Here is a 188,580-nt window from a genome sequence, read left to right as displayed (position 1 = left end):
GGGTGCGGGCCGGCCGGTGGTGTCGGTGATCTGGTCGTGGGTCAGGTGGAGGATCCTTCCGAGGAGGAGCTCGTCGGCGAGTTCGCCCAGCGGCGGGTGGTTGCGGGTGATGCGGCGCTTGACCAGGGGCCAGGCGTAGGCGGTGACGCTGGGGCTGGCGAGGGCGTCGTGCCACTGGTCGGCGAGGTCGCCGAGCGCGTCGCGGACCGCGCCGTCGGCCTCGGCGTCGTCGCCCGTGGCCAGCAGCGCGACCAGGCGGTAGCGCTGCCATTGGAGTTCGCAGAAGGCGGTGAAGCCGACGGCGTCGGCGGTCGGCCGCCGTCCGGCGGCGTGCGCGGGGGCTGGCGCGGGCATGGTCTCTCCTTCCGGTGGCGGTGTTCGGGGCAGGGGCGGTGCGGGGTCAGCCGAGGGCGCCCAGCGGGATCCGGGTGGAGCTGGTCTTCGCGGCGTGGCTCCAGGTGGAGCGGGCGCGGGCCCAGAGCGCTTCGACCGCGGCCGGCTGGCCGCGCAGGACGATGACGACGTGGCGGACGGTGTGCCAGTCGGGGATGCGGCCGTCGTCGATCAGGCCGGCGACGTCGCGGGTGGCGATACGGCCGGTGGACATCTCGCAGATCGTCGAGGGGGCCGGACGGGCCGCCGGTGAGGGGGTGATGGAGGTCGTCAGGGCGGCGGGTGGGGGCAGGACCGTGGTTGGCGAGCGGACGGGGTGTCCCGGGTTACTGGGGAGTGTCCAGTTCGTGGTAGGCGAGGGCGGCGGGGACGGTGTCGGTGATGACGAACACCTGGTCGGTCTGGGTGACTTCGAGCAGCCGCCGGAACTGGGGGCCGGGGGCGGCCAGCACGAGGGGGACGCCGTGCCGGTTGCGCCGGGCCCGCAGGAGTTCGTTGAGGCCGCTGGAGTCGCAGAACAGCAGGTCGGACAGGTCCAGGACCAGCAGGGGCGGGCGGGCTGCGATCTCGTCGCTCAGCGCGCGGCGCAGGTGGGGGCTGGCGGCGTAGTCCAGTTCGCCGTGCAGGCGCAGGATGCGGGCGGGGGTGGGGGTGTGCAGGGAGGTGAGGTGGAACGTGGTGGTGGGGTCCTGCTCGGACACGCGGCCTCCTGGGTCAGGGGGAGGTCGCGGTCAGCCTGCCACAGGGCAGTGGGCGGAGATGATCACGGGTCAAGTATGGGGTGGGGGCCCTGCCATGACTGTTGCGCCGGGAATCGGGGCGAAGAGCGGTGACGGCTCCGGCCGGCAGTCGGGGCCGGTGACCGGGCGGGGCCCGAGTCGTTGGTCAGGCCGCGCAGGCTCTTCGCCGACCGCAGCTACGACTACGGCAAGTACCGCAGCATCCTCCAGCGCCGCGTCATCACCTCCAGGATCGCCCGGCGAGGTATCGCCCACGGCTCCGGGCTCGGCAAGACCCGTTGGGTCGTCGAACGAACCTTCGCCTGGCTGCACCAGTTCAAGCGCCTGCGAATCCGGTACGAGATACGCACTGACCTCCACCTGAGCCTGCTTCAACTCGTCTGCAGCATCTGCCTGAGAAAGCTCCGAATCTCATTCTGAAATGACCAGTAAAGCCACCCTGCGGTGCAGCACGACGTATCCGTCTCGGGCCGAGACCTCTTCATAGATGGACGCAAGACGACGAGTGAGCGCGGGTACCCATGACGGGTCTCCATATGTGGAGGTCTGTTCGTCGAGCACCACCCAGTCCGGTGTGAGGGGATGCCCGGTCGAGTCGGTGAATTCAGGGGTGAGCAGGTAGCCCGTGGTGTGGTCGACGAGGTGCGGGAGAAGGTAGGTGTCGGCGGCGACCGTCGCGCCGTCCGGGATCACGGCCAACGCCGTGTGCGCGGCGCGGCAGCGGGAACAGTCATCGTGTGAGGAGATGACGGTGGCGAGTGGCCCACAGGCAAGGGCAGCAGCCGTCATCCAGGCGATCAGTGCCCAGACTACGGGCTCGGCTCGGGAGCGGTGCCGTAGCGCATCTACGAGGGCGGCGAAGAGGGCCACCTCGATCAGCAGGTTGTAGTGGAAGCCCGGTCCCCAGTACGCGGGGTTGGTGTTCGCGGCTCGTGCGAGGAAGGGGATCAGGACGGCCCAAATCAGTGGGGAGCGTGCCCCGATAACTCCTGCGCCTGCCAGTAGAAGAACAAGAGTCCGTGACGCGGTGCCATCGGTAACCAGGCTGGTGCCGAGGCTGTGGGCGCCAGCCGTGAAGAACGTCCATGGGCCCTTGGCTTGCGGCGCGTAGGTGTAGCGATGCCAGTAGCTCAGGGACGGGATGACGATCGCAAGAACTATTGCGAGGCCGACTACTGCCCAGGCCGCCAGCCCGGCCGCCAGGGCGCGGCGTCCTCGTATGGCCAGGGCGATGGCGATGCCGAGCATGATGAAGGCGGAGTCCTCCTTGACCAGCAGGAGTCCGGCCGTGAGGGCGGCGCACTGGCGCCATCGGCCGAGTAGGTGGGCCCGAAGGGCGAGCGCCAGCAGGGGTGCCGCGAAGGCAATTTCGTGGAAGTCGAAGTCCACGGCGTTCTGGACGCCGACCGACGTTCCGAACGCCGCGGCGGCCGACAGTCCTCGCCACCGGCCGAGCGCGGTTGTCGCGATGTCGGCGATGATGACGACAGCCACCGCTACGAGCAGCGCCTGGATGCAGAGTAAGACCCGGGTGTCGGGCCAGATGCGGTAGAACGGGGCTGCGAGGGCGATGATGGGGTCGAAGTGATCACCGAATGCCAGGAAGCCGGGAGCTTTGAGATCCACTACCGGGGCCTGGCCTGCGGCGAGGTGTTTGACGGCCTGCCCGAAGATGGCGAGGTCCACGCCGGAGCCGAAGTGGTCGTAGCGGCGCAGTGACAGTGTCAGGTAGGCCAGCAGGAAGGCGCTGCCCAGGGCAGTTGCCGCACCTCGCCGGTTTCGGGGTGGGTGTGGGGGCCGGGCAGGGGCTGCGGCGGGGCGCGGGTGGGTGAGCGGTGTTCGCGTGGTCACCCAGGGCAGGCTGGTCGCGCGGCTTGTTCAGGTTGTCACCGCCGTGTGTGTGCGTGGTCGTGGTTGCGTATGCGGTTCCCGTGACGTGGACCGGTCCCGGAAACCGGCCTGTCATCGTTTCGGTACGGTCAGTGTGAACACGGCGCCCGGCTCGTTGGTGAGGGTCAGTGTGGCGTGGTGCAGCCGCGCGTTCTCCCGGGCGATCGCCAGTCCGAGCCCGTTGCTGGTGCTGCCCAGGCCGCCGTGGCCGGAAGCGCGTGCCGGATCGGCCCGTACGAAGCGATCGAAGACCCGTTCGTGCAGTTCCTCGGGTACGCCGGGCCCGGAGTCGGCGACACGGACGACAACGCTATCTTCCACCTCGTGGACCGTCACCTTGACCGGTGCGGCGCCGTGACATAGCGCGTTGGACACCAGGTTGGTGATGACGGTGTGCATCCGGCGCGGATCGACGTGGGCGCTGGTGTCGCCCGCGGTTCGGACGGTCACCGACTCCGGTGATTCACTGTGGGCGACGGCGTCGGCGACCAGGTCGGCGAGGTCGAGCGGCTGCAGGACCACGGTGGCCTCGCCCGCATCCATGTGCGAGATCTCCAGCAGATCCTCGGTCAGCGCGGCCAGCCGCCGCAGTTGGGGGGCGATCAGCGTCGCGGCGCTGTCTCTGGTGACGGGGTGCTCCAGCGCGGTCGCCGCTGCCAGGAGTGAGGCGGTGGGTGTGCGCAGCTCATGGCTCACGTCCGCGACGAACTGCCGCTGGCGTGCCTGGTGCCGGGTAAGTTGGTCGATCGTCTTGGCCAGGTGGTCGGCCATCTGGTTGAACGAGGAACTCAGATCGGAGAGTTCATCATGGCCGGACACTGGAAGGCGGGCTGTCAGGTCTCCAGCGCCGAGTGCGCGTGCGGCCGCGCTGGCGGCAGCGACGGGTCGTTGGACCCGGCCGGCGACGAGCCAGGCGAGCAGGGCGCCAGTCACCACCGTGGCCGCGGAGACCAGAAAGAGGCTGCGCAGATCGGCGCTCGCCTCATCGTCGACCGGTTGGAGCGAGTGGTACTCGACTGCTACGACGGGCGCGCCGGGGTACCGGTCGCTCGTTCCCTGACTGCCCACGACGGCACCGACGACCAGCCAGGGCTTGCCCGCGGGGTGTACGAGAACCAGGTCCCGCTCGTCCAACAGCAACGGGTGGTCGCCGGTCTTCAGGAACGCTCTGAGGGGGGTGGAGGAGATCTGCTCGACGCTCGCGTCGGACACGCTGGTGGCCTTGAGGCCGGGCCAGGTCTTCGGATCCTGGTCGGGGCCTGGCAGCTCGTTCGGGTCGGGGGCCGTGTACCCGGTGCCGCTCGGGTCCGGCTTCATGGCGTACACCACGTACGTGTTGAACTTTCGTACGGCAAGTGCTTCGTGGGCGCTGAGCAGGGCGTTCGGTTTGACCTGGGCCCGGATGGAGTTGGCCGCCGAGGTGAAGTCCGACAGCGCGCTGGACAGCACCCGAGCGCGGAAGTCCTGCTCGGCGCGCTCTCGCAGCGCGCGGTAGCTGAGCAGGGAAAGGAGCACCGAGGGCAGCAGCAGCGCGAGCAGCACTGTGACGGTGATACGGCCGCGCAGTCCGAGACGGCCGGTCACGGCAGGTCCAACCGGTAGCCGACCCCGCGCACGGTGGCGATCAACGAGGGCCGGGCCGGGTCGTCCTCGGTCTTCGCCCGCAGGCGCCAGACGCACGCATCAACGATGCGCGAGTCACCGAGATACCCGTAGTCCCAGACCCTGTCCAGAAGCACCTGCCGGGTCAGGACCTGCCCGGGGTGAAGGGCGAATTCCAGCAGCAGACGTAGCTCGGTCGGGGTCAGTTCCACGGGCGCACCGTACTTGGTGACGGTCATCGCGCGGGTGTCCACGCGTACCGACCCCAGGTCCACGACGCTCGCCTCGCCTTCCGGTTCGGCGGTCGGAGTCACTCGCCGGAGCACCGCTTTGATCCGGGCATCGAGGACCCGCGGCTCCACCGGTTTGGCGACGTAGTCGTCCGCCCCGCACTCCAGGCCGGCGACGATGTCGATCGGCTCCGAGCGGGCCGTGAGCATGATGACCGGGGTCTGGCCGAGCCTCCGGATCCCTCGACAGACCTCGAACCCGTCCATCTGCGGCATCATCACGTCCAGCACCACGCACTCGACGTCTCGGCCGGCCGCCAGCCTTTCCAGCGCTACAGGACCGTTCGGTGCGCCGAGGACCTCGTGTCCCAGGCTCGACAGCGCCAGACCCAGTGCCTCGCGGAGCCCGTCGTCATCCTCGACGAGCAGTACGCGCGCCATCCCCACCCCGCTTCACTCGGTAACCACCCGTGCAACGTGCCCGTGAAGTATGTGCGTCTCATATGGGCTCTGTCACCGCTGGGCAACGCCCGGGGACGCGGCTGTGATGCAGGTGCTGCAGACCCGGTGGCCTTGCGCTCGGCCAGGCTGGCAGGGCTGTTGCAAAGTCGGGTGATCTTGTAGGTCTGCTGCTCGGAAGCCTGGCCGTGAGCCGCGTGTCCAACGCAACGAAGCTCCGTTGGGGCAGGTGGCCTTCCCAAGTCGCTTACGGCTTCCGGAGTTTCGGTGCACCGCCAGCCTGCCGTGCCATGCCTCGTGAAGTCGCCCGCCCTGGAGGGATTGCCGGGGCTGTCGGTGGACGAACGGTTGATCAGGCTGCCGGACCCACGCCGCCGCGGACTGCACCGCCCGTTCGTGAGCATGCTGCTGACCGCCTCCTGCGCGGTGCCGGCCGGTATGCGCCCGTACACGACGATCGGCCAGTGGACCGCCGCCCCGCAGCGCACCCTGGCCAGACCCGGCACCCGATGCGTGGCTGCATAGGTGGATCGCGGTGCAGCGGGCTGGCTTCGGCGCCTGAACCGGGAGCAGCAGGCGCTGTCGGCCGGGATCGGGTCGGGGTTAGAAGTCATCTCATTTGGTGATTCTGCGGTGGCAGATGAGGGTGGCGGCGATGGTAGCGAAGGCTGCGAAGTGGGTGCCCTTGCGCTCGTAGCGGCGGTGGAGCCGGCGGAAGACGCCGAGCCAGGCGACGGTCCGCTCGATCACCCAGCGGTGCCGGCCGAGGCGGGTCGAGGACTCGATGCCACGGCGGGCGATGCGATGCGCGATCTGCCGGCGCCGCAGGTAGGAGCGGATGAAGCGGTGGTCGTAGGCTTTGTCGCCGTGCAGCTTGCCGGGCCGGCGCCGCCGGGGGCCGCGGCGGGAGCGGATCGGCGGGATCGCCTCGACGAGCGGGACCAGGGCCTGGCTGTCGTGCAGATCGGCCCCGGAGATCGCCAGGGAGATGGGCAGACCGGTACGTTCCGTGATCAAGTGGATCTTCGACCCGAACTTGCCCCGATCGACAGGATTCGGACCCGTCAGATCCCGTTACCTTCTTCGTGGCCCCGCAATGGGGTTCCCGGCCTCCCGGCCCGGCATGACTGAGATCCCTCGTCGAGCATGATCGAAAAGGTGGTGTCACCGGGCTCGGAGGCGTCGGCAGACCGCTGATGAGGGGCTTGAGCGCCGATCCCGCACCTGGGTGAGGCAGGCTCTCCGTAACGTGGATGCCGGCACGCCGATGCCGCAGGGCCGGGGAGAGCGAGACCTGGGGAGGGGCAGTTGACCAGCAGCGATGGCACAGACCTCTATCTCGGCCTGGACGTCGGCAAGGGCGAACATCATGCCACCGCGCTCACGCCGGCCGGCAAGAAGGTCTTCGACAAGGCACTGCCCAACAGCGAGCCCAGGCTGCGTGAGCTGTTCACGAAACTGCAGGCCAAGCACGGGACGATGCTGGTGGTGGTCGACCAGCCGGCCACCGTCGGAGCCCTTCCGCTGGCCGTCGCCCGCGACGCCGGCTGTCGCATCGCCTACCTGCCCGGCCTGACCATGCGCCGGATCGCCGACCTCTATCCGGGCGAGGCGAAGACCGACGCGCGCGACGCGCACGTCATCGCGGACGCCGCCCGCGCCATGCCGCACACCCTGCGCGACCTGGCGCCCAGCGACGAGACCGTTGCCGAATTGGAGATGATCGCCGGGTTCGACGACGACCTCGCCGGCGAGTCGACAAGGATCAAGAACCGGCTGCGCGGCCTGCTCACCCAGATCCACCCATCGCTCGAGCGCGTCCTGGGCCCACGACTCGACCACCCGGCCGTCCTCGCCCTGCTCGAACGCCACGGCTCCCCGGCCCAGTTGAGGAAGGCCGGGCGGCGGAGAGTGATCACGCTGCTGCGGCCCAAGGCCCCGCGGATGGCCGAGCGCCTGGTCGAAGACATCTTCACCGCCCTGGACGAGCAGAGTGTCGTCGTCCCCGGCACCGAGGCCGCCACCTTGATCGTCCCCAGCCTCGCCAGCTCACTCAGTTCCGTGCTCGAACAGCGCAAACTCCTCGCTGTGAGGATCGAGGAACTGCTGGAGGCCCACCCTCTTTCCCCGGTCCTGACCTCGATGCCCGGCATCGGGATCAGGACCGCCGCCCGAATCCTCGTCGACGTCGGCGACGCCCGCGCCTTCCCGACCTCCGGCCACCTGGCCGCCTACGCCGGCCTGGCACCCGTCACCCGAGCCTCCGGCTCCTCCATCCGCGGCGAGCACCCGTCCCGGCGCGGCAACAAGCAGCTCAAACGGGCCTTCTACCTGGCCGCGTTCGCGTCGCTGTCCCAGCCGGAGTCACGCACCTACTACGACCGGAAACGACGCGAAGGCAAGCACCACGTCGCCGCCCTCGTCGCACTCGCCCGACGCCGCATCGATGTGCTTTTCGCCATGCTCAGAGATGGCACCCTCTACCAACCCCCGGCCGCCACCGCCGCTTGACGAAAGCCATAGGGGCACCTTTTTCAGGGCCCGCATGTTCACCGAGTCGACCGCACACCGCGACCAGTCCGACTCGCCCCGCGCGCCGAGCTCGTCCAGGACCAGGCGGTAGAGCTTCGCCCAGACCCGAGCCGCGGCCCACTCGGCGAACCGGCGGTGCGCGGTCGGCCCGGACGGCCCGAAACATGGCGGGAGCTGAGCCCACGTGCACCCGGAGGTGGCCACGAACACGATCGCGGCCAGCACCTCCCGGTCCCCGTGCCGCCGACGGCCACCGCCCTGCGGCCGAGTCGGCGCCGCCGGCACCACCCGCTGGAACAACTCCCACAACTCGTCCGGCACCAAGCGCTCCACGATCGTCACGCGAGCAGCCTACAAGCCCAAATGAGATGACTTCTAATCGGACGATCTTGTGGTCGGGCGGGCTTCTCTGAACTTCACTGGTTCGGATTCGATGCGCCGACCGCCCTGCCTACACCCCCGATGGCCGTGAATCCCTTGGACTTTCCAGGCGAGGCTGTGATCCACTGCGCTCATGAGCCTGTCGGTAAATGTCTTTGTTGTTGGTGCAGATGGTGAAAGGCAGGTGCAGGAAGTCCCGGAGGGATCCTCGAACGCTGCGGGCTTCGAGAGCTGGCGCACTCGCGTTTGGGGCGCGGAGGTGGTGCGTGCACTCGGAGCGATCTTCTTTCCGGTCCTGGCCGATGCGGATCTGCAGGTCGAACCCGAGCAGGTCCCTGCGTTTCAGCGAGAGTGCCTCCTGCTCCGCGAGAACTTGGAGAGGATCGTTGCGAATACGGAACCAGTGCGAACGACCGACGAGCACAGGAGCGCGATCTCCGAACGATTGGCGATCATCGAGGATGCCGCCAGGCGAGCGAGCGCGATAGGAGGCGGAGTCCTCATCTGGTAACAGAGACGGGAGAAGAGAGCGGCCCCGCCCGAGGCGGGGCCGCTGGGTGCCGGTGGTGCACAGCCGTCAGTCCTGGCGTCCGGGCTCTCCCGTCTCCGGACGCGGTGATGGTGCGTCGTCGGTGAAGACGGGCATGCCGAGGTTGACCAGTTGCGGTCGTCCGTCGGTGGGGGTGTTCTTCAGGCTGTTGAGCTTGGCCATCGCGGCATCGAAGCTGACTTGGAGGCCTTCGACTTCGCCGAGCCAGCCATTGGCGCAGGCCTCGCGGATTCGTTCGTCGCAGAACAGCCCTGATGCAAGCCCTGAGCAGCCGCTTCGACGCCCCGCCGGCAGCACGACCGAGCCGACGCGGCATCATGTCACCGCAGCGACATCAGCCAGGGAGAACGAGAAGTACTCAACCGCCTACTGCTGAACATGCTCACCTGTCGGCTTCGGAAGGATCCCTCTCAGACCGCGTTTGAGATCTGCCGTGAGTCGGGCTTGAACGATGCCTGGCCTGTCGTGATCAGCACGTAAGGTACGGCCCGTGGCTGGGCATCGAGTTGATGCCGGGGGGTGTACAGCCTTTACGGCGGGGAGTGGCAGAGATGGGCGAGCCCACCTTCACGAATGAGATGGCGACAGGCGGGAGCGGCGGTGGCGATGCTGTCGTCGAGCTGTCACATCGCCTGTCATGCATCGGGCCGACGCGTGGGGATATCGTGGACTGGAAGGCTGTCGAGGCAGCGCATGGGAAACAACTCCCGTCGGACTATCGACAGTTCATCGACACCTTCGGGCGTGGCTCGATCGAGCAGCAGTGGGTGGATATCTGCGGTCCGGCCAGCGGCAGCGCCGAATGGGAGGGCATGCGGGTGGACACCCTTCATCCAGCGATGCTGCGGGGCACCGCGGATGACTGGAACCTGCCCGAGCAGAAGGGCCTCTACCGCGTGGAGGACATGCTCGTCTGGGGCATCACGGAAGCAGACGTCCTCACCTGGGTTGCCGTCGGCCCGGATCCGGACCGCTGGCCGGTTGCCGTCTGGGCCCGGCAGCACTCGGCTTGGACGGTGTACCCCGTTGGGATGGCGGAGTTCCTGGTTCGGCTCCTGCGCGACGAGTTCGAGGAGTGGCCACTGAGTGACGTCAGCTTCAGAGGGGCCGGCACTGCGCGGTTCCTGCACGAGGACGACGAGGACCCCGACGCGGACCTGGGAAGCAGCCCCTGCAACTGATCTGGGTCTATACCGGCGTTCGGGCAGAGTGCCAGTCGGCAGCCTGCGGCAGCGGGCGCAAACCCTGTCGCGCTGCCGGGCGGCCTCGGGTGAGTCGGCGGACCATGATGCCGATCATCGCCCAGCGGATCATCGTCTCGGAGCGGGCGGGGCTGGTCTCGTAGTCCCGGGCGAGGCACCGGTGGGCGGTGAGCCACGAGAAGGTCCGCTCTACCGCCCACCGCTTGGGCTGAACCTGGAAGCCGCGCTGGCCGGGGCTCTTGCGGACGATCTTCAGGTCGCGGCCGAGGATCGTGGCCGCCCAGTCGACCAAGCGGCCGGCGAAGCCCTGGTCGGCCCAGACTTTCTTGACGCTGGGGTGGTCGAGCCTGGTCCACAGCAAGGGCCGCTTCGCGCCGTCGCGGTCCTGGATGCTTGCCGCGACGACGTGGACGGCCAAGAGCAGGCCGAGGGTGTCGGTGACGATGAACCGCTTGCGGCCCTTGATTTTCTTGCCGGCGTCGAAGCCCCTGGTGGCCGCGGGGACGGTGTCAGCGGTGCGGACGGACTGCGAGTCGATCAGCCCGGCGCTCGGCTCCGCGTGTCCCGCGTCGCGGCCGTCGGCCTCACGGACCTTGCCGCGCAGGGCGTCGTGGATGCGCTCGACGGTGCCGTCGTCGTGCCACCAGGTGAAGTACCAGTACACCGTCGGCCACGGGGCGAAGTCCTTCGGGAGTTGCCGCCAGGCACACCCGGTGCGGACCACGTAGAAGATCGCGTCCACGATCCGCCGCCGCGGATGCTTCTCCCGCCGACCACCCTTCCACCCCACCCGCGCCGGCGGCAGCAATGGCTCCACGAACGCCCACTGCTCGTCCGTCAGGTCCGACGGATACCCACCCCCAACGCCGCTCACACAGAGCTCAACGATCCCTTCAGCAACGGGACACGGCAGATCTCAAACACGGTCTCAGAGCCTGTCAGGCGCGCGCCTCCCTGACCAGAACCACTGCCCGGAACGAGGGACCGGCCCGCACCCGACGGTGGCTCTTCCCGCCGGGGTGGCACACCCTCACCTGCGCGCGGCCCGATGCACCGGTCGCGAGGGCGAAGCTGTGGCTCGGCACCGGTGCCGGCGCCGAGTTCGGCCAAGGCGTCGGGGTGGAAGCTGCCCCGTGCCGCCAGAGATGCCGCACGCCGGGTGGGTTCCACTGTCTCATCTGACGCCGCGCGGCCCGCACCCACCCTGGTGCGGAGCCAGCGGCGTGCGGGGACCCGAGGGGTGGGTACCGGAGTGACGTCAGCCACCCGGGGAAACGGCCGTAGCGCAGGGCGCTCGGGACAGTCGACAATATGGTGGTCACTGCCAGGCGCGCGAAGGGACGGGGCACGGATGAGCGAGCGGGAGGGGGCAGCAGCGGAAGAGGAGAACAGGCACGATCCTGAAGCGGAGCGGCTCGGGCAGCGGCTCGAGTATCTGTTCGCGTACGTGCAGCCGTTCGGTCGACGCTACACCCTGAACGAGGTGGTGGACGGTATTCGAGCAGCGGCGAAGCCCGGGGACCCGACGCTCTCAACCGGGCGTCTGTGGGCACTTGTCAAGGGTCGGGCTGGCAATCCCACAATCGGCACACTACGGGCACTAGGCGACTTCTTCGGCGTCCCGCAGGCCTACTTCATCGATGACGAGGTGGCCGACCGGGTGGCGGCGCAGCTCGCGCTGATCGCCGCGATGCGGGCCAATGACGTCCGATCGGTGGCACTTCGCGCTGCGGCCGTGGCGACCATGTCGACGCACGGCGTGGACACCGTGCGGTTGTTGATCGAACGGAGCGGGCTGATCGGGAAAGAGTCCCCGGGGGCGCCTTCGCAGGCGGAAGCGCCGGGCTCCCCGTACGAACAGCCGTCCGTCTAGACTCCTCTGGGGCACGCGTGACCGACTGTTCACGCGGCGGGGGTCGAACACGGGGGCGGGTGTGGAGCAAAGGGAGTGGCGGCGGTTCAGTGCGCGCTGTCACGAGCTGATCGGGCAGCTGGATGCCCCGAGACCCTTCACGATCGAGAGCCTGGCCGAGGCAGTGGCCCGGCAACGCCGGCGGTGCCTGCGGCTGATACCGCTCTCCGGGCGGGACACTGGCCGTTCGGGGGTCTGCGGGGTGTGGATCGCCTTCGCCGATGTGGACCACGTCTACTACGCCAGCGGCACCAGCCCGGCCCACCAGACCCACATCATCCTCCACGAGCTCGCGCACATTCTGCTCGACCATCACCAGCACGGTGAGCCTGACGACGAATGGCTGCGGCGGCTCTTCCCGGACCTGGACCCGGCGATGGCCGCCCGGTTGCTGACGCGGGGACGCACTCGGGCGACGACCAGTCAGGAGCAGGAGACCGAACTGCTCGCCTCGTTGATGTGGCAATACTTCGCGACCACTCCGGCCGCGTCGCCACATGCGTCGCGCGAGAGCGCAGACACACTCAGCCTGGTGATGGCGACCTTCTCGGCCGCCTACGAGTGGGAGCACACGGATGCGACCGATTGATCTGGCGCTCTTGCCGGTGGTCTGGATACCCACGTTGTGGAGTCTGCGAAAGCTGCGGGACGCGCCGAGGCGTACCCGCGTGCTGTGGGGTGTGTGGGCCAGTTGGGCGGTGTCGATGACGGTCGGGGTCCCCTGGATCCGCCGGGCGATCGACGCTGCGACCGGGATCGCCAGCGGCACCAACCTGTTGGTCCAGCTATCCGGGCTGGCCGCCATCGCGCTCATGGTGGAATTCGTCAGGGCGATGACGGGACGTTCGCAAGACCGGACTTCGAGACTCAATCTGGCGGGGTTGGCGTTCGCCGCAGCCGCCCTCACCGCTGCCTTTTCCGTGATGCCGCGACCGGACGGAGATGTCGACCTTCTGACATATAGCGACCGATCATGGGCTGGCTATCTGTATTGGATGGTACTCACCGCTTACACCGCGGTTGGCTTGACCGCCTCGGCAGTCCTGTGCTGGGTCCACGGTCGACACGCAACGCCCGGACCAGTGCGCACCTCACTGTGGCTGATGCGGGCCTCATCCGTGACTGGCGTGGTGTACTTGGCCCATCGCGCTTACTACCTGACGGTGCGTCAGATGCGTTGGAGCATCGGCGAACCGGCGGCGGTGGCAGGTACGACGCAGGTTCTGTTGGCGTTCACCATGTTGCTGTTCGCCGTGGCGGTGATCTGGCCTTCCGCGGCGGAGCACAGGGAGAAGACCACGGCCGCGCGACACGTCCGGCGCCTCAAACCCCTCTGGCAGCTACTCCAGCAGGCAACACCCGAGGTGGCGTTGCCACTGCCCGAGGAAGTGCGGCGGCACAACCCCCGGTTGCGGCTCTACCGGCAGGTGATCGAGATCAGGGACAGCATGCTCGCCCTGGAGTGTCATCTCGGCCCGGCCCATGCAATGGCCGCTGAGGAGGAGCTGCGCGTGGTTGGCCTGTCCGGCGAGCGGCTGACCGTCGCTGTGGAGGCGGCGCTGCTGACGTATGCCGTCGCAGCCGAACTGTCGGGGAGCGAAATCCAGTCCAGCGAGCGGTGCCGGTTGAGGGCGGACGGCCTGGACTTGGATGCTGAGATCGCGTGGTTCGCGGAGGTCGCCGCAAAGGTCGGTGCACCGGAGGTGGATGCCGCAGCCGAGCGCCTGAGGAAGTCCTCGCCCGGCGCTCACGTGGGGGAGGTATCGGGCGAGGACCTCATCGGCTGACCGTACGGCCCGTTACCTTGGCTGGCCCCAGTCGAGGACGGTGAGGGAGCCGTCGTCGTTGCGGAGGTGGAACTGGCCGGTGGAGGGGCGCCAGATGCCGATGTTCCCGGCGGGGGTGCCGTTGCCGCCGTCGAAGTTGGCGGAGACGGGGAGATCTCCTGCCTGGCCCCAGTCGAGGATCTTGAGGCTGCCGTCGTCCATACGCAGATGGAACTGACCGGTCGAAGGACGGAAGACGCCGACGTTGTCGGGGCCCGCACCGTCCCAGTTGCCGGAGACGGGGATGTCGCCCGCCTGCCCCCAATCGAGGATCTTGAGGCTGCCGTCGTCCATACGCAGATGGAACTGACCGGTCGAAGGACGGAAAACGCCGACGTTCCCAGCCGGACTGCCATTGCCCGCGTCCCAGTTCCCGGCAACGGGGAGATCTCCCGCCTGGCCCCAGTCGAGGATCTTGAGGGAGCCGTCGTCCATACGCAGATGGAACTGACCGGTCGAAGGACGGAAGACGCCGACGTTGTCGGGGCCCGCACCGTCCCAGTTCGCGGAGACAGGGATGTCGCCCGCCTGCCCCCAATCGAGGATCTTGAGGGAGCCGTCGTCCATACGCAGATGGAACTGACCGGTCGAAGGACGGAAAACGCCGACGTTCCCAGCCGGACTGCCATTGCCCGCGTCCCAGTTCCCGGCCACCGGCTCGTCACCAGTCGTGGTGTCGGCAAGGACCGCGTTGACGATCTGTTCGGCGTCCTGAGCCTGTTCCTGGTACCGAGTAGGGTAGGCGGATATCTGGACGGCCTGGCAGACGTCGCCGACCGGCCTGGTCTGCCAGTTGCTCACCTTGAGCATCTGACTAAGGAAGGCGTTGGTCGACCAAGTCGGGTCCATCCGCTGGTCGAAGGACCCCCAGCTGTCGCGTTGCTGGAAGAGGCCGACACTGTCCAGGTCACCGCCGGGGATGTTTCGCAGGGTGGTCTCGACGATGGAGGTGGTGACGGCGATGACAGCGGCCCGATGGGACAAGCCACGGGCTTGTACGGCATTGATGATCGCACGGGCGCAGGACACCCGGTAAGCGGTCAGGTAATTGTTGAGCGAGCCGGTGAGCGCGGCACTGAGCCGCGTGGCGATGGCGTTGTCACTGCCGCTGACAGATCCGCAGGAGTAGTCGGCCAGGAGGGTCACCGCAGCCGGGTCGGAAAGATCGGTCCCCTCGGCATGGACAGCCGGTGCGGTGGCGAGGATAGCGGAGGCCAGCGCGGTGGCGACGGCTAGGGCTGTGAGGCGAGGTCGCGCGATGCGGTTCATGCTATGGATGTCCCTGATTCAGTTCGAAGATGGGCCGATGCTGGGTCGTCTGCCGCGAGTACCGGGGTGCGGCGGTCCACCGCACCCCGGAGAAGTCGTTACCTTGGCTGGCCCCAGTCGAGGACGGTGAGGGAGCCGTCGTCGTTGCGGAGGTGGAACTGGCCGGTGGAGGGGCGCCAGATGCCGATGTTCCCGGCGGGGGTGCCGTTGCCGCCGTCGAAGTTGGCGGAGACGGGGAGATCTCCTGCCTGGCCCCAGTCGAGGATCTTGAGGCTGCCGTCGTCCATACGCAGATGGAACTGACCGGTCGAAGGACGGAAGACGCCGACGTTGTCGGGGCCCGCACCGTCCCAGTTGCCGGAGACGGGGATGTCGCCCGCCTGCCCCCAATCGAGGATCTTGAGGGAGCCGTCGTCCATACGCAGATGGAACTGACCGGTCGAAGGACGGAAAACGCCGACGTTCCCAGCCGGACTGCCATTGCCCGCGTCCCAGTTCCCGGCAACGGGGAGATCTCCCGCCTGGCCCCAGTCGAGGATCTTGAGGGAGCCGTCGTCCATACGCAGATGGAACTGACCGGTCGAAGGACGGAAGACGCCGACGTTGTCGGGGCCCGCACCGTCCCAGTTCGCGGAGACAGGGATGTCGCCCGCCTGCCCCCAATCGAGGATCTTGAGGGAGCCGTCGTCCATACGCAGATGGAACTGACCGGTCGAAGGACGGAAAACGCCGACGTTCCCAGCCGGACTGCCATTGCCCGCGTCCCAGTTCCCGGCCACCGGCTCGTCACCAGTCGTGGTCACATCATCGACGATGCTGTTGTTGCGGACCGGCTTGAAGGTGCCGTGGCCCGAGAAGTACGGGTACGGGATGGCCCGGTGTTGCACGCCCGAGCCGGTGAACTCGTAGGCATCGTAGGAAGACTGCGAGGAGTCCGTCCAGCCAGCGAAGATGACGATGTGCCCCAAGGCCCCAGCCGCGTCGTTGAGCAGGGCGTCGCCGGGCTTCAGTTCCGCCTTGCTGATCCAGGACGCGACACCGCTCGGAACGAAGCTGGTGGTGTCAAGCCCGGGAGTGCCGAGGTGCCAGGCCATCGAGGCGTAGCCGGAGCAGTCCGTGCGGTATCCCTGGTAAGTGTTGTCCCAGCTGTACTCGAGGCCGAGACCGACCCACGATGCGGCGCGGTTGATCACTTCGTTCCGGCTGATCTGAGTGCCGGCGGCCAGCTGAGAGGGGGCGACGGACCGACCTTGGCCAGCTCCGCCCTTGTCCTCGGCGGCGATGGCGGCTGCGGACGGCGGTGCGGCCGAATCGGCGGCGAAGGCCGGCGCAGCAGCGAGTATGCCGGCGACGAGGCCGGCGGCGGCTGTGACGGCCAGGGCACGGGAGAAGACGTGCGTAGTCGACATGAGAGATCCAGCCCTTGGACGGTGGATGGGTGAAATGCGCAGGACCCGCCGTTCGGCGGGCTGTCCATAGCCCGGTCCGATGGTGCGCACAAGAAGTCGGCCGCCGGACCTGACGGTTGGTCACGCAGACCGATCATTCACTCGACACTCAAAGACAGTCAATCTTTAGTGAAAATGATCAACTGGCGGCGTGGCTTGTTTCAACGGCACCCCCCGGCTGATTTTGGCGATTTATCCTCACAAACCGACAGTAACCGCAGCTGTCCTGCGGGCCGGGTGCGGCTGTCTTATGGCTGAAACTTTTTCAGTTTGCAGATACTAGGGCTCGAGTGCGTCGGCGAAGGTATGCCAGCCGCAGCGGCCGAAGCGATACCAGACCGGGGCGTCGGCCCCGTGGCGGCGCAGCAGCGGCAGGGTGGTGGCCACGACGGGCAGGGCGCGGTGGTGGTCGCGGGCGTGGACGGCGTCGCCGCCGTACGCGGGCGCGTGCCAGATGTCCTCGGAGGCGGATTCAACCTCGGTCTGGGCTTGATCCGGTTTGACGGATACTCCTGATCAGGGGCTTCGGCCCCGAGAAGGATGTTGTCCACCATGGGGAGCATGGGGAAGAAGAAACCGCGTCCTCGCTGTTCGTTCACGCCGGAGTTCAAGGCCGGGATCGTCGAGCTGTGTCGGCGTGGGGACCGTTCGGTCGGTCAGGTCGCCAAGGACTTCGACGTGACCGAGACCGCGGTCCGGCTGTGGGTGAACCAGGCCGAGGTCGGCACCGGCGTACGCGCGGGCCTGGCCAGCGACGAGCGCGAGGAACTGGCCCGGCTGCGGCGGGAGAACCGCAGGCTGCGCGAGGACGTGGACATCCTCAAGCGGGCCACGGCTTTCTTCGCGGAGGAGACCGGTGACGGTGCACCCGTTCATCGAGGCGGAGAAGCGTGCGAGTCACAGCGTCAAGCAGGCGTGTGAACTGCTGAAGGTCTCCCGAGCCGCCTTCTACGCCCGCCGAACTGCCGCCCCCGGCCCGGGCCCCGGCCCCGGCACGGTCCGCGACGCCGAGCCGACCGAGAAGATCACCCAGGTCCATGCCGCCTCGCGCGGCAGCTACGGCTCTCCGCGCGTCCACGCCGCGCTCCGGCGTGACGGTGACCGGTGCGGCCGACACCGCATCGCCCGGCTGATGTGCCAGGCCGGGCTGGAGGGCCGTCACCGCCGGCGGCGTCACCGCACCACGGTCCCGGACCCGCGAGCTGCTGTTCGGCCGGACCTGGTGCTGCGGAACTTCCGACCCGATGCGGCCGCCCCCGATGCGCGCTGGTGCGGCGACATCACCTACGTTCCAGCTGGGGAGGGCCGGCTCTACCTGGCCACCGTCATCGACATCGCCTCCCGCCGCGTCGTCGGTTGGGCCACCGCCGACCACCTGCGGACCGAGCTGATCGCCGATGCGCTGCGGGCCGCTTGCCGATCCCGCCGCCCGACCGGCCCGGTGGTGTTCCACTCGGATCGCGGCTGTCAGTACACGAGTCGTGAATTCGCCGGTCTTGCAAGGGATTTCGGCATCCGGCTCCCGGCCGGTCGCACCGGCCGGTGTTGGGACAACGCGCTCGCGGAGTCGTTCTTCGCCACACTGAACGGGAGTTGATCGGCGACCGGCCGTGGCCGCGCCGCGCAGCGGCCAGAACGGCGATCTTCGAGTGGATCGAGGGCCGGTACAACATCCGCAGACTGCACAGCAGCCTCGGCCACCGCAGTCCCGCCGAGTACGAGACCGTCCTCGCAGCCTGACCACCACACCAATGGCGTCCGTCAAAGCGGAGCAAGCTCACCAGTCCCCAGGCTGATGCGGCGGTCCTCATGCCTCCAATACCCCCTGCCACGTCTTACTGGGCGTTTCATCCCAGCGCTCAGAGCTCATGTTCCGCGCCAGGTCGGGGTTGATTCGCCGGTGAGTCGGCGGGTCATGAGACTGATCATCGCGACGTGGACCATGGCTTCGGAGCGGGCCGGGAGGGCTTCGTAGTCGCGGGCGAGACGGCGGTGGTGCATGAGCCAGCCAAAGGTCCTTTCTACGACCCATCTGCGGGGCTGGACGACGAATCCCCTGGTGGCGGGGTCGCGGCGGACAATCTCGACGTCAATGCCGAGGGTGGCGCCGTGTTCGACGACGGCGTTCTTGTAGCCCATGTCGGTCCAGGCCTTGTGGACGGCGGGGTGCTCGGTGGCGACCGCGGTCAGCAACTGCTTGCCGGCGGCGCCGTCCTGCACACTCGCGGCGGTGACCAGGACCATCAGCAGCAGGCCGATCGTGTCGGTGACGATGTTGCGCTTCCTGCCGACGATCTTCTTGCCGACGTCGACGCCCTGCGAGGAGGCGGGGACGTTTGTGGAGGTCTTCACGCTCTGTGAGTCGATGATGCAGGCCGTCGGCTCAAGACCGCGGCCCTCGGCAGTGCGGACCAGACGCCTCAACAGCCCGTTGAGCTGCTCGAACACGCCTTCCTTCTGCCATCGGGCGAAGTAGGCGTAGACGGTCTCCCACGGCGGGTAGTCGTGCGGGAGGTAGCGCCAGGGGATGCCGGTGCGGTCGACGTAGAGGATCGCGTCCAGGAGGTCGCGCAGTTCGTGCTCGGGAGGCCGGCCGAACGCGAGGGCCCGCTCGGTGCGGGCCCGACGCCAGGCGGTGAGGGTGGGTTCGACCAAGGCCCAGCGGGCGTCGGACAGGTCACTCGGATACGGTCGACGATCCGTCATGACAACGGCATACTGCGGGATTGCCCCGCTGCCCAGGACTCGCGGTGCCCGGGGGACAGAAGCGGACGGGCTCGGCTTCCTGGAACGAGACAGGAGCAACCGCACAGTTCCGGCGGACATAGATGTAACAGCGACACTCCTGTCACCAGGACCCCGAGCGTCACCGAACGTCAGCAGCCCGGACTCCCTGGAAATCAAGATGAACCATCCCGACTACGGGTGAAACGCCCAGTTAGAAGTCATCTCATTTGGGCTTGTAGGCTGTTCGCGTGACGATCGTGGAGCGCTTGGTGCCGGATGAGTTGTGGGAGTTGTTCCAGCGGGTGGTGCCGCCGGTGCCGACTCGGCCGCAGGGCGGCGGCCGTCGGCGGCACGGGGACCGTGAGGTGCTGGCTGGATCGTGTTCGTGGCCACCTCCGGGTGCACCTGGGCCCAGCTCCCGCCGTGTTTCGGGCCATCCGGGCCGACTGCGCACCGCCGGTTCGCTGAGTGGACCGCGGCCCGGGTCTGGGCGAAGCTCTACCGCCTGGTCCTGGACGAGCTCGGAGCGCGGGGCGAGCTGGACTGGTCTCGGTGTGCGGTCGACTCGGTGAACATGCGGGCCCTGAAAAAGGGGACCTGACGGGTCCGAATCCTGTCGATCGGGGCAAGTTCGGGTCGAAGATCCACCTGCTCACCGAACGCACCGGTCTGCCCATCTCGCTCGCGATCTCCGGCGCGAACCTGCATGACAGCCAGGCCCTGATCCCGCTCGTCGAGGCGATCCCGCCGATCCGCTCCCGCCACGGCCCGAGGCGCCGCCGGCCCGGTAAGCTCCACGGTGACAAAGCCTACGACCACCGCTTCATCCGCTCCTACCTGCGACGACGGCAGATCACCCACCGCATCGCCCGCCGCGGCATCGAGCCCTCGACCCGCCTCGGCCGGCACCGCTGGGTCATCGAGCGCACCGTCGCCTGGCTCGGCGGTTTCCGCAGGCTCCACCGCCGCTATGAACGCAAGGGCACCCACTTCGCAGCCTTCGCCACCATCGCCGCAGCCCTCATCTGCCACCGCAGACTCACCAAATGAGATAACTTCTTATACGCGAGTGGTGAGAGCACCTGTCGCTGAGCGGCGAGAGCACACCGTGCCCGAGCCGAACAGCAGCAGGCGGTCGGCTGAGGACAGGCCGGCTGACGCTGCTACCGCGAGCGCCTACTCCGGATACCCGATCTGGGCAATGTCCTCGGCCAGGTCTTCGATCCGAACCTCCGGGTTCAGGGCTGCAACAATGTCTTGGGTCAGCGGTTTCAAGTCATACACGTGCTGAACTGCCGCCGGGTCAAGGGACAGTTCATAGACCTCGTCGGCGAACTCCAGAAACGCCTCAGCGGTGCCCTCCAGCAGGAGCCCGAACAGCCATTGAGCGCCATCGGCATCCTCCTCGTCCCCATCCGGGACATGGACATCACCGCACTTCCAGGCGGAGTCGGCATGTTCCCGCCACAGGCAGACGGTGGCTCGCGGGAGGCCGCTGCTGTCGGCGAAGGCGGGCTCCTGCACCAAGGCGCGAAAGACCTCCGGAACCAAGTCGAACAACCCGGGCCACAGCGCCGGGGGCGAGACGTGATATGCCGAGATCGGCGACTCGTGGTTGCACGCCTGGGCATAGACCCCGGCCGCGGAGAAAACGATGGCGTAGTCGTTCCCGCTGCCGTCCCGCATCGAGGCCATCTCCTCACCCGGAGCCCACCGGGCGTCATACGAGTAGTAACGCCACTGCCACTCCGGACTCAGGACAGCGTCCAGCATCGCCATCGCCTTCGAGCGGGCGCGCACCGTCTCGGGCTCGGGCAACTGCTTGATCACTTCGTAGACGCTCACGCGGCAATACAACCGGAGGCCACTGACACAGCCTCGACCGCCCCCGGTGCTCTCATCTCTTGGCAACATTCCTCGGCCGACCGACCAACAGCCGCTCTCTGAAGCCGCCGACAAGTGCTCTCGGTTCCGACCTACGCAGCCAGGACGTCGGTGCCGGGGTCGCGCAGCACCAGGTCGGTGAACAGGGAGCGGCGTCAGAAAACGGCGTGTTCGACCTCGGTGGTGAACGCCTCCAGGTGCCCGGTCCCGGCGCGGGCGAGGAGGCAGGCAGCGATGTCCAGGGCGCGCTGGCCGACGTCGGCATGGCGGCTGCGCTATGGCCAGGCACGGTCACGACGCGACGGACTCTGGGTGAATGGAGTTCGTAGGCCGGGCCGCAGGTGAGCGGCGGCGGGGGTTGCGGAGGGTGGTCCAGCTGCTGGCGAGTGCGGTGAGGAGGACGGTGGCGACGCCGGCGAGGGCGGCGAGGAGGTAGGGGAGGCTGGTGTCGAGGTGGTCGTCGTTGATGCGGAGGTAGGCGGCGCCGACCGTGGTGGAGGCGAGGGTGGCGAGGGTGACGGTGACTGTCGAGGTGAGGGCGGATTCGGCGAGTTGGACTGCGGTGAGTCGGGTGCGCGGGACGCCCAGGGCGCGCAGGCCGAACCATTCGCGGCGGCGTCCGCCGTCCTCGGCAATGGACAGGACGGCACCGAGCAGGGTGATCGCGGCTGCGGTGGTCAGTCCGAGCAGGACCCAGCTGCCGGTGCCGTCCACGACCTCCGAGAGCTGGTAGGAGTTGTCCAGGCGGTAGGCGGGCGAGGCGGACACCACCCAGGCCCGGGCGTCCTCCCAGGCGGCCGTGTCCACCGGGACCCGCAGGTAGGCGGTGTAGTGGAAGGGCTCGCCCAGTGCGGTGAGCGCGGGGTCGTCGGGCGGCAGCACCATGGTGGCCTCCACGGGGGCGTCCTGCCCGTCCGGGACGGTCAGTTCCGCGGCAGCGGGCAGGACGCTCTGCGCTCGGGTGAGGTCGGCGGAGCGCACCAGTAGCGGTTTCGCCGCCTGGCCGTTCGTGGTGGGCGGGGCGTCGGCGCGGTGCAGCGCCATGCGTCCGCCGGGGCAGTCGGGCAGAGGCCGGGTGAAGAGGGCTTCCAGTTGCGGGCAGGTGGCGACGAGCGCGGTGGCGGCGGGGCGGGTGGCGGCGTCCTGTTCCGGTTCCCACAGGGCGACGGCGGGGACGAAGGAGCGGACGGCGGCAGGGGGCTCCTCCAAGCGGAGGGGGACGGATTCGAGGGTCTCGGCGCGGGCGAGGAGGTCGGTGTGCCCGGCGGCACGGGCCTGAGCGGCCCAGGGCAGGTTCGGCTGGGCGAGGACCTGGGCGACGGGCTGGGCCGCACCGACGGCGAACACCGCGATCCCGACCATCCCCGCGACCCGGAACCTCGACTGCGCGTCGGCGGCGAGCCGACGGGTGGTCAGCAGCCAGACGGTGCCGGCCTCGATCCGCCCCAGCAACCGGGCCAGTCGCTGCCCGCTCCAGGCCGCGGCACTGGGCAGACCGGCGCCGAGGAGGACGATGGCCGTCCACAGCAGCGGATCGCGGGCCTTGTGCCGCCAGTACGCGACCGCGACGAGCAGCAGACCCGCCCCGAACAGCAGCGCCACCCACGGGCTGGTGAGGCGCACCGGCTTGAGAAAGCGCACCCCGCGCGCGGATCGGGCCGAACCGGCGGCGGTGGCCGCGCCCAGCACTCCGGCAAGGACGGCCAGGCCCAGCACGGTGCACGCCGACTGGGCGGTTGTCACCCGCAGGTCGGTGCCGAAGAGTTCACGTCCGGCCACCGGCAGGGCGAACGCGTCCGGCAGCAGCCACGGCCAGGCGAGCACGGCCAGCAGCGCCCCGGCCGCGACGGGCAGTGCCGTCTCCACCGCACCCCCTGTCCAAGCCTGGGATGCCGGCATGCCGAGCAGCCGCAGCGCCTGGTAGCGGACGGTGCGGACCTGGCGTCCGAATCGGCTCGCGGTCAGCACGAGGGCGAACCCGGGCAGCACCAGGAAGAGCATGCAGCCCAGCGCCGGGTACCAGCCGAACCCGGGGCCGCCCTCGCCGCCGAACCCGACCAGAGCTCCCTGGCCGGTCCGCAGTTCTTCGGGCGCAACCCCCACGTAGGCCAGCAGTTGACCCGCACTGCCGACGGCTGCGGGGGGTAGCACGGCGATGTCCTGGTCTGCGAACCAGCGCGCGATCTGCCCGTCGGAGTCGTGCAGCAGCCGCTCCAGTGCCGGGCTGAGCAGTACCTGCCCCGGGTGCGGCCAGGCGGCGACGCCGGGCGCGAGCGGGCCGTGCCCGGCCGGGTCGGCCACCCGCACGATCTTCACCGTACGGCCCCGGTAGTCCTGCTCCAGCTCGCTCCAACCGGTCTCCGCGACGCCCGGCCGACCGAACACCGGCGCGCCGCCCTGACCGGGCTGGGGCCCGAACACCGGCACCATCGCCGCCGCACGGGCGCCCTCGCGCCCCTGCATCACCGCGGTGCCGAAGGTGGCCAGCACACCCAACGCGGCCACCGCACCCACCAGGACCAGCAGAACGACGCGGCGCCGGCCCTGGCGTGAGACGACGGCCTGCCAGGCAACCGCGAGCGCGGTCCGCAACGACGCGCTCATCCGGCCTCGACCTCCGCCCCGGCCCCGACCACCCGTCCGTTGGCCAAGACCACGGTGCGGTCGGTGCGCGCGGCCAGGTGCCGGTCGTGGGTGACCAGGACCACCGCCGCACCGTTCGTGCGGGCCTGCTGCAACAGCAACTCGAACACCGCCTCGGAGTTGCGGTCGTCCAGCGCACCCGTCGGCTCGTCCGCGAACACCACGTCCGGGCGGTGCACCACCGCCCGTGCGATCGCCGCCCGCTGCAACTCCCCGCCGGACACCTCCCCGACCGTGCGCGGACCCAGGTGCCCGATGCCGAGCGCCTCCAACTGCTCGGCCGCGCGCTCCCGGGCCCGCGCCGCCCGCACGCCCTGCAGGCGCAACGGCAGCGAGACGTTCTCCACCAGCGTCAACTCCGGGACGAGGTCGCCGAACTGGAAGACGAAACCGAAGTGGGAGCGGCGCAGTTCGTCGCGCTGGCGCTCCGTCATGTCCTCGATCGGCCGGTCACGGAAGTGGACACTGCCGCTGTCGGCGGTCAGGAGCCCGGAGAGGCAGTGGAGGAGGGTGGTCTTGCCCGATCCGGACGCGCCCACCACCCCCACCACCTCCCCGGAGCCGATGCTCAGATCGACGCCCGCCACCGCGACAGCCGGGCCGTAGTTGACGCGCAGGGCCCTGGCCTGCAGAACGGGTGTCACGCATGAACTCCTTGCATCAGCTGACGAGCTGTCGGATCAGGTGGTGGCGGTCACCCAGCCAGAGCAGATATCCGGGTCGTCCTGACGCTCCTTGCACACGTGGAAGTAGATGTAGCTGGAGGTCACGGTGATGCCGTAGTAACTCCAGTTCATGTTGACGTCCTGCTGACGCGAGACCCGGCTGCGGTTCGAGTGGTCCGAGTTGAACGAGTAGTCGACGTAACAGTAGTCACTGTCACCGTTGTCGACGTCCCGGATGCCGAACCAGTCGTTCCCGGACAGCCACTGGGCCTCGCACTGGCCGTTCGAGGCGGAGATGACGCCGCTGTCAGCGGACGCCTGACCGGGGATCGCCCCGAGGGCGAGACCCAGGGCCGCGACACCCACGGCCCCCCGGCGTATCCAGCGGCTGCCACGCGTGTTCTTCATGAAGAGTTCCCCTCCGATGTCCGCCCATGTGGGTCATGAACGTGCATTGACACGTTATGGATCGTCAAATGTCAGTCGCAAAAGGCATCCAAGCCATCGCAAAGAGATATTTCAGCTACGGACGGACCAGACCATGCAGGCGTCCTTCGATGGCACACAAAATCGTCATTCAGCCTGCTTTTCCCTTTATACCCACGGCGTCGGCGAGGCCCCGCCACCCAACCCGGCAAGGACGTCAGAGTGCCGAGGCGGGCCCAACTGCCAGAACGCCATAGGCGACGCAGCTGCCCTCACTGGGCGTTTCGTCCCTGACTTCGGGGTTCAGGTTCCGCGCCAGCTTGGGGTGGTCTCGCCGGTGAGTCGGCGGGTCATGAGACTGATCATCGCGACGTGGACCATGGCTTCGGAGCGGGCCGGGAGGGCCTCGTAGTCACGGGCGGGGCGGCGGTGGTTCATGAGCCAGCCGAAGGTTCGCTCTACGACCCAACGGCGGGGCTGGACGACGAATCCCCTGGTGGCAGGGTCGCGCCGGATGATCTCGAGGTCGATGCCGAGGGTGGCGGCGTGTTCGACGACGGCGTTCTTGTAGCCCATGCCGGCCCAGGCCTTGCCGATGCTCGGATGCTCGGCGGCGACCGTGGTCAGCAGTTGTCGGCCGGCGGTGCCGTCTTGGACGCTTGTGGCGGTGACCAGGACCACCAGCAGCAGGCCGATCGTGTCGGTGACGATGCTCCGCTTTCTGCCCACGATCTTCCTCCCGGCATCGATGCCCTGGCTCGCGGCGGGGACGTTGGTTGAGGTCTTGATGCTCTGCGAGTCGATGATGCAGGCCGTCGGTTCCGGATCCCGGCCCTCGGCGGTGCGGACCAGGCGTCGGAGAAGGCCGTTGAGCTGCTCGAACACGCCTTCCTTCTGCCAGCGGGCGAAGTAGGCGTAGACGGTCTCCCACGGCGGGTGGTCGTGTGGGAGGTAGCGCCAAGGGATGCCGGTGCGGTCCACGTAGAGGATCGCGTCCAGGAGGTCGCGCAGTTCGTGCTCGGGAGGCCGGCCGAACGCGAGGGCCCGCTCGGTCCGTGCTCGGCGCCAGGCGGTGAGGGTGGGCTCGACCAGGGCCCAGCGGGCATCGGACAGGTCGCTTGGATACGGTCGACGAACCGTCATGATGGCGGCATACCGCGGGATCGCCGCTCTGCCCAGCGCGCGCGGATCTCGAGGGGCGAACAGGCCCAGGCCCGGCATCCGGCGATGAGACAGGAGGAAGCGCATATTTCCGGCGGACGTTCGCACAACAGCAGCACTCCTGCCACCAGGGCCTCAAGCGCCACCGAATGCCAGCAGCCCGGACGGCCCGAAAACCGGGATCAGCCCACCCAATCATGGATGAAACGCCCAGTCAGGCACTGACGGCCTCTCCGCTTTGCCTCAGCCCACGCCCCGCAGCCTGTGCCCAGGGCCCCCGGTTCCGGTGCTGTTCGTACCCACTGCACGCCGTGCTCGGCGAGGGCCGCGAGCTGATTCGACCCCAGCTTGGCCCGGCGGCTCTTCGCGCCGCTGGGGAAGGCGCTCAACGCCGACCACCACCGTGCGCAGCTCGTCCACGCCGCCGTCCCTGCCCACCACTTGTTCCAGCTCCTTCCGATGCGGGCGGGGCACGCGTACGTGCCCTTCCCGGGGCGGCGAACTGGGCCGGTGCCGCCACGCCCTGGGCGAACCGCTCGGCCTGCGACACCCGCGGCCCGCTCGGATTTCGCCGCCGGCACCGGATCCTGCTCGATCCCGAGCGCGGCCAACAGCCCCCGCTTCTCCTGGTCCGGGGCTCCGAAGCCGACCCGTTGCGCCACGATCCGCCGGCCCAGCTGCTCGCCCTCGAACACCGTCTGGCTGGAATGATCAGTAACCTGCGAGTCATGGAACGGCGTGACATCGAGATCTTCCTGGTCCTGGCTGAGGAACTGCACTTCGGACGCACGGCCGAGCGGCTGGGAGTGAGCGGGGCCCGGGTCAGCCAGACCATCAAGCAGTTGGAGCGTCGGTTCGGGGTGGCGCTGTTCCAGCGGAGCAGTCGGTACGTCGCGCTCACTTCTGTCGGCAGCACGCTCCGCGACGACGTCCAGGCGGGCTATCAGCGCATCCAGGAAGGCATCGCCAAGGCGGTCGCCGCCGGGCGGGGCTTCGCCGGCGTCCTGCGGGTGGGCTTCTCCAGCCCGCTGGTCGGCGAGGCCGTGATGGCCGCCGCAGCGGTGTTCCGCACCCACCACCCCGAGTGCGAGGTCCGCATCCGCGAAGTGCACCTGTCCGACGCCTTCGGCGCCCTGCGTGCCGGGGAACTCGACCTTCAGATCACCGAGTTCCCGGTGGACGAGCCAGACCTCGCCACCGGGCCTGAGCTCCTGCGTGACGAACGCATGCTGGCCGTGTCCGCCAGGCACCCGTTCGCGCGCAGGGCCCACGTGACCGTGGAGGACCTCGCCAGGGACACCGTCCTCGTGCCCGCGGACGCTCCCGCGTACCTGCTCGACGCCCTCGTGCCACCGCAGACCCCGACCGGACGACCCGTTCAGCGGACGCACGCGCTCACCTCACGCCAGGAACTGCTCACCCTGGTCAGCGCCGGCGCCGGCATGGCGATCGTGGGCAGCCAGGCCACCTGGCACCACAGCCGCCCCGACATCGCGTACATCCCGGTCGCTGACCTCCCCCCGCTCGCATACGGACCGGTCTGGCCCGTCGCCGGCCGGACGGCCCGCGTCCGCGAGTTCACAGACCTCCTCCGGGCGGCACCCGGCCGAGGACCGCAACGGAGGTCGCCGCGCTCGGCCGCCCCCGATCGCTAACTCCAGGGTTAACGCCCCTTTCGGATCCTGTCGTTGTTGCAGGTGGATTGGCCGCCGAGGATCGAGGCACAGCAACGGCGAGAGGAAATACCATGACGAACCCGGTGCCCGACGAGTACAAGGGCGGCGTCCCGTACCTCAACGTCCACGACGCCAGGGCGGCGATCGACTTCTACAGGAACGCGTTCGGCGCCGACGTCCTGATCGAGATCCCGCGCCAGGGCGACAAGATCGCCCATGCCGAACTGCGGATCGGCAGCGCCGTCTTCATGCTGCGTGACGAATACCCGGAGTACAACTTCCGCAGCCCGCGGACGCTCGGCGGAACCCCGGTCAACCTCATGATCTTCGTCCCAGACGTCGAAGTCCTCGCCGAGCAGGCCGCGGCCGCGGGCGCTCGCGTCGTCCGACCGGTCGAAATGCAGTTCCACGGAGACCTCCAGACCGAACTCGAAGATCCCTTCGGTCACTCCTGGTTCTTCGCCACCCGCATCGCCGAGATGAACGCACGGGAACTCCACGACACCGCAGCGACCGTCGACCTGTGATCCATACCGCGTACGGCGGGGCCGCATGCCCTGGGAGCGGCGGCCCCGCCGCGCCACTTCTCCCGTGGCCTGGGCCGCCTCAAAGCCGTTTCACTGCGCTGACCGTCGCCAACCTCTCGGGCGGGGCGCACCTGGATCAGACCTGGCATCGACGTCCGCGAGCCGGGCAGGGGCAGCGGCGGAACCATCCCTGCGCGCGGCAGTGGGCGGCCGAGCACCACGGGTCGCTGGCCGCTCCGGTGCGGGCTTCGATCGGCGGGTATCCGATCGGGACGTGGCTGTCGGCGCTGCGGGCGCAGGCGCAGGTGCCGGCCGGTGAGGCGGGGGCACTGGATCCGGACCGGCGGGCGGCGCTGGAGGCGATCGACCCGTGGTGGGCCCCGTCCTGGCCGGTGGAGTGGCAGCGCACGTACGCGGCGGCCCGGGCCTGGTGGCTGGCCTGCGAGGGCCGGGTGGAGTGGCCCGCGCTGCCGGCCGAGACCGAGTTCGAGGGCGAGGCGATCGGGCGGTGGGTAGCCGCGCAGCGCGGCGTCTGGACGCAGTTGGAGGAGGAGCAGCGGGAGTTACTGGCGGCGCTCGGCATCGTCGAGGACCAGGTGCTCGCCGAGAAGGCTGCGGCGAAGGCGCGGCCGGCGACGTCCCGGGCGGACCGGTTCGGCCAGCACCTGGCGGCGCTGGAGCGCTTCGCGGCGCGGGAGGGGCACGTGCGGGCGCCCCGGCAGCACAAGGAGCCGGCCGACAGCCCGGACGGGGCGGAGAGCGGCGAGCCGGTGCTGCTGGGCCTGGGGGCGTGGCTGAACAACACCAAGAGCCGGCGGGCGAAGCTCGCACCGGAGCAGCTCGCGGCCCTGGCAGAGGTCGGGGTGGAGTGGGCATGAGCGTTGGTTGGTTCGCGCAGTGGTACTGCGAGTGCGGCGCTGAGGGGCAGGCGCACTTCGAGGACGAGAGCGACGTGGAGGCCGACCACGACTGCGAGTACGACGAGGACAGCGGCGCCGGCGCGATCGGGTGGGAGGGTCGCGCGGAGTGCGGGCGGTGCGGCTGGGTGCTGGAGGTCGACTTCGACGACGGCTGCTGGGTCGATTCGGGGTACGTGTGCGGCGAGGACGTGCCGGTACCGGCCGGAGTGGAGCGGTAATGGACCGGGGGCGGGCCGCCCGCGGCCTCCTCGGACCGGCGCGGCGGCCCTGATCCCCGAAACCACGGCGGGGCGGTCACCGATCGGTGCCCGCCCCGCTGCCCGTCCGGGTGACGGCCCCGGCGCCGGCCCCGGGCCGGGGCCGGGGTGGTGGCCATGACCGACTCCGCTGCCGGGCTCGACCCGGCCTCCGCCGCGCTGATCCCGCCGATGCTGCGGGAGGAGATCACCACCGCGGTCCGTACCTCCCTGGCCGAGCAGAACCTGGACACCCCCACCGTGGGCGAGCCGCTCTAGGCAGCCGCCCGGGCCGCCGGGCACGTCAACGTGCCCGAGCTGCTCCACCTCCTGGGCGAAGTCGGCGCCGGCCTGGGCGCCGAGAACGGCCAGGGGCGGCCGGTGCGGCCCTGACGCCTGGACAGCAGTGGGGCAGCCACCGGCCGGTGGCCGCCCCGCTGTCTGCTGTGCTGAACGACACCGACGCGGCCACCCGCGCCGCCGCCCAGGGCGTCCGCGCCCGCCTGCCGGCCGCCGTCGAGACCTCCACCCCGGCGCAGTAGTGCGGCGCCCCGTCCTACGGGGTGTCGCCCCGCCCGGAGCGGCGCGCCGCCGCTCCGGACCGTCCGCCCGTCCGCCCCACCCGAAGGAGACCGCCGTGACCGACCCCGCCCCGCAGGACCCGCCGCCCGCCGAGGACGACGGGGTGCTCGACCCGGCGGACTCGCTGGAGACCGACGACCTCGACGACGACCCGCTGGAGACGGGCATCGTCACCGCCGACGGCTACCGCGGCGCCACCGGCTACGGCACCACGGCGACGGAGGCCGCGGCCGGGGAGTCCCTGGACCGGCTGCTCGCCGAGGAGGAGCCCGACACCCCCGGCCCCGACGTCGACGACCGTTGGTCGGACGGCCCCGGCCCCCGGGCCGGACGGCTGGTGGAGGACGGGACGGACCTGTCCGCCGAGGATGCCGGCCCGGACGGCGGCGCGGCCGGGGCGGAGGAGGCGGCCGTCCACCTGACCGACGCGGACGCCGACGGGGCCGCGGAGTTCGACGACGCGGACGACGACGAGTCGTTGACCGACGCCCTGCGGTTCACGGCGGCGGACAACCTGCGCGACGCGGACCCGGACGCCGGGGACGACTACCGCTGACCCCGCGCCCGGTGCCGACGTGCGGCACCGCGGCAACCGGCCTTTCACGGAAGGCACGGCGCCCCGCCCGCCCCACTCCGGGAGGACCCGCATGAGCCTGTCGCCCGGCTTCTCCGGCCGCCGCGGCTTCGACACGTCCCGCCTGCCGCCCGGCCAGTACCCCACCCACGACTTCCCCGTCCTGTCCGCCGGGCCCACGCCCGCCGTCGACCCCGACGACTGGGTGTTCACCGTCGCCAGCGAGACCGGGTGGCGCGCCGAGTGGACGTGGCAGCAGTTCCTGGCCCTGCCGCAGCAGGAGGTCACCACCAACGCGGGCGCCACCTACACCGGCGCGGCCGAGCGCGACGGGCGGACCCTGCTGGTGACGGTGATGCACCCGGCGAACGGCGCGAAGGTGTACGAAGAGGCGGCGGCGCTGCTGGACTGGGGCTTCGCCGCGGCCGGCAAGGTCACCCCGGTGGGGACGCTGGCCGAGGACGGCGCCCCGGAGCAGCAGGCCCCGGCGGCCGCCGCGCAGCCGGTGGCGGACGCCCCGGCGCCCTCGGGCACCCCGGCCGGGTCGGCCGCACCGGCCGCACCGGCGGGCGGGCTGGCGGCGCACGCCGCGGCGGGCGGCCCGGGGCCGGCCACCTGGTCGGCGGTGGGGCTGTGCGCGGCGGTCGCGGTGGCGGGGCTGCTGCGGCTGCGGGCGCTGCGCCGCCGGGCCGCCCGGTCGGAGGGCTGAGCAGGCCGAACCATGTGCCGCCGGAGCGACGGAAGGTCAGCCAGTAGTCGGCCAGGACCACTGGGCGGGTACGTGCGCGACGTGGTCGAGAAGGTGATGCCGAGCGTGCTGGCCGCCCGCGCCGCAGGGTGCACCGAGGACGCCGATCTCCATCGGGGCGAACGTCCGGCACACTGTCGACCTGCTGCTGGAGCGCTCCCGGGTCCTCGCCCGCGCGGTCGAGGCTGGCCGCACGGCCGTGGTGGGCCTGTCCTACGGCCTGGCCGACGGCACCGCGCACCTGATCACCGCCCGGGGCGTGGAGGTCCCGGCCGCCGCCGGGATCTGGGCGTTCAGCCCTCTCGCAGTTCGGGAGCGATCTCGCGCAGCCGCGCAGCACTGACCGCTCCGGCACGCACCAGGACGGGTGTCGCGCCGGTGACGTCCACGATCGAGGACGGCACCGCGGCCGGGGTCGGCCCGCCGTCGAGGTAGACGGCCACCGCATCGCCGAGCATGCCCTGGGCGGCGTCGCAGTCCTGCGGGGACGGTCGACCGGTCAGGTTGGCACTGGAGACGGCCAGCGGCCCGGTCGCCGTCAGCAGGTCGACGGCGACCGGGTGGTCGGGCATGCGTACGGCCACCGTCCCCCCGGTGTCACCCAAGTCCCAGGTGACCGAGGGCTTGTGGCGGGCGACCACGGTCAGCCCGCCCGGCCAGAGGGCGGCCACCAGCTCGCGCGCCCGCTCCGGCAGGTCGTCCACCAGACGGTCCAGGTCGTCCGGGGAGCCGACCAGCACCGGCGAGGGCATGTTCCGTCCGCGGCCCTTGGCCGCCAGCAGCCGGGCGACCGCCTGCGGCGCGAAGGCGTCGGCCCCCAGACCGTAGACGGTGTCGGTGGGCAGGACGACGAGCTCACCGCGCCGCACCGCCGCAGCGGCCTCCCGCAGCCCCTCGGCCCGCTGCACCGGATCCGAGCAGTCGAAACGAACGGACATCGTCCTCCCATCGGGCAGGGACCGGCCCTGCCGACCAACGTCGACGCGGACACCGGGCCCGTGCCGGCGACCCCGCCAGGCTATCGGCCGCGCCCCTCCGACCCGGCAGATGCCGCTCACCGCGCCCTGACAGCCCGTCACCCGGTCGTAGCACACCACCGTTCCGTCGGACGCGAGCAGGTTTCGCCACGACCCGGTCGAGTCACCTGACAACCTGGCCGCGCTCGCGGTGGTGACGCCGTCGGCCGTGAACTCCCAGGGCAGCAGACCTCGTACGCAGCCCCCACGGGTACCTGCCTGCGTCGGAGAACGGACGGGGCCCGCTTGGTTCGAGTGGATTCCGCGTCGGTGTCCGAGCCGGCTGATCCGCCGCCAGCGGCCCGGTGGAGAGAGAGGGCGCTGGGGAGAATCGGCGCTGCGGTGCGCGCCTCGGTGCCATGACCGCGGCACGCACCTCCCTTGTGCCACCCCGGGGCGGGCGGAAGCCGCTGCGCCCCGCGGGCCGATCGCCGAGGCTTCGGTCAGCTCTCCTCGGCATGAGAACGACCCGCCAGGTGTCCGTCCCGGCGAAGGGAACGTGAAACGGACGCCTGAACTCCACCATGGGACACAGCAGCGGTTCTCTGTTCGCAGCAGGTTCGCATCCTGCCCTCGCGGCGCCCTGCCCCAGACGGAGGGAGGCCCGGCGCGTGCGAGGCGACGGGCGCCGTCGACGAGATCGGCCCGGAGCAGCGCGTCCGAGCCTGCCCTTCGAGGCTCATGACGTCCCTCCCCGATCGGGTGATGTCCGCACGACACGCCCGCACGTCTCCTCACCCGGGGGATCACTGCCTGCCGGGCCCGGGACGGACCCGGGCCGGAGACGACCGACGAGAGGCTGGTGTGCGATGGGGCACGGCGGGAACGTGATCGAGGAACTGACGACCGACCACCGCGAGGTGGAGGAGATGTTCGGCCGGATCAAGGCGACGACCGGCGGCGGGCAGGAGCTGCGCGACCTGATCGACGAGGTCACCATCGAGCTGGTGCGGCACTCGGTGGCCGAGGAGCAGTACCTCTACCCGGCGGTGCGCGAGCACGTCCCCGGCGGCGGCCCGCTCGCGGACAAGGAGCTCCAGGACCACGAGCGGGTCGAGGAGATCCTCAAGGAACTGGAGGGCGCCGACCCCGACGACCCGCGCACCGGCCCGCTGCTGCAGCGGCTCATGGCCGAGGTCACCGAGCACGTCCGGGACGAGGAGGACCACCTCTTCCCGATGCTGCGCCAGTCCTGCTCCGCCGAGGCGCTCGACGACCTCGGCGACAAGATCCGCCGGGCCAAGTCCATGGCACCCACCCGGCCGCACCCCTCCACGCCGAGCACTCCGGCGGCCAGCAAACTGCTCGCCCCGGGCGCCGGCCTGGTCGACCGGGCCCGCGACTTCGTCACCGGTCGCGGCAAGTCCTGAACCACCCCGCTGCCGACCGCAGGACGGGCCCGGCGCCCGTCCTGCGGTCGGGCCGTGACGGAGGTCATGCCGCAGGACGGGAGCCGCGGCCTACACTGATCGGCCACGAACGGGGCAGCGCAGCCCCGGCGCCGACCGCTCGCCCACCGCCCGTCCGGGCGCCGGCGAGCGCCTTCCGCGAGGAACCCACGCCGTGCCCGCCGACCTCACCCCCGTCATCACCGCCAGCGCCCACTGGCTCCTGACTGCCTACCCGCCGCCGCGGGGCGCGCTCAGTCGCGCCCTGGCCGAGGCCCAGGCCCGGCAGGCGGCGGCCCTCGCCGCCGCCCTGCGCTACCCCACCGCGCTCGACGGGCACCTGCTGGACCTTCTCGGGCCGGGCGGGTCCGGCCGGCTGGACGAGCTCACCGGCAGTGCGCCGCACTCCGACGACGCCGCGTGGCGGACCTGGGTCGACGAGACCGTCGTCAGCTGGGCCGCCTGCCTCCTGGCCGACCCCGCTCTGGCCGAGGCCGCCCGGTCGGCCCTCGCCGCGTCCGGCCACCCCGCCGCCGACTCCCCCCTGCGCCTCACCGACCCCGGCCTCCGCGACACCGAAGCCACCCCCCTCCTGCGCCACCCCGACCTGACCGAGCCCGTCGCCGGCCTCCACCGGACCGCGCTCCTCGACACACTGCACGTTCGGAGCGCCGAACCGGCCTGACCCACCACCGGCGTCGAACAGGCCGCCCCCGGCCCGACCGGCCCGATCCGCTCCGCCCCGCTCACGGAGCGAGCCGGCTCCCTACGAGCCGATCCTCCGGTCGAAGGCCCCGGACGCACCGGGCGCACGAATCGGCCGGCTGGAGCCCCTGAGTGACGGACTCCCCCGCAGGGCCACGGCAACCGCCCGCTACCGGCCTGTCGCCGGAGCTCGCCGAGACACCCACGCCGCCGCGGCGCCCCTGCCCGTCAGCTGCTCAACGGCGTGAAGCCGAGGAGCCAGGCCAGGGCGCCCGCCGCACCGCGGGCGAAGTCCCGCTCGTCCGCCGCCCGGCCCGGTTCGTGCGCGGCTCGGAGCGCGGTGCGTTCCTCGACGGCCAACTCGAGGTCGTGGAGTTCCTCGTGCAGGGCTCCCGTGAACGGCGCGGGGCTGTCCCCGGCAAGGACCCACTCGTACACGGCAGCGGCTCCCCCGGCTCGGGGCGACTCGGTGGCGCAGGCGATCACCAGGGCTTCGGCGCATCGCACTTCCCTGCGGGTGCGTACACCGATGTAGTCCTGCAGGGTTCTCGCGGGCACGGGCTCACCTCCCGTTTCTGGTCGAAGAGGGGGCTCCGGCGGGTCACCGCCGCCGGCGGGACGTACGGGCCCATTGGACATGGAGCCTGGCCGATGCCCGTGCAGGTCCCAAGCGGCGTGGCGGCAGGATGTCCGGAAGGCCTACCGGTCGCGCTGGTCTGAGGCGCCGGGCACGAGGCGGCTCACCGGCTGTACGGAGCTGACCTGCCGTAGCGGGAAACCCTGAGCGGCCGGATGTGGTCCCCCGTCGGGGAGGGGCGGGGCTTCCCGCGGCGTCCTCCCCCCCCTGGCCCGGGCGCCGGGTGCCGTCACCTCCGCCGCCTGGCGACGGCCAGGCCGGCGGCCGCGCCGAGCAGCACGCCGGTCAGGGCGGTGAGGGGCCCGATCCGCTGCGAGGCCCAGAGTTGGGGGCTGCGGGAGTGCGCCCGGTCGTCGAAGACCCCGTGGGCCCCGTGGTCGGTTCCGTGCTCCCCGTCGACCGGCTGCCAGAGGTTGTTCGGCCGGTCGGGGTCCTGCTGTTCCCCGGTCTGCTGGGAGTCGTAACCGGTGCGGGCGAGGTAGCGGTCGAGCAGCGGCGCGGCCGCCTTCTGCCCGAGGATGGTGGCGACCGTGCTCGCGCCGACCCAGTACTGCTTGCGCCCGGGGTGGTCGGCGGCGTAGGCCACGGCGCGGGCGCAGACCTCGGGCTGGTAGATGGGCGGCACCGGCTGGGGGTGGCGCGGCAGGCGGGAGAGCACCCAGGAGAACTGCGGGGTGTTGACGGCGGGCATCTGGACGACGGTGACGCGCACGCCGCTGCGGTCGTGGAGGAGTTCGCACCGCAGGGACTCGGTGAAGCCGTTGACGGCGTGCTTGGCCCCGCAGTAGGCGGACTGCAGGGGGATGCCGCGCGCGCCCAGGGCGGAGCCGACCTGGACGATCGTCCCCCGGCCGCGGGGCTTCATCCGTTCCAGGGCCGCCATGGTGCCGTGCACGTAGCCCAGGTAGGTGACCTCGGTGACCCGTCGGAACTCCTCCGGGCTGATCCGGTCGAAGGGCGCGAAGACGGAGGTGAAGGCGACGTTGATCCACACGTCGATCGGGCCGAAGCGGTCCTCGGCGCGTTCGGCGGCGGCGGCGACCGCCTCGTGGTCGGCGACGTCGGTGGGGACGGCGAGGGCGGTGCCGCCGGCCTGCTCGACCTCCCGGGCCGCCGCTTCCAGTCCGGTGCTGCCGCGGGCGAGGAGGACGACGTTGGCGCCCCTGCGGCCGTAGAGCTGGGCGGTGGCCCGGCCGATGCCGGCGCTGGCTCCGGTGATCACCACGGTCTGGGTCATGTCACTCCGATCGGGTCGAACCGTCGAGGGGGAAGGAGCGTTCCGTGCCGCCGGGCGGCGGGCCCGGCAGGTCCGGCAGGTCCGCGGGCAGGAGTCCCGCGCATTCGAGGAGCAGGGCGTGGACGAACGCCTGCGGCAGGTTGCCGCGCAGTTGGCGCTGCCGGATGTCGTACTCCTCCGCGAGGAGGGCCGCGGGTCCGCACGCCGCCCGGTTGCGCTCGAAGTGCCGGACCGCGCGGTAGTCGTCGCCCTGGTGGTGCTCGGCGAGGGCCAGCGCGAAGCCGCACAGCAGGAAGGCGCCTTCGCTGTCCTCCAGCGGCCGCTGGTCGTGGCGGTAGCGGTAGACGTAGCCGTCGTCGCCGAGGTGTTCGCGGACCGCCCGGACGGTGGCCGAGGTGCGCGGGTCGGCGGCCGGCAGGGCGCCGCGCACCGGCGGGAGCAGGAGCGCGGCGTCGGTGCGCCGGTCCTGCGGGGCGCGCTGCCAGTACCCGTCGGGGTGCAGGCAGGTGCGCGAGGTCTCCGCGAGGATCGCGTCGGCCAGGGTCGAGCAGGTGGTGGACGCCCCACCGGTGACGGAGGTCGCGGCGACGCGCAGTCCGGCCACGCAGGCCAGGCGCGAGTGCGTCCAGTGCCGGTCCTCCAACTCCCAGATGCCGGCCTCGGGTTCGCCCCAGCGCTGCCCGATCGCCGCGACGGCACTCTGCAGGGCGCGCCGGCCGTCGGTGTCCAGGCGGTCCAAGGAGGCCGCCGCGGCGAGCAGTTGCAGCGCCTCGCCCAGCGCGTCGAGCTGGAACTGCTGGTTGACCCAGTTGCCGATCCGGTCCCCGCCGCCGGGGTACCCGGGGAGGTCGAGCGTGCGCTCGTCGGGCACCGCGCCCCCGCCGCAGGTGTACGCCGGTTTCAGCCGCGGCCCGTCCTCCAGGAGCCGGGCCGTCACGAAGCGCACCGCCGAGTCGAGCAGCACGGTGTCCTCGACCGAGGCCGCGGCGAGCCCGGCGTAGCACTGGTCGCGGATCCAGGCGTAGCGGTAGTCGTAGCTGCGCCCGGTGTCAGCCCGCTCGGGCAGGCACATGGTGGCGGCGGCCGCCATGCCGCCGCCACCGGTGGTCAGGCCGCGCAGGACGGCGTGGGAGTGCAGGGCGTCGCGGGGCGCGATCGTGTGCGCCAGGGCGGGGCGGTTGCGGGCCCAGGCGGTCTCGGTAGCGCGCCAGGCCGCGTCCGGTTCCACCGGCTCGCGGGGCAGGGCGGCCGCGGAGAGTTCCAGGACGAGGTCGTGGTGCCGGCCGGCGGGAACGGTCACCTCGCACCGCAGCGCCTCGCCGGGCCGTCCCGGGGCGCGTCCGGACGGCGTGGCCCCGGCGGCCCCGCTCCAGCGCCAGCGCAGTTCTCCGGTGCGCCCGCTCCACACCCCGTCGTTCAGTTTCAGGTGGTGACTGCCGTGGCGTCCGAAACCGGCCCGCGGGTCCAGGACGACGCGCACCCGCGCGTCCCCGTCGACGGCAGTGATCCGGCGCAGGAGGACGGCGCGGTCCGGGTCGCCGGGGAAGGCGAGCGCCTCGCGGCACTCGACGGCGCCGTCGGTCGTCATCCACCTGCTGTGCCAGATCAGGGTTCCGTGCTCGTAGGAGCCGCCCCACACGTGGCGCTCCTCGCACGGCGTGACCGTGTACGTCCCGCCGCCACCGATCAGGGACGAGAACACGGCGTCGGACTCCCACTTCGGGGCGCACATCCAGGCCAGGTCGCCGTGCGGGCCGACCAGCGCCCCTCGCTCGCCGTCGGCCAGCAGCGCGTACTCCCGCAGGACGTGCGGGCGCGGCACCAGGTCGGCGCCGCCGGGTTCCTCGGCCATGGTCCTCCTCCCGTGCCACCGAACGCCGGAGCCCACCCGTACCGTGTGACGGGCCGTCACGGTGACGTGTACCGGTTCGACGGTACGCGGACCGGGCCGCTCGCGCGGGCGCGGCACCGGCGAGTCGGCGTTCCCCGGTGACGGGTGCCGCCGCCGCCTCATGCCCGCCGCCGTCACCACCGTCCTCGGCGTCGGTCTGTTCCTGGCCGGCGGCCTCGGCCTTACCCCGCAGGGCGGCGACGGCCCCGCCGCCCAGGAGCGGCCCGCCGGGCAGGACAGCGCGGACACCGGCCCGGGCGCGGAGATCCGCGGCCTGCAGGACCACCCCTAAGGAGGCGCCCGGCGACGCACAGGCACTGGCCGCCCTCGGCCTGGCCTACGTCCAGCGGGCCAAGGCCACCGCCGACCCGTCCTACTACCCGAAGGCGGAAGCCGTCCTCGCCCGGTCGCTGAGCGCCGAACCCGCCGAGAACTTCACCGCCATGGCGGGCATGGCCAGCCTGGACTCCGCCCGGCACGACTTCGCCGCGGCCCTCGACTGGTCACGGAAGGCCATCGCGGTCAACCCCGACAACTCCACCCTCTACGGGACCCTCGCCGACGCCTGCACCCAACTCGGCCGCTACCCCGAGTCGTTCGACGCGGTGCAGCGCATGGTCGACCTCAAACCGGGCACCCCGTCCCCGGCCCGCGCCTCCTACGCCTGGGCCCTGCACGCCAACGGCCGTGACGCGGACGCCCTGCGGCAGTCCGACGAGGTGCTCGCGCTCGGCACCCGCAACGCCCTCTTCCGCTACCACCGCGCGGTGGTCCTGCGCGCGCTCGGCCGGGACGACGAGGCCCGCACCGAGTTCGGGACGGCACTGGGGATCAACCTGGCCTTCCACCCGCTGCACGCCCCCGCCGCCCGCGCGGCCCTGGCCGAGCTCGCACCGACGGGCTGAGCGGGCCGTCCTACCTCTTCGCGTCCTGCGGCGGCAGGCGGCTCGCGTCGCCGCCGAGCGTCGTGTACAGCTCCGTCCAGCGGCGGTCGGTGTCCGTGGGCGGCTCGCCGTCGCAGTACGCCTTGGTGCCGTTGGCGGTGTAGAACCGCATCATCTCCAGCACCGCCCGCGGATCGGACTGCTGCCCGCTGGTGTACTTGCCGCCCGGTTCCTGTTGCTGGTGCTGGAGGCAGGTCGGTGACGGCGTGCCGGGCTGGGCGTCGAAGCTCCCGTCAGGCTTTCCGCCGCCGCACCCCGTGAGCAGCGCGGCGGTGACGGCGAGGAGCAGGAACGGGCGGGTGCGGCGGATGTCCACGGCGGTCGTCCTCCGGTGGGTGTGGGCGTTCACAGGGTGGCGGGCAGGCTGCGGACGACCAGTCCCAGCCCGACGATCAGGATCAGCGATGCGGTGATCAGGGCGCTGTACGGGGCGATCCGGTGGAGCCGCCCGGCGATCGGCCCGGCCTGCACCGCGCCGAGCCGGTCGCCGACCCGGACCAGGAGCAGGCCGACGGCGGTGAGGGTGGCGGCCATGCCCACGCCGTAGGCGACCACCAGGGCCGCGCCGAACAGCGTCCGGCCCAGCGCGACCGCGCCCAGCAGCACCACCAGCGCGGACGGGCTGGGCACGAGGCCGCCGGCGATCCCGAGGCCGATCAGGTTGCGCCGGCTCGTCGGGGCGGGATCGTGCCGGTGGCCGCCGAACAGCCCGTGGCGGTGGCCGTGGTGACCGTGCGCCAGGTCGCCGGCGCGACCGTGGACGTGCGGATGGCCGTGGCCGTGGCCGTGGCCGTGATCGTGGTCGTGGCCGTGCGGGTGCTCGTGATCGTGGTGGTGCGGGTGCTCGTGGTCGGCGACGGCCGTGCGGGCGTGGACGTGGTGCGCATCGGGGCCGGCGCGGTGGCCGTCCGGTTCGGGGTGCGGGTCGTGGTCGTGCGGGGTGCCCGCGGCGTGGGCGGCCGCATGGGCGAGTTCCCTGGCCTCGGTGTCGTCGGGGATCGGCTGGGGGTGCGGGAGGTGGCTGTGCGCGCGGGCGTGGCGGGAGCGGCGGACGGCATCGCGCAGCAGCCCCGCGCCGACGACGGCAACCAGGGCGCCGCTGAGGACGCCCAGCCAGCCCAGCAGCACGTCGCCGGCCAGCGAGGAGAAGGTGGTCAGGCACAGGCCGATGACCATGACCCCGGCGGTGTGGGTCACCGTGACGGTCGCTCCGACGGTGACGGCGTCGCGGGTCCTGCCCCGTCGGCCGGCCAGGTAGGCCGCCATCACGGTCTTGCCGTGTCCGGGCAGCAGCGCGTGTCCGGCGCCGAGGACGATCGACAGCAGGACCGCGAGCAGGCCCAGGGGGAGGGTCAGCCGCTCGGCGGCGCCGATGCCGGTGAGTCGGGCGTCCAGGCCGGCCAGCCAGGCGGTCGGCCCGGAACCGTCCGCCCGGACGGCGGCCGCCCCCGCGGGCACGGCCGTGCCGCCCGGCCGGGCCAGGAACCGGGCGCGGGTGACGCCGCTCGGGCTGTCCAGCAAGTTCCTCGGGTAGTCCCGCAGTTGCTCGGACACCGACTCGGCGGGGACGTCGGAGTCCTCCAGCGTCACGCCGTCGCCGCGGGCGGTGATCTCGTTCCACCCCACCCGGCCCGGGTCGTTCCCGGCGTCCACCCGGATCGGGCTCCCGTCTGCGGGCAGGTGCAGGTCGGCCCGGAGCACGCACTCCAGGCGGCTGGTGCGCAGCCCGGCGGAGCCGTCCTCGTAGCGGAACTGCGCCGAGTCGGCCTGCCAGGTCAGCGGCGTCGCGTCCTGACTTGCCGTCACCTTGAGGTGTTGCGCCGTCAGGCCGCACTGTTCGGCGGCCCAGGCCGCGCGCTCGGCGTCGTCCGCGGTGCCGTTGCCGTCCCGGTCGACCTTCGGCTGTTCCTGGAGGGTGGGGATCTCGGCGGCGTCGGTGACGGCGAGGACCTCGACGGCGTCGGGCCGGACGGTGAGGCCCAGGTAGTGGTTGAGAGAGAAGTTTCCCAGCGGGTGGGCGGCGGCGACCGGCGCCGCAACACCGGTCAGCAGGAAGGCGATTGACGCGCCGACAGCTGTTCGGACGAGGAGTCGAGGGACCGCCACGCTGGGCCTCCGGATGCGGGGCCGGTCGCCGCGGCGGTGAGGCGCGGCCCGGCGGGGAGAGGAACGGGGCCATGACGGGCCCGGGGTCACCATCCCGGCTCCACGGCCCCGGGGAGGCCGCCGCCATGCGGCCTGCCGGAGAATTCACCCGCGCGGGGCAACGTCCGCACCTGCCGGGTGCGACGTCGGCGGGGCGCCCGCGCCGCACCTCCCCGCGCCCCCGGCGCGCCCAGTGACACGGCCGCTTGTTGCCCTGATAGGGCAACTACGAGTGGGACGCGCCCAGGCGACCGCTCGCCCCCCGTTGGAAGGACGCCCATGGCCTCCTCATCCGTCGTCCCCTGCCCTCCGCCGTCCGGGCCCGGCCGCGTCCGGCCGTCCGTCACCCGCCGGGAGTGGCGGCACCTGGGCGGGATGGCGGCGTTCATCGCCGCCCTGCACCTCGTCGGCTGGGGCGTCCTGGTGCTCGTCGTCGTCCCCGAGCACCACGCCGTCGGCACCGGGAGCTTCGGCCTCGGGATCGGCGTCACCGCCTACACGCTGGGCATGCGGCACGCCTTCGACACCGACCACATCGCCGCGATCGACAACACCACCCGCCGGCTGATGGAGCAGCGCCGCCGTCCGCTGTCCGTGGGCTTCTGGTTCTCCCTGGGGCACTCGTCCGTCGTCTTCGGCCTCGCCGTCCTGCTCTCCCTGGGCGTCAAGGCCCTGGCCGGGCCGCTCCAGGACGACGGGTCGCGCCTGCACCGGGTGACCGGGCTGATCGGCACCGCCGTCTCCGGCTCGTTCCTCTACCTGATCGCCATCGCCAACCTGGTCGTCCTGGTGGGCATCTGGAAGGTGTTCCGCCGGATGCGCTCGGGGCAGCTGGACGAGGCCGCGCTGGAGGGACAGCTCGACAAGCGCGGCTTGATGTCCCGGCTGCTGAACCGGGTGACGCGGTCGGAACCGTCGAACTCCTCGGCCTGCTCGGCCTGCTCGCCGACAAGCTCGCCCTGCACGGACCGTTCTGGGGCTGGGTCTCCGGGCTCGACCTCAACGCGGTCGGCTTCGCCATCGTCGGCCTGTTCCTCGCCACCTGGCTGGTCGCGCTCGCCGTGTGGAAATTCGCCCGGGTCGAGCAGCGCTGGGACGCCCCCGCCGTGGCCGACGCCCTGCTGCCGGCCACCACCGAGACCTGAGCACCGGGCGCACGGCCCCGGGACTCCCCCGGGCGGGACGGCGTCACGACGTGCCCGGTGGCAGGTCCGGCAGCGGCTCCCCCTCGAGGATCGCCGTGACCGAGCGGGCCGCGAGACGCTGCCAGGCCCCGGCGCCGCTGACCATGGCGTGCCCGCCCCGGGGCATCTCGACGAACCGCACCTCGGCGCCGGCCCGCCGGGCCCGGGCCGCGAAGGCGCGGGAGCCCTCCGCGCTGGTGACGCGGTCGGACGGGTCGTGCAGGATCACGAAGCGCCTGCCGCGCAACTGCCCCACCGGGTCACCGGGTTGGCACCACGGCGCCAGCAGGACCGCGCCGAGGACCTGCGGGTGGCCGGCGACGGCGAGCGCCGCCCGTCCGCCCATGGAGTGCCCGAGCAGCACGACCTTCACGTCGGGCGCCCGGAACGCGATCTCCCGCAGGACCAGGGCCGCGTCGGCGACGGGGTGCGCGTGTCCGCCGTTCCACCCCCGGTAGCGGTACCTCACCTCGACCTCCGCGAGCGAGGGGTCGGCGGCCAGGCGGCGGACCGCCGCGCCGAAGGCCCGCATGCGGAGCCTGGCCAGTCCCAAGCGGGGCTGGCGGGCGAGGCTCTCGGCCCGGCCGCCGTGCAGGACGAGCAGCACGGAGCGGGTACCGGCGGGGAGGTGAGCGGTGTGAGGGGGCATGGGGCTCTTCGTCGTGGCGGTCTGCGCACCGGTCCGCGTCCGGAGCGGTGCGGATGGTGGCGTCGGCGGTCCGGGCGTCGTCGCACGCGGCCTCCCGGGGGCGCCGTCCCGTTCCCGGGGGCTGCGGGTCCGGCGCAGGTGCCGGCGGATCAGTTCCCGTACCACTCGGCGGGCCTGACGGGTCGATCGGCGTCGCCGGGGCGGCGGGCGAGGAGTTGGTCGACGCCCATCCGTCCCTCGGCGAAGGCCAGCGAGCTCCCGGCCAGGTAGAGCTCCCACAGCCGTACCGCGGGCCGTCCGACCAGGGCGTCGAAGCGGTCCCGCTGCTGCGTGAGGGTGGCCCGCCAGGCGTCGATGGTGCGGGCGTAGTGCGGGCGCATCGCCTCGGTGTGCAGCACCTCCAGGCCCGCGTCCTCGATCAGGTCGACGGTCTGCCCGAGCGGGCGCATGTGCATGTCCGGGGCGATGTACGCCTCGATGAACGCGCCGCCGCCGGGCGCCGCGGCGCCGCGCGACATCTGCTGGACCAGGAGCCGGCCGCCGGGGCGCAGCAGGGCGTGCAGGCGGGCGGCGAAGTCGGGGTACTGGTCCTTGCCGACGTGTTCGCCCATCTCCACGCAGCTGACGGCGTCGTAGGCGTCCGCGGCGATCTCCCGGTAGTCGCACTGGCGGACGTCGACCAGGTCCGCGACGCCCGCCTCGGCCACCAGGGTGCGGGCGTGGGCGTGCTGGCGGGCGGAGAGTGTGACGGCGGTGACCCGGGCGCCGTGGTGGACGGCGGCGTGCCGGGCGAGCGCGCCCCAGCCGCAGCCGATGTCGAGCAGGCGCGCGCCGGGGCGCAGGTCGAGCTTGCGGCAGATCAGGTCGAACTTGGCTTCCTGGGCGGCCTGCAGGGGCTGGTCGTCCGAGGTGTAGTAGGCGCACGAGTAGGCCATGGCCGGTCCGAGCAGCAGGGCGTAGAACTCGTTCGACAGGTCGTAGTGGTGGCTGATCACCGCCCGGTCGCGGCCCCGGCTGTGCAGGGCCCCGCGGACCCGGGCCCGGCCGCCGGGCCGGGGCGGCGGCGGCCCGACCACGCCGAGCCTGGCGGCCGCGGCCGCCAGGGCGGGCCAGCTGCGCGGCGCCGGACGCCCGACCGGCCGTCCGGCGAGGCCCCGGTGGACGGCGGACAGCGCCTCGGCGAGGTCGCCCTCGACGTCGAGCTCCCCGCTGATCCAGGCGTCGGCCAGGCCGAGTTCGCCCGGCTGCCACAGCAGCCTGCGCAGCGCCCGGCGGTGGCGCACCAGCACCCGCGGCCCGTCCGCCGGGCCCGTCGTCGAGCCGTCCCACAGGCGCAGGGCGAAGGGCGGCGGCCCCGCGAACAGCTCGTGGAGAACGGGTTCGAACACATCGGCGGCGCTCGCCCGGGCGCCCCTGCGCTGTCCGGGTACCCGACTGTCCTGGGTCTTGGGTGCGGTCATCGTTTGCCCTCCGTCGGACGAGGCCGGGCGGCCCTCGGCTGTTGCCTTCTCCCTGTGTTCGGAGCGGCGCAGGGCGCGGATCGGTCGCTCTGCTCCGTCGGGGTGCGGACGGAGTCGCACGGCATCTCCGCCTTGGGCACCGGGGGCCGTGAAGGCCGAGCGGGCCGGCCCCTCAGCCGTCCGGCGGCCCTGCGGGAAGGCGCCGGCGCGCCGACCGTACGCTGTCGGGCATGACCGATGATCAGATGATGACCGCTGCTGACGCCTTCGCCGCCCTGCTCGCCGGCAACCGCCGCTTCACCGACGGCACGCCCCTGCACCCCAACCAGGACGCCGCCCGGCGGGCCGAGACCGCGCCCTCCCAGCGTCCGTTCGCGGTCCTGCTGGGCTGCTCGGACTCCCGGCTCGCCGCCGAGATCATCTTCGACCGCGGCCTGGGCGACCTGTTCGTGGTCCGCACCGCCGGGCACGTCCTGGGCGCCGAGGCGCTGGGCAGCATCGAGTACGGCGTCGCCCTGCTCGACTGCCCGCTGGTCGTCGTCCTCGGCCACGACTCCTGCGGGGCGGTCGCCGCGGCCCGGGGAGCGGTGGAGGAGGGCGCCGCCTACAACGGATACGTCCGCGACCTCGTCGAACGCGTCACCCCCAGCGTGCTGGCGGCGCGCGGCGCCGGGCGCACCGGCGACCACGACTTCATCGACGTCCACGTGGAACAGACCGTCGACGTGCTGCTGGAGCGCTCCCGGGTGCTGGCCGACGCCGTCGCAGCGGGGCGCACCGCCGTGGTGGGCCTGTCCTACCAGCTCTCCGACGGCGCCGCGCGCCTGGTCACCGCCCGTGGCCTGGAGGGCCTGCCGGCCTGATCCGCCGGGCCAGCCGCTGCCCAGCCTGCCGGGCACCGGGATGCCCGTCACCCGTCGGCGTCCGGAAGCCGCTGCGGGTGCCGGGCAATCCGGTGTCCGGCCTGCTCCGAACATGGTGGTGTCGGGATCGTTTGTCGTGCTGCGAGGTCGGGGCGGTGGTGGAGGGCTGATGGGCACGGTCAAGACCCGGATGCGCGACTGCCTGGGGGTAGGAACATGAGCACCGCCGACCTGCACACCCTGACCGGCGCGTACGCCGCCCACGCCCTGGAGGCCGACGAGTCGCGGCGCTTCGAGGAGCACCTGGCGGACTGCCCGTCCTGCGCCGCGGAGGTCGCCGAGTTCCGCGCGACCCTGGCCCGGCTGGGGTCCGCCGAGAGCACGGCGCCGCCCGCGTCCCTGAAGGCCGCGGTACTGGCCGCGCTGCCCACGGCCCGCCAGCAAGCACCGGCCCTCGCCCCGCGGGCGGCCGGGAAGCGGCCGGGAGAGCGGCGGTGGTGGAGGCTCGCCCTCGCCGCCTGCCTGGCCGCCGCCCTCACCACCGGGGCCGTCGCCGTCCAGCAGCACCGGGAGGCCGACCGGGCCCGCGCCCGGGCCACCGCCCTCCAGCAGCAGCAGGACCGGTTCGCGGACCTGCTGACCGCCCCCGACGCCCGCACCGCCACCGCCGCCGCCACCGGCGGGGCCGGCGCCGGGACGGTCGTGTGGTCCCACTCCCGCGCCCGGGCGGGGTTCCTCGCCACCGGACTGCCGGACCCGGCGAACGGCCGCACGTACGAGCTGTGGTTCGCCGACGGCGACGTGATGCGCCCGGCCGGGCTCATGCCCGGCGGCAACGGCGCCCTCCTGCTCACCGGCTCACCGAACGGGGCCGACGGCGTCGGCCTCACCCTCGAACCCGCCGGCGGCTCCGAACACCCCAGCGGAGCACCCATCATGCTGCTCCCCCTGTCCTGACCGGCCGCCAGCCCCCGTCAGCCCCCGTCAGGCCCCGGTCAGCCCCGGGCCACCCGGACCGCCCAGGCGACCAGCGGCGCCTGCAGCGGCAGCCGGGCGAGGGCGGCGGCCCGCTGCGGGGCCGGGCGGTGGCGCCAGTCGTAGGCCATCTTCACGTTCGCGGGGAAGAGCGCCGCGAACAGGCCCGCGGCCGCCAGCGCTCCCGCCCGGCGGCTGCGCGGCAGGAGCACGGCCGCACCGACGGCCAGCTCGGCGACACCGCTCACCCGGGTCCAGGTCCGGGGCGAGCCGGGCAGGCTCCGCGGGACGATCGCGTCGAAGGGCCGCGGAGCGGCGAAGTGCGCGACTCCGGCGGTCAGCAGCAGCCCTCCCAGCAGGCGGGCGGAACGGTCGGATGCCATCGGCGCTCCCGGTGCGTGTCGGCGAAAGATTTGCTACCGAAGAGTAGCTTCGGCCGCCCGGCAGCGGAACACCGCCGGCCAACCGGCACCACGGACGGAGATGCAGCTCGTTACCGGAGCTGATCCCGGAACAAGCGAACCCCGCCGCCGATTCCACCCGATCGGACGATCAGGCGACTTCGACCAATCCGGCCCCACCGGCGCCCCGAACCGCAGATGTGACAGATGAACCGACTCCCCCCGCCGCGGCGCCCGGCCGCCGCCACCGCGTCCTGCGTGCCGCCGGGGCGGCCGCGATCGGCCTCGCGTCCGCGGTGGCGGCGCTGGGCGCGGGCGAGTTGGTCGCGTACGCGACGGGGGCGCCGACCGCGCCGGTGATCGCGGTCGGCTCGGCGGCGATCGACCTGACGCCGACTCCGCTGAAGGAGTACGCAGTCCGCACCTTCGGGACCCACGACAAGCCGGTGCTGCTGGGCGGCATCTACCTGACGATGGCGCTGCTCGCCGCGCTGGCCGGCCTGCTGGCGGTGCGCCGTCCGGCCGCCGGGGCGGCGGTCTTCGGGGTCTTCGGCGCCCTCGGCGCCTGGGCGGCCCTGTCGCGTCCCGGCGCGGCCGCCGCCGACTGCGCCCCGTCGATCGTCGCGGGCCTGGTCGGTGCCACGGCCGTCCTGCTCCTGGCCCGGCTGTACCGCCGGGCACTGTCCACCGCCGCCGCGCCCCGTCCGGGGGCAGCGGAAGGTGAGGGGCCGGAGAAGGCGGCGGAAGGGCCGGAGGGCGCCGGACCCGAAGTTCCGCCGCAGCCGGTCGGGTTGACGGGCCGGCGGACGGTACTGGCCGCCACTGCGGGGACCTTTGCGGTGGGTGCGCTGGCCGGAGTCGGCGGACGCGTCCTGACCGACCGCCGCTTCGACGTCACCGCCGCCCGCGACGCCGTCCGGCTCCCGGCGCCCGCCGAGCCGCTGCCGCCGCTGCCGGCCGCCGTGCACCCGCGCGTCCCGGGCCTGTCGCCGTTCACCACCCCGAACGCCGACTTCTACCGGGTCGACACCGCACTCACCCTGCCCCGGATCGACCCGCGCGACTGGGCGCTGCGCATCCACGGCCTGGTGGACCGCCCACAGGTGATCACCTTCGACGAACTGCTGCGCGAGCCGCTCGAAGAGCTCGACTACACCCTCTCCTGCGTCTCCAACGAGGTCGGCGGCCCCTACGTCGGCACATCCCGCTGGCTGGGCGCCCCGCTGCCCGCGCTGCTGCGCCGCGCCGGGGTCCGGGCCGGGGCGGACCAGCTGGTGGGGCGCTCGAAGGACGGCATGACCATCGGCACCCCGCTGGAGTCCGTCCTGGACGGCCGCCGCGCGCTGCTCGCCCTCGCCATGAACGGCGAGGCGCTGCCGCTCGCGCACGGCTTCCCGTGCCGCAGCCTGGTGCCCGGCTTCTACGGCTACACCTCCGCGACGAAGTGGCTCATCGACCTGGAGGTCACCGCCTTCGCCGCCTTCGACCCCTACTGGGTGCGGCGCGGCTGGGACCGCACCGGCACCGTCCGCACCGCCTCCCGGATCGAGGTCCCCGCGCCGTTCGCCAAGGTCCCCGCCGGAGAGGTGGACGTCGCCGGGACGGCCTGGGCCACCCACCGCGGCGTCGCCGCCGTGGAGGTCCGCGTCGACGGCGGGCCCTGGCAGCCGGCCGAACTGGCCGCCGACGCCGGGCCCGACCTGTGGCGGCAGTGGTCCTACCGCTGGCCCGGCGCGGCCCCCGGCACCCACCGCATCGAGGTCCGCGCCACCGACGCCACCGGAGCGGTGCAGCCCGAACAGCGCGCCACGCCCTTCCCCGCCGGAGCGACGGGCTGGCACAGCACCGTCGTCACCGTCACCTGACCACCACCGAACCCCCTGACCAGCACTCAGCCATCCACCAGCACCACTTCACCCGTACCGAGGAGTACTCCACCATGTCCGTCACCACCCGCCGTTCCCTGTCCGCGCTGTTCGCTGCCGGCGCCCTGGCCCTCACCCTGGGCGCGTGCAGCAGCAGCGGCGGTTCCAGCTCCAGCTCGTCCTCCGCCTCGGCGGCGGCCTCCGGCTCCGCCGCGATGTCGAGTCCCACCGACTCGGCGGCGATGGCCGACCAGCCGTTCGGCGCGGCCTGCGCCGCCGTGCCGAAGGACGGCGCCGGATCGTTCACCGGCATGGCGAAGGACCCGGTCGCCACCGCCGCGTCCAACAACCCGCTGCTGTCCACCCTGGTGACCGCCGTCAAGCAGGCCGGCCTGGTCGACACCCTCAACTCGGCCCAGAACATCACCGTCTTCGCACCCACCAACGACGCCTTCGCCAAGATCCCCAAGGCCGACCTGGACGCGCTGCTCGCCGACAAGGCCAAGCTCACCAAGGTCCTCACCTACCACGTCACCCCCGAGCGCCTGGCCCCCACCGCCCTGGCCGGCACCCACAAGACCCTGGAGGGCGCCGACCTCACCGTCAACGGCACCCAGCCCGACTTCACCGTCAACAACAACTCCAAGGTCCTGTGCGGCAACGTCCAGACCGCCAACGCCACCGTCTACATCGTCGACACCGTCCTGATGCCCACCTCCTGACACCCGGCGGACACGTAGGCGGGCCCGGTGAGCTCCGGGCCCGCCTGTGGTGTGCCGGGTCAGCCCACGTTGGCGCAGGAGTTGCCGAACGCCGGGTTCAGCGCGCCGATGACGCTGACGGTGTTGCCGCACAGGTTGACCGGGACGTGCACCGGGACCTGGATCAGGTTGCCGGACAGGACGCCGGGCGAGCCGGCGGCGACGCCCTCGGCCCCGGCGGACGCGGACGCGACCCCGGCGGTGCCGAGCACGGCGGTCGCGGCCAGCACGGTCAGGGCGAAGTACTTGCGGGTGTCGGACATGTCGACTCCTCGGTATCGGAAGAGGGCGCCGCCCCGGGTGGGGCGGCACCGGTGATTCGGGGTTCTCGAGACGGTGGCGTGGTCGTGGGGCGGTCTTTCACCCCATCGGGTGTCCCGGGTGCGGGGTCAGGGGGTGAGCGCAGCCAGTGCGGAGCGGGCCTGCGGCGCCTGGAGCGGGTTGAACTGCGGGTCGGTGGCCAGGGCCTGCGACAGGTCGGTGCGGGCGTCGGCGGTGCGGCCGAGGGCTCGTTCGATCTCGCCGCGGTGGTAGTGGAACAGGGCGTCGCGCCAGCCGTGGGCGAGGGCGAGGTCGGTGTAGCCGAGGGCTTCGCGGTCGGCGCCGGTGCGGTGCAGGGCCCAGGCGAGGGCGTCGGCGACCAGGGGGTGGTGGCGGCGGGCCCATTCGGCCCGTAGCAGGCGGACGGCGGTGGCGGGGTCGTCGTGGTCGGCCTCGAACTGGCCGAGCGTCAGGTCGTCGACGACGCCGTTCGCGGCGGCCAGGTCGGCCTCGGCGCGCAGCAGCCGGTACTGCTCGGCGGCCTGTTCGCGGTGGCCGAGGGACTCGTGGAGTTCGCCGAGTTCGAGCAGGTACTGGGGCAGCGGCACCTTGGCGGCGGCCTGGGCGTAGTGGGCGAGGGCGTCGTCGGTGCGGCCGAGGGCGGCCTCGGCGCGGGCCTGTCCGGCCAGCGCCGGGGTGAAGGCGGGGTCGGCGGCCAGGGCGCGGCGGTATCCGTCGAGGGCGTCGGCGGTGCGGCCGGAGTTCCGGTCGAGTTCGGCGATCTGGTGGAGGCAGAACGCCTTGTCGGCGGGGTCGTAGGCGTCGGCGAGGGCCCGGTGCAGGGCGGCCGCGGCGTCCTCGGGGCGGCCGTGCTGTTCGAGGTCGTAGGCGGCGCGGGTGAAGGACGCGGCGCCGGGGTGCAGGTCGAGCAGGTGCTGGGCGGCGTCGGTGGCGCCCGCGTCGTCGCCGAGCTGGGTGCGGGCGTCGGTGAGGACGGCCCACGCCTGCCAGTGCAGCGGGGCGGTGTCCAGGGCCCGCCGGGCCTGGTCGGCGGCCTCGGCGAACAGGTGGCGGGCGTTGGCGAGGGCGCCGAGGCCGGTGAGCGCGTCGGTGTTGCCGGTGGGGGCGAGGGCGAGCGAGCGGTGCAGGGCCTCGTCGGCCTTCGGGTAGTACGAGGCGTCGGCGGTCAGTCGGGCCTGTTCGACGTACTCGCCGCCGAGCCGCGCCCAGGCGGCGGCGTCGTCGGGGCGGGCGCGCAGGTGCTGCTGGTCGGCGCCGATCGCGGCGGCGAGGGCGCCGCCCGGTGGCGGCGCGGCGGGGTGGGCCGGTGCGGTGGGGGCCTGGTGCGGCGGGCCGGTCAGACCGCCGGCCGCGGCGAGGCCGCCGCACAGCAGGACGGTGGCGAGGACAAGGGGGAGACGGCGCACGGGAGTCGGTTCCTCGGTCGGCGGCACGGCCGGCGGCGGCCCCGGCTGCCGGGGCCGCCGCGCGGGCGGTCACTTCTGGTTGACGGCCTTGTCGTAGGGCAGGGCCAGGTAGGGGAACGTCGCGCCGAACGGCCGGTCGGGGCCGTTGACCTTGTCGCCCGCGGCGAGGGCCTGGACGAACTTGCCGGGGGTGGCGCCCTCGACGACCTGCAGGGCGATGTCGACGACGTCGTCGCCGAGGCGGCGGCCGTTGGGGAAGCCCTGGAAGTCGCCGTCGAGGACGCCGAGGCGGTCCGGCTTCGGCGTCACCGGGGTGGACATGTTCAGCCGCAGCTCCTCGGCGGGCACGAACCGGTTCGGGTCGATGTCCCGGTTCATCAGCTGGGAGTTGAGGTCGACGGCGAGCGGGCCGTTGGCGGCCTTGGCGATGCCGGTGAGGAAGATCTCCTGCAGGTCGGTGCGCGGCGCGGCGGGCGCGGGCAGGCCGTAGACCGCCTGGACGAGCTTGGGCACCTCGGGGTCGAGGACCTTGGCGACCACCGCGGGCTGGTTGTGGTCCTCGGACGGGGGCAGCGCGTTGAACGCGTCCTTCAGCCCGGCCGGGACGACGACCTCGTTGACCAGCGGGTTGCCCAGCCGCGAGACCTGCACGTACGGCCCGACCGGGTCGGCCTTGCCCGGGCCGAGCTTCATGCTCTGCTTCTCGGTGCTCGACCAGACGCCGATGACGGGGTTGCGGGCCGGGTCGCCCTTGTACGCGAGGCGGCTCTTGGGGATCTGCAGGGCCACGGAGTTGACGTTGTACCCGGCCAGGGTGTTCTGGCCGACCTCGGAGAGGTTGCCGCCGTACAGCAGGTCGAAGACCCGCAGGTCGAGGAAGAACGGGTCGGCGGCCTGGGTGGCCACCGTCTGTCCGCCGCCCGGGAGTTGGACGGTGGCCTGCTGCCGCAGCCGCCCGTAGTCGGGCATCGAGGCCCGGCCGGTGTCGGACGGGGCGACCTGGCCGTGCTCGACCAGGGTCACCGGGTCGCAGCCCGGGTGGAGCTCCTGGAGCGTGTAGTACTGGCGGAAGCGCAGGGTGTCGTCGGTGAGGTTGTTCACCGGGCCCTTGTCGTAGAGGAAGGTGTCGGTGCCGCGCAGGTCCTCGGTGTGGAAGGTCCAGCGGTAGGTGACGTCGGGGTGCCCGGTGCCCTGCGAGTCGATGTTGACGTCGTAGTGCGCGCCGTCCGCCCACGGGTAGAAGTTCGGGCCGCCGTTGGGCTCCTGGAACGGCAGCCAGTTGGCGATCAGCGTGACCGTGTCGGGGTTGTCGGGGCTGGTGAAGGCGTACACGTCGGTGTTGTCGACCTGCGGGTCGGCGGCGATCAGCGGCGCCTCGCGGTGGCTGGACGCCGCCGATGTCCCGGCGCCGGTGCCGAGCAGGGCGGTGCCGGCCATGCCGAGGGCGAGGGCGGTGAGGACCGCGGCCCCGCGGGCCGCCGAGCTGCGACCCGGGGATCGACGAAGAAGGCTCATCAAGGAGTCTCCGATTTCCTTGTCAGGAACGGTCGTTCGCATCCGTGGCGAATGCGGAACGTACGGACGTCGTGCGGCGGGTCGGCCGACACGTACTGTCCTCCGCCCTCCGACCCGGTTCGCCGCGAACCGGCCTCCGGCGTGCCGCGATCACCCTCGCGGCCCAGCGGCGTCACTCGTCCGGCCGGACGGGGCGCCCGCGCCCACCCGTCCCCTTCTCGCCACCTGGTCCGCCCCCGGACCTGCGACCCCTCCGGCCACCAGCTCCGCGGGCGTCCCGGAACCGGCTCCGCCCACCTCGATCCGCGCCGCCCCGGGCCCCGTTGGGCCGATCGGGTGAATACCTCCGGTCGGCACCAAGCCGGCTGACGCCCCCCTGCGAACAACAGGTGTGCGCGAAGCCAGGGTCGGCCATCTCGCGCACAGCGGGGACGGGACTCTTCGGCTGGCACCACGGGTCCCGTCCCCGGCCTTTCAAGGCCGGGTCACGTCACAGGACGACCAGCCCGAGGCCCAGCAGACCGTGCCCGTAGCCGTAGTTCGACGGTTCCCAACTGGTCTCGCTGCAGTGGTAGTGCTCGCTGTCCGTGTACGAGACGTGCTCCGTGGAGGCGGACGTCTCGTGGCTGTAGGACTCCTCCACGTGGCTGCCCGCCGCGAACGCGAACCCGGCCGCGGGAACCGCCACCGCTCCGGCGGCCAGCAGGGAGACGGCGACGGTACGCGCGATGCGCTTGCTCGTCATCGACCTCTTCGGTCGGTCGGACGGCCGGTGCTGTCCGCTGCCCGCGACGCTACGGACCCTCCCGGAGGGGCGCTCGCCGGGTCGGGACCAGGTGGCCCACCGGCTGCACGGCACGGGTGCCCCGGCCCGAGCGGGTCTACCCGGCCTCGGTCGACAGGTCGGGGAGCCGGTGGTCGGCCGAGTCGCCCAGGGCGTTTCGGAGTTCGGGCATCCGCAGGGTCACGAGCCGGCGCCAGCGCCAGAGCGACTCGACGGCGTACGCGGCCCGGAGGCCGCCGAGCAGCAGGAGGCGCTCGGCCGGGTGCCATCCGGGCTGCGCGGCCACGGGTTCGAGCACACCGGCGCTGACGTCCCGGTAGATCCGGATCTCCGTGCGAGCGGCCCGGCGCAGGGCGGTGCGGATCAGCGGGCCGTGGCCCTCGCCGGTGAGGTCTTGCAGGTCAGGAGCACGAGCGATACCGGAAGCACCATGACCCGAACGACCTACGGATTCAGCCCGTCCCTCCTGCGCGACCTGTGCTCGGCAACCGACGCCACCGTTGCGGACCTCGCCGACGCCGCCCGGATCAGTACAGGTGAACTGCGCTGCCACCTGGCCGGGGAATGCGGGGAACCCGCACCCGAAGTGCTCCTGAGACTCGCATCTGCGCTGAGCGCCCTGCCCGGGCAACTGTGCAGCGTCACCGACGAACGTCTGGCCTCCGACACCGAGACGACCCGCTCGCACTGGCACACCGTCGGACACCACCGACCGACGCTCCCCTGGTGGTCCCCGCCCGACTGAAGAGCGTGCGGGAAGCGGACACCGCACCCAGCCCGGTGTCCCCCGAACCCGCATCGGCCCGGCAGCCGCGGGAGGCAGCAGCGCCGACGGCTCGGTCACCGCCGTGCGGTCAGGCCAGGGCGCTGACCACCACCTGCACCCGTGCGCCGTCCAGCCCGGGCCGGCCGGCCAGGACGGCGGTGACCCGCTCGCGGACGGTGCGGGCGGTGGTGGCGGCCCGGTGGCCGGGGCGGACCGCGATCCACACCTCCACCGTCGCCGGGGCGGTGGGGCGCAGGCGGACGCCGCCGCTGTGCCGGCCGCCGGCGGCCAGGCGGTGCACGAGGCGGGGGCTCAGGTAGGCGACGCCCGGGACGTCGGCGACCAGGGCGGCGATCTCCTCCTCCAGTCTGGTCCTCTCCTCGGACCGCATCAGGTTCCTCCGTTCCCCGGGAGCAGGTCCCGCACGGTCACGTCGACCTGGCGGAGCGTCAGGCCGACGCGGAGGGCCGCGGCCTCGGCGACGGCGGCCCGGACCAGGACGGCGGTCTGCGGGAGTGGGCGGCGCAGGTCGGCGAAGACCTCGATTTCCGCCCGCAGCGGGCCGCGCGGCAGGCGGCGGTCGGCTGCGGGCGGCCGGGGCGCGGGGCGGCGCTCGTCGAGCGGGGCGATGCGGCAGCGGCCCGCGCAGACGCCGGGCAGCGCGTCGATCGCGGCGCGCAGCGCGCCGGCGGCCGCGGCGGTGGTGATCCACTCCTCGTCGTCCGGTTCGCCGAGCGGGACGAGCGGGCCGGGGCGCAGTTCGGTGCGCACCGCCGCCATGACGCGGTCGAGGAAGGCCGGGTCGGGTGCGGGGGCGCTGTCCTCGTCGAGTGCGGTGCGGACGGTGTGTTCCAGTGCCTCGCGGGCGGTGAGGGCGGCGCGGCACTCGGGGCAGTCGTGGTGGCCCGGGGCGGGGCGGCCGGTGTCCCAGAGGTCGGCGAGGTCGGCGCCGCAGGGCAGGGTCTCGGTGTCGGGGCCGCCGTGGTCGTCGGGGTCGGTCAGCGCCATGGGGCCATCACCTCCGTCAGCTGTCGGCGGGCGCGGAAGATCCGGCCGCGCACCGCGGGTTCACCGGTGCCGGTCACTTCGGCGATCTCGTCGTAGGACAGGCCGTGCAGTTCGCGCAGCACCCAGCATGCCCGCTGCTCGGGGGTGAGGGTGGCCAGCGCCGCCCGCAGGTCGCGGGCCGAGGCCCGGGACTCGGCCGCTCGCTCCGGGGAGGCGGCCGGGTCGGGGCTGGCGGGCTCGCCGGTCGCCTCCAGCGGCAGCTCGGCGCGGCGGGCCCGCAGGGTGTTGAGGCAGCGGTTGGTGACGATCCGGTAGAGCCAGGTGCCGAAGGCCGCCTCGCCCCGGAAGTCCGGCAGGTGGCGCCAGGCGGTCAGGCACGCCTCCTGGACGTCGTCCTCGGCCGCGACGGGGTCGCCGAGCAGGCGGGTGGCCAGGGCCAGCATCCGCGGGGTGTGACGGCGCATCAGCTCGGCGTAGGACTGCTGGTCTCCGTCGGCCGCGCGCGCGACCAGCGCCAGGTCGGGCAGGTCGTCCGCGGGCGGGCGGGGAGCGGAGGGGTGGGGTGGGGGCATCGCGTGTCCGTCGGGCCGGGAGGGGGCGCCCGTTGCGGGCGGGCGGGGCGCGGTGCGCCCCGCCCGGGCCAACGCCGCAGGCCGCTAACGGACACGGGTGGCGTCGGGTTCGCCGGTGTCCTCGTCCTCGTCGGGGAGGTGGACGTCCACCACGTTGACGTTCACCTCGACCACCTGCAGGCCGGTCATCCGCTCCACCGCGCCGATCACCTCCTCCCGGACGTCGGCGGCGACCTCGGCGATCGAGACGCCGTACTCGACCACCAGGTCGAGGTCGACGGCGGCCTGCTTCTCGCCGACCTCGACCTTGACGCCGCGGGTGACGCTGCCGGCGGAGCGGCCGCCGGGGACCCGGTCCCGGACCGCGCCCAGGGCCCGGGTCAGGCCGGCGCCGAAGGAGTGCACGCCGTCGACCTCGCGCGCGGCCATCCCGGCGATCTTGCCGACCACCTGGTCCGCGATCGCGGTACGCCCCTGCCCGGTGGACGGCGGCGGGTCGGCGACGGCTGCGGGCGCGGTCTCCCGGGCGGCCGGGACCGTGGTGGCGGGCTCCGCCGCCGGGATGCGGGGGGCGGTTGCGGTCATGGGGTCCTCCTCGAAGGGGTTCTCGCGGTTCGCCTCCTTGGACACCGGGACCGGTCGCTTCCTCACGCGTCCGGCGCGGAATTCCCCCCGCAGCGGTGGCGGCCGACCGACCGGCGCACCTGATTCACCCTCAGGAGTGAGCGCCGGGGCGTGAGGAACGCCCGCCGTCCCGTGTCGAACGGGCAGGAGCGCACCGAATGCGGTGCCCGTCGGATCCCGCCAGATGAGGAGACCCCCCGCCATGACCGTCCTGCTGCCCGCCGTCCGGACCGACCGCTTCCACGGTGAAGGCGTTCCCTGCCTGCGGTTCCACTGTCCGGTGGAGCAGGTGGGGAACGGACTGGCCCTGGCGCCGTGCGGAGACCTCGACCGGACGGCGCTGCCCCTGCTGGCCGGGCCGCTCTACCGGATCGGGCCGGGCACCGCCTGGGTGCACCTGGACCTGAGCGCCGTGGGCTTCATGGACTCCAGCGGGCTCAGCTTCCTCACCCGCCTCCAGCGGCGCTGCCTCAGGGCCGGTGCCCGCCTGGAGGTGGCGGGCCTGCGCCCCCAGCACCTCCAGGTGCTCGACCTGGCCGGCTACGCACTGCTCGTCCCGGTCCAGGGCCGACCCGCCGCCGTCTGAGGAGGTCCCGCACATGTCCCGCACCCGCACCGGGCCGCTCGGCGGCCTCGCCCTCGGCTTCGCCGCCGCGTTCGGCGGATTCGCCGCCTTCCTGCTCGTCGGCGCGCTCGGCACGCTCGGCTGTCTGGTCGGCCGCCGGGCCGACGGCGCGCTCGATCCCGCGGACCTGCTGCGCCGCGGCGGGCGGCGGTGAGCGCCCCGCCGCCGCGGCAGCGCGGCCGACTGCGCGTCGCGGACCGCGTCCTGGCCGGGATCGCCGCCCGGGCCGCGCGCGACGGCTCGTGGGCGGTGCGCCGGGCTCGAGCGTCGGTCCGCCGCCACCGCGACGAGGTGGACACAACTCTCCGGCTGTCCGTGGACTACCCGTCCGCCGTGCCCGAGGCGGCCGCGGCCGCCGTCGGGGCCGCCTCGGCGGCGCTCGCGGCGCTGGCGGGCGTGCCCGCCGGGCGCGTGCGGGTGAAGGTGACAGCCCTGCTGACGGACGGCGCCCCGCCGCGTCGGGGGCCGGACGCTCCGCCCGCTCCCGGCCCGGGCCCGGCGGTGCGCGCGCCGCGCCGCCGGGGCGAACGCCGCCTGCCGGCCGCCCTGGTGGCCCTCGTCCTCGGCGCCGTCTGCGGCGGCTGGTTGCTGCTCCGGCACTGCCGGCCCGAACGGCTCTCGCAACTGGCCCGGACCGCCGCCCGCGGGAGAGCACCGTCAAGGCGCACGTCAGCCGCATCCTCACCGCCCTGGACGTCACCAACCGGGTCCAGGCCGCGCTGCTGGCCCGCGACGCCGGCCTGAACCGACCCTCAGGCGGAGGCGCTCGACGACCTCCGCGCGCAGCGGCACGACGGGTCGCCGCACCCGGTCGGATCACTACCCTCCCGCGCCGGCGGCGCTCACCATCCCGCGGTCCCGGCAGGCCCCTTGAACGGGCCGGTGATCTCCTCCGTGACCCACCCCCCGTAGAACCCGCCCTCCTGCGGCCGCACGACCTCGCCGGCCACCGTGCAACGCTCCACCCGGCCCGAGTAGAACGCCAGGTGGTCACGGAGCTCGCGGTACGCGGGCAGCGGCTCCGGGTAGCTCCACGCCGCCCGGACCGAGAACCGGCCGTCGGCCTCGACGTCCCAGTACTGTGCCCGTCCCTTCCACTCGCAGAGGGTCGAACCGTCGGCGGGCCGGAGCAGGTCGGCCGCCACGTCGGCCCGCGGGAGGTAGAACACCAGCGGGTGACTGGTCTCCAGCACGCGCAGGGCGCGTCGGCTGGAAGCGAGCTGCCGCCCGGCGAAGAACACCTCGACGAGCCGGTCGTCCGGAACGACGACGGGCGGCCTCGGGTAGTCCCAGACCGACTCGACGGTCCGCGCTTCTCTCTCCGTCACGTCTCCCTCACCTGCTTCCCGTGCAGTGCACCCTGAAGGCGCCCGTCCTCCGCGCCGACGCAGAAACATGCTCCGCCGCCGTACCGGTGCGATCCACTCGCACCGTTCGCGCACCGTCTGCGAGCCGATCAGCCTGAACCGCGTGATACGTATGTCGAAATAATTGAGTTTTCTGTATCTTCCGTTTCACTCCTGCAGAGTCCTTCAGGCATCCCCCACAGCTGGGTTGGAGGCCCCGGGCCCATCGGAACCACCGCCCGGCGTCGTGCCGGCCGCTCGGTGGTCGCCACCGCCCTGGCCGCCACCGCCACCGCCTCGTACTTCGTGACGAGGGACCGAACGGGGCGCACCATGGTGTCCGTCGCCCCGGCGGTCGAGGACGGCTTGACCTGCTCCGGCGAGGCGTGGGGCGTCGGGGTCGAGGAGGGCGGCTCGCTGTTCGTCGACCGGAACGGCCTCGCGACCCTGTCCGGTCAGGACACGTACGTCGTCCTCGGCGACCACCAGCCGGAGCAAGCCGTGCCGAGCAAGCCGCCGACCTTCTCCGACTTCAAGATCCGGCACCTGGGGCCGGGCGGCACCTACGACTTCGGCGACCGCCCGACCTGCGGCTACTGCACCCGCAGGGTGGTCAACGGGGCCCCGGCCCCGGCCTCTACTCGGGAACGCCCGTCTGCTGACGCCCCCGCCGGTCGCGGCCCGCCGGGGCTCCGGTCCCGGCGGACCGCCCGGGTGACGGGGCGTCGACCGTCCCGGCCGAAGGGCAGGGTGCCGGTGCGCGCCTCCGACCTCGTCCTCGTCGAAGAGGTGGACGTTCACCGCGTCGGCGTCCACCTCGACCACCTGCGGGCCGGTCGTCCGCTCGACCGCGCCGATCGCCTCCTCCCGGACGTCGGCGGCGACCCGGATCCCGGGGTCGACGACCCGGTCCGGGTCGACCCCGCCTGCCTCGACCTGCACGCCGCGGATGACGCTGCCGGAGGAGCGGCCGCCCGAGCACCTGCGGACCGATCCGACCGGCGGCCGGCTTCGAACACCAGGGAGGAGGCCGTCACGACGCGCCGCAGACCCCCGGCGGCCAGGAGGGAGCATCCCGTGGTCACGTTGGAAGGAAACCCCGGGGGCACCCGGCAGCGCTCCCTGACGATCCACCGCGACGTGCGCGACGGCCGTCTGATGATGCCCGTCCGGGAGGTGACCGCGCTGCTGCGCGACCTGGCTTCCGGTCCGGTCTGCGGACGCGGTGCGACGGCGTGGCCGACGGCCGCCGATCGGTGCGTGCTGGACGCCGTGCCGGAGCTCGACGGGGGCGAACGCGGGCCGATGCCGTTCGCACGGGACCTGGCGAGCGGTCGGCTGATGCTTCCCGCCACCGCGGTGACCGATCTGCTGCGCGCGCTCGCCGCCTCCACCACCTGCGGCTGCCGCGGCACCCGCTGCGAGGTCCGTGCCGCCGCCGCCCTGCTCGCCGGTGTCGCCGACCGGATCGACGTCGCCTGCATCGCCGTCGCCACCGGCTGATCCGCCGCTCCTCCGACCGGAGCCCGGGCCGCCGCGCGGGCGCCCTCGCGGCCCGGGCGACCAGGTCCTGTCTGGAGTTCAGATCATGAATGTGGCGCGGTGCTGCGGAGCCGGAGCATCGCGCCACACAGATGCGGGCCGGCGGCGTAGCTCTCGGGGGTCTTGTCGAAGCGGTCGCGATGCCGCGCCAGTTCCGCAGCCGGTTGATACACCGCTACACGGTGTTGCGGTCCCTGTACAGCGTCGTGTCGCGGTCGACCGGCCTACCGCCGGCGCTGCCGCGCTTCTTGCGGTTCGCCGCCTGGTCGACCTTCTCCGGGATCACCACCTTGATCCGCTCCAGGACCGGGACGAACTGCGGGCTGTCGCCGGCTTGTCCCGGCGTGAGCACGAACGCCGACGGGCGACAGCGCCGGTCGGCCGCGAAATGGATCTTGCAGGTCAGTCCGCCGCAGGAACGCCCCAGTTCGGCGGCCTTCAAACGGGCACGGTGTCGTCGGCGAACCCGGCGCCGCTCGACATGGGAGGCGTCCTCGACCTGTCCGTCCTACGGCTCTTGTCCCTCGACAGCGCCCCCTTTTCGGCCTCGAAAGCAGCTTTTGGGGCCGCGAGCTGTTCGGGCTCCAGGGCCGTCCCCGGCGGCATGGTGGTGGGCCCGCGAGGTCGCCGAGTCCACGCTGACCAGGCCCAGGTCGACCCCGCCACGGGCTGCCGACCCGGAAGCGCCACATCACCGCGTTGGAGTGTTTCCGCAGGTCGGGGACAGGCCCGACCGCAGCGACGGGAGATGCGGCTCGATCAGGGTCCACTGCTCGCCGGTGAGATCGCCTCGCGCCATGCTGACGGCTCACCAAAGCCGAACCGCCGCGCGCAGGCAACCCACCAAACGGGTCACCGACGAAAGTCCGCTGAACTGGGCCCTCTCGTCACGAGTCGGCGAGTCTCCCGGGCTGTTGTTGATCGTTTCCCAGCGGATCGGGCTCGATGTGCATTTTCGAGTGACGTCCGCACCCGCAGGATGCCGAGTTCGTAGCCGGCCCTACTCGGCGTCCTGTGCCTCGAGCAGATCGAGGTCGCGGCCGCAGAAGCCGTAGTGCTCGAAAGTCTCGTTGAGTACCGTGCCGAGGCACCGTCGCATCGAGCGACCCCGGGCGTACGGCGGCCAGGCATCGTCGTCGGGCACCGGCGCCGGCACTGCGAGCTGCGTGGCGGTGACCTTGTCGAGCCAGGTCTCGAGCTCGGCGGCCTGCGCGTCACGCACGCTCACGATCTCGTCGAGGGACGGATCGAGCGCGAGGTCAAGCCCGTGCGCCCCACAGTAGGGCTCGACGGTCGGCCCGATGCCCATCGACGTGAACAGCTCCGTCGAGCCCAGGCAGCAGCGGCGGAACCACGAGTCGTGGACGAAGACCAGGTGGCGCAGAGTCTCCACCGCCGACCACTCGTCGTTGACGCTGCGGCGCTCGATGCCGGGCGTACGGCGGATTCGCTCGATCGTGGCGGCCCAGTCGGCATGAAGCTGATGCGCTGCCTCGCGCAGATCGGCAGGGTCCTCGGAGCGGATCAGCACCCGTACCGGATGACGCCGGTCGAGCTCCGCCTCGACGTACTCGGTGACCTCGACACCGTTCACCACGAGGTTGGTGACGAGACCGTCGATCACGGCATCCTGCATGACGACGCCGATCATGCGCGCCCCGGTCAGGTCGCACTCGCGGAACTCCGCGCCCTTCAGATCCTCATCGACATATCGCGTCATGCTCCGCATGCTAAGTCCCGGCGCCGGACGAGCCGGCCCCCCGGCTTGATTCGTGGCATCGCCGCCACCTCGCTCCTCGTCACCTTCCAACTTGCCGGCGCCAACGCCAGAAAGACCCGGTCCCCCAGCGACTTCCGTCACTGCGAAGCGAGCCTTTTCGTCGGTCGACCCAAACTCGTGATGCGGATCCGGACAGGACCCAGAACCGACCTGCGGCCGGGCCGACGGCACGGGCGGACCGCGGAACCCGAACGGTTCCGGAGGAACCACGGGCGGGGCGGGAGCGGCGCTCTCTCGTTCCGGCTGCGCGGCGAAACGGTGCGGGGGGCGATGCGCGTGGGCCCTCGCGCCGACCGGCCGGAGCCGGAACGGCCGGGGATTCACCCGAGTCGTGGGAGCGGGCGGTGGGGATCGTCCGTCGTCCGCACGAAGCCGGCGTCAGCAGCGAGCACGCCTACGCGGCCGCGTTCGGCCCATCGGTGCGCCGGGCGAGGGCCGGGACGGCGACGTGGAGCGACCGGCCGGTGGGGGGTCTTCATCGGCGAGCGAGCCCCGAGGTCCTTCCGGTGGGGGTCTTCATCGGCGAGCGGGCCCCGACGTCCTTCGCGCCGGGGCCGGAGCCCGTCGGCTACGAGCGCGAGGCGTCGGCGGCACGGAGCCCGGTCCGCGGCGGCCAGGTGGCCGAGAGACGGCTACCGCCGCTCCGTCGGCCCGAACCGGACGGGGACCCCCGGTGAGAACAGCACGCTCGCCGGAGGGCCGAGGACCTCGATCCCGGCTGCCCGCAGCAGGGTCTCGTCGAGGTGCTCCACCTCCGCCTGGTGCAACGGCCACGGCGGGTGCTCGACCGGCAGGTAGAGCGTGCGGCCGGCGGCGCGGGTGTGCAGTCCCCAGCGGGCGGTGAGGAAGTCGGCGAGCGGACCGGGCCGCTCCAGGCGCGGGCCGATCCGGGCGCGCAGCACGCACCGGGCGGCGTTACTCCCGGCCCGGTGCACCCGGGTGGCGAGGTGCAGCGCGTCGCCGTCCGCCGTCCAACGGGTCCGCGACCAGCGGTAGGGGAGGCCGAGCGCCGCCCGTGCCGCCAGGACGGCGGACAACCGGGGGCAGTCGAGCGAGCGGAACACCACTCCGCGGCGGCCGTGCCCGTCGACGGAGTAGAGCCGGACGTTGACCTCGGGGAACGTCCCGAAGTACGGCAGGGCCGCCCGGCCCGGTCCCAGCCCCTCCATGGAGAACGCGACGAGTCCCGCCCAAGTGGTGCCGTTGCGGACGTCGGGGAACGCGCCGGGCGGCAGCAGGGGCGCGACCGCGGCGGGGTGGACGGGCCAGTGCAGGAAGAGCACGTCGCGCCAGTACTGGGACAGCAGCGTCGGCCGCACCGCCCGCGGGGCGAGGGCGGTCACCCGTTCGGGGAGCACGGGGCCCCCTTCCGTTCGGGCGGGTCGGCCGCGGACGGGGCCCGGGCCGCGACCGCCCGGTGGACCAGGTCGAGGGCGGCTTCGAGCGTGCGCGGACACGCGAGTCCGGTCAGGGGCTCGTGGCGGTTCCACCCCGGCCCGACGGTGGCGACCAGCGTGTCGAGGCGCGCTCCGGCGGCGCCCCACGAGGCGCTGCCCACCTCCCGTGCGAGGTGCGGGTCGGCGGTGGCTCGGCTCTGGGCCCACAGCAGCACCGCCGAGGGGCCGAGCCGGGTGACCGCGTCGAGGAGGGCCCGCGGGGGCACCGCGGCGCCGAGCATCCGGTAGGGCAGGCCGTGCACCGCCATCCCGGCCGCCACGGCCTCCAGCGGGAGCGTGTGCTGCTCGCCCGGCATGGCGGCGAGCAGCACCGGCGGCGCCTCCCGGTACCGCACCGGGGCGACGGCCGCGGTGCGCAGCGCGGCGGAGACGTGCCAGGAGAGCAGGTGCTCGACCTCGACGTACTGCTCGCCGTCGGCGGCCCACTTGCGGCCGGCCGCGCGCAGGGCGGGCATCATCACCTCGGTCCACGCCCGGACGGGGCCGAGCGCGTCCACGGCGCCGCGCAGGATCTCGGCCACCTCGGGCCCGTCGAGCCTGACGGCCGCTCGGGCCAGGCCCCGGCACTCGGGGCGGACGGTGCCGAGCGGCATCGCGCGGCTGCCGCCCGGGCGGGGGTGGTGGGCCGGTTCCGGGGCGGAGCGGGCCGCGGCGGGTTCGCCGGCGGTGGCGGGCCGCGCGGGGAGCGGGCCGTCGTCGGACGTCCGGTGCGCGCCCTGCGCGGCAGAGCGGGCCGCCTCCGCGGGCGGGATCCCGCGGGCGGTGAGCCGGCACATCTCGTCCAGGAGGGAGATGTCCTCGGGGGACCACCTGCGGTGCCGACCGGGGCCGCGGTGGGAGGGGCCGATGCCGTAGCGGCGCTCCCAGGAGCGGATCGTGGTGGGCGACACGCCGAGCCGGCGGGCGACCGTGCCGGTGGGCACGCCGACGCCGGGGTCGGTCGCGGGCGCTCCGGCGTGGAGCGCCTCCTCCCGGGCGGAGCGCACGGGCCCCTCCTCGTCGGTTGCGTTCCTCATGGCGGGCCGTCCTCCGGGCTGGGAGCGAATCGGGGTCATCCGTCGTGCAGGGCGCTGCGCAGGCGCAGCAGGCCGTCCCTCGTGCGGGACTTGACCGTGCCGAGCGGCAGTCCGAGGGCGGCGGCGATCTGGCTCTGCGAGTAACCGCCGTAGTAGGCCAGGACCAGTGCTTCGCGCTGGCCCGCGGTCAGGCCGGACAGGGCGCGCCGGACCCGGGCCGCCTCCATGGTCCGCTCGACCTCCTCGGCGACCTGCTCCGGCCTCGTCGGGTCCTCCCGCACGACGCGCTGCTCGCGTTCGCAGGACGCCCGGACCGACCGGACGCGGTCCACGGCGCGCCGGTGGGCGATCGTGCACGCCCAGGCGGCGACGGAGCCCCGCTCGGGCCGGTAGGTCGGCGCCGAGCGCCACATCTCCAGGAGGGCCTCCTGGGCGGTCTCCTCGGCCTGCGCGGGGTCCCTGAGCACGCGCAGCGCGATGCCGTAGACGGTCGGGGCGAGTTCCTCGTAGAGGCCGGTGTACGCCGCCCGGTCGCCCCGGGCCGTGCGGTCCAGCAGGCCGCGCAGCCGTTCGGCCCGCGGGGAACGGACGTCACCGGGGAGGGGCTGTGCGTCGGCGAGGAGGGGGGCGGATCTCATGCTCCGAACTTGCCGCCAACCGCTACGGGCTGCCACTTGCAGTGTTGCTGCATCGATTTCCGCACCGTTCGCGCCATTACACCCCTGGCCTGCGCCGGCGGTCCGTACTCAGGGCGCGGCGTTCCCCCGGGCGGCCTCGGCCGCCAGCACCTCGGGCAGGTCGTCGAGCCGGTCGGGTCCCCCGACTGCGCGGGCGGTGCGGTGGTTGGCGGCCAGCAGGGCGCGGTGGCGGTGGACGAAGGCCCAGTAGCCGGCGGTGAACGGGCACGCCCGCTCCCCGGTCCGGTCGCCGGGCCGGTAGGCGCAGGGGCGGCACAGGTCGCTCATCCCGTTCAGGTAAGCGCCGCTGATGAGGCTCCCTGGATTTCCCCACCCCACGCTCGGGTGTTCCTCAGAGCTGCTCGCACGATTCCCCGCCTTGCTGGCGGGGAGGGCCTTGAACCCCGCCCTCCCACCCGTGGGATCGGCGCTACACCTGTGGGACCCCAGCCTCGCTCCGCCGAACGCGGGCAACGGTGCGGTCGTACAGACGGGTGCCGAGCGTGCGCCACAGCACGCGGGCCGGAGCGGGCATCTGCGACAGGAACAGCCGGCGTTCCCGCGCGGTCGCGTCCTCCAGGATCGCGCCCAGGAAGATCAGCAGCTTGGCTTTGGGGACGCTGCGGCGTCCGCGTTCACCGACCTCGGTCCATTCACGGCGCGTGATGTGATCGGCCATCAGGGGCAGGAGGTGCTCCTCCTCGTCGTCCATGTGGTCGGCGGCGTGCCGGTCGAGCGTGCGCAGGGCTTCGGCGAGACGCGGGGCGGTGTCACCGTCGGCCCCGGTGCGCCAGCGGTGCGACAGTTCGGTGACGGTGGCGAGCGCACCGGCAATGGCCTCGTGCTGGTCGGTCATCCGCGCGACCACGTCGTCGCCGGGAGCGGCACGCTCGCGCAGCTTGGGCCACAGCAGGTCGTCCTCGCCTTCGTGGTGTTCACCCAGGGCGCCGAGGACCAGGTCGAGGTGGTCGGCAAGAACGGCCGTACGCCGCCGGTCGCCGGGGGCGGCGGCCTCGATCAGGTCGGCCAGGAGCGGTATCTCACGGCGGAAGACCCGGTGCAGGACGACCATCTCCTGCGGGTCCAGCCGCTCGTTTGCGACGGCCGGGGCTGCGGTGGCGGGCATAAGGGTCCTCTTCGGTGAGGGAACAGTGATCATTCCGGGAAGCCGCAGCATAGTGACGTCGGCCCCGCCGCCCGCAATCAGGTCAAGGCGGTCGCCCCGCCGTGATCCGAGCCCAACACCCGCACCCTCGCTCACTCAAGTCCTCATTTGCTTCAACAGGCGACTATCTGAGGAGCTGAGAGCGAGGCCGGGGAAATTCGAGGATTCTCATCACCGCCGCAGGTGTAGGGCTTGGTGGTCGTGGTGCCGCCGTCGGCGTACTGCGACATGCCGACCACGTTGGGGACCATCACCCAGTCGTAGCCGTCCACGAAGCAGCGGTGGAACCAGTCGGTGACCGCGGCCGGGTCGTGGCCGTGCTGCAGGGCCCAGTTCCCGAGCACCATCAGCCGCGGGACGTGGTGGACCCACCCGGTGTCCCGGACCCGGGCGAGCACGTGCGAGAGGCATCGGGCCCGCACCGCGTCCGCGTCCAGTTCGGCGAACCAGTCGGGCAGGGGCGCGTGGTGGCCGAGTGCGTTGCGGTGCCGGTGCTCCTCGCCGAGGTACCAGTACAGCTGCCAGACGTACTCGCGCCAGCCGGCCACCTGCCGGACGAACCCCTCGACGCTGTTGAGCGGCGCGCTCCCGGAGCGGTACGCGTCCTCGGCACGGCTCACGCACTCCCCCGGGTCGAGCAGGCCGAGGTTCAGCGGGACGGAGAGCAGGCTGTGCGCCATCCACGGGTCCGCCGCCAGGACGGCGTCCTCCCAGCGTCCGAAGTGGGGCAGGCGGGCGGTCGCGAAGTGCTCCAGCGCGCGCAGGGCCTCGGCGCGGGTGGCGGCGAAGCGGCGGGGGCCGTCCCGCCCGACGAAGCGCACCTCGCCCGACCGCTCCCACCGGTCGAGGTCGGCCCGTACCTGCTCGTCGATCTCGTCCTCCTCCGGCCACCGGGGCGGCGGCACGGGCAGGACGGGCTGCCCGCGCGGCGGCGGCTACCGGTTGTCCGCGTCGAGGTTCCACCGGCCGCCGACGGGCTCCCCGTCGGGCTCCAGGAGCAGGTGCTCGGCCCGGCGGACCCGCCGGTAGAAGTCCTCCATCAGCAGCCGCCGCTCCCCGAGGCCGTCCGCCCAGCGGCGGAAGTCCCCGAACGGGACCAGGAAGCCGCGCGGCGGCAGCACCTCCACCCGCGGCAGCGTCGTGACCAGGCCGAGCGCCGCCCTGGAGGTCGGATGGCGGACCGTGACGGCGCGCTCCCCCACCGCCTGCCGCAGCCCCTCCCGGTAGGTCTCCGCCCGCACGTAGCGGGCCCGGTCACCGAGTTCGGCGGCCCGGTGCCGCATCGCGGACAGGACCAGGTGGGCCTTCGCCCGGTGGAAGCGCCGGCGGCGGAACACCGAGCGCGCCTCGACGATCACCACGGGCGCGCCGGAATCCGGCCCGTCCTCCGACGGGGCGAGGAAGTGCGGCCCGAGCTGGTCCCCGAAGAGCCAGTGCGGCCGGGGCCCGCTCACCGGGCCGGGCCCGCGCTCGTGGCGCGGGCGGGGTGGCGGTCCGCGGGAAGCCCGTCACCGGAGTCCATGACGACCCCCTTCTGCGGCAGGGAGGCGGACGCCTCCGCCCCAGCGTCGGCTCCCCGCCCCCGTCCCGCGAAACCGCAGCGTCCGCGCAGCGTTGCGTCGTGCGCCCGGCGGGAACCTCAGGTGAGGCCCGCCCGGGTGGCGGTCTCCTCGTTGTGGCGCATGTGCTGGTGGGCGCGGTCGCCGAGTTCCGCTATCAGTCCGGCGACGAGGCTCTCGACGACGGCCAGCGTCGGCACCAGGCCGTCGTACGGCGAGGGGGCGCCGACCTGGCTGGAGAAGACGACCTCGGCGTGGGTGCTGACGGGCGAGAGCCAGGTGTCGGTGAACAGGACGACGCGTCCCCCGGCCTCGCGCTCCGCTGCCGCCATCGTGGTCCCGGGTCCACGGCGGCGGCCATGGCGGTTGATCACCGGAACATGGACGATCACGCCCTGGCGGCACCACCGCCCTCCCGCCCCGACCGGTCCCGCAGCAGACAACGTTCGCCCTGGTGAAAGCCGCTCAACGGTCTGCCGTCCATGGCGGAGCGCCGCAGGAGGAGGACCTCAGTGGGTCGTGCGGGCCGGAACAGGTGACGTGAAGACATGGCCGGGTCCGAGCGCTCCGATCTACGGTCGCGACGGCGTCGTCGCACGGTGACGCCGCCCCACGGCCGTTCACTCCCAGGCCGTGCCCCTCCCGACGGGCGAACGACTGGAGCCGACGTGACCCTGCACGACCCCGCACCCGACCGCCGCCTGCCGCAGACTCTGCGCGATCTCGCCGAGCAGGCCCGGAAGGCGCCGGTCGGCGCCGGTCCGCGCGCCGCCGCGTGCTTCGCGCGCTGCTTCGCCGACACCTGGCTGACGAGCATGCGTCCGACCGCGGACGGGGACGTCTTCGTGATCACCGGCGACATCCCCGCCATGTGGTTGCGCGACAGCGCCGCCCAGGTCCGCCCGTACCTGCCGACCGCCGCCGACCCCGAGGTCGGCGGGGTGCTGCGGGGCGTGCTGCGGCGGCAGGTCCGCAGCGTGCTGATCGACCCGTACGCGAACGCCTTCAACGCCGGTGCGGACGGGGCCGACGCCGGCTACCCCGACGAGCCACGACCCGGGCCGCACGTGTGGGAGCGCAAGTACGAACTGGACTCGCTGTGCGCGCCGTTGCAACCCGGGTACGCCCGGTGGCGCGCCACCGGCTCCCTGGAGCACGTGGACGAGGAGTTCGTCCGGGCCTGCCGGGCCGTTCTGGAGGTGGTGCGCGCCGAGCAGGACCACGAGGCGCGGTCGTCGTACACCTTCCGGCGGTTGGGCGACCCGGCCGCCGGGGACACCCTGCCCCGCGGCGGACGCGGCGCACCGGTGGCGGTCACCGGCATGTCCTGGTCGGGCTTCCGCCCCAGCGACGATCGGTGCACGTACGGCTACCCGGTGGCGTCCAACGCGCTGGCTGCGGTGTCCCTGCACGGTCTGGCGGAACTCGCCTCGGCGTCCGGCCGGGCAGCCCGGAAGCGGACGAGCGGCGGCGTGTTCGGTACAGGCGAAAGCTCCGGCTGAAGACGGCCCTGCTCGGACGCTCCAGGGGCGGGCAGACCAGCAAGGTCCCTGTCGCCGGTGACCGCAGGTGCCGTCCGCCGGCCTTCGTCCTGACCGAGGGGCAGGCCGCCGACAGCCCGCAGTTCATCCCCGTCATTCGGAAGGTCCGGGTCCGCAGGCCTGTGGGCCGTCCCCGCACCCGGCCCGACGCGGTCGCCGGGACGAGGCCGTCATCCCGGAGAAGGCCGACCAGGCCGCCAACCGGAAGAAGAAGGGCAGCGCGGGCGGTCGGCCCGTCGGACACGACGCCGGGTTCTACAAGGACCGCAACACCGGCGAGCGCCTGATCGACAAATTGAAGGCCTGGCGCGGCATCGCCACCCGCTACGACAAGAAGCCCGAGAGCTACCTCGCCGGCCTTCAGCTTCGCGGCGCGATGATCTGGATCAAGGACCTCACCAGAACCACCCCTTGATCACGACCGAATACGCTTCCTGGGCCTCGAGGCCGGGCGCGCCGGTGTGGGAGTCGGTGTCGGGGGTCAGGTCGCCCGGTGCTGTGGTGTGTGGTGGGACGGTACCGGTCCATGGGCGGTGGTTCCTGGGATGGTCTGCCGGGCGCCACGGGTGGCCACCGGGCAGCGACACGGCGGCGTGTCCCGACGAATGGCGCTGTCGGCTCCGGGCAGAGGTGCCAAGGTGGGGGCACCACGGGCCGGAGTTCGGGGAGGGTGGCGGGAAAACGTCCGGACGCCTGCGTCCCGTCAGGAGCCGGAAGGCGGAGTCGAGTTGAGAAGCGACAAGGAAGGCGAGCCGCTCGCGCTGGTGATCATCGGTGGGGGGGCCGCCGGGCTGAGCCTGGCCGACTGGCTGGTCCGGTACGACCGGGAGGAGCTCGGCCCCGGCTCCCGGTTCGACGTGACGGTCATCGAGGCCCCGGAGGGGCCGCTGCGCCCGGCCGCCCGGACCTGGTGCTTCTGGGACGACGGTCCCGGGGCGTACGAGGAGGCCGTCACCGCCCAGTGGTCCCGGTTGCGGATCACCGGCCCCGACGGCGAGCGTGTGGAAGCGGTACCCGGCCCGTCGCGCTACCGGATGGTGCGTTCCACCTCGTTCGAGGAACTGGTCCGGGCCCGCTTGGCGGCCCACCCCCGGGCCCGGGTGCTGCGCGCCACGGTGCGGCGCGTGCAGGCGCGGCCGGACGGACGCCCCGGTGTCCGGGTGCACGCCGATGATCCGGCGGGCCTGCCGTTCGTCCTCGACGCCCGGTACGCCTTCGACTCCAGGCCGCCCGCCGGGCTCCCGCCGGCCCGGACGGTCCTGCTGCAGCACTTCCGGGGCTGGTTCGTGCGCACCGACCGGCCGCGCTTCGATACCGGCTCGGCGGACCTCATGGACTTCCGCGTCCCGCAGCCCGCCCACGGCCTCGCCTTCGGGTACGTCCTGCCGCTGGCCCCCGACCGCGCCCTGGTGGAGTACACCGAGTTCTCCCGGCACCTGCTGACCGTCCCCGCGTACGAGCGTGCGCTGCGCGCCTACACCGGGGAGGTGCTGGGACTGGGCGGATTCGCGGTGGAGGACGTCGAACAGGGCGCCATCCCGATGACGGACGGCCGCTTCGCCCGCCGCACCTCCCCCGCGCACGTGCACATCGGCACGGCCGGCGGCGCCACCCGCCCCGCCACCGGCTACACCTTCGCCGCCGTCCAGCGGCAGGGTCGTGCCATCGCCGCGGCCCTCTCCCGGCCCGGGACACCGCACCGGCCCGCACCGGCGCCCGCGCCCCACCGCCGGCGGGCCCTGGCCATGGACGCCGTCCTGCTGCGCGCCCTGGACACCGGCCGCGTCGACGGGCCACGGTTCTTCACCGACCTGTTCCGTCGCACTCCGACCGAGCAGGTGCTGCGCTTCCTGGACGGCACGAGCACGCCCCTCGAGGAACTGCGGATCGGCCTGCGCTGTCCGGTCGGACCGATGCTCCGATCGGCCGCCGAACTCCCGTTCCTGCCCCGCCGGGCCGCGCCCGGCATCCGACCCGCACACCCTGCGAACAGCCGCGAGGACCACCGTTGACGACGATGACGCCCCACCGCAGCCACGCCGCGCCCCGTGCGGCCGCCCTCCCGGCGCTGCACGGATGAGCCGCCCGCCGACCGGTGCCCGGCACGGGCGGGACCGCCGCGCCGAAGTGGTGCCCGCCGCTCCGGGCCGTGCGCGCTTCTCGGGGGCCGAGCCGCCCCGGGTGGCCGTGGTGGGCGGGGGGATCGCCGGATTGGCCGCCGCGACGGCCCTGGCCGAACGCGGCATCGCCGTGGTCCTCCACGAACGGGAGCCGGTGCTGGGCGGGCGGGTCGCCGGTTGGAGCACCCGGCTCGCGGACGGCTCGACCGCGACCATGAGCCGCGGCTTCCACGCCTTCTTCCGTCAGTACTACAACCTGCGCGGCCTGCTGCGGCGCACCGACCCCGCCCTGACCCGGCTGGTCGGCCTGCCCGACTACCCGCTGCGCCACCGCTCCGGCACCACCGACAGCTTCGCCCGGGTGCCGCGCACCCCTCCGTTCAGCGCCGCCGGCTTCGTCGCCCTCAGCCCCACCTTCGGCCTGCGCGACGTCGCCGCCCTGGACGCCCGGGCCGCCCTGCCGCTGCTGGACGTCCGCCTGCCCGAGGTCTTCGAGCGCCACGACACCACCAGCGCGCACGACCTGCTGGAGCGGATCCGCTTCCCCCGGGCCGCCCGCCACCTGGCCTTCGAGGTGTTCTCCCGCAGCTTCTTCACCGATCCGCGCGACCTGTCGGCGGCCGAACTGCTGCTGATGTTCCACATCTACTTCCTGGGCTCCTCCGAGGGGTTGCTCTTCGACGTCCCCACCGAGCCCTACCCGCAGGCCCTGTGGGAGCCCCTGGCCGCCCACCTGACCGGCCTCGGGGCCGACCTGCGCACCGGCTCCGCCGTGGACGAGGTGCGGCCGCTGCCGGGCGGGGACCTCGAGGTCGCCTCTCGGGACCGGGGGCCGAACGCCACCAGGCCGTGGTCCTCGCCCTGGATCCGGCCGGCCTGCGCACCCTCGTCGCGCGCTCCCCCCACCTGGGCGGCCCGGGCTGGCGCGCGGACGTGGCTGCGCTGCGCACCGCACCGCCCTTCCTGGTCTCCCGACTCTGGTTGGACCGGCCCGTCGGCGCCGACCGTCCGGGTTTCCTGGGCACCAGCGGCTACGACGGACTGGACAACGTCAGCGTGCTGGAGCGCTGGGAGGGCGAGGCGGCCCGCTGGTCCGCCCGCACCGGCGGATCCGTGGTCGAACTGCACGCCTACGCGGTGGACGGGGACGCGGAGCCCAAGGAGGTCCAGGAGCGGATGCTGGCCCGCCTGCACGAGGTCTACCCGGAGACCCGCGACGCCCGGACGGTGGACGTGCGCCACGAGTGGCGCCGGGACTGCCCGGTGTTCCCGGTCGGCGGCTGGCCGCGCCGTCCCGGTGTCGCCACCCCCCACCCCTCCGTGGTCCTGGCGGGCGACCTGGTGCGCACCGACCTGCCCGTCGCCCTGATGGAGCGCGCCGCCACCACCGGCTTCCAGGCCGCCAACACGCTGCTCGCCCGCTGGGGAGTCGCCGGGCAGACCCTGTGGACGGTGCCCCGGGCGGGCCGCTCCCGCCTGCTGCGCGCCGTGGCCCGCCGGGCGGCCCGCTGATCGGCCGGCCCAGGTCAGCCGGGGAAGCGGCCGGTGCTGCGCAGGGCCCAGCGGCGTTCCGCGTAGGCGAGGTCGTCCCGCCACAGCCGGCCGGAGGTACGGCGCACCAGCGGCCGAAGGACCGGAGCGAGTGCCCGGGCCACGGCGAACCCGCGCCGTCCGGAGGAGGCGACCACCGCCTCCACCACCGCCGTGCGCGGGGCGGAGGACGAGCGGCCGGTCAGCGGGGTGACGTGGGTCTCGACCACCGAGCCCGCGCCCTCGCCCTCGACGATGCGCATGACGACGGTGCGCGGCCCGGGCGCGGTGAAGACCGCACGGACCGGCACCACCAGCCGCCCGGCCACCCGGAACGACACGTCCACCACGAACCGGTCCTCCCCGGTGCCGTCCGGCACCTCCCGCACCGTCAGGTCGACGAAAGAGTAGGGGTGGAGCCAGGAGCCGTGCCACGGATCCAGTCGGTTGGCCACCACGTCCTCGGGCTCGCAGCGCCCCGACCCCGTGTACACCGCCGTGACCGCCCCCGGCAGTTCGGGCCGCGTCGGCACCACCGGCCGTTCGCTGGGCTCCTCTCCACCGACCGCGTCCAACCGCACCCAGGCCAGTACCCCGTCCTCGTACACCGGGCGGGGCTCCCAGCCGGCGGTGGGGGTACCGTCCAGGGCCAGGCCGTGCCAGTGGCAGACCAGCGTGCCGCACACGACCCGGGAGTCCTTCAGGGGCGCTCCCAGGTGGGGGCACTCCCCCGGGCCGGCCCGCAGGACGCCCCCGGCGTCCCGCCACAGCACCACCTCCGTGCCGCCGACCAGCCGCCCGCGCGGCCCGCCGCGCAGCGCGAAGTCCCGGGACGCGCCGACGACGAACCAGTTCCCGGACGGACGTGCCGCCGCCCGTTCCAGGGCGCCGGCGATCAGCGCCGGCTTCGCCGCCCGCCACGCCGGTTCCTGCCGTGCCCAGGACGGGCCCCGGCGCAGCCGCAAGGGCGGCGTCCAGCGGCAGCGGGATCTCACCGTGCCGCTCCCCGGCCGGCCGGCGGACGGCGCGTCGCGCGGCGGGCCGCCTCCCCGGCCGGGGAGGCGGCCCGGTCCCGGCGCGGCACCCGGGCGGCCAGGATGCCTGCCAGCCCCGACACGGCGACGGCCGCCCGCCTGCGCAGCGGCACCGCCGCCCGCCGGTGCAGCACCGCGTAGCCGTCCTCGACGATCGCATCGAGGATGCCGCCGTAGAGCGTGGAAGCCGTCCGGATGCAGGGCCGGACCCGGGGCTCCAGCATGGCGATGCCCGGCTCGGCCTGCCGGTAGACGTCGCGGGTGAGCGCGGCGGCGGCCACCAGGGCTGCTCGGATGCGGACGTCGTCGCGGCCGGTGCGGCGGCTCCACTCCAGCAGCGGGCGGTCCACCCCGTGGGCCGCGAGCAGGTCGGCCGGCAGGTACACCCGGCCTCGGTCCAGGTCCTCGCCCACGTCGCGCAGGAAGTTGGTCAGCTGGAACGCCACTCCGAGGGCGGCCGCGTACGGCTCGGCCTCGGAGCGACGGGTGACGGTGCCCAGGACGGGGAGCATCTGCAGACCGATCACCGCCGCCGAGCCGTGCATGTAGCCGTACAGGTCCTGGTAGGTCGGGTAGTCGGTGACGGTGAGGTCGGCGCGCATCGAGGCCATGAAGTCGGTGAACAGCTCCGGGTCGATGCCGTACCGCTGCGCGGTGTCCGCGACCGCCCGCACCACCGGCTCGTCCGCGCGGCCGCGCCGCAGGCCTTCGGCCAGGTCGCGTTCCAGCAGTCCCAGCAGCCGGTCGCGTTCGGCGGGCGTCTCGCGGCCGTCCAGTGCGTCGACAATGTCGTCCGCCCAGCGGGCGAAGCCGTACAGGGCGTGGACCGCGCACCGGCGCTCGGGCGGCAGGAGCCGGGTGGCCAGGAAGTAGGTACGGCCGTGCCGGGCGTTGAGCTCGCGGCAGGCGGCGTAGGCCGCTCGCAGGGCGGGGGCGGTGATCCCTGCGGCGTCCAGTTCACGGGCCGTCATGCGACGCTCCGGTGGTCGAGGAAGAGCTGAGTGCCGTGACGGTGGAGCCGGGGTGCGGCGGGGCGGCTGCCGGCGGGTGTCGGCGCGTACGGGCCGGGTGCGCCGCGCCGGTGATCCGGGCGGCGGCGAGCTTCCCGCTGATCAGGACGGTCGGGACGCCGACCCCCGGGGTGGTGCCGCAGCCGGCCAGCACCGCGTTCTCCAGGCCGCGCACCAGGTTGCGCGGCCGGAAGGGTCCCGTCTGCGCGAGGGTGTGGGCGGCGGAGAACGGCGTGCCGGCCGCGTGGCCCTGGGCGGTCCAGTCGGCCGGGGTGACCAGGCACTCCTCCTCCACGGCGGCGCCGATGCCGGTCAATCCGCGCTGTTCGAGGACGCCGAGCAGATGGTCGCGGTAGCCGGGTGCCAGCCCGCTCCAGGCCGTGGCGCCGGGGCCGATGGCGGTGTTGGGCACCGGGGCCAGCACGTAGTGGGTGTGCCGCCCGGCCGGGGCCGCCGACGGGTCCGTGGCGGTCGGGTTGGTGATCAGCAGGGAAGGGTCCGTCATCAGGCGGCCGGCGCGGGTGAGCTCGTCGAACGTGCGCTCCCAGGCGTGGCCGAACGACAGTGTGTGGTGGGCCAGTTCGGGCCAGGTCCGGTCGGTGCCCAGGTGCAGGACCACGGCCGAGGGCGAGAACCGCAGCGGCACCGCGCGGCGGGGGGCCCGCCCCAGCAGCCGGTAGGTCGCCGGCAGGTCGGGCGTGAGGACGACCGCGTCGCAGGCGATCCGCCCGCGGTCCGTGAGGACGGCCGTGACCCTGCTGCCGCGCCGCTCCAGGCCTTCCACGGTGGTCCCGTAGCGGAACGCGGCGCCCGCGGCCTCGGCGGCGGCGGCCATCGCCCGGGGCAGGGCGTGCATGCCCCCGCGGGGGAACCACACCCCGGCCACCGTGTCCATGTAGGCGATGACCGCGTAGGCGGCCAGCGCCCGGGCCGGGGCCACTCCCGCGTACAGGGACTGGAACGAGAAGACCCGTTGCAGCCGCTCGTCGCGCAGGTGGCGCCCGATCCGCGGGGCGAGCCGGCCGAACCCGCCCAGGGCGGCCAGCCGCGCCAGGTCCGGGGTGAGCAGCTGCCACGGCGAGTCGAAGTTGGTGTCGATGAAGCGCCGCATCTGCGCCCGGTGGAGCCGTACCAGCCAGTGGCGCAGTTCCCGGTAGCCCGCGGCCTCCCGCGCGCCGGCGAAGCGCGCCACCTCGGCCTCCATCGCCTGCGCGTCGGTGTGCACGTCCAGCGTGCTGCCGTCGGCGAACCGGGCCCGGTAGGCGGGGTGCAGCGGCAGCAGGTCGACGTGCTCGCGCAGCGAGGTGCCGACGGCGGCGAACGCCTCGTCGGCGAGGTCGGGCATGGTCAGCACGGTCGGCCCGGTGTCGAAGAGGTAGCCGCCGCGCCGGATCCGCCCGGCCCGCCCGCCGGGCTCCTCATCCCGCTCGACGAGCGTCACCCGGCGCCCCGCGCCGAGCAGGTGGCAGGCGGCGGACAGTCCGGCCAGACCGGCCCCGATGACGACGACGTGGTCGGTCGGCGGCACGGCGCGCCTCATCGGGTCGCCCCCGTACGGTGCGCCCCACGGGGTGGCAGTCCGGCGGCTGCCCTGAGCAGGTCGGCCAGCCGGTCGGCGCCGGGGCCCGCCGGGCGGGCCCGCTCCAGGTGTTCCGCACTGCGCGCGGAGAGCCGCTCGATGCGGGACTGGACGGCGGCCCGCGCCCCCGTCCTCACCAGCGCTCGCCTGACCTCCTCCATCGCCCCGTCGTCCAGGTCCGCGTCACCCGGGCACCGCTCCAGTACGTCCGCCGAGACCAGGTCCTGACGGGCCACCGCCCGGGCGTGCGCCACGGCGAGCAGGTAGGTGGGTTTGCCGGACCGGATGTCGTCGCCGCAGGGCTTGCCGGTGCGGGCGGGGTCCCCGAAGACCCCGTCGAGGTCGTCCCTGAGCTGGAAGGCGATGCCCGCGCAGCGGCCGGCGCGGCGCAGCTCGCGCACCTGCTCGGGGTTGGCCCCGGCCAGGACGGCGCCCAGGTGGACGGGCCGCTCCACCGAGTACATGGCGCTCTTGAGCCGGGCGGTCCGCAGCGCCCGGCCCGGCGTGCGCGACCGGGTCACCTGGCCGTGCAGGTCCGCGTACTGGCCGGCGATCATCTCCGTCCGCAGGTCCGACCAGACCTGCCGCACCTGGTCCCGCAGGTGCGGCGGCAGGTCCTCCTGCGCGGCGGCGGCGAGGTCGTCCGCCCAGACCAGAGCCAGGTCCCCGGCGAGGACCCCCGCGGCCGAACCGAGTTCCGCGGCGCCCCTGCTTCCCGCGCCGGACGCGTACTGTGCGGCCACGTCCAGGTGCAGGGCCCGGCGACCGCGACGCGTCGCGGCCCGGTCCATCACGTCGTCCTGGACGAGCGCGCACGTCTGGAGCAGCTCCAGTGCCGCGGCCGCGGCCAGCGCGGTGCCGACCGGTCCGTCCTCCCGCCCGCACGCGCGCATCGTCCACCACAGGAGCTGCCCGCGCATCCGCCGACCTCCGCCCCGGGTGAAGTCCGCCACCCGGAGGGCGACGTCGGCGGCGAAGACCGCGTCGGCGGCGGTCGCCCGCGCCAGCCGCTGCTCCAGGTACCGGTCGAGCACCCGGCCGACCGTGCCCGGCACGTCGACGTCGACGTCCTCGCTCGGTGCCGGAGCGCCTCCGGTCCCGCGGGGTGAACTGTGTCCTGCGGCTGGGGCGCGGAGTGCGCTGGACGGACCGAACGGCCCGGGCGCGACGTCTCGGCCCGCCGCGGGTGCCGACAGTGGTACGGAGAACATCGGGCTCGCTTCCGTTGGATTCCGGTCCACATCACGTGCAGGCACCGGAGGGCGCGCCGGGCACCAGCGGCACAGGGTCTCTCTCCGTCTATCCCCGATCACGCGGGTCCAGTCGCCCACGGCCCGCAATTCACCCTGGAGGCAGCCCCACGGAAATCGTGTCCCTGCGGGGTGAGCTGCCTGGCAGCGGGCGCCAGTGCCGCACCGGGGCCCCTCTTCGTCGCAGCGGTGATCTCGTTCATCACGTCGCTGCCGAGGGGCTCTTGGTGGTCTCTGTCCTGCAACGCGCGACGTCCCGCTGCCGACACCCGCACGAGCCGGTAGGGCACGTCTTGTGGCTCATCCGTACCCGAAGGTGTCAACTGGGATGGCGTCGAAGGAAGTTGAGCCGCTTCAAAAGGTCCTGCTCAGCCCCCGAGCGATCGTCTGCCAGAACCGGGCCCTGTCCTCACGCCATGCGACACTCGGCCGACCCGGCGATGGCATCTGCCCGCGATACTCCCGTGCCGCCCGCTGTCGATTCCCCACGCCCATACGTAAACCTCCAGCTCACAGAGGTGTTGCGACGACCGATTGAATCCACTCTGGCAGCCGCGATCCATATGGGAGAGCACTGTTCCGGTCGGGCGGCGGGTTCGGCAGGCGGCCCGGGGAGCGTCGGTGACCAGTTCGGTCCGCAGGTGGTCGGCGGTGGCCCGGCCGACGACCCGGCGGGAGGCGATGTCGATGACGGTGGCCAGGTAGAGCCGGCCCTCCTCGGCCGGGATGTAGGTGATGTCGCCGCACCAGCGCGTGTCGAGGGCCACCGGGTCGGGCGTGAAGTCGCCCAGGACCAGGTCCGACCGGGTGGGCGGCCTGCGGGTCGGGGATCGTGGTGCGCTGGCGCCGCCTGCGGTGCCGGCCCTGAAGGTCGGGCCTGGCGCATCAAGCGGGCGACCCTTCGGCGGCCGCAGACGATGCCCTGGCGGTGCAGGGCTGCGTGCACGCGCGCAGCCCCGTGGGTGCCGCGGGACGTCGCACGGATCTCGGTCAGCTCGGCGTCGCGAGTCGCGCAAGGGCCGAGGGTCGCAGTGCAGCGGGCGTAGAAGGCGGCTCGGGAGACCTTGAGCAGTTCACGCGCCCGTTTGACGTTGCGGCCTGCCTGCTTCTCCGCCTCGATGAACGAGTGCACCGTCACCGGGCCTCCTTCGCGAAGAAAGCCGTGGTACGGCGGAGGATGTCCACGTCCTCGCGCAGCCGACGGTTCTCCCGCCGCAGCCGCGCCAGTCCCTCGCGCTCGTCGCTGGTCCGGCCGTCCCGCTCACCGGCGTCGATCTCGGCCTGCCTGACCCAGTCCCGCACCGTGGCCTCGGTCAGGTCGAAGTCCTTCGCGACTGACCGACCGAGCGGTCACCGCGACGGCACAGCTCGACGATCTCGGCCTTGAACTCCGGCGTGAACGCGCGACGAGGGCGCGGCTCCTCCTTCCGCATGCTCTCCATGATGGACATCATCCTTACCGGGGCCGAAGCCCCTGATCAGGGGTGTCCGTCACACCGAATCAAGCCCACTGACAAGTAGCACGTCCTCGAGGACTACCTGCTTACCGGTCGGCCTCACCCCCCACCCGGGGGTGAGGCCGACCGGTAAGCAGTGTTTGCCCAAGGGGGCCGGCGCTGGGACAGGAGCCGACCGTAGCGGGGTGGGTCAGCCGGGCCAGGTGCCTGTCAGGCGCCGGGTGGCGGTGGCGCCGGCCCGGTCGATGGCTGCCTTGACGAGGGCGAAGATGGCGCCCTGCATGGTGGCGGCGAGTAGCACCTCCCGCCAGGTGCGGTCCTCGTCGGTGGCATCCGGGGCGTCGTCGTCGTGGCCGATGATCTTCCATGCCTGTTTGAAGGCGATGCCCGCGAGCAGGCCGCCGGTGACGCCGAGCATCAGCCCGACCGGCTTGTAGAGGACCCTGACCGCGTTCACTTGTTCTTCCGGCCGCGCAGCAGGAACAGGGTGGCGACCAGGACCGCGGCGCCGGCCAGCAGCGGGGTCCGGTTGGCTCGGGCCATCGCCGCGGCGATGGCGACCTTCTCCCGGACCGGTTCCGGCGTCTTCTCGCGGGCCAGATGCCCGGCATGGAGCGCGGTGTCGCGCACCTGGGCGACGGCCCGGTCCGCCTTCTCCATCACCTGGTCCGGGGTCTTCTCCTTGGCCAGGTCGGCGGCCTGTCCGGCTTTCTCTCGGAGCTTGCCGGTCAGTTGCGCGGTCTTCTCAGCGGCCTGGTCCTTCAGTTCGGTCGCCTTCTCCGCGACCTGTTCTTTGACGTCGGCCTTGGCAGCCAACGCCTCTACCGTGCGGCCGAGTTCTGCTCGGGTGCGCTCGACCTGCTCGCGGAGCAGGTCGGTCTCGGCGGGTCCGTCGTCCTGGGGCTGGTGGCTCATCGGTGTGTCCTCTCCTTGATTTCGGCAATGTCCGCCCTGACGCTGTCGATGGTCTGCTCCGGTGCGGGGTTACCGGCGGCGGCCACCTGCTTGCGGCCGTTCAGGGCCAGCACCGCGGCGACCGCCACGAGCAAGGCCGCGACGACCAGCGCGGCCGCCCACACCGGCAGGACCAGGGCGAGGGCGGCGATCCCTGCGGCGATTGCGGCCTGGGACGCCAGGACGGCGACCAGACCGGCTCCGCCGACCAGGCCTCCACCGAGGCCGTAGCGTTTGCCCTTCTCGGTCAGCTCTGCCCGGGCCAACCGCATCTCTTCCCGCACCAGCTCCGAGAGTTGCTGCGACGCCCGCGTGACGAGCGTGCCCATCGAGTCCTCGCTGCCGTGGGGTGTGGTGCCTCCGACACTGCTGCTCATGCCTGCCTCCTCACTGCTGTCGTCGTTTGACCGGGTCTGTCCGGACCGCCGCCTACCCGTGAACTCGCGGGCTATCCGCCGACCTCGCCAGCGGATCCGGCGAGGAGATTTCCGGGATTTGCCGGGCGCCTCGGGGAGACGCCCGGCATGCGGTGTATGCATGGGCCCGGGTGGGACCGCAGATGGCCGAACTCAATGGCGGGTCAACGGCGTTCGGAGGTGCGGTCTCCCAGCGGGCAGGGGATGCGGCCGCCGGCTGGGAGACGGGCTGGGTGCTGCGCGGGGGACCACGTTGCTCGGCCGGGCAGTGCGGCGTACACGCGGTGTGGCAGTGGCTTCTGTGCAGCGGGATGCAGGGAGAGGCCCGGCAGTCCTCGCGCACGGCATGCACGGAAACCGGGTCGCAGATCGTCTGCTGGTAGTTCTGAGAGGGCGTTAGGTCCGTTCCTGGATGATCTGGTGTCGCCCGTTCGTGGGTACGGAGGCACTTCGAGCTGACTCGCATGTCGTGTGCATGGTGAGGTCGGGGCATGGAACGGGTGCCGTACTCAACGGACTTGTCCGACGGGCGGTGGGCCCTGATCGAGCCACTGGTCACCGCCTGGAAGCAGCAGCGGGTGTCGCGGTCGGCGACCGGGGACCCGGGCTCCTGCGACCTGCGCGAGGTCGTGAACGCGCTGCTGTACCAGAACCGGACGGGGTGTCAGTGGCGGCTCCTGCCGCATGACTTACCGACTTGGTCGGTGGTGTTCTACTACTTCACCCTGTGGCAACAGGACGGTCTCGACCAGCGGATCCAGGAAATCCTGCGTTGCCAGGTGACGAAGGTGTACGCGCTTCACCCCGATCCGAGCGGTGCGTACGTCGATGCCGTCCGGGCCGTGGAGGACGTCGCGAATCCCCTCTCCGCCAGCTCTCCGCGGGCGACTCTCGGTGAGGTCATCCGGGAGTTCGAGCACCGCGGGGGGAACTACTCGATGGTGATCCTGGACAACAGCGCGGCGCCCGCCACGATCGTCACCGTCCTCTCCCTCGTGAAGCTCCTGTGGCACGGGCACCGCGACCGCCACCCCGGAGGCCGGACCAGCGCGCCGATCGCCCAGGAAGCTGCCCAGGCCGCCGTTCACATCGCCGCGCTGCTCGTCCAGCTCCTCAGCACGTCCGCAGTGGTCAAGAACCCCTGGCCCCGAAGGCAAGCAACGCCCTCAACACCCTGGCCGGCCACCGCACAACAGGACCCTGCACGAACAGTTCCTCCGGAGGAGCCGGCGCTGCGATCCGGGATCGCCGCGCTCTGACCTGCGCCGGTGAGTTTCGTCGGCCGGAAACTCACCGGCTCTCGCAGCGAGCTCACCGGCCTGCGACTGCGAAACCCACCGGTTGGTCGCAGCCAGTTGGCTCCCAGGTCGCAGTCGCAGCCGGCTGCCCGGCGCAGGCCTGCGCCGCTGTCGCACCGCACCGGCTCTGAGCTGCGATGGAAAGGCTGCGGCAGGCGAAACCAACAGAGCCGATGCCGAACTCCCCGGCCCCGGGGGCGGCGACGGGGCGGTCGGCTTCGGTGGCGGCGGGCCGTAGGGTGGGCGCGCCAGGACGGCCGAGTGGCGAGGGAGAAGCGTGCGGTCCGAGGAACATGCGGGGTGGGAGCGGGACTTCCCGGTGCGGTATCTCCTGGTGTGGGAGGACGTCCACGGTGAGGAGGAGGACGTGCTGTGGGGGCGGTGCGCGGAGGCCGATGGCCTGTTCATGGACCCGCTGCCGCTGCCGCGGGAGGTCCTGACGCTGCGCGGCTGCCCGCGCGAGAGCCTGCTGGCCCGGGCTGTTGCGGACGGCGCGCGGCCGGTGCGGCTGCTGGGGAACGGGGAGATCGTGGTCGAACCCGTGGATCCCTCGAGCGACGGGCCGTACCGCTTCTGCGGCCTGGAGGACACGGTCGTCCTGGCCCACCGGCCCACCCCGGGCGATCTTGGGCGGGTGGACATCGTCGTGGGCGCCGGCGTCAGGGAGAACGACTACTGGGGGCCCGAGCGGTGGCCTTCCAGCCCGCGGTTCGACCTGTGGTTCCCCTCGCTGCGGGAGGACGACCCGTCGGGCGACTGCCTTTCCGTCGGCGGCCTGTTCACCCCGCGCCCGCAGCGGCCGAGCGAGCCCGTGCACCTGATCGGCTGCGAACCGGCCGAACCGCTCCTCGCCCTGTTGCGCCGCCCCCACCCCCAGGAGGGCGATCCGATCACGCTCCGGCGCCTGGACCGCAACGGCCGGACGATGGCCGGCTACCGCCTCGATTTGGACACCGTCGAAGCGCGCCCGTCCGTCCTCGGCGCGGCCCTGATCGACGTCACCGTCACCGACCCCGGCGACAACCGCCCCGCCCTGGCAGCCCGCGCAGTGTGGGAGACCTGGTCCGACGGCATCCCCGCACAGCTCAACCAGTGGGCGCACCTCGACACCGAGGGCCGCTCCGCATGGCTGGACCTCACCAGCGTCGGCCCGTACGGGCCGGGCGGCCGTTCGGGCGGGACGTACCACCTGGACGGAGAACACGCCACGAACCGGGCCGGCCTGCTCCTGGCGCTCGGCGAAGCCCTGCTCGGCCCCGGCGCCAACTACGGCAGAGGCCTGGAATCGGTGAAGGACTACCTGTTCGGCGGGCCCCGCGTCGTCCCCCCGTTCACCCTCGTGTGGCACCACTCCGACATCGCCCGCCGCGCCCTCGCCGGAGACGTCCTGCACCACCTCGGCGGCGTGTCCGACTTCGAGTGGACCGTGCGACTCCTGCGCAAGCGCGGCGTCACCGTCGTACTCCAGTGAGTACCCGACGCTGTCGGGGATCGTGTTCGGGAGGACGGGGTGGTCCTGGCACCGACGGCTCGCCGGCGGGGGGCTTGTGTCGTTCGGGCCACCGGCGGCCATATGGAGAGTCTCAGCTCGGTGGACGTGCCTCGTCTCGCAAGGACAGCATGTCGATCTTTTGGGAAAGCCCTGGCAGCACGGGTAGCCGGCGCGGTCCGGCAAGGGCAGTTCGCGAGAGGGAATCGTGGCAGGTGGCGAGAAGTCCCGGCGCACCACGATGGGATTCTCCACCTGCTGCGCACCCGCCCCGGCCCCACCGAACCCGAGGCCCTGCTCGACTGGCTCCAGCAGGACGCCCGCAGCTGCGCCGACGGCAGCACCCACGACGACGCGGCCCTGCTCGCCCTCACCTGGACCCGGCCCGTCGGCCCGGACTGAGCCCTCGGGCCGGACCCGACCGAACGACGCGCTCCCGCCCGCCGGGTCTCACCACGGCGGACGGGAGCGCGAGCCGACTTCCCCCGGGAGCTACTTCACCCGGCGGACGGGCGGCGGGGTCCACCGGCCGTCGAGGGCCTCCGGACGGGGCGCGTACAGGCGCAGCGTCAGGCCCAGCGGGCCGGTCGGCGCGGGCAGCCAGTTCGCCCGCCGCTCCGGGCCCGGGTCGCGGTGGGAGACCAGGATGTCGAGCGAGCCGTCCGCGTTGTACACCAGCGGGTCGCGGTCGCCGAGCGCGAAGCGGTCGATCTCGTTGGCGGTCTGGAAGCCCTGCGCGTCGTACATGGTCACCGACCAGAACGCGCCGACCGGCGGCAGGCCGTCCGCGTCGAAGTGCAGCAGGTAGTCGTGCTCGCCGGTGACGGGGGCGCCGTCCGCGTCGGCGGCCAGCACGGGATAGACGGCGTCCTCGGCCGGATTGGCGCCCAGCCCGATGGCGGTGACGGCGGCCCGCTTGAAGTAGGCGTTGCCGTACACGCCCATGGTCTCGGTGGTGACCCGCCAGCCGTTGACGGCCGTGCCGATGGTGGCCGGCGACGCCAGGATCGCCTCCCGGGCCGCCCGCGCGCCCGCCTCGACCGCCGCCAGGTCCGCCCCGGCGAACCGCGCCCCGTCGAACTCCCGGCCCGGCAGGATTCCCAGGTGCGCGATCCGCGCCAGGACCGCGAAGTCCGTGCTGTGCGGCGGATTGACGGCCAGTGCACGGGCCGCCGCGGCGAAGAACTCCACCGCGCCGAGGCCGTTCACCGTGGCGAGCGGATCGCTGTCGACGTCCGCCCCCGGATCGACCGGATGCTCGGTCGGGTGCAGCGCCGTCACGGTCAGCCCGTCCTGGATCCGGTGGACCTTGTCGTAGTCGGCCGGCCCGTTCGTCTGTACCCGCCCGATCACCCACACGTACGGCGTCGGCGCCCGCAGCACCGTCGCCCCCGCCGGCACCTCGCCCCGGAAGTCCGGGGCGACGACCAGGTAGTCCTGGTCACCGGAGCCGGTGGTGCGGGGGCCGAGGGTCGCGAACACGTCGGTCCACATGTCCAGCAGCGGAACCATGAAGTACCGGCCGGCGGTGTCCGACACGTGCAGCGCCACCGGACCCGCCGTCAGGTCCAGCCACGCGGACGAGTACAGGGTGTCGAAGTTCGGCCGCACCACCGACCGGAACTCCGCCGACGGGAACTCGCGCAGGTGGTGGAACTCGTTCGGCGGCCCGAAGGCCGGCTTCACCCCCGTGGGCACCGACACCGCCTGCCGGCGGGTGACATCCATGGTGACCAGCGGGTACAGGTACACGTACGCCTCGTGGGCCAGGGTCTGCAGATCGTCCGACATCATGCTCGCGTGCTCCCTCGCATCCGGAGAGGGGCGGCAAGCCCCAAAAGGACGCTTCCGGCCCCGGACTGCCGTCGCAACGCCGACCGGCCGAACGGGTGAACCTCGCCTCCGCAAGAACCATTTCCTCGGCCTCTACACCGGTCCCTGGGAAGAGAAGGTCCGCCGCACACGCCGCATCCGTCGCGCCCGGTTCATGCCCACCCGACCACCCGAGCAGCATCGACACGGACCCCACGATCAGCGGCAGGGCCCAGAAGTCGGACCAGAACCAGTTCTCACCTACGCAGCCGGCTGTCCAAGTCCATCAGTCCGGCCGCCACCGCGAACCGGCCGCCACCAACTCCACCCGTCCCGGGCACTCTCCACTACCCCGCCCCCGGTCGAAGGGCGCGGCCGCGCTCGGCCTGTTTCCCGGCCGATGGAGGCCTGCGGGTTCCGCGCCGAACGACCGGCGGCGTCGCTGCCTGCGGGAACAGCTGTCCTCCGGCGGGGCGTCCGGGCTGTCAGCGGCTGATCGAGATGGCGAAGGGGGTGAATCCGCTGGTTCGGATGACGTGGGGGACGAACAGGATTGCGGCCTCGGTGGCGCGGGCGGTCTCGATCCCGCCGAGGTCGGTGATCCAGTCCTGCTGCCAGCCGAGGTCGGTGAGCAGTTCGCGGACGGTCTGCTTGGCCTGGGGGTCGTTGCCGGAGAGGAAGACGGTCGGTGCCTGGGTGAGTGCGGCGGGTGCGGTCATCACGGGGAAGAGCATCGTGTTGAGCGTCTTGACGACGTGCGTTTCGGGGAGTGCTTCCTGGAGCTGCTCGGCCAGGCTGGAGCCGGGGTGGATCAGGTCGGCGGGCAGTCCGTCCGGTCCGTCGGTGGTGGCGTTGGAGACGTCGACGAGGATCTTGCCGCGCAATTCCTCGCGCAGCGCGGTGAGCCGCTCCAGCGAGCCGGCGCCGGGGGTGGCGTTGATGACGATCTGCGCCGCGGCGGAGGCGTCGGCGGCGGCGCCCGGTGCGCGGTCGACGGCGGTCACCCGGTGGCCGGCGCGGGTGAGGGCCTGGGCGAGGTTGCCGCCGACGCGGCCGTTTCCGAGGACTGCGATGGTGGTCACGGTGTGCTGTTCCTTCGGTGGGTACGGGAGAGGGTGGGGTCAGCGGGAGAGGGTGGTGACGGCCTGGGCGTGGACGCCGGGCGCGGCGGCCAGGAAGCTCTCGCTCTGCGGGGTCCAGGGGCGGCCCTGGGCGTCGGAGACCTGTCCGCCGGCCTCGGTGACGAGCAGCGCCCCGGGCAGCAGGTCCGCGCGGGCGCCGGCGAACTGCCAGAAGGCGTCGATCCGGCCGGCGGCCACGTTGAGCAGGTGCAGGGTCGCGGGGACGGCGACGCGGACGACGAGTGCGTCGAGGAGCATCGCGGTGATGGAGGAGCCGATGCGCCGCACGACGTCCTCGTCCTCGTCGGGCCGGGCCTGGCTGGTGGCGACCAGGCCCAGGCCGAGGTCCGCGGTCGGGGACACGTGCAGGGGCCGGCCGTCGAGGTGGGCGCCGGCGCCGGTGAGCGCGGTGTAGGTCTGGCCGGTCAGCGGCAGGTGGACCGCGGTGAGCACCGGCCGGTTGTCGCGCACCAGGGTGGCGGTCACCGCCCATTCGGGCAGGGCGTGCAGGTGGTTGACGTTGCCCTCGGCCGGGTCCACGACCCACCACTCGCCGGGCGGCAGCGCCCCGCCGTCCAGTTCGTCCTCCACCCAGCCGGCGTCCGGGCGCAGGCTCGTCAGGCGGGGGCGCAGGACGGCGAGGGCCGCGTCGTCGTTGGCGGCGAGCGCGTCCATCAGTTCTTCGCGGGTGCGGTAGGCGACCGCGTCTCCGAAGCGCTCCCGCAGCACGGAGCCCGCGGCGCGTACGGCGTCGGCGGTCTGCGCGAGCAGGTCGGTGTCGGACGCGGGGCCGGCGGGCGCAGCGGTTTCGGCGGTCTGGGTCGATGCGGACATGGTGGTGCTCCCGTCTGAGGAGGGGGTGGTCAAGCGGATCGGGCGGAACCGCGTTCCGTTCTCGCCTGCGTTTCGAAGGTAGAGGCGCCGATGATTAACCTCAAGTGCATGTCATTCACTGCTGGGATGACTCGCGCGCAATTGAGTCCGCCGCCCTCTCGCGATGCCCGGTGAGCCCCCGGCTCCACGCTGCCCGCGTCTCCCGAACCGGGCGGGTCGTCGGCGCCGTTCCCTCACCCGTCGGGCGAGCTGTCGAAGGCGTCGCGCGCGTGCTCGACGGTGGGCATGTTCTGCGAGGCCCAGGTCAGCAGTACGTCGATGGGGTGGCGAAGGGTTTTGCCGAGAGGGGTGATCCGGTAGCGGACCGCCACCGGCCGGGTGGAGACGGCCTCGCGCTCGATCACGCCGTTGCGTTCGAGCCGCCGGAGCGTCGCGGTCAGCGACTTCTGCGTGACCTGGAGGATGGCCCGGCGCAACTCGTTGAAGCGGCAAGGGCGTTCGCAGAGTTCGTTGAGGACGCTGAGCGGCTTTGTTCACGAGAACCGGCTCTGGCTCAACTTCCGCGGCGGCCCGGCGACCAAGCTGGCCGGCATCGACAACCAGCAGATCAGCGGCCTGCCCCCAGCTCGCCGTGGCCATGATCGGCGCCGTTTCGCGGAAGTCGAGCCAGAACCCGAGAACCGACAGCACTTGTTCATGGGATTGAGCAGCAGTCGATTGCGCGGGAGAGTCGAACACGCCGTTGGGGGGAGGCCCCATGGGGCAGGCGGGGTAGGCCCGGGTGCCCTGGTCGCTGTCGGCCGGGGCGGTGGCGGGTTCGTGCTCAGGTCGGACTCGGAAGGGCTGCGGCGAGCAGGCCGGTCAGCCAGTCCTCGTAGGTGTCGGTGTCCCAGCCGCGGCCGGTGGTGAGCTGGGTGTACAGGTGGGGGCCGGTCAGGGCCCACCAGGAATCCGCCAGGCGGGCCGTGTCGGCGTCCGGGGGCAGGACGCCGGTGTCGGCGAGGTGGGCGACGAAGGCGCTCACCCCGGTCATCCGCTCCTCCTCGCTGAGGGCGAGGACCTGGCCGACCTCGGGGCCGGCCTCGGCGAGGAGGGCGGACAGGGCGGCGAGGCGTTCGTGGACCCCGCGGACGAACGCGGCGTACAGGCGGAGCTTGGCGTGGGCGTCGCGGGTGGCCAGGACGGCCTGGAGCTGGGGCCGCTCGGCCATGGCCAGGGGCTGGTCGTCCCCGGCCAGGGTGACGTCCCACAGTGCCTTGACCAGACCCGGCTTGCCGCCGAACGCCTTGTAGAGGGTCTCGGGGGAAACGCCGGCGCGCTCGGCCACCGCGCGGACGGTGGTGGCCCGGTAGCCGTCGCGGAACAGCAGCTCCCGGCCGGCCGCCAGGATCGCGGCCCGGTTGCGGCGCGCGGCCTGCTGCCGGCGGGCCGAGTCGTACGGTCGGCGCGGAGTCCCGCTGGGCATCCCGTCTCCCCTCTCATCCGTTACAGTCAACTGTATCCGAATTCGGCCGTCCTGCCCCCGGAGGAACGCATGCCCCGCCCCATCCCCTCGGACCGGCGCGTCGCCCCCGGCGTGGACCGCCTCGGCGACGACGTCGTCAACTTCTACCTGGTGCAGGAGCCCGACGGCCTGGTCCTCGTCGACGCCGGACTGCCCGCCCACCTGAAGCAGCTACGCGAGCACTTGGCCGACTCCGGCCGCTCCCTGACCGACATCCGCGCCGTGCTCCTGACCCATGGACACCCCGACCACACCGGACTTGCCCACACCCTCCAACAGGCCGGCGCCGACATCTGGATCCACGGGAGCGACGCCGCGATCCTGCACGACGGCCCGCGCAGCGCCCTGCGCCACGCCAAGCCGGAACGCTCCGCACTGCCCTACCTCCTGCGCCGGCCCACTGCCCTCGCCACCCCGCTCCACCTCGCCCGCACCGGAGCCTTCACCGCACCCGCCACCCCCGGCGTGCGCGCCTTCGACACCGACCGGCAGCTCGACGAGGTGCCCGGAAAACCGCGGGCCGTCCCGCTGCCCGGCCACACCCCTGGCAGCACCGGCTACCTCTTCCCCCAGCGCGGACTGCTCTTCACCGGCGACGCCCTGGTCACCCACGACGGCCTGACCGGACACACCGGCCCCACCCTGGTCTGCCGCGGCTTCACCCACGACAGCCGCACCGCCCTGACCTCCCTCGACCGCATCGACGAACTCACCGAAACCACCCTGCTCCTGCCCGGCCACGGCCACCCCCTCACCGGCGACCCCCGCACCGCCACCCGCCAGGCCCGGCAGACCGGCCCCCGCTGAACAACGACACGGCCGACCCGAGCACCGCAGACCGACACCCGACCGATCCCCGGACGCCGGCGCCCGCGTCCGACAGCAGTGCCGCACGGCACCGAACCACCGAGCACCGAGCCCGGCAGATGCCTCCCGGCCTCGTGAACATCTGCTGCCGGTTCTCGGGTTCTGGCTCGACTTCCGCGAAACGGCGCCGATCATGGCCACGGCAAGCTGGGGGCAGGCCGCTGATCTGCTGGTTGTCGATGCTGGCGAGCTTGGTTGCCGGGCCACCACGGAAGTTGAGCCAGAGCCGGTTCTCGTGAACAAAGCCAAATCCGTCGCCGACGGGATCGGGCTCCGCCTGCCCATGGCGCCGGCCTCCCTGATCGGCGTCGACCACCTCTTCGAATCGGACGTCCTGGTCGAGGTCGAAGCGACCGCCCTGCTCGACTGACCGGCCGCGACGTCACGGGGCCGGCCCGCGTGCGCGGCGGCCGGCCCCGACGCCCGGCGGGGCGCTACCGGTCGGAAGCCTCCGAAGCGGCAAACAGGCCCTGGAGGGTCCGGGTCGCCAGGTCGAGCAGCCAGGTGTGGGCGGGGTCGTCGTCGTAGCGCTGGTGCCAGAGCAGATAGAGCGGCACGGGCGGCAGGTCGAACGGCAACGGCAGTGTGGTCAGGCCCAGTTGGTCGCGGGCGGAGCGGGTGACCGCGTCGGGGAGGGTCACCACGACGTCGGCGTCACGGGCGAGTTGCAGGGCGGTGTCCGTCGCGGGGGCGGAGACGATGACGCGGCGCTCGTGGCCGAGGGCGGCGACGACGTCGTCGACCCGGTCGCGCAGGCTTCCGCGCCGGGAGACGGTCACGTGATCGGCCGCCGCGTACCGCTCGACGGTCATCGGCCCTTCGGTGAGCGGATGGCCCGCTCGGACGGCGAGGATGATCCGGTCCCGGCCGATGAGGCGGTGCCGGATGTCGGGCTGGGGCGGGGGGTCGGCGCTGGAGGCCACATCGACCTCGCCGCGACGCAGCTCGGGGGTGTCGTGGCCGGGCTCGACCGTGAGGCGCATCCTCACCTTCGGGGCCTGGCGGTGCACCGCGGCGACCAGGGCGGTCCCGCAGGCGGTGGTGAGGGCGTCGTGCAGGCGAACGGTGAACACCCGTTCCAGGCCCGCCAGATCGAGGTCCGTACGAGCGGACAGCAGTTGGTGGGCCTGCTGCACCAGGACGTGGACCTCGGTGCGCATGGCCAGTGCACGAGGGGTGGGCGTCATGTGGCGTCCGGTCCGCACCAGGATCTGGTCGCCGGTGGCCTTGCGGATGCGGCCCAGCGAGCGGCTCATCGCCGGCGCGGTGACGTGCAGCCGGTCCGCGGCCCCGGCCACGCTGCCCTCTTCCAACAGCGCGTCCAGAGCGGTGAGCAGGTTCAGATCCAATTGCATGGCAGTCACTATACGAATAGAAGGAATGCACTTGCCGGTAGTGGTGAGGGCTTCCGGCGACCTCGTGCACGGTCGGCGACGGGTCGCGTTCGGCAGGGTGCCGGCCTTGTTGCTCAGGAGGACCGGCCCCGGGGAAGGGGGCAGTCAACTGGCTTGGCTGCGATGCCTGTTGGTCCGAAATGGGACTGGCGGCGGTTCGGACGGCGTCGGCTCGGGCGGCGAATGCCCGGGGCGCGGTACCCCGTGGCGGCGCGGGTGGCCGTGATGGCGGTCGGTGTTCCACCGGGGCCAGTCGAAGCGATCCAGGCCGTGGCCGGTACCGGAGCGGCGCTCAGGCAGTGGCTCAGCCGCCGCGGGACCGCGTCGGGATAGGCGCCGTGGCCGTACTTGGCGCAAGCCCAGCCGAGCGTTCCCAGGAGTGCTGCCACGGCGAGCCGTCGGCCTGCTCGCGCCCTGCTCGTCGTCATGTTCGTTGCTCTCAGTACCAGTTCGGTTCGACCGGACGTAGCGGATCTTCTGCCGGCCTTGGTCCGGGCAGCAGTCGGCGGTCTTGAGTGCTGCGGACGTCCGCCGGGAACGGCGTCACCCGACGGTGAACAGCGCGGTCCGCGCTTCGGCCGGTGATCGGGGCCGGTTGGTGATCCGTCCACCGAGCTGTTCGAGGAACTCCTGCGAGCTCGCTGCGGCCGTCACGACTCGTGCTCGAAGCCAGGTGGTCGTGGATCTGCGAGGAGGCCCGCCTTCCGGTGGAAGGCGGGCCTCCTCCTGTTGCCGATGCCGATGCCGATGCCGATGCCGTGGAGCGTGGTGCTCCCGTTGCCGCAGGGCCGTGTTGTTCAGGCGGATTCGAGGATCGGCCGGACCTCGACGGTCTCCGGGGTGGGCAGGCTCCTGGCCAGTTCGAGGGCTTCGGCGCGGTCGGCGACCTCGACGACGAACCAGCCGCCGAGGGTCTCCTCGCCGGTGTGCGCGGGCGCGTCGGTGACCGTCGTCGTCCCGTCGGCCGCGGTGCGCACCGTCGCGGGGGCGGTGTGCTCGGTCTCCAGGGCGTCGCCGCCGACCAGCTTCCCGGCTGCGGCGAGGTCGCCGATCCAGCCTTCGTACTCCTTGCGGTACGCGGCCCGGTCGGCCTGGATCCGGCGGCGGGACTCGTCGGTCTCGAAGATCACGAGTGCGAATTTCACGGGAGCTCCTCTCCGGTCGCCGTACGGGCGACCGCTGTTGACGGTGGGGAAGGGAGGGCGGGTTCAGGTGCTTTCGCCGGCCGGGGTGATGCGGGCGAGTGCGCCGATCTCGAGCGCGGTCCAGAGGGCGCCGTCGGGGCCGACGGTGATGCCGTGGGGCTCGGAGCCGGGGGTGGGCAGGTCGTAGGTCGTGATGGCGCCGTCGGGGGTGATGGCGCCGACGCGGTTGGCGCCCCATTCGGTGAACCACGCGGTGCCCTGTCCGTCGACGGTGACGGCGTGCGGGCGCGCGGTGCGGTCGGGCAGGGGGAATTCGGTGATCTTCCCCTCGGGGGTGATCCGGCCGATCTGGCCGGCGGCGATCTCGACGAACCACAGCGCGCCGTCGTGGCCTGCGGCGATGCCCACCGGTGCCGCCGCCTCGGTCGGCAGGGGGTGGAGGGTGACGGCGCCGCCCCTGTCGATCCGCCCGATGGCGTTGGCCTGGTTGAGGGTGAACCACATCCCGCCGTCGTCGCCGGCGGTGATCGCGGACGGGAACGCGCCGGTGACGGGGAGCGGGAACTCGGTGACGTCGCCGTCGACGGTGATCCGGCCGATCCGGTCGGCGGCGGTCTCGGTGAACCAGAGCGCGCCGTCGGGCCCGGCCGCGATGCCGAAGGGCCCGCAGCCCGGGGCGGGCAGGTCGAACTCGGTGACGTCGCCGTCGGTGGTGATCCGGCCGATCCGGTGCGCCCGGTACTCGGTGAACCACAGGGCGCCGTCCGGGCCGGGGGTGATGACGGTCGGTCCGCAGTCGGGGTCGAGCCGGTGGCTCGTCGGTTGCCTGCCGGGGACGATCTGGCCGATCCGGCCGCTGTGGACGAGGGTGAACCACAGGGCGTCGTCCGGCCCGGTGGTGAGGGCGTAGGGGCCGGCCGCGCGGTCGGCCACGGGGTGCTCTTCGACGGTCACACGGTTCACACGGGTCACAGGGGCTTCTCCAGGGCGTGCTCGGCGGCGATGCGGGCGATGTCGGCCGGGGTTCCGGCCATGATGGTGCGGGCGTGTTCGGTGACGAGGTCCGCCGGCCAGTCCCACCAGGCGGCGCGCTGCAGCCGTTCGACGTCGGCGTCGTCGAAGCGCCGGCGGATCGTCCTGGCCGGGTTGCCGCCGACGATCGTGTAGGGCGGGACGTCGGCGGTGACCACGGCTCCGGCCGCGATGATCGCGCCGTCCCCGATGCGCACGCCGGGCATGACGGTGGCCTGGTAGCCGAACCAGACGTCGTTGCCGACGACCGTGTCACCGCGGCTGGGCATGGCGGTGACGATGTCCAGGGTCTCTTCGGCCCACCGGCCGCCGAACATGGTGAACGGGTAGGTGGACACCCCCGTCGTCGGGTGCTCGGCGCCGGCCATGAGGAACCGGGTGCCGGAGGCGATCGCGCAGTACTTGCCGATGACCAGCTTCTCGGGGCCGTAGGCGTAGAGGACGTTGCGGTGCTCGAACTCCGTGGCGCCGTCCGGGTCGTCGTAGTACGTGTACGCGCCCACGTCGATGGTCGGCGAGGTGACGAGGGGTTCGAGGAACACCACGCGTTGGTGGGCGGGCAGCGGGTGGAGGGTGGTCGGGTCGGGCGACAAGGTGCTTCTCCTCGGGGAAGGGGGTGGCCGGGTGCGGCGGGGACGGGCGGGGAGGAGGCCGGTCTAGCTCGGGCTGCCGGCGGACGCCCTGCCCGAGGCGGTGACCGTGTCGGGGCCGGGGCCGGTGGAGCGCTGCGGGGTCGCGCGTCCTTCCGCGGGCTCCGGCTCCGCGGGCTTGGCCTTCGCCAGCCACAGGCCGGTGAGCACGGCGGTGGCGGAGGTGACGGCGCCGGCGACGAGGAAGGCGTCGTCGAGACCGGTCTCGAAGGGGGCGCCGCCGGCCTGCCTGGTGCGGACGACCGCTCCCAGCAGTGCCACGCCGAGCACCGCGCCGATCTGCCGGGTGGTGCTGCTGATGCCGGAGGCGAGGCCGCCCTCCTGCGGGCCGACCGATTGGACGGCGGCGCCGGTCAGCGGGGACAGGGCCAGGCCGAAGCCGGCGCCGACGACGGCCAGCCGCCACCACACGTTCCCGTAGCCGGTGTCGGCGTGCACCGTGCCGAGCGCCAGCAGTCCCGGGCCCGCCAGGGCCAGACCGGTGGTGACCACGGCGCGGAAGCCGTACCGGGCGGCGAGCCGGCCCGCGTACGGGCTGACGAGCACCATGGCGAGGGTGGCGGGGAGGGTCTGCAGGCCGGCGCGCAGGACCGAGCTGCCCTGGACGGACACGAAGAACTGGGAGAAGAAGAACGACGAGCCCATGAGCGCGAACCCCACCACGCCCATGGCGGTGTTGGAGACGGTGAACAGCCGCTGCCGGAACAGCCGCAGCGGGAGCATCGGGGCGCAGGCGCGCGCCTCCACGGCGACGAAGGCGGCGAGGAGGACCGCCGCGGCGGCGAAGCTCCCCAGGACCACCGGCGACAGCCAACCGCGGGCGCCGCCCTCGATCAGCCCGTAGGTCAGCGCTCCCACGCCCAGCACGGAGAGCACCGTCCCCGGGACGTCGACCGCGGGGGCGCCCGGATTGCGGGACTCGTCGAGGTGGCGCAGGCCGACCAGCAGCAGGACCGCGCCGACGGGCAGGTTGACCAGGAAGATCGCGGGCCAGCCGAAGGCGTCCGTCAGCACGCCGCCGACCACCGGGCCCGCGGCCAGGCCGATCCCGCTGAGTCCGGCCCACAGCCCGATCGCCCTGATCCGCTCCTGCGGCACGGGATGGGCGGCGACGAGCAGGGCCAGCGAGGCCGGGCTCAGCGCCGCCGCCCCGACGCCCTGCAGCACCCGGCCGACGACCAGCCAGCCGAGCGAGGGCGCGAGGCTGCACAGCACGGAGGCGGCGGTGAACACCGCCACGCCGGTCAGGTACACCCGCTTGCGGCCGAAGCGGTCGGCGAAGATCCCGCCGGACAGCAGCAGCATGGCGACCAGCAGGACGTACGCGTCGACGATCCACTGCAGGCCGGTCAACTGGGTGTGCAGCCGCTGCTGCATGTCGGGCAGTGCCGCTCCGACGACCGTGTTGTCGAGCAGGACCATGAACTGGCCCAGGCAGGTCACCGTGAGCAGGACGGCCCGGTTCGGTCGCCTGTCCGTGGCCACGTGCGCTTCCGTCAAAGGGTTCTCCTATCGGTCGTTGCCCGCATCCGACCGGATGCGGCGCGGGTGCCGGTACGCTCCAGCCGCCTAACGCAGTCTGCGACTGCGTTAACAGGACTGTAGGGGGTCCGCACCACAAAAGCAAGCAGCAACTGCGTTAAGGTGGTGGTGTGAACGAGCGACAGCAAGCCAGGCGCCCCGGCGGGCGCAGCGCCCGCGTCGGCGCCCAGGTGCACCAGGCCGTCACCGAGCTGATCGGCGAACGCGGCTACGGGAACTTCACCGTCGGCGAGGTCGCGGCCCGCGCGGGCGTGGCGGACAGCAGCATCTACCGACGGTGGGGCGGCCTGGAGAAGCTGCTCACCGACGTGGCGCTCACCCGCCTCGACGCGCGCTCGCCGATGCCCGACACCGGGAGCCTGGCCGGCGACCTGCGCACGTACGCGGCCCAGGTGGCCCGCGAGATCACCGGGCCCGACGGCCCGGCGGTGCTGCACCTGGCCGTCGCCCTGTCCGGCAGCGGCGAGCAGGGAGTGCGGGCGGGCCAGGAGCTCCGCGCCGAACGCACCCGGCAACTGCAGTCCGTGCTCGACCGCGCCCGCGAGCGCGGCGAGGACACCGCCGACGGGCTCGACGCGTTCGAGGTGCTCGACCACGTCCTGGCCCCGATGTATGTCCGTGTCCTGTTCGGCATGGTCCCGCTCGCCCCGGAGTATGTCGACGGACTGGTCGACCGGCTGCTGTTGACCCACGGAATGGATCAAGGCTAGGGTCCACGACAGCATCGCGTGTCGGTCACCGGCTGGGTGAGACATGGAGGTGTCGGGACATGCCTTCGGAGGCATTCCTTGTCAGTCGAGTTGAACCACACGATCGTCCACGCCCGGGACAACCGGGAGTCCGCTGAGTTCTTCGCGGACCTGCTGAACCTCGAGATCACCGCCGAGTGGGGCCCGTTCATCGCCGTCGCCCTGGGCAACGGCGTCACGCTGGACTTCGCCACCGTCCCCGCGGACAGCATCACCCCCCAGCACTACGCCTTCCTGGTCTCCGAGGAGGAGTTCGACGCGGCGTACGCCCGGATCGGACAGCGCGGCATCGAGCACTACGCCGATCCCCGGCGGCAGCAGCCCGGCACGGTCAACCACAACGACGGCGGCCGCGGCGTGTACTTCATGGACCCGGCGGGCCACGCCATGGAACTCATCACCGTGCCGTACGGCGGCTGGCCCTCGTAACCACGTGCACCAAGGGCCCCGCGTCCAGGAGCCGCAACCGACGTCACAACTCGTGCTCCGGCTCGGCGGTAACGCCCGGCCCCCGGCGGGTGCGGCGCCGGGCGTTGAGCCGCACCTGCGCTCCGATCGCGCCGGCGGGCGTGGCGCTCGTAGCAGCGGGTGCAGGACCCGCGGGCCCGGTGCGGGCGTCCGCAGCCGGGCACCGTGCACTGGGTCCGGCCGTAGTGCTGCTCCGGGCCGGCGGCGCGGCCGGTGCGGTACTGCTGGTAGTGGTGCCGCCCGCACGGGCCCGCCGACCGGAGGCTGCTCTCGGGGCACCGGGGCGCGGCGCAGAAGCGGCGCAGGGGTTTCAGCGGGAGGCCGGTGTGGCCCGCAGTCCCGCGTCTGCGGCCCAGATCCAGGCCTGGGCGGTGGCGAAGTCGAACGCGGGGTCGTCCTCACCCGGAGCCAGAACACCCGGCTTCGGGTGAGGCCGGCCCGGACTGCTGCGGAGTGCATCTGACAGCCCGGTACCGGGAGCACGGTGGTGGGACGAAGCTCGGGTTCACCCGGCCTCCCGGGAGCCGATGTGGGCGAGCACCGCGGCGGTACCGTTCTCTGCCGCGATGCGCAGGGAGAGTTCGGCCGCGCGGCGGCGGTGGGCGGGCTCGGACAGGCAGGTGGTGATCGCTTCGCCGAGGGCTCCGGCATTGAGGTCCTGGAATGGCAGAGGCCCGGGGGCGACCCCCAGGGCGTGCAGTCGAGACGCCCAGAACGGCTGGTCGGCCATGACGGGTACGGGTACCGCGGGTACTCCGGCCCGTAGTCCGGCTGCGGTGGTGCCGGCCCCGGCGTGGTGAACGACGGCGGCGCAGCCGTCCACAGCCAGCACCGGTCGGTCGGGGGTTCGGGGGCGGATAGGCGCCGGGCGCCCGTCGGGCATCAACTCCGGCCAGGGCTCCCTGCGCAGGCCGGTGCCGCCGATCACCTCCGTACCGGTGCCCCTCCCCCAACCCGGCCGTCCACTCCGATGCCCGGAGGTTTCCGAGGACGACAACATCACCGGGCAGGACACGACCCCGAAGAGGGCAAACAGGCAAACGAACTGACGACCGGTCATCAACCTGCAGGGCGGGGCCGGAGCATCCCCGTACCCGCTGCCGACGGCGGTCAGCTCCTGCCGGAACGGAGATCGGCCGTACCCCCGCGGGCCGTGGCGGCGGACGTGCTGGGCCACCAGCCCGGCGCGGCGCAGGAGATAACGCAGGAGCAGGTGGGCGAATGCGCCTACCGGGAAGGGGAGCTCTACGTCAGCGTTGCCCACGCCTCCTACGACCGGCAGTCCTTCCGCGACGTCGTCGACCACACCAAGGGCCAGCCTGTCACGGAACCCGGGCTCGGCGACGCGGCGTACAGCTTCCACGTCCAGGAAGACGCCCAGGACCACGTGCTGCTCGACGTCCTCAAGGGCAGCAGAGTGGTGCAGATCACGGCGCCCACAGCCGAGGAAGCCCGCAAGGCCGCCTCCTCGGTGCTACCTCAACTGCGCTGACCACACCCCGCCGAGACGAACGACGCGAACACCCGGGCCCGGCGCGCGAACAACTGCTCGTTACTCTCGTCCGCCAGGACAGCGTGGCGCACCCACCGGGCGGGTCAGGAGGTCGGGCGGGCGTGGCGGGGGCGGTGGGGGTGTTCGCTGCGCAGTGCGGCCGGGCCGGTGCGGCGGTGGCGGTGGGCCAGGGAGGGTGCGGTGAGGGTGAGGACCGCTGCGAGGACGAGGGGGGCCAACAGCAGCAGCGTGGTCGCGGACATGTGCACCTCCAGGTGGTGGAAGAGGGCTCGCTGCGGGCGTGTGCCCCGTTCTGCGGGGACCATGTCGGCCGTCGCCGGGGGGCGGCGCGATTGGCGGGCGGCGGCCGCGCCGGAGGGGCGGGCTGGTGTCCGCCCGGCCTCCGGCGAGCCGCTGGGAGCCCTGGTGCGAGCGCCGATCGGCGGCTGCCCGATCGGAACGCGGCTGTCGGCGCTGCGCACGCGGGCCCGGGTACCGAAGAAGGCGAGCGGCCTGGCCGCTGGGAGCTGATCGAACCGCTGGTCACCGCCCGTCTGGTGGCGCGGGGCATACCGGTGATGGTGGTCTACGACCACTAACCAGATCGCCGGGTCATCGGACCTCTGGGCCCCGGGCCGCTGGCCCGTCGGCCGGGTGTGTCGGCGACCGCCGCGCTGCCGTGGCTCGTAGCCTTGGCCCATGGCGAACGCCACCCCCGACCGAGAGCCGGACCGCAGCGAGCCGGACGGAGCCGGTGAACTCTCCACCGGGACAACAGTCCTGGGCTGGCTGGGTGTCGCCGGGCTGATCTACCTGCTGATCTGCGCCGTGAGCATCATCAGCCGCGGCTTTGCGGGGCTGGGCGGGGACGCCGCGCACACCATGTTCGCGTTCGCCGCGAATCCGTGGGTCGGGCTGAGCGTGGGCGTGCTCGGCACGGTGCTGATCCAGTCCTCGACCACCACCACGGCCATCGCCGTGACCGCCGTCGGCTCGGGCGCGCTGCCGATCGAGGGCGCCGTCCCGATCATCCTGGGCGCGAACGTCGGCACCACGGTGACGACCAGCCTGGTCGCGCTCACCTTCATCGGGAACCGCACCGAGTTCCGCCGGGCCCTGGGCGCCTCGACCGTCCACGACTTCTACAACTGGCTGGCGCTGCTGCTCTTCTTCCCGGTCGAGCTGATCTGGCACCCGCTGCAACGCATCAGCCGCGCGCTGACCGACGCCCTGTACGGGACCGACTGGCTGCCGAACCCCGCCCACTTCAACGTCGTCAGGTCAGTGACCCGGCCGGTGGAGCACGCGGTGGTGCACGGCACCGCGCAGGTCAGCGCCGCGCTCGGCCCGCTGTTCACCATCGTGATCGGCGCCGCGCTGATCCTGATCGCGGTCCGCTACCTGGGCACGCTGCTCAAGCTGCTGATGGTCGGCCGGGCCCGGGACGCCCTGCTCAAGGCCGTCGGCCGCAACGAGTACCTGGCCATGGCGACCGGCATGGGCGTCACCGTGGTCACCCAGTCCTCGACCATCACCACCTCGGTGCTGGTGCCGTTTGCCGGTACGGGCATCCTGACGCCCGCTCAGGTGTATCCCGTCGTCGTCGGCTCCAACCTCGGCACCACCTTCACGGTGGTCTTCGCCGCCTTCGCCGGCGTCGGGCCGGACGCGAAGATCGGGCTGCAGGCCGCATTCGTGCACCTGATCTACAACCTCTTCGCGATCGTAGCGATCTACGTGATCCCGTTGCTGCGTCCCCTGCCGCTGTACTGCGCCGAGCAACTCGCCCGCCTCGCCTCCGAACGGCGCTGGATCCTCGGCGTCTACCTCGGCACGGTCTTCGTCGCCCTGCCCGCTCTGGTCATCGTGCTGGTGGGCGTGCTCTGAGCAGCCGAGCGGCCGGGGCCCCCTGACCCCCGAGGACCTGGTACTGCCGGCCGCCAATGCCCAGGAGCACGGCCCGTACCGCCCTGACCCCCGGACAGCAGCGGGGCGGCCACCGGCCGATGGCCGACCCACCCGCCCCCCGCCCCGGCAGCACCGCGGCGCGCAGCCCCGAACCGGCCGCCAGCTGCGCCCGGTGACACCGGCGGGCAGCAGCGGGCGGTGGTCCGGCTCGGCGGCTGGGCGCAGGCCTGCGAGGTGGTGACGGCGTCGGCCAGGTGCTCGCCGAGGTCCAGGTAGAGGTGCCCGCCGGCCGGCTCTGCCGCCAACAGCGAGAGCACCTCCGAGTCGTCCTCGGCGTCCAGCTCGACCAGGACGACGGACTCGGCGAGCGACTGCGGCAGGCGGGCGGGCGGGCGGCGTAGACGAGGTGGCGGCGCCGGAACAGCCCGGCCGGGGCAGGTGGTGAGCTGGTGCTGCTCGAGCCGCAACACCAGATCGACGTCCTCGATGCCACGGCGCCGAACAGCTCGTCATCCGGCACGGACGCGAGTATCTGTTGGACGTCAGCCTCGATCTCACCCAGCGCCTCGAAGCCGGACAGCTGGTCACCATCCTGGCCGCAGTCGGACTGCGAGGCTCTCGTGGACTGTAAGGCTCTCGGCAGCCGCCGGACCAAGCTGACCGAGGAGCAGCTCGACCGGGCACCGCTGGTCGGCCTCGAATGACGCTGACCCGCCCGGCCCGCTGGCGCGTCACCGCCGCAGCAGCCAGTGCGGGCCCACCCTCCAACCGAGGAAACGCCGACCGTCGGCATCGTCCGGCTCGACCCCGCCGCCAGCGGTCGCGAGCTGCAGGCCGGCCACCGCCGGGGCGAGCCGCGGCGGATGGTCGCGCTCGATCTCGGCGAGGACGGCCACCTGCTCCTGCGGCGAGCAGAGCGACAGGTGGAAGACCAGCTGCCGCCAAGCGAACGCGGCATTCTTCACCGCTGGCAGCGGTCGCGGCAGCCGCTCGGCCAGCGCCACCAGCCGCCGCGCTGTGGTGAACGCGCCGAGTGCCGCCGTCGGCCAGCCGCCCGTCGGCACGACGCCGACCGGTCCGGCGAGGACGGCCAGGTTGTGCGTGGTGAGGATCTGCGCCTGTTCGATCACCGTCCCGTTGGCGGCCACCGATCCACGGAGTGCGGGGCTGCCGGCGCGACGGCGGCACAGCTCCGAGAATTCCCGGGCGACCACCGACCGCTCCCCGTCCTCCTCGGCGCGCTGGGCGAGGGCCCGCACCCCGGCGTAGTCGATGCCGAAGTACCGCTCGTACAGCGTCCCCTCGAGCAGGCCCGCGGCGATCCCGGCGGCCGCCGCGAACTTCGGGGTGAAGCCGCCCATGAAGATGTCCGCCGCCAGCTCCTCGGTGAACGGCAGCGCGGAATCAGGCCGCCGCGCCAGCCCGGCCAGCTCGCTGATCAGCGGGTTCGGCAGGATCGTCCCGGGGAAGGTGCCCACGGCCAGCTCGCCGAGCCGGCGCAGCGCGGCCAGCCCGCTCTGCTGGGCGGCCGGGTCGCCGCTCCGGTACGGGCGAACCGCCCGGACCCAGGGCAGCTCCTCCGCCCGGATCTGGTGCGCGTAGTCGAGCAGCAGCAGCGACCGCCGCCCGGCGAACGCGCGGTGACCGGCCGGCACCAGGCCGCGCAGCGCCGGATCGGCGTGCGCCTCGGCCTCCGCCGCTGCGGCCAGCTGCGGTGCCAGCTCCGCCAGCACCTCGGCGGACGGCACCAGCCCGCGCTCGACCAGCGTCTCGACGGGCGCGCTGGTTGCCGCCAGCACCGGCTTGAACAGCGCCGCCGGTACCGCGGAGGCGGCCGGGACACCGAACTCGGCCGCCTCGGCGGCGGTGACCGGTATCAGCACGGCGTCCGGCTCGGCCAGGCCGTCGTCTTGGCCGTGCACCGCGAGACGGCTCAGCAGCACCTGCGCGATCGCGTGGTGGGAGGGCAGCGCGGCCTGCTCGGCCTGGGCCGCCCGCAGCGCGGAGTGGGTCTCGGACCCGGGCAGTCCGCGCTTGCTCACCATGCCGTCCACCGCGGACCGCAGCAGTCCACGCAGCCGGGGGTCGAGCGGCTCGCCGGCGACCGCGGTCTCCAGCGCGGACCGCAGCACGGCGAGGTTGGTCCCGCGCCTGCGGTGCTTGCCGCACAGCGGGTGCGCGGCGGCCAGCGTCCGGTACCGCAGCAGCAGTTCGGCGCCGCGCCGCCGCCACTCGGGGCTCGGGTCCGCGTCGAGCGGCTGCCCGTCCTGCGTTGCCTCCAGCCAGTGCGCCAGCAGTTCGTCGGAGAACGGCAGCCACACTGTCAGCGCCTCGCGCTGGGTCTCCACCAACCGGTTCGGCCTCCGGGAGGCCAGCGCGGTGACGGCGTCGCCGACGGACCGCCGGTGGACCGCGTCGGGCGAAGCACCGGCGCTGTCACCCGGCGGGGGCGTGAAGCGCAGCCGCGCCGCGAAAGGCGCCAGCACCCCGACCAGTTCGAGAGCCGCCGACTGCTCGCCGGCCCGCACCAGCCACGCCACGGTCAGCAGCGCCGCTTCCTCGGGCACCGTCACCCGGTAGCGCTCGCTGTCCAGCAGCGCCCACAGCCCGGTCAGCCCGGCCTCGGTGAGCGAGTACGCGAACAGCGCGGCCCGGCCCTCCGGGATCCCCGCCGCCCGGCAGGCCGCCACCTCGTAGGGCTGCAACGGCCCCTCGGCGCAGGCCCGTCCGGTTGCGAACCCGCCGCGCTCCACCTCCGGCGTCACCCAGGCGGGCAGGCCTGCCACCGGCGTCCGGGAACCGATCCGCAGGCTGCCGTCCAGCATCCCTGCCAGCACCGCGCGCCAGCGGCCTGCCCGTGCGTCGGCGCGGGAACGGGTCGCCGGATCCGGGTGGGAAAGCGCCACGGCGAACGCCCGGGCCAGCTGCCCGTGCGCGTAGTCGGTGGAGGTGGTCGTCGTCGAGTGCTGCTGCTCAGCGTTGCTGTCCATGGCCGACACGGCGGGTCCTGCCCCCGCACCCCCCAGGCCCCGAGCCTGGTGCTCTCACTGATCGAGCTACGTGCCGCTGGCCCGAAAAGTACGCGGCGAAAGGGACGACGGGCAACCGGAATTCCGGCCGCTCACCGTGTCCGCCCGTCGGGATCGATGCTGGTCCGCTGCGGTTTGAACGTGGTCGCGGCGCGCGCCCGACCGGTCGGCTGAGGACCCGTCGGTCTACGCGGGCCTGCGGGCCTGCGGGTCGGCGATGCCGGTGCGCCGGGCGCGGGTGTGCCCGACGCCCGCACCCGAGGCGAGGGCTGCGGGCTGCGGGCTGCGGGCCGCTGGACCTCATCACCGCGCCCGAGCACCGCGCCAGCACCGGCGGGGCGCCAGCGCCGGCGGGCCGGTGTTCCGGCCCGCCGCCGAACTCGCCTACACCGCCGACCTCGACGACGCCCGGCTGTGGCTGGGCGCGTTCGTCGAACTCCACCGCCCCGACACCGGCACCGAGCCCATCGCCGGGCAGCTCGCGGCCAGCGCCCGCCTGTGGGACCAGGCGGGCCCGGACGGCGCCGGGCGAGCCTGGGAACGCCTCTGGAGGACCTTCCCGCAGCTGCTGGTCGTCCCGGTCGGCACCACCGCCGCCGAGGCCCGCACCGCGATGGCGGACCTGCGCCCGGCCGCCGAGGAACGGCCCGGCCTCGCCGAGATGCTCACCGCAGTCCCGGCCGGCGCCGCCCGCCTCGAAGACCTCCTCCAGCACGGCCCCGCCGCCCCCGTCCGGCATCCGCTCGCCGGGCAGGAACGGCGGCCGTACGGCTGGACGGAGCTGTAGCCGGAAAGGCGGTGCCGGGGGTGCTGCGAGTGCTGCGGTGCCGACCATCGGGCCCGGCCAGGTGGAACCGCCGACACCAAGGTTCAGAGAGGCAGGTGCTCAAGCCGGCTCCACCCGCACGGAGAAGTCCAACCCGCTGATTTCCAGCGCCAGCCCCGGAACGCCTGGGAGCGGGCGCAGCGGTGAGCGGGTGGTGGTTCAGCCGGCGGGTTGGGCATCGGGGTCGCGGGTGCACAGGTGGCCGCTCGGGCAGGCCGGGCAGCCCCGGACGTCGACCAGGTGCTCCACCGCGGCGAACAGCTCCCGGGCGCGCTCGACGGTGCCGACGCCGTCGAACGTCGCGTACTCCTCGGCGGTGCCGACTCCTCCCTCGGCGAGGTGGACGCGCAGGTAGGCGAGCGCGGCGAACTCCTCGACGCCCATGGACGCGGGATCGCCCGGGACGCACGTCTTCGGCACCAGCCCCGCAGCCATGTCGCCGCCGAACAGCCACGGATCCCCGGGCCGCTCCGGCTTGCCGACGACCGGGCGCAGCACGCAGCCGTCGCCCTCGTCGGGCTCCACCAGCACCGCCCCAGTGGCGTGGAGCTCGTGGACCGAGGCCCGCAGTTCCGCGGGACCAGCAGGTCCCGCCTCGGGGCCGGTGAGCATGCCGGCGAGGTCGGCAACGGGCAGTCGGCCGACGGTGCCGTCGGTGTGGCGCACCTGCAGGACGCCGCTGTCGACGGCCACATCGAGCCAGAGCGCCTGCACCGGCAGCTTCGGGCCGTAGAGAGGCAGGAGGCGTTCGATGCGGCGGGCTGTGTCCACGGCGCCGACGCTCATGCCCTCGACGGCGGTCCTCTTGGCCCGGTCCGGCGCGGGGACGATCCACTGGTCGTAGCCGGGCGGCTGGAGCTGCTGCAGCGTGTACGCGTCTGCGGCCCTCTCCCGGCGCGGCTTGCCCGGCTTCTTGCGGCCCATCCTGTGGCCCTCCCCTGCGTCGACGTCGAAGGTCGGACCATTGAACACCATCCGCACCCGGCTCGCTCCGCTGTGTGACCGCCTCCCTCGGTCCTGGTCCGTTCGCCCGACCGGGGCGGTGGCGAACCTGCACCTCGCCGGCCGTGGTAGGCGGCCCTGCCGGGTTCGCCGCCCTCCCCCGCCGGTGCCGCCCGTCTCGAAGGCCTCCCGCACCTCGGCCCGGCGCCTGCCCACCGATGCGGGCTGGCGGATGCGTCGCTGGGACGAGTTCTGAGCAGGCGAGCACCAAACGTCCATTAGAATTACCTTGCGTACTGACGCCACGTCAGTACCGCAGCCGGTCCAGCTGGTCGAGCGCCTCTCGCACCCGCGGGCCGAGGTCGACCTCGCCGGTCTCGTGGTGGGCGACCGGGAACGGGACGGCGGGCGGCTTCTCGTCCCAGCGCGTCAGGTGGCGGGCCGCCCGGCGGACGTACACCATCGCGCCGACCGGGTTGTTGACGAAGGTGACCTCCGAACTGGGGACGCCGGTGCCGTCCTCCAGGTGGAAGGTCTGGATCCAGGAGTGGCGCAGGTCGACCTCCGGGATGCCGCTGTCGAGCAGCTGCGCGTCCGCCACCCGGTGGCCCTCGACCCGGAGGGCGCTCAACACCGCCTCGTGCAGCGGCGGCGCGGCCACGTGCACGAGGTCGATGTCCCGCACGGACCGCTGCGGGCCGGACGACAGCGTGGTGGTCAGCGAGAGGTCGACGCCGACCGTCCGCCCGTCGACCTCGGTGATCGGACAGTCCCACGGCAGCCGGCCGTGGAAGCCGATCCGTTCCTCCGTCCCGGGCGCCACGTCGAGGTACGAGCGCGAGGGCGAGAGGTACGCCCACTCGCGGTCCTCGACGCTGCCGTTCCACCCCAGGACCTTGCCCACCACGTGCAGGTACAGGCCCTCGACCTTCAGACCCGCGCTGCCGCCGCGCAGCAGCACCTCGCCCTCGATCCGCTGCCCGGGCTGCGGGGCGAACGTGGCGATCCGGGTGTCGATCTCCGGCGGATCACCGCCGTCGCCGCCGAGTCCGAGCAGTCTCCGCAGGCCCATCCGCCCCGCCTCCCCCTTGGAAAATGACCCCGGCTCACCTTAGCGTTCCTCAAGATCGGCAGGTAGGAGCCGGGTGGGAGGGGACGGGCACGTGGGACTGCTGGCGAGGTTCGGGCTCGGACGCGCGGCGGAGGGCCCGGAGGTCGAGATCCGGACGGCTGACCTCGCCGTCCCCGGCGAGCGGATCGGCGGGCAGCTGGTGATCCGGGCCGGGACCCGCAGCGTCGAGGTCGACCGGATCGAGAACTACCTGGTTGCCGACGGGTTCGACGAGGACGGCGGGCCGACCGACCTGGTCCTGGGCTCGCTGAGAACCCCGGGCGGCTACGATCTCGAGATCGGCGGCGGGCAGGAGCGCACGCTGCCGTTCGGCGGCCGGCTGCCCTGGGAGTGCCCGTTCACCGAACTCGACGGGCAGCCCCTGGGGTTCGCGGTGGCGGTGCGGATCACCCTGCGGCCGCCCGGACGCTCCGACGGGACGGTGCACCACAACACCCTCCGGATCGCCCCGACACCAGCCGTCCGGGCCGCGGTCGCGGCCTTCGCGGAACTCGGCTACCGGCCGCAGGACTCGCGGGTCGTCTACGCGTACATCCCGGGGTCCGACCAGCACCACGCCAGCTACCAGTCACTGTTCCTCACCGACCCGGCCCGGGGCAGGCGAAAGCTCCCGCGGCTCGAACTCTCCTTCGTCACCAACCCGGTGGGCACCATGGTGTACCTGCGCCGGGCCTCGCCCGAGCTGTACGAGTGGGAGTCCAAGCCGCGGACGGTCACCTTCGCGGTCGCCCACCACGAAGCTGCCCGCCCCGACCTGGCGGAGCGGGCGACCCGCGCACTGGAGGAGCTGCGCACCCTCTACCGGAGCTGACGGCTGCTTCCCACCCAACGCCGACCACGCCGGGTCTAGGGCGAAAGACTTCAGCCGGTCGAGCGTCAACAGCGGAGCATGGAGCTCCGGCAGGGGCGAAGGCGACGTGAACCTGGTCAAAACACTCAAAAGTGCCATGTACGGCCGGGCCTCGTTCCGACTCCTACGGATCAGGATCCTCACCCGGCCTTGAGTCAACTCGCCTTTCCCTCAATGGTCAGAGCTGGCCGCCGATCTGCCGAGAGAGCCCCTCGAAGAACTCCCGGAGAGTGGCCGCAGCAAGGTCGAACTGGTCGAACCACGAGGCGGTGGTTGACCTCCAGATCCGTCCGGAGCCCGCGAGTGCGAACAGATGACCACCCCCGTCGCTGGCGAAGACCAGAGCAGGCTCTTCCCCCTCGATCCGGACGGTCCCGTACTCGCAGAAGTGGTCTGCGACCAGCGAGGCCGGGTGGATGAAGCAGCCGTTCTCCACGTCGGGCAAGGAAACCTCGTCGATCACCCAATACATCGTGGTCAGGTCTGACGGAATCGGCGTCAACTCCACGAGTGCGTCGGTGGCATGATGGCTCGCCTCCGCAGCGAGCACGACCACGTTGCTGCCCGGTTCGAAGCCGAACCGTGTCTGGAATGACTCCATCAGCTTCGCGAGCGCCGCATCCGTCTGTTCACACCAGTCGCGAAGCCACTCGGCATCAAGCCGTTCGTCAGCCACGGTCACTCCCTCTTGCCTTCGCCGGAATCCGCCCGCGCGAGCTCGGAAGAACCTACAGGAGCGTTCACGGAACTCCGGTCAGAGCCAATTTCGCGGATCCTCATCACCTCGACGAGCCCGATGCTGGAGGGCGGAGCCCGTCATGTCCGACCCTCCGCGTGCTCCCCGAGGCGGGTGGGTGGACTCCCGGTGCACGGGCTGCTGACGTCCCCGAAGCCCCGCAGAAGAACCCCACCTGGCGGACGGGGACCACGGACGGGTCTTCCTGGACCGCCCACGCACCACCGCCATCGCGGTGGTGGTCGGCGACGTCCCACTCGCCCGGGACTGTCCTTGCCGCTGCCGGGGCAGACGGGCTGATAGGAAGTCCGCACAGGAAATGGAGGCGAGCACATGGCACCGATCGGTGAACCGGAACAGCCGGAGGGTCTCCCCGAGGACCCCGACGAAATCACGGCGGAACTGGCCCGGATCGCCGCCGAGGTGGAGAAGCGGGACGACGGGTCACGGGGCGGGACGGCACGCCGGGTGCGCGCGCTGGCGCGGCGGCTGGGCAACGGCCTGGCCCACGGCGGCCACCGGCTGGGGACGGGTCCCCGCAACGGGCTGCGGATGCTGACGGAGCAGCTGCTGGACGCAGCCCCGCGGATCCCGGTGCGGAACCTGGCGACACTCCGAGCCCAGCACCCCGGGGCCCGGACGCCGGAAGAGCTGGTGGACCTGCTCGTCGCCGGGTCGGTGCGGGCCTCGACCGCGGTCGGCGCGAGCGCCGGGACGGTGGCGATGATGCCCGTACCGCTGATGATGCCGGTCGAGCTGGCGTCCGAGCTGCTCGCCTCCGCGGCAATCGAGTTGAAACTGATCGCCGAGCTGTACGCGGTCTACGGCCAGGTGCCGGAGGGCTCCGCACGGCAGCGCTCGTACGCGTACCTGGCGGTGTGGAGCGAAGGCCGCGGAATGGACCTGACCCGCCCGGGGGCGCTTCTGGCGCTGAACCGGAGCGCAGCGCTGCGCCGACAGGTGGGCAGGCGCCTGACGCGCTCGGGGCTGCGCAAGCTTCCGACCCTGGCGCCGCTGCTGGCCGGTGCGGTGATCGGGGCGCGGGTCAGCCGCAAGGACACCCTGCGGCTGGCCACCACCGTCCGGGAAGACCTGCACGGGCGCCGACCTGCCGACCCCGGCTACTGGGATGCCGCCGGGGCCTGAACGGAGGCCGGTCCGGTGGTCAGCCGCGCTCAGCGCCTGTCTCCGCCTCCGCCTCCGCCTCCGCCGGGTAGCGGGCCATCAGCCCGAACGGCAGCGGTCCGGTCGGCGCGTCCGCGTGCTCGGCCCGAGCGGGGCGCAGGGCCGCCGCTGCGGGTGCGGACGGGAGAACGCACTGCCTTTGCACCTTGGGGCCATCCCTGCGGACGCGGGAAGCAGACGGTGTCGGCGATGTACCAGGGGCGGGCCGAGGAGCCATCCCCGCAGGCGCGGAGAGCACCTGCCCCGGGCAGAGTGCGGGCAGCCATGTCCTACGTGCGCTCTTCCGCAGGGCGCGGGCCGCACCTAACGTGGTGTCATGTACCGAGTGCGGTTCAACCGCTCCCATCCCGAGTACGTCGAGGTGGTGCTGCGCGAGGGCGCCGGGCCGCTCGCCTTCGCGGCCAGGCGCTGGGTCGAGGAAAGCCTGGGCATGGTCGTGATCAGCGGCTTCTGCGGCATCCCGGTCTACGTCGCCGTGGGGTGGTACAGCAGCGACGCCCGCATGATCTGGGCCGCGATCGGGATCGTCGTCGCGCTCGGACTCCTCGCCAACTTCTTCGTCCTCCTGTACCGGGCCCACCAGGACGTGTACCGGCTGCGCTTCTCCCCGGCCACCGCCCCAGACACCCTGACCGTCGTCCGGGCCGTCCGGGCCGACCCGCCGAGACCGCTCACGGCCGTCTACCGGATCCGGATCGAGCACAAGGTCACGCTCTCGTACAAGGCCGACCGCAAACCCGTCGCCGAGGAGATCACCCTGCACGTGCCCGTGCGGAGCGGTCGGCGGATCCGGCCCGCGAAACTGCCGTCGGGGACGACCGACGTCGCGGCCCTGCAGCAGGAACTCCAGCAGGTCCTCGCCCCCGCTGCCCTAGAGGTCGACCTGGTCGTCGAACGCCGCGTGGAGGCGCAGAGCTTCGGCGGCCACGGCGGCTCGACCGGCGGCGGAGGCTCCTGAGCGTCGCACGGAGTCGGAGGACACGAGCCGGTGGCGCCCCACCGGCCTGCTTCGGTAGCCATGGTGAGCGGCGGCGTCCATGCCGACGTAAACCCAGGGCTCGAAGACCTCCGGCGCAGTTCCTCTTCGAATCACCCACGCCGGAGCTCTTCGAACCGACTGCACCTGAGTTCTGCAGTTCGGCGGCAGGTGTGACGCCCGGCGGTGGATTCGCCCGCCTTTTGGTGCGGGCTGGTCAAAAACTGTGATGCGCACCGGCGCTTGCGAGGGGGTCGGTGAGTGGTCACCATGGTCGCGAAAATGACGACGAACCGTACCGAATTCGGGTGAAACGTCCAGCAAGACCTGGCCCGCCCGCAATGCCTCGGCACCGCGGTGGGGAGGTCAGCCCCCGCCCGAGAAGCCGCCGGAGTTGGCGGAGGCCGAGCCGCCGCCGTTCCAACCGGTCCCGTGCCCCGGGCGGGTTCGGACGATGCGTTCGGTGATCAGCTCGACCCGCACCCCGGCGGGGCCGAGCAGCGCGGTGAGGGCCTTGTGCAGCTGCTGCGGCGAGGTGAGGGCGGGCGGGTTCCACTTCAGTTCGTCGCCGGCGAGGTCGAACCGGACGGTGAGCTGATCGGTCGCCGGCCGCTGGTCCCCCGGGTAGGGCTCGGTGAGCCGGTACTCCAGCCGGACTCCACACAGCTGGGTGATCGGCTGCCACGGGCCGGGACGGGCGGCGCGGACCGTCCGGAACCGGGTGGGGGCCTGGGCCGGGGCGAAGCGCAACCGGCGGACCGTGGTGAGTTCCATCCACACGAGCAGCGGTGCTGCCAGCGCGGCCTCGATGGCGGCGATCGCCAGGACGATCTGTGCGACGGTCACGGCGTCGGTGCCGATCACCAGCGCAACGATGGCGACCGCCGCGGTGATGGCGCCGAGCATCACCGGCACCATCAGCGACTGCGCGGCCCCGGCCAGGCTGAGCGGCACCACCCACGCGTAGGAGCCGCCGCCTTTGTGGAGGACGAGGTCGGTGGTGGAGTCCGGTCCGGGGCGCAGCAGCGCACGATCAGCCATACCAGCACGGTAGAGCCGGACGCGACTGACCGGAAGGTGGCGGGAGAGCGGTAATTCCGTTTCACGAAAACCAATGTGACGATGCATCAGTTCGCTGTCACTTCCCCGTTGGCACCGGCGCCGACAAAGACGTCAGCGGAGCGGGCCGACGCGGGACGAGCTTCCGAAGGCGGGAGCTTCGACGCCCCTCCCGGCGGGGGCGGGTTCTCCGATACTGCGGGAGCCGTCCGCTGTCCGGCCGCCCCATCGTTCCCCGTGCCGGCCGAGCCGATCGGGGCGCCGGGCCGCGGGGTACAGGTCAGGGGCGTCAGGGGACGGCTTGCCTACCGTTCAGGCGGCAAGCCGTCCAGGAGTCTCAGCTACTGCGGCGGGTTGTCGTGCGTTCCCTCGTTGCCCAGCTGTTCCTTGAGCTTGTCCTGAGCCGTGTCCACCTGGCCGCTGTACTTGCTCTGGGTCTTCTCGTCAGCGAAGTCCCCCGCCTTGTCGATTCCCCGCGAGGCCTGGTCCTCATGGCCCTTGAGCATTTGCTTCAGCTTGTCCATGACCGACATGTCAACACTCCTCAAAGCCGGTTCGTCAGCAGTGGGTTTCAGGATCACTCCCCGCGGCCGCAACCGCATCCGAGGAATCCTGCCCTGCCGCATCCGCCGCCGGTTCACACCCGCACGGGTTGGAACCGTCGGGCTGCGGTGCGGGTGGCGAGGCTCTGCTCGAGTGCCGAGCGCAGCAGGGTGAGGGCGCCGGTTCCTGGTGGGCGGGGTCAGGGGGCCAGGAGGCGGATGTGTTCGTGGGAGCAGCTCAGCACCGCGGCGATGCGGCGCAGGGTCCAGCCCTCGGAGCGGGCGGCGGCGACGGCTTCGCGCTGCGCGCAGTGGTGGAGGTCGGCGAAGGCGGCGTTGAGGGTGGCCAGCGAGTGCAGACGGTCGTGGACGGGGGCGTCCTTGAGCTGGTCGCACAGGTCGGTGAGGTGTTGGGCGGTGCGGTCGACGGCCGCGCTCCAGGGGGTCGGGTCGGACACGGGCGGCCTTCCGTTGTGCCAGGGGCGAAGGGGGGCCGCGCCCGCGCAGGCCCGTCTACCCTACGCCTTGGTCCGTGACGCGCAGGGCGAGCAGGACGACGTCGTCACCGTGGTCGGGGCCGGCCAGGGTGTCGGCCAGCAGGTCGAGGGCCTGCGGCAGCGGGGTGTGGTCGGCGACGGCCCGGGCCAGGAGATCGGCGGCGCGGTCGATGCCCTGTTCCAGGTCGCGGCCGCGGTGTTCGACCAGGCCGTCGGTGTAGAGGAGCAGGACGGAGCCCGGCTCCAGCAGGCGTTCGTGGACGGGACGGCCTTCGGGCAGGGCCAGGCCGGGGTGGAGCAGCAGGCCGTGCTCGGTGAGGCGTTCGGTGTCGCGGTTCGGGTGGGCGAGCAGCGGGGAGGGGTGGCCGGCGTTGGTCCAGCGCAGCAGCCACGCACCGTGGGGGCGGGGGTGCAGGTGGGCGTGGACGAGGGTGCCGCTGATGCGGGTGTGCAGCTGGTCGTTGGCACGTTCGAAGGAGGCGAGGGCGTCCGCGGGGCTTCCCCCGCGGTCCACGTCGGCCTGCCGCAGCATGCTGCGGGCCTGGCCCATCAGGGTGGTGGCGTGCGTGTCGTGTCCGGTGATGTCGCCCACGGTGACGGCCAGCGGCCTGCGCCCGTCGGCCGCGATCCGGTGCGGAAGGACGGGGTAGGCGTCGTACCAGTCCCCGCCGACCATGTCGTGGTGGGCGGCGGACCGGTAGAGGGCGGCGAGTTCGAGTCCCGGCGTGTGGGGGAAGTCGGTGAGCATGGCCCGCTGGAGTTGGCGTGCGACGCTGGTGCGCTCGTCCAGGTGCAGGGCCCGTTCGACCGCCAGGGCGGTGTATCCGGCGATCACCGTCAGGACGGCGCGTTCGTGGATGTCGGTCTCGTGCGGTTCGTCCCAGGCGGCGACCAGCGCGCCCAGGGTGGGGCGGCGGGTGCCGGGCAGGGGCACGCACACGGCCGAGTGCAGGCCCATCTGGTCGAAGACGACCACGGTGTGCGGGTCGTAGTGGTCGACGAGTGTCTGGCGGTCGGGGACGCTGACCACGCGGTTCTCCTGCGCGGCCTGTGCGGTGGGCCACCCGTCGGTCAGGGCGTACAGCGGGACCTGTTCCTCCAGGGGCACCGGTCCGCTGGCGGTGTCGACGGCGCGCCGCAGCTTGTCGTCGTCCCCGCGCAGGACCAGCCCCACGTAGGCCGGTTTCAGGTCCCCGCTGACCAGGTCGCTCACCGTGGTGCGCACCTGGTCCAGGCCCAAGGTGTTGCCGAGCAGTTCGGCCGCCCGCAGCAGCAGTTCGGAGCGCTCCAGTTGGACCCGCAGCCTCCGCTCGCTCGCCCTGGCCGCTCCGGTGAGCGCCTGCGCCTCTTCGCGGGCCTCCTGCGCGCCGTGGTGCGCCTCGTTGGCGCGCCGCGTGCTCACCCGAAGCCGCAGCTCAGCCGCGCACACGCCGGCCAGGTCCTCCAGGTCCTGGCGGTTGTGCCCGCTCCAGGCCCGCGGGCGGGGGTCGTGGACGGCCATGACTCCCAGGCACTCGCCCCGCGCGCCGTACAGGGGGGCGGCGGCGAAGGCCCCTTCGGCGCCGTCCAGCGCGGCCTCGTGGCCGTCGGCCGCCCATCGGGTGAGGTCGTCCACCGTCAACAGCTCACCGGTGCGTGCCACGTGCCGACGCAGCACCGCGTGCCAGGGCCCTGCCGGTGAACGCTCCGGCGGCCAGCACTCGAGCACCTCGGTGTCCGCCGGGCCGACCAGCACCGCGACGACCGCCTCGGGTGCGGCCAGCACGCTGGCGGCCAAACGGGCGAAGCGGTCCACGAGTCCTCGCACCAATCTCACAGCGGGCGCACCGCCGGGTCACGACGATGTCAACACAGTTGACAGACTCTACCCCGACCGCCCGGATCCACGGGCCGATCACCAACCCGTCGGCCCGACCCGCCGCTCGTCGGTGGACTTCGCGGCGCAGCGGGTACAGGCGGGTGCAGGCGGGGCGGCGGGCTCCGTCGGCGGCGGCCCGCCGGACGGTGGGGAACTGGCCGCCGTCGGGAACGAACGAGGCTCCCGGGCGGTTGAGCGAGATGTCCGAAGTCTCAAGCAACCGGTCAGGAAGCCTCGTTGGTCACCTTCCTGCCTGCCGCACTGGACCTTCCTCACCCGCCCGTCGAGTGGGTCACCGTGCTCATCGGCACCCACGAGGGTGACCGCCGCTGCAAACTCAAGCCCTCCCGACGGGCCCTGGTCGCGCTGGTCTGCCTGCGCAAGCACGACACCCTCGCCCGGGCCGACGTGGCGTACACCGGCGCGGCCGGAACGTTCGCCGTCCCCACGAGGCGCCCGCCCCGCGGAGAACTCACGGCGGGACAGCGGTCGCTGAACCGAGCCCGCGCCCGGCTCCGCTGCCCCCTCGAACGCGGCGTGGCCACCGTGAAGCGCTGGCGGATCTTCCGGCACGCACGCTGCAGCCCGAACTGGCTGACGTCAGGAGCCAAAGCCGTCCTGCCCCTTGAGCTACACCGCTCAAAAGGCTCCCGGTCCGACGGCAGGGATGCCGGGCAGGCACTCGCAGTTGCGTGCGGCCAGCCAGTCACGCCCACCGCTGACAGGCATCGGGTACGGCAGCCGCACTGCGTCGGCCTGGACCACCAGGACGTCGTCGGGGGCCTGCCCCGGATGCTCCCGCAAGACATGGCCCCGCCCGGCAGCGAGCAGCTCCTGGACCGGATCCCCGGCCAAGGCGCACACGGTGCCGTCCCCGCACAGACCGCACCGGACCCGCTCCACCCTCATCAGCGTATTCATGCGATGAGCAACGAGGCCAGACGCCTGCGGAAACGACTCTGAGCAGCAAAATAATGTCCAAGAAAATACGGAAGCCAGAGCAGATTTCCGCGCGGAGATCCAAGAGATAAATGCACACGGGACCCGTGAGCAATGCACTGCGTCTGCGCGCCGGGACAGTTCTGGGAGAGGGCGGCCACAGGCTGAGACCGAGCGCGGCGGGCGGGTGCAGGGGCCTGGTTCGGGGCGGCCTGGGTGGCGCGTCGGTGACGGCCTCTTCGACGTCGGCAACGATCGGGTCGAAGACGCCGCCGCGGTGGCTGTGGGCGCGGCGCTCGTCCACCGGCTACGCCCGCCTCGGGCTCCTGGATGGCGATCAGCGCGCTGGTGGAGGGAGATCTCGGATCCGAACCCGGCGGGGGCGGCCCCGGGTGAGCAGCCGAGGCCGAAGCGATGGGCCATGACCGAGGAGAGGAGCCCGCCATGGGGCCCGCCGGGGTGGCGGGTCAGGAGTGGGGGGCGTCGATCTCGGCCCAGACGGTCTTACCGAAGGGGTGGGGTGTGGTGCCCCACCGGTCGGAGACGGTACGCACGATGTGGAGGCCGTGGCCGCCGGGTGTGCTGGGCTGGTGCGGTTCGCGCGGTGCGGGTGCGGTCCGGGAGGCGTCGGCGACCTCGACGCGCAGGCGGGTGTCGGTGGCGTGGAGGGTGAGGTCCTGGGGACCGCCGGCGTGCAGTACGGCGTTGGCGACGAGTTCGGCGACCAGCAGGACGATGTCGTCGGCGCCGGGCCACGACCAGTCGGCCAGGGCGCCGCGCGTGAACTCCCGCGCGCGGGCGACCGGCTTGCGCTGCTTGTCCATGACCAGGCGCCGCCGCTGGCCGCCGGGCGGCAGCGTCAGCACGGTGACAAGCGGGCTGTCGTCGAGGGCCTGCCAGACAGTGCTCATTCGGTCGGCCCTTCGAGTCGGCGGTCCTTGCTGCTTCGCCTGCCCGCTGCAGTGCGGTTGATTCGCCTGGGCCGTGCGCTGCGCACGGGCGCGGTGGGACACAGGAGTCACGGTCATGTCAGCTCGGCAATCGCGGCTTGGACGGTGGGGCGGACGTCGAAAGCGGCTGCGGCTCCGGTGATCTCCAGCAGCCGTTCCACGGGTGGCGAGATTGCCGCCAGCCGCAGCACGGCGCCGGTGGCGAGGGCGTCCGCGCGGGCCGTGAGCAGCATGTTCAGGCCCGAGGAGTCGCAGAACGCCACCTGGGCCAGGTCGACGATGACGAGCCGGTTGCCGCGGAGCACCTCGGTGAGGGCCTTCTTGACGGGTGCCAGCGATTCGATGTCCAGGTCTCCGGTGATCCGGCAGACGACGACGCCGTCACCGCCGGACCGCGTGTCGATGCCGGCGCTGTCCTCGAGCACGAAGGCGCCCACCTGGGCGGACGTGGCGTGGTCGTGCGACTGCATTCTCGTACCCTCTCGCCGCGCGGGCGGCGTCCGGCGGGCGGGCGTCGGTTGCTGATCGTCCTTCTTCATGGGCCGGCCTGCCTCACGCCGCCTCGAGGCCCTGGCGCAGCTTCGCGAGGGCGCGGGAGAGGAGGCGGGAGACGTGCATCTGGGACAGGCCCAGGCGTTCGCCGATCTGGGACTGCGTCAGGTCCTCGGTGAAGCGCATCGACAGGATCAGGCGGTCGCGCTCCGGCAGGGCGGCGATCAGGGGCTGGAGCGAGACCAGGTCCTCGACCATGCCCAGGCGCTCGTCGGTGCTGCCGATCTTGGCGGCGAGTGCGCCCGGGCCGTCGCCGTCCGGCCCGGCCGGCAGGTCGAGGGAGTCGGTGTTGTACGCGTTCGCGGCCTGGAGGCCCTCGATGACCTCTTCCTGCGGCATTCCCAGGTGCTCGGACAGTTCGGCCACCGTCGGCGCCCGGTCGAGGGTCTGCGACAGGGCGTCCTGGGCCCTGGCGAGGGTCAGGCGCAGCTCCTGGAGGCGTCGGGGTACGTGGACGGCCCAGGTGGTGTCGCGGAAGTGCCGGCGCAGTTCCCCGAGGATGGTGGGGATGGCGAAGGTGGTGAACTCCAGGCCGCGCTCGGTCTCGAAGCGGTCGATGGCCTTGATCAGTCCGACCGCGCCGACCTGCATCAGGTCCTCGGTGCTCTCCCGGTGCGAGCCGAAGCGCCGAAGGGCGAAGCGGACCAGGGAGAGGTTGAGCTCCACCAGGGAGGCCCGCACGTAGGAGTACTCCCGGGTGCCCTCCTCCAGACCGGCCAGGCGCACCAGCAGCACCTGGGTCAGGTCCCGGGCGTCGGTCGGCGCGATCCCCGTCAGATCGCCGAGCTCCGCCAGCTCCGGTGCGACCTCCCGAGGGCTGCGCGGCGGTGCGGTGTGCGCGCGGTCGTTCACCGGGTTGGGCGCTGCCATCAGGAGCTGGTCCCTCGTCACGATCGGTTCCTTCCCACAGCGTCACGGTCGGCGCCTGTCTACCCCCTCGCGCCGTGCGCATGCCTTCGGATTGTGTGAAGGATTTGTGTGGCCTTGGCGCGAAGGGAGGCGTCGTGCCCGACCCGGTCCTCGCGGCCCCACGGGCCGAGCAGCACGGTCCAGCCCCAGCTCCCGCCGCGGTGCAGTAGCAAGCCGTACGGCCGCGGAGCGGGAATCCGCCCCGGAGGTCATCGGGGCGGTCGGGTGACGGGTGCGGGCGGGCAACGTCCGGGGCCCCGCGTCGTCGGACGCGGGGCCCCGGACGGCCTGGGTTCAGCGGGTCAGACGGCGGTGCCGCCGTAGTAGCCGCCGACCTGGTTGCGGTAGGCCGGGTCGTCGCCGTGCCTGTCCTTGTCGTACTCCGGGGAGTTCTTCACCTCGTCCCGGGTGCGGCCGACCCACACCGTCTTCTCCGCGTCGTCGACCCGGGTGATGGTGCCGGCCGGCAGCAGCACCTCGCGGCCGAAGATCCACGGGCCGGTGTCGACCACGATGTAGCCCGCGCCGACGTCGACGGTGTGCTTGTCGACCTTGCCGATGTGCCCGTCCGTCGCCTCGACCCGGTACCCCGTCAGGTCCGAACCCGCAGCGTAGCCCTCGGCACCCTCGTAACCCCACATCGCCTCAGTCATGCGCTGCCTCCTCGTTCTCGGTGTGCCTCGTTCTCCGTACGGGAGGCCGCCTGCCCCGGTATCGCGGGGCCATGCCGCCGGGCACCACACAGAATGGGAGGATTTCCGCAGGTGTTCCGTCTTTGCGGCCAGCCCGGCCGAACTCGACCGCGACCGGCGCACTTCGCCGGGGACACGGCGTGAGGCCGACCCCCGGTGTCGGGGGTCGGCCTCACGGGTGCGCGGATCGTTCAGGTGCGGCTGTGCCGGTTCCCGGTGACGAGGCGGTAGACCACCAGCAGGATGAGCGAGCCGACGATGGCCGCGATCCAGGTGGAGAGGTCGAAGAAACCGTCGATGGAGTCGACACCGAAGATGACCTTGCCGAGCCAGCCTCCGAGCAGGCCGCCCGCGATGCCGATGAGCATCGTGATGATGATGCCGCCCGGGTCCTTGCCCGGCATCAGGGCCTTGGCGATGGCTCCGGCGATCAGACCGATCAGGATCCAGGCGAGGATGCCCATCTGCTTCTCCTGCTTCTATGAGCGTTGTCGTTGACGGCATCCGTCTGCGCCAATATGGAAAATCTAAACATCGGACTTCTCCGGCTCTCCTCCAGGACCAAGGCCGGTCCCGGGAAGCAGCCGTTGCGGCGGCCCGCACGATCCACCGGAAAGAGAAAAATGCAGACGATGCGCATTTTCACTCCGGGAGGGAGAAGAAGTCACCCGTCACGGGAATCCACCCGGGACGCCCGGCTCGATCAGACGGAGGATGACTCATGGCCGCCGACCGCAGCACCGCCAAGCCCACGACCTCCTCCGGCGTCCCTGGCCGCACCAAGCCGGCAACGCCCAGGCCCCCGGCCGCCGAAGCCCCGGCGCGACCCGCGGCCCCCGACCGGGGCTCGGACTGGCGCCAGCGCGCCGCGTGCACGCGAGAAGACCCGGAACTGTTCTTCCCCGTCGGCAACTCCGGTGCCGCCCTGCGTCAGACCGAACGCGCCAAGGCCGTCTGCCGCAGCTGCCCCGTCACCCAGCAGTGCCTGCAGTGGGCGCTGGAGAACAAGCAGGAGACGGGAGTCTGGGGCGCCACGGGCGAGGAGGAGCGTCGCGCCATGAGTCGCCGCACCGCCCGCCGGCGCGCCCGCCACACGAACTGACCCCCGCTTCGACCGCCCGGCCCGGCGCCGCCGACCGGCTGAGGTGCTGAACCGCCCCGGGTTCGGTGGGGACTCGATTTCGTGGAGGGATTCGAGTCGTGGCACGTCCCTCCTCCTACCCGCCTGAGCTGCGCCGTCGTGCTCTCCACCGATTGCGCCTTCAACAACCGTGCCGAGTCCGCCCGTTCGGTCCGCGATGCGGAACTGAAGGGTCTGATCACGACGACGTACGAGGACAACTTCCGGATCCACGGTGCCCGCAGGATCTGGCGCGAGCTGAACCGCCTCGGCCGTACGGCGGCCCGCTGCACGGTGGGGCGGCGAGGAGGAGTGGGACCTGTACTGGATCCGCTTGCCGCTGCTCGCCGCCCGGGACGGCGTCGACACCGCCGTCCAGCAGACCCGCGCCACCCCGAAACCGACACCTGGTACGCGGCGGAGCACATCGCCCGCCTGCTCGCCGACGCCGGGCGCGCCGAAGAACCCGTCGCCGTCCTCGAACAGCACACCCGGACCGGCCGGCACGACCGCGCGGGCCACCTGATCGACCTCGGCCGCTTCCCCGAGGCCCTGATCCTCTTCCAGCACACCGACCCCGCCCCTCCCCCGCCGGTCCCGACAGCGGACCTGTGGGCCGGCGCGCCTCCGTTCTGGCCCCGGCCGGTCAGCGGGCGAGCGCGCTCAGGCCGGGGCGGGACGGGCCGCGGGTGGTTCCGCACGGGGCTCGGGCGTGCCGGAGCGTCCGGCGGCGGCGCGGTGCAGTTCCGCCGTGAACTGCGCGCCGGCCAGCAGCGCCAGGTTGGACAGCCACAGCCAGATCAGGAAGACCACCATTCCCGCCAGCGACCCGTACAGGCGGCTGTAGGCGCCGAAGACACTGGTGTACAGGGCGAAGCCCGCCGAGAAGACCAGCCAGAGCGCTGCGGCCAGGGCTCCGCCCGGCAGGCTGCCCCAGCGGCGCCACGCCTGCTCGGGGCCGGTCCGGAAGACGATCAGCACCAGCGACGCCGCCACCACCAGCAGAATCGGCCAGCGGACCACCGACCACACCAACGGAGCCGTCCCACCCAGGTGCAGCACCCGGCCCGCCCCCTCGGCAACGGGGCCGCTCAGGATCAGCGCCAAGGTGCCGACGGCCAGCAGCACCAGCAGCACGGCTGCGGTCGCCACGATCCGCGGAGCCTTGCGCAGCGGGGAGCGCCGGTCGCTGGTGTGGTGCATCCGGTGCAGCGCCCGCCGGAACACCGCCAGGTAACTGCAGCACGACCACAGCGCGCTGCCGGCCCCCGCCGCCGCCAGCGTCCAACCGGTCGAACCGCCTCCCAGCGCCTTGATCAGCACCTCCCCCAGTTCCGCCCCGGCCTGGCCCGGTACCACCCCCGCCAGGTGCACCGCCGCCTCCCGGGCCGCCGCCGGACTGATCAGCGCGAAGCCCACCACCGTGGCCAGCAGCGCCGGGAGGATCGCCAGGACCGCGTAGTACGTCAGCGCCGCCGCGAAGTCGGTGACGTCGTCGTTCCACATCCTCAGCGGGGTGCGCCGCAACGCTCGCCCCCACCGCCTTCTCCCGTCCGACGACCGGTCCACCGCGAACCCCCACCCGCTGAGAGAGCCGAACGCGTCCGAGCGGCCGCCCGGACCTGCTTCCCGCTCCCCCTGCCTTCAAACGACGGGACGGTCGGCAGCCAGGTCCCTGCGGCCAGCGGCGACTTCGCCGACGAGGGGAGTTCCGAGCCGGGCGCGGCAGTGCCGGCCGAATTCACCTGCAGAGCTGGGGCGCTGCGCGGCGGGGGCGGGTTCTCTGCTGGTTCTCCTCACCGTGTGCGGTCGCTGCCATCCGGATCGGGTCGTGCTCCGAAGGAGGGGTTCGAGGATGGTGCGCCCTGTGTCGGGTCGAGGGCGGGGTGGTCATGGCAAGGGGAAGGGGACAGGGTGGAGGCGATCGGTGCGGGGCGGGTGTGGGCTCCGTGGCCCGAGCTGATGGCAGGCCACCGGCCCGTCCTGGTCGCCCCGTTCGACCCCTCCCGCCCTGCGGACCCCGCACAGGGGTGGACCGGCCCCGGCACCGTGTGGGAGGTGCGCCGTGACTGGGCCGCCGCGTTCGACGGCACCCGGCTCCTGGTCACCCGCCCCGACGGCGCCGCCTGGTACGACGGGCCCGTCGCGGCCGCCCGCGAATGGACCCGTGCCCTGCGCGCCCACCAGGCCCTGACCCTGGCCACCGGCGCCTTCCACACCCCCTTCGACTTCCCCACCGCCGCCGCACAGGGCCGCCTGTCCGTCCTGACCGTCCCCGCCCGCCTCCTCGACACCCACACCCACTGACGCGCCCTCAAGGACAGGCCGAGATCCGGGGCGGCCCCCAAGCCCTCGGCGGCCCCTGCTCCGGCGCCAGCGGTGCGCAGATCGCCTCCGTGGAACTCGCCGGGGTCAACGGGCTGTTGGAGGCGCTGCGCGCCGGCGGGCGCATCGCGGTGCGGCACTGCCGGGCCGAGCCCGGGCTGGGTGCCGAGCAGCAGCAGGCCGTGGTGGACACGGGCCGGGAGGAGTTCGCACCGGTGTGGGCGCGGGCCGTGCGGGTCGTCGAAGAGCAGCTCGAAGAGCAACTCGCGGCAGTCTGGCCCTCGCCTGGTCGAGCATCGCCGGCCGGCGAGCGGCGTCCGTGCTGTGACCCGCGGCCGCCGCACGATCTTCAGGAGTCCGCACAACCCTTGATGATCACGCGGTGGCTGTTGCCGTTCCCACCCGGCCCCGGTGCAAAATCGCGAAGTCACACTCGAGTACTGGCGTCGATGTTCAAGGATCTGACCAACTGGGTGAGTTCGGCGCGGAAGAGCTTGTCCGGCGAGAGTGTCTGGGCGCGCAGGTGGCCGTAGATCTCCAGCGCGACCAGGCCGTGCAGGTGCCCCCGGATCCGCAGCGCCAGGGCCAGCCCGGCCGGCGGTAGCGCAGGGAACGCCGGGCGGACCTTGTCGAGCAGGCCGGGGTCGAAGTCGTCCCAGCCGAAGTCGCCGTCCTCATACGCCTGTTCGGCGCCGTCCCAGGCCGTGTCCGCCAGCGCGGCGATGCCGATGCAGACCCGCCGGGCGGCGTCCGGCGCGGCGCCGCCGTCCGGGGCCCGGTAGCCGGGGACGGGGTCGCCGTAGATCAGCCGGAAGCCCTCGGGGTTGGCCACCGCCCAGTTGCGGAAGGCGTGCGCCCGGGCCTGTATGCGCTCCGCCGGGGAGTCCTGTGCGGAGGCGGCCCAGGCGGCGTCGACGGCGTCGGCGAGCGCGGTGTAGACGTCCGCGATGAGGACGGTGACCAGGTCGTCGCGGGTGGCGAAGTAGCCGTAGATGGCGTTGGCGGTCATGCCCATCTCGCGGGCGATCGCCCGCAGGGTGATCGCGTCGGGGCCTCCCGAGCCCGTCAACTCCAATGCTGTGCGCTTGATCTCGGCGGTCGTCTCGGCCCGCAGTCGTTCGCGCCGTCCATCTGGCATGACCACGGCATGAACCAAGGGGAGAACCATGCACATCGGCGTCATCGGAGCCACCGGCACCATCGGCAGCCGGGTCGTCACCGAGGCCCTGGAGAGCCACCCCCGCACCCGGCTGATCGTCATCGGTGGCGCCGGCAGCCTGGAGATCGAGCCAGGCGTTGTCCGCGCCGACCACGAGGAGCTCATCCACGCGTCACTCGACGGACTCGGCCTGCCCCGCCAGTACGCCGCCGCCGTACGCGGTCACCGCGAGGCGCTGAATGTCCTGCGCGCCTCGAACCGGCTCTGGACCTACTTCAGCCCCGCCGAGCAGATCGCCCCCGGCAAGCGCACCGGCCGCTTCCGCGTCGGCGGTGACCAGCCCGTGCTGAACGCCGACGGCCTGAGCCGGATCTCGGCGGAGGACGCCGCGGTCGCCCTGGTGGACGAGGCGGAGCTGCCTCGCTTCGTGCAGCGCCGGTTCACCGCCGGCTACTGAGTCGACTGCTGACCCGGTGTCCGCCCGCCGCAGCCACTACCGGCGACGACTCGCAAACTCTTCAACCGAACAGATCGCGAAGTCACCCGGGAGCATGAGCTGCCTGTGCCCGGTTTCCCGGCGGGTTCATGCGGGCGGCGGGGACAGTTTCAGTCGGCGGGCCAGGGGGACGGCGGTCAGTCCGTAGGTCAGGACGGTGGCGACGATGACGAGGAAGACCACAGGCAGGATCCTGGACGCGCCGGCGTATCCGTGCTGGACGAGGTCGCCGCCGAAAGCGCTGGCGGTGGCGGCGGCCACGGTGCCGCGCGGGGCCATCCAACCGGTGAAGGCCCGTTCCGGGCCGTCGAGGGTGGAACCGGCGGTGGCCAGTGCGGCGATCAGCGGCCGGACCAGGACGACGAGCACCGCCACCAGGGCGAGGGCGGGCAGCAGGACGCCGCCGAGGGCCGCCGGGGTGACGGTGGTGGAGATCGAGATGAACAGGGTCCCGACGATCGGGGACGCCAGGGTCCGGAAGAAGGTCGTTCCGGACGGGGCGCGGGGTGCGCGCCGGGTGGCCACCGCGATGCCCATGACGGTGGCGGCGATCAGGCCGGTGTCGTCCAGCAGGACGTCGCAGGTGCCGGCGGACAGCAGCAGGGTGGCGAGTTCGGAGGTCCGGGCGAGCGGGGTGTCGAGGTCCCACCGGGCCGGCAGCCCCAGCGCCAGGGCCCCGGCGATGCCGCCGGTGAAGCCGAGGGCCACGCCGGCCAGGAGCCGGCCGGCGGTCTCCAGGGCGCCCGGGTGGCCCCCGTGGGCGAGTGCGCGGAAGGTCGCGGCGGCCAGGATCGCCCCGGCCGGGTCGATGACCGTGCCCTCCCACAGCAGTAGCCTGCGCAGCGTCGCGGGCGGGCCGACGAAGTCCAGGAGCGGTCCGACCACGGTCGGGCCGGAGACCACCACGACGGCGCCCAGCATCAGGGCGGCCCCGAACGACATGTCCAGCAGCGCCGGCGCCAGCGCCGCCACCGCGCTCCAGGTCAGCAGGACCCCCAGGAGCACCAGTCGCGTCAGCACGCGGCCCGGGCCCCGGCCAGCCGTCGCAGGTCCAGTCCGAGTCCCGCCTCGTAGAGGATGACGGCGACCGCCAGGTGCACCAGCGGCGAGAAGGAGTCCCGAGCAGAGCCTCGGCCCGCACCACCGGCAGCAGGACGCCCGCGCCGAAGCCGACGGGCAGCAGGACGACGATCGCGGGCAGCCGCAGCCATCCCGCGAGGATCTGGGCGCCCACGCCGAGCGCCACGGTCAGGGCGGTGCCGAAGATCGCATCGGTGGAGGACACGCTGCTCCGCATCATGAGGGGGTCGAACGGGGGACGGGGCCCGGTCCCGCGCCGGGAGCGGGCCCTTCGGCGGCGCGGTCCGGGAGGCCGATGGCCTCCCGGAGCCGGGCGAACTCCTCGGCCAACCGGGCTGGCGGGTAGTGGGCGTTGAGCCCGCTGGGGTTGGGCAGGACCCAGATCCGGGTGCTGCCCAGGGTGCGGGCCTGGAGTCCGACGCTCGCCCCGGGGGTGTCGAAGGCGACCCGGTAGGCGGTGATGCCGAGGGGGGCGAGCCAGGCCGGGCGCCTGCGGCGGACCCGTGCCCGCAGCCGGCGTCCGCCGTCGACCAGTTCGCGACGTTCGAGTTCGGCGGCGCGGGCGGTGGCCCGGGGCACCAGGGTGGTGATGCCGATGCCCAGGGCGAGGAGTTCGTTCTCGTCGGTGGGGGAGAAACGGCGAGGGGTGAAGCCCGCCCGGTGGAGGGCGGGCCAGAGCCTGTTGCCGGGATTGGAGAAGTGCAGGCCGGCGGCGGCCGACCCGAGGCCCGGGTTGATGCCGCACAGCAGCAGCGTCAGGTCGTCGGCGATCAGGTCGGGCAGGGTGGCGGAGCGGGCCGCCTCCAACTCGACACGGGTGAAGCGGGTTCCCCGGCCGGGGGTCTCAGGGGCGTGCACGGGCATCTCCTCGTCATCGGATCCGCGGGTCGGGTGGTACCTCCGGCGGGGCGTGGGCGGCGGGAGGTTCACTCGCACGATGGCGGTACGCCGCAGCCGGTGGCGGTACGCCGCAGCCGGTGCCGGTACGCCGCAGCCGATGCCGGTACGCCGCAGCCCGTCGATCGAGGTGTCCCGGACAACCTGCGGATGCCGGCCCGGGTACAGGCGCTCATGCGCATCGGGTGGGTCCGGCGTTGCTGTACGGGGCCGGACCGGCCAGTGAACCGTGCACGGCCGGCGTCCGGTGTGGTGGTGGGCGCGGATTCCCGTGCAGCGGTGACCGGGCGGGGCGGGCGGGGGGCCGGTCCGGTCACACCGGCCCTGCCGAGGAAACGACGCCTGTTGAACACGGCACTCCTGTCACCCGCGCGTCCGACCGCCCGCCACCGTCCCACACGGCTGAGGCACCGGGGCATCGGACGTGCCGTCGGCCGCCCGATCGGCCCACCGGGCCTGACCGGGCGTCAGAGTGGCCGGCCGGAGGCAGCCAGCGGGGCTGCGCCGGCAGCCACCGTCCGCGGGGGGCGGCTCGTGGCGGTACTCGGACTCGCTCGCGGCCCCGGCAGACCGTGGTGGCCCTGGCGGTGTCGCGCGTGAGGACCGCCGGCGGTCCGGCTCACCGTGAAGGACCAGGGCGCCTCCTCCAGGACTCCAGGACGTCCACGACCTCTGGGAGCGGCATCACCTGAGCTGTCGGCAACGGGTCGGGAATCGGGCCGGTCGCCCCAGAACGCGCTGCCCCCACCACCAGGTCGATCCGGAGGAGCAGCTCGGTCATCCACGGGACGCCTCTCCGCCCCTCCACGGTCGGCTCGGCAACCGGGAACCGGGAACCGGGGCCACATCACACCCGGCACTCACAGATGGTGACGAACCGGGCGGCTTCGGTTGCCCTGCGTGGTGGCGCGGGTCAGGGTGGCGCTCACAGTCTCCTCGAACTGAAAGGGCATCACGTGTCTTCCACGACCCGCAGGACCGCGCTCACGGCGGCGCTCGTCACGACCCTCGCGGCGGCGTCCGCCCTGATGTGCGCCGGCACCGCGTCCGCCACCGCCGACCGGGACCCGCACGACATCGTGTACGTGCAGACGGCCTCGCCCGGGGGCAATCACGTGCTGTCCTACCAGCGCGACGGCGCGGGCGTCCTGCACCAGGTCGCGGATGTGGCCACCGGCGGCAAGGGCGGGCAGCTCAACGGATCCCAGGTCGACCACCTGGCCTCCCAGGGCTCGCTGGCGTTCGACCCGGCGGCCGGGATCGTCATCGCGACGAACGCCGGCAGCGGCACCGTCTCCGTGCTCGCCGTCGACGGGCCGCTGCTGACCCTGCGCCAGAGCGTCCCCTCGGGCGGTGCTTTCCCCGCGAGCGTCACCGTCCACGGGGACACCGCCTACGTTCTCAACTCGGCCGACGGCGGCTCGGTGCAGGGCTTCCGGATCGAGCACGGCCGGCTGGCGCCGCTGCCCGGGTCGCATGCCGCCCTCGGCCTGTCGACCGACACCGGCGAGCAGCAGTTCGTCAAGACGCCCGGGCAGGTGGCCTTCACCGACAACGGCGCCAAGCTGGTGGTGACCACCAAGGCCAACGGCTCGGTCAAGGTCTTCGACGTCGCGCACGACGGCACCCTCCGGGGCGCGGCCACCACCACCGACCAGGCCCCGGGCGTGCCGTTCGCGGTCGTCACCCACTCCGACGGCCGTCTGGTCTTCGCGGACGCCTCCGGACGCGTCACCTCCGCCACCCTGTGGACCGACGACCGGGTGGCGCCGGCCGCCGCAGTGGCCACCGACCAGATGGCCACCTGCTGGATCGCCCGCAACCGCGACACGGTGTACGTCACCAACGCGGGCAGCGACTCCATCAGCCGTTTCCGCGTCGGCGCCGACGGATCGCTGACCGCCCTGGGCCGTACCTCGACCGGGGCCGGTCCCACCGACATGACCGTCTCCCCGGCGGGCGACTACCTGTACGCGCAGACCGGCAAGGAGGGGAACATCGAGACCTTCCGCATCCACGCCGACGGCTCCCTGAAGCGCACCAGCACCATCACGGTGCCGGGCGCGGTCGGCGGCGAAGGCATCATCGCCCCCTGACCGCATGGTTCCTGACCCTCTGTCGTCGGGCCCCGGACGCCGCACGCCGGCAACCGGGGCCCGCCGTCGTCCGGAGCGCGGCCCCGCCCCTGCGGCGTCCCGGTCACCAGGCCCGGCATCACGGTCGGCGCGCAGGTCGAGGATCCAGCGCTCCAGGGCGCCGGCCTCCTCAGGGTCCCAGCGGACGGTGGTGGCGACGGCGGAGGCCGCTTCGGGGCCGGGGCGGAGGCCGCCGCGGCTTCGGCGGACCGGGGTGGCGGGCTGCTGCGGCTCGACGCCAACCGGCCCGTCTACGGCGCTCGGCCGGGAGCGTCGGCGCGCGGGCGGGCTCGGCGGCCCGGTCGCCTACGGCACTGCGCCCGGCCTGTCGGGGTCGTCCTGACAGGCCGGGCGCGGTGGTGGGCGGGGGCGGCGACGGTGGGGTCAGCGGCCGTAGGTGTTGCTGGCCCAGACCGCGGTGTGGTCAGCCTTGTAGAGGACCAGGTTGCCGTCGTTCTGGAATGCAAAATACGAGCCCGAACCGGCCCACCAGGTGCCCGTCGACCACAGGGCGGAACCGTTCGCGTCGTAGACGACGAAGTTCCCGTCGGCCTGCATTCGTGCGTACGCACCCGGGTGGTTGTACGTGCCGCTGGCCCATATCGCCGCACCGTCCATCTTGTACAGCACGAGGTTGCCGTCCGCCTGCATGCCGAACACGTAGGTGTGGTCGTAGTTGCAGTACGCGTTACCCGCCGTTATGTCCGAGGTCCACGAGTGCCAAACGATGTCCCCTTTCACGTTCGGCTGCAAGCAGGTCGCATCCAGGCTGGTTGCGACGGTAAGTCCGGTTGCCGCGGGGGATCCCGACGCGGGCGAGACAAGGCTGGACGGGGAGCCCCCCGACTCCGCCGCAGACGCACTGCCCGCCATCAGCGTGGCCCCCGCACTCCGTGGTGGTGGACGGGGCCGGTTCGGTTCCGGAGACGATGGACTCGGGGTGGGGGCCGGTCAGTGCAGGTGGGGTCGCTTCGGCGCGCGGTGTCAGGGTGCGGATCTGCCGGTGGTGCCGGTGATCTGGTGGTGGGTCATCGGTGTGCGGCGCGGAGGCCTGCGCCGCACACCGCCCCACACCCCGTCAGAACTGGTGCGGAGCCCGGGCGGCGGACACGGTGGCGTGCAGCGGGCGCACCGTGGCTTTCGGGGTGAGGGTGCAGTTGTCCGGGCCGGGGTGGGCTTCCATGGCCCGGACGCTACCCGCGGCCGCCGTCACCCGGAGCCGGGTGCGGTGCCGTGCCGTGCCGTGCCGTGCCGCGGATGCAGATCGGCCCCGGGCCCGAAGCGCAACAGGGTGCGCGATCGGGGCCCGGGGCCGTCGGCCGGGTGCTGCTCCACCGGCCGCACCGCCCCGGCGCGTGTGGGACGTCCCGGGGCGGAGTTCAAGGGTGACGCGGGGTCAGCCGCGGCCGGAGTCGGCGCGGAAAACGGGGCCGCTCAGGGGTGAGAAGGGCTGCGGGGGCTACCAGCGGTACCAACGGCCGCGGCCGCCGGTCGCGTTGGTGCTGCGGGCGACGAAGCCGACCAGCCACACCACCAGCACGACGATGGCCACCCACCACAGGGCCTTGAGCGCGAAACCGGCGCCGAACAGCAGCAGGGCCAGCAGCAGGACGAGAAGAAGGGGAACCATGGCAACCTCCACGTAGTCGATGTCGGACCGCCGCATGCCCGGGCCTCCGGCGAATATTCCTACGAATCTTCCCAGTTCACGTGGGCAGGCGGGGCCCTGTCAGCACGAAGGGCGCCAGTGGCGCGGACGGTTCGAGGAGGACGCGATGAGCACGGGCGACAAGATCCACAACACCGGTGACAAGCTCAAGGGCATCGTCAAGGAGACCGTCGGCAAGGCCGTCGGCAACGAGCGCCTGGAGGCCGAGGGCAAGGCCGACCAGGCCAAGGGCGACCTCAAGCAGGCCGGCGAACACGTCAAGGACGCCTTCAAGAGCTAGGCGTTACCGAGCAGTTCGTGTGTGGGTCCGCCCGGCCGTCGGGCGGGCCCACACACGTCCGCGCCGGGAGGGGCCTGTTGACCGTTCCTTCTGCCGACGGGCACCAGAACCGGCTCCGGGCGGGTGGCTGTTCTCGCATTCCGCAACGGGGCAGGGCACCGGGGGCGGCAGAGCAGTGGAAGCAGTACATCGACGACAAGGGAGGCAGCGGTGGCCAAGGGCATCTGGGACTACGAGAGTGCCGAGGGGTACAACGCGGGCGACGACCTGACGGGGTACCGGGTGGAGGCCGCGGACGGCCGCATCGGCAAGGTCGACAAGCACAGTGAGGAGGTCGGCAGGGCCCATCTCGTGGTCGACACCGGTCCGTGGATCTTCGGCCGCACGGTGCTCGTCCCCGCAGGCACCGTCAACCGGATCGACCACGACGACAGGTCCGTGTGGCTGGACCGCACCATGGAGGACGTGCGCAACTCGCCCGAGTTCGATCCCGACGCCCACGGTGACGGCTCCGCCTACCACCAAGCCCTGGGTGTCTACTACGCCGGGACCGCCTGAACACCGCCTGGCCGGTCTGCCCCGGACGCACCGGCTCCCGGCCGGGGCAGACCGCCCGGGGCAGTCGCCGTCCACCGCCCGGGGCGGCGTCCCTGTTTCCCGGAACGACAACGCCGAAGCACCCCACCGGGCGGTTCTTCGTTACCGGCCCCACCGGATGTCCGGCACGACGGACGCCTCCCGCAGAGCATCTCCTACAGGGCGAGAGTGACGCTGATCCGTTTGCCGCCGCCGGGCAGCACGGTGACCTCGCAGGTGGCGGCGAGCCTCGTCACCAGGGCCCAGCCGCGCCCGCCCGGCCGGGCGGGGTCGAGCAGGGCGCGCGGGTGCGAGCGCGGTGGGCGGCTGTCGGCGTCCTCGACGACGACGCGCAGCCGCAGACGGGGCGTCCGGTCATCGACGGTGGACCTGTCGGTGGCGGGGGACGCGGCCTCGGTGCGGGCGGTGAAGGCGGTGACGCCGCCGCCGTGCAGGTTGGCGTTGGTGACGAGTTCGCTGACGGCCAGGAGAGCGTCCGCCTCACCGTCGGTGGCGGCGGCCGGGCCGGCGTCGCGCAGGAGCTGCCGCACGAAGCGGCGGGCCCGGGCGGGGGTGGTCACCGGCACGCCCTCCGCCACTGCCCTCCCGGGCGGGGACAGGGACATCCGGGTCGGTGCCTCGGCAGGGGGCCGGCCCGCCCCGCGGGAAGGCGACTCGATGCGGAAGTTGGCTGTACAGGTGTCGATCATGGCAGCAGGTCCTCGCGTGCGGTTCTCCCGTGTACGACAGGGGCCCGTCGCGGGGCCCGGTCGGAAGGTCGGCTACCCCCGCACAAAAGGGACATTCCCCTCGGAGTGTGGACGAGTGCCGCTCCGTCAGGGTGCGCTGCTCACCGTGCGCGGCGCCCGCTCCGGTTGGGGGCGGCGCCGGCGTCGGCATCCGCTGCAACGACATCGCGGCCTTCCTCGCCGGAGCCCACGCCCTCATCCCCGCCGGAACCGAGCACCTGCGCCTCGGCCTGGACACCCTCATCCACGACCTGCCGAACCGACCGGGGACCAGGCCGCCACCGACCACCTACACCACCCGGCGGGCCGACCCGTGAATGTCGGCCCGCCCGGAACAGCCCGGTACCGAAGGCTCCTGGGCACGGGGCAGGTCGGCGAGGTGTCCGCGCGAAAGCCGGCGCACCCGCGCATGAAGGCGCACGTGCAGGGCACACGCACGGTGCGGCGGATCAAAGGCCCGGCCGCCTCCCCCCTGCGGCCGGGCCTCCGCCCCGCAGACCGCCCCGCTCCCCCGCCGAAATTCTCCTTGCCGCGGCAGGCCGCAGAACAGACAGTGACAGCAGCGGGCACCGCACCGGACCGGATGCCCACGGCCACACACCGACATGGCGGGCTCGGCCCCGACCCGGGCGGCGGCGTTGACCAGGTGCCCGCCGGCGTCCGGGGAGAGGTGCGCGCCGGCCAGCTCCACCGGCAACAGCCACACCACCGAGGTGGCGTCCTCCGCATCCAGCTCGACCAAGACCACGGACGCGGCGAGCGCCCGCGGCAGGCGGACGGCGTTCCCAGGCAGTGGTGCCGAGTTCGGGTGCGGTGTCGGCACAGGTGCGCTCCAAGTCACGGGCGGCTTGGACGAGGTCGGCCAGGGCGGCGCCGGTGGCACCGAGCGCGTCGGCCAGCGGCCGGCCCGGACGGAACGCGGGGCTGGAGTGGTCGAGGTGGTGCTGGACGACGGCGGTCGCCGGGGTGTCGGTGCGGGTCCGGTCGACTTGCGGGTTGAGGCGGGACTGGAACGGCGTGTGGAACGTGGGGTGTTGCCGCTGTGCGGGGATTCCATGATCGGCATCCTTCCGTCCGGGTGACCCCGAAGCCGATCGCCCCGGAGGTCACCCGGACGGCCCCGTTCGCGGCCGCGGCGCGCAGCGGGCGGGGAGCGAACGGGGGCTCCGGTCAGGCGGGTTGGCCCACGGGGCGGATGGTGAGGGTGTTGAGGTCGACGCCCGGCGGCTGGTCGAGGGCGAAGCAGACGGCCTCGGCGACGGGCCGGGGAGACAGGGCGAAGGGGGGAAGGTCGGCGCCCTGCCAGAAGGGGGTGTCGGTCATGCCGGGGTTGACCAGGGTGACGCCGATGCCGCGGGTGGTGGCGTGCAGGCGCAGGTTCTCGGCGAGTCCGGTGGTGGCCCACTTGGTGGCCGAGTAGAGGTTGGCGGGAGAGTTCTTCAGTCCGGCGACGCTGCCGATGAGGACCAGTCGTCCGCCGGTGGCTTCGAGGTGGGGCAGGGCCGCGTGGGCCAGCAGGGCGGGGCCGAGGACGTTGGTGAGGACCATGGACGGCCACCGCGTCGGGTCGCCGGCCCCGATGGCGTCGCCGGACATGGATCCGGCGTTGGCCACCGCCGCGTCGAGGGCACCGAAGCGCGCCACGGTACGGGTCACGGCCGATTCGGTGGCCTGCCAGTCCGCCGCGTCCGCGACCAGGCCCAGCAGGCGGTCGGGGTGGCCGGTCTCGTCGAGGAACGTCTTCAGTCGGCTCTCGTCGCGGCCGGTGACGGCCACCCGGTGGCCGCGGTCGAGGAGCAGCCGCGCGGTGTGTGCGCCGATGCCGCTGGTCGCGCCGGTGATCAGTACGGTCTTGCCGGTCGTGGCCGTGGTTGTGGTTGTGGTTGTGGTTCTGGTCATGGTCGTGCTCCTGAAGCGGGGTTGGGGGGTGCCGTCCGCCACCACACAACCGGCGCCGTCGGGGGCGGACAAGGTCGCGTTCATGGGGGGTACAGATGCAACCCCGCTCGGCCGGGCGGACCGTGGGTACCGTGGGCGGATGGAACCTCCGCCCGGACACCGCACCGGAAACCGCACCGGGAGTCGCCCGGACAACCGCTCGGACATCCGCGACTTCCTCGTCAGCCGGCGCGCCAAGCTCCTCCCGGAGCGGGTCGGGCTGCCCGCCGGCTCGCGGCGCCGGGTTCCGGGGCTGCGGCGCGAGGAGGTCGCGGCCCTGGCCGGGGTGAGCACCGAGTGGTACACGCGGCTGGAGAAGGGCCACGTCGGCGGCGTCTCCGAGGACGTGCTGGAGGCGGTCGCGCGGGCGTTGCGCCTCGACGAGGACGAGCGCACCTACCTGCTGGAGCTGGCCAGGGCGGCTCGGCCCGCCCGCCGCGGGCCGCGTCGGCGCGGGGACGTCGAGATCCCCTCCCCCGTCCAGTGGATGGTGGACTCCATGAGCATGGCCCCCGCCTTCGTGCGCAGCGGACGGCTGGACGTCGTCGCGAGCAACGCGCTGTGCCGGGCCCTGTATGCGCCGATGTTCGACAGCGCCACCACCCGTGAGCGGGGCTGCGCCAACTTCCCCCGCTACTTCTTCCTCGACCCCGGCTCGCCCGACTTCTTCGTCGACTGGGAGGAGGGCGCGAGGGCCACGGTCGCGGTGCTCCGGGCCGAGGCCGGGCGTGAACCCCACGACCGGGCCCTGCACGAGCTGGTCGGCGAACTGTCCGCGCTGAGCCCCGAGTTCCGCACCATGTGGGCCAGTCACGACGTCCGGATCCGGCACGACGGCACCAAGCGGCTGAACCATCCCGAGGTCGGCCGCCTGGAACTGGCCTTCCGCTCCCTGGACCTGCCCCTGCCGCAGCGGGCCGTCCACGACCTGGTCGTCTACGCGGCCGAGCCGGGCACCCCCTCGGAGGACCGCCTCGGGCTCCTCGTCGGCGGGTGCGTCGGTGGAGCGGGCGCGGGAGGCGAGCGGTGACGGTCGCGATGGCCGGGCGGGCGGGCGTCGGCTCCGTGTCCGTTGCGGGCCGGCCGTGGTGAAGTCGGAGGCAACGGGATCGGGAAAGGCGTCCCGAGGACGGAAGTCGTGCGGGTCGGGTTCGTTCTCCGCCGCCGCCGGTGCTCTCGGGCGGAGCGCACCGGCGGGGGGGCGGAGCGGACCGGGGTGACTGGCTGACGGGTGGTCAGCGGCCCCGGCCGGGGCGGGTCATGGGGGTGCTAGCCGATGCCGGTGACCGTGAGGGCGGTGGTCCAGTTGGTCCTGATGGCGGTGCGGGCGGCGGCCAGGGTGATCTTGCCGGAGCAGACGGCGTTCTTGAGCTTGGTCTCGACGCCGTCCTTGGTGGTGGCGGTCTTCGTGCCCGAGTAGGGCTCGGGCCACAGGTTGCCGGGGTCGCGCGGGGAGCCGCCGAGTTCGAGGGGGACGAGGTGGTCCTCCTCGTAGGAGGAGGTGGAGGTGTCCGCGTAGCCGTAGGCGATGATGCCCTGGACCTTGAGCGCGTTGGTGTAGGAGGTGGGCGGCCGGACGGTCGCGGTCCAGCCGGACACGCAGATCGTGGACTGGATGGTCGACTGCGTGACGTCCGGGTTGTACACGCCGGGGGTGCAGACGGGATCGGGCAGCGGCAGGTAGGAGCGGGAGCAGGTGCTCGCGTGTGCGGTACCGGTGCCGAAGCCGAGGATCAGGCCGCTGAGGGCCACGGCCAGGGCGGTACCGGCCGCGGCCGGTATCCGGGGGGTCGAGCGCATGACGGGTGCCTCCGGGGTGCGGGTCGGCGACTGTCGCCGAAGTCGCGTCCATGACACTCCTGTTGGCGCTACACGGGTAGACCCCCGACGGTGAATTCCCGCGAACCGGCAGTCGACGACCACCCGGCGCCCGCACGCGGCCCGCCCGAAGTGTGCGGCGGCTTCCGGGTGGTCGACGACCCCGGAGTCCGGAGCCCCCGAGGTGTTCTGGGCCCGGGTTCGCTGTCAGCGGGTGGGGACGGGGGCGGGTCGGGGTCGCGCGGGAGGGCCGGGGTGCCGTCGTCGGTGAGGATGATCCGGCGGGTGGCTTCCGAGAGAGCGACGACACGGAGGTGGAGGGTCGAGCCCGGGGACGGCGGGGCGGGTGGATCTGCCGGGGGCGGGGGGCGGGGTCTGGTTCGATGGGGGTATTCGGAGACGGACTGGGGTGTGCGGTGGAGAGCCTTTTCGGGGAGTCGGCGGGAGCGGCGGGGCGGACGCCGGTGCGGTTGCGGGGGCATCAGGAGGAGGCGGTGGCGGCGGTCGTGCGGGCGCTGACGCCGGGTCCGGGGCAGGTGGCGGCGGGTGGGTTGCGGGCGACGGTGCAGATGGCGACCGGTACGGGGAAGTCGTACGTGGGGGCGGTGGCGGCGCAGCGGTTGGCGCCGCGCGGGGTGGTGCTGGTGGTGGTGCCGACGCTGGATCTGCTGGTGCAGACGGTCGGTTCGTGGCGGCGGGCCGGCCGCAGGGGGGACATGGCGGCGGTGTGTTCGCTGGTGGACGACGAGCTGCCGCACGGGGTGCCGGGGACGACGTCGCCGTTGCAGATCGGGCGGTGGATCGGCGGGGCGCGTCGGCCGCTGACGCTGTTCTCCACGTACGCCTCCGCGGGGCGGTGGCGGACGCGTACGCGGTGTGGGCCGAGGTGACGGGCGAGGGGCTGCCGGAGTTGGCGCTGATGGTGTGCGACGAGGCGCACCGCTCGTCGGGCAGTGCGGAGAAGTCGTGGACGGTGGTGCACCACCAGGACGAGATCCCGGCGGCGCGGCGGCTGTACATGACGGCGACGCCGCGGATCTGGCTGCCGCCGCGGGCCGGGGGTTCCGGGGCGGCGGAGGGGTCGGCGGGCGGGGCGGAGGCGGTGGGCCGGGCCGGGGCGTACCAGCCGTTGCCGGCGGAGTTGGCGGTGTCGATGGACGACCGGCGGGTCTTCGGTCCGCAGGTGTTCACGCTGGGGTTGGCGGAGGCGGTCGAGAAGGGGTTGGTGGCGCCGTTCGAGATCGTGGTGCTGGAGCTGCGCGACCCGTCGGCGGACCGGCGGGCCGCGCGGCGGCAGCCGGTGCCGTGGGGTCCGGGCGCCGGCGAGGCGAAGGACGGGTCCGAGGACGAGGTGCCGGTGGAGCAACTGGCGGCGGTCCAGGCCGGGTTGCTGAAGGTGTGCGCGGAGGAGGGCCTGGAGAAGGTCATCACCTTCCACCACCGCACCCTGGAGGCCCGGTACTTCTCCGAGACGCTGAACCAGACCGCGGAGAGGCTGCACGCCGAGGATCCCGGGACGTACCCGGCCGAGGTGTGGGCGCAGTGGCTGGCCGGGGAGCACCCGGTGGAGTACCGGCGGCAGGTGCTGGCGGATTTCGAGGCGGGGCGGGAGCGGGACGGACTGGGGACGCGGGTCGTCTCGAACTGCCAGGTGCTGGGCGAGGGCGTCGACCTGCCGGACGCGGTGGCGGCGCTGGTGACCGGCAGCGGCAGCATGGTGCGGATCGTCCAGCAGATCGGGCGGGTGCTGCGGATGAAGCCCGGGGAGGGGAAGCTGGCGCGGCTCGTCGTGCCGGTCTTCCTCGGCCCGGGCGAGGAGCCGGGGAACGTCCTGGAGTCGGACTCCTACCATCCACTGGTGCGGGTCCTGACGGCGCTCAGGTCGCACGACGCCCGGATGCTGGAGGCGCTGGCGGTGCCGCAGAACGGCGGCCGGCGCACCGGGGGGCGCAGCGCGGAGGCGGTGCTCCCCGCCGGGGCGGGCGAGGGTGCGGGGGCGTTCGTGCTGCCGGTGCGGTTCCGGGACCGGGTGAGTGACAGCGCCCTCGCGCTGTTCCTGTCGACGCAGGTGCTCCGCAGCGAGGGCGCGTACTGGCGGGAGGGGCTGCGGCACTGCCAGGAGTGGTTCGAGCGGACCGGTGCCCTCGACGTCCCCTACAGCCGGACGGTCGGGGAGAACGGGAATTTCCCGCTGGGCAAGTGGGTGTCGGACCGGCGTCACGAGCGGGCGGCGGGCGCGATGCCGGAGCACCGGGTGGAGCTGCTGGACCGGGTGGGGATGGTCTGGTCGGTGCCGGACGCGCGGTTCGGGACCGGGTTGGCGTGGGCGGCGCGGTGGGCGGCGGAGCACGGCGGGTCGTTGGCGGCGCCGGTGCGGGCGTCGATCGGCGGGTACCCGATCGGGACGTGGCTGGCGGGGCTGCGAGCGCAGGCCGAGGGGCCGGCGGGCGGGAAGGGGGCGCTGGAGGCGGGGCGGCGGGCCGCGCTGGAGGCGATCGACCCGTGGTGGGCGCCGGGTTGGCCGATCGGCTGGCAGCGGGCGTACGCGGCGGCCCGGATGTGGTGGCTGGCGTCGGACGGCCGGGTGGACTGGGCGGCGCTGCCGGCCCGGACGGTGTTCGAGGGCGAGCCGCTGGGCCGGTGGGTGGCGGCGCAGCGCGGCGGGTGGGCCGGGTTGGCCGTGGAGCAGCGGGAGTTGCTGGCCGCGCTGGGGATCGAGCAGGACCCGGAGTTGGCCGCGGTGGCGGCGGCGAGGGCCGAGCGGGCCGCGGCGGCGGGGCCGCGGGTGTCGCAGGCCGACCGGTTCGGCCTGGGGGTCGCCGCGCTGGCCCAGTTCGCCGCGCGGGAGGGGCACGCGAAGCCGCGGCGCGGGCACCGGGAGGAGGTGGCGAAGGTGGTGGTGGAAGAAGGGAGCGGGGCGGAGCGGGTGGAGACGGTGGTGGTCGCGCTGGGCGCGTTCCTCAACAACGCCAAGAGCCGGCGCGCCAAGCTGGGGCCGGACCAGTTGGCGCAGCTCGCCGAGCACGGGGTGGAGTGGGCGTGAGCGGCGGGGCCGCGCTCCGGTCCGGCGCGCCGGGGTGACGGCGGGTCAGGGTTTGCGGGCGACGCCGCCGGCGATGCACTGGCGGGCGGCGTTCGACCGGGCGCTGTCCGGGGGTGGAGCGTCCGGGTGCGGCGGGGTGTCCGGGTGCCAGTCGACGCAGCGGGTCAGGCCCGGGGCGACCAGGTCCAACCCGTCGAAGAGGGCGCCGAGTTCGGCCCTGGTGGAGAAGGTGCCGCTGCCCATCATGCTGTGCAGGAACATGCCCTCCATCGTCCGGGCGAGGGCGCTGTTCTCGTCCTCCGGGTCCAGGAAGTGGCTGATCGCCACGTAGGAGCCCGGGGGCAGGGCCTCGGTGTAGGCGCGCACGATGTCCTTGCGGGTGCGGGTGTGCTCGCCGTTGTAGTGGTGCAGGGTGCCCAGGTGGAGCAGGGCGATCGGCCTGGTCCAGTCGAGCCGGGAGCGCACCGTCTCGTTCCGGAGCAGTTCCTCGGGGGCGAAGATGTCCGCGGGGACGATGGTGGCGTTCTCGTTGCCCGCCAGCAGGGCTCGGCTGTGGGCCACCACCATGGGGTCGTTGTCCACGTAGACGACGGTGGCCCGCGGGTCGGTCCGCTGCACCACGTTGTGGGTGTTCTCGGCGGTGGGCAGGCCCGAGCCGCAGTCCAGGTACTGGGTGACGCCGGCCTGTTCGGCCAGGTACCGGCAGGCCCGGATCAGGAAGCGGCGGTTCTCGACAGCGAGGTCGGCGGCCTCGGGCGCGGCCTTCAGGACGCCCCGGACCACGTCGCGGTCCACCTCGTAGTTGTCGGTGCCGCCGAGGAACGCGTCGTACACCCGGGCGATGCTGGGCTTGGCCGGGTCGACGTACGGGGGAACGGGCCCGTCGGACGGCAGAGTTGACGGGGTGTCGGGCGTCGCACCGGACATGGCGCCTCACAGGGGTCTCGGCGGCGGGAGGGGCGGGCGGGCTGCCTCGGACTCTAGCCGCGGCGCGGGCCGGGCGGGGGCGGGGAGCGGCGGTGGGCGGTGGATGCCACTCGTTCGTGCGACCTGCGGCGATGCGGTGACGGCCGTTGCGGCCCACGCGGTCGGGGGGAGTGAACGGGCGGGCGGGCGGCGTGTACTGACAAGTAGTCAAACGATCATGGTTGCTGCTACCGTGCCTGCTTCGGCCCGGGGCGGGAATGCCTCGGGGACGCGGAAAAGGGAGATTCATGCGCATATCGCAGCGGAAGGCCGCCCTCGCACTGGGCGTCCTGGGGATGACCGCGGGAATGGTGACCGCGGCCGCTCCGGCCGAGGCCGCCACCACCCCGAGCGGGGCCTGCGGCAGCGGCTACTACCAGATCGACCACCACGCCCTCGGCACGGTGGCCGACATCTACCTGTTCTACAACGGCTCGAGCAACTGCGCGGTCACCTGGGTGCGCAGCCCGAACGGGACCAGGACGTACGACCTGCGGGTGCACATCGAGCGGAAGAGCGACCTGCACGAGGCCTCCGACGGCGGCTACTACAACTACTACGCCGGCCCGGCCAAGCTCAGCGCCGCGAACACCTGCATCTCGTGGGGCGGTTACGCGGAGGGCACCAGCTGGTCGTCCGGCTGGGAGCACTGCGGCTGAGCAGCGGCCGAGCAGCGGCCGAGTCGTCACGGACCCCGCGCGGCGACGGTCAGTCCGGCCGGACCCGGATGATCGTCCGGCCGGGGGTGCGCCGGCCCGGGACGGAGTGCGGGGCCCGGGGCGGCTCTCGGAGCTCGGCACTCGGGCTCGGCGCAGGCCCGGGAGGGGACCGGGACGCGCGCCGGTCAGCGCAGGCGGGTGAGCAGGATCCGGCCGCCCTCGTACACGCCGCCGTCGATGGCGACGACCCGGTCCTCGGCGTAGCGCAGGGCTTCGCGGACGTTCTCCGGGGGGATGCCGAAGTGCTTGGTGAGGGTGCTGTGGCCGTGCACCAGGACGGTGCCGCCGAGGGCGTCGAGCATCCGGGCGACGGGGTCGCCGGGGGTGCCGGCCCGGGCTCCGTGGAAGGAGCCGCGGGAGCTCATCCGGCGGCTGAACTCCAGCCAGGCACCGGGGTCCTGGTCGGTCAGGGCGGCGGTGGCGGCGCGGTTGACGGCGTCGAGGTCGGGGCCGAGTTCGAGGTACTGGGTGGTGTCGGAGTGGACCAGCAGGTGGTCGTCGACCAGGGCCGCGGCGGGGAGGGCGGCGAGCCAGTCGAGGTGGTCGGGGGTCAGTCGGCGCAGGTCCGCGTCCTGGCCGCCGAAGCGGGCCCAGCCGCCGTGGAAGCCGCCGGGCTGGTTCCAGCCGGGGACGGGGGCGGTGCCGAAGCGGTGGGCGGCGAGCAGTTGCACCTCGTGGTTGCCCAGCAGCGCGCCGACCCGGCCGCCGCTGTCGGGGGCCTGTGCGGCGAGGCGGCGGATGTCCTCGATGACGCCGATGCCGTCCGGCCCCCGGTCGACGTAGTCGCCGAGCAACCAGAGCCGGGCCCGGCCGCCGGACCACTGCCCGGTGTCGTCGGCGAGTCCCGCTTCGCGCAGCGCGTCGCGGAATTCCGCGCGGTGGCCGTGGATGTCGGCGGCGGCGTACAGCGGAGCGGGTGAAGAGGGCACGGCCGGGACGGTATCAGGACGGCGGCCCCGCGGGTCGCCCCGTCCGGTGGTGAATTGCGCGGTTTGACGGCGCTTCCGGTGATGGGTCCGGTCCTGGTCGAGGCCCTCTTGACGGATCTGCGAATCGATGCGGCAAACCGTGCGACTCAGGGGGCGGGACTCCGGTACGGTACGTCAGCCGACCGGCTCTTTATGCATACCTTATGTCCAGTTTGGGATTTCTGTGAACATTGACTTCAGCCTCGACCCGGGCTTCTCTTGGTACGTCGTCCTGCTGATGATCAGCGGTCTGATAACGATTTGCACCGCCCTCGTCCCCAGTTCCGGGCTGAGCACCGGGTGGCGGGTCTTCAGCGCCATCGCCGGTGCCGCGTTCTTCGGTTACGGCGTCTACCTCGCCTTCTTCTTCGAGGGCACCGAGTACATCATCTTCTTCAAGGCATTCATCGTGCCGATCGTGCTGATCGCCAACTTCATCCGGTCGATGGTGAACCGCGCCAAGGGCACCCCGGTCCCGCCGCAGGGCCAGGTTCCCTACCCGGGCCAGGCGCCCTTCCAGGGCCAGGCCCCGTACGCCGGCCAGGCCCCGGCGCAGGCCCCGTACGCCGGCCAGGCCCCGTACGCCGGTCAGGCTCCCGCCCAGGGCCAGGCCCCGTACGCCGGCCAGGCCCCCGCGCAGGCTCCCTACCCGGGTCAGGCTCCGGCCCAGCCGCCGGCCGGGCCGGGCCAGGGGGTCTGATCCCTCCGGTCGTGGTTCCGTGGAGCGCTGTTCACCGGAAGCGCCGTCCCGCCGCTGTGCGGGGCGGCGCTTCCGGTTTTCGGGGCGGGGTCGACGAGCGCTCAAGAGCGGTGCGGGCCGGGGCTGTTGACGGGCTTTACGTGGTCATGGATAGTCACACGCGCGGGAGCGCCCCGCCGGTGGGAAGGGGTGTCGGGATGGGAGTCCACGGGGTGGCGGCGACCGGTGTGCGGGTGCGGGCGGCGCGGGTCGATCCGCTGCTGGCGGACCGGGTGGTCGAGGCGCTGCTGCTGGTCGGGCTGCCCGTCGCGCACGGCGGCCACGGGCCGGGGGTGCACCTGTTCGCCACCGGTTCGGCCGACGACGCCGGCGGCGGTGGCAGCGGTGGCGGCACCGGGGCCGACGATCCGGAGCGGTGGCCGCTGACGCTGCGCTGGCTGTGCTCCGCCCGGCTGGAGGACGCCGCGGCGGCGGCCGAGGCGGCGGCCGGGGCGGGGAGCCCGTGGCCCCGGACCAGGCAGGTGGTCGCGGACAGCATGGAGACCGCGCTGGCCGAACTCCTGCCCGCCCTCGGCCTGTCCGCCGTCCGGGGCGCGCCCGGCGGGCCGACCCGGGTCGGGCCCGCCGAGTCCGCGGCCGAGCCGGGGCCGGGGCTGGGGCCGGGGCAGGAGCCGGGGACCGGGCAGGAGCAGGCGGCCGAGCCGGTGGCGGTGGCGGCCGCGGTCGAGGCGGCGGTCCGGCGCAGCGCCGCCCTGGCGGGCCTGCCGCTGGCCCGGCACCCCCGGGCGGCCGGTGTCGCGCTCGCCGGGTGCGTGCCCGACCCGGGGGCCGGGCCGGTGGTGGACGTCGCCTGGCGCCCGTCCCCGCAGTTGCCCGCCACTCCCCTGGTGTCGACGGCCGTCCGGGAGGCCATGCACCACGCGATCGGCTCCGCGCTCACCGCCTGCGGGCTGCGCACCTCCTGGCACCGGCCCGCGGACAGTGCCCCGCACCTGCACGCCACCGCCGACCACTGAACCGCTGAACCGCTGAACCGCTGAACCCCCGGACGCGCCCCGGCCGGGCGGAGGGGACTCCGTCCGGCCGGGGCCGTGCGTGCGGCGGCTACCCGTTGGTGAGGGTGAAGGTGGTGCCGGGCTGGCGGACGATGTCGCCGGTGGCGGAGTTGCTGACCTGCACGTCGGTGAGGACGGCGCTGCCGCGGGCGCCGGACATCGCCAGGATGCCCGCGCCGTTGTTGGACTTGTCGATCCGCACGTTGCTGATCCTGACGTCGGGGACGGTCCCGCCGCCGGTCTTGAACTGGATGCCGTCGTAGGTGCTGTCGTGGATCTCGGTGTCGCGGATGACGACGCCGGGGATGTCGAGGTTGGCGGCGAACAGGGTGAGCGCGCCGAACTGCTGGGCCTCGTTCCAGAACGCGCCGCCGCTGCGGTAGATCGCGTTGTTGGCGATCAGCGTCTGCCCGGAGAAGGGCAGCGGGTCGTGGTCGGTGGCGAGCATGATGCCGGGGTAGTTGGCGGTGTCGTAGACGAGGTTGTTCTCGATCCGGTTGCCGTAGCCGCCGTAGACCGCGATGCCGGTGGCCCGCCACGGGAGTTGGACGGTGTTGTTGACGAAGGCGTTGTCGTGGCCGATGTCCACGGCGGTGTTCTTGACGTACTTGTTGGACCAGACGGCCATCGAGTCATCACCGGTGGTGCGGAAGGTGGAGTCGAACACGGTGGAGTTGCGGGTGCCGTCGGCGAAGTTGATGCCGTCGGCGTAGGTGTCGCGGATCCGCATGCCGCTGAACCGGAGTCCGTCGGCGGGGTTCCACAGGTCGGGGATGTTGTCGTAGTCGCGGCCGACCCAGACGGCGACGTTGGCGTGTTCGATCCAGACGTTCTCGATCTTCGTGTTCTTGCCGAACCGGCCGTTGAGGCCGACGCCGCCCTCGGAGCCGTCGGAGGCGCCGCGGATCCGGCCGGAGCCGAAGATCGCGAGGTCGGAGATCCTGGTGTTGTCGTCGATGTCGAAGCCGAAGTTGCCCTCGTGCGGGTGGTTGATGCCGCCGACGACGTTCTGCGGTTCGGTGAGCGTGTAGAACTGCGAGTACCACATGCCCGCGCCGCGGATGGTGACGTCGCGGATGCCGACCTGGTTGTAGGTGCCGCGGTGCAGCGGGTCGACGGTGAGGATCTTCTGCTCCTGGCGCCACTGGCCCGAGGGGATCCACACGCAGGAGATGCTGCCGTTCTGGTTGGCCGTCACGGCGGCCTGGAGGGCAGCGGTGTCGTCCTTGCCGTCGTCGGGGACGGCGCCGAAGTCGGTGATCGAGGTGCACTCGGCGGGCTTGGGCTTGGGCGGGGCGACCTGCTCCAGGTCGATCAGGTCGATCGTGTAGGAAGAGGCGGTGTCGCCGCTGTCGCGCTGCAGGCGCAGCTTGGTGCCCGCGGGGTAGCTGGTGGGCAGCAGGGCGTGGGTCTCGTCGAAGAGCCGGCGGGCGTCGGCCTGCGGGGTCTGGGTGAGGCCCTCGGGCTGGTCGGTGTTGCCGTACAGCCAGCTGTACTTGGAGGTGAGGTTCAGCTTCTGCACGAACACGTTGTCGGCGTAGAGGCTGAGGGTGGCGTCGGTGCCTCCGCCGCCGGGGGCGTCGGGGATGGAGTTGCGCACCACGATGGAGTTGGTGGGGACGGTGGAGGTGATCTCGACGTACTGGCCGGTGGCGGTCAGCTTGACGGACTTGCGGCCGGAGGACTCGGAGGCGTAGTTGGTGTGCCCGAAGGTGCGGGTGGCGTCGGCCTGGAGCAGTTCGCCCTGGTAGCGGCCGTCCTCGGCCTCGTAGGAGGTGAAGGGGGCGGCGGCGCCGCGGCCGACCACGAGGGACTTGCTGTACGTGTTGTTGCCCTCGTCGGTCTCCTGGGCGGTGCCGGTGGCGTCGGCGGTGACGGTGACGGTCGCGCCGCCCGCGACGGCGGTCCAGGTGCCGGTGACGGGGAGGGTGAGGGTCTGTCCGGCGGGGATCGCCGGGGTGGTGGTGTCCAGCGTCGCGGTGCCGACGGTGAGCCGGGTGACTCCGGCGGGGGCCGGGTCGAGGCCGCGGTTGTGGAGCTTGACGGTGAAGGAGGTGGCCGTCCCGGCGGCGGGGCTGGCGGGGTTGGGGGCGACGTCGAGGACTTCGAGGTCGGGGCCGGGGGCCTGGCGGACGGTGATCGGGGTGCTCGCGGCGAGCAGGTTGTTGTCCTCGTTGCGCTCGCGGACGGTGTTCTTCGGGTCGACCCGGGCGCTGGGCAGGTAGCTGCCCTGCGGGCGGGTGCCGATCTCCTTGGCCACGGTGGCGGACTCGCCGGCGGCCAGCGCGGGGACGGCGACGCTGTCGGCGAGGGCGCCGCCGAGCAGCAGGTCGACGGTGGTCGCGGCGGCGGGCAGGTTGCCCGCGTTCTTGACGGTGGCCCGCAGGGTGATCGAGGTGGCCTCGTCGGGGCTGGCCGGGGACCACGCCACGTCGGTGACGGTGAGGTCGGGGTTGGGCGCGGGGTGCCGATGGCCTGGAGTTCGGCGACCTGCCCGGCGGGGGCGCCGGTGTTGGAGGCGAACTTCAGCTGGAGGTCGGCGGCCCGGCCGGTGACCGGGACGGTGATGCTGTTGGCGCCGCTCGCGGGGTCGAAGCGGTAGTCGGCGGCGGCCTTCAGGGTGGTGTAGTCGGTGGCTCCGGCGGCCCGGCCGAGCACCTGGATGTTCTGGGTGCGGGCGCCCCACGACGCGTCGGGGTTGAGCTTGACGACGACGCTCTGCAGGTCGGCGTCGCTGCCCAGGTGGACGGTCAGGGTGTTGGGGAAGGCGCCCGCGTTGCCCTCCCAGTAGGTGCTCAGGCTGCCGTCGTTGGCGTTGGCGGGGGCGAAGGTCCACGCCTGGCCGGATGCCTCGATCGGCTTCCCGGCGGCGAGGTTGCTGCCGGGGGTGCCGGTGCCGGTGCGGGTGACGGGGGCGCTGGGGTCGGACTGGTTGCCGGCCGCGTCCTTGGCCCGCACGGTGTACGTGACGGTGGCGGTGGCGGGCTGGCTGTCCGTCCAGGTGCGGACGGTGGCGGCCGTGCCGGCCTTCAACTGGCCGTCGGCGTACACGTCGTAGCCGGTGACGCCGGTGTTGTCGGTGGCCGCGTCCCAGGTCAGCCGGATCTGTCCGGCGGCGGGCTCGGTGTAGGCGAGGTTGCCGGGCGCGCTGGGCTTGACGGTGTCGCCGGGGTCCTCGCCGGTGCGGGTGACGGGGGCGCTGGGGTTGGACTGGTTGCCTGCGGCGTCCTTGGCCCGCACGGTGTACGTGACGCTCTCGCTCGCCGGGCGGGTGTCCGTCCAGGTCAGCGTGGAGCCGTCCACCGTGGCCGCCAACTGGCCTCCGGCGTAGACCTCGTAGCCGGTGACGCCGGTGTTGTCGGTGGCCGCGCTCCAGGTCAGCCTGATCTTGCCGGCTTCGGGCTGGGTGTAGGCCAGGTTGGTCGGCGCGGTGGGGGCCTGGGTGTCGCCGGAGGTGGGGCCGTACGCCTCGAACTCGGCCAACTGGGCTGCGGGCCAGGCGGAGTTGGCGGTGAACAGCAGCCGCAGGTAGCGGGTGGTGGTCGCGGGCAGCGAGACGGTGACCTGGTTTCCGGCGGCCGGGTCGAAGCTGTAGGCGGTGGGGCCAGCAGGTCGGTGAAGGTGCTGCCGTCGGTGGAGCCCTGCACCTTGAAGGTCTCGCTGCGCTGCTCCCAGCCGGGCGGGAGCTTGAGCACCAGCCGGTCGACCTTGGCGGCGGAGCCCAGGTCGCCCTGGATCCACTGCGGGAAGGCGTTGTTGGCGCTCTCCCAGTACGTGGACTGGTTGCCGTCGGCGGCGTTGCCCGGGCCGTAGTTCTGCGAGGTGCCGCTGGCGGTGAGGGTGCGCCCGGCCAGCAGGTTCGCCGCGGCGGCGCTGGTGCCGTGGACCTCGAACTCGGAGATCTGGGCGGCCTGCCAGCCGGTGTTGGCCGAGACCTGGACCCGCACCCAGCGGGCGGTGGCGGTCGGGAAGTCGATCCGGACGGTGTTGCCGCCCGCCGGGTCGAAGGCGTACCCGGCCGCGGCGGCCAGCGTCGTGAACGCGCTGCCGTCGGTGGAGCCGAGCACCGTCAGCGTCTCGCTGCGGGCGCCCCAGCCGGCGGGCAGTTTCAGCACCACCTGGTCGACCCGGGCGGCGGCGCCCAGGTCGACCTGGATCCACTGCGGGAGGGCGGCGCTGCCGCTCTCCCAGTAGGTGGCCTGGTTGCCGTCGTTCACGTTCGCGGCCGTGTACTGGCCGTTCGTGCTGCTCGCGGTGACGACCTTGCCGGCCGCGAGGTCGGGGCCGCCCGCGGCGCGGGCCGGTAGCACCGGGCCGGTGAGCAGGAGCATTCCCGTCACGACCGACGTCGCCGTCAGGCGTGGGAGCAGGCGCTTGGATCTCATGACGTCCCTCTGTCTCGGGGTGGGTGGGGGGAGAGGAGAGTCGAGAAAACGACAGACATCTGTCTGTTTTTTGCGTGAGGGCACTCAAGAGTTACAGAGAGGTGATGAGAGTGTCAACGGACCTTAAAGAGCCTCCGCATGCGGACGGACGGCTTCTCAGTGGGGGCTCAGCCGGGACTCATCGCAGGTCAAGGCGGGCCGCGGAGCATCGTCGGCATGACGGCACCAGCGGAATCCCGGACCTCCTCCCGTAGGCAGGAGCGGCGCGCCAGGCGCACCCGGCGGATCAGGCGGGCGGTCGCGGTGGCGGTGGTGCTCTCGGCGCTCGGCTCCTGGCTGGTGCTCTCCCGCTCGACCACCGGCACCCCGGCGAGCGCGACGGCGTCCGTCTCGCTACCGGCGGCCGACAGCGGCACGACCACGGCGGACGCCGGTACGGACACGGGCCCGGACCCGGACGCGGACTCCCTGCTGGCCGCCGCGCTCGGCGAGCTCGACGGGCACTTCGCCGTCACGGTCGCCGACCCCGGCTCCGGGGCGTCCGCGGCCTGGGGCACCGACTCGTTCGTCACCGCGTCGATCGTCAAGGTGGACATCCTGGCGGCGCTGCTGCTGCGCAACGACGGCGTGCTGACCGGCGATCAGAAGGCGGCGGCCGCGCTGATGATCGAGCAGAGCGACAACGACGCGGCGACCGCCCTGTTCGACGCGGTGGGCGGCGCGACGGGCCTGGACGAGGCGAACGCGGCCTTCGGCCTGACCGGGACGGCCGCCGGGACGGACGGCTTCTGGGGGCTGACCAGCACCACCGCGGCCGACCAGGCGCGGTTGCTGCGGGTGGTCTTCACCGAGGACTCCCCGCTGGGCTCCGCCTCCCGCGCCTACCTGGCGAAGCTGATGGGCCTGGTCGCGGACGACCAGGACTGGGGCGTCTCCGCGGCCGACCAGGGCGGCGCGGTGCAGCTGAAGAACGGCTGGCTGCCCCGGGACAGCACCGGCCTGTGGGTGGTCAACAGCATCGGCCGGATCGAGTACGGCGGCCGGCCCCTGCTGGTGTCGGTGCTGAGCGACGGCTCGGCGACCGAGGACGCGGGCATCGCGCTGGTGGAGTCGGTGGCCGCGGCGGCGGTGCGGGCCTTCGCCGGCGGCGCGCAGCAGTAGGGGCGGCCGGTCCGGCGGCCCCGTTCGACGCCCCGGCACCCGACAACCCGGCACCCCGGTGCTCAACGCCACAGCGCTCAACGCCCCGGCGCGGCGGCCCCGTTCAGCTCGGCCGGCCGCTCTCCGTCCGGGCCGCCGCGCGGGCGACCACCCGCAGGTAGCGTTCGATCGCCAGGTGCTGGAGCAGCAGGGCGACGGGGCGGCCGAGCCGGGCGTACCAGGCGGCGAGCCGGGAGAAGGCGGCGACCTCGAACCACACCTCGCCGTCCGCGTCCATGCTGACCACGAAGGACTCCTCGCCGCGCTCGGGGTGCCCGGGGAGGGTGCCGTAGGCGAAGCCGATCCGGTCGGGTTCCTCGATCGTCCAGACCACCCGGCAGGGGATGACCAGGCGGGGCAGCCGCAGCCCGGGCAGGGCGAGCCGGAGCAGGACGGTGTCGCCGGGGGCGATCCGGCCGGGGGCCGGGTGGACGGCGAAGCCGGAGCCGAGTTGGGCGCCCCAGCCGAGCAGGTACGTCCCGGCGCGTTCGAGGACGGCGGGTCCGTGGCCGAGGTGGACGCGGCGGCGCAGCCTGGAGTACCCGGCGGGCAGCGCGGCGGCCCGGGTGGCGCCGACCTCGGGGTAGCTGGGCGCGGCGGCGCGGGCGGCGAGGTGGCGTCGGCGGAGGTCGTTCGACGGCATCGGTCAGTTGTACGACGCCCGGGGGCGGCCGGACAACCCGCCCGGACCGGCCCGGTGGGCGTCCGTCCTGGTCAGGGCGTTGCCGGTGTGGCGCACGTCACCGGCGGCTCCCGGCCGGCGCGCGGCGTGTCGAACGCGGCGCACGGCACGCAGGCCGGGAGCGGACCGTCGGCGGTCAGCCCTGGACGGAGGTCCAGAACTCCTCGAAGGACAGCTTGCCGTCGCCGTTCGCGTCCTTGGCGTTGATGATCGCCTGGGCGACCGTCTCGGTGACGTGGTAGTCGCCGAGCTGGGCCATCACCGTCTTGTACTCGCGTGCGGTGACCCGCCCGTCGCCGTCGACGTCCAAGCGCGCGAACGCCGCCCGTGCCGCTTCGATGTCGGCCACGAGGCCCACCCCTTTTCTCGCTGTTCCACTGCTCACTCGGCGCCGTGTTCGACGCGCGGGCCACAATAGCCGCCGCTCCCGAGCGCCCGACAGGCCGGTCCGGGGCAACCCAGGCGGACGATGGCGGGCGGTGGCGACGGCGCGTGCCGGTTCCCGTGCGCCCCCGGCGCGGGGGCGGGTCGGTGCCGTGCGACCGAGCGCTGCCGTAGGGCGGGGCGGAGTGGAAAGGATCAGTCTCGCACCCGGACCAGGTGGGGATCCGGGACGGGCCGAGAGAGAGGTGCCGCCATGGCGAGCGAGTTCCAGCGCCACAAGCTGACGGGCATGTTCCACGCGTTCGACACCGACCGGAACGGGTACCTCGACCAGCGGGACTTCCGCGCCCTCGCGGACCGCTGGAAGGCGCTGCCCCGGGTGGCGGCGGAGCCGGAGCTGGCGGCCCGGGTGGAGCGGGTGATGCTCGGCTGGTGGGACGCGCTGTACGCGGCGGCGGACACCAACGGCGACGGGCTGGTCGACCTGGACGAGATCCTGGCGATGGTGGACCGGCTGCCGGGGATGCGGGCGGCGGTGGCGGAGACCTCGGACACCGTCTTCGACGCGATCGACGAGAACGGTGACGGCCGGATCTCCCGGGAGGAGCACCGCCGCCTGGTCGAGGTGTGGAACGGGCAGCCGACGGACACCACCGGCGTGTTCGAGCTGGTCGACCTGGACGGCGACGGCTTCCTGTCCCGGGCGGAGTTCACCGAGCTGTGGGCGCAGTTCTGGATCAGCGCGGACCCGGCGGACCCGGGCAACCACCTGTGCGGGGCGCTGGCCCCGGCGGCGGGGGGTGCCGCCGGGGCCTGAGGCCGGGTCAGTGCTTGGAGATCCCGACGTTGCGGATGTTGACGGGCAGCGTCGGGAAGCCGTCGCCGGGGCCGTTCTGGTCGTCCTCGCCGCCGGCGGCGATCTTCTGCAGCACGTCGAGCCCGGCGGTGACCCGACCGAAGGGGGTGTAGGCCGGGGAGAGCTTGGTGTCCTTCCAGACGATAAAGAACTGGCTGCCGTTGGTGTTCGGCCCGGCGTTGGCCATCGCCACGGTGCCGGCGGGGTAGGTGGCGCCCTCGAGGTTCTCGTCGGGGAAGGAGTAGCCGGGGCCGCCGCTGCCGGTGCCGGTGGGGTCGCCGCACTGCAGGACGTAGAGCCGCTGGGTGGTGAGGCGGTGGCAGTGGGTGCGGTCGTAGTAGTCGTGTTCGGCGAGGAAGCGGAACGAGTAGGTGGTGCAGGGGGCCTTGTCGGTGAGGGCCTGGAAGGTGATCGCGCCCTGGCTGGTGCGGAGGGTGGCACTGTAGGGCTTGGCGGCCTTCTTGGCGTCGAAGACCGGGATGCCCTTGAAGTTGTCGGCGGGCACCGCCGGGGTGTAGGTGCAGGTGGCGGCCGCGGGTGCGGCGGCCGGTTCGGCGGCGGTGGCCGCGCCTGCGGTGGAGAGGGCGAGCGGCACCGCCGCCAGGGCGGTCAGCCCGGCGGTCCAGGACGTGCGCTTCATTCGACAGCCTCCGGGTAGGGGCGTGCGTTGGCAGGGACCTGCCGTACCTGCCCACCCGGCCGCCCCGCGAATCCCGGCCGCACCCTCGTCCCCACCCTTCCCCCGCTCCCCTCTCCCGCTCCCCTCCCCCACCGCCGGCCGCCGCGCCCGCACCTCGACCGGTCCCGCGGCCCTCGTCCGGCCGGCCACCTCTTGACAACGGTTCGCACAAGATCCTTCTCGACCCCCCGTTCGATGTGACACCATCGTCCGCTATCCGGTGAATGGAGTACCGGGCGATGGGACGGGCCCGGGGAGGCGGAAGCGATGATCGGCTTCGTCGTGCGCCGGCTGCGCGGACGGCTGCCGCTGGCGGCGGCCGCGCTGCTGACCGTGCTGATCACCACCTCGGTGCTGACGGCGCTGGTGGCGTTCGACCGCGGGGCGGCGGAGGCGGGGCTGCGGCGCGCGCTGCAGGGCACCGGCGCGGCGCGGGCGGCCGTGCTGGTCGGCGGCGACCGCGCGGTGGCCGACCGGGCCGGGGACGACGCGGCGGTCGCCGGCTTCGCCCGCGGGCTGTTCGGCGCCCTGCCCACCACCGTCGAGAGCGTCGCCCGCAGCCGCTCCTACGGCCTGCCGGGGTCGGCCGACCGGCCCGACCTGACGGTGCTGGCCGCCCTCGACCGCGACCGCACCGCCCTGCTCTCCGGCACCTGGCCCACCGCACCCGCACCCGCACCCGCTTCGACGGCGGCTCCGGTCCAGGCCGCCGTCCCGCAGAACGCGCTGGCCGGGCTGGGCCTGGACGCGGCGGCGCTGCCCGCCCGGCTGGAGCTGACGGACCGTTTCACCAACCGGCCGCTGACCGTCGAGGTGACGGGCGTCTACCGGGCCGCCGACCCGTCCGACCCGTACTGGCGGACCGACCCGGCGGCGGGGCGCGGCGTGCAAGTGCTGGCGTACACCACGTACGGGCCGCTGCTGGTGGACGACGCAGTATTCACCTCCGGCGCGGTGGCGCAGGCGGGCCGCAGCTGGCTGGTGCGGGCGGACTTCGCGGGCCTCACCCCGGGCGCGGCGGCGGCGCTGCGCGCGCGGGTCGCCCCGGCGGGGGCGGCGCTGGAGCGGGACGCGGCGCTGACCGCGGACACCGGGCTGGACGCGCTGCTGGGCGAGCTGGCCTCGGACGCCCAGGTGGCGCGCTCGACGCTGCTGGTGGGCGCGCTGCAACTGGCGGTGCTGGCGGGGGCCGCGCTGCTGCTGGTGGTGCACCTGCTGGCGGACCGGCAGGCGGCGGAGAACCGGCTGCTGGCCGCGCGCGGCGCCTCGCGCGGGCGGGTCGGGGTGTTCGCGGCGGGCGAGGCGGTGCTGCTGGCGGTGCCGGCCGCTCTGCTGGCGCCGCTGCTGGTGCCGTGGCTGGTGCGGCTGCTGGCGGCGACCGGTCCGCTGGCGGGCGCGGGGTTGGCCGGGTCGCTGCCGTGGGTGGTGTGGCCGGTGGCCGCGGCCTGCGCGCTGGGCTGCGTGCTGCTGACGGCGCTGCCCTCGCCGGCCCGGTCGGCGGGCGCGGCGCTGCTGCGGCGGGCCGGGCGGCGGCAGGCCCGGGTGTCCTCGGTGGTGCGTTCGGGGGCGGACGTGGCGCTGCTGGCGCTGGCGGTGGTGGCGTACCGGCAGTTGGCGCGGTACTCGGGGGTCTCGCACGGCGTGGACCCGCTGCTGGTGGTGGCGCCGACGCTGGCGCTGTGCGCGGGGACGGTGCTGGTGCTGCGGGTGCTGCCGCTGGTGTCGCGGCTGGGCGAACGGTGGGCGGCGCGTTCGACGGGGCTGGGGCCGGCGCTGGCGGGCTGGCAGTTGGCGCGCCGGCCGGCCCGGGCGGCGGGGCCGGTGCTGCTGCTGGTGCTGGCGGTGGCCGTGGGCATGCTGGCGATCGGCCAGCGGGCGTCCTGGTCGCAGTCGCAGCGCGACCAGGCGTCGTTCCTGACCGCGGGGGGCCTGCGGATCACCGGTTCCGCGCTCCCGGCGGCGGGCCAGGGCGGGGTGTACGCGGCGCTGCCGGGCGGGGAGCGGATCGTGCCGGTGGCCCGGCGGGACGTCCCGCTGCCGCAGGGCGCGGCGGCGACGGTGCTGCTGCTGGACGCGGGGCGGGCGGCGGCGCACCTGCCGGTCCGGTCTGACCTGCTGGGCGGGCGGTCGGCGGGCGAGGTGTTCGGGCCGCTGGCCGCGGCGCCGGTGGACGGCCCGGCGCTGCCGGAGCGGGTGGAGCTGGACGTGGCGGCGGACGGGGCGCCGGGCCTGTCGCTGCTGGTGCGCGACCGGTTCGGGCTGGTGTACCCCGTCCCGGCGGCGGCGCCGCTGGCCGGCGGCCCGCAGCACCTGGTGGTCGACCTGGCGGCGGGCGGGCCGAACGGCCGGCTCGCGGGCCCGTTGACGCTGGCCGGGCTGGCGGTGGACGCCCCGGGCGGCGCCGGGAGCCTGACCGTCGACCGGCTGGCCGCGGGGGACGCGCCCGCGGCCGACTGGTCGCTGACCGGCGGCGCGGCCGGATCCGCCTCCAACGGCGGGTCCGCGTCCACCGGCGTGTCCGTCTCGAACGGTGCGGGGCACCTGCCGACGGTGTCCTGGCCCGCCTCCCCGGCCGGGGCCCGGCACCTGGTGCTGGCCCCGGGCGGGCGGGCGGCGGCTCCGGCGCTGTCGGCGGTGGCCACCGAGTCGTACCTGGCGGTGGTCGGGGCGCGGGTGGGCCAGGAGGTGCCGGTGCCGTTCGGCACGGCGACCCTGCGCGCCCGGGTGACGGCGGCGGTGACGGCGCTGCCCGCGACCGGGGGCCCGGCGGTGGCCCTGGACCTGGCGGCCGTCGACCGGCAGTTGGACGCGCGCGGCGAGCCCGCCGTGTCGCCGTCCGAGTGGTGGCTGCCCGCGGCGGGTGCGGGCGACGACGCGCCGCGCCGGGCGGCCGCCGAGTTGCGGGCGGCGCCGTTCGCGCAGCAGGTGCTGGAGCGGGACGCGCTGGCGGCGCAGTTGCGCGGGGATCCGCTGGGCGCGGCCCCGCAGTCGGCGCTGGCGGCGCTGGCGGTGGCGGCGGTGCTGCTGGCGGCGATCGGGTTCGCGGCGTCGGCGGCGGGTGCGGCCGCGGAGCGGTCCCGGGAGTTCGCGGTGCTGGCGGCGCTGGGCGCGCCGCGGCGCCGGCTGCTGCGGACGGTGGCGGCGGAGCAGGGCGTGCTGGCGGTGCTGGGGGTGGGCACGGGCCTGCTGCTGGGGGCGCTGCTGGTGCACCTGGTGGTGCCGCTGGTGGTGCTGACCCCGGCGGCGGCCCGGCCGCTGCCGGCGGTGCTGGTGCGGCTGCCGCCGGGGCAGGTGGCGGCGCTGGCGGTGGTGACGGCGGCGGCGCTGCTGGTGCCGGCGCTGCTGGTGGGGTGGCGGGGCCGTGATCTGACGGCCCGGCTGCGGAACGTGGAGGAGATGTGAGGACCCCTCCCGCGGTGGCGCCGTGGGTCCGGACCAGGCTGCGTGCGGCGCGGGCCTCGGCGTGGTTGACGGCGGCGCTGGTGCTGGTCGCGGTCTTCCTGGCGGCGGCCCTGCCCCGGGCGCTGGACCGCAGCGCGGACGGCGCGCTGCGCGAGCAGTTGCGGGCGGGCGGCCGGGACGGCGCGGTGCTGACGGCGACCTCGCTGCGGCTGGGCGCGCAGGGCGCGGGCTCCCCCGCCGAGCAGTTGGACGTGCTGGCGCAGGAGTTGGTGCGCCGGGTGGCGGAGCCGCTGCGGCCGACCGGGCTGGGCGCGGTGTACGGCTCGACCACGTCGGCCGACCGTTCGCTGCCCGGCCCGGAGCTGCCGCGGCCGAACGGCATGGCGCCGGTGCTGGGCCTGGCGTACCTGCACGGGGTGGACGCCCGGTCGGCGCTGGCGGCGGGCCGCTGGCCGGCCGCGACGGACGGCGCGGACTTCGAGGTGGCGCTGTCGGAGCAGGTGGCGCGGACCTTCGGGGTGTCGGTGGGCGCGGTGCTGGACGCGGGGACGGACACCTCGATGTCCCCGCCGCGGCACTTCCGGGCGACGGTGGTGGGCCTGTTCGCGGCGGCCGATCCGGCCTCGCAGTTCTGGGCGGGCACGGACTGCCTGGTGCGGGCCTGCCTGAGTTCGACGGTGGCGCTGGGCGAGCGCACCCAGTACTGGCGGGCGGCGGCGCTGGTCGGGCCGGGCGAGCTGGCCGACCTGGGGTTCTGGTCGGGCAAGTCGCCGCAGGACTTCGTCCGGGTGCCGGTGGACGTCTCGGCGGCCCGGGCCGATCAGCTGCCGCGGTGGCGGGCGGCGGTGGGGTCGCTGACCGGCGGCCCGCAGCGCACCGCGTTGCAGGTGGCCGCGGAGCGGCCGGACGTGCAGGTGCGTTCGCAGCTGTCGGCGCTGCTGGGGACGGCGGCCGAGCGGCAGTCGGCGGTGGCGCCGCTGTCGGTGCTGGGTCCGGCGGGTGCGGCGGGCGTGGCGCTGACGGTGCTGCTGCTGGCGGCGGTGCTGGCCGGTGAGCGGCGGGCGGGCGAGTTGCGGCTGCTGCGGGCCCGCGGGGCTTCCCGTGGCGGGGTGCTGCGGCGGCTGCTGGGCGAGAGCGCGGCGACGACCCTCCCGGCGGCGGCGCTGGGTACCGCGCTCGCGCTGCTCCTGTTGCCGTCGCCGCGCTGGGGCGGGGCGGTGCTGGCGGCGGGGGTGACGGCGGCGGTGGCGCTGCTGGTGTTCCCGTTGCGGGCGGCGCTGTTCCCGCACGCGGGCGCGGCGGCGGGGCGCCGCCGGGTGGTGGCGGAGCTGTCGGTGCTGGCGCTGGCGGTCGCGGCGGTGGTGGCGGTGCGGCAGCGCGGGGTGACTCCGGCGGGTGCGGGGGTGGACCTGCTGCTGGTGGCGGCGCCGCTGCTGATCGCGCTGGCGGGCGCGGTGCTGCTGGCCCGGCTGCTGCCGCCGCTGGTGGGCGCGGTCTCCCGGTGGGCGGCGCGGCGGCCGGGCGCGGTGGGTTTCCTGGCGCTGGCCCGGGCGTCGCGTCCGGCGGTGCTGCCGTTGCTGGCGCTACTGCTGGCGGTGACGACGGCGGGTTTCGGCGCGACGGTGCTGTCCTCGGTGGACGCGGGCCGGCTGCGCGCGGTGCGGGCGGAGACCGGCGCGGACGCCCGGGTGACGGCCCGCGCGGTGCTGCCGGACGGGTTCGCCGAGGCGGCGGCGGCCCTGCCGGGGGTGCGGGCGGGCGTGTCGGCGTGGACGGACCGGACGGCGTCGGTGGCGGCGCCGGACGGGACGGTGCTGTCGGAGGTGACGCTGCTGGTGGTGGATCCGCAGCAGTACGCGGCGCTGGCCCGCCGCAACGGGCAGCCCGCGATCGATCCGGCGCCGCTGTCCGGTGGTGGGGCGGACTGGGCGCCCGCGCTGGTCAGTCCGGGGCTGGCCGGGCGGCTGGGGCCGGGTGCGCACCCGCTGCACACCGGTCGGTCGGTGGTGTCGTTCCGTCCGGCGGGGGTGCTGCCGGCGGGGGGCGCTCCGGCGCTGGGCACCGGGGAGGCGGTCGTGCTGCCGGCCCGGCAGGCGTCGGCGCAGGTCCCGGCGCTGGCGGGGGCGAACCTGTGGCTGGGTTCGGGCGAGTTGCGCACCGCGCAGGTGCGCGGGCTGCTCCAGCGGCTGGATCCGGCGGCGGCGCCGGACGGCGGGGCGTACGCGGTGCGCACCGGCGCGGAGGAGCGGGAGCGCCTGGCGGCGGATCCGCTGCAGCGTTCGGCGGCCCGGGTGTTCTCCTGGTCGGTGCTGGCGGCGGGCGTGTTCGCGGCGGGCGCGGTGCTGCTGACGCTGGTGCGTTCCGGTCCGGAGCGGGCGGCGGTGCTGGCCCGGCTGCGCACGATGGGGTTGCGGCCCCGGCAGGGGCTGGCGGTGATCCTGCTGGAGTCGCTGCCGACGGCGCTGGGCGCGGCGGTCGCGGGCGCCCTGCTGGCCACTGCCGCGACCTTGCTGCTGGGCCCGGCCGTGGACCTCTCGGCGCTGGTCGGCGTGCCCGCGCCGGGCGGTGTCGCCCCGTCCGCCCGGTCGGTGCTGACCTGGTCGGCGGCGCTGGCCGTGCTGTTCGCGGCCACCGCGCTGGCGGAGGCGCTGGTCTCCGGGCGCCGCCAGATCACGGTCGAGCTGCGGGCCGGGGAGGACCGTTGACCGCCCGCTGTCCCTTCTTCCCTCCAGTCTTCCCTCCAGGAGCCGAACGGTGAGCACCGAACCCATGCCCGGCAGCGCGGACGTCCCGAGCCTGCAGGAGTTGCGCAGTCGGGCGCTGGCGGCCGCCGCGCCCCGGCCGTACGGGGCGGACGCGGCGATCGCCTGCGACCGGGTGGTGAAGATCTTCACCGCGGACAGGGTCGAGGTGCAGGCTTTGCAGGGCCTGGACCTGACGGTTGACCGGGGCGACCTGGTGGCGCTGGTCGGCGCGTCGGGCAGCGGCAAGTCGACGCTGCTGAACATCCTGGCGGGTCTGGACGCGCCGACGGCGGGGTCGGCCCGGGTGGACGGCCGGGACCTGCTGGCGATGTCGGCGAAGGAGCGGCTGCGCTACCGGCGCGAGGTGGTGGGCTTCGTCTGGCAGCAGACGGCCCGCAACCTGATGCCGTTCCTGACGGCGGAGCAGAACGTGGCGCTGCCGATGCAGTTGCGCGGCGAGCGTTCCACCCCGGCCGCGGCCCGCCGCCGCAGGCAGCGGACGGCGGAGCTGCTGGAGGCGCTGGACATCGGCGAGCTGGCGCACCGCCGCCCCGCCCAGCTCTCCGGCGGCCAGCAGCAACGCGTCGCCATCGCCGTCGCCCTCGCCAACCAACCCGCCGTCCTGCTCGCCGACGAACCCACCGGCGAACTCGACACCGACACCGCCGCCGGCATCTTCGACGCCTTCCGCACCGTCAACCGCGAACTCGCCACCACCGTCGTCATCGTCACCCACGACCCCATGGTCGCCGGCGAAGTCCGCCGCACCGTCGCCATCCGCGACGGCCGCACCAGCAGCGAAGTCCTCCGCCGCACCCGGATCGACGAACACGGCACCGAAACCGTCTCCGAACGCGAATACGTCATGCTCGACCGCACCGGCCGCGTCCAACTCCCCGCCGCCTTCCTCACCGCCCTCGGCATGCAGCACCGCGTCGCCGCCGACCTCGCCACCGACCACATCCAACTCCGCCCCGACGACACCGCCTGAGCGCCGGTCGGGTCAGGTCTGCGGGGCGCGCGGGGCGCGGGCCTGGACGATGGCGACGTAGCGGACGGTGAAGACCATCGGGACAACGAAGCCGGCGATCTGGACGATCAGCGAGGTGGTGGAGTGCCCGTGGCCGCCGTGCGCGAGGACGGCGAGGGCGACGGCGGTGACCGCGAAGGCGGCCGTCCACACCGAGGTGATGATCACGTTGACCCGGATGAACGGCTTGAGCGTCCAGAACTCCCGCGGGGTGGTGCGCTTGGCGATGCCGAGCGTGAACGGCTTGCCGATCAGCAGCGAGCCGCCGGCGATCACCGCGAGGACGGCGGAGGACAGCGTGGCGGAGTAGTCGCGGACGCCGGAGTGCGGGTCGGCGAAGGCGATCGCGGCGAGCACCGCGAAGTACAGCGCGGAGCCGGTCTCGATGATCAGCGCGTCCCATCCGGCGCCGGCGAGGCGCTGCTGGACGGTGACGGCGGCGGCGACCAGCAGGCCGGCCAGCGCGGCCCACTGCCACTGGGCCGAGGGGATCACCGCGAAGATGATCCAGGGCAGGAAGGTGCGCAGGTAAGACATGGGTCCGAGATCCCCCTAGGTGGTCGGCCGATGCTCCCTCAGGCCGTCTTTCCGCAGGATATCCACCGGGCGGGCCGCCCGCACCGCCCGCCGGGTGGACGGATCATGACACTTCGTCAGCTGGCCGGATCAGGCCACCCGGGCTCCCGGCCGGAGCGGCCGGGCCGGGTCAGCAGGGCCGGGTCAGCAGGGGCGGATCAGCAGGGGCGGAGCGAGGTGAGGGCGTCGTTGAAGGCGCTGCCCCGGGTGGCGGGGGCCATCGTGGTGGCGGTGCCCCGGTAGTCCTTGCCGGGGTACCAGCAGTAGGTGACGGGCGAGTTGTTGACCCAGGCGGAGACGCCCCCGGTGCCGGTGAACCGGGAGCCGTCGGGCAGGCGGAGGAGCCCGGTGTCGGTGAGCGCGGTGCCGGGCAGCAGGGCGACGGCGGCGTGGTCGTAGTGGACGCCGTCGTAGAGGCAGACCCAGCCGGCCGGGCAGTCGACGTGCCGGGCGGGACGGCTGTCGCCGTTGAGGACGTGCACGCCGGGCGGGTTGCCGGCGGGTGCCTCCACGGGCGCCGCCGCGGACGTCCCCACCGGCGCGGCGAGGGCCGGGGCGGCGCCGAGCGGGAGCAGGGCCAGGGCGAGAACGAGCGGGCGCAGGTGCATCGGTCGGGTCCTCACGGGGAGTCGGGTCCCGGTCCGGCCGGTGCCGGTGGGCGGGGCGGGGCGGCGGCTGGTCAGGCGTTCCACGGCGTTCCCAGCAGCCTGAGGTCGGTGGCCCGGTCGGCGGGGTCGGCGGTCCACCACACCTGGGCGTTGGCGCCCTTCTTGATGGCGAAGTCGGCGGACACGGCCTGCTGCGGCCCGACCTGCCGCCAGACGACGTCGCGGGTGCCCTTGAGGGTGGCGGCGCACTTCGCGGCGTCGAGGTTGGGGGCCTTGCCGCCGTCGCAGTCGTGGACGACCAGCGAGAGGTCGGCGTCGGCGGGGCTCGTGTTGGTGAAGACCAGGCGTCCGCCGCCGGCGGTCTCGCACCAGGTGACGGTGCCGCCGGTGACGGGGACCGCGGGGCCGACGGCGCCGGTGCAGGCGGGTTCGGTGTCGCGGGCGGCGGGCGGGGCCGCGGCGGGACCGGGGCCGGGCGCGGAGCCGGGGCCGGGCGCGGGGGCGAGGGCGGTCAGGGCGAGGACGGCGGCGGTGGCGGCGAGGGCCGCCGGGAGGTGGCGGCGCCGGGGGGTGCGGGGCATGGCTCTCCTGCTCGGGTGCGGAGCCCGTGGGACGGGGCGGGCCGCCGATCCGCTCGGCGGTCACGCTCAGTCATCACCAGGAGGGGTGGCCGCCTATCGCTTCGTTGACGCACTGTCACCCGATCGGCCAGCCCCGGGTCCTCGCCCGGTCAATCCGCCCGCCCCGCCCGCCCCGCCCGGCCGAGCGCGGGGCGGGCCGGTCAGCGCGGGGCGAGGCCGGCCAGCAGCAGGTCGACGACGGCGTCCAGGTCGGCGTCGTTGGCCGGGGCGGTCCAGTCGGCGGCGTGCGCGGGGTGGTGGAAGCGGGCGGTGGCCTGGAAGACGGCGCGGCCCGCGACGGCCGGGTCGGCCGCGGTGAGATCGCCCGCGGCGACCCCGGCGGCGACGATCCGGGCGAGCTGTCCGGCCAGTTCGTCCTCGTGCGCGGTGACGATGCCGGTCGCGTCGCCCACCAGTTCCCGGAACGTGCGCTGCAGTTCCGGGTCCTGGAGGGCGTAGTCCCGCTTGGTCGTGTTGAGGGCGCGGACCCAGCCGCGCAGCCGCTCGGGGGCCGGCACGGCCGGGTCGTCGGCGATCGCGGCCATCGGGGCGGACGTCCGGCGCAGCCAGCGTTCGGCGACCGCTTCGCGCAGCGCGGCCTTGGTGCCGAAGTGGCGGTAGACGCTGCCGTGGCTGACGCCGAGCGCGCGGGCGACGTCCACCACGGTCGCCTTGGCGGGGCCGTAGCGGCGCAGGACGTCCTCGGCGGTGTCGAGGATCCGCTCGGCGGTCAGCTGTTCGGTCATGGCCCCGAGGTTACCGTTCGGGCCGGTCGCGGCCGGTGCGGGCCCGCTCCCCCGGCGTCCGTGCTACCGCTCGCTGTCGAGCATCGCCATCTGCGCCGGGTCGTAGCGTTCGCCGCGGGCGGCGTCGGCGGGCACGGCGGCCTCGATGGCGGCGAGGTCGGCGGGGGTGAGGGTGACGTCGAGGGCGCCGAGCGCCTCGTCGAGGCGGTCGCGGCGGCGGGCGCCGATCAGCGGGACCAGGCCGTCGCCGCGGCCGAGCACCCAGGCGATGGCGAGTTGGGCGACCGTGACGCGCTTGTCGGCGGCGATCGCCCGCAGGGCCTCGACCAGGGCGAGGTTGTGGTCGAGGGCGTCGCCGCTGAAGCGCGGCAGGTGGGCACGGAAGTCGCCGTCGGCGGCCTGCGGCTTCCAGTGGCCGCTGATCAGGCCGCGCGAGAGCACGCCGTAGGCGGTGACGGCGACGCCGAGCTCGTTCGCGGTGGGCAGGATGTCCTGCTCGATGCCGCGCGAGATCAGCGAGTACTCGATCTGCACGTCGGTGATCGGGTGGACGGCGTGGGCGCGGCGCAGCGTGTCGGCGCCGACCTCGGAGAGGCCGATGTGCCGGATCCAGCCCTTGTCGACCAGTTCGGCGAGGGTGCCGACGACGTCCTCGATCGGGATCTCGGGGCTGATCCGGGCCGGGCGGTAGACGTCGATGTGGTCGGTGCCGAGCCGCTGGAGGCTGTAGGCGACGAAGTTCTTGATCGCGGCGGGGCGCAGGTCCACTCCGAGGAAGCCGCCGTCGGCGTCGCGCAGCGCCCCGAACTTGACGCTGATGACGGCCCGGTCGCGGTCGCGGCCGCGCAGCGCCTCCTGGAGCAGCATCTCGTTGTGCCCCATGCCGTAGAAGTCGCCGGTGTCGAGCAGCGTGACGCCCCGGTCGAGGGCGGCGTGCACGGTGGCGATGCTCTCGGCCCGGTCTGCCGGGCCGTACATGCCGGACATGCCCATCAGCCCCAGGCCGAGGCGGGAGACGGAGGGGCCGGTGGTGCCGAGCGTGGTGTTCTCCATGGCTCCACCGTACGCCCATCCGCTGACAGATTTCAAAATCTGTCAGTCCAATTTTGTCAAAGCTTGGTCCTGGCCCCGGCGGCCCCGGTCAGCGGAGGCGGGCGAGGATCTCCCGGTGGTGGCCGCTGACCTCCGGCAGGTCGTCCGGCCGGGCCCAGCGGTGGGCGTCGTGCTCGGTGAGGGTGACGGGGGCGCCGTCGGGGACGGCCGCGGTGAAGGCGAACTGGCGGGCCCGCAGGCCGGTGCGGCCGGTGAAGTCGGCGGCGTGCAGGTAGGCGAGGGCGAGCCCGGTGAGGCCGGTCTCCTCGGCGAGTTCGCGGGCCGCGCCGTCCCGCGGGTGCTCGCCGGGTTCGAGCGAGCCGCCGGGGATCTCCCACCACCCGCCGAGGTAGTCCTCCGGGCTGCGCCGGACCAGCAGGATCCGCCCGCTGCCGTCCCGCACCACCACCCCGCCCAGCAGTTCGGCGATGCCCTCGTCGCGGGCCTGCCGGACGAGTTCCCGGAAGTCGGTCACCGTGTTCCCCCTTCGTGCGTGTGCGTCGGCCCGGACCCTACCCGCCCCGCGGCCACGGGAGGCCGGGCCGCGGGGCGGGATCCCGGCCGGGCCGCCGCCGGGCCCACGGGCCTCCCGGGCGGCCCGGCTTGTAGGCTCGCAGGGAACGGCTCTGATTTCTTGAAGGGGGATCCCGGTGCGCGCCCGTCGGTGGATAACTGTGGTCGCTGGAGTGGTCGCGCTGAGCGGCCCGACGCTCGCGTACGCCCGGGGCGGTGGCGGCAGCCACGGGTTCGGGGGCGGCGGTGGCGGCGGTGGCAGCCACGGTGGTGGTGGCGGCGGCTTCCACGGCGGCGGCTTCGGCTACGGGTTCGTGGCCGGCAGCGGGGGCGGCGGCGGGTTCGTGGCCCTGCTGGTGATCGTGGCGATCCTCGTCCTGTTCCTGTGGATCAGGTCCCGGCGCCGGAAGGCCAAGCAGGCGGCCGGCCTGAACACGGTGTCGGACCGCGCAGCGCACCGCGCGGACGAGCAGGCGCGCGAGCGGGCCGTCCGGATCGGGGCCCGGGTCGACGCCCTCGCCGAGACCGACCCGACCTTCGAGCGCGGCGCGCTGGAGACCCGGGCGGTCTGGCTGTACACCACCGCCCAGCAGGCCTGGACCCGCAACGACCACGCGGTGCTGCAGCAGATCCTGTCCCCGGTGCTCTACGGCAAGTGGGCCGAGGAACTGCAGGACTACGCCTCGCGCGGCGAGGTCAACGTGGTGGAGGTCGTCTCCGGCCCCAACGTCGAGCTGGTCGACCTGGCGAACCGCACCGGCGAGGTGAACGACACCGTCACCTTCCGGATCACCGCGACGCTCAACGACTACGTGCGCAGCGGCTACGGCACCGACGCCGCGCGCAAGGACGGCTCGACCCGCCCGGTCGAGTACTGGACGCTGCGCAAGAACCAGGCCGGGGAGTGGATCGTCTCCTCGATCGAGCAGGCGGCCGAGGGCGCGCACCACCTGACCAACGCCGTCGAGACGGACGGCTGGGACCAGCGGGAGGTCGCCCGCGAGGCGGTGCTCGAGGTGGCCGGGAAGACCGCGGTCCGGGGCGCGGGCGACATCCTGTCGCTCACCAACATCTCGTGGAGCGCGGACGCCGACGCCGCCGTCGGCGACCTGAGCGTGCTCGACGGCCGGTTCGACCGGGCCGTCCTGGAGGTCGCCGTCGAGCGCTTCCTCGAGGAGTGGGTGATGAACGACGGCAGCCTGGACTTCACCTCCGTGCGCACGCCCGACCGGACCGTCATGCGCGAGGCCGTCATCAAGTCGGTCACGGTGCGCTCGCTGCTCTCCCGCGAGCCGATCGTCTTCCGGGTCGCGGTCGCCGCGGAGGGCGTCTACTACGAGGTCGACCGGCGCACCGAGCAGGTGCTCCGCGGCGACGCCCGCACCCGCCGGCCGCTCGCCTTCGCGTTCGACCTGCGGATGGACGACGCCTCGGCCGACACCTGGACCGTGGTCGCCGCCACCCGGAGTAGCCGACCGCGCCCCGCAGCCCGGCCGGGGCGCCCGCGCGTGTGCGCGGGCGCCCCGGCCGGTCCGGTGCGGGGTCAGCTCGCGGGGACGGTGTCCTTGAACGCGGTGCCGGCCGTGCGCAGTGCGGCGACGTTCGAGGCGACCTGGGCGGGGCTGAGCACCTGGTCCTTGACGAAGTACAGGTAGTCGACCTGCTCGTCGTACGAGCGCGGGGTGTTGGAGTACTGGCCCGCGAGGTCGATCAGCCAGTGGTTGAAGTCGATGAACTGCGGGGTCTCGGGCAGGTAGGGCTCGCCGTGGGTGGCGACGACCTGGCCGTCGATCCAGTAGGTGATGTTGCTGTTGTCGATGGTGAACTGCAGCAGGTGCCAGCCGTCGTAGGACTGGCGCTGCTCGCCGTGGGTGTTGACGGCGTTCCACGGGTCCGGGTTGTAGGTCTCCCAGCTGGTCTCGTACATGATGTTGCTCTGCTCGCCCCAGCCGCCGTTGGGCAGGTACTCGAAGTCCTCCTCGCCGTAGTTCGGGTCCATCGGGGCGTTGAGCGGGGTGAAGCCGAAGAAGGTCTGGTTGATGTGGTCGCCGTCGGGGCCGCTGTTCGGGGCGTCGGCGAACTTGACCCGGGCCGCGTAGGTGCCGTTCTTGAACTTGCGCGCGGTGGTCTGGATCTCGGTCTCCTTGGTGCCGGAGGCCGTGCCGTCGGTGGTCAGCCGCAGGTTGAGCACCTTGCTGCCGCCGACGGTCGGGAAGGTGACGTCGGCCGGGGACCAGGTGGCGCCGGCGACGCCGGGGCCGCCCTGTCCGGACTTGACGGTCCAGCCGTGCTGCTGGACGGCGGCGTCGGAGCTGGTGTTGTAGGAGAAGTCGTCGAACAGGACGGGGGCGTTCGGGTCGACCGGCGGGGTGGAGGTGGAGCCGGACGGGGACGGCGAGGGGGACGAACTGGGCGACGGGGACGGGTTGTTGCCGGTGGGGGCGGTCCCCCAGGTCAGCGCGCCGTCCTCCTGCAGGGTGACCTTCTGCCAGTCGGCGTAGCCGGTCTGGGTGCCGCTGAAGGAGTAGTCGTCGGACTGGGTGAGGGTCTGCCAGTCGGAGCGGTAGAAGCGCAGCTGCATGTCGCCGGTGGACTGGCCGGGGGCGAGCGAGCCGGCTCCGGCGGTGAAGCCGATCTCCAGGTAGCGGTCGGCGGTGGCGGTGGGGTTGGCCAGGGTGCCGAAGGTGCCGGTGATGTTGCCGCAGCCCTTGACCGCCCAGGAGCAGGCGAAGCGGTAGGTGGTCGACGGGCCGTCGGACTTGAAGTAGTAGCGCAGGGTGATCCGGCTGAGCGCGACGGTGCTGCTGCCGGTGTTGGTGACCTGCAGCCAGGGCTCGGACTGGTCGGCGGTCGCGCCGGAGGCGCTGGTGCGGTACTGGACGCTGAACGCGTCGGCGGCCGAGGCCGGGGCGACGGTCAGCGCGGTGGCGGCGAGGCCGGCCGCGGTGATCGCGGCGGCCGCGGCGAGCCGGGCGCGCCGGCTGGTGGTGCGGGGGCGTGCGGACACGGTGGTTCCTTCCGTGGGGGGGGAGTGCCCCGCGGTGCGGCGGGGCGGAGGGACGTTCCGGCGGTGCACGTGCGGGGTGCGGCGGCGGAGGTGGTCCGCGTGCTGCGGGCGGCCGCTGACGGTGGGTCGGCGGCCGGGTCTGTGGGGGGTGTTCAGGTGGTGGCCGGCTCGCGTTCGGCGTGGTGGACGCCGAGGGCGGCGAGGCGGGGGCGGTGCGCGGCGAGGGCGGGCAGGAAGTCGCGGGCGTAGTCGCTGGCGGGGTTCCAGGCCCGGTCGGCGATGGCGCACAGCCGGGGGTAGGCGAGGTAGTCGAAGTGCTCGGCGGTGGTGACGAACTCGCTCCACAGCTGGGCCTGGGTGCCGAGTACCCGGGCCCGTTCGGCCTCGTCCCAGTGCGCGGGGGCGGCCTGGTGGGCGTGCGCGGTGGGCAGGTCGACGACGTGGTCGGCCTGGCCGAGCGGTTCGCCGGGGCGGGCGGACTGCGGGTAGTCGAGGTAGGTGGCGCGGTGCGGGGCCATCACCACGTCGTGGCCGCGGCGGGCGGCGTCCCGGCCGTGGTCGGCGTCCCGCCAGGGCATCACGGTGAACTCGACGGGCAGCGTGGCGCCGTCGGTCTCGGCCCAGCAGACCGGGACGCGGCCGGCGTCCAGCAGGTGCCGGCCGACCTCGCCGAGGAACCAGCCGCGCAGCCGGGCGGGGGTGGCGAGGCCGAGTTCGGCGGCCCGGCGGCGGGCGGCGGGGCTGTGCTCCCACTCGGTGGTGGGGCACTCGTCGCCGCCGAGGTGGACGTAGCGGGAGGGGAACAGCTCCATCGTCTCGTCCAGCACGGTGCGGCAGAAGGCGAGCGCCTCCTCGTGCACGCCGAGCACCGTCTCGCACACGCCCCAGTCGGTCCACACGTCGAGCCGCCGCCCGGGGTGGTTGCCCAGGTGCGGGTAGGCGGCGAGGGCGGCCCGGGTGTGGCCGGGCATGTCGATCTCGGGGACGACGGTGACGCCGCGTTCGGCGGCGTGGGCGACCAGGCGGCGCAGTTCGGCCTTGGTGTAGGAGCCCTGGTGCGGCTGGGCGTCGTAGGCGGTGGAGCCGGCGTGGCCGACCATGCTGCGGGCGCGGCGGGCGCCGATGCCGGTGAGTTCGGGGTAGGCGTCGACGGGCAGCCGCCAGCCCTGGTCGTCGGTCAGGTGCAGGTGCAGGACGTTGAGCTTGTGCAGGGCGATCCGGTCGACGGCGGCGAGCAGGCGTTCCAGGGGCTGGAAGTGCCGGGCGGTGTCGATCATGAATCCGCGCCAGGCGTGCCGCGGCCGGTCGGTGATCCGGACGGCGGGCAGGGTCCACTCGACGCCGGGGACGGGGGTGGCGGAGAGCGCCTCGGGGGGCAGCAGTTGGCGCAGCGTCTGCACGGCGTGCCGCAGGCCGGCGGGGCGGGCGGCGTGCAGGACCACCTGGAACGGGTCGACCGTCAGCCGGTAGCCCTCCTCCCCCAGGTCCCGTTCGCCGGGGTCCAGGGTGAGCGCCACGGTGCCCTCGGGCCCGGGCGCCAGCGGCAGCCCGGTGGCGGGGCGCAGCAGGGTGCGCAGCAGGTCGGCGACGGCGGCGGCTTCGCCGGCGGCGCGCACGGTGGTCCGCTCGGTCAGGGTGAACCGTCCGGCGGCGGGAACGAGGTCGACCGGGGTCGGCAGGATCACGGGGTGGTCTTCTTCCGGGGGTAGGGGCGCGGGCGGGGTGGGCGCGCGGTCGGGGTGGGCGTGCTGGCGGGGTGGCTGTGCTGACGGGGTGTCAGCCTTTGACGGCGCCGGCGGTCATGCCGGTGGTGACCTTGTTCTGCAGGAACAGGAAGACCAGCAGCACGGGGAGCATGAAGAGGGTGGCGGCGGCCATGGTGGCGCCCCAGTCGGTGCCGAAGACGTTGGCGAAGGAGGAGAGCCAGACCGGGAGGGTGCGGGCGTCCTGGTTCTTGATGATCAGGGTGTTGGCGAAGGCGAACTCGTTCCAGGCGGTGATGAAGCCGAACAGCGAGGTGGCGAGCAGGCCGGGGGCGAGCAGCGGGAGGGTGATGCGGCGGAAGGCGGCGGCCCGGGTGCAGCCGTCGACCTGGGCGGCTTCCTCGAGTTCGGCGGGGACGGCGGCGAGGAAGCCGCGCAGGGTGACGATGGTGAAGGGGAGGGTGGTCATGAAGTAGACCAGGGTGAGCATGCTGAGGCTGTCGAGCATGTCGGTGTCGCGGGCGATCACGTACATCGGGATCAGCAGGGCTTCCCAGGGAGCCATCTGCGCGGTGAAGACCAGCAGCAGGAACGCTCGGCGGCCGCGCCAGCGCAGTCGGCCGACGGCGTAGGCGGCGAGCAGCGCGACGAGCAGGGAGAGCAGGACGGCGCCGAGGGTGACCAGCAGGCTGTTGCGCCAGTAGCCGCCGAAGCCGGGGGCGTGGATCGCGGTGGAGAAGTGGTCGAGGGTGGGGTGCAGGGGCAGGAAGGTGGGGGTGGCGGACTGGATCTCGGCGGTGGGTTTGAAGGCGGTGGCCACCATCCAGTAGACGGGGAAGGCGGCGGTGACGAGGACGGCGAGCGCGGCGAGGTTGAGCGGCAGGCGGCGCAGCCGGCGGGGGGCGAGCGGGGTGCGGGGGGCGAGCGGGGTGCGGGTGGAGGGGAGGGCGCGGGTGGAGGGGAGGTTCACGCCTCGGCTCCTTCCTGGCGGTGCATCCGCCGCAGGGTGGTGACGAGCGCGGCGAGCAGGATCAGCACGGTGAGCGTGGAGGCCGCGGAGCCGAGGTCGTACTTGTGCAGGTTCTGGGCGATCTGGAAGGCGTAGACCGGCAGGGTGGTGGTGGCGCCGTTCGGGCCGCCCTGGCTGACCACCCAGATCTGGGCGAAGCACTTGAAGGTCCAGATCACCTCGAGCGAGGTGACCAGGGCGAACAGCGGACGCAGTACGGGGACGGTGACCAGGCGGAAGGTCTGCCAGGCGCCGGCGCCGTCGATCCGGGCGGATTCGTAGAGCTCGGCGGGGATGGTGGTGAGTCCGCCGTACAGGGTGAGCGCGGCGAACGGGACGGACTGCCAGACCACCAGCAGGACCAGGACGGTGAAGGTGGCGCCGGAGTGGGCGAACCAGGCGTAGTCGTGGTAGCCGTGCAGCCCCAACTGGTCAAGCGCCCAGTTGACCACCCCGAAGCGGGACTGGAACAGCCACTGGAACACGGTGGTGGCGGCGATCACGGGGGTCGCCCAGACCAGGACCAGGGCGCTCATCACGGCCAGCCGCATCCGCCGGCCGAGCCGGACCAGCATCAGGGCGACCAGCGTGCCGAGGCCGGTGATCAGCACGGTGTTGAGCGCGGTCCAGCCGAGGGTGCGGAGGGTGACGGTCCAGAACTTGGGGTCGGTGAGCAGCGTGGTGTAGTTGTCGAACCCGACGAAGGGGGCGCCGCCGCGGATGAGTTCGGCCATCCGGAAGTGCTGGACGGAGATCACCAGGTTGCGGGCGACGGGGTAGAGCAGCAGGTACGCCGCGCCCACCAGGGTCGGGGCGATGAGCAGGTAGGGCCGGATCCGGGTGCGGAGCGGCGGTGACGCGTCGGTGGGCACGGCGGGGTGTTCTCCTGTCGGGGTCGTGCAGTGCGGAGGGGGCCGGGCCCGGGGTCAGTTGCCGCTGAGCGCCTTGGTGATGGCCGCGTCGGCGCTCTTCGCGGCGGCGGCCGGGTCGGCGCCGGTGAGCACCTGGGTCATGTACTGCTTGATCGGGTTGTCGGCCTCGACGGCGGCCCAGTCGGGCGAGTTGGGGGTGGCGTGGCCGTTGGCGGCGCCGGCGGCCATCGCGGTGGCGCCCTCGTTGCCGCTGAGCGCGCCGGCGAGCGTGGTCCGGTTGGGGACGTAGCTCATCTCCTTGGCCATCGCGGTCTGCCACTTGTCCCCGGCCAGGGCCTTGACCACTTCGTAGGCGGCCTGCTGGTGGCGGGAGGACTCGGGGACGATCAGGTCGGAGCCGCCGGTGAAGACCGCGCCGGGCTTGTCGGCGCTCTTGCCGGGGATCGGGAAGAAGCCGAGCTTGTCCTTCAGGTCGGGGGCGGCCTTGAGGATGGCGGCGGCGCCGCCGGGGGTGGAGATCAGCTGGGCGGTGCGGCCCTGGGCGAACACCTCGGCCTGCGGCGGCTTGGCCTCGTCGGAGTCCTTGGGGCCCCGGCCGAGGGCCTGGAGCTGCTGGTAGAAGCCGATCGCGGCCTTGCCCTGCGGGGTGCCCAGGGCGCCGGTCCACTTGCCGTCGGCGCCCTTGACGGCGAGGTCGCCGCCCTCGTCCCAGAGGAAGCCGGCCAGCACGTACCAGGTCTGGCCGGTCAGGTAGATGCCCTCGTTGCCGCCGGTGTTGAGCTTCTGGGTGTCGGCGATCCACTCCTCGCGGGTCTTGGGCGGGGTGGTGATGCCGGCCTGCTGGAACAGGTCCTTGCGGTAGATGACCACCCGGTTGGCGGCGTACCAGGGGATGCCGTACTGCTTGCCGTCGATCTTCCCGGGGTCGGCCAGGCCGGGGATCCAGTCGGAGCCGTTGAGCTCGGCGGTCTTGCCGCTGAGGTCGTGCACGCCGCCACTGGCGGCGTACTGGGCGACCTGGGTGTTGCCGACCTCGATCACGTCGGGGGCGTCCTTGCTGGCCAGGGCGCTGGTGACCTTCTGGCCGATGCCCTCCCACTCCTGGATCTGCACGTCCAGGGTGGTGCCGGGGTGGGTGGCCTCGAAATCGGCCTCGAAGTCCTTCAGGAAGGTGTCGGTGACGCTGTCCTTCATGATCCAGACGGTCAGCCGGGCCGGGCCGGCCGCGTCCTGGGAGCCGGAGCCGGAGGAGCAGGCGGTCAGCGTGGCCGCGCCCAGCAGCAGGGCGGTCGCGGCGCGCAGGATGGTCGGACGTGCGGGGGATCTCACGGTGGGTGCCGCCTCATGGAGTTCGGAGAAGGCCGACTGTTTACCAGTTGGCTCAACTGGTCCGGTCGGTGGTAAGAGAAGGTGGCACAGCCGTTCCGGCCCGTCAAGGCCCCGCGTACCCTCACTATCCGGCCTCCGACCTGCAAGGAATCCTTCCAGTTCGGGGCTTCCGGCGCCGTGACGGCCACTGGTAAGGTCCGCGAACTGGTCTGGTATGGTCTGACCAGTTCGGAGCGAAGGGATGGCACGATGGCGACGGATTCGTCCGGCGGGGCGGGATTGAAGCGCGATCAGGTCCGGGAGTACCTGCGCGAACTGGTCGAGTCACTGACCCCCGGTGACCCGGTGCCGTCCGAACGGACGCTCTGCGTGCAGCTCGGCGTCTCCCGCCCGACGCTGCGCGCCGGGGTGGACGAGCTGGTGGCCGCGGGGCTGCTGGTGCGCGAGCACGGCCGCGGCACCTTCGTCGCCCCCGCCAAGATCGTCCAGGAGCTGACCCCGTCCGGCGGCGGCGATCCGTCCTTCAGCGTGCCCCGGGCGGCCGGGAGTTGGACCAGCCGGGTGCTGGAGCTCAGTGCCCCGCCGGCCGGCGCGGCGATCGGCCGCAAGCTGCGGCTCTCCCCCGCCGCGCCGGTCCTGCACATCGTGCTGCTGCGCCTGGTCGACGGCGAGCCGATGGCCATCGAGCACCTGCACGTCCCCGCCGACCTGCTGCCCGGCCTGGTCCCGGCCGAGCTGGAGCACGGCGACCTCTACCAGTTGCTGGCCGCCCGCGGCGCGCACGTCCACGAGGCCGTCCAGGCCATCGAGCCCACCGTGGTCAACGAGCGCGAGGCCCGCCTGCTGACCATCCCCGCCCTCTCCCCCGCCCTGCGCTTCGAGCGCCTGACCAGCGACGCGGCCGGCCGGCCGGTCGAGTACACCCACTCGCTCTACCGCGGCGACCGCTACCGCATCGTCTCCCGGATCTCGCTCGCCGATCCGACCCCCGCCGCGCCCGGCGACTCCCGCCACCACCCGGGCATCCCGCCGAACGACCTGACCACGCGCGGCACCGGCCCGACCGTCACCACCGGGGACATCCAGCCGCTGCTCTGAGCCGGGCTCCCGGTTCCGGCCCGACCGAGGGCAGGGCGGGGGCTCCGGGGCTGGAGCTCCAAGGCGGGAGCTCCGGAGCCAGCGCTCAGTCGCGCGGGGCGCTGTACCAGCGCCACTCGGCGGGCCGTTCGCGGCCGGGCAGGTCGCCCCGGCCGGTGGCCCAGCGCAGGGTCGGCCAGGGGTCGGTGCCGGTGGGCGCCGCGGGGAAGAGCCGGGCCAGCACCCGGGCGCTGATGTCGGCGGGGGCCGTCCAGTCCAGGTCCAGGCCGAGTGCCAGGTCGTGGGCGTGGGCGAAGAGTTCGACCAGTCCCATGGCGGCGCTGCCCTCGGCGTCCGCCGTCCCGTAGCCGTGGAAGGCCCGGTCCTGCGGCCGGGCCGTCCGGACCATCGCCACCAGCAGCGCCCCGCACGCCTCCAGCACCTGGACCAGGCCCTGCGGCCCGGCCTCCCGCTGGGCGAAGACCGCGTTGGCGGGCTTGCCCGGCGCCTCCCGCCGGTAGCGGAACGGCACGAACCCGACGGCGGGCGGCGACTGCGGCCCGAGCTGGGCGGCGTAGGAGAACAGGTCGTCCGCGAGGTGCTCGGCGGTCTCCCAGCAGCTCCATTCCAGTGTTCCGGCGGGCCGGTCCCAGTCGGCGGCGGCCGCGTCGGGCCTGCTCAGCAGGGCGACGACCAGCCGGACGCCCTCGGCGAGGTCGTCCGCCGTCACCGGGCCGACGGCGTCGGGGAGTTGCGCGTGTTCGTGATCGGTCATCCGCCGAGCGTACTCACCGGCGACAGCCAGGGCTGCCGAGGCGGGAGCCGGGCCCGCACACCGATCCCACCATGTCATCTCGACATCAAGCATCTTGATATCAAGAGATTTCTCGGGCAGAGTGCTCCCCGTACGGACGAACGACCTTCACGGGGACGGTGGGCGGCATGGGCGAGCGCGCGGGGACCGAGGGGCTGCTGGCCCAGTTGCGGCGGCCGCCGGGCGGGCGGGACGGGCGGACGATGCTGCTGACGCTGTTCGTCGACCGGACCGGGACGGGCGTCTGGGCGGCGGCCTGCGTGCTGTACTTCACCGAGGTGGGGCGGCTGACGGCGGCCCAGGTCGGACTGCTGCTGGGCGTCTCCTCGGTGGCGGGCATCGCGGGGACGCCGCTGGCGGGGCGGCTGGCCGCCTCGTCCGGGGTGCGACCGGTGCTGATCGGCTGCCACCTGCTGCGGGTGGCGGCACTGACGGCGGTGCTGTTCTGCTCGGCGTTCACGCCGCTGCTGCTGGTGGTGGCGCTGGCCACGCTCGGCGACCGGGCGGCCCGGGCGATGGAGATGCTGTACGCCACCGAGGTGGCGGGCGAGCGCCGCTCGGCCTACCGGGCGCTGTCGCGCACCGCGATGAACGCCGGGTACGCGGCGGGCGCGGGCCTGGCCGCGCTGGGCCTGGCGGTGGGCACCCCGGCCGCGTACCGGGCGCTGGTGGTCGCCGACGTGGCCTCCTTCCTGGTCGCGGCCGCCCTGGTGGCCACCCTCCGCGAGCCGCACCGCGCCGCCGCCGCACCGGACGGCCCGGGCAGCGGGGCGGCGGCGGACGGGAGCGCCGGCCCGGAGGCCCGGCCGAACCCGTGGCGGGACGCCGGCTACCTGCGCTTCGTCGCCCTGGACGCGGTGCTCACCATCGACGACGCGATCCTGAACGTCGGTCTCCCGCTCTGGCTGATCCACTCCACCCGCGCCCCGCACGCGCTGGTCCCGGCCTTCCTGGCGATCAACACGGTGGTCGTGGTGCTGGCCCAGCTGCGGGTGTCCGCCCTGGTCAGCACGGCCCGCCAGGCGGTCCGGGTGGTCCCGCTGTACGGGTTCGCCGTACTCGGCTGCTGCGCGGCGGCGGCGCTGGCCCACCGGACGGGGGCGGTGGCCGCCTCGGTGCTGCTGCTGGCGGCGGCGGTGCTGGTGACGCTGGCCGAACTGGTCCGCTCGGTGGTCTCCTGGGAGCTGTCGGTGGCCCTGGCCCCGGAGCGGGCCCGCCCCGAGTACCTCGGGGTGGCGGGCATGGCCCACTCCACCGAGAAGGCCGCGGGCCCGCTGCTGCTGACCGGCGCGGTGCTGGCCACCGGCCCGCTGGGCTGGCTGACCCTGGGCGCGGCCACCACGGCGGCGGCCTACGCCCAGCGCCGCTACGGCGCCGTCCGGCTCTCCGTCACCCGGTGACCGCCTCGCCGCCCACCCGGCGACCGCTCGCTGCCCGGGCCGGCGCCCATCCGGCGGCCGCCTCGCCGCTCGGCCCGCCGCTCATCCGGTGAGGTCGGCGACCCGCGCCGCCACCGTCCCGTACAGGTCGCCGACGGTGGCCAGGGCGGCGGCGTGCAGCTGCGCGGCGGGGACGACGGTGCCGTCCGGGCCGGGCAGCGCCCGGGTGGCGCACGCCTCGGCGACCACCGTCGGGCGCCACCCGCCGCGGAACGCCCCCTGTGCGGTGAACGCCACGCACATGTGCGTCATGAACCCGGCCAGCACCAGGTCGCGGCGCGGCCCGTCCCCGTCCAACTCCTCCAGCACGGTGGCGAGTTCGGTGCCGTGGAAGGCGTCCGGGAAGGTCTTGACCACCACCCGTTCGCCCTCCGCCGGGGCGACCGGCGCGCTGATCGCCCCGATCTCGGCCCGGATGTCGTACGGCGTCCCCGGCCCGCCGTCGTTGACCACGTGCACCGCCGGGGCCCCGGCCGTCCGGGCCGCCGCCAGCAGCCGGGCACCCGCCGCGAGCGCCTGTTCGGCGCCGTCGAGCGCCATCACGCCCTCCCGGTAGGTGTTCTGGTAGTCGATCAGCACGACGATCGAGTCGGCGAGCTTCGGCAGGGCGTCGTCCAGGCCGATCACCGTGCGCAGCGTCGCGGAAGCGGAAGTCGCGTCGTTTTCCATGCTCATGTCAGTAACGTCCTCGCAGGTCGGGATGGGTGCGGGTGGTACGGGTGGTACGGGTGGAGCGGGTTCAGGCCCCTTCGGGCCGTACCCGGAAGCGTCTGCGGTAGGCGGCCGGGGTGGTTCCCAGGCGGCGGCGCAGCGTGCGGTGGAGCGTCTCGACGGAGCCGAGGCCGCTGGCGGCGGCCACCTGTTCGAGCGGTTGGTCGGTGCCCTCCAGCAGGCGCCGGGCGGCCTCCAGGCGGGCGGCCTCGACGTAGGCGGCCGGGGTCGTGCCGGTCTCCTGCCGGAAGATCCGGGCGAAGTGGCGTTCGCTCAGGCACATCCGGGCGGCCAGCGCCCGGGCGGAGAGGTCGCCGTCGGGGTGGTCGGCGATGTGCAGGCGCAGGTCGTCGATGTCCCGGCGGGTGGTGGGCGGGCTGCTGAGCGGGACGGAGAACTGGCTCTGCCCGCCCTGCCGCTTGAGGTACATCACCAGTTGCCGGGCGACGGCCATGGCGAGTTCCTCGCCGTGGTCCTCGGCGACCAGGGCCAGCGCGAGGTCCATGCAGGCGCTGATCCCGGCGCCGGTCCAGACCGTTCCGGAGCGGACGAAGATCGGGTCCGGGTCGACCGTCACCTCCGGGTGGTCGGCGGCGAGTTGGGCTGCCGTCGACCAGTGGGTGGTGGCGCGCCGCCCGTCCAGCAGTCCGGCGGCGGCGAGCAGGTGGGCTCCGGCGCAGACCGAGGCGACCCGCCGGGCGGACGGGGCGGTCCGGGCCGCCCAGGCGACCACGTCGGGGTCGATCCGGGCCCGGGGCCCGTCCGGTCCGGGGTCGACGGCGCCGGGGACGAGCAGGGTGTCCAGCCGGCCGTCGACCTGGTCGAACGTCAGGTCGACGGCCAGCCGGACGCCGGCCGAGGTGCGGACCAGTCCCCCGGTCGGGCCGGCCAGTTCGACCCGGTAGCCGGCCCGGCCGCCGCTCTCCCGGCCGGCCAGGGCGAACACCTCGGCCGGACCGGTGACGTCGAGCAGGTCGACGTCGGGGAAGACCGCGATCACGACGCGGCGTTCGGTGCTGGGCATGCCCCCATCCTCGGCTGCCCGGCCCGGTGGCCGCAATGACACTGTTCTGTCGGATCCGGCCATCGGTCCTGCCGCGGCGGCCCGGAGCGCGGGCCCGCGCTCCCGGTCGGCCCGGCCGGGAGCGCGGAGCAGCCCGCAGGCTCAGCGCTCGGGGTCCCAGCGGCCGGCTGCGGCGGCCTCGGCGAGGTGGGCCTCGAAGGTGCGGGGCGGGCGGCCGAGGGCCTGTTCGGTGCCGTCGCCGAGGTCCGCGCCGCGGCCTTCGCGGACCTCGGTGAGCAGGCCGGCCAGGCGGCGGGCGGCTTCGACGGGGGTGCCGTGGGCGGTCGCGGCGGCGACGAACTGCTCGGCGGTGACGTCCTGGTGGCGGACCGTCCGGCCGGTGGCGGCGGAGATCAGCGCGGCGGCCTCGCCGAAGCCGATCGCCCGGGGGCCGGTCAGCCGGTAGGTGCGTCCGGCGTGCCGGCCCTCCCCGTCCCCGTCCCCGCCCCCGGCGAGGGCCGCGGCGGCGACCTCGGCGATGTCCTCGGCGTCGACGAACGGGGTGCGCCCGTCTCCGACGGGCAGGGCGAGGACGCCGGAGAGGACGGCCGGGCGCCAGAAGGTCTCGCTGAAGTTCTGGGCGAACCAGCCGGGTTGCAGGATCGTCCACTCGGCGCCGCTGTCCCGGACGGCCTGCTGGGCGGCCTTGAGCGGGTGGCTGTCGTCGGCCCGGTCGACGCCGTACGCGGAGAGCAGCACCAGCCGCCGGACGCCCGCCGCGACGGCGTGGTCGACCAGCAGCGGGAGGCGCTCGCGGCGGCCGGTGGCGGGCCGCAGCGCGGGTTCGACCAGGTAGAGGGCGCTGACGCCGTCGAGCGCGGGGGCCCAGCCCGCCGGGTCGTCCAGGTCGAGTCGGTGGTCGCCGCCGGTGCGGGCGGCGGTGCGGACGGAGTGCCCCTGGGCGGCCAGGCGGCGGGCGACGCGGCGGCCGGTGGTGCCGGTGCCGCCGAGGACGAGGATCGTGTTCATGGCTCCAGCCAACCCGCCCGGGCCGGGACGATCCATGGGTCGGCGTCCCGATTCCCTCGGTGATCGTCCCGGCGGCCCCGGCGTCTCCGGCGTCCCCGGCGTCCTTGGCCGGTGCCCGGCGGGTGCGCTCAGCGGATGTCGTGGTCCGGGTGCTCCAGGTCGTAGGCGTGGCGGGCCTCGGCGATGGCGGAGCGGTGGGCGAGCGACCAGTCGGCGAGCGCCTTGACCAGGTGGGTCAGTCCGGCGCCGGTCCCGGTCAGCCGGTAGTCGACCTGGGCCGGGACGGTCGGGTAGACGGTGCGCAGCACGAGGCCGTCGCGTTCGAGCCGGCGCACGGTGAGGGTGAGCATGCGCTGGGAGATGCCCTCGACGGCGCGCTGCAGTTCGCGGAACCGGCGCGGCCCGCCCGCCAGTTCGACGACCACCAGCACCGACCACTTGTCGCCGATCCGGTCCAGCACGTCGCGGATGCCGCAGTCCGGGTGGTCGTGGCGTCCGCAGGGGTCGAGCTCGGCGGGGGTGGTTACCCCGGTGTGCGTGGGTGACATGGAACTGCCTCCTTGTGGCCGTCCGGTCCGCGATCGAGGATCAAGCCTAGTTACCGAAGAGAACCACGACCGGTGGACACCACGGGCAGCGGGCACCACGGGCGGCGGGCGCCGCAGCCGACGGGCAGCACGGCCGGTGGGAACCACCACGGAAGGCGGCGACGGACATGATCCTGGTGACGGGAGCGGGCGGGAACCTCGGCTCGGCCACCCTGGCGGCCCTGCACGCCCGGGGCGTCCCCGCGACGGGCGGCAGCCGCTCGCCGGGCCCGGGGGTGCGGCGGCTCGACTTCGACGACCCCGCGGGCCTCGACCTCACCGGGGTGTCGACCCTGGTGCTGGTCTCGGCCGGCTACGCCGAGGACGACCTGGTGGTCGCCCGGCACGCGGCTGCCCTGGCCGCGGCCGTCCGCGACGGCGTCCGCCACGTCGTGTACACCAGCCTGACCACCGCCGGCGACCACCTCGGCTTCGCGCTCGCGCACCGGGCCACCGAGCGCCTGGTGCGGGAGAGCGGGCTGTCCTGGACGATCCTGCGCAACGGCCTGTACGCCGAGCTCTTCGGCGGTCTGCTGACCTGGTCCGGGGACGGGCTGGAGTCGGCGTTCGGGGACGGCGCGCTGGCCGCGGTCGCCCGGGCGGACCTGGCCGAGGTGGCGGCGCTGGTCGCGGCGGACCCGGCGGCCCACCGCGGGCGCGTCCGCGACCTCGTCGGCCCGCCGGTCACCGCGGGCCTGGTCGCCGACCGGCTCGGGGTGCCGCACCGCACCGTCGGCCTGGGCGAGTACCGGCGCCGACTGCTGGAGGAGACGCCGGGGCTGCTGCCCTTCCAGCCGCCCATGCTGGCCTCGATCGCCACCGGCGTCCGGCACGGCTTCCTGGACGGCGCCGACCCCGCCCTGACCGACCTGCTCGGCCGCCCGGCCCGCGACCCGCTGACCGTCGCGGCGGCGGCCGCGTCCGCCACGCGCCCGGCGATCACGCGCCCGGCGACGGGCCTGCGGCCGCGGCCCTGAACGGCGGGCCACCACGGCCGGGGTCCCGGCTGCGGTTGCGACCGCGGCTGCGACTGCGGGCCGTCCGGCACTGCGACCGCGTGCGTCCTCGGCCACCCGGCCGCTCCGGCCCGGCCGCGCCGACGCGGCCGCCCCGACGCGGCCCGCCGACCCGCCGCCCCGCCGGGCCTTCGCGGTCGGAGCACCGGTCTCCGGGTGTCAGGACCCGGACTCGGCGAGCACCGATATCCGCTGGGCGAACAGGTGGTAGGAACTCTGCGCCTCGGCGACCTCGCCGAGCTTGGAGCCGCCGGTGAGCGTGTCCGTGTTCTGGGTGCAGGTGGTGGCGGCGGTCTGCGTCCGGTCGAGGGTCTCCTGCCACAGCGACTGCGCGCCCTGGTCGGGGACCGCCCGGTACGCCTTCGCCGCCTTGACGTCGTCGAGGACGCGCCGGCAGCGGTCCGCCATCTCGGCCGATCCGCCGGTGGCGCCGAGCAGTACCTGGATGTCCTGGCCGATCACCCGGGCCTGCTCCTTGCCGCCCTTCTCGGACCAACTCTTCATCGTGTCCCCGTCGTCGGACGAGCAGGCGGCCAGGCCGGCCGCCAGGAGGACGGTGAGGACTGCGGCAACGGACCCGTGCCGGGCCGAACGTCGGTACTGCGCAAGGTGCATGGAGTGCTCCTTCGTCTGGGGGCTGGAACGACTCCCATTCTCGCAACCCCCTCTGACACCCCGTCAGCCGGCCGTCCCGGCCCCGGCCCCGGGAACGTCCGCGGTCGACGCACTAGGGGGCGTATCGGGTTGTGATCAATCTGTGGGTTTCGCCCTCGTGGTCGCGCCCGATCCGATAAACCGTACTGTGTGACGCGAGTTCAACTTACTGACGCCGAGTGGGAGTTCATCGAGCCGTATCTGCCGGTCGGCGAGTACGGCCCGTACCCCGAGCGGCTGCGCCGGCAGTTCGAGGGCGTGATCTGGCGGTTCCGGACGGGCAGCCAGTGGAGGGAGATGCCGGGCGAGTTCGGGGCCTGGTCAACAGTCCACAACCGCTTCCGGCAGTGGAGGGACGCCGGGGTCTTCGAGGCTCTGCTGGAAGGCTCGATCGCGGAGGCCGCGAAGCGGGGCGAGGTGGACCTGTCGCTGGTCAGCGTGGATTCCACCACCGTCCGAGCCCACCACGACGCCGCCGGGATGCACCTCGACCCCGACACGCTCGCCGACCTGGAGAAGGCCGCCGAGGAGGCGGAGAAGGCCCGGCAAAAGGGGGCCACCCGAAGGAACAAGACGGGCAGGACACCACAGACGACCCGGAACGGAACGAGCGACGACGCGTCCGACACAGACACAGACTCCGACTGAAGGCGGCCCTGCTCGGACGCTCCAGAGGCGGGCAGACCAGCAAGGTTCACATCGCCGGCGAACGCAAGTGCCGCCCGCTTGCCATCATCCTGACCGAGGGACAGGCCGCCGACAGCCCGCAGTTCATCCCCGTGCTGGCGAGGGTCCGGGTCCGCGGCCCCATCGGCCGCCCCCGCACCCGGCCCGACGCGGTCGCCGCAGACAAGGCCTACTCCTCCCGCGACAACCGCAACCACCTGCGCAAACGCGGCATCAAAGCGGTCATCCCGGAGAAGCGGGACCAGGCCGCCAACCGAAAGAAGAAGGGCAGCAGGGGCGGCCGGCCCGTCGGCCACGACACCGAGCTCTACAAGGAGCGGAACACTGTCGAGCGCCTGATCAACAGGCTGAAGGCCTGGCGAGGCATCGCCACCAGGTTCGACAAGACATCCGAGAGCTACCTCGCCGGCCTCCACCTCCGCGCCTCGATGATCTGGATCAAGGACCTCACCAAGCCCACCCCTTGATCACGACCGAATACGCTCCCTAGCCTCACCGGTCATGGACGTCCTGAGCGATCTGCTGCACCGGGCCCGGGCCCGGCACACCCGGGTGCACCAGTTGATCCAGCGGCCGCCGTGGTCGATGGCCTTCGCGGAGCCGCCCGCGCTCACCGTGGTCGCCGCACTGGACGGCCCCGCCTCCGTCCGCCTGCTGGAGCACCCGTCCGCCGGGCCGGTGCCGCTGGCGTCCGGGGACATCGCCCTGGTCCGCGGCAGCGCCGGGCGGTACGTGCTGGCGGACGGGCCGGGCACCGCGCCGCAGGTGCTGATCCGGGACGGGACCAAGCAGGTCCTGGACGCCGGCGCGGTCTCCGAGCGCAGCCTCGGCCCGCGCACGTACGGCGACGGGCTGCCCGGGGCGACCACGTTGCTGCACGGTGCCTACGGGTTCCGCGGGGCGGCGGGCGAGCACCTGCTGGGGCTGCTCCCGCCGCTGGCCGTGGTGCCGGGGCGGGAGGGCAGCACGGCGGCGCTGCGGCTGCTGGCGGCCGAGACGGCCCGGCAGGAACCGGGGCAGGAGGCGGTGCTGAACCGGCTGCTCGATCTGGTCCTGGTGCTCGCCCTGCGGGCCTGGTGCACCCGTCCGGACGCCGAACTGCCGTCCTGGCCCGCCGCGTTGGGCGTCCCGGCGGTCGGTGAGGCGATCCGGCTGCTGCACGCCGAGCCGGCCCGGCGCTGGACGGTCGCCGAGCTGGCCGCCCGGGTCGGCCGTTCCCGCACCGTCTTCGCCGCCCAGTTCACCCGCGCCGTCGGCGAGCCGCCGCTGGCCCACCTGACCGCCTGGCGGATGGTGCTGGCCGCCGACCTGCTCCGGGACACCGAGGCGACGGTGGCGGCCGTCGCCCGCCAGGTCGGTTACCGGGACGCGTTCGCCTTCAGCACGGCCTTCAAGCGCGCCCGCGGCCTGACCCCGTCCGACTGGCGCGTCCGGCACGGGAGTTGACGCACCGCCGCCCGCCGGAACCCGGCCGCCGGAGCCCGGCCGCCGCCGACACGGGTGCCGCCGCCACGGGTGCCGGTGCGGGTGTCAGTAGCGCTCCTGCCCGAACAGGTCGACCCGGATCGGCTCGGCGGCCGGGCCGCTGCCGCCCTCCGGGTCCTGCGGGGAGAGCGCGATGGCGATGCCCGCGACCGCGAGGACGACCATGATGCCGACGGCCAGCGGCAGGGCGAACTGCGAGGCGGGCGTCCCGTCCCCGGCGGGACGGCCGTCGAGGGTGACGCCCACGGCGGCCATCGCGGTGTAGTGCATGGCGACCACCGCGACGCCGGCGATCAGCGCCGCGCCGAGCGCCGCGGGCAGGCCCTTGACGTTCAGGGTCATCCACAGCGCGGCGGTGGCGGCGGCGACCGCGATCGCCACCGAGGCGGCCACCAGCAGGCCGTCGTAGGAGACCCGGCCCTCGACCTGCATCGCGGCCATGCCGATGTAGTGCATGCCGGCGACGCCGCAGCCGGTCAGGAGGCCGCTGACCAACAGGGTGCCGGTGCTCTTGCCGCGGTAGCCGACGAAGCCGATGCCCAGGCCGACCACGACGATCGCCACCAGCAGGCTGAGCAGGGTGAGCGGGATGTCGTAGACCAGGGTGGAGGCGTCCACCATGAAGCCGAGCATGGCGATGAAGTGCATGGACCAGATGCCGCACCCGAACGCGCCGGCCGCGAGCGCCAGCCAGCCGAAGCGCCTGTCCGGCCGCAGCGTCATGGCCCGTGCGGTGCACCGCAGTCCGATCGCGGCTCCCGCGCAGGCGATCAGGTACGCCACGACCGGGTTCACCCACCCGTACTGGAAGCCGTTGAGGTGGGCCATCGTGTCGTGGTTCATGGAGGTCCGATCGGAAACGAATGCACGTGCGGGATTTGCCTCCGAGACAATACCGTCCAGTAGGGGTTGGTCTGTACCAGGGGTTGCGCCCCCGCCCCGCCCCCGTCCGTCCCCGCGCCGCCCCCTCCCCCGTGGCAGGCTTGGCGTCCATGGAACAGCCCGTCGAGGTCCTCCCGCCGCCCGGTCCGTCCGCCCCGCTGCTGGTGGTGGACGGCGCGAACGTCGTCGGCTCCGTCCCGGACGGGTGGTGGCGGGACCGGCGGGGCGCGGCCGAGCGGCTGCGGGACGCGCTGGTGCCGGTGGCGGCGGACGGACTGCCGGGGCTGCCGGGCCCGTTGGCGGTGGTGCTGGTGGTGGAGGGTGCGGCGCGCGGCGTGGAGGGGGTGCCGGGGGTGCGGGTGGTGTCGGCACCGGGCAGCGGTGACGACCGGATCGTGGAGCTGGTCGCCGCCGAGGCCGCGGCCGCCCCGGGCCGCCGCCTGCTGGTGGTGACGGCCGACCGCGGGCTGCGCGCCCGGGTCACCGCGCTGGGCGCGGAGCCGCTGGGCCCGCGCACGGTGCGCGGCGGCGCGGGCGACGCGAGCGGCCCGGGCAGCCGCGGACATACCGGCTGACGTCGCGCCAGCTTCTTTGCCTGTCAGGCAAACTGACGGCCTGCCGCGGGGCCGCCGACGGGACGTCAGGCCAGCCTGGTCCGGGCGGCGCCCGGGCGGGTGCGGCCGCGGGAGCTGACGGCGGGTCGGCTGGGGCGGCGGTCCGGCCGGACGGGCCTCCCCTCGGCGGTCCGGTCGGGGCGGGCGGCGAGCGCGGCCTTGAGCGCGCGGACGGCCAGCAGCACGGCGACGGCGGCGAGTTCGGCGGGTTCGGCGGTGCCGCGCGCGGCGGCGGCGCGCTGGCAGTCGGCGCACCAGACCGAGCTGGCCCGGCCGCCGTCGGGGTAGTCCAGGCCGAGCGGCACCAGGTAGCGGCAGCCGCAGTCCTGGCAGACGAAGAGCAGTCTCATCGCTGCACCACCCCCGAGCCGCCGCACACCGAGCACGGCGACCAGTAGGTGCGCTGCACCGGTCGCTGTCCTCCCTGCGGGTCGGTCTCCACGGAGTGCTCCGTCTTCTCCGTTCCGCGCGCCCCGCCGCAGCCCGGGCAGACCTGATGCTCAGCCATCGGTCACCTCCAGACCACAGACCGTAGCGTGCCGATCCCGTCCGGGACAGCGGTTCGCCGTCGGACCACCCCCAAGTTTTGCCCCGTCCGTCCCGGCGGCCCGGAGCACGGGGGCGCGGACGTCCGCCGGGGGCGCGCGGTGCGCCTATCGTGCGCCGGGCGCGGGGAGGGGCTTGGGGAACGGGGCGCACGCGGTGTCCGATTTCCGCCAGCCGGGCGTGCGGGCGGTGCGCGATGATCACGCCCATGACCACGAACCCGCCGGGCTTCCGGTTCGAGCACCGCGGCGCCGTCCCGCAGGTGCACCCCACCGCCTACGTCGCGCCGACCGCCGTGCTGGTCGGCGACGTCCGGGTCGGCCCGCGCGCCCGGGTGATGTACGGGGCGGTGCTGGACGCGGAGGGCTCCCGAATCGAGGTCGGCGAGGCGGCGGTGGTGTGCGAGAACGCGGTGCTGCGCGCCTCCGCCGCGGCGGGCGCCGAGCAGCCGGTGGTGCTCGGCGCCCACGTGTTCGTCGGCCCGCACGCCACCCTGCTGGGCTGCACCGTGGAGCGCGCCTGCTACCTGGCGAGCTCGGTGCACGTGCTGCAGCAGGCCGTGGTGGGGACCGGTTCGGTGGTGGCGGTCGCCGCCCTGGTGCACGCCCGCACGGTGCTGCCCGCCGAGTACTTCGTCCCGCCGTACACGATGGCCGTCGGCGACCCGGTGCGGTTGCTGGCCCCGGGCGACCCCGGGGTGCCGCAGGTGCTCGGGCGGCTCGGCTTCGCGGGCACGGCCTTCGGCGTCGACGCCTCGTGGACCGATCGGGTGGCCCGGCACGAGCGGATCGCCGAGGTCCGCTCGGCGGAGTTCGCGGCGCACCTGGACGACCGGCCCGCGACCGGCTGACCCCCGGCCCCGGCCCCCGGCCCGTCGGCCCCCGGCTCCCGACCCGCCCCTGCCTCCGGCGCTCAGGAGGCGGACTGGCCGCGCACCCCGTGCGGCCAGTCCGCGGGGGACGCCTCGACGTCGTTGCCGCGCACCCAGACCGTGGAGACGCCGAGCAGCCGGCGCATCACCGCGAAGCCGCCCTCCCAGCCTCCGGGCAGCCGCAGTCGGCCGGAGCGGACGGTGCCGGCGCTGAACCGGGTGTCGTCGCTCTCCAGCATGCCGGTCCAGCCGGGCAGGCCCACCTCCGGGACGTTGCCGGTCAGTTCGGCCTGGACCGGGATCTCCAGTCCGTCGGCGAGCAGCAGGGCGGGGCCCCGGTACACGGGTGAGGTCATGCCTAGAGGGTGCGGGAGGCCCCCGGAACGGCGCAAATCCCGCAATCCGGACGGCGCCGGACCCGGCCGGACCGTCCCGGCGCCGCTCCCGACCGTGCCACGTGACATTGCTCCCGCCGAGGCGGGTCATCCGGCGCCGTCCGGGTCCTCCTCCGGGCCGTCCTCGGTGAGCAGGCGTTCGACCAGCCCGTCGAGGTCGACGTGCTCCTGTTCGCAGCCGAACGGGACGACGCATTCGGTGCGGCGCAGGAAGTCCTGCAGGACGTGCGCGGGCAGGCGGAGCAGGGCGCTGGCCTCCTCGCCGTGCAGGGAGACCAGGAGGTGTCCGCGGTCGGGGCCCTCGCCGGGGGCGATCGACATGTCGCCGAGGCCGGCGGGACCGGTCAGCCCGGCCAGCAGGACGTCGCGGGAGAGCGACCAGGTGACCGGTTCGGGCAGGTCGACGTGGTTGTCGAGGTGGACGGTGTAGGGCTCGTCCGCGCCGTAGCGCAGGCGGGCGACGACGGGGACGTGCAGGTCGGCGGCAACGACGACCTCGATGACGAGGTGCAGGGCGATCCGGACGGCGCTGCCGCGCTGCGGCGGGACCCGGGCTTCGTCGGGGGTCACCGGGGTGCACCGCCCCCGGCGTGGAACCTTCCAGGATCGCGGAGAAACGATTCTTCACTTGCTACGCGGCATCCCGCTTCGCGCCGCAGCGCCTCTCGAACGTGCACGCCAGGACAACGACGCCGGGCCCGTTCGGTGACACTCCGGTCGCTCCGTCCCCGAACGGGCCGCGCGGTGGGCGGTCAGCCGTTGAGCCAGTCCCGGTAGCGGGTGGGCGCCAGGCGGGCGCCGGGGCCCGGGGTGAGGACGTCCCCGCGGACGGCGGCGAACAGGCCCGCCCGGTCGTCGACGACGACCGGGCGCCGGTCGCCCCGCGCAGCGAGCGTCATTCGGCCGATCTCGTCGAGCGTGAACTCGTCGGGGCCCGCGATGTCGAGGATCCCGCCGAGCGGTGCGCCGGTGGCCACGTCCGCGAGAGCGTCGACGACATCGGCGCTGGCGATCGGCCGGAGCGGCGTCGCGGGCAGGCGCACTGCGGTCTCGTCCGAGGTCCACGACATGGTCGGCTCCATGAACTCGAAGAACTGCGTGGCGCGCACGATCGAGTACGGCGTCGGTCCGCCGCGCAGCAGTTCTTCCTGGAGCGTCTTGGCGCGGTAGTAGTCCAGTTCGGCGACCTGGTCCACGCCGACGATGGAGAGCGCGACCTGGTGGCGCACGCCAGCCCGCTCGCCCGCGGCGAGCAGGTTGCTCACCGTGGTGCGGAAGAACTCGATGGACTGCTCGTCGAACGTGGGGGAATTGGTCACGTTGACGACGGTGTCGGCGCCGGCGAGCGCCTCGTCGAGGCCGGTCCCGGCGAGCAGGTCGACGCCGGAGGACAGTGATGCGGCGGTCACCTCGTGGCCTCGTGCGGTCACCTCGTGGCCTCGTGCGGTCAGCTCGGTGGCGAGCTGGGAGCCGATGAGTCCGGTGCCGATGACGGTGATCTTCATGATGCGCCTTCTTTCCTGGGTCGAGCGCCCCCCGCCGCAAACTCGGACAGCTTATGTCCGAGATAATACTCGGATACCCTGTGTCCGAGTCAAGTGGAGGTGGCATGAAGCTGTCCGGTGGCGTGGAGTGGGCGCTGCACTGCTGCGTGGTGCTGACCGCGGCCGGCGATCCGGTGCCGGCGGCCCGGCTGGCCGCGCTGCACGACGTGTCGCCGAGCTACCTGGCCAAGCAGATGCAGGCGCTGTCCCGCGCGGGCCTGGTGCACTCGGTCCAGGGCAAGACCGGCGGTTACGTCCTCACCAAGAAGGCCGAGGACATCACCATGCTGGACGTGGTGCAGGCCGTCGACGGGGCGAGCCCCGCGTTCGTCTGCACCGAGATCCGTCAGCGCGGGCCGCTGGGGACGCCGCCGGAGCAGTGCACGAAGCAGTGCCCCATCTCGCGGGCGATGGGAGCGGCCGACGAGGCGTGGCGCGCGTCGCTGGCCGCCGTCACGATCGCCGACCTCGCCGCTTCGGTGGAGGGGGACAGCGGCCCCGAGGCGCTACCGAGGATCGGCGCCTGGCTGAACGGGCGCCCGGGTGACCGGCCCTAGGGGTCGTCTTCAAAGTGGATCAAGCAATGGTGGATCATGGCATGTGTGATGCATCGTCATGAGCTCTCCGATGTGGAGTGTGAGGTGCTGTCCCGGTTCCTGCTGAGGTCGGGGACCGGGCGGCCCAGGGCGAACGACCAGGTGGTGGGATCATGAGCGAGTATGTCGATCGAGTGTTCGATACGATTAACCCGGGGCGCCCGGACCGGCCCGCAGTGATCGACTGGCGGCCGGTCGAAGACCTCCTGGGAGCTAATCTCCCGGAGGACTTCAAGAGGATCATCGAGACCTACGGGCCGGCGATGATCAATGAGCACCTCATGCTCTTCCACCCGGGGACCGAACTGTTCAACCTGAAGGACCACGTCTCCTCGCGGATTGAGGCCCTGAAGTCAACGGACTGGGGCGACATCACTTTCCGAGGAGCCGCCCCGGTCGGCGGCGGGCCGGACGGCCTGATCCCTGTGATCAGTACGGACCGGAACGAGTCCGCTTTCTTGGTCAGGGCAGAGACCGGTGAAGGGTGGAACGTGGTCGGGTTCGCATTCGACGGTGAGTTCACCGAATTCAGGGTGGGCTTCAGCGAATGGCTCTACCGGTACCTGCTCGGCGAGGACGTCTTCGGGCCGGGCACGGGAATGCCCCGCCGCGGGGCAGTGAAGATCCAGGACCTCCCCAAGACTCGTGGAGAGGGAATCGTCGAGCGCCGCGGCCCCGCTCGCGCCAAGTAGGGTGCGCGGCAACGGCAGCGATGGTCATGTTGTTCGTCTGGAAACCAGGGCGAGGTGCCCCCGCCCGGGGTGGGCGGGGGCTGCCGGTGGCCGGCTGGGGTCAGAGGCCCCGGGCGGTGGCGCGCAGCCCAGGCCCTCGACGGGGTCTGGGGATCGTCATCAAAGTAGATCAAGTGATGGGGGATCATGTCGTTCGTGATTCGTCGTCATGAGCTTTCGGATGCCGAGTGGGCGGCGCTGTCGCGGTTCCTGCCGAGTTCGGGGACCGCGGGGCGTCCCCGGTCGGATGACCGGGTGGTGCTGAACGGGATCGTGTGGAAGCTACGGACCGGCTCGGCCTGGCGGGACGTGCCCGAGCGCTACGGGTCCTGGCAGACCCTGTACACGCGTTTTCGCCGGTGGGCGCTGGACGGGACGTTCTCTCGGATGCTCCAGCAGGTCCAGGCGGAGAAGGACGCGGCGGGGGACATCGGCTGGCTGGTGTCGGTCGACTCCACGATCGTCCGCGCCCACCAGCACGCCGCTGGCGGCGCAAAAGGGGGGACCGGAGCGGGGACGAAACGGCAGATCACGCCCTCGGCCGATCCCGCGGAGGACTGAGCACCAAGGTCCACCTCGCCTGCGACGGTCGAGGCCGCCCGCTCGGCTTCGTCCTCACGGGCGGCAACACCAACGACTGCACCCGCTTCGAGGCGGTCCTGGAATCGATCCGCGTCCCGCGAATCGGGCCCGGGCGTCCGCGCACCCGACCCGACCACGTGATCGCCGACAAGGGCTACAGCTCCCGCAAGATCCGTGCCTACCTACGCGAACGCGGCATCCGCCACACCATCCCCGAACGCGCCGACCAGGTCCTGGGTCGGCTGAACCGAGGCCGGCGCGGCGGCCGTCCGCCCGTGTTCGACCGGGCGACCTACCGTCTGCGCAACGTCGTCGAGCGCTGCTTCAATCGGCTCAAGCAGTGGCGCGGCCTGGCCACCCGCTACGACAAGACCCGCGAGTCCTACCAGGCCACCGTCACCATCGCCTCGATCCTGCTCTGGATCTGACCTTTGAAGACGGGCCCTAGGCCCGGCCGAGCCGGCGGGCCAGTTCCTCCAGGTAGGCGTCGCCGTACGCGTCGGCCAGGTCGTCGAGGTCGATCATCGGCGGGATGTCGATGACGGGCTGACGCTCGATCAGGAACGCCACCGTCTCGCGCACGACCTGCTGCTCGTCGCTGCCGTCGAGGCCCGGCCGTTCCAGCACTCCGTCGGTGACCCGGACCTGGGTGGCGGCCTCGACCCGGCCGTCCTCGACCCGGACCAGGTACTCGCGGTCGCCCAGGGGCTCCACCCGGATGTCAACTGCCATGGCGCAGGTCGTCCTTCCGTCAGTGCTCAGCCGTACGGCGGTGCCGACGCCGCGTCACCTGCCGGTTCTGCCGACGGGGCACCAGCCGTCCCCCACCTTACGACCTGCGCGCACCGGCCCCGCGCGTCGGCACCGCGCGTCAGTTCCGGCCGAAGCAGCGCTCGAGTTCGTCGAGGTCGTAGAAGGCGGAGCCCTTGGCGATCGGCCGGCAGCCGTCCTTGAACGCGGTCTCCTTCTCGTTATAGAACATCCGCACCAGGTAGCCGGGCCGGCCCTTGCCGCCGCCGGCCGAGTCGGCGGAGTCGGCGGTGGAGCGGTACAGGTCCCACTGGATGTTCGCGGCCATCGGCGCGACCCGGGCGCCGCGCCACGGGTTGTCGGCGTAGCTGTAGGGGTGGGCGGGGTCGGCCTGTTCGGTGCTGCCGGGCAGGCCGAGCAGGGCGGCCAGCGGCTCGATCTCCTCGGCGTGGGTGAAGCGCAGCACGGCGCCGTCTGCGCTGGTGCCGGCGGCCTTGCGCTCCAGCTGGGCGAACAGGTCGTCGAGCAGGACGCCGGCCATCTTGTAGGTGATGGTGCGTCCGGTGAAGCCGGGGCCCTTCTGGTAGAACTCCTCGGCGTCGTCGAGGTAGCCGAACCACCGGGCGTCGTCGGGCGTCAGGAAGCGGTCGAGGTCGGTGCCGCCGCTCTCCGCCGCCAGGTCGGGGGCGGCGCTGCGGAGCGCGGCCAGCGAGCGGGCGAAGGCGGTCTGCTGCTCGGTGGTGAGGGTGTCGGCGAAGCGGGCGGTGAACAGGCGCCGGACGGTGTGCCGGGCGGCTTCGGCGGTGCGCGGGTCGGCGTCGATCCCGGCCAGCGCGGCGGCCAGTTGCGGGTCGCCGGCCAGGTAGGCCCGGTAGTCGGCGTTCTGCGGCTGCTTGTGGAAGTACAGCAGGTTCTTGTCGGTGACCGGGGCCTTGAGCACGCCCGCGAGCGCGGGTTCGCCCGCGACCAGTCCGGCGGTGAAGGCGTCGGCGCTGGCGGTGGCCCGGGTGACGCCGGAGGTCTCGACCACGATCGGGGCGCCCTGGGCGGCGATCGCGTCGAACAGGCCGGGCAGTCGGCGTTCCATCCGCAGCGCGGTCTGCCGCTGTTCGTCGGCGCCCCGGGCGGACAGGTTGCCGTAGCCGATCGAGGCGCCCGCGTCGAGCAGCGTCCGCACCTGCGGGGCGAGTCGGGCGCCGAGGCCGGTCAGGCCGCCGTCCTGCTCGGCCCGGGCCAGCAGGGCGAGCACCGCGTCGCCGTCCTCGCGGTCGCTCATCGCGCGGGAGCCGTGCCGGGCGACGTTCTCGGTGAAGACGGCGCTGTAGCCCTCGGGGACCTGCTGGTAGTGCCGGAGGTCCTGCTGCGGGGCGTAGGGGGCCTTGGTGCCGTAGGAGTCGTCGCGGGCGCCGCTCCGGGCGTCGGCGGTCCCGGCGGACGCGAGGGTGGCGGCCAGGGCGGTCGCCAGGGCGGCGGCGAGGACGGCGGTGCGCTTCACGGTGGGGAACCTCTCGGTGCAGGTGGTCGACCGGTCCGTCCCGGTCGACCGCCGCACCCTGCCAGCCCCGTCCGAACCGCTGCCGCCCGTCGGCCGATCCTCCGGTGTCGCCCCGGTGAACGGACGCCGTCGGCCCCTGCTCCCGCGGGGCCCCGGGCAGTTGGCGAACTCTTTACCCTTCGCCCGGGCCGTCGGGGCCCGCCCCCTAGGATGGGGGGACGAACTGTCCGAGTCGGGCGCGGGCGGCCGTGCCGGAGGGAGTCTCCCCATGGAGTTGGCGGGCGTCGACCCGGAGCACGGCGGGGGCGACGAGAGCGGGCGGCCGCGCCGCCGCGGGCAGGGCGAGCTGGCGACCGAGGTGCTGTCGGTGCTGCACCGGGCGCCGGGGCCGGTGACGGCGTCCTGGGTGCAGGAGCAGCTGGGCGGCGAGCTGGCGTACACCACGGTGATGACGATCCTGTCGCGGCTGCTGGCGAAGCAGGCGGTGGTGCGCAGCCGGTCGGGCCGGGCGTACGTGTGGTCGGCGGCGGCGGACGCGGCGGGGCTGACGGCGCGTCGGATGCGGCGGCTGCTGGACACCGAGCCGGACCGGGACGCGGTGCTGGCCTCGTTCGTGACGGCGCT

Annotated in this window: 183 protein-coding genes, 1 tRNA gene and 21 pseudogenes (1 of these 205 running past the window's edge); 82 read left to right on the top strand and 123 right to left on the bottom strand. The window is 73.3% G+C overall.

Annotated features, from left to right (window positions below; translation table 11 throughout):
• The 3 genes and pseudogenes from EDD39_RS26535 to EDD39_RS26525 form a co-directional block, all read right to left on the bottom strand.
• Nucleotides 1-354 (bottom strand): annotated as a pseudogene (locus EDD39_RS26535) (hypothetical protein); the annotation flags it as partial.
• A 46-nt stretch (nt 355-400) separates the two neighbouring features.
• On the bottom strand, nt 401-607 hold the full coding sequence (locus tag EDD39_RS26530) for a hypothetical protein (RefSeq protein WP_123559990.1): 207 nt from the start codon (nt 605-607) through the stop codon (nt 401-403).
• A 112-nt stretch (nt 608-719) separates the two neighbouring features.
• Nucleotides 720-1,094, bottom strand: a complete 375-nt coding sequence (locus EDD39_RS26525; protein ID WP_123559988.1) for an STAS domain-containing protein — start codon at nt 1,092-1,094, stop codon at nt 720-722.
• A 186-nt stretch (nt 1,095-1,280) separates the two neighbouring features.
• Between EDD39_RS26525 and EDD39_RS26520 the strand changes: the two are divergent.
• Nucleotides 1,281-1,553, top strand: a pseudogene (locus EDD39_RS26520) (transposase); the annotation flags it as partial.
• Here the strand turns inward: EDD39_RS26520 and EDD39_RS26515 are convergent.
• The 3 genes from EDD39_RS26515 to EDD39_RS26505 all read right to left on the bottom strand — a co-directional run bounded on the left by EDD39_RS26515 (nt 1,545) and on the right by EDD39_RS26505 (nt 5,296).
• On the bottom strand, nt 1,545-2,984 hold the full coding sequence (locus EDD39_RS26515; protein ID WP_162870152.1) for a DUF2079 domain-containing protein: 1,440 nt from the start codon (nt 2,982-2,984) through the stop codon (nt 1,545-1,547). The pseudogene EDD39_RS26520 and the gene EDD39_RS26515 overlap by 9 nt on opposite strands.
• Before the next feature lie 111 nt (nt 2,985-3,095).
• On the bottom strand, nt 3,096-4,607 hold the full coding sequence (locus tag EDD39_RS26510; protein WP_123559984.1) for a sensor histidine kinase: 1,512 nt from the start codon (nt 4,605-4,607) through the stop codon (nt 3,096-3,098).
• Nucleotides 4,604-5,296, bottom strand: coding sequence for a response regulator transcription factor (locus tag EDD39_RS26505; protein WP_123560915.1), 693 nt, complete (start codon nt 5,294-5,296; stop codon nt 4,604-4,606). The genes EDD39_RS26510 and EDD39_RS26505 overlap by 4 nt, the downstream gene beginning before the upstream one ends.
• Before the next feature lie 414 nt (nt 5,297-5,710).
• Between EDD39_RS26505 and EDD39_RS42240 the strand changes: the two genes are divergently transcribed.
• Nucleotides 5,711-5,839, top strand: a complete 129-nt coding sequence (locus EDD39_RS42240) for a hypothetical protein (protein WP_279638427.1) — start codon at nt 5,711-5,713, stop codon at nt 5,837-5,839.
• A 90-nt stretch (nt 5,840-5,929) separates the two neighbouring features.
• Here the strand turns inward: EDD39_RS42240 and EDD39_RS26495 are convergent.
• Nucleotides 5,930-6,382: pseudogene (locus EDD39_RS26495) on the bottom strand (IS5 family transposase); the annotation flags it as partial.
• A 240-nt stretch (nt 6,383-6,622) separates the two neighbouring features.
• On the opposite strand from EDD39_RS26495, the gene EDD39_RS26490 reads away from it, so the two are divergent.
• Nucleotides 6,623-7,825 carry an IS110 family RNA-guided transposase gene (locus EDD39_RS26490; protein ID WP_123559979.1) on the top strand — a complete coding sequence of 401 codons (1,203 nt, stop codon included), beginning with the start codon at nt 6,623-6,625 and terminating at the stop codon, nt 7,823-7,825.
• Nucleotides 7,826-7,846: 21 nt separating this feature from the next.
• Here EDD39_RS26490 and EDD39_RS26485 read toward each other — a convergent pair.
• Nucleotides 7,847-8,188: pseudogene (locus EDD39_RS26485) on the bottom strand (transposase); the annotation flags it as partial.
• A gap of 172 nt (nt 8,189-8,360) precedes the next feature.
• Between EDD39_RS26485 and EDD39_RS26480 the strand changes: the two are divergent.
• Nucleotides 8,361-8,738: a hypothetical protein gene (locus EDD39_RS26480; protein ID WP_123559977.1), complete on the top strand. Its 378-nt coding sequence runs from the start codon at nt 8,361-8,363 to the stop codon at nt 8,736-8,738.
• Between the two features lie 66 nt (nt 8,739-8,804).
• Here the strand turns inward: EDD39_RS26480 and EDD39_RS42235 are convergent, their stop codons facing one another.
• Entirely contained in the window at nt 8,805-8,939 is a 135-nt protein-coding gene (locus EDD39_RS42235; protein ID WP_279638426.1) for a hypothetical protein, read from the bottom strand.
• Nucleotides 8,940-9,328: 389 nt separating this feature from the next.
• Between EDD39_RS42235 and EDD39_RS26470 the strand changes: the two genes are divergently transcribed.
• The gene (locus EDD39_RS26470) at nt 9,329-9,958 is read left to right on the top strand and encodes an SMI1/KNR4 family protein (protein ID WP_123559975.1); all 630 of its coding nucleotides are present in this window, start codon (nt 9,329-9,331) and stop codon (nt 9,956-9,958) included.
• 7 nt (nt 9,959-9,965) lie between these two features.
• Here the strand turns inward: EDD39_RS26470 and EDD39_RS26465 are convergent, their stop codons facing one another.
• Complete coding sequence (locus EDD39_RS26465; RefSeq protein WP_123559973.1) at nt 9,966-10,853, bottom strand: IS5 family transposase; 888 nt, start codon at nt 10,851-10,853, stop codon at nt 9,966-9,968.
• Nucleotides 10,854-11,330: 477 nt separating this feature from the next.
• Here EDD39_RS26465 and EDD39_RS26460 point away from each other — a divergent pair, with 477 nt between their 5' ends.
• The 3 genes from EDD39_RS26460 to EDD39_RS26450 all read left to right on the top strand — a co-directional run bounded on the left by EDD39_RS26460 (nt 11,331) and on the right by EDD39_RS26450 (nt 13,678).
• The gene (locus EDD39_RS26460) at nt 11,331-11,852 is read left to right on the top strand and encodes a hypothetical protein (protein WP_123559971.1); all 522 of its coding nucleotides are present in this window, start codon (nt 11,331-11,333) and stop codon (nt 11,850-11,852) included.
• Between the two features lie 61 nt (nt 11,853-11,913).
• Nucleotides 11,914-12,480 carry a hypothetical protein gene (locus EDD39_RS26455; protein WP_123559969.1) on the top strand — a complete coding sequence of 189 codons (567 nt, stop codon included), beginning with the start codon at nt 11,914-11,916 and terminating at the stop codon, nt 12,478-12,480.
• Nucleotides 12,467-13,678 carry an MAB_1171c family putative transporter gene (locus EDD39_RS26450; protein ID WP_123559967.1) on the top strand — a complete coding sequence of 404 codons (1,212 nt, stop codon included), beginning with the start codon at nt 12,467-12,469 and terminating at the stop codon, nt 13,676-13,678. Before EDD39_RS26455 ends, EDD39_RS26450 begins: the two co-directional genes overlap by 14 nt.
• A 12-nt stretch (nt 13,679-13,690) precedes the next feature.
• Here the strand turns inward: EDD39_RS26450 and EDD39_RS26445 are convergent, their stop codons facing one another.
• Nucleotides 13,691-14,986: a hypothetical protein gene (locus EDD39_RS26445; RefSeq protein WP_123559965.1), complete on the bottom strand. Its 1,296-nt coding sequence runs from the start codon at nt 14,984-14,986 to the stop codon at nt 13,691-13,693.
• Nucleotides 14,987-15,084: 98 nt separating this feature from the next.
• Nucleotides 15,085-16,395, bottom strand: coding sequence for a hypothetical protein (locus tag EDD39_RS26440; RefSeq protein ID WP_123559963.1), 1,311 nt, complete (start codon nt 16,393-16,395; stop codon nt 15,085-15,087).
• Between the two features lie 600 nt (nt 16,396-16,995).
• Between EDD39_RS26440 and EDD39_RS26435 the strand changes: the two genes are divergently transcribed.
• From EDD39_RS26435 to EDD39_RS39850, 3 genes are read left to right on the top strand one after another with little or no spacing between them, the layout of a single operon-like run.
• On the top strand, nt 16,996-17,355 hold the full coding sequence (locus EDD39_RS26435) for a transposase (RefSeq protein ID WP_162870151.1): 360 nt from the start codon (nt 16,996-16,998) through the stop codon (nt 17,353-17,355).
• Nucleotides 17,291-18,031 (top strand): IS3 family transposase, encoded by a 741-nt coding sequence (locus tag EDD39_RS26430; RefSeq protein ID WP_123559959.1) that lies wholly within the window; start codon nt 17,291-17,293, stop codon nt 18,029-18,031. The genes EDD39_RS26435 and EDD39_RS26430 overlap by 65 nt, the downstream gene beginning before the upstream one ends.
• The gene (locus EDD39_RS39850; RefSeq protein WP_162870150.1) at nt 18,028-18,174 is read left to right on the top strand and encodes an IS3 family transposase; all 147 of its coding nucleotides are present in this window, start codon (nt 18,028-18,030) and stop codon (nt 18,172-18,174) included. The genes EDD39_RS26430 and EDD39_RS39850 overlap by 4 nt, the downstream gene beginning before the upstream one ends.
• A gap of 126 nt (nt 18,175-18,300) precedes the next feature.
• On the opposite strand, the gene EDD39_RS26425 is transcribed toward EDD39_RS39850, so the two are convergent.
• On the bottom strand, nt 18,301-19,140 hold the full coding sequence (locus EDD39_RS26425) for an IS5 family transposase (RefSeq protein ID WP_123559957.1): 840 nt from the start codon (nt 19,138-19,140) through the stop codon (nt 18,301-18,303).
• 275 nt (nt 19,141-19,415) lie between these two features.
• Between EDD39_RS26425 and EDD39_RS26420 the strand changes: the two are divergent.
• Nucleotides 19,416-20,211: pseudogene (locus tag EDD39_RS26420) on the top strand (IS5 family transposase).
• A 126-nt stretch (nt 20,212-20,337) separates the two neighbouring features.
• On the opposite strand, the gene EDD39_RS26415 reads toward EDD39_RS26420, so the two are convergent.
• The 5 genes from EDD39_RS26415 to EDD39_RS26395 all read right to left on the bottom strand — a co-directional run bounded on the left by EDD39_RS26415 (nt 20,338) and on the right by EDD39_RS26395 (nt 25,922).
• Nucleotides 20,338-21,006, bottom strand: coding sequence for a hypothetical protein (locus EDD39_RS26415; protein ID WP_123559955.1), 669 nt, complete (start codon nt 21,004-21,006; stop codon nt 20,338-20,340).
• A 330-nt stretch (nt 21,007-21,336) separates the two neighbouring features.
• A complete protein-coding gene (locus EDD39_RS26410; RefSeq protein ID WP_123559953.1) occupies nt 21,337-23,649 on the bottom strand; it encodes an ABC transporter permease in 2,313 nt (770 codons plus the stop codon).
• Nucleotides 23,646-24,332, bottom strand: coding sequence for an ABC transporter ATP-binding protein (locus EDD39_RS26405; RefSeq protein ID WP_123559951.1), 687 nt, complete (start codon nt 24,330-24,332; stop codon nt 23,646-23,648). The genes EDD39_RS26410 and EDD39_RS26405 overlap by 4 nt, the downstream gene beginning before the upstream one ends.
• Nucleotides 24,333-24,368: 36 nt before the next feature.
• Nucleotides 24,369-24,761, bottom strand: a complete 393-nt coding sequence (locus EDD39_RS39845) for a hypothetical protein (protein WP_162870149.1) — start codon at nt 24,759-24,761, stop codon at nt 24,369-24,371.
• A 321-nt stretch (nt 24,762-25,082) separates the two neighbouring features.
• The gene (locus tag EDD39_RS26395; RefSeq protein ID WP_123560913.1) at nt 25,083-25,922 is read right to left on the bottom strand and encodes an IS5 family transposase; all 840 of its coding nucleotides are present in this window, start codon (nt 25,920-25,922) and stop codon (nt 25,083-25,085) included.
• Between the two features lie 746 nt (nt 25,923-26,668).
• Between EDD39_RS26395 and EDD39_RS26390 the strand changes: the two genes are divergently transcribed.
• The 8 genes and pseudogenes from EDD39_RS26390 to EDD39_RS41395 all read left to right on the top strand — a co-directional run.
• Complete coding sequence (locus EDD39_RS26390) at nt 26,669-27,595, top strand: LysR family transcriptional regulator (protein WP_123559949.1); 927 nt, start codon at nt 26,669-26,671, stop codon at nt 27,593-27,595.
• A gap of 92 nt (nt 27,596-27,687) precedes the next feature.
• Nucleotides 27,688-28,143: a VOC family protein gene (locus EDD39_RS26385; RefSeq protein WP_123559947.1), complete on the top strand. Its 456-nt coding sequence runs from the start codon at nt 27,688-27,690 to the stop codon at nt 28,141-28,143.
• On the top strand, nt 28,140-29,021 hold the full coding sequence (locus EDD39_RS26380) for a helicase associated domain-containing protein (protein ID WP_279638425.1): 882 nt from the start codon (nt 28,140-28,142) through the stop codon (nt 29,019-29,021). Before EDD39_RS26385 ends, EDD39_RS26380 begins: the two co-directional genes overlap by 4 nt.
• Nucleotides 29,018-29,281, top strand: coding sequence for a hypothetical protein (locus EDD39_RS26375; protein WP_123559943.1), 264 nt, complete (start codon nt 29,018-29,020; stop codon nt 29,279-29,281). Before EDD39_RS26380 ends, EDD39_RS26375 begins: the two co-directional genes overlap by 4 nt.
• 156 nt (nt 29,282-29,437) lie before the next feature.
• Entirely contained in the window at nt 29,438-29,578 is a 141-nt protein-coding gene (locus EDD39_RS39840) for a hypothetical protein (protein WP_162870147.1), read from the top strand.
• A 358-nt stretch (nt 29,579-29,936) separates the two neighbouring features.
• Nucleotides 29,937-30,437, top strand: coding sequence for a DUF5709 domain-containing protein (locus EDD39_RS26370; RefSeq protein WP_123559941.1), 501 nt, complete (start codon nt 29,937-29,939; stop codon nt 30,435-30,437).
• Between the two features lie 91 nt (nt 30,438-30,528).
• Nucleotides 30,529-31,164 (top strand): molybdopterin-binding protein, encoded by a 636-nt coding sequence (locus EDD39_RS26365; RefSeq protein ID WP_123559939.1) that lies wholly within the window; start codon nt 30,529-30,531, stop codon nt 31,162-31,164.
• A 66-nt stretch (nt 31,165-31,230) separates the two neighbouring features.
• Nucleotides 31,231-31,546 (top strand): annotated as a pseudogene (locus EDD39_RS41395) (hypothetical protein); the annotation flags it as partial.
• Here EDD39_RS41395 and EDD39_RS26355 read toward each other — a convergent pair.
• Nucleotides 31,497-32,141 (bottom strand): L-threonylcarbamoyladenylate synthase, encoded by a 645-nt coding sequence (locus tag EDD39_RS26355; RefSeq protein ID WP_123559937.1) that lies wholly within the window; start codon nt 32,139-32,141, stop codon nt 31,497-31,499. The pseudogene EDD39_RS41395 and the gene EDD39_RS26355 overlap by 50 nt on opposite strands.
• Before the next feature lie 887 nt (nt 32,142-33,028).
• On the opposite strand from EDD39_RS26355, the gene EDD39_RS26350 reads away from it, so the two are divergent.
• Both EDD39_RS26350 and EDD39_RS26345 read left to right on the top strand, forming a co-directional pair.
• The gene (locus EDD39_RS26350) at nt 33,029-33,589 is read left to right on the top strand and encodes a hemerythrin domain-containing protein (protein WP_123559935.1); all 561 of its coding nucleotides are present in this window, start codon (nt 33,029-33,031) and stop codon (nt 33,587-33,589) included.
• A gap of 193 nt (nt 33,590-33,782) precedes the next feature.
• Entirely contained in the window at nt 33,783-34,292 is a 510-nt protein-coding gene (locus EDD39_RS26345; protein WP_123559933.1) for a hypothetical protein, read from the top strand.
• A 248-nt stretch (nt 34,293-34,540) separates the two neighbouring features.
• On the opposite strand, the gene EDD39_RS39055 is transcribed toward EDD39_RS26345, so the two are convergent.
• The 3 genes from EDD39_RS39055 to EDD39_RS26330 all read right to left on the bottom strand — a co-directional run bounded on the left by EDD39_RS39055 (nt 34,541) and on the right by EDD39_RS26330 (nt 38,038).
• Nucleotides 34,541-34,750, bottom strand: a complete 210-nt coding sequence (locus tag EDD39_RS39055) for a hypothetical protein (RefSeq protein ID WP_148089526.1) — start codon at nt 34,748-34,750, stop codon at nt 34,541-34,543.
• Between the two features lie 428 nt (nt 34,751-35,178).
• Nucleotides 35,179-36,186: an SDR family oxidoreductase gene (locus tag EDD39_RS26335; RefSeq protein WP_123559929.1), complete on the bottom strand. Its 1,008-nt coding sequence runs from the start codon at nt 36,184-36,186 to the stop codon at nt 35,179-35,181.
• 1 nt (nt 36,187) lies between these two features.
• Nucleotides 36,188-38,038: a glycoside hydrolase family 15 protein gene (locus tag EDD39_RS26330; protein WP_123559927.1), complete on the bottom strand. Its 1,851-nt coding sequence runs from the start codon at nt 38,036-38,038 to the stop codon at nt 36,188-36,190.
• A 160-nt stretch (nt 38,039-38,198) separates the two neighbouring features.
• Here EDD39_RS26330 and EDD39_RS39835 point away from each other — a divergent pair, with 160 nt between their 5' ends.
• Together EDD39_RS39835 and EDD39_RS26325 are read left to right on the top strand one after the other, a co-directional pair.
• Nucleotides 38,199-38,369 (top strand): hypothetical protein, encoded by a 171-nt coding sequence (locus tag EDD39_RS39835; RefSeq protein WP_162870146.1) that lies wholly within the window; start codon nt 38,199-38,201, stop codon nt 38,367-38,369.
• A gap of 160 nt (nt 38,370-38,529) precedes the next feature.
• Entirely contained in the window at nt 38,530-38,982 is a 453-nt protein-coding gene (locus tag EDD39_RS26325; RefSeq protein WP_148089525.1) for a tetratricopeptide repeat protein, read from the top strand.
• 10 nt (nt 38,983-38,992) lie between these two features.
• Here the strand turns inward: EDD39_RS26325 and EDD39_RS26320 are convergent, their stop codons facing one another.
• Nucleotides 38,993-39,337 (bottom strand): hypothetical protein, encoded by a 345-nt coding sequence (locus EDD39_RS26320; protein ID WP_123559922.1) that lies wholly within the window; start codon nt 39,335-39,337, stop codon nt 38,993-38,995.
• 29 nt (nt 39,338-39,366) lie between these two features.
• Nucleotides 39,367-41,127: a nickel/cobalt transporter gene (locus tag EDD39_RS26315; protein WP_244257068.1), complete on the bottom strand. Its 1,761-nt coding sequence runs from the start codon at nt 41,125-41,127 to the stop codon at nt 39,367-39,369.
• Nucleotides 41,128-41,445: 318 nt separating this feature from the next.
• Between EDD39_RS26315 and EDD39_RS26310 the strand changes: the two are divergent.
• A pseudogene (locus tag EDD39_RS26310) lies at nt 41,446-42,021 on the top strand (HoxN/HupN/NixA family nickel/cobalt transporter); the annotation flags it as partial.
• On the opposite strand, the gene EDD39_RS42875 reads toward EDD39_RS26310, so the two are convergent.
• From EDD39_RS42875 to EDD39_RS26300, 3 genes are all read right to left on the bottom strand, one after another.
• Entirely contained in the window at nt 41,922-42,131 is a 210-nt protein-coding gene (locus tag EDD39_RS42875; RefSeq protein ID WP_482796752.1) for a hypothetical protein, read from the bottom strand. The pseudogene EDD39_RS26310 and the gene EDD39_RS42875 sit on opposite strands and share 100 nt — an antisense overlap.
• Before the next feature lie 223 nt (nt 42,132-42,354).
• Nucleotides 42,355-42,999 carry an alpha/beta fold hydrolase gene (locus tag EDD39_RS26305; protein WP_123559918.1) on the bottom strand — a complete coding sequence of 215 codons (645 nt, stop codon included), beginning with the start codon at nt 42,997-42,999 and terminating at the stop codon, nt 42,355-42,357.
• 149 nt (nt 43,000-43,148) lie between these two features.
• Nucleotides 43,149-44,459 (bottom strand): SAM-dependent methyltransferase, encoded by a 1,311-nt coding sequence (locus tag EDD39_RS26300; RefSeq protein WP_123559916.1) that lies wholly within the window; start codon nt 44,457-44,459, stop codon nt 43,149-43,151.
• A gap of 230 nt (nt 44,460-44,689) precedes the next feature.
• Between EDD39_RS26300 and EDD39_RS26295 the strand changes: the two genes are divergently transcribed.
• Complete coding sequence (locus tag EDD39_RS26295; RefSeq protein ID WP_123559914.1) at nt 44,690-45,322, top strand: carbonic anhydrase; 633 nt, start codon at nt 44,690-44,692, stop codon at nt 45,320-45,322.
• 216 nt (nt 45,323-45,538) lie between these two features.
• Nucleotides 45,539-46,279 (top strand): anti-sigma factor, encoded by a 741-nt coding sequence (locus tag EDD39_RS26290; RefSeq protein ID WP_123559912.1) that lies wholly within the window; start codon nt 45,539-45,541, stop codon nt 46,277-46,279.
• A 38-nt stretch (nt 46,280-46,317) separates the two neighbouring features.
• On the opposite strand, the gene EDD39_RS26285 is transcribed toward EDD39_RS26290, so the two are convergent.
• Nucleotides 46,318-46,680, bottom strand: coding sequence for a DoxX family protein (locus EDD39_RS26285; protein WP_123559910.1), 363 nt, complete (start codon nt 46,678-46,680; stop codon nt 46,318-46,320).
• A 218-nt stretch (nt 46,681-46,898) separates the two neighbouring features.
• On the opposite strand from EDD39_RS26285, the gene EDD39_RS26280 reads away from it, so the two are divergent.
• Together EDD39_RS26280 and EDD39_RS26275 are read left to right on the top strand one after the other, a co-directional pair.
• Nucleotides 46,899-48,563, top strand: coding sequence for a molybdopterin-dependent oxidoreductase (locus EDD39_RS26280; RefSeq protein ID WP_123559908.1), 1,665 nt, complete (start codon nt 46,899-46,901; stop codon nt 48,561-48,563).
• A gap of 74 nt (nt 48,564-48,637) precedes the next feature.
• The gene (locus tag EDD39_RS26275) at nt 48,638-49,285 is read left to right on the top strand and encodes a fasciclin domain-containing protein (RefSeq protein WP_123559906.1); all 648 of its coding nucleotides are present in this window, start codon (nt 48,638-48,640) and stop codon (nt 49,283-49,285) included.
• A 59-nt stretch (nt 49,286-49,344) separates the two neighbouring features.
• On the opposite strand, the gene EDD39_RS26270 is transcribed toward EDD39_RS26275, so the two are convergent.
• From EDD39_RS26270 to EDD39_RS26250, 5 genes are all read right to left on the bottom strand, one after another.
• Nucleotides 49,345-49,587 carry a chaplin gene (locus tag EDD39_RS26270; protein ID WP_123559904.1) on the bottom strand — a complete coding sequence of 81 codons (243 nt, stop codon included), beginning with the start codon at nt 49,585-49,587 and terminating at the stop codon, nt 49,345-49,347.
• Nucleotides 49,588-49,713: 126 nt separating this feature from the next.
• A complete protein-coding gene (locus EDD39_RS26265) occupies nt 49,714-51,012 on the bottom strand; it encodes a tetratricopeptide repeat protein (protein WP_123559902.1) in 1,299 nt (432 codons plus the stop codon).
• A 69-nt stretch (nt 51,013-51,081) separates the two neighbouring features.
• Nucleotides 51,082-52,527, bottom strand: a complete 1,446-nt coding sequence (locus tag EDD39_RS26260; protein ID WP_123559900.1) for a DUF4331 domain-containing protein — start codon at nt 52,525-52,527, stop codon at nt 51,082-51,084.
• 490 nt (nt 52,528-53,017) lie between these two features.
• Nucleotides 53,018-53,272, bottom strand: a complete 255-nt coding sequence (locus tag EDD39_RS26255) for a hypothetical protein (RefSeq protein WP_123559898.1) — start codon at nt 53,270-53,272, stop codon at nt 53,018-53,020.
• Between the two features lie 136 nt (nt 53,273-53,408).
• On the bottom strand, nt 53,409-53,597 hold the full coding sequence (locus EDD39_RS26250) for a hypothetical protein (RefSeq protein ID WP_148089524.1): 189 nt from the start codon (nt 53,595-53,597) through the stop codon (nt 53,409-53,411).
• 144 nt (nt 53,598-53,741) lie between these two features.
• Here EDD39_RS26250 and EDD39_RS26245 point away from each other — a divergent pair, with 144 nt between their 5' ends.
• On the top strand, nt 53,742-54,056 hold the full coding sequence (locus EDD39_RS26245; protein WP_148089523.1) for a hypothetical protein: 315 nt from the start codon (nt 53,742-53,744) through the stop codon (nt 54,054-54,056).
• A 109-nt stretch (nt 54,057-54,165) separates the two neighbouring features.
• Here the strand turns inward: EDD39_RS26245 and EDD39_RS26240 are convergent, their stop codons facing one another.
• The 4 genes from EDD39_RS26240 to EDD39_RS26225 form a co-directional block, all read right to left on the bottom strand.
• Entirely contained in the window at nt 54,166-54,468 is a 303-nt protein-coding gene (locus tag EDD39_RS26240; RefSeq protein ID WP_123559892.1) for an Asp23/Gls24 family envelope stress response protein, read from the bottom strand.
• Nucleotides 54,468-55,085, bottom strand: a complete 618-nt coding sequence (locus tag EDD39_RS26235) for a hypothetical protein (protein WP_123559890.1) — start codon at nt 55,083-55,085, stop codon at nt 54,468-54,470. The genes EDD39_RS26240 and EDD39_RS26235 overlap by 1 nt, the downstream gene beginning before the upstream one ends.
• On the bottom strand, nt 55,076-55,657 hold the full coding sequence (locus EDD39_RS26230) for an RNA polymerase sigma factor (RefSeq protein WP_123559887.1): 582 nt from the start codon (nt 55,655-55,657) through the stop codon (nt 55,076-55,078). The genes EDD39_RS26235 and EDD39_RS26230 overlap by 10 nt, the downstream gene beginning before the upstream one ends.
• 84 nt (nt 55,658-55,741) lie before the next feature.
• Nucleotides 55,742-56,242: an Asp23/Gls24 family envelope stress response protein gene (locus tag EDD39_RS26225; RefSeq protein WP_123560911.1), complete on the bottom strand. Its 501-nt coding sequence runs from the start codon at nt 56,240-56,242 to the stop codon at nt 55,742-55,744.
• A gap of 241 nt (nt 56,243-56,483) precedes the next feature.
• Here EDD39_RS26225 and EDD39_RS26220 point away from each other — a divergent pair, with 241 nt between their 5' ends.
• Nucleotides 56,484-56,867, top strand: coding sequence for an STAS domain-containing protein (locus EDD39_RS26220; RefSeq protein WP_162870145.1), 384 nt, complete (start codon nt 56,484-56,486; stop codon nt 56,865-56,867).
• A 13-nt stretch (nt 56,868-56,880) separates the two neighbouring features.
• Nucleotides 56,881-57,060 carry a hypothetical protein gene (locus EDD39_RS26215; RefSeq protein ID WP_123559883.1) on the top strand — a complete coding sequence of 60 codons (180 nt, stop codon included), beginning with the start codon at nt 56,881-56,883 and terminating at the stop codon, nt 57,058-57,060.
• Nucleotides 57,061-57,748: 688 nt separating this feature from the next.
• On the opposite strand, the gene EDD39_RS26210 is transcribed toward EDD39_RS26215, so the two are convergent.
• Nucleotides 57,749-58,234: a DUF427 domain-containing protein gene (locus tag EDD39_RS26210; protein ID WP_244257066.1), complete on the bottom strand. Its 486-nt coding sequence runs from the start codon at nt 58,232-58,234 to the stop codon at nt 57,749-57,751.
• A 279-nt stretch (nt 58,235-58,513) separates the two neighbouring features.
• Between EDD39_RS26210 and EDD39_RS26205 the strand changes: the two genes are divergently transcribed.
• The gene (locus EDD39_RS26205) at nt 58,514-59,755 is read left to right on the top strand and encodes a hypothetical protein (protein WP_123559879.1); all 1,242 of its coding nucleotides are present in this window, start codon (nt 58,514-58,516) and stop codon (nt 59,753-59,755) included.
• A gap of 83 nt (nt 59,756-59,838) precedes the next feature.
• On the opposite strand, the pseudogene EDD39_RS26200 reads toward EDD39_RS26205, so the two are convergent.
• The 9 genes and pseudogenes from EDD39_RS26200 to EDD39_RS26155 all read right to left on the bottom strand — a co-directional run.
• Nucleotides 59,839-60,458: pseudogene (locus tag EDD39_RS26200) on the bottom strand (transposase family protein); the annotation flags it as partial.
• 336 nt (nt 60,459-60,794) lie between these two features.
• A complete protein-coding gene (locus EDD39_RS26195; RefSeq protein ID WP_162870144.1) occupies nt 60,795-61,514 on the bottom strand; it encodes a DinB family protein in 720 nt (239 codons plus the stop codon).
• A 692-nt stretch (nt 61,515-62,206) separates the two neighbouring features.
• Nucleotides 62,207-62,932, bottom strand: a complete 726-nt coding sequence (locus EDD39_RS26185) for a YqjF family protein (RefSeq protein ID WP_123559873.1) — start codon at nt 62,930-62,932, stop codon at nt 62,207-62,209.
• Nucleotides 62,914-64,047, bottom strand: a complete 1,134-nt coding sequence (locus EDD39_RS26180; protein ID WP_123559871.1) for a MerR family transcriptional regulator — start codon at nt 64,045-64,047, stop codon at nt 62,914-62,916. The genes EDD39_RS26185 and EDD39_RS26180 overlap by 19 nt, the downstream gene beginning before the upstream one ends.
• Before the next feature lie 35 nt (nt 64,048-64,082).
• Nucleotides 64,083-64,685, bottom strand: coding sequence for a sigma-70 family RNA polymerase sigma factor (locus EDD39_RS26175; RefSeq protein WP_123559869.1), 603 nt, complete (start codon nt 64,683-64,685; stop codon nt 64,083-64,085).
• Nucleotides 64,686-64,793: 108 nt separating this feature from the next.
• Nucleotides 64,794-65,030: pseudogene (locus EDD39_RS26170) on the bottom strand (cryptochrome/photolyase family protein); the annotation flags it as partial.
• Nucleotides 65,031-65,154: 124 nt separating this feature from the next.
• Entirely contained in the window at nt 65,155-65,850 is a 696-nt protein-coding gene (locus EDD39_RS26165) for a hemerythrin domain-containing protein (RefSeq protein WP_162870143.1), read from the bottom strand.
• A gap of 191 nt (nt 65,851-66,041) precedes the next feature.
• Nucleotides 66,042-67,343, bottom strand: a pseudogene (locus tag EDD39_RS26160) (cryptochrome/photolyase family protein); the annotation flags it as partial.
• A 185-nt stretch (nt 67,344-67,528) separates the two neighbouring features.
• Nucleotides 67,529-67,780, bottom strand: a complete 252-nt coding sequence (locus tag EDD39_RS26155; protein ID WP_123559865.1) for a MurR/RpiR family transcriptional regulator — start codon at nt 67,778-67,780, stop codon at nt 67,529-67,531.
• 216 nt (nt 67,781-67,996) lie between these two features.
• Between EDD39_RS26155 and EDD39_RS26150 the strand changes: the two genes are divergently transcribed.
• The 4 genes and pseudogenes from EDD39_RS26150 to EDD39_RS26135 all read left to right on the top strand — a co-directional run bounded on the left by EDD39_RS26150 (nt 67,997) and on the right by EDD39_RS26135 (nt 72,621).
• A complete protein-coding gene (locus EDD39_RS26150) occupies nt 67,997-68,950 on the top strand; it encodes a glycoside hydrolase family 125 protein (RefSeq protein WP_123559863.1) in 954 nt (317 codons plus the stop codon).
• A pseudogene (locus EDD39_RS26145) lies at nt 68,911-69,404 on the top strand (transposase family protein); the annotation flags it as partial. The gene EDD39_RS26150 and the pseudogene EDD39_RS26145, both read left to right, overlap by 40 nt.
• A 313-nt stretch (nt 69,405-69,717) precedes the next feature.
• Entirely contained in the window at nt 69,718-71,001 is a 1,284-nt protein-coding gene (locus EDD39_RS26140; RefSeq protein ID WP_244257064.1) for a lycopene cyclase family protein, read from the top strand.
• 64 nt (nt 71,002-71,065) lie between these two features.
• Nucleotides 71,066-72,621 (top strand): annotated as a pseudogene (locus EDD39_RS26135) (FAD-dependent oxidoreductase).
• Nucleotides 72,622-72,635: 14 nt separating this feature from the next.
• On the opposite strand, the gene EDD39_RS26130 reads toward EDD39_RS26135, so the two are convergent.
• The 10 genes and pseudogenes from EDD39_RS26130 to EDD39_RS26095 form a co-directional block, all read right to left on the bottom strand.
• On the bottom strand, nt 72,636-73,634 hold the full coding sequence (locus EDD39_RS26130) for a Rieske (2Fe-2S) protein (RefSeq protein WP_123559859.1): 999 nt from the start codon (nt 73,632-73,634) through the stop codon (nt 72,636-72,638).
• Complete coding sequence (locus tag EDD39_RS26125; RefSeq protein WP_123559857.1) at nt 73,631-74,644, bottom strand: phytoene/squalene synthase family protein; 1,014 nt, start codon at nt 74,642-74,644, stop codon at nt 73,631-73,633. Before EDD39_RS26125 ends, EDD39_RS26130 begins: the two co-directional genes overlap by 4 nt.
• Nucleotides 74,631-76,223, bottom strand: a complete 1,593-nt coding sequence (gene crtI, locus EDD39_RS26120; protein WP_123559855.1) for a phytoene desaturase family protein — start codon at nt 76,221-76,223, stop codon at nt 74,631-74,633. Before crtI ends, EDD39_RS26125 begins: the two co-directional genes overlap by 14 nt.
• The gene (locus tag EDD39_RS26115; RefSeq protein WP_244257063.1) at nt 76,220-77,317 is read right to left on the bottom strand and encodes a polyprenyl synthetase family protein; all 1,098 of its coding nucleotides are present in this window, start codon (nt 77,315-77,317) and stop codon (nt 76,220-76,222) included. The genes crtI and EDD39_RS26115 overlap by 4 nt, the downstream gene beginning before the upstream one ends.
• Nucleotides 77,318-78,069: 752 nt before the next feature.
• Nucleotides 78,070-78,279: pseudogene (locus EDD39_RS42780) on the bottom strand (DDE-type integrase/transposase/recombinase); the annotation flags it as partial.
• 119 nt (nt 78,280-78,398) lie between these two features.
• Nucleotides 78,399-78,644, bottom strand: a pseudogene (locus EDD39_RS42775) (IS3 family transposase); the annotation flags it as partial.
• A 2-nt stretch (nt 78,645-78,646) separates the two neighbouring features.
• Complete coding sequence (locus tag EDD39_RS39820; protein WP_162870141.1) at nt 78,647-78,814, bottom strand: hypothetical protein; 168 nt, start codon at nt 78,812-78,814, stop codon at nt 78,647-78,649.
• 345 nt (nt 78,815-79,159) lie between these two features.
• Nucleotides 79,160-79,426 carry a DUF4235 domain-containing protein gene (locus EDD39_RS26105; protein WP_123559849.1) on the bottom strand — a complete coding sequence of 89 codons (267 nt, stop codon included), beginning with the start codon at nt 79,424-79,426 and terminating at the stop codon, nt 79,160-79,162.
• Nucleotides 79,423-79,884 carry a DUF3618 domain-containing protein gene (locus EDD39_RS26100; RefSeq protein WP_123559847.1) on the bottom strand — a complete coding sequence of 154 codons (462 nt, stop codon included), beginning with the start codon at nt 79,882-79,884 and terminating at the stop codon, nt 79,423-79,425. The genes EDD39_RS26105 and EDD39_RS26100 overlap by 4 nt, the downstream gene beginning before the upstream one ends.
• Nucleotides 79,881-80,300 (bottom strand): phage holin family protein, encoded by a 420-nt coding sequence (locus EDD39_RS26095; RefSeq protein WP_244257061.1) that lies wholly within the window; start codon nt 80,298-80,300, stop codon nt 79,881-79,883. The genes EDD39_RS26100 and EDD39_RS26095 overlap by 4 nt, the downstream gene beginning before the upstream one ends.
• A 530-nt stretch (nt 80,301-80,830) precedes the next feature.
• Between EDD39_RS26095 and EDD39_RS42575 the strand changes: the two are divergent.
• Nucleotides 80,831-81,169: pseudogene (locus EDD39_RS42575) on the top strand (transposase); the annotation flags it as partial.
• A gap of 787 nt (nt 81,170-81,956) precedes the next feature.
• Nucleotides 81,957-83,108, top strand: a complete 1,152-nt coding sequence (locus EDD39_RS26085) for a barstar family protein (protein WP_123559845.1) — start codon at nt 81,957-81,959, stop codon at nt 83,106-83,108.
• 510 nt (nt 83,109-83,618) lie between these two features.
• Here EDD39_RS26085 and EDD39_RS26075 read toward each other — a convergent pair.
• From EDD39_RS26075 to EDD39_RS26055, 5 genes and pseudogenes are all read right to left on the bottom strand, one after another.
• Nucleotides 83,619-84,920: a DUF1254 domain-containing protein gene (locus EDD39_RS26075; RefSeq protein WP_208765585.1), complete on the bottom strand. Its 1,302-nt coding sequence runs from the start codon at nt 84,918-84,920 to the stop codon at nt 83,619-83,621.
• Nucleotides 84,921-85,423: 503 nt separating this feature from the next.
• Nucleotides 85,424-86,020 carry an NADPH-dependent F420 reductase gene (locus EDD39_RS26070; protein WP_123559841.1) on the bottom strand — a complete coding sequence of 199 codons (597 nt, stop codon included), beginning with the start codon at nt 86,018-86,020 and terminating at the stop codon, nt 85,424-85,426.
• A 39-nt stretch (nt 86,021-86,059) separates the two neighbouring features.
• Nucleotides 86,060-86,893 (bottom strand): inositol monophosphatase family protein, encoded by an 834-nt coding sequence (locus EDD39_RS26065; protein WP_123559839.1) that lies wholly within the window; start codon nt 86,891-86,893, stop codon nt 86,060-86,062.
• A gap of 233 nt (nt 86,894-87,126) precedes the next feature.
• Nucleotides 87,127-87,417 (bottom strand): annotated as a pseudogene (locus EDD39_RS26060) (winged helix-turn-helix transcriptional regulator); the annotation flags it as partial.
• 299 nt (nt 87,418-87,716) lie between these two features.
• On the bottom strand, nt 87,717-88,358 hold the full coding sequence (locus EDD39_RS26055; protein WP_123559837.1) for a TetR/AcrR family transcriptional regulator: 642 nt from the start codon (nt 88,356-88,358) through the stop codon (nt 87,717-87,719).
• A gap of 69 nt (nt 88,359-88,427) precedes the next feature.
• On the opposite strand from EDD39_RS26055, the gene EDD39_RS26050 reads away from it, so the two are divergent.
• The gene (locus tag EDD39_RS26050; RefSeq protein ID WP_123559835.1) at nt 88,428-89,204 is read left to right on the top strand and encodes an MBL fold metallo-hydrolase; all 777 of its coding nucleotides are present in this window, start codon (nt 88,428-88,430) and stop codon (nt 89,202-89,204) included.
• Nucleotides 89,205-89,511: 307 nt separating this feature from the next.
• Nucleotides 89,512-89,634: pseudogene (locus EDD39_RS26045) on the top strand (RidA family protein); the annotation flags it as partial.
• A gap of 64 nt (nt 89,635-89,698) precedes the next feature.
• On the opposite strand, the gene EDD39_RS26040 reads toward EDD39_RS26045, so the two are convergent.
• The 5 genes from EDD39_RS26040 to EDD39_RS26020 form a co-directional block, all read right to left on the bottom strand.
• On the bottom strand, nt 89,699-90,619 hold the full coding sequence (locus EDD39_RS26040; RefSeq protein WP_162870140.1) for a LysR family transcriptional regulator: 921 nt from the start codon (nt 90,617-90,619) through the stop codon (nt 89,699-89,701).
• 836 nt (nt 90,620-91,455) lie between these two features.
• Complete coding sequence (locus EDD39_RS26035; protein WP_123559831.1) at nt 91,456-91,803, bottom strand: YciI family protein; 348 nt, start codon at nt 91,801-91,803, stop codon at nt 91,456-91,458.
• A gap of 63 nt (nt 91,804-91,866) precedes the next feature.
• Nucleotides 91,867-92,757 carry a Vgb family protein gene (locus EDD39_RS26030; RefSeq protein WP_208765584.1) on the bottom strand — a complete coding sequence of 297 codons (891 nt, stop codon included), beginning with the start codon at nt 92,755-92,757 and terminating at the stop codon, nt 91,867-91,869.
• A gap of 14 nt (nt 92,758-92,771) precedes the next feature.
• On the bottom strand, nt 92,772-93,428 hold the full coding sequence (locus tag EDD39_RS26025) for a CatB-related O-acetyltransferase (protein WP_123559830.1): 657 nt from the start codon (nt 93,426-93,428) through the stop codon (nt 92,772-92,774).
• Between the two features lie 63 nt (nt 93,429-93,491).
• Entirely contained in the window at nt 93,492-94,985 is a 1,494-nt protein-coding gene (locus EDD39_RS26020; RefSeq protein ID WP_425269732.1) for an MFS transporter, read from the bottom strand.
• A gap of 152 nt (nt 94,986-95,137) precedes the next feature.
• Between EDD39_RS26020 and EDD39_RS26015 the strand changes: the two genes are divergently transcribed.
• Together EDD39_RS26015 and EDD39_RS26010 are read left to right on the top strand one after the other, a co-directional pair.
• Nucleotides 95,138-95,737 (top strand): TetR/AcrR family transcriptional regulator, encoded by a 600-nt coding sequence (locus EDD39_RS26015; protein ID WP_123559828.1) that lies wholly within the window; start codon nt 95,138-95,140, stop codon nt 95,735-95,737.
• A 78-nt stretch (nt 95,738-95,815) separates the two neighbouring features.
• Nucleotides 95,816-96,205: a VOC family protein gene (locus EDD39_RS26010; protein ID WP_123559826.1), complete on the top strand. Its 390-nt coding sequence runs from the start codon at nt 95,816-95,818 to the stop codon at nt 96,203-96,205.
• A 544-nt stretch (nt 96,206-96,749) separates the two neighbouring features.
• Here the strand turns inward: EDD39_RS26010 and EDD39_RS26005 are convergent.
• Nucleotides 96,750-97,127, bottom strand: coding sequence for a glycosyltransferase (locus tag EDD39_RS26005; protein ID WP_341869337.1), 378 nt, complete (start codon nt 97,125-97,127; stop codon nt 96,750-96,752).
• 330 nt (nt 97,128-97,457) lie between these two features.
• On the opposite strand from EDD39_RS26005, the gene EDD39_RS26000 reads away from it, so the two are divergent.
• Nucleotides 97,458-97,736: a hypothetical protein gene (locus tag EDD39_RS26000; protein ID WP_162870139.1), complete on the top strand. Its 279-nt coding sequence runs from the start codon at nt 97,458-97,460 to the stop codon at nt 97,734-97,736.
• Nucleotides 97,737-97,840: 104 nt separating this feature from the next.
• Here the strand turns inward: EDD39_RS26000 and EDD39_RS39815 are convergent, their stop codons facing one another.
• Nucleotides 97,841-97,999, bottom strand: coding sequence for a hypothetical protein (locus EDD39_RS39815; protein WP_162870138.1), 159 nt, complete (start codon nt 97,997-97,999; stop codon nt 97,841-97,843).
• Between the two features lie 436 nt (nt 98,000-98,435).
• Between EDD39_RS39815 and EDD39_RS25995 the strand changes: the two genes are divergently transcribed.
• The 3 genes from EDD39_RS25995 to EDD39_RS25990 all read left to right on the top strand — a co-directional run bounded on the left by EDD39_RS25995 (nt 98,436) and on the right by EDD39_RS25990 (nt 100,348).
• On the top strand, nt 98,436-99,623 hold the full coding sequence (locus tag EDD39_RS25995; RefSeq protein WP_244257055.1) for a Na/Pi symporter: 1,188 nt from the start codon (nt 98,436-98,438) through the stop codon (nt 99,621-99,623).
• Nucleotides 99,624-99,898: 275 nt separating this feature from the next.
• Nucleotides 99,899-100,045, top strand: a complete 147-nt coding sequence (locus EDD39_RS39810) for a hypothetical protein (RefSeq protein WP_162870137.1) — start codon at nt 99,899-99,901, stop codon at nt 100,043-100,045.
• A 48-nt stretch (nt 100,046-100,093) separates the two neighbouring features.
• Complete coding sequence (locus tag EDD39_RS25990; protein ID WP_123559822.1) at nt 100,094-100,348, top strand: hypothetical protein; 255 nt, start codon at nt 100,094-100,096, stop codon at nt 100,346-100,348.
• A gap of 27 nt (nt 100,349-100,375) precedes the next feature.
• Here EDD39_RS25990 and EDD39_RS25985 read toward each other — a convergent pair whose 3' ends face one another.
• Both EDD39_RS25985 and EDD39_RS25980 read right to left on the bottom strand, forming a co-directional pair.
• A complete protein-coding gene (locus tag EDD39_RS25985; RefSeq protein ID WP_123560899.1) occupies nt 100,376-102,634 on the bottom strand; it encodes a hypothetical protein in 2,259 nt (752 codons plus the stop codon).
• Nucleotides 102,634-102,710: transfer RNA gene (locus EDD39_RS25980), tRNA-Pro, on the bottom strand. Before EDD39_RS25980 ends, EDD39_RS25985 begins: the two co-directional genes overlap by 1 nt.
• 321 nt (nt 102,711-103,031) lie before the next feature.
• Here EDD39_RS25980 and EDD39_RS25975 point away from each other — a divergent pair.
• Entirely contained in the window at nt 103,032-103,460 is a 429-nt protein-coding gene (locus tag EDD39_RS25975; RefSeq protein WP_123559820.1) for a hypothetical protein, read from the top strand.
• A gap of 198 nt (nt 103,461-103,658) precedes the next feature.
• On the opposite strand, the gene EDD39_RS25970 is transcribed toward EDD39_RS25975, so the two are convergent.
• Together EDD39_RS25970 and EDD39_RS25965 are read right to left on the bottom strand one after the other, a co-directional pair.
• Nucleotides 103,659-104,423: a hypothetical protein gene (locus EDD39_RS25970; protein ID WP_123559818.1), complete on the bottom strand. Its 765-nt coding sequence runs from the start codon at nt 104,421-104,423 to the stop codon at nt 103,659-103,661.
• A gap of 325 nt (nt 104,424-104,748) precedes the next feature.
• A complete protein-coding gene (locus EDD39_RS25965; protein ID WP_123559816.1) occupies nt 104,749-105,513 on the bottom strand; it encodes a sporulation protein in 765 nt (254 codons plus the stop codon).
• A 91-nt stretch (nt 105,514-105,604) separates the two neighbouring features.
• Between EDD39_RS25965 and EDD39_RS25960 the strand changes: the two genes are divergently transcribed.
• A complete protein-coding gene (locus tag EDD39_RS25960; RefSeq protein WP_162870136.1) occupies nt 105,605-106,384 on the top strand; it encodes a sporulation protein in 780 nt (259 codons plus the stop codon).
• Between the two features lie 217 nt (nt 106,385-106,601).
• Here EDD39_RS25960 and EDD39_RS25955 read toward each other — a convergent pair whose 3' ends face one another.
• Nucleotides 106,602-107,099: a hypothetical protein gene (locus EDD39_RS25955; protein WP_244257054.1), complete on the bottom strand. Its 498-nt coding sequence runs from the start codon at nt 107,097-107,099 to the stop codon at nt 106,602-106,604.
• 393 nt (nt 107,100-107,492) lie between these two features.
• On the opposite strand from EDD39_RS25955, the gene EDD39_RS25950 reads away from it, so the two are divergent.
• Together EDD39_RS25950 and EDD39_RS25945 are read left to right on the top strand one after the other, a co-directional pair.
• Entirely contained in the window at nt 107,493-108,305 is an 813-nt protein-coding gene (locus tag EDD39_RS25950) for a hypothetical protein (RefSeq protein ID WP_123559810.1), read from the top strand.
• Between the two features lie 355 nt (nt 108,306-108,660).
• The gene (locus tag EDD39_RS25945) at nt 108,661-109,302 is read left to right on the top strand and encodes a hypothetical protein (protein ID WP_123559808.1); all 642 of its coding nucleotides are present in this window, start codon (nt 108,661-108,663) and stop codon (nt 109,300-109,302) included.
• 384 nt (nt 109,303-109,686) lie between these two features.
• On the opposite strand, the gene EDD39_RS25940 is transcribed toward EDD39_RS25945, so the two are convergent.
• From EDD39_RS25940 to EDD39_RS25925, 4 genes are all read right to left on the bottom strand, one after another.
• Nucleotides 109,687-110,361: a hypothetical protein gene (locus tag EDD39_RS25940; protein ID WP_123559806.1), complete on the bottom strand. Its 675-nt coding sequence runs from the start codon at nt 110,359-110,361 to the stop codon at nt 109,687-109,689.
• Between the two features lie 359 nt (nt 110,362-110,720).
• A complete protein-coding gene (locus tag EDD39_RS25935) occupies nt 110,721-110,912 on the bottom strand; it encodes an antitoxin (protein WP_123559804.1) in 192 nt (63 codons plus the stop codon).
• Nucleotides 110,913-111,121: 209 nt separating this feature from the next.
• Nucleotides 111,122-111,379, bottom strand: coding sequence for a hypothetical protein (locus EDD39_RS25930; RefSeq protein ID WP_123559802.1), 258 nt, complete (start codon nt 111,377-111,379; stop codon nt 111,122-111,124).
• Nucleotides 111,380-111,434: 55 nt separating this feature from the next.
• The gene (locus tag EDD39_RS25925; protein ID WP_162870135.1) at nt 111,435-113,213 is read right to left on the bottom strand and encodes a SpoIIE family protein phosphatase; all 1,779 of its coding nucleotides are present in this window, start codon (nt 113,211-113,213) and stop codon (nt 111,435-111,437) included.
• A 312-nt stretch (nt 113,214-113,525) separates the two neighbouring features.
• Between EDD39_RS25925 and EDD39_RS25920 the strand changes: the two are divergent.
• Nucleotides 113,526-113,915 (top strand): annotated as a pseudogene (locus EDD39_RS25920) (transposase family protein); the annotation flags it as partial.
• Between the two features lie 767 nt (nt 113,916-114,682).
• On the opposite strand, the gene EDD39_RS25915 reads toward EDD39_RS25920, so the two are convergent.
• The 5 genes from EDD39_RS25915 to EDD39_RS25895 all read right to left on the bottom strand — a co-directional run bounded on the left by EDD39_RS25915 (nt 114,683) and on the right by EDD39_RS25895 (nt 117,782).
• Nucleotides 114,683-115,126, bottom strand: a complete 444-nt coding sequence (locus EDD39_RS25915; RefSeq protein ID WP_123559798.1) for an ATP-binding protein — start codon at nt 115,124-115,126, stop codon at nt 114,683-114,685.
• Between the two features lie 113 nt (nt 115,127-115,239).
• Nucleotides 115,240-115,635, bottom strand: a complete 396-nt coding sequence (locus tag EDD39_RS25910; protein WP_162870134.1) for an STAS domain-containing protein — start codon at nt 115,633-115,635, stop codon at nt 115,240-115,242.
• Between the two features lie 82 nt (nt 115,636-115,717).
• Nucleotides 115,718-116,608 (bottom strand): SigB/SigF/SigG family RNA polymerase sigma factor, encoded by an 891-nt coding sequence (locus tag EDD39_RS25905; protein WP_123559793.1) that lies wholly within the window; start codon nt 116,606-116,608, stop codon nt 115,718-115,720.
• Between the two features lie 320 nt (nt 116,609-116,928).
• Nucleotides 116,929-117,279 carry a PRC-barrel domain-containing protein gene (locus tag EDD39_RS25900; protein WP_123559791.1) on the bottom strand — a complete coding sequence of 117 codons (351 nt, stop codon included), beginning with the start codon at nt 117,277-117,279 and terminating at the stop codon, nt 116,929-116,931.
• A gap of 230 nt (nt 117,280-117,509) precedes the next feature.
• Nucleotides 117,510-117,782 (bottom strand): GlsB/YeaQ/YmgE family stress response membrane protein, encoded by a 273-nt coding sequence (locus EDD39_RS25895; RefSeq protein WP_123559789.1) that lies wholly within the window; start codon nt 117,780-117,782, stop codon nt 117,510-117,512.
• A gap of 386 nt (nt 117,783-118,168) precedes the next feature.
• Between EDD39_RS25895 and EDD39_RS41385 the strand changes: the two are divergent.
• Nucleotides 118,169-118,420, top strand: a pseudogene (locus EDD39_RS41385) (WhiB family transcriptional regulator); the annotation flags it as partial.
• 681 nt (nt 118,421-119,101) lie between these two features.
• On the opposite strand, the gene EDD39_RS25885 reads toward EDD39_RS41385, so the two are convergent.
• The gene (locus EDD39_RS25885) at nt 119,102-119,944 is read right to left on the bottom strand and encodes a YihY/virulence factor BrkB family protein (protein WP_123559784.1); all 843 of its coding nucleotides are present in this window, start codon (nt 119,942-119,944) and stop codon (nt 119,102-119,104) included.
• 408 nt (nt 119,945-120,352) lie between these two features.
• Between EDD39_RS25885 and EDD39_RS25880 the strand changes: the two genes are divergently transcribed.
• Entirely contained in the window at nt 120,353-120,745 is a 393-nt protein-coding gene (locus tag EDD39_RS25880; RefSeq protein ID WP_244257052.1) for a hypothetical protein, read from the top strand.
• A gap of 445 nt (nt 120,746-121,190) precedes the next feature.
• Here EDD39_RS25880 and EDD39_RS25875 read toward each other — a convergent pair whose 3' ends face one another.
• A complete protein-coding gene (locus EDD39_RS25875; protein ID WP_123560895.1) occupies nt 121,191-121,901 on the bottom strand; it encodes a TetR/AcrR family transcriptional regulator in 711 nt (236 codons plus the stop codon).
• Nucleotides 121,902-121,929: 28 nt separating this feature from the next.
• Between EDD39_RS25875 and EDD39_RS25870 the strand changes: the two genes are divergently transcribed.
• Nucleotides 121,930-122,379: an NAD(P)-dependent oxidoreductase gene (locus EDD39_RS25870; RefSeq protein WP_123559782.1), complete on the top strand. Its 450-nt coding sequence runs from the start codon at nt 121,930-121,932 to the stop codon at nt 122,377-122,379.
• 126 nt (nt 122,380-122,505) lie between these two features.
• Here EDD39_RS25870 and EDD39_RS25865 read toward each other — a convergent pair whose 3' ends face one another.
• Nucleotides 122,506-123,438: a cation:proton antiporter gene (locus tag EDD39_RS25865; RefSeq protein ID WP_123559780.1), complete on the bottom strand. Its 933-nt coding sequence runs from the start codon at nt 123,436-123,438 to the stop codon at nt 122,506-122,508.
• Nucleotides 123,439-123,714: 276 nt separating this feature from the next.
• Nucleotides 123,715-124,362: a G/U mismatch-specific DNA glycosylase gene (gene mug / locus EDD39_RS25860; RefSeq protein ID WP_123559779.1), complete on the bottom strand. Its 648-nt coding sequence runs from the start codon at nt 124,360-124,362 to the stop codon at nt 123,715-123,717.
• Nucleotides 124,363-125,351: 989 nt separating this feature from the next.
• Here mug and EDD39_RS25855 point away from each other — a divergent pair.
• Entirely contained in the window at nt 125,352-126,491 is a 1,140-nt protein-coding gene (locus tag EDD39_RS25855; RefSeq protein ID WP_244257049.1) for a lactonase family protein, read from the top strand.
• A 423-nt stretch (nt 126,492-126,914) separates the two neighbouring features.
• Here EDD39_RS25855 and EDD39_RS39805 read toward each other — a convergent pair whose 3' ends face one another.
• Nucleotides 126,915-127,190, bottom strand: coding sequence for a hypothetical protein (locus EDD39_RS39805; RefSeq protein ID WP_162870133.1), 276 nt, complete (start codon nt 127,188-127,190; stop codon nt 126,915-126,917).
• Between the two features lie 799 nt (nt 127,191-127,989).
• Complete coding sequence (locus EDD39_RS25845) at nt 127,990-128,160, bottom strand: hydrophobic protein (RefSeq protein WP_123560891.1); 171 nt, start codon at nt 128,158-128,160, stop codon at nt 127,990-127,992.
• A 145-nt stretch (nt 128,161-128,305) separates the two neighbouring features.
• Between EDD39_RS25845 and EDD39_RS25840 the strand changes: the two genes are divergently transcribed.
• Together EDD39_RS25840 and EDD39_RS25835 are read left to right on the top strand one after the other, a co-directional pair.
• Nucleotides 128,306-128,479, top strand: coding sequence for a CsbD family protein (locus tag EDD39_RS25840; RefSeq protein WP_123559776.1), 174 nt, complete (start codon nt 128,306-128,308; stop codon nt 128,477-128,479).
• Between the two features lie 210 nt (nt 128,480-128,689).
• Nucleotides 128,690-129,037 (top strand): PRC-barrel domain containing protein, encoded by a 348-nt coding sequence (locus tag EDD39_RS25835; RefSeq protein WP_123559774.1) that lies wholly within the window; start codon nt 128,690-128,692, stop codon nt 129,035-129,037.
• 194 nt (nt 129,038-129,231) lie between these two features.
• Here the strand turns inward: EDD39_RS25835 and EDD39_RS25830 are convergent, their stop codons facing one another.
• Nucleotides 129,232-129,636, bottom strand: a complete 405-nt coding sequence (locus tag EDD39_RS25830) for an ATP-binding protein (protein ID WP_162870132.1) — start codon at nt 129,634-129,636, stop codon at nt 129,232-129,234.
• 236 nt (nt 129,637-129,872) lie between these two features.
• Between EDD39_RS25830 and EDD39_RS25825 the strand changes: the two genes are divergently transcribed.
• The gene (locus EDD39_RS25825) at nt 129,873-130,121 is read left to right on the top strand and encodes a hypothetical protein (RefSeq protein ID WP_123559770.1); all 249 of its coding nucleotides are present in this window, start codon (nt 129,873-129,875) and stop codon (nt 130,119-130,121) included.
• Nucleotides 130,122-130,974: 853 nt separating this feature from the next.
• Here EDD39_RS25825 and EDD39_RS25815 read toward each other — a convergent pair.
• Nucleotides 130,975-131,703 carry an SDR family oxidoreductase gene (locus tag EDD39_RS25815; RefSeq protein WP_123559766.1) on the bottom strand — a complete coding sequence of 243 codons (729 nt, stop codon included), beginning with the start codon at nt 131,701-131,703 and terminating at the stop codon, nt 130,975-130,977.
• Between the two features lie 139 nt (nt 131,704-131,842).
• Between EDD39_RS25815 and EDD39_RS25810 the strand changes: the two genes are divergently transcribed.
• On the top strand, nt 131,843-132,772 hold the full coding sequence (locus tag EDD39_RS25810; protein WP_123559764.1) for a helix-turn-helix transcriptional regulator: 930 nt from the start codon (nt 131,843-131,845) through the stop codon (nt 132,770-132,772).
• A gap of 239 nt (nt 132,773-133,011) precedes the next feature.
• On the opposite strand, the gene EDD39_RS25805 is transcribed toward EDD39_RS25810, so the two are convergent.
• Nucleotides 133,012-133,542: a hypothetical protein gene (locus EDD39_RS25805; protein WP_030464122.1), complete on the bottom strand. Its 531-nt coding sequence runs from the start codon at nt 133,540-133,542 to the stop codon at nt 133,012-133,014.
• A gap of 401 nt (nt 133,543-133,943) precedes the next feature.
• Between EDD39_RS25805 and EDD39_RS42770 the strand changes: the two genes are divergently transcribed.
• Nucleotides 133,944-134,450 (top strand): DEAD/DEAH box helicase, encoded by a 507-nt coding sequence (locus EDD39_RS42770; RefSeq protein ID WP_123559761.1) that lies wholly within the window; start codon nt 133,944-133,946, stop codon nt 134,448-134,450.
• Complete coding sequence (locus EDD39_RS25795) at nt 134,417-136,603, top strand: helicase associated domain-containing protein (RefSeq protein WP_123559759.1); 2,187 nt, start codon at nt 134,417-134,419, stop codon at nt 136,601-136,603. Before EDD39_RS42770 ends, EDD39_RS25795 begins: the two co-directional genes overlap by 34 nt.
• A gap of 45 nt (nt 136,604-136,648) precedes the next feature.
• Here EDD39_RS25795 and EDD39_RS25790 read toward each other — a convergent pair whose 3' ends face one another.
• Nucleotides 136,649-137,530 (bottom strand): SAM-dependent methyltransferase, encoded by an 882-nt coding sequence (locus tag EDD39_RS25790; RefSeq protein ID WP_123559757.1) that lies wholly within the window; start codon nt 137,528-137,530, stop codon nt 136,649-136,651.
• Nucleotides 137,531-137,817: 287 nt separating this feature from the next.
• On the opposite strand from EDD39_RS25790, the gene EDD39_RS25785 reads away from it, so the two are divergent.
• Complete coding sequence (locus tag EDD39_RS25785; RefSeq protein WP_051817940.1) at nt 137,818-138,228, top strand: hypothetical protein; 411 nt, start codon at nt 137,818-137,820, stop codon at nt 138,226-138,228.
• A gap of 185 nt (nt 138,229-138,413) precedes the next feature.
• Here the strand turns inward: EDD39_RS25785 and EDD39_RS25780 are convergent, their stop codons facing one another.
• Nucleotides 138,414-139,217: a metallophosphoesterase gene (locus EDD39_RS25780; RefSeq protein ID WP_123559755.1), complete on the bottom strand. Its 804-nt coding sequence runs from the start codon at nt 139,215-139,217 to the stop codon at nt 138,414-138,416.
• Nucleotides 139,218-139,440: 223 nt separating this feature from the next.
• Here EDD39_RS25780 and EDD39_RS39800 point away from each other — a divergent pair, with 223 nt between their 5' ends.
• The gene (locus EDD39_RS39800; RefSeq protein ID WP_162870130.1) at nt 139,441-139,956 is read left to right on the top strand and encodes a hypothetical protein; all 516 of its coding nucleotides are present in this window, start codon (nt 139,441-139,443) and stop codon (nt 139,954-139,956) included.
• A gap of 197 nt (nt 139,957-140,153) precedes the next feature.
• Nucleotides 140,154-140,972, top strand: a complete 819-nt coding sequence (locus EDD39_RS39795; RefSeq protein WP_162870129.1) for a hypothetical protein — start codon at nt 140,154-140,156, stop codon at nt 140,970-140,972.
• Between the two features lie 88 nt (nt 140,973-141,060).
• Here the strand turns inward: EDD39_RS39795 and EDD39_RS42230 are convergent.
• Nucleotides 141,061-145,396 (bottom strand): annotated as a pseudogene (locus EDD39_RS42230) (discoidin domain-containing protein).
• Nucleotides 145,397-145,612: 216 nt separating this feature from the next.
• Between EDD39_RS42230 and EDD39_RS25760 the strand changes: the two are divergent.
• A complete protein-coding gene (locus EDD39_RS25760; protein WP_123559749.1) occupies nt 145,613-146,557 on the top strand; it encodes a serine hydrolase in 945 nt (314 codons plus the stop codon).
• 103 nt (nt 146,558-146,660) lie between these two features.
• Here the strand turns inward: EDD39_RS25760 and EDD39_RS25755 are convergent, their stop codons facing one another.
• Together EDD39_RS25755 and EDD39_RS25750 are read right to left on the bottom strand one after the other, a co-directional pair.
• Nucleotides 146,661-147,239, bottom strand: coding sequence for a DUF1990 family protein (locus EDD39_RS25755; RefSeq protein WP_123559747.1), 579 nt, complete (start codon nt 147,237-147,239; stop codon nt 146,661-146,663).
• 175 nt (nt 147,240-147,414) lie between these two features.
• Entirely contained in the window at nt 147,415-147,627 is a 213-nt protein-coding gene (locus tag EDD39_RS25750; RefSeq protein ID WP_030463784.1) for an EF-hand domain-containing protein, read from the bottom strand.
• A 288-nt stretch (nt 147,628-147,915) separates the two neighbouring features.
• On the opposite strand from EDD39_RS25750, the gene EDD39_RS25745 reads away from it, so the two are divergent.
• A complete protein-coding gene (locus EDD39_RS25745) occupies nt 147,916-148,479 on the top strand; it encodes an EF-hand domain-containing protein (RefSeq protein ID WP_123559745.1) in 564 nt (187 codons plus the stop codon).
• Between the two features lie 7 nt (nt 148,480-148,486).
• Here EDD39_RS25745 and EDD39_RS25740 read toward each other — a convergent pair whose 3' ends face one another.
• Nucleotides 148,487-149,158 carry a peptidylprolyl isomerase gene (locus EDD39_RS25740; protein ID WP_123559743.1) on the bottom strand — a complete coding sequence of 224 codons (672 nt, stop codon included), beginning with the start codon at nt 149,156-149,158 and terminating at the stop codon, nt 148,487-148,489.
• Between the two features lie 306 nt (nt 149,159-149,464).
• Here EDD39_RS25740 and EDD39_RS25735 point away from each other — a divergent pair, with 306 nt between their 5' ends.
• The 3 genes from EDD39_RS25735 (at nt 149,465) to EDD39_RS25725 (ending at nt 156,334) form a co-directional block, all read left to right on the top strand.
• Nucleotides 149,465-152,599 (top strand): FtsX-like permease family protein, encoded by a 3,135-nt coding sequence (locus EDD39_RS25735; RefSeq protein WP_123559741.1) that lies wholly within the window; start codon nt 149,465-149,467, stop codon nt 152,597-152,599.
• Complete coding sequence (locus tag EDD39_RS25730) at nt 152,596-155,304, top strand: hypothetical protein (RefSeq protein ID WP_148089522.1); 2,709 nt, start codon at nt 152,596-152,598, stop codon at nt 155,302-155,304. Before EDD39_RS25735 ends, EDD39_RS25730 begins: the two co-directional genes overlap by 4 nt.
• 64 nt (nt 155,305-155,368) lie before the next feature.
• Entirely contained in the window at nt 155,369-156,334 is a 966-nt protein-coding gene (locus EDD39_RS25725; RefSeq protein ID WP_123560889.1) for an ABC transporter ATP-binding protein, read from the top strand.
• 12 nt (nt 156,335-156,346) lie between these two features.
• Here the strand turns inward: EDD39_RS25725 and EDD39_RS25720 are convergent, their stop codons facing one another.
• The 6 genes from EDD39_RS25720 to EDD39_RS25695 all read right to left on the bottom strand — a co-directional run bounded on the left by EDD39_RS25720 (nt 156,347) and on the right by EDD39_RS25695 (nt 160,490).
• Nucleotides 156,347-156,910 (bottom strand): hypothetical protein, encoded by a 564-nt coding sequence (locus EDD39_RS25720; protein WP_123559737.1) that lies wholly within the window; start codon nt 156,908-156,910, stop codon nt 156,347-156,349.
• Between the two features lie 197 nt (nt 156,911-157,107).
• Complete coding sequence (locus EDD39_RS25715) at nt 157,108-157,557, bottom strand: peptidase inhibitor family I36 protein (protein WP_123560887.1); 450 nt, start codon at nt 157,555-157,557, stop codon at nt 157,108-157,110.
• A 71-nt stretch (nt 157,558-157,628) separates the two neighbouring features.
• Nucleotides 157,629-158,138, bottom strand: a complete 510-nt coding sequence (locus tag EDD39_RS25710; protein WP_123559735.1) for a hypothetical protein — start codon at nt 158,136-158,138, stop codon at nt 157,629-157,631.
• A gap of 200 nt (nt 158,139-158,338) precedes the next feature.
• Nucleotides 158,339-158,923 (bottom strand): TetR/AcrR family transcriptional regulator, encoded by a 585-nt coding sequence (locus EDD39_RS25705; protein WP_123559733.1) that lies wholly within the window; start codon nt 158,921-158,923, stop codon nt 158,339-158,341.
• 63 nt (nt 158,924-158,986) lie between these two features.
• Complete coding sequence (locus EDD39_RS25700; protein ID WP_123559731.1) at nt 158,987-159,976, bottom strand: aldo/keto reductase; 990 nt, start codon at nt 159,974-159,976, stop codon at nt 158,987-158,989.
• Between the two features lie 88 nt (nt 159,977-160,064).
• Nucleotides 160,065-160,490 carry an NUDIX hydrolase gene (locus tag EDD39_RS25695; protein ID WP_162870128.1) on the bottom strand — a complete coding sequence of 142 codons (426 nt, stop codon included), beginning with the start codon at nt 160,488-160,490 and terminating at the stop codon, nt 160,065-160,067.
• A 199-nt stretch (nt 160,491-160,689) separates the two neighbouring features.
• On the opposite strand from EDD39_RS25695, the gene EDD39_RS25690 reads away from it, so the two are divergent.
• Nucleotides 160,690-162,183 carry a TIM44-like domain-containing protein gene (locus tag EDD39_RS25690; RefSeq protein WP_244257042.1) on the top strand — a complete coding sequence of 498 codons (1,494 nt, stop codon included), beginning with the start codon at nt 160,690-160,692 and terminating at the stop codon, nt 162,181-162,183.
• On the opposite strand, the gene EDD39_RS25685 is transcribed toward EDD39_RS25690, so the two are convergent.
• The 5 genes from EDD39_RS25685 to EDD39_RS25665 all read right to left on the bottom strand — a co-directional run bounded on the left by EDD39_RS25685 (nt 162,072) and on the right by EDD39_RS25665 (nt 168,448).
• On the bottom strand, nt 162,072-163,535 hold the full coding sequence (locus tag EDD39_RS25685) for a cellulose binding domain-containing protein (protein WP_123559727.1): 1,464 nt from the start codon (nt 163,533-163,535) through the stop codon (nt 162,072-162,074). The genes EDD39_RS25690 and EDD39_RS25685 overlap by 112 nt on opposite strands.
• Nucleotides 163,536-163,687: 152 nt before the next feature.
• Nucleotides 163,688-165,220 carry a beta-N-acetylhexosaminidase gene (locus tag EDD39_RS25680; protein ID WP_123559725.1) on the bottom strand — a complete coding sequence of 511 codons (1,533 nt, stop codon included), beginning with the start codon at nt 165,218-165,220 and terminating at the stop codon, nt 163,688-163,690.
• A 91-nt stretch (nt 165,221-165,311) separates the two neighbouring features.
• Nucleotides 165,312-166,208: a carbohydrate ABC transporter permease gene (locus EDD39_RS25675; protein WP_167518082.1), complete on the bottom strand. Its 897-nt coding sequence runs from the start codon at nt 166,206-166,208 to the stop codon at nt 165,312-165,314.
• Nucleotides 166,205-167,119, bottom strand: coding sequence for a carbohydrate ABC transporter permease (locus EDD39_RS25670; RefSeq protein WP_208765583.1), 915 nt, complete (start codon nt 167,117-167,119; stop codon nt 166,205-166,207). The genes EDD39_RS25675 and EDD39_RS25670 overlap by 4 nt, the downstream gene beginning before the upstream one ends.
• A gap of 54 nt (nt 167,120-167,173) precedes the next feature.
• Entirely contained in the window at nt 167,174-168,448 is a 1,275-nt protein-coding gene (locus EDD39_RS25665; RefSeq protein ID WP_123559723.1) for an extracellular solute-binding protein, read from the bottom strand.
• Between the two features lie 249 nt (nt 168,449-168,697).
• On the opposite strand from EDD39_RS25665, the gene EDD39_RS25660 reads away from it, so the two are divergent.
• A complete protein-coding gene (locus EDD39_RS25660; protein ID WP_123559721.1) occupies nt 168,698-169,546 on the top strand; it encodes a GntR family transcriptional regulator in 849 nt (282 codons plus the stop codon).
• Between the two features lie 85 nt (nt 169,547-169,631).
• On the opposite strand, the gene EDD39_RS25655 is transcribed toward EDD39_RS25660, so the two are convergent.
• Nucleotides 169,632-170,300: a hypothetical protein gene (locus EDD39_RS25655; RefSeq protein WP_123559719.1), complete on the bottom strand. Its 669-nt coding sequence runs from the start codon at nt 170,298-170,300 to the stop codon at nt 169,632-169,634.
• A 167-nt stretch (nt 170,301-170,467) separates the two neighbouring features.
• Here EDD39_RS25655 and EDD39_RS25650 point away from each other — a divergent pair, with 167 nt between their 5' ends.
• Nucleotides 170,468-171,739: an MFS transporter gene (locus EDD39_RS25650; RefSeq protein ID WP_208765582.1), complete on the top strand. Its 1,272-nt coding sequence runs from the start codon at nt 170,468-170,470 to the stop codon at nt 171,737-171,739.
• A gap of 81 nt (nt 171,740-171,820) precedes the next feature.
• Here the strand turns inward: EDD39_RS25650 and EDD39_RS25645 are convergent, their stop codons facing one another.
• From EDD39_RS25645 to EDD39_RS25630, 4 genes are all read right to left on the bottom strand, one after another.
• Nucleotides 171,821-172,447, bottom strand: a complete 627-nt coding sequence (locus EDD39_RS25645) for an isochorismatase family protein (RefSeq protein WP_123560879.1) — start codon at nt 172,445-172,447, stop codon at nt 171,821-171,823.
• A 70-nt stretch (nt 172,448-172,517) separates the two neighbouring features.
• Nucleotides 172,518-173,513, bottom strand: coding sequence for a GlxA family transcriptional regulator (locus tag EDD39_RS25640; protein ID WP_123559717.1), 996 nt, complete (start codon nt 173,511-173,513; stop codon nt 172,518-172,520).
• 141 nt (nt 173,514-173,654) lie between these two features.
• The gene (locus EDD39_RS25635) at nt 173,655-174,521 is read right to left on the bottom strand and encodes an NAD(P)H-binding protein (RefSeq protein WP_123559715.1); all 867 of its coding nucleotides are present in this window, start codon (nt 174,519-174,521) and stop codon (nt 173,655-173,657) included.
• 128 nt (nt 174,522-174,649) lie between these two features.
• Entirely contained in the window at nt 174,650-175,069 is a 420-nt protein-coding gene (locus EDD39_RS25630) for a winged helix-turn-helix transcriptional regulator (RefSeq protein ID WP_123559713.1), read from the bottom strand.
• Between the two features lie 167 nt (nt 175,070-175,236).
• On the opposite strand from EDD39_RS25630, the gene EDD39_RS25625 reads away from it, so the two are divergent.
• Nucleotides 175,237-176,085: an NAD(P)H-binding protein gene (locus EDD39_RS25625; protein WP_123559710.1), complete on the top strand. Its 849-nt coding sequence runs from the start codon at nt 175,237-175,239 to the stop codon at nt 176,083-176,085.
• A gap of 198 nt (nt 176,086-176,283) precedes the next feature.
• Here the strand turns inward: EDD39_RS25625 and EDD39_RS25620 are convergent, their stop codons facing one another.
• Entirely contained in the window at nt 176,284-176,739 is a 456-nt protein-coding gene (locus EDD39_RS25620; RefSeq protein ID WP_123559709.1) for a hypothetical protein, read from the bottom strand.
• 189 nt (nt 176,740-176,928) lie between these two features.
• On the opposite strand from EDD39_RS25620, the pseudogene EDD39_RS25615 reads away from it, so the two are divergent.
• Both EDD39_RS25615 and EDD39_RS25610 read left to right on the top strand, forming a co-directional pair.
• Nucleotides 176,929-177,932 (top strand): annotated as a pseudogene (locus EDD39_RS25615) (IS5 family transposase).
• 34 nt (nt 177,933-177,966) lie between these two features.
• Nucleotides 177,967-178,911: an AraC family transcriptional regulator gene (locus tag EDD39_RS25610; RefSeq protein WP_123559705.1), complete on the top strand. Its 945-nt coding sequence runs from the start codon at nt 177,967-177,969 to the stop codon at nt 178,909-178,911.
• Nucleotides 178,912-178,995: 84 nt separating this feature from the next.
• On the opposite strand, the gene EDD39_RS25605 is transcribed toward EDD39_RS25610, so the two are convergent.
• Nucleotides 178,996-179,793, bottom strand: coding sequence for an MHYT domain-containing protein (locus EDD39_RS25605; protein WP_123559703.1), 798 nt, complete (start codon nt 179,791-179,793; stop codon nt 178,996-178,998).
• 149 nt (nt 179,794-179,942) lie between these two features.
• On the opposite strand from EDD39_RS25605, the gene EDD39_RS25600 reads away from it, so the two are divergent.
• Nucleotides 179,943-180,407 (top strand): NYN domain-containing protein, encoded by a 465-nt coding sequence (locus EDD39_RS25600; RefSeq protein ID WP_123559700.1) that lies wholly within the window; start codon nt 179,943-179,945, stop codon nt 180,405-180,407.
• Nucleotides 180,408-180,472: 65 nt separating this feature from the next.
• Here EDD39_RS25600 and EDD39_RS25595 read toward each other — a convergent pair whose 3' ends face one another.
• Together EDD39_RS25595 and EDD39_RS39790 are read right to left on the bottom strand one after the other, a co-directional pair.
• The gene (locus EDD39_RS25595; protein WP_123559698.1) at nt 180,473-180,796 is read right to left on the bottom strand and encodes a hypothetical protein; all 324 of its coding nucleotides are present in this window, start codon (nt 180,794-180,796) and stop codon (nt 180,473-180,475) included.
• Nucleotides 180,793-180,954: a hypothetical protein gene (locus tag EDD39_RS39790; RefSeq protein ID WP_157852574.1), complete on the bottom strand. Its 162-nt coding sequence runs from the start codon at nt 180,952-180,954 to the stop codon at nt 180,793-180,795. Before EDD39_RS39790 ends, EDD39_RS25595 begins: the two co-directional genes overlap by 4 nt.
• 246 nt (nt 180,955-181,200) lie before the next feature.
• On the opposite strand from EDD39_RS39790, the gene EDD39_RS25590 reads away from it, so the two are divergent.
• Nucleotides 181,201-181,842, top strand: coding sequence for a gamma carbonic anhydrase family protein (locus EDD39_RS25590; protein ID WP_123559696.1), 642 nt, complete (start codon nt 181,201-181,203; stop codon nt 181,840-181,842).
• 62 nt (nt 181,843-181,904) lie between these two features.
• On the opposite strand, the gene EDD39_RS25585 is transcribed toward EDD39_RS25590, so the two are convergent.
• The 3 genes from EDD39_RS25585 to EDD39_RS25575 all read right to left on the bottom strand — a co-directional run bounded on the left by EDD39_RS25585 (nt 181,905) and on the right by EDD39_RS25575 (nt 183,763).
• Complete coding sequence (locus EDD39_RS25585; protein ID WP_123819823.1) at nt 181,905-182,219, bottom strand: hypothetical protein; 315 nt, start codon at nt 182,217-182,219, stop codon at nt 181,905-181,907.
• Nucleotides 182,220-182,345: 126 nt separating this feature from the next.
• Entirely contained in the window at nt 182,346-182,828 is a 483-nt protein-coding gene (locus EDD39_RS25580; RefSeq protein ID WP_162870127.1) for an SsgA family sporulation/cell division regulator, read from the bottom strand.
• A gap of 182 nt (nt 182,829-183,010) precedes the next feature.
• Nucleotides 183,011-183,763, bottom strand: a complete 753-nt coding sequence (locus EDD39_RS25575) for an SDR family oxidoreductase (RefSeq protein WP_123559692.1) — start codon at nt 183,761-183,763, stop codon at nt 183,011-183,013.
• Between the two features lie 104 nt (nt 183,764-183,867).
• Between EDD39_RS25575 and EDD39_RS25570 the strand changes: the two genes are divergently transcribed.
• From EDD39_RS25570 to EDD39_RS25560, 3 genes are all read left to right on the top strand, one after another.
• Nucleotides 183,868-184,359 carry an RrF2 family transcriptional regulator gene (locus EDD39_RS25570; protein WP_123559690.1) on the top strand — a complete coding sequence of 164 codons (492 nt, stop codon included), beginning with the start codon at nt 183,868-183,870 and terminating at the stop codon, nt 184,357-184,359.
• A gap of 152 nt (nt 184,360-184,511) precedes the next feature.
• The gene (locus tag EDD39_RS41345) at nt 184,512-185,090 is read left to right on the top strand and encodes an SMI1/KNR4 family protein (protein WP_244257035.1); all 579 of its coding nucleotides are present in this window, start codon (nt 184,512-184,514) and stop codon (nt 185,088-185,090) included.
• 198 nt (nt 185,091-185,288) lie between these two features.
• Nucleotides 185,289-186,139 (top strand): IS5 family transposase gene (locus tag EDD39_RS25560; RefSeq protein ID WP_425269763.1). Its coding sequence is split into 2 segments (ribosomal slippage): nt 185,289-185,619 and nt 185,619-186,139, totalling 852 coding nucleotides; the frame shifts between segments, so codons are not numbered across the junction.
• Nucleotides 186,140-186,155: 16 nt separating this feature from the next.
• On the opposite strand, the gene EDD39_RS25555 is transcribed toward EDD39_RS25560, so the two are convergent.
• Together EDD39_RS25555 and EDD39_RS25550 are read right to left on the bottom strand one after the other, a co-directional pair.
• Entirely contained in the window at nt 186,156-186,443 is a 288-nt protein-coding gene (locus EDD39_RS25555; protein WP_123819819.1) for a hypothetical protein, read from the bottom strand.
• Between the two features lie 139 nt (nt 186,444-186,582).
• Entirely contained in the window at nt 186,583-187,956 is a 1,374-nt protein-coding gene (locus tag EDD39_RS25550; protein ID WP_244257033.1) for a histidine-type phosphatase, read from the bottom strand.
• Nucleotides 187,957-188,224: 268 nt separating this feature from the next.
• On the opposite strand from EDD39_RS25550, the gene EDD39_RS25545 reads away from it, so the two are divergent.
• Nucleotides 188,225-188,580: the 5' portion of a BlaI/MecI/CopY family transcriptional regulator gene (locus tag EDD39_RS25545; RefSeq protein ID WP_030464370.1), read on the top strand. Its footprint extends 88 nt past the window's final position; the window shows 356 of its 444 coding nt (coding positions 1-356); the start codon lies at nt 188,225-188,227; the stop codon falls past the right edge of the window.

This window comes from Kitasatospora cineracea, from assembly GCF_003751605.1.
GTDB lineage: Bacteria > Actinomycetota > Actinomycetes > Streptomycetales > Streptomycetaceae > Kitasatospora > Kitasatospora cineracea.
The sequence above is the reverse complement of the archived record's forward strand: the minus strand, read 5'-3'. Positions and strand labels throughout refer to the sequence as shown.

Coding starts and splice junctions, on each gene's coding strand:
- EDD39_RS26480 (WP_123559977.1), top strand. CDS start 8,361: ATGAGCCTGTCGGTAAATGTCTTTGTTGTTGGTGCAGATGGTGAAAGG.
- EDD39_RS25595 (WP_123559698.1), bottom strand. CDS start 180,796: ATGAGACTGCTCTTCGTCTGCCAGGACTGCGGCTGCCGCTACCTGGTG.
- EDD39_RS25840 (WP_123559776.1), top strand. CDS start 128,306: ATGAGCACGGGCGACAAGATCCACAACACCGGTGACAAGCTCAAGGGC.
- EDD39_RS26075 (WP_208765585.1), bottom strand. CDS start 84,920: ATGATGTCGGACGATCTGCAGACCCTGGCCCACGAGGCGTACGTGTAC.
- EDD39_RS26290 (WP_123559912.1), top strand. CDS start 45,539: ATGAGCACCGCCGACCTGCACACCCTGACCGGCGCGTACGCCGCCCAC.
- EDD39_RS26260 (WP_123559900.1), bottom strand. CDS start 52,527: ATGAGCCTTCTTCGTCGATCCCCGGGTCGCAGCTCGGCGGCCCGCGGG.
- EDD39_RS25585 (WP_123819823.1), bottom strand. CDS start 182,219: ATGACCTCACCCGTGTACCGGGGCCCCGCCCTGCTGCTCGCCGACGGA.
- EDD39_RS26410 (WP_123559953.1), bottom strand. CDS start 23,649: ATGAGCGCGTCGTTGCGGACCGCGCTCGCGGTTGCCTGGCAGGCCGTC.
- EDD39_RS26040 (WP_162870140.1), bottom strand. CDS start 90,619: ATGCAATTGGATCTGAACCTGCTCACCGCTCTGGACGCGCTGTTGGAA.
- EDD39_RS25935 (WP_123559804.1), bottom strand. CDS start 110,912: ATGTCGGTCATGGACAAGCTGAAGCAAATGCTCAAGGGCCATGAGGAC.
- EDD39_RS26195 (WP_162870144.1), bottom strand. CDS start 61,514: ATGACGCGATATGTCGATGAGGATCTGAAGGGCGCGGAGTTCCGCGAG.
- EDD39_RS25600 (WP_123559700.1), top strand. CDS start 179,943: ATGGAACAGCCCGTCGAGGTCCTCCCGCCGCCCGGTCCGTCCGCCCCG.
- EDD39_RS26100 (WP_123559847.1), bottom strand. CDS start 79,884: ATGAGCCACCAGCCCCAGGACGACGGACCCGCCGAGACCGACCTGCTC.
- EDD39_RS26245 (WP_148089523.1), top strand. CDS start 53,742: ATGACCCGAACGACCTACGGATTCAGCCCGTCCCTCCTGCGCGACCTG.
- crtI (WP_123559855.1), bottom strand. CDS start 76,223: ATGAGGCGCGCCGTGCCGCCGACCGACCACGTCGTCGTCATCGGGGCC.
- EDD39_RS26425 (WP_123559957.1), bottom strand. CDS start 19,140: ATGACGGATCGTCGACCGTATCCGAGTGACCTGTCCGACGCCCGCTGG.
- EDD39_RS26440 (WP_123559963.1), bottom strand. CDS start 16,395: ATGTCGACTACGCACGTCTTCTCCCGTGCCCTGGCCGTCACAGCCGCC.
- EDD39_RS26270 (WP_123559904.1), bottom strand. CDS start 49,587: ATGTCCGACACCCGCAAGTACTTCGCCCTGACCGTGCTGGCCGCGACC.
- EDD39_RS26150 (WP_123559863.1), top strand. CDS start 67,997: ATGGCCGGGTCCGAGCGCTCCGATCTACGGTCGCGACGGCGTCGTCGC.
- EDD39_RS26335 (WP_123559929.1), bottom strand. CDS start 36,186: ATGACCCAGACCGTGGTGATCACCGGAGCCAGCGCCGGCATCGGCCGG.
- EDD39_RS25605 (WP_123559703.1), bottom strand. CDS start 179,793: ATGAACCACGACACGATGGCCCACCTCAACGGCTTCCAGTACGGGTGG.
- EDD39_RS26325 (WP_148089525.1), top strand. CDS start 38,530: ATGGCCAGCCTGGACTCCGCCCGGCACGACTTCGCCGCGGCCCTCGAC.
- EDD39_RS26385 (WP_123559947.1), top strand. CDS start 27,688: ATGACGAACCCGGTGCCCGACGAGTACAAGGGCGGCGTCCCGTACCTC.
- EDD39_RS25965 (WP_123559816.1), bottom strand. CDS start 105,513: ATGGGCCTGCGGAGACTGCTCGGACTCGGCGGCGACGGCGGTGATCCG.
- EDD39_RS26095 (WP_244257061.1), bottom strand. CDS start 80,300: ATGAGCAGCAGTGTCGGAGGCACCACACCCCACGGCAGCGAGGACTCG.
- EDD39_RS26065 (WP_123559839.1), bottom strand. CDS start 86,893: ATGTCCGCATCGACCCAGACCGCCGAAACCGCTGCGCCCGCCGGCCCC.
- EDD39_RS39790 (WP_157852574.1), bottom strand. CDS start 180,954: ATGGCTGAGCATCAGGTCTGCCCGGGCTGCGGCGGGGCGCGCGGAACG.
- EDD39_RS26240 (WP_123559892.1), bottom strand. CDS start 54,468: ATGCGGTCCGAGGAGAGGACCAGACTGGAGGAGGAGATCGCCGCCCTG.
- EDD39_RS25625 (WP_123559710.1), top strand. CDS start 175,237: ATGATCCTGGTGACGGGAGCGGGCGGGAACCTCGGCTCGGCCACCCTG.
- EDD39_RS26350 (WP_123559935.1), top strand. CDS start 33,029: ATGGGGCACGGCGGGAACGTGATCGAGGAACTGACGACCGACCACCGC.
- EDD39_RS39845 (WP_162870149.1), bottom strand. CDS start 24,761: ATGAAGAACACGCGTGGCAGCCGCTGGATACGCCGGGGGGCCGTGGGT.
- EDD39_RS25995 (WP_244257055.1), top strand. CDS start 98,436: ATGGCGAACGCCACCCCCGACCGAGAGCCGGACCGCAGCGAGCCGGAC.
- EDD39_RS25715 (WP_123560887.1), bottom strand. CDS start 157,557: ATGCACCTGCGCCCGCTCGTTCTCGCCCTGGCCCTGCTCCCGCTCGGC.
- EDD39_RS25650 (WP_208765582.1), top strand. CDS start 170,468: ATGGGCGAGCGCGCGGGGACCGAGGGGCTGCTGGCCCAGTTGCGGCGG.
- EDD39_RS26175 (WP_123559869.1), bottom strand. CDS start 64,685: ATGAGATCCGCCCCCCTCCTCGCCGACGCACAGCCCCTCCCCGGTGAC.
- EDD39_RS26355 (WP_123559937.1), bottom strand. CDS start 32,141: ATGTCCGTTCGTTTCGACTGCTCGGATCCGGTGCAGCGGGCCGAGGGG.
- EDD39_RS26055 (WP_123559837.1), bottom strand. CDS start 88,358: ATGCCCAGCGGGACTCCGCGCCGACCGTACGACTCGGCCCGCCGGCAG.
- EDD39_RS25910 (WP_162870134.1), bottom strand. CDS start 115,635: ATGCAGTCGCACGACCACGCCACGTCCGCCCAGGTGGGCGCCTTCGTG.
- EDD39_RS25790 (WP_123559757.1), bottom strand. CDS start 137,530: ATGTCCGGTGCGACGCCCGACACCCCGTCAACTCTGCCGTCCGACGGG.
- EDD39_RS26390 (WP_123559949.1), top strand. CDS start 26,669: ATGGAACGGCGTGACATCGAGATCTTCCTGGTCCTGGCTGAGGAACTG.
- EDD39_RS25620 (WP_123559709.1), bottom strand. CDS start 176,739: ATGCACCTTGCGCAGTACCGACGTTCGGCCCGGCACGGGTCCGTTGCC.
- EDD39_RS25735 (WP_123559741.1), top strand. CDS start 149,465: ATGATCGGCTTCGTCGTGCGCCGGCTGCGCGGACGGCTGCCGCTGGCG.
- EDD39_RS25870 (WP_123559782.1), top strand. CDS start 121,930: ATGCACATCGGCGTCATCGGAGCCACCGGCACCATCGGCAGCCGGGTC.
- EDD39_RS26235 (WP_123559890.1), bottom strand. CDS start 55,085: ATGGCGCTGACCGACCCCGACGACCACGGCGGCCCCGACACCGAGACC.
- EDD39_RS25805 (WP_030464122.1), bottom strand. CDS start 133,542: ATGCGCTCGACCCCCCGGATACCGGCCGCGGCCGGTACCGCCCTGGCC.
- EDD39_RS25740 (WP_123559743.1), bottom strand. CDS start 149,158: ATGAAGCGCACGTCCTGGACCGCCGGGCTGACCGCCCTGGCGGCGGTG.
- EDD39_RS25945 (WP_123559808.1), top strand. CDS start 108,661: ATGTACCGAGTGCGGTTCAACCGCTCCCATCCCGAGTACGTCGAGGTG.
- EDD39_RS26255 (WP_123559898.1), bottom strand. CDS start 53,272: ATGACGAGCAAGCGCATCGCGCGTACCGTCGCCGTCTCCCTGCTGGCC.
- EDD39_RS25725 (WP_123560889.1), top strand. CDS start 155,369: ATGCCCGGCAGCGCGGACGTCCCGAGCCTGCAGGAGTTGCGCAGTCGG.
- EDD39_RS25895 (WP_123559789.1), bottom strand. CDS start 117,782: ATGGGCATCCTCGCCTGGATCCTGATCGGTCTGATCGCCGGAGCCATC.
- EDD39_RS26365 (WP_123559939.1), top strand. CDS start 30,529: ATGAGCCTGTCGCCCGGCTTCTCCGGCCGCCGCGGCTTCGACACGTCC.
- EDD39_RS26215 (WP_123559883.1), top strand. CDS start 56,881: ATGTCCCGCACCCGCACCGGGCCGCTCGGCGGCCTCGCCCTCGGCTTC.
- EDD39_RS25660 (WP_123559721.1), top strand. CDS start 168,698: ATGGCGACGGATTCGTCCGGCGGGGCGGGATTGAAGCGCGATCAGGTC.
- EDD39_RS25755 (WP_123559747.1), bottom strand. CDS start 147,239: ATGCCGTCGAACGACCTCCGCCGACGCCACCTCGCCGCCCGCGCCGCC.
- EDD39_RS42770 (WP_123559761.1), top strand. CDS start 133,944: ATGGGGGTATTCGGAGACGGACTGGGGTGTGCGGTGGAGAGCCTTTTC.
- EDD39_RS25700 (WP_123559731.1), bottom strand. CDS start 159,976: ATGGAGAACACCACGCTCGGCACCACCGGCCCCTCCGTCTCCCGCCTC.
- EDD39_RS25845 (WP_123560891.1), bottom strand. CDS start 128,160: ATGGTTCCCCTTCTTCTCGTCCTGCTGCTGGCCCTGCTGCTGTTCGGC.
- EDD39_RS25900 (WP_123559791.1), bottom strand. CDS start 117,279: ATGACTGAGGCGATGTGGGGTTACGAGGGTGCCGAGGGCTACGCTGCG.
- EDD39_RS26445 (WP_123559965.1), bottom strand. CDS start 14,986: ATGAACCGCATCGCGCGACCTCGCCTCACAGCCCTAGCCGTCGCCACC.
- EDD39_RS26050 (WP_123559835.1), top strand. CDS start 88,428: ATGCCCCGCCCCATCCCCTCGGACCGGCGCGTCGCCCCCGGCGTGGAC.
- EDD39_RS39840 (WP_162870147.1), top strand. CDS start 29,438: ATGACCGACTCCGCTGCCGGGCTCGACCCGGCCTCCGCCGCGCTGATC.
- EDD39_RS25645 (WP_123560879.1), bottom strand. CDS start 172,447: ATGGAAAACGACGCGACTTCCGCTTCCGCGACGCTGCGCACGGTGATC.
- EDD39_RS25710 (WP_123559735.1), bottom strand. CDS start 158,138: ATGCCCCGCACCCCCCGGCGCCGCCACCTCCCGGCGGCCCTCGCCGCC.
- EDD39_RS25985 (WP_123560899.1), bottom strand. CDS start 102,634: ATGGACAGCAACGCTGAGCAGCAGCACTCGACGACGACCACCTCCACC.
- EDD39_RS26165 (WP_162870143.1), bottom strand. CDS start 65,850: ATGCCCGCCACCGCAGCCCCGGCCGTCGCAAACGAGCGGCTGGACCCG.
- EDD39_RS26395 (WP_123560913.1), bottom strand. CDS start 25,922: ATGACGGTTCGTCGACCGTATCCAAGCGACCTGTCCGATGCCCGCTGG.
- EDD39_RS26285 (WP_123559910.1), bottom strand. CDS start 46,680: ATGGCATCCGACCGTTCCGCCCGCCTGCTGGGAGGGCTGCTGCTGACC.
- EDD39_RS25885 (WP_123559784.1), bottom strand. CDS start 119,944: ATGTGGAACGACGACGTCACCGACTTCGCGGCGGCGCTGACGTACTAC.
- EDD39_RS25555 (WP_123819819.1), bottom strand. CDS start 186,443: ATGGCAGTTGACATCCGGGTGGAGCCCCTGGGCGACCGCGAGTACCTG.
- EDD39_RS41345 (WP_244257035.1), top strand. CDS start 184,512: ATGAGCGAGTATGTCGATCGAGTGTTCGATACGATTAACCCGGGGCGC.
- EDD39_RS25810 (WP_123559764.1), top strand. CDS start 131,843: ATGGAACCTCCGCCCGGACACCGCACCGGAAACCGCACCGGGAGTCGC.
- EDD39_RS26530 (WP_123559990.1), bottom strand. CDS start 607: ATGTCCACCGGCCGTATCGCCACCCGCGACGTCGCCGGCCTGATCGAC.
- EDD39_RS25630 (WP_123559713.1), bottom strand. CDS start 175,069: ATGTCACCCACGCACACCGGGGTAACCACCCCCGCCGAGCTCGACCCC.
- EDD39_RS25720 (WP_123559737.1), bottom strand. CDS start 156,910: ATGTCTTACCTGCGCACCTTCCTGCCCTGGATCATCTTCGCGGTGATC.
- EDD39_RS25590 (WP_123559696.1), top strand. CDS start 181,201: ATGACCACGAACCCGCCGGGCTTCCGGTTCGAGCACCGCGGCGCCGTC.
- EDD39_RS26220 (WP_162870145.1), top strand. CDS start 56,484: ATGACCGTCCTGCTGCCCGCCGTCCGGACCGACCGCTTCCACGGTGAA.
- EDD39_RS26225 (WP_123560911.1), bottom strand. CDS start 56,242: ATGACCGCAACCGCCCCCCGCATCCCGGCGGCGGAGCCCGCCACCACG.
- EDD39_RS26505 (WP_123560915.1), bottom strand. CDS start 5,296: ATGGCGCGCGTACTGCTCGTCGAGGATGACGACGGGCTCCGCGAGGCA.
- EDD39_RS39815 (WP_162870138.1), bottom strand. CDS start 97,999: ATGTCCGCGACCACGCTGCTGCTGTTGGCCCCCCTCGTCCTCGCAGCG.
- EDD39_RS25610 (WP_123559705.1), top strand. CDS start 177,967: ATGGACGTCCTGAGCGATCTGCTGCACCGGGCCCGGGCCCGGCACACC.
- EDD39_RS26330 (WP_123559927.1), bottom strand. CDS start 38,038: ATGGCCGAGGAACCCGGCGGCGCCGACCTGGTGCCGCGCCCGCACGTC.
- EDD39_RS26275 (WP_123559906.1), top strand. CDS start 48,638: ATGTCCGTCACCACCCGCCGTTCCCTGTCCGCGCTGTTCGCTGCCGGC.
- EDD39_RS26155 (WP_123559865.1), bottom strand. CDS start 67,780: ATGGCGGCAGCGGAGCGCGAGGCCGGGGGACGCGTCGTCCTGTTCACC.
- EDD39_RS26470 (WP_123559975.1), top strand. CDS start 9,329: ATGGGCGAGCCCACCTTCACGAATGAGATGGCGACAGGCGGGAGCGGC.
- EDD39_RS25950 (WP_123559810.1), top strand. CDS start 107,493: ATGGCACCGATCGGTGAACCGGAACAGCCGGAGGGTCTCCCCGAGGAC.
- EDD39_RS25970 (WP_123559818.1), bottom strand. CDS start 104,423: ATGGGCCGCAAGAAGCCGGGCAAGCCGCGCCGGGAGAGGGCCGCAGAC.
- EDD39_RS26230 (WP_123559887.1), bottom strand. CDS start 55,657: ATGCCCCCACCCCACCCCTCCGCTCCCCGCCCGCCCGCGGACGACCTG.
- EDD39_RS25760 (WP_123559749.1), top strand. CDS start 145,613: ATGACGGCACCAGCGGAATCCCGGACCTCCTCCCGTAGGCAGGAGCGG.
- EDD39_RS25940 (WP_123559806.1), bottom strand. CDS start 110,361: ATGGCTGATCGTGCGCTGCTGCGCCCCGGACCGGACTCCACCACCGAC.
- EDD39_RS39835 (WP_162870146.1), top strand. CDS start 38,199: ATGCCCGCCGCCGTCACCACCGTCCTCGGCGTCGGTCTGTTCCTGGCC.
- EDD39_RS26435 (WP_162870151.1), top strand. CDS start 16,996: ATGGGGAAGAAGAAACCGCGTCCTCGCTGTTCGTTCACGCCGGAGTTC.
- EDD39_RS25875 (WP_123560895.1), bottom strand. CDS start 121,901: ATGCCAGATGGACGGCGCGAACGACTGCGGGCCGAGACGACCGCCGAG.
- EDD39_RS26125 (WP_123559857.1), bottom strand. CDS start 74,644: ATGACGGCCCGTGAACTGGACGCCGCAGGGATCACCGCCCCCGCCCTG.
- EDD39_RS25815 (WP_123559766.1), bottom strand. CDS start 131,703: ATGACCAGAACCACAACCACAACCACAACCACGGCCACGACCGGCAAG.
- EDD39_RS26180 (WP_123559871.1), bottom strand. CDS start 64,047: ATGAGGAACGCAACCGACGAGGAGGGGCCCGTGCGCTCCGCCCGGGAG.
- EDD39_RS25635 (WP_123559715.1), bottom strand. CDS start 174,521: ATGAACACGATCCTCGTCCTCGGCGGCACCGGCACCACCGGCCGCCGC.
- EDD39_RS26300 (WP_123559916.1), bottom strand. CDS start 44,459: ATGACCGCACCCAAGACCCAGGACAGTCGGGTACCCGGACAGCGCAGG.
- EDD39_RS25705 (WP_123559733.1), bottom strand. CDS start 158,923: ATGACCGAACAGCTGACCGCCGAGCGGATCCTCGACACCGCCGAGGAC.
- EDD39_RS26460 (WP_123559971.1), top strand. CDS start 11,331: ATGAGCGAGCGGGAGGGGGCAGCAGCGGAAGAGGAGAACAGGCACGAT.
- EDD39_RS25745 (WP_123559745.1), top strand. CDS start 147,916: ATGGCGAGCGAGTTCCAGCGCCACAAGCTGACGGGCATGTTCCACGCG.
- EDD39_RS25655 (WP_123559719.1), bottom strand. CDS start 170,300: ATGACCGATCACGAACACGCGCAACTCCCCGACGCCGTCGGCCCGGTG.
- EDD39_RS42235 (WP_279638426.1), bottom strand. CDS start 8,939: ATGGCCAAGCTCAACAGCCTGAAGAACACCCCCACCGACGGACGACCG.
- EDD39_RS26295 (WP_123559914.1), top strand. CDS start 44,690: ATGACCGATGATCAGATGATGACCGCTGCTGACGCCTTCGCCGCCCTG.
- EDD39_RS26375 (WP_123559943.1), top strand. CDS start 29,018: ATGAGCGTTGGTTGGTTCGCGCAGTGGTACTGCGAGTGCGGCGCTGAG.
- EDD39_RS25785 (WP_051817940.1), top strand. CDS start 137,818: ATGCGCATATCGCAGCGGAAGGCCGCCCTCGCACTGGGCGTCCTGGGG.
- EDD39_RS25575 (WP_123559692.1), bottom strand. CDS start 183,763: ATGAAGATCACCGTCATCGGCACCGGACTCATCGGCTCCCAGCTCGCC.
- EDD39_RS26305 (WP_123559918.1), bottom strand. CDS start 42,999: ATGCCCCCTCACACCGCTCACCTCCCCGCCGGTACCCGCTCCGTGCTG.
- EDD39_RS39795 (WP_162870129.1), top strand. CDS start 140,154: ATGGGAGTCCACGGGGTGGCGGCGACCGGTGTGCGGGTGCGGGCGGCG.
- EDD39_RS25570 (WP_123559690.1), top strand. CDS start 183,868: ATGAAGCTGTCCGGTGGCGTGGAGTGGGCGCTGCACTGCTGCGTGGTG.
- EDD39_RS26005 (WP_341869337.1), bottom strand. CDS start 97,127: ATGCCCGACGGGCGCCCGGCGCCTATCCGCCCCCGAACCCCCGACCGA.
- EDD39_RS25640 (WP_123559717.1), bottom strand. CDS start 173,513: ATGCCCAGCACCGAACGCCGCGTCGTGATCGCGGTCTTCCCCGACGTC.
- mug (WP_123559779.1), bottom strand. CDS start 124,362: ATGCCCGTGCACGCCCCTGAGACCCCCGGCCGGGGAACCCGCTTCACC.
- EDD39_RS25915 (WP_123559798.1), bottom strand. CDS start 115,126: ATGAGCACTGTCTGGCAGGCCCTCGACGACAGCCCGCTTGTCACCGTG.
- EDD39_RS26450 (WP_123559967.1), top strand. CDS start 12,467: ATGCGACCGATTGATCTGGCGCTCTTGCCGGTGGTCTGGATACCCACG.